Annotated in this window: 176 protein-coding genes and 4 pseudogenes (1 of these 180 cut by a window edge); 83 read left to right on the top strand and 97 right to left on the bottom strand. The window is 74.0% G+C overall.

The window, feature by feature from the left end; translation table 11 throughout:
• Both ACIQ9P_RS08855 and ACIQ9P_RS08850 read left to right on the top strand, forming a co-directional pair.
• On the top strand, window positions 1-5,255 hold the 3' portion of the coding sequence (locus tag ACIQ9P_RS08855; RefSeq protein WP_402352005.1) for an internalin. Its footprint begins 592 nt before the window's first position; 5,255 of the gene's 5,847 nt are visible here — the last part of the coding sequence; its start codon lies off the left edge, out of view; the stop codon is at window positions 5,253-5,255.
• 175 nt (window positions 5,256-5,430) lie between these two features.
• Window positions 5,431-6,777 carry a serine hydrolase domain-containing protein gene (locus ACIQ9P_RS08850; RefSeq protein WP_402352002.1) on the top strand — a complete coding sequence of 449 codons (1,347 nt, stop codon included), beginning with the start codon at window positions 5,431-5,433 and terminating at the stop codon, window positions 6,775-6,777.
• Here ACIQ9P_RS08850 and ACIQ9P_RS08845 read toward each other — a convergent pair.
• From ACIQ9P_RS08845 to ACIQ9P_RS08825, 5 genes are all read right to left on the bottom strand, one after another.
• The gene (locus ACIQ9P_RS08845) at window positions 6,764-8,806 is read right to left on the bottom strand and encodes a LamG-like jellyroll fold domain-containing protein (RefSeq protein WP_402351999.1); all 2,043 of its coding nucleotides are present in this window, start codon (window positions 8,804-8,806) and stop codon (window positions 6,764-6,766) included. The genes ACIQ9P_RS08850 and ACIQ9P_RS08845 overlap by 14 nt on opposite strands.
• Before the next feature lie 110 nt (window positions 8,807-8,916).
• The gene (locus ACIQ9P_RS08840) at window positions 8,917-9,756 is read right to left on the bottom strand and encodes an SDR family oxidoreductase (protein WP_402351996.1); all 840 of its coding nucleotides are present in this window, start codon (window positions 9,754-9,756) and stop codon (window positions 8,917-8,919) included.
• A gap of 280 nt (window positions 9,757-10,036) precedes the next feature.
• The gene (locus tag ACIQ9P_RS08835; RefSeq protein WP_402351993.1) at window positions 10,037-10,621 is read right to left on the bottom strand and encodes an SMI1/KNR4 family protein; all 585 of its coding nucleotides are present in this window, start codon (window positions 10,619-10,621) and stop codon (window positions 10,037-10,039) included.
• Between the two features lie 151 nt (window positions 10,622-10,772).
• Window positions 10,773-11,246 carry a hypothetical protein gene (locus ACIQ9P_RS08830; RefSeq protein WP_402351990.1) on the bottom strand — a complete coding sequence of 158 codons (474 nt, stop codon included), beginning with the start codon at window positions 11,244-11,246 and terminating at the stop codon, window positions 10,773-10,775.
• Between the two features lie 88 nt (window positions 11,247-11,334).
• Window positions 11,335-11,736, bottom strand: a complete 402-nt coding sequence (locus ACIQ9P_RS08825; protein ID WP_402352711.1) for a GNAT family N-acetyltransferase — start codon at window positions 11,734-11,736, stop codon at window positions 11,335-11,337.
• 136 nt (window positions 11,737-11,872) lie between these two features.
• On the opposite strand from ACIQ9P_RS08825, the gene ACIQ9P_RS08820 reads away from it, so the two are divergent.
• On the top strand, window positions 11,873-12,109 hold the full coding sequence (locus tag ACIQ9P_RS08820) for a hypothetical protein (RefSeq protein ID WP_402351987.1): 237 nt from the start codon (window positions 11,873-11,875) through the stop codon (window positions 12,107-12,109).
• Between the two features lie 17 nt (window positions 12,110-12,126).
• Here the strand turns inward: ACIQ9P_RS08820 and ACIQ9P_RS08815 are convergent, their stop codons facing one another.
• The 4 genes from ACIQ9P_RS08815 to ACIQ9P_RS08800 form a co-directional block, all read right to left on the bottom strand.
• Window positions 12,127-13,329 (bottom strand): IS110 family transposase, encoded by a 1,203-nt coding sequence (locus tag ACIQ9P_RS08815; RefSeq protein WP_402351984.1) that lies wholly within the window; start codon window positions 13,327-13,329, stop codon window positions 12,127-12,129.
• Window positions 13,330-13,648: 319 nt separating this feature from the next.
• Window positions 13,649-14,134: an NUDIX domain-containing protein gene (locus tag ACIQ9P_RS08810; protein WP_402351981.1), complete on the bottom strand. Its 486-nt coding sequence runs from the start codon at window positions 14,132-14,134 to the stop codon at window positions 13,649-13,651.
• Between the two features lie 35 nt (window positions 14,135-14,169).
• On the bottom strand, window positions 14,170-14,676 hold the full coding sequence (locus ACIQ9P_RS08805) for an NUDIX domain-containing protein (protein WP_402351978.1): 507 nt from the start codon (window positions 14,674-14,676) through the stop codon (window positions 14,170-14,172).
• Window positions 14,673-14,900: a hypothetical protein gene (locus ACIQ9P_RS08800; RefSeq protein ID WP_402351975.1), complete on the bottom strand. Its 228-nt coding sequence runs from the start codon at window positions 14,898-14,900 to the stop codon at window positions 14,673-14,675. The genes ACIQ9P_RS08805 and ACIQ9P_RS08800 overlap by 4 nt, the downstream gene beginning before the upstream one ends.
• A gap of 680 nt (window positions 14,901-15,580) precedes the next feature.
• Here ACIQ9P_RS08800 and ACIQ9P_RS08795 point away from each other — a divergent pair.
• Entirely contained in the window at window positions 15,581-16,636 is a 1,056-nt protein-coding gene (locus tag ACIQ9P_RS08795) for a M60 family metallopeptidase (protein ID WP_402351972.1), read from the top strand.
• 395 nt (window positions 16,637-17,031) lie between these two features.
• On the opposite strand, the gene ACIQ9P_RS08790 is transcribed toward ACIQ9P_RS08795, so the two are convergent.
• Together ACIQ9P_RS08790 and ACIQ9P_RS08785 are read right to left on the bottom strand one after the other, a co-directional pair.
• Window positions 17,032-17,286 (bottom strand): ferrous iron transport protein A, encoded by a 255-nt coding sequence (locus ACIQ9P_RS08790; RefSeq protein ID WP_402351970.1) that lies wholly within the window; start codon window positions 17,284-17,286, stop codon window positions 17,032-17,034.
• A gap of 1,350 nt (window positions 17,287-18,636) precedes the next feature.
• Window positions 18,637-19,278, bottom strand: coding sequence for a TetR/AcrR family transcriptional regulator (locus ACIQ9P_RS08785; RefSeq protein WP_402351967.1), 642 nt, complete (start codon window positions 19,276-19,278; stop codon window positions 18,637-18,639).
• A 192-nt stretch (window positions 19,279-19,470) separates the two neighbouring features.
• On the opposite strand from ACIQ9P_RS08785, the gene ACIQ9P_RS08780 reads away from it, so the two are divergent.
• Genes ACIQ9P_RS08780 through ACIQ9P_RS08770 form a run of 3 tightly spaced genes read left to right on the top strand, consistent with a single transcriptional unit; the run spans window position 19,471 to window position 24,107 of the window.
• Window positions 19,471-20,928, top strand: coding sequence for a purine-cytosine permease family protein (locus tag ACIQ9P_RS08780; protein WP_402351964.1), 1,458 nt, complete (start codon window positions 19,471-19,473; stop codon window positions 20,926-20,928).
• 36 nt (window positions 20,929-20,964) lie between these two features.
• The gene (locus ACIQ9P_RS08775; protein ID WP_402351961.1) at window positions 20,965-22,908 is read left to right on the top strand and encodes an amidohydrolase; all 1,944 of its coding nucleotides are present in this window, start codon (window positions 20,965-20,967) and stop codon (window positions 22,906-22,908) included.
• Window positions 22,905-24,107, top strand: coding sequence for a C45 family autoproteolytic acyltransferase/hydolase (locus tag ACIQ9P_RS08770; protein ID WP_402351958.1), 1,203 nt, complete (start codon window positions 22,905-22,907; stop codon window positions 24,105-24,107). Before ACIQ9P_RS08775 ends, ACIQ9P_RS08770 begins: the two co-directional genes overlap by 4 nt.
• 154 nt (window positions 24,108-24,261) lie before the next feature.
• Here ACIQ9P_RS08770 and ACIQ9P_RS08765 read toward each other — a convergent pair whose 3' ends face one another.
• Window positions 24,262-25,062 carry an MHYT domain-containing protein gene (locus ACIQ9P_RS08765; RefSeq protein ID WP_402351955.1) on the bottom strand — a complete coding sequence of 267 codons (801 nt, stop codon included), beginning with the start codon at window positions 25,060-25,062 and terminating at the stop codon, window positions 24,262-24,264.
• A 511-nt stretch (window positions 25,063-25,573) separates the two neighbouring features.
• The gene (locus ACIQ9P_RS08760) at window positions 25,574-26,308 is read right to left on the bottom strand and encodes an esterase/lipase family protein (RefSeq protein WP_402351952.1); all 735 of its coding nucleotides are present in this window, start codon (window positions 26,306-26,308) and stop codon (window positions 25,574-25,576) included.
• 348 nt (window positions 26,309-26,656) lie between these two features.
• On the opposite strand from ACIQ9P_RS08760, the gene ACIQ9P_RS08755 reads away from it, so the two are divergent.
• From ACIQ9P_RS08755 to ACIQ9P_RS08715, 9 genes are all read left to right on the top strand, one after another.
• Window positions 26,657-27,574, top strand: coding sequence for a LysR family transcriptional regulator (locus ACIQ9P_RS08755; RefSeq protein ID WP_402351949.1), 918 nt, complete (start codon window positions 26,657-26,659; stop codon window positions 27,572-27,574).
• Window positions 27,575-27,784: 210 nt separating this feature from the next.
• Window positions 27,785-28,882, top strand: coding sequence for a VWA domain-containing protein (locus ACIQ9P_RS08750; protein ID WP_402351946.1), 1,098 nt, complete (start codon window positions 27,785-27,787; stop codon window positions 28,880-28,882).
• Window positions 28,883-29,223: 341 nt separating this feature from the next.
• On the top strand, window positions 29,224-29,994 hold the full coding sequence (locus ACIQ9P_RS08745) for an AfsA-related hotdog domain-containing protein (RefSeq protein ID WP_402351943.1): 771 nt from the start codon (window positions 29,224-29,226) through the stop codon (window positions 29,992-29,994).
• Window positions 29,991-30,659, top strand: a complete 669-nt coding sequence (locus ACIQ9P_RS08740; protein ID WP_402351940.1) for a methyltransferase family protein — start codon at window positions 29,991-29,993, stop codon at window positions 30,657-30,659. Before ACIQ9P_RS08745 ends, ACIQ9P_RS08740 begins: the two co-directional genes overlap by 4 nt.
• Window positions 30,656-31,345 (top strand): nitroreductase family protein, encoded by a 690-nt coding sequence (locus ACIQ9P_RS08735; RefSeq protein ID WP_402351937.1) that lies wholly within the window; start codon window positions 30,656-30,658, stop codon window positions 31,343-31,345. Before ACIQ9P_RS08740 ends, ACIQ9P_RS08735 begins: the two co-directional genes overlap by 4 nt.
• Window positions 31,342-34,371, top strand: coding sequence for a PEP/pyruvate-binding domain-containing protein (locus tag ACIQ9P_RS08730; RefSeq protein ID WP_402351934.1), 3,030 nt, complete (start codon window positions 31,342-31,344; stop codon window positions 34,369-34,371). Before ACIQ9P_RS08735 ends, ACIQ9P_RS08730 begins: the two co-directional genes overlap by 4 nt.
• Window positions 34,368-35,636 (top strand): cytochrome P450, encoded by a 1,269-nt coding sequence (locus tag ACIQ9P_RS08725; RefSeq protein ID WP_402351931.1) that lies wholly within the window; start codon window positions 34,368-34,370, stop codon window positions 35,634-35,636. Before ACIQ9P_RS08730 ends, ACIQ9P_RS08725 begins: the two co-directional genes overlap by 4 nt.
• Window positions 35,633-36,664 (top strand): hypothetical protein, encoded by a 1,032-nt coding sequence (locus ACIQ9P_RS08720; RefSeq protein WP_402351928.1) that lies wholly within the window; start codon window positions 35,633-35,635, stop codon window positions 36,662-36,664. The genes ACIQ9P_RS08725 and ACIQ9P_RS08720 overlap by 4 nt, the downstream gene beginning before the upstream one ends.
• A gap of 368 nt (window positions 36,665-37,032) precedes the next feature.
• Complete coding sequence (locus ACIQ9P_RS08715) at window positions 37,033-37,287, top strand: hypothetical protein (RefSeq protein WP_402351925.1); 255 nt, start codon at window positions 37,033-37,035, stop codon at window positions 37,285-37,287.
• Here the strand turns inward: ACIQ9P_RS08715 and ACIQ9P_RS08710 are convergent.
• The 3 genes from ACIQ9P_RS08710 to ACIQ9P_RS08700 all read right to left on the bottom strand — a co-directional run bounded on the left by ACIQ9P_RS08710 (window position 37,281) and on the right by ACIQ9P_RS08700 (window position 39,803).
• The gene (locus ACIQ9P_RS08710) at window positions 37,281-37,427 is read right to left on the bottom strand and encodes a hypothetical protein (protein WP_402351922.1); all 147 of its coding nucleotides are present in this window, start codon (window positions 37,425-37,427) and stop codon (window positions 37,281-37,283) included. The genes ACIQ9P_RS08715 and ACIQ9P_RS08710 overlap by 7 nt on opposite strands.
• Before the next feature lie 900 nt (window positions 37,428-38,327).
• Window positions 38,328-38,576 carry a hypothetical protein gene (locus tag ACIQ9P_RS08705; protein WP_402351919.1) on the bottom strand — a complete coding sequence of 83 codons (249 nt, stop codon included), beginning with the start codon at window positions 38,574-38,576 and terminating at the stop codon, window positions 38,328-38,330.
• A gap of 540 nt (window positions 38,577-39,116) precedes the next feature.
• On the bottom strand, window positions 39,117-39,803 hold the full coding sequence (locus ACIQ9P_RS08700) for an aspartate/glutamate racemase family protein (RefSeq protein WP_402351916.1): 687 nt from the start codon (window positions 39,801-39,803) through the stop codon (window positions 39,117-39,119).
• 246 nt (window positions 39,804-40,049) lie between these two features.
• Here ACIQ9P_RS08700 and ACIQ9P_RS08695 point away from each other — a divergent pair, with 246 nt between their 5' ends.
• The 3 genes from ACIQ9P_RS08695 to ACIQ9P_RS08685 all read left to right on the top strand — a co-directional run bounded on the left by ACIQ9P_RS08695 (window position 40,050) and on the right by ACIQ9P_RS08685 (window position 44,049).
• On the top strand, window positions 40,050-41,216 hold the full coding sequence (locus ACIQ9P_RS08695) for a 4-hydroxybenzoate 3-monooxygenase (protein ID WP_402352708.1): 1,167 nt from the start codon (window positions 40,050-40,052) through the stop codon (window positions 41,214-41,216).
• A gap of 186 nt (window positions 41,217-41,402) precedes the next feature.
• Window positions 41,403-43,196, top strand: a complete 1,794-nt coding sequence (locus tag ACIQ9P_RS08690) for a methyltransferase (protein WP_402351913.1) — start codon at window positions 41,403-41,405, stop codon at window positions 43,194-43,196.
• A 199-nt stretch (window positions 43,197-43,395) separates the two neighbouring features.
• Window positions 43,396-44,049 carry a class I SAM-dependent methyltransferase gene (locus ACIQ9P_RS08685; protein WP_402351910.1) on the top strand — a complete coding sequence of 218 codons (654 nt, stop codon included), beginning with the start codon at window positions 43,396-43,398 and terminating at the stop codon, window positions 44,047-44,049.
• Window positions 44,050-44,096: 47 nt separating this feature from the next.
• Here the strand turns inward: ACIQ9P_RS08685 and ACIQ9P_RS08680 are convergent, their stop codons facing one another.
• Window positions 44,097-44,450: a cupin domain-containing protein gene (locus tag ACIQ9P_RS08680; protein WP_402351907.1), complete on the bottom strand. Its 354-nt coding sequence runs from the start codon at window positions 44,448-44,450 to the stop codon at window positions 44,097-44,099.
• Window positions 44,451-44,596: 146 nt separating this feature from the next.
• Here ACIQ9P_RS08680 and ACIQ9P_RS08675 point away from each other — a divergent pair, with 146 nt between their 5' ends.
• The 3 genes from ACIQ9P_RS08675 to ACIQ9P_RS08665 all read left to right on the top strand — a co-directional run bounded on the left by ACIQ9P_RS08675 (window position 44,597) and on the right by ACIQ9P_RS08665 (window position 46,837).
• Window positions 44,597-45,184 carry a hypothetical protein gene (locus ACIQ9P_RS08675; protein WP_402351904.1) on the top strand — a complete coding sequence of 196 codons (588 nt, stop codon included), beginning with the start codon at window positions 44,597-44,599 and terminating at the stop codon, window positions 45,182-45,184.
• Between the two features lie 35 nt (window positions 45,185-45,219).
• Entirely contained in the window at window positions 45,220-46,095 is an 876-nt protein-coding gene (locus ACIQ9P_RS08670; protein WP_402351901.1) for a hypothetical protein, read from the top strand.
• 88 nt (window positions 46,096-46,183) lie between these two features.
• On the top strand, window positions 46,184-46,837 hold the full coding sequence (locus ACIQ9P_RS08665; protein WP_402351898.1) for a class I SAM-dependent methyltransferase: 654 nt from the start codon (window positions 46,184-46,186) through the stop codon (window positions 46,835-46,837).
• A gap of 21 nt (window positions 46,838-46,858) precedes the next feature.
• On the opposite strand, the gene ACIQ9P_RS08660 is transcribed toward ACIQ9P_RS08665, so the two are convergent.
• The 4 genes from ACIQ9P_RS08660 to ACIQ9P_RS08645 all read right to left on the bottom strand — a co-directional run bounded on the left by ACIQ9P_RS08660 (window position 46,859) and on the right by ACIQ9P_RS08645 (window position 49,893).
• Window positions 46,859-47,572 (bottom strand): helix-turn-helix domain-containing protein, encoded by a 714-nt coding sequence (locus tag ACIQ9P_RS08660; protein WP_402351895.1) that lies wholly within the window; start codon window positions 47,570-47,572, stop codon window positions 46,859-46,861.
• Window positions 47,573-47,661: 89 nt separating this feature from the next.
• Window positions 47,662-48,276, bottom strand: coding sequence for a restriction endonuclease (locus tag ACIQ9P_RS08655; RefSeq protein WP_402351892.1), 615 nt, complete (start codon window positions 48,274-48,276; stop codon window positions 47,662-47,664).
• 101 nt (window positions 48,277-48,377) lie between these two features.
• Entirely contained in the window at window positions 48,378-48,578 is a 201-nt protein-coding gene (locus ACIQ9P_RS08650) for a hypothetical protein (RefSeq protein ID WP_402351890.1), read from the bottom strand.
• Between the two features lie 283 nt (window positions 48,579-48,861).
• A complete protein-coding gene (locus ACIQ9P_RS08645; RefSeq protein WP_402351887.1) occupies window positions 48,862-49,893 on the bottom strand; it encodes an EamA family transporter in 1,032 nt (343 codons plus the stop codon).
• Between the two features lie 69 nt (window positions 49,894-49,962).
• Between ACIQ9P_RS08645 and ACIQ9P_RS08640 the strand changes: the two genes are divergently transcribed.
• A complete protein-coding gene (locus tag ACIQ9P_RS08640; protein ID WP_402351884.1) occupies window positions 49,963-50,823 on the top strand; it encodes a LysR family transcriptional regulator in 861 nt (286 codons plus the stop codon).
• 205 nt (window positions 50,824-51,028) lie between these two features.
• Window positions 51,029-52,822, top strand: coding sequence for a serine hydrolase (locus ACIQ9P_RS08635; RefSeq protein ID WP_402351881.1), 1,794 nt, complete (start codon window positions 51,029-51,031; stop codon window positions 52,820-52,822).
• A gap of 69 nt (window positions 52,823-52,891) precedes the next feature.
• Here the strand turns inward: ACIQ9P_RS08635 and ACIQ9P_RS08630 are convergent, their stop codons facing one another.
• Together ACIQ9P_RS08630 and ACIQ9P_RS08625 are read right to left on the bottom strand one after the other, a co-directional pair.
• Complete coding sequence (locus ACIQ9P_RS08630) at window positions 52,892-54,016, bottom strand: hypothetical protein (RefSeq protein WP_402351878.1); 1,125 nt, start codon at window positions 54,014-54,016, stop codon at window positions 52,892-52,894.
• 187 nt (window positions 54,017-54,203) lie between these two features.
• Complete coding sequence (locus ACIQ9P_RS08625) at window positions 54,204-55,010, bottom strand: GNAT family N-acetyltransferase (protein WP_402351875.1); 807 nt, start codon at window positions 55,008-55,010, stop codon at window positions 54,204-54,206.
• A gap of 290 nt (window positions 55,011-55,300) precedes the next feature.
• Here ACIQ9P_RS08625 and ACIQ9P_RS08620 point away from each other — a divergent pair, with 290 nt between their 5' ends.
• The 6 genes from ACIQ9P_RS08620 to ACIQ9P_RS08595 all read left to right on the top strand — a co-directional run bounded on the left by ACIQ9P_RS08620 (window position 55,301) and on the right by ACIQ9P_RS08595 (window position 60,924).
• Window positions 55,301-56,329, top strand: coding sequence for a polysaccharide deacetylase family protein (locus ACIQ9P_RS08620; protein WP_402351873.1), 1,029 nt, complete (start codon window positions 55,301-55,303; stop codon window positions 56,327-56,329).
• Window positions 56,330-56,536: 207 nt separating this feature from the next.
• On the top strand, window positions 56,537-57,211 hold the full coding sequence (locus tag ACIQ9P_RS08615) for a GPP34 family phosphoprotein (RefSeq protein ID WP_402351870.1): 675 nt from the start codon (window positions 56,537-56,539) through the stop codon (window positions 57,209-57,211).
• 182 nt (window positions 57,212-57,393) lie between these two features.
• Window positions 57,394-58,794 carry a cytochrome P450 gene (locus tag ACIQ9P_RS08610; protein ID WP_402351867.1) on the top strand — a complete coding sequence of 467 codons (1,401 nt, stop codon included), beginning with the start codon at window positions 57,394-57,396 and terminating at the stop codon, window positions 58,792-58,794.
• Window positions 58,795-59,026: 232 nt separating this feature from the next.
• Window positions 59,027-60,052, top strand: coding sequence for a maleylpyruvate isomerase family mycothiol-dependent enzyme (locus tag ACIQ9P_RS08605; protein ID WP_402351864.1), 1,026 nt, complete (start codon window positions 59,027-59,029; stop codon window positions 60,050-60,052).
• A gap of 165 nt (window positions 60,053-60,217) precedes the next feature.
• Window positions 60,218-60,547, top strand: a complete 330-nt coding sequence (locus ACIQ9P_RS08600; RefSeq protein WP_402351861.1) for a hypothetical protein — start codon at window positions 60,218-60,220, stop codon at window positions 60,545-60,547.
• Window positions 60,548-60,597: 50 nt separating this feature from the next.
• On the top strand, window positions 60,598-60,924 hold the full coding sequence (locus ACIQ9P_RS08595; protein WP_402351858.1) for a hypothetical protein: 327 nt from the start codon (window positions 60,598-60,600) through the stop codon (window positions 60,922-60,924).
• Window positions 60,925-60,983: 59 nt separating this feature from the next.
• Here ACIQ9P_RS08595 and ACIQ9P_RS08590 read toward each other — a convergent pair whose 3' ends face one another.
• Complete coding sequence (locus ACIQ9P_RS08590) at window positions 60,984-61,580, bottom strand: choice-of-anchor C family protein (RefSeq protein WP_402351855.1); 597 nt, start codon at window positions 61,578-61,580, stop codon at window positions 60,984-60,986.
• Window positions 61,581-61,944: 364 nt separating this feature from the next.
• Window positions 61,945-63,177: a benzoate/H(+) symporter BenE family transporter gene (locus ACIQ9P_RS08585; protein WP_402351852.1), complete on the bottom strand. Its 1,233-nt coding sequence runs from the start codon at window positions 63,175-63,177 to the stop codon at window positions 61,945-61,947.
• A gap of 129 nt (window positions 63,178-63,306) precedes the next feature.
• Between ACIQ9P_RS08585 and ACIQ9P_RS08580 the strand changes: the two genes are divergently transcribed.
• A complete protein-coding gene (locus ACIQ9P_RS08580) occupies window positions 63,307-63,972 on the top strand; it encodes a response regulator transcription factor (RefSeq protein ID WP_402351849.1) in 666 nt (221 codons plus the stop codon).
• Between the two features lie 33 nt (window positions 63,973-64,005).
• Here ACIQ9P_RS08580 and ACIQ9P_RS08575 read toward each other — a convergent pair whose 3' ends face one another.
• From ACIQ9P_RS08575 to ACIQ9P_RS08560, 4 genes are all read right to left on the bottom strand, one after another.
• Window positions 64,006-65,388, bottom strand: coding sequence for a sensor histidine kinase (locus tag ACIQ9P_RS08575; RefSeq protein ID WP_402351846.1), 1,383 nt, complete (start codon window positions 65,386-65,388; stop codon window positions 64,006-64,008).
• Complete coding sequence (locus ACIQ9P_RS08570; RefSeq protein WP_402351843.1) at window positions 65,381-66,781, bottom strand: FtsX-like permease family protein; 1,401 nt, start codon at window positions 66,779-66,781, stop codon at window positions 65,381-65,383. The genes ACIQ9P_RS08575 and ACIQ9P_RS08570 overlap by 8 nt, the downstream gene beginning before the upstream one ends.
• 5 nt (window positions 66,782-66,786) lie before the next feature.
• The gene (locus ACIQ9P_RS08565) at window positions 66,787-67,539 is read right to left on the bottom strand and encodes an ABC transporter ATP-binding protein (RefSeq protein ID WP_402351840.1); all 753 of its coding nucleotides are present in this window, start codon (window positions 67,537-67,539) and stop codon (window positions 66,787-66,789) included.
• 149 nt (window positions 67,540-67,688) lie between these two features.
• The gene (locus ACIQ9P_RS08560) at window positions 67,689-68,534 is read right to left on the bottom strand and encodes a hypothetical protein (RefSeq protein WP_402351837.1); all 846 of its coding nucleotides are present in this window, start codon (window positions 68,532-68,534) and stop codon (window positions 67,689-67,691) included.
• 165 nt (window positions 68,535-68,699) lie between these two features.
• Between ACIQ9P_RS08560 and ACIQ9P_RS08555 the strand changes: the two genes are divergently transcribed.
• A complete protein-coding gene (locus ACIQ9P_RS08555) occupies window positions 68,700-69,716 on the top strand; it encodes a metallophosphoesterase family protein (RefSeq protein WP_402351834.1) in 1,017 nt (338 codons plus the stop codon).
• A gap of 144 nt (window positions 69,717-69,860) precedes the next feature.
• Here the strand turns inward: ACIQ9P_RS08555 and ACIQ9P_RS08550 are convergent, their stop codons facing one another.
• A complete protein-coding gene (locus tag ACIQ9P_RS08550) occupies window positions 69,861-70,220 on the bottom strand; it encodes a hypothetical protein (protein WP_402351832.1) in 360 nt (119 codons plus the stop codon).
• A 114-nt stretch (window positions 70,221-70,334) separates the two neighbouring features.
• Here ACIQ9P_RS08550 and ACIQ9P_RS08545 point away from each other — a divergent pair, with 114 nt between their 5' ends.
• The 3 genes from ACIQ9P_RS08545 (at window position 70,335) to ACIQ9P_RS08535 (ending at window position 73,476) form a co-directional block, all read left to right on the top strand.
• Complete coding sequence (locus ACIQ9P_RS08545) at window positions 70,335-70,940, top strand: hypothetical protein (protein WP_402351829.1); 606 nt, start codon at window positions 70,335-70,337, stop codon at window positions 70,938-70,940.
• Between the two features lie 80 nt (window positions 70,941-71,020).
• Window positions 71,021-71,839 (top strand): HEAT repeat domain-containing protein, encoded by an 819-nt coding sequence (locus tag ACIQ9P_RS08540; RefSeq protein WP_402351826.1) that lies wholly within the window; start codon window positions 71,021-71,023, stop codon window positions 71,837-71,839.
• Between the two features lie 137 nt (window positions 71,840-71,976).
• Window positions 71,977-73,476 carry a tetratricopeptide repeat protein gene (locus ACIQ9P_RS08535; RefSeq protein ID WP_402351823.1) on the top strand — a complete coding sequence of 500 codons (1,500 nt, stop codon included), beginning with the start codon at window positions 71,977-71,979 and terminating at the stop codon, window positions 73,474-73,476.
• A 93-nt stretch (window positions 73,477-73,569) separates the two neighbouring features.
• On the opposite strand, the gene ACIQ9P_RS08530 is transcribed toward ACIQ9P_RS08535, so the two are convergent.
• On the bottom strand, window positions 73,570-74,517 hold the full coding sequence (locus tag ACIQ9P_RS08530; protein WP_402351821.1) for a helix-turn-helix domain-containing protein: 948 nt from the start codon (window positions 74,515-74,517) through the stop codon (window positions 73,570-73,572).
• Between the two features lie 224 nt (window positions 74,518-74,741).
• On the opposite strand from ACIQ9P_RS08530, the gene ACIQ9P_RS08525 reads away from it, so the two are divergent.
• Both ACIQ9P_RS08525 and ACIQ9P_RS08520 read left to right on the top strand, forming a co-directional pair.
• Window positions 74,742-76,235, top strand: coding sequence for an amidohydrolase family protein (locus ACIQ9P_RS08525; RefSeq protein ID WP_402352705.1), 1,494 nt, complete (start codon window positions 74,742-74,744; stop codon window positions 76,233-76,235).
• A 193-nt stretch (window positions 76,236-76,428) separates the two neighbouring features.
• Window positions 76,429-76,800, top strand: a complete 372-nt coding sequence (locus ACIQ9P_RS08520; RefSeq protein ID WP_402351818.1) for a low affinity iron permease family protein — start codon at window positions 76,429-76,431, stop codon at window positions 76,798-76,800.
• A 57-nt stretch (window positions 76,801-76,857) separates the two neighbouring features.
• On the opposite strand, the gene ACIQ9P_RS08515 is transcribed toward ACIQ9P_RS08520, so the two are convergent.
• The 7 genes from ACIQ9P_RS08515 to ACIQ9P_RS08485 all read right to left on the bottom strand — a co-directional run bounded on the left by ACIQ9P_RS08515 (window position 76,858) and on the right by ACIQ9P_RS08485 (window position 81,462).
• Window positions 76,858-77,097, bottom strand: a complete 240-nt coding sequence (locus tag ACIQ9P_RS08515; protein ID WP_402351815.1) for a hypothetical protein — start codon at window positions 77,095-77,097, stop codon at window positions 76,858-76,860.
• 47 nt (window positions 77,098-77,144) lie between these two features.
• On the bottom strand, window positions 77,145-78,263 hold the full coding sequence (locus ACIQ9P_RS08510; RefSeq protein WP_402351812.1) for an SDR family oxidoreductase: 1,119 nt from the start codon (window positions 78,261-78,263) through the stop codon (window positions 77,145-77,147).
• Window positions 78,264-78,373: 110 nt separating this feature from the next.
• Complete coding sequence (locus tag ACIQ9P_RS08505; protein ID WP_402351809.1) at window positions 78,374-78,769, bottom strand: SsgA family sporulation/cell division regulator; 396 nt, start codon at window positions 78,767-78,769, stop codon at window positions 78,374-78,376.
• A 137-nt stretch (window positions 78,770-78,906) separates the two neighbouring features.
• On the bottom strand, window positions 78,907-79,374 hold the full coding sequence (locus ACIQ9P_RS08500) for an ATP-binding protein (RefSeq protein WP_402351806.1): 468 nt from the start codon (window positions 79,372-79,374) through the stop codon (window positions 78,907-78,909).
• Between the two features lie 110 nt (window positions 79,375-79,484).
• A complete protein-coding gene (locus ACIQ9P_RS08495) occupies window positions 79,485-79,883 on the bottom strand; it encodes an STAS domain-containing protein (protein WP_402351803.1) in 399 nt (132 codons plus the stop codon).
• Window positions 79,884-80,048: 165 nt separating this feature from the next.
• Window positions 80,049-80,945, bottom strand: a complete 897-nt coding sequence (locus ACIQ9P_RS08490; RefSeq protein WP_402351800.1) for an RNA polymerase sigma factor SigF — start codon at window positions 80,943-80,945, stop codon at window positions 80,049-80,051.
• Between the two features lie 124 nt (window positions 80,946-81,069).
• Window positions 81,070-81,462: a hypothetical protein gene (locus ACIQ9P_RS08485; RefSeq protein WP_402351798.1), complete on the bottom strand. Its 393-nt coding sequence runs from the start codon at window positions 81,460-81,462 to the stop codon at window positions 81,070-81,072.
• Window positions 81,463-81,668: 206 nt separating this feature from the next.
• On the opposite strand from ACIQ9P_RS08485, the gene ACIQ9P_RS08480 reads away from it, so the two are divergent.
• On the top strand, window positions 81,669-81,839 hold the full coding sequence (locus tag ACIQ9P_RS08480) for a hydrophobic protein (protein WP_402351795.1): 171 nt from the start codon (window positions 81,669-81,671) through the stop codon (window positions 81,837-81,839).
• Between the two features lie 89 nt (window positions 81,840-81,928).
• Here the strand turns inward: ACIQ9P_RS08480 and ACIQ9P_RS08475 are convergent, their stop codons facing one another.
• A complete protein-coding gene (locus tag ACIQ9P_RS08475) occupies window positions 81,929-82,378 on the bottom strand; it encodes a MarR family transcriptional regulator (RefSeq protein WP_402351792.1) in 450 nt (149 codons plus the stop codon).
• A gap of 67 nt (window positions 82,379-82,445) precedes the next feature.
• Between ACIQ9P_RS08475 and ACIQ9P_RS08470 the strand changes: the two genes are divergently transcribed.
• Both ACIQ9P_RS08470 and ACIQ9P_RS08465 read left to right on the top strand, forming a co-directional pair.
• The gene (locus ACIQ9P_RS08470; RefSeq protein WP_402351788.1) at window positions 82,446-82,871 is read left to right on the top strand and encodes a hypothetical protein; all 426 of its coding nucleotides are present in this window, start codon (window positions 82,446-82,448) and stop codon (window positions 82,869-82,871) included.
• A gap of 10 nt (window positions 82,872-82,881) precedes the next feature.
• Window positions 82,882-83,238: an STAS domain-containing protein gene (locus ACIQ9P_RS08465; protein WP_402351785.1), complete on the top strand. Its 357-nt coding sequence runs from the start codon at window positions 82,882-82,884 to the stop codon at window positions 83,236-83,238.
• Between the two features lie 103 nt (window positions 83,239-83,341).
• On the opposite strand, the gene ACIQ9P_RS08460 is transcribed toward ACIQ9P_RS08465, so the two are convergent.
• A complete protein-coding gene (locus ACIQ9P_RS08460) occupies window positions 83,342-83,710 on the bottom strand; it encodes a PRC-barrel domain containing protein (RefSeq protein ID WP_402351782.1) in 369 nt (122 codons plus the stop codon).
• Window positions 83,711-83,912: 202 nt separating this feature from the next.
• Here ACIQ9P_RS08460 and ACIQ9P_RS08455 point away from each other — a divergent pair, with 202 nt between their 5' ends.
• Window positions 83,913-85,001 carry a mechanosensitive ion channel family protein gene (locus tag ACIQ9P_RS08455; protein ID WP_402351779.1) on the top strand — a complete coding sequence of 363 codons (1,089 nt, stop codon included), beginning with the start codon at window positions 83,913-83,915 and terminating at the stop codon, window positions 84,999-85,001.
• On the opposite strand, the gene ACIQ9P_RS08450 is transcribed toward ACIQ9P_RS08455, so the two are convergent.
• Both ACIQ9P_RS08450 and ACIQ9P_RS08445 read right to left on the bottom strand, forming a co-directional pair.
• Window positions 84,998-87,268 carry an MMPL family transporter gene (locus ACIQ9P_RS08450; protein ID WP_402351776.1) on the bottom strand — a complete coding sequence of 757 codons (2,271 nt, stop codon included), beginning with the start codon at window positions 87,266-87,268 and terminating at the stop codon, window positions 84,998-85,000. The genes ACIQ9P_RS08455 and ACIQ9P_RS08450 overlap by 4 nt on opposite strands.
• A 170-nt stretch (window positions 87,269-87,438) precedes the next feature.
• Window positions 87,439-89,076 (bottom strand): ABC-F family ATP-binding cassette domain-containing protein, encoded by a 1,638-nt coding sequence (locus ACIQ9P_RS08445; RefSeq protein WP_402351773.1) that lies wholly within the window; start codon window positions 89,074-89,076, stop codon window positions 87,439-87,441.
• A 401-nt stretch (window positions 89,077-89,477) separates the two neighbouring features.
• On the opposite strand from ACIQ9P_RS08445, the gene ACIQ9P_RS08440 reads away from it, so the two are divergent.
• Entirely contained in the window at window positions 89,478-90,749 is a 1,272-nt protein-coding gene (locus ACIQ9P_RS08440; RefSeq protein WP_402351770.1) for a cytochrome P450, read from the top strand.
• Between the two features lie 101 nt (window positions 90,750-90,850).
• Here ACIQ9P_RS08440 and ACIQ9P_RS08435 read toward each other — a convergent pair whose 3' ends face one another.
• The 3 genes from ACIQ9P_RS08435 to ACIQ9P_RS08425 all read right to left on the bottom strand — a co-directional run bounded on the left by ACIQ9P_RS08435 (window position 90,851) and on the right by ACIQ9P_RS08425 (window position 93,910).
• Window positions 90,851-91,615, bottom strand: coding sequence for a glucose 1-dehydrogenase (locus tag ACIQ9P_RS08435; protein ID WP_402351767.1), 765 nt, complete (start codon window positions 91,613-91,615; stop codon window positions 90,851-90,853).
• Entirely contained in the window at window positions 91,612-92,247 is a 636-nt protein-coding gene (locus tag ACIQ9P_RS08430; protein WP_402351764.1) for a TetR family transcriptional regulator, read from the bottom strand. The genes ACIQ9P_RS08435 and ACIQ9P_RS08430 overlap by 4 nt, the downstream gene beginning before the upstream one ends.
• A 121-nt stretch (window positions 92,248-92,368) precedes the next feature.
• On the bottom strand, window positions 92,369-93,910 hold the full coding sequence (locus tag ACIQ9P_RS08425; protein WP_402351761.1) for a TolB family protein: 1,542 nt from the start codon (window positions 93,908-93,910) through the stop codon (window positions 92,369-92,371).
• 339 nt (window positions 93,911-94,249) lie between these two features.
• Here ACIQ9P_RS08425 and ACIQ9P_RS08420 point away from each other — a divergent pair, with 339 nt between their 5' ends.
• On the top strand, window positions 94,250-94,492 hold the full coding sequence (locus ACIQ9P_RS08420) for a WhiB family transcriptional regulator (RefSeq protein WP_402351758.1): 243 nt from the start codon (window positions 94,250-94,252) through the stop codon (window positions 94,490-94,492).
• A 33-nt stretch (window positions 94,493-94,525) separates the two neighbouring features.
• Here the strand turns inward: ACIQ9P_RS08420 and ACIQ9P_RS08415 are convergent, their stop codons facing one another.
• Entirely contained in the window at window positions 94,526-95,710 is a 1,185-nt protein-coding gene (locus ACIQ9P_RS08415) for a YncE family protein (RefSeq protein ID WP_402351755.1), read from the bottom strand.
• 198 nt (window positions 95,711-95,908) lie between these two features.
• Here ACIQ9P_RS08415 and ACIQ9P_RS08410 point away from each other — a divergent pair, with 198 nt between their 5' ends.
• Entirely contained in the window at window positions 95,909-97,123 is a 1,215-nt protein-coding gene (locus ACIQ9P_RS08410; protein ID WP_402351752.1) for an amidohydrolase, read from the top strand.
• 52 nt (window positions 97,124-97,175) lie between these two features.
• On the opposite strand, the gene ACIQ9P_RS08405 is transcribed toward ACIQ9P_RS08410, so the two are convergent.
• The 7 genes from ACIQ9P_RS08405 to ACIQ9P_RS08375 all read right to left on the bottom strand — a co-directional run bounded on the left by ACIQ9P_RS08405 (window position 97,176) and on the right by ACIQ9P_RS08375 (window position 104,834).
• Window positions 97,176-98,015, bottom strand: coding sequence for an NAD-dependent epimerase/dehydratase family protein (locus ACIQ9P_RS08405; RefSeq protein WP_402351749.1), 840 nt, complete (start codon window positions 98,013-98,015; stop codon window positions 97,176-97,178).
• Window positions 98,012-99,265: a hypothetical protein gene (locus ACIQ9P_RS08400; RefSeq protein ID WP_402351746.1), complete on the bottom strand. Its 1,254-nt coding sequence runs from the start codon at window positions 99,263-99,265 to the stop codon at window positions 98,012-98,014. The genes ACIQ9P_RS08405 and ACIQ9P_RS08400 overlap by 4 nt, the downstream gene beginning before the upstream one ends.
• Window positions 99,259-100,536, bottom strand: coding sequence for a glucarate dehydratase family protein (locus tag ACIQ9P_RS08395; protein WP_402351743.1), 1,278 nt, complete (start codon window positions 100,534-100,536; stop codon window positions 99,259-99,261). The genes ACIQ9P_RS08400 and ACIQ9P_RS08395 overlap by 7 nt, the downstream gene beginning before the upstream one ends.
• Window positions 100,536-101,465 carry a 5-dehydro-4-deoxyglucarate dehydratase gene (locus tag ACIQ9P_RS08390; protein ID WP_402351740.1) on the bottom strand — a complete coding sequence of 310 codons (930 nt, stop codon included), beginning with the start codon at window positions 101,463-101,465 and terminating at the stop codon, window positions 100,536-100,538. Before ACIQ9P_RS08390 ends, ACIQ9P_RS08395 begins: the two co-directional genes overlap by 1 nt.
• A gap of 110 nt (window positions 101,466-101,575) precedes the next feature.
• Window positions 101,576-102,493 carry a carbohydrate ABC transporter permease gene (locus tag ACIQ9P_RS08385; RefSeq protein WP_402351737.1) on the bottom strand — a complete coding sequence of 306 codons (918 nt, stop codon included), beginning with the start codon at window positions 102,491-102,493 and terminating at the stop codon, window positions 101,576-101,578.
• Complete coding sequence (locus ACIQ9P_RS08380; protein ID WP_402351734.1) at window positions 102,490-103,524, bottom strand: carbohydrate ABC transporter permease; 1,035 nt, start codon at window positions 103,522-103,524, stop codon at window positions 102,490-102,492. Before ACIQ9P_RS08380 ends, ACIQ9P_RS08385 begins: the two co-directional genes overlap by 4 nt.
• Complete coding sequence (locus ACIQ9P_RS08375; RefSeq protein ID WP_402351731.1) at window positions 103,524-104,834, bottom strand: extracellular solute-binding protein; 1,311 nt, start codon at window positions 104,832-104,834, stop codon at window positions 103,524-103,526. Before ACIQ9P_RS08375 ends, ACIQ9P_RS08380 begins: the two co-directional genes overlap by 1 nt.
• A gap of 111 nt (window positions 104,835-104,945) precedes the next feature.
• Here ACIQ9P_RS08375 and ACIQ9P_RS08370 point away from each other — a divergent pair, with 111 nt between their 5' ends.
• Entirely contained in the window at window positions 104,946-105,767 is an 822-nt protein-coding gene (locus ACIQ9P_RS08370) for an IclR family transcriptional regulator (protein WP_402351728.1), read from the top strand.
• 54 nt (window positions 105,768-105,821) lie between these two features.
• On the opposite strand, the gene ACIQ9P_RS08365 is transcribed toward ACIQ9P_RS08370, so the two are convergent.
• Complete coding sequence (locus tag ACIQ9P_RS08365; RefSeq protein WP_402351725.1) at window positions 105,822-109,292, bottom strand: cellulose binding domain-containing protein; 3,471 nt, start codon at window positions 109,290-109,292, stop codon at window positions 105,822-105,824.
• A gap of 228 nt (window positions 109,293-109,520) precedes the next feature.
• On the opposite strand from ACIQ9P_RS08365, the gene ACIQ9P_RS08360 reads away from it, so the two are divergent.
• Window positions 109,521-111,020, top strand: coding sequence for an aldehyde dehydrogenase (NADP(+)) (locus ACIQ9P_RS08360; RefSeq protein WP_402351722.1), 1,500 nt, complete (start codon window positions 109,521-109,523; stop codon window positions 111,018-111,020).
• A gap of 321 nt (window positions 111,021-111,341) precedes the next feature.
• Window positions 111,342-111,662 (top strand): hypothetical protein, encoded by a 321-nt coding sequence (locus tag ACIQ9P_RS08355; protein WP_402351719.1) that lies wholly within the window; start codon window positions 111,342-111,344, stop codon window positions 111,660-111,662.
• Window positions 111,663-112,207: 545 nt separating this feature from the next.
• On the opposite strand, the gene ACIQ9P_RS08350 is transcribed toward ACIQ9P_RS08355, so the two are convergent.
• On the bottom strand, window positions 112,208-113,212 hold the full coding sequence (locus ACIQ9P_RS08350) for a chitinase (protein ID WP_402351716.1): 1,005 nt from the start codon (window positions 113,210-113,212) through the stop codon (window positions 112,208-112,210).
• A gap of 463 nt (window positions 113,213-113,675) precedes the next feature.
• Here ACIQ9P_RS08350 and ACIQ9P_RS08345 point away from each other — a divergent pair, with 463 nt between their 5' ends.
• Window positions 113,676-115,325, top strand: coding sequence for a glycosyl hydrolase family 8 (locus ACIQ9P_RS08345; protein WP_402351713.1), 1,650 nt, complete (start codon window positions 113,676-113,678; stop codon window positions 115,323-115,325).
• Window positions 115,326-115,447: 122 nt separating this feature from the next.
• Here ACIQ9P_RS08345 and ACIQ9P_RS08340 read toward each other — a convergent pair whose 3' ends face one another.
• The 8 genes from ACIQ9P_RS08340 to ACIQ9P_RS08305 form a co-directional block, all read right to left on the bottom strand.
• On the bottom strand, window positions 115,448-115,627 hold the full coding sequence (locus ACIQ9P_RS08340) for an MbtH family NRPS accessory protein (RefSeq protein WP_402351710.1): 180 nt from the start codon (window positions 115,625-115,627) through the stop codon (window positions 115,448-115,450).
• Window positions 115,628-115,662: 35 nt separating this feature from the next.
• Complete coding sequence (fabG, locus tag ACIQ9P_RS08335) at window positions 115,663-116,406, bottom strand: 3-oxoacyl-ACP reductase FabG (protein WP_402351707.1); 744 nt, start codon at window positions 116,404-116,406, stop codon at window positions 115,663-115,665.
• Between the two features lie 76 nt (window positions 116,407-116,482).
• The gene (locus ACIQ9P_RS08330) at window positions 116,483-127,387 is read right to left on the bottom strand and encodes an amino acid adenylation domain-containing protein (RefSeq protein ID WP_402351704.1); all 10,905 of its coding nucleotides are present in this window, start codon (window positions 127,385-127,387) and stop codon (window positions 116,483-116,485) included.
• Window positions 127,384-133,347: an SDR family NAD(P)-dependent oxidoreductase gene (locus ACIQ9P_RS08325; protein WP_402351701.1), complete on the bottom strand. Its 5,964-nt coding sequence runs from the start codon at window positions 133,345-133,347 to the stop codon at window positions 127,384-127,386. The genes ACIQ9P_RS08330 and ACIQ9P_RS08325 overlap by 4 nt, the downstream gene beginning before the upstream one ends.
• A gap of 33 nt (window positions 133,348-133,380) precedes the next feature.
• The gene (locus ACIQ9P_RS08320; RefSeq protein ID WP_402351698.1) at window positions 133,381-136,785 is read right to left on the bottom strand and encodes an amino acid adenylation domain-containing protein; all 3,405 of its coding nucleotides are present in this window, start codon (window positions 136,783-136,785) and stop codon (window positions 133,381-133,383) included.
• Window positions 136,778-140,257, bottom strand: coding sequence for a type I polyketide synthase (locus ACIQ9P_RS08315; RefSeq protein ID WP_402351695.1), 3,480 nt, complete (start codon window positions 140,255-140,257; stop codon window positions 136,778-136,780). The genes ACIQ9P_RS08320 and ACIQ9P_RS08315 overlap by 8 nt, the downstream gene beginning before the upstream one ends.
• On the bottom strand, window positions 140,254-145,176 hold the full coding sequence (locus ACIQ9P_RS08310) for a beta-ketoacyl synthase N-terminal-like domain-containing protein (protein ID WP_402351692.1): 4,923 nt from the start codon (window positions 145,174-145,176) through the stop codon (window positions 140,254-140,256). The genes ACIQ9P_RS08315 and ACIQ9P_RS08310 overlap by 4 nt, the downstream gene beginning before the upstream one ends.
• A 4-nt stretch (window positions 145,177-145,180) precedes the next feature.
• On the bottom strand, window positions 145,181-151,690 hold the full coding sequence (locus ACIQ9P_RS08305) for an SDR family NAD(P)-dependent oxidoreductase (protein WP_402351689.1): 6,510 nt from the start codon (window positions 151,688-151,690) through the stop codon (window positions 145,181-145,183).
• Between the two features lie 505 nt (window positions 151,691-152,195).
• On the opposite strand from ACIQ9P_RS08305, the gene ACIQ9P_RS08300 reads away from it, so the two are divergent.
• Entirely contained in the window at window positions 152,196-152,819 is a 624-nt protein-coding gene (locus tag ACIQ9P_RS08300) for a LuxR C-terminal-related transcriptional regulator (RefSeq protein ID WP_402351686.1), read from the top strand.
• Window positions 152,820-152,854: 35 nt separating this feature from the next.
• Here the strand turns inward: ACIQ9P_RS08300 and ACIQ9P_RS08295 are convergent, their stop codons facing one another.
• The 3 genes from ACIQ9P_RS08295 to ACIQ9P_RS08285 form a co-directional block, all read right to left on the bottom strand.
• Entirely contained in the window at window positions 152,855-153,865 is a 1,011-nt protein-coding gene (locus ACIQ9P_RS08295; RefSeq protein WP_402351683.1) for a LuxR C-terminal-related transcriptional regulator, read from the bottom strand.
• A gap of 512 nt (window positions 153,866-154,377) precedes the next feature.
• On the bottom strand, window positions 154,378-155,067 hold the full coding sequence (locus tag ACIQ9P_RS08290; protein WP_402351680.1) for a hypothetical protein: 690 nt from the start codon (window positions 155,065-155,067) through the stop codon (window positions 154,378-154,380).
• Window positions 155,068-155,315: 248 nt separating this feature from the next.
• Window positions 155,316-155,732, bottom strand: coding sequence for an ATP-binding protein (locus tag ACIQ9P_RS08285; protein ID WP_402351677.1), 417 nt, complete (start codon window positions 155,730-155,732; stop codon window positions 155,316-155,318).
• Window positions 155,733-156,098: 366 nt separating this feature from the next.
• Between ACIQ9P_RS08285 and ACIQ9P_RS08280 the strand changes: the two genes are divergently transcribed.
• From ACIQ9P_RS08280 to ACIQ9P_RS08270, 3 genes and pseudogenes are all read left to right on the top strand, one after another.
• Window positions 156,099-156,494 (top strand): hypothetical protein, encoded by a 396-nt coding sequence (locus ACIQ9P_RS08280; RefSeq protein WP_402351674.1) that lies wholly within the window; start codon window positions 156,099-156,101, stop codon window positions 156,492-156,494.
• Between the two features lie 184 nt (window positions 156,495-156,678).
• A pseudogene (locus ACIQ9P_RS08275) lies at window positions 156,679-157,222 on the top strand (winged helix-turn-helix domain-containing protein).
• A gap of 590 nt (window positions 157,223-157,812) precedes the next feature.
• Window positions 157,813-158,115, top strand: coding sequence for a hypothetical protein (locus ACIQ9P_RS08270; protein ID WP_402351672.1), 303 nt, complete (start codon window positions 157,813-157,815; stop codon window positions 158,113-158,115).
• Window positions 158,116-158,374: 259 nt separating this feature from the next.
• On the opposite strand, the gene ACIQ9P_RS08265 is transcribed toward ACIQ9P_RS08270, so the two are convergent.
• Window positions 158,375-158,638, bottom strand: coding sequence for a hypothetical protein (locus ACIQ9P_RS08265; RefSeq protein ID WP_402351669.1), 264 nt, complete (start codon window positions 158,636-158,638; stop codon window positions 158,375-158,377).
• Window positions 158,639-159,537: 899 nt separating this feature from the next.
• Here ACIQ9P_RS08265 and ACIQ9P_RS08260 point away from each other — a divergent pair.
• Together ACIQ9P_RS08260 and ACIQ9P_RS08255 are read left to right on the top strand one after the other, a co-directional pair.
• Window positions 159,538-159,765: pseudogene (locus ACIQ9P_RS08260) on the top strand (alpha/beta hydrolase); the annotation flags it as partial.
• A 211-nt stretch (window positions 159,766-159,976) separates the two neighbouring features.
• A pseudogene (locus tag ACIQ9P_RS08255) lies at window positions 159,977-160,141 on the top strand (DUF1345 domain-containing protein); the annotation flags it as partial.
• A 19-nt stretch (window positions 160,142-160,160) separates the two neighbouring features.
• Here ACIQ9P_RS08255 and ACIQ9P_RS08250 read toward each other — a convergent pair.
• From ACIQ9P_RS08250 to ACIQ9P_RS08240, 3 genes are all read right to left on the bottom strand, one after another.
• Complete coding sequence (locus ACIQ9P_RS08250; protein WP_402351666.1) at window positions 160,161-161,483, bottom strand: hypothetical protein; 1,323 nt, start codon at window positions 161,481-161,483, stop codon at window positions 160,161-160,163.
• A gap of 149 nt (window positions 161,484-161,632) precedes the next feature.
• Window positions 161,633-162,307: a hypothetical protein gene (locus ACIQ9P_RS08245; RefSeq protein ID WP_402351663.1), complete on the bottom strand. Its 675-nt coding sequence runs from the start codon at window positions 162,305-162,307 to the stop codon at window positions 161,633-161,635.
• Window positions 162,304-163,557, bottom strand: a complete 1,254-nt coding sequence (locus ACIQ9P_RS08240; protein WP_402351660.1) for a 2-isopropylmalate synthase — start codon at window positions 163,555-163,557, stop codon at window positions 162,304-162,306. The genes ACIQ9P_RS08245 and ACIQ9P_RS08240 overlap by 4 nt, the downstream gene beginning before the upstream one ends.
• A gap of 385 nt (window positions 163,558-163,942) precedes the next feature.
• Between ACIQ9P_RS08240 and ACIQ9P_RS08235 the strand changes: the two genes are divergently transcribed.
• The gene (locus ACIQ9P_RS08235) at window positions 163,943-166,702 is read left to right on the top strand and encodes an SdrD B-like domain-containing protein (protein ID WP_402351657.1); all 2,760 of its coding nucleotides are present in this window, start codon (window positions 163,943-163,945) and stop codon (window positions 166,700-166,702) included.
• Between the two features lie 342 nt (window positions 166,703-167,044).
• The gene (locus ACIQ9P_RS08230) at window positions 167,045-167,764 is read left to right on the top strand and encodes a hypothetical protein (RefSeq protein WP_402351654.1); all 720 of its coding nucleotides are present in this window, start codon (window positions 167,045-167,047) and stop codon (window positions 167,762-167,764) included.
• Window positions 167,765-168,042: 278 nt separating this feature from the next.
• Here ACIQ9P_RS08230 and ACIQ9P_RS08225 read toward each other — a convergent pair whose 3' ends face one another.
• Entirely contained in the window at window positions 168,043-168,567 is a 525-nt protein-coding gene (locus ACIQ9P_RS08225; protein WP_402351652.1) for a hypothetical protein, read from the bottom strand.
• A 622-nt stretch (window positions 168,568-169,189) separates the two neighbouring features.
• On the bottom strand, window positions 169,190-169,537 hold the full coding sequence (locus ACIQ9P_RS08220; protein ID WP_402351649.1) for a VOC family protein: 348 nt from the start codon (window positions 169,535-169,537) through the stop codon (window positions 169,190-169,192).
• A gap of 445 nt (window positions 169,538-169,982) precedes the next feature.
• Between ACIQ9P_RS08220 and ACIQ9P_RS08215 the strand changes: the two genes are divergently transcribed.
• Window positions 169,983-170,828, top strand: coding sequence for a DUF1206 domain-containing protein (locus ACIQ9P_RS08215; protein ID WP_402351647.1), 846 nt, complete (start codon window positions 169,983-169,985; stop codon window positions 170,826-170,828).
• A gap of 493 nt (window positions 170,829-171,321) precedes the next feature.
• Here ACIQ9P_RS08215 and ACIQ9P_RS08210 read toward each other — a convergent pair whose 3' ends face one another.
• Window positions 171,322-172,311, bottom strand: a complete 990-nt coding sequence (locus tag ACIQ9P_RS08210; protein ID WP_402351644.1) for a hypothetical protein — start codon at window positions 172,309-172,311, stop codon at window positions 171,322-171,324.
• Window positions 172,312-172,644: 333 nt separating this feature from the next.
• Complete coding sequence (locus tag ACIQ9P_RS08205) at window positions 172,645-172,815, bottom strand: hypothetical protein (RefSeq protein WP_402351641.1); 171 nt, start codon at window positions 172,813-172,815, stop codon at window positions 172,645-172,647.
• A 246-nt stretch (window positions 172,816-173,061) separates the two neighbouring features.
• On the opposite strand from ACIQ9P_RS08205, the gene ACIQ9P_RS08200 reads away from it, so the two are divergent.
• The 4 genes and pseudogenes from ACIQ9P_RS08200 (at window position 173,062) to ACIQ9P_RS08185 (ending at window position 177,707) form a co-directional block, all read left to right on the top strand.
• Window positions 173,062-174,075, top strand: a complete 1,014-nt coding sequence (locus ACIQ9P_RS08200; RefSeq protein ID WP_402351639.1) for a hypothetical protein — start codon at window positions 173,062-173,064, stop codon at window positions 174,073-174,075.
• Between the two features lie 89 nt (window positions 174,076-174,164).
• Window positions 174,165-175,490 carry a cytochrome P450 gene (locus ACIQ9P_RS08195; RefSeq protein WP_402351636.1) on the top strand — a complete coding sequence of 442 codons (1,326 nt, stop codon included), beginning with the start codon at window positions 174,165-174,167 and terminating at the stop codon, window positions 175,488-175,490.
• Between the two features lie 221 nt (window positions 175,491-175,711).
• A pseudogene (locus ACIQ9P_RS08190) lies at window positions 175,712-176,260 on the top strand (ATP-binding protein); the annotation flags it as partial.
• Window positions 176,261-176,453: 193 nt separating this feature from the next.
• Window positions 176,454-177,707, top strand: a complete 1,254-nt coding sequence (locus tag ACIQ9P_RS08185; RefSeq protein ID WP_402351633.1) for an RICIN domain-containing protein — start codon at window positions 176,454-176,456, stop codon at window positions 177,705-177,707.
• Between the two features lie 236 nt (window positions 177,708-177,943).
• On the opposite strand, the gene ACIQ9P_RS08180 is transcribed toward ACIQ9P_RS08185, so the two are convergent.
• Window positions 177,944-178,360: a hypothetical protein gene (locus ACIQ9P_RS08180; RefSeq protein ID WP_402351630.1), complete on the bottom strand. Its 417-nt coding sequence runs from the start codon at window positions 178,358-178,360 to the stop codon at window positions 177,944-177,946.
• A gap of 111 nt (window positions 178,361-178,471) precedes the next feature.
• Here ACIQ9P_RS08180 and ACIQ9P_RS08175 point away from each other — a divergent pair, with 111 nt between their 5' ends.
• Window positions 178,472-178,714 (top strand): hypothetical protein, encoded by a 243-nt coding sequence (locus tag ACIQ9P_RS08175; protein WP_402351627.1) that lies wholly within the window; start codon window positions 178,472-178,474, stop codon window positions 178,712-178,714.
• Window positions 178,715-178,837: 123 nt separating this feature from the next.
• Here the strand turns inward: ACIQ9P_RS08175 and ACIQ9P_RS08170 are convergent, their stop codons facing one another.
• Entirely contained in the window at window positions 178,838-180,211 is a 1,374-nt protein-coding gene (locus tag ACIQ9P_RS08170) for a salicylate synthase (RefSeq protein ID WP_402351624.1), read from the bottom strand.
• Window positions 180,212-180,298: 87 nt separating this feature from the next.
• On the opposite strand from ACIQ9P_RS08170, the gene ACIQ9P_RS08165 reads away from it, so the two are divergent.
• Window positions 180,299-181,936, top strand: coding sequence for an SIP domain-containing protein (locus tag ACIQ9P_RS08165; RefSeq protein ID WP_402351621.1), 1,638 nt, complete (start codon window positions 180,299-180,301; stop codon window positions 181,934-181,936).
• A 32-nt stretch (window positions 181,937-181,968) separates the two neighbouring features.
• On the opposite strand, the gene ACIQ9P_RS08160 is transcribed toward ACIQ9P_RS08165, so the two are convergent.
• From ACIQ9P_RS08160 to ACIQ9P_RS08135, 6 genes are all read right to left on the bottom strand, one after another.
• Window positions 181,969-183,105, bottom strand: coding sequence for a FecCD family ABC transporter permease (locus ACIQ9P_RS08160; protein WP_402351618.1), 1,137 nt, complete (start codon window positions 183,103-183,105; stop codon window positions 181,969-181,971).
• The gene (locus ACIQ9P_RS08155; protein WP_402351615.1) at window positions 183,102-184,202 is read right to left on the bottom strand and encodes a FecCD family ABC transporter permease; all 1,101 of its coding nucleotides are present in this window, start codon (window positions 184,200-184,202) and stop codon (window positions 183,102-183,104) included. Before ACIQ9P_RS08155 ends, ACIQ9P_RS08160 begins: the two co-directional genes overlap by 4 nt.
• The gene (locus ACIQ9P_RS08150; RefSeq protein ID WP_402351612.1) at window positions 184,199-184,993 is read right to left on the bottom strand and encodes a thioesterase II family protein; all 795 of its coding nucleotides are present in this window, start codon (window positions 184,991-184,993) and stop codon (window positions 184,199-184,201) included. Before ACIQ9P_RS08150 ends, ACIQ9P_RS08155 begins: the two co-directional genes overlap by 4 nt.
• Window positions 184,986-188,465 (bottom strand): amino acid adenylation domain-containing protein, encoded by a 3,480-nt coding sequence (locus ACIQ9P_RS08145; protein WP_402351609.1) that lies wholly within the window; start codon window positions 188,463-188,465, stop codon window positions 184,986-184,988. Before ACIQ9P_RS08145 ends, ACIQ9P_RS08150 begins: the two co-directional genes overlap by 8 nt.
• A gap of 57 nt (window positions 188,466-188,522) precedes the next feature.
• Window positions 188,523-191,861, bottom strand: coding sequence for an amino acid adenylation domain-containing protein (locus tag ACIQ9P_RS08140; RefSeq protein ID WP_402351606.1), 3,339 nt, complete (start codon window positions 191,859-191,861; stop codon window positions 188,523-188,525).
• A 136-nt stretch (window positions 191,862-191,997) separates the two neighbouring features.
• Window positions 191,998-193,035 (bottom strand): iron-siderophore ABC transporter substrate-binding protein, encoded by a 1,038-nt coding sequence (locus tag ACIQ9P_RS08135; protein WP_402351604.1) that lies wholly within the window; start codon window positions 193,033-193,035, stop codon window positions 191,998-192,000.
• A gap of 181 nt (window positions 193,036-193,216) precedes the next feature.
• Between ACIQ9P_RS08135 and ACIQ9P_RS08130 the strand changes: the two genes are divergently transcribed.
• The 4 genes from ACIQ9P_RS08130 to ACIQ9P_RS08115 all read left to right on the top strand — a co-directional run bounded on the left by ACIQ9P_RS08130 (window position 193,217) and on the right by ACIQ9P_RS08115 (window position 197,670).
• Window positions 193,217-194,845, top strand: a complete 1,629-nt coding sequence (locus tag ACIQ9P_RS08130; protein ID WP_402352702.1) for a (2,3-dihydroxybenzoyl)adenylate synthase — start codon at window positions 193,217-193,219, stop codon at window positions 194,843-194,845.
• A gap of 70 nt (window positions 194,846-194,915) precedes the next feature.
• Window positions 194,916-195,893, top strand: coding sequence for an acetylglutamate kinase (gene argB / locus ACIQ9P_RS08125; protein WP_402352699.1), 978 nt, complete (start codon window positions 194,916-194,918; stop codon window positions 195,891-195,893).
• Window positions 195,894-196,041: 148 nt separating this feature from the next.
• A complete protein-coding gene (locus ACIQ9P_RS08120; RefSeq protein WP_402351601.1) occupies window positions 196,042-197,412 on the top strand; it encodes a lysine N(6)-hydroxylase/L-ornithine N(5)-oxygenase family protein in 1,371 nt (456 codons plus the stop codon).
• A gap of 144 nt (window positions 197,413-197,556) precedes the next feature.
• Complete coding sequence (locus ACIQ9P_RS08115) at window positions 197,557-197,670, top strand: MbtH family NRPS accessory protein (protein WP_402351598.1); 114 nt, start codon at window positions 197,557-197,559, stop codon at window positions 197,668-197,670.
• Window positions 197,671-197,757: 87 nt separating this feature from the next.
• Here the strand turns inward: ACIQ9P_RS08115 and ACIQ9P_RS08110 are convergent, their stop codons facing one another.
• The 6 genes from ACIQ9P_RS08110 to ACIQ9P_RS08085 all read right to left on the bottom strand — a co-directional run bounded on the left by ACIQ9P_RS08110 (window position 197,758) and on the right by ACIQ9P_RS08085 (window position 202,980).
• Window positions 197,758-198,282, bottom strand: coding sequence for a GNAT family N-acetyltransferase (locus ACIQ9P_RS08110; protein ID WP_402351595.1), 525 nt, complete (start codon window positions 198,280-198,282; stop codon window positions 197,758-197,760).
• The gene (locus ACIQ9P_RS08105) at window positions 198,279-199,097 is read right to left on the bottom strand and encodes an ABC transporter ATP-binding protein (RefSeq protein ID WP_402351592.1); all 819 of its coding nucleotides are present in this window, start codon (window positions 199,095-199,097) and stop codon (window positions 198,279-198,281) included. Before ACIQ9P_RS08105 ends, ACIQ9P_RS08110 begins: the two co-directional genes overlap by 4 nt.
• A gap of 444 nt (window positions 199,098-199,541) precedes the next feature.
• Entirely contained in the window at window positions 199,542-200,183 is a 642-nt protein-coding gene (locus ACIQ9P_RS08100) for a hypothetical protein (protein ID WP_402351589.1), read from the bottom strand.
• Between the two features lie 16 nt (window positions 200,184-200,199).
• A complete protein-coding gene (locus ACIQ9P_RS08095; protein WP_402351586.1) occupies window positions 200,200-200,535 on the bottom strand; it encodes a hypothetical protein in 336 nt (111 codons plus the stop codon).
• Window positions 200,536-200,797: 262 nt separating this feature from the next.
• Complete coding sequence (locus tag ACIQ9P_RS08090) at window positions 200,798-201,484, bottom strand: hypothetical protein (protein WP_402351584.1); 687 nt, start codon at window positions 201,482-201,484, stop codon at window positions 200,798-200,800.
• A 191-nt stretch (window positions 201,485-201,675) separates the two neighbouring features.
• Window positions 201,676-202,980 (bottom strand): right-handed parallel beta-helix repeat-containing protein, encoded by a 1,305-nt coding sequence (locus ACIQ9P_RS08085; RefSeq protein WP_402351581.1) that lies wholly within the window; start codon window positions 202,978-202,980, stop codon window positions 201,676-201,678.
• Window positions 202,981-203,038: 58 nt separating this feature from the next.
• Here ACIQ9P_RS08085 and ACIQ9P_RS08080 point away from each other — a divergent pair, with 58 nt between their 5' ends.
• Together ACIQ9P_RS08080 and ACIQ9P_RS08075 are read left to right on the top strand one after the other, a co-directional pair.
• Window positions 203,039-204,349 (top strand): Dyp-type peroxidase, encoded by a 1,311-nt coding sequence (locus ACIQ9P_RS08080; RefSeq protein WP_402351578.1) that lies wholly within the window; start codon window positions 203,039-203,041, stop codon window positions 204,347-204,349.
• A gap of 301 nt (window positions 204,350-204,650) precedes the next feature.
• Window positions 204,651-206,996 (top strand): tetratricopeptide repeat protein, encoded by a 2,346-nt coding sequence (locus tag ACIQ9P_RS08075; protein WP_402351575.1) that lies wholly within the window; start codon window positions 204,651-204,653, stop codon window positions 206,994-206,996.
• Between the two features lie 79 nt (window positions 206,997-207,075).
• On the opposite strand, the gene ACIQ9P_RS08070 is transcribed toward ACIQ9P_RS08075, so the two are convergent.
• The 3 genes from ACIQ9P_RS08070 to ACIQ9P_RS08060 all read right to left on the bottom strand — a co-directional run bounded on the left by ACIQ9P_RS08070 (window position 207,076) and on the right by ACIQ9P_RS08060 (window position 209,385).
• Window positions 207,076-208,023 carry a molybdopterin-dependent oxidoreductase gene (locus ACIQ9P_RS08070; protein ID WP_402351572.1) on the bottom strand — a complete coding sequence of 316 codons (948 nt, stop codon included), beginning with the start codon at window positions 208,021-208,023 and terminating at the stop codon, window positions 207,076-207,078.
• 252 nt (window positions 208,024-208,275) lie between these two features.
• A complete protein-coding gene (gene wrbA, locus ACIQ9P_RS08065; RefSeq protein WP_402351570.1) occupies window positions 208,276-208,944 on the bottom strand; it encodes an NAD(P)H:quinone oxidoreductase in 669 nt (222 codons plus the stop codon).
• A gap of 138 nt (window positions 208,945-209,082) precedes the next feature.
• Window positions 209,083-209,385 carry a hypothetical protein gene (locus ACIQ9P_RS08060; RefSeq protein ID WP_402351567.1) on the bottom strand — a complete coding sequence of 101 codons (303 nt, stop codon included), beginning with the start codon at window positions 209,383-209,385 and terminating at the stop codon, window positions 209,083-209,085.
• A 218-nt stretch (window positions 209,386-209,603) separates the two neighbouring features.
• On the opposite strand from ACIQ9P_RS08060, the gene ACIQ9P_RS08055 reads away from it, so the two are divergent.
• From ACIQ9P_RS08055 to ACIQ9P_RS08020, 8 genes are all read left to right on the top strand, one after another.
• Window positions 209,604-210,341, top strand: coding sequence for a TSUP family transporter (locus ACIQ9P_RS08055; RefSeq protein ID WP_402351564.1), 738 nt, complete (start codon window positions 209,604-209,606; stop codon window positions 210,339-210,341).
• A gap of 901 nt (window positions 210,342-211,242) precedes the next feature.
• Window positions 211,243-212,046, top strand: a complete 804-nt coding sequence (locus tag ACIQ9P_RS08050) for a helix-turn-helix domain-containing protein (protein WP_402351562.1) — start codon at window positions 211,243-211,245, stop codon at window positions 212,044-212,046.
• Between the two features lie 133 nt (window positions 212,047-212,179).
• Entirely contained in the window at window positions 212,180-212,539 is a 360-nt protein-coding gene (locus ACIQ9P_RS08045; protein WP_402351559.1) for a hypothetical protein, read from the top strand.
• Between the two features lie 40 nt (window positions 212,540-212,579).
• Window positions 212,580-213,119, top strand: a complete 540-nt coding sequence (locus ACIQ9P_RS08040) for a hypothetical protein (RefSeq protein WP_402351556.1) — start codon at window positions 212,580-212,582, stop codon at window positions 213,117-213,119.
• A gap of 9 nt (window positions 213,120-213,128) precedes the next feature.
• On the top strand, window positions 213,129-213,971 hold the full coding sequence (locus ACIQ9P_RS08035; RefSeq protein ID WP_402351553.1) for a transporter substrate-binding domain-containing protein: 843 nt from the start codon (window positions 213,129-213,131) through the stop codon (window positions 213,969-213,971).
• 517 nt (window positions 213,972-214,488) lie between these two features.
• Window positions 214,489-214,947 carry a DUF5990 family protein gene (locus tag ACIQ9P_RS08030; RefSeq protein ID WP_402351550.1) on the top strand — a complete coding sequence of 153 codons (459 nt, stop codon included), beginning with the start codon at window positions 214,489-214,491 and terminating at the stop codon, window positions 214,945-214,947.
• A gap of 92 nt (window positions 214,948-215,039) precedes the next feature.
• Window positions 215,040-215,534: a hypothetical protein gene (locus ACIQ9P_RS08025; protein ID WP_402351548.1), complete on the top strand. Its 495-nt coding sequence runs from the start codon at window positions 215,040-215,042 to the stop codon at window positions 215,532-215,534.
• Window positions 215,535-215,642: 108 nt separating this feature from the next.
• Window positions 215,643-217,280: a multicopper oxidase family protein gene (locus ACIQ9P_RS08020; RefSeq protein ID WP_402351545.1), complete on the top strand. Its 1,638-nt coding sequence runs from the start codon at window positions 215,643-215,645 to the stop codon at window positions 217,278-217,280.
• Between the two features lie 86 nt (window positions 217,281-217,366).
• Here the strand turns inward: ACIQ9P_RS08020 and ACIQ9P_RS08015 are convergent, their stop codons facing one another.
• Window positions 217,367-219,553 carry a HelD family protein gene (locus tag ACIQ9P_RS08015; protein ID WP_402351542.1) on the bottom strand — a complete coding sequence of 729 codons (2,187 nt, stop codon included), beginning with the start codon at window positions 219,551-219,553 and terminating at the stop codon, window positions 217,367-217,369.
• A gap of 320 nt (window positions 219,554-219,873) precedes the next feature.
• Window positions 219,874-220,572 (bottom strand): RDD family protein, encoded by a 699-nt coding sequence (locus ACIQ9P_RS08010; protein ID WP_402351539.1) that lies wholly within the window; start codon window positions 220,570-220,572, stop codon window positions 219,874-219,876.
• A gap of 200 nt (window positions 220,573-220,772) precedes the next feature.
• Here ACIQ9P_RS08010 and ACIQ9P_RS08005 point away from each other — a divergent pair, with 200 nt between their 5' ends.
• Entirely contained in the window at window positions 220,773-221,246 is a 474-nt protein-coding gene (locus ACIQ9P_RS08005; protein ID WP_402351537.1) for a GreA/GreB family elongation factor, read from the top strand.
• Between the two features lie 253 nt (window positions 221,247-221,499).
• Window positions 221,500-222,174, top strand: a complete 675-nt coding sequence (locus ACIQ9P_RS08000) for a DUF4360 domain-containing protein (RefSeq protein WP_402351534.1) — start codon at window positions 221,500-221,502, stop codon at window positions 222,172-222,174.
• Between the two features lie 132 nt (window positions 222,175-222,306).
• On the opposite strand, the gene ACIQ9P_RS07995 is transcribed toward ACIQ9P_RS08000, so the two are convergent.
• Window positions 222,307-223,233, bottom strand: a complete 927-nt coding sequence (locus tag ACIQ9P_RS07995; protein ID WP_402351532.1) for a helix-turn-helix domain-containing protein — start codon at window positions 223,231-223,233, stop codon at window positions 222,307-222,309.
• Between the two features lie 252 nt (window positions 223,234-223,485).
• On the opposite strand from ACIQ9P_RS07995, the gene ACIQ9P_RS07990 reads away from it, so the two are divergent.
• The gene (locus ACIQ9P_RS07990) at window positions 223,486-223,899 is read left to right on the top strand and encodes a cupin domain-containing protein (RefSeq protein WP_402351529.1); all 414 of its coding nucleotides are present in this window, start codon (window positions 223,486-223,488) and stop codon (window positions 223,897-223,899) included.
• An 83-nt stretch (window positions 223,900-223,982) separates the two neighbouring features.
• On the opposite strand, the gene ACIQ9P_RS07985 is transcribed toward ACIQ9P_RS07990, so the two are convergent.
• The 3 genes from ACIQ9P_RS07985 to ACIQ9P_RS07975 form a co-directional block, all read right to left on the bottom strand.
• Window positions 223,983-224,663: a hypothetical protein gene (locus ACIQ9P_RS07985; protein ID WP_402351526.1), complete on the bottom strand. Its 681-nt coding sequence runs from the start codon at window positions 224,661-224,663 to the stop codon at window positions 223,983-223,985.
• Window positions 224,664-224,941: 278 nt separating this feature from the next.
• Window positions 224,942-225,739, bottom strand: a complete 798-nt coding sequence (locus ACIQ9P_RS07980; RefSeq protein WP_402351524.1) for a CPCC family cysteine-rich protein — start codon at window positions 225,737-225,739, stop codon at window positions 224,942-224,944.
• A 103-nt stretch (window positions 225,740-225,842) separates the two neighbouring features.
• Window positions 225,843-226,496 carry a GPP34 family phosphoprotein gene (locus tag ACIQ9P_RS07975; protein WP_402351521.1) on the bottom strand — a complete coding sequence of 218 codons (654 nt, stop codon included), beginning with the start codon at window positions 226,494-226,496 and terminating at the stop codon, window positions 225,843-225,845.
• A 357-nt stretch (window positions 226,497-226,853) separates the two neighbouring features.
• On the opposite strand from ACIQ9P_RS07975, the gene ACIQ9P_RS07970 reads away from it, so the two are divergent.
• From ACIQ9P_RS07970 to ACIQ9P_RS07960, 3 genes are all read left to right on the top strand, one after another.
• Window positions 226,854-228,107 (top strand): hypothetical protein, encoded by a 1,254-nt coding sequence (locus tag ACIQ9P_RS07970; RefSeq protein WP_402351518.1) that lies wholly within the window; start codon window positions 226,854-226,856, stop codon window positions 228,105-228,107.
• 155 nt (window positions 228,108-228,262) lie between these two features.
• On the top strand, window positions 228,263-228,751 hold the full coding sequence (locus tag ACIQ9P_RS07965; RefSeq protein WP_402351515.1) for a MarR family winged helix-turn-helix transcriptional regulator: 489 nt from the start codon (window positions 228,263-228,265) through the stop codon (window positions 228,749-228,751).
• Window positions 228,752-228,936: 185 nt separating this feature from the next.
• Entirely contained in the window at window positions 228,937-230,115 is a 1,179-nt protein-coding gene (locus ACIQ9P_RS07960; RefSeq protein ID WP_402351512.1) for a CopD family protein, read from the top strand.
• Window positions 230,116-230,686 lie beyond the last annotated feature (571 nt).

Raw genomic sequence — 230,686 nt, 5'->3', positions numbered from 1 at the left:
CGGCGAACGACCCGGTGTTCGCGTCCGGCACCCTGGTGCCGGACATCTTCGTCGACGTCGACGGCGGCGTGTACTACGGGATCGTCTACTCCGGCTCCACCTACATCTACCGGCTCGACCCCGCCACCGGCACCACCGCGCAGGCCGTCCGGCTCAGCGGCGCCGGCGCCGGCAACGGCTTCAACAACTACGGCATGGCCTTCTTCGACGGCGCCATCTACCTCGGCTACTACGGCGGCGCGCTCTATCGGGCGGACCCGCGCACCGGTGTCTCGGTCCAGGTGGCCGGCGGCAACGCCCAGGACAACCAGACCGGCCGGATCAGCTCCGAGTCCGGCGGCTCCTGGCCGATCACCGACCTGGCCAGCTGCGCCGTGGCGCCCAACCTGACCTCCAAGCTGGTGGTCGCCAAGACCACCGACACCACGACCGCCAAGCCCGGCGGCACCGTCCGTTACACCGTCACCGCCCGGAACGACGGCGCCGTGCCCGTGACCGGGGCCACCGTCACCGACGACCTCGGCGGGGTGCTGGACGACGCGGCCTACAACGACGACGCGGCCGCCACCGTCGGCGGCACGCCCACCGCGAACCGGCCCGCGTACGACCCCGCCAGCCGCACCCTGAGCTGGAGCGGGGACCTCGCACCCGGGGCGACGGTGACCATCACCTACTCCGTCCGGGTGGGCGACCCGCCCGGCGGGGACGGTGTCCTGCGGAACGCGGTCACGGTGCCCGACAGCAACTGCGGCGCGCTCTCCACCGACCCCGCCTGCACCACCGAGGTCCCGGTCGCCCGGCTGGCGATCCGCAAGTCCGTCACCCCCGAGGCCCCGCAGCCCGGTTCCACCGTCACCTGGACGGTCACCCTCACCAACGACGGCGAGGCCGACTGGACCGGTGCCACCCTCACCGACGACCTGACCGACGTGGTCGACGACGCCGTCTACAACGACGACGCCACCGCCCGCAACGCCGACGGCTCCGGCGCCGGTCCCGTCACCTGGACCCCCGCCGACCGCACCCTGCGCTGGACCGGCACGGTCGCCCGCGGCGGCACCGTCACCGTCACCTACTCGGCGCGGATCGGCTCACCGCCCGCCGGGAACAAGCGCCTCACCAACCGCGCCGTCGGCCCGGACGGGTCCAACTGCACGGCGGGCAGCACCGATCCGGACTGTGCCACGGACGAGACGATCAGCGGACTCGTGCTCGCCAAGAGCGTCTCCACCACCTCCGCGAAGCCCGGCGACACCGTCACCTACACCATCACCGCCGAGAACACCGGCGGCGTCCCCCGCACCGGGGTCACCCTCACCGACGACCTGTCCGGCCTGGTCGATGACGCCGACTACCGCGCCGACGCCGTGGCCCGCAGCGGGGGCACGCCCACGCCGACCCAGCCCTCCTACGACGCCGGGGCCTCCCGACTGACCTGGACCGGTGACATCGCGGTCGGACAGACGGTCGTCATCACCTACTCGGTCACCGTGCGGACACCCCCGACCGGCGACAAGATCATGCGCAACGCCGTGACCGGCCCGGCCGACTCCAGCTGCCCGCCCGGCAGCACCGACCCGTCCTGCGGCACCGAGACCCCGCTCGCCACCCTCGCGATCGCCAAGACCGCCTCGGCCGGCACCGTCGCCGCCGGCGAGCAGCTGACCTGGACGGTCACGGTCACCAACAACGGCCGCGCGACCTACTCCGGTGCCTCCTTCACCGACGACCTGACCGGCGTCCTGGACGACGCGAGCTGGGACGACGCGGTGACCGCCACCTCCGGCACCACCTCCTTCGACCCGGTCGCCCGCCGCTTCGGCTGGCAGGGCGACGTCCCGGCCGGAGCCACGGTCACAGTCACCTACCGGGTCACCGTCGGCAGCCCGCCCGCCGGCGACAAGCGGCTGCGCAACGCCGTCACCGGCCCCGACGGCACCAACTGCCCAGCGGGGAGCACCGATCCGGCCTGCTCCACCGAGACGGACGTCCGTTCGCTCAAGGTCGCCAAGAGCGGTACCCCGGACAACCCGCGGACCGGTGACACCGTCACCTACACCCTGACCGTCACCAACGACGGCACCGCGCCCTACCCCGGTGCCCGGCTCACCGACGACCTCACCGACGTGCTGGACGACTCCACCTGGAACGACACGGCGAGCGCCACCTCCGGCAGCACCGCCTTCGACCCTGGCAGCCGGATCCTCACCTGGACCGGTGACCTGGCCGTCGGCGCCACCGCGACCATCACCTACACCGTCACCGTCACCAACACCGGCGACACCTACCTGCGCAACACCGCCACCGCCACCGACTCCAACTGCCCGCCCGGATCCACCGATCCGAACTGCCGGTCCGTCATCCCCCGGCCCACCCTCACCGTCCGCAAGAGCGCCGCCCCCGCGAGCGCCCGCCCGGGCGACACCGTCACCTACACCCTCACCGTCACCAACCTGAGCGCCGACGCCGACTACCGCGCCGCCACCGTCACCGACGACCTGGGCGGCGTCCTCGACGACGCCGTCTGGGACGGAGCCGTGACCGCCTCCACCGGGACGACCGCCTTCGACCCCGCCGCCCGGCGGTTCACCTGGACCGGCGACGTGGCCCGCTCCAGCACCGTGACCGTCACCTACACCGTCACCGTCGCCAAGCCCCCGACCGGGGACAAGGTCCTGCGCAACGCCGTGACCGGCCCGGCCGACTCCAGCTGCCCGCCCGGCACCGCCGACCCGGCCTGCGCCACCGTGACCCCGCTGGCCACCCTCGCGATCGCCAAGACCTCCGTCCCGGCCGAGGCCCGCCCCGGCGAGCGGATCACCTGGACCGTCACCGTCACCAACACCGGCCGCGCCACCTACCGCGGCGCCACCTTCACCGACGACCTGAGCGGTGTCCTCGACGACGCCGTCTGGGACGACGCGGTGACCGCCTCCACCGGGACCGCAGCCTTCGACCCCGCCTCCCGGCGCCTCACCTGGACCGGCGACCTCCCCCAGGAGGCGTCCGCCACCGTCACCTACACCGTGACCGTCGCCTCCCCGCCCACCGGGGACCACCGGCTGCGCAACGCCGTCACCGGCCCCGACGGCTCCAACTGTCAGGCGGGCAGCACCGACCCGGCCTGCGCCACGGAGACCCTGGTCGCCCGCCTCGTCCTCACCAAGACCGCCGACCCCGCCACCGCCCGCCCCGGCGGCAAGGTCACCTGGACCGTCACCGCCGCCAACCCCGGCACCGCCCCCTACCCGGGCGCCTCCTTCGACGACGACCTGAGCGGCGTCCTCGACGACGCCACCTGGAACGACGACGCGGCCGCCACCCTCGGCACCGTCGAACGCCGCGCCGACCGCCTGCACTGGAGCGGCGACCTGCCCGCCGGGGCCCGGGCCACCGTCACCTACAGCGTGACCGTCGGCAGCCCGCCCGCCGGGGACAAGGTCCTGCGCAACGCCGTCACCGGCCCCACCGACGCCACCTGCGAAGGCCGCTGCGGCACCGAGACCCCCGTCGCCGAACTCACGATCCGCAAGACCGCCGACCCGGCCGACCCCGTGCCCGGAGGCCGCGTCACCTACACCCTCCGCCTCACCAACCCCGGCACCGCCCCCTACGCCGGAGCCCGCGTCAGCGACGACCTGAGCGGTGTTCTCGACGACGCCACCTGGAACGACGACGCCCGGGCGACGTCCGGCACCCTCGACTACGCCCGGCCGGTGCTCGGCTGGACCGGCGACGTCGCCCCCGGAACCCCGGTCACCATCACCTACAGCGTCACCGTCGGCAGCCCGCCCGCCGGGGACAAGGTGCTGCGCAACGCCGTCACCGGCCCCACCGACTCCACCTGCGACGGGGACTGCGGCACCGTCACCCCGCTGCCTTCCCTGCGGATCGATAAGAGCGGCGCGCCCAAGGACGTCAAGGCCGGAAGCACCGTCACCTACACCGTCACCGTCACCAACACCGGCGAAGCCCCGTACCCCGGCGCCTCGTTCCGCGACGACCTGAGCGGCGTGCTGGACGACGCCACCTGGAACGGCGACGCCCGGGCCGACCTCGGCACCGTCGGCTACGCCGCGCCCGTCCTCAGCTGGACCGGCACCCTCGCCAAGGGGGCACGGGCCACCGTCACCTACACCGTGACCGCCACCCTCGCCGGCGACCAGCGGCTCACCAACACCGTCACCGCCCCCGGTTCCAACTGCGAGGCCGGCTCCGCCGACCCCGCCTGCCGGGAGATCCTGCCCGCCCCGCTGCTGCGGGTCCGCAAGTCCGCCGCCCCCGCCGTCGCCACCCCCGGCGGCACCGTCGGCTACACCCTCACCGTCACCAACACCGGCAGCACCACCTACCGCGACGCCTCCGTCAGCGACGACCTGAGCGGCGTCCTCGGCAACGCCACCTGGAACGGCGACGCCCGGGCCGACCTCGGCACCGTCGGCTACGCCGCGCCCGTCCTCAGCTGGACCGGCACCCTGGACGCCGGGGCGACCGCGACCGTCACCTACTCCGTCACCGTGGTCCGTGAGCCCACCGGCGACAAGACCCTCCGCAACACCGTCACCAGCCCCGACCGCACCAACTGCCCGCTGCCGATGGGTGACCGCCGGCGCGCGGCCGTCGATCCCGACTGCGCCACCGTCACGCCCGTCCGCTCCCTCGTCCTCACCAAGACCGCCGCCCCCGCCAGCGCCGCGCCCGGCGAGACCGTCGGCTACCGCGTCACCGTCACCAACACCGGCGCCGCCGCGTACGAGGACGCCTCGTTCACCGACGACCTGAGCGGCGTGCTCGACGCCGCCGCCTGGAACGGCGACGCCCGGGCGGACGGCGGCACGCTCGACTGGACCGCGCCCAGGCTGACCTGGCGCGGCGCCCTGGCCGTCGGGCGGACCGTCACGGTCACCTACTCGGTCACCGTCCGGACCGGCCTCACCGGGGCGCGCACGCTGCGCAACGCCGTCACCTCCGGGACCCCGGGTGCGAACTGCGAGGACCCGTCGGAGCCGGGATGCGGCACCGACACGCCCGTCCGGCCGCCGGTGGTGCCGCCCGTGGTACCGCCCGTCGTGCCCCCGGTCGTCCCGCCCGTGGTGCCGCCGGTGGTGCCGCCGGTGGTGCCGCCCGTGATCCCGCCGGTCGAGCCGCCGGTGCTCCCGCCGACGGGCAACCGGGCGATCGACCTGCTGCCGGCCGTCGCCGCGCTGCTCACCCTCGGCGTCGCCCTGACCGTGCTGCGGCGGCGGACCGGCTGACGGCGGACGGGAGGGCCGGGGCCGGGTGGGCGTGCTCACCCGGCCCCCGCCGTTCGGCCGGCGGTGAGGTCCTCGGGACGGAGCGGCGACGACCCCCTGAGGAGGAGGCGCCGCGGCCCGGCGGGCTGGGATCCTGGTGCCCGGCGGCCCGAGGGCCGGGCCGGGAGGGGGCATCATGACCAGCGTTCAGACGTGGACGGACCGTCGGCGCGGCCGGCTCGGGCTGCGGTTCGCCGCCGCCGCCCTGGCGGGGGTGACCGCCGTCGCGCTCGCCCCGACGGTGGCTGTGGCGGCCGGGGGCCAGACCGGCCCGGCCGAGCGCCGGCCCCGGGTCGAGGGGCAGCAGGAGCTGCGGGACCTCGTGGCACGGGGCGGGACGACCGCCGCGCTCGCCGAGATCCGCGGCGTCGACCGCTCCCCGTGGCGCGGTGCCGCCGGGGTGTCCGACCTGGCCACCGGGCAGCCGGCCAGGCCGGACGGGCGGTTCCGGATCGGCAGTGTGACCAAGGTCTTCGTGTCGACGGTGGTGCTGCAACTGGTCGGGGAGGGGCGGCTGCGCCTGGACGACCCGGTCGAGCGCCACCTGCCGGGCGTCGTCCCCAACGGTTCCGCGATCACCGTCCGGCAACTGCTCAACCACACCAGCGGCCTGTTCAACTACACCGAGGACACGCGCTTCCTGGTCACGAACGAGGCCGAGCTGGAGGACTACGCGCACGGGACGTGGCGCTACCGGGACTACCGGCCGGAGCAGCTCGCCGCGGTCTCCGCCGAGCACCCGCCGTACTTCGCGCCCGGGCAGGGCTGGCACTACTCCAACACCAACTACGTGCTCGCCGGGATGATCGTCCGCAAGGTGACCGGCCGCGCCTGGCAGCAGGAGGTGGAACGCCGGATCGTCCGGCCGCTGCACCTGGACGACACCGTCTTCCCCGGCTCCGGGACCGGCTTCGGCGGCCCGCACGCCCGCGCCTACCTGGACCTTCCGGCCGGGCCGGCCGACATCACCAGGTTGAACCCGTCCGTGGTGGACGCGGCCGGCAACGGCATCTCCACCACCACCGACCTGGACCGCTTCCATGCCGCGCTGTTCGGCGGGAGGCTGCTGCGGCCCGCCGAGATGGCCGCGCTCACGGACACGGTGCCGGACACCCTTCCCGGCACGACCCCGGGCATGGCGTACGGGCTCGGCGTGCTCCGGATCGACCTGGGGCCGGGCTGCCGGCCCGCCTGGGGCCACGACGGCAGCCTGGCCGGCTGGAGCACCCTGCTGCTCGGCAGCCGGGACGGCGAGCGGCAGTTCGCGCTGTCGTACAACCCCTTCGTCGGCAGAGACGGCTCGGGGGGTGCGGAACCGGTCGGTTCGCTGGTCGCCAAGACGCTGTGCGACCCGGCGGCGGAGGCCGGGGCGGGCGCGGGAGCGGGCGGTCCGGCGGCCGCGGCACCGGTTCCGCGGCCGGTCCCGACACTGCCGCGCACCGGTCCGGACCTCCCGCTGCCCGGTCTCGTCACCCGGTCATGAACTCCTTGACCCGCAGCGCCCGGCGGACGATCCGGACATCGCCGATGTACCCGTGGAACACCTTGTCCAGCACCCCCGCGTACGCGTAGCCGCCCACCATCCAGGGGCGCCCGAGGGTGGCCAGCCCGACGGCCGGCGTCGCCGGGTTGCGGGCCACCTCGCAGCCGTCCACGTACATCCGGCTGAGCTTCCCGTCGTTGACGACCGCGACGTGCCACCAGCGGTCCAGCGGCAGCTGGTGGCCCCAACACGTCGACGCCCCGGTCTGGTTGACGGGGTAGACGCACCACTGGAGCGCGGGCGCCTCGGAGAGGCTGAGCGTCACGACGGGCTCGTCGGCATCCGTGCCGGGGCCGCTCCGGCCCGCCTCGGCCGCCGTCCCCCAGCGGCTGAGCAGGGCGGACCAGCGGCTCCGGCCGGAGTCCCAGTCGGCGGGCAGCTTGCAGAACGCCTCGACGGTGAAGCCGTGTTCGAAGGTCTCCCGGTTCAGCGGGGCGTTGGGCGCGGTCTGGAGGTAGGTGCCGCGCACCGGCGAGCGGGTGCCCTTGAACAGCAGGCTGCCGTGGCCCGGCTGGTCCGGGTGGTGGTCCGAAGACCAGGTGAGTCCGCCGTCCGGGGTGCCGGGGGCGCTCTGCGGGAACAGGTCGTTGCCCTGCCCCGTGAGGTCCTTGACGACCTGCCGGGCCGTGACCGCGGTGCCGTCGCCGCCGCCGCCGTCGAAGCGCCAGTAGGCCACGGTGTCCCGGACCAGCAGGTCGGACGCCCGGCGGGCGGGGCGCGCCGGGACGGGCGCGAAGCCCGCGAAGCGCCGGTCGAAGTCGATCGCGAGCGAGAAGCGGTCCACGTCCGAGGTCAGCTCGACCTGCCGCGCCGCCAGGGTGTTGCGCTCCTCGGCCGCGATCTCCTGGATCCACGGCGAGTAGGTCGAGACGTCGACGGTGTTGCGGTCGAGGTCGAAGCGGTACGCCCGGATCATCGCCGCGCCGCCGTAGTAACGGTCCTGGTAGTTGGTGATGTGGACGTGCACGTCGTGGCCGGCCCTATTGGTCAGCACCGTGCGGCCGGGCGGCCAGTAGTGGCCGTTGACGGTCAGGAAGATCTGGTCGTTCCCGCTGATCAGCCGGTCCCAGAGCTGGTGACCGTAGTCGGACAGCTCGGCCCGGCCGCCGTCGTCGGCGTACGCCAGCTCGTGGGTGGTCAGGATCACCGGCACCTTCGGGTTGGCGGCGATCACCGCGTTGGCCCAGGCGAAGCCCGCGTCGGAGAGCCGCCAGTCGAGCGAGAGCAGCATCCAGGGGCGGCCACCGGCCGTGACGATGTGGCAGGTGTTGTAGCCGTCCGGGCTGGAGGAGTGGTACCCGGAGGTGCGGGCGGCCCGGGCCGGGCCGAAGGTCTCCAGGTACGGGGTGCTGCCGCGCCGGTCGTCGGTGGAGGAGCGGACGTCGTGGTTGCCGGCCAGCACCCCGTAGGCCGCGCCGGCGTCGTCCAGCAGGCCGAACACCTTGCCGACGGCGGCGAACTCGGTGGCCAGACCGTTCTCGGTGACATCGCCGAGGTGGGCCAGGAAGACGATGTTGTCGTCCGAACCGTCCTCCCGGGTGACCCCGCCGTCGAGTACGTGGCGCAGCGCGGCCTCGACCGGCGCCGGGTGGATCCGGTCCTGGTCGAACAGGTACTGGGTGTCGGGCATGACGACGAGGGTGAACCGGCGGGCGTCCGGGTCGGGCTGCCAACGGTGCTTTCCGGCGGGCTTCTTCGTCGCCTTCGCCGGGGCGGTCCCCGGATCGCCGGGGCCGCCTGCCGCGCCGGGGGCGCCTGCCGTTCCGGAGCTGTCTGCCGTGCCGGGGCCGGCCGCGTGGGCGGGCGCCGCGCCGAACAGGCCGAGCCCCGCCGTGCCGACTCCGGCGCCCAACAGGCCGGCCCCGCGCAGGAACCGGCGGCGCCCGGCCGCGGCGGGTCCGTCCCCGTCGAGTTCTGCGGTGCGCGGGCACTCGCACGGATGCCCGGACTGGTGGTTGTCGTCGTGCATGTTCGCTCCCGGAAGTGGTCCGGCCCCCGACCGTAGGCATCGGGTCTGGTCGGAGATCATCGACCGGGCCACGCCCCGCTGAACAGCGGCCGAACCCGCCGGGGCGGCCGTCAGCCCCCGGACGGTCCCCGTTCCGCCAGCAGGTCGCGACCGGTGGCGAGCTCGGCGTGGGCGGCGTGCGCGGCGGCGCTGAGGTGCTCGAAGCTGCCGGGGCCGATCGGGATCCGGACCGGCAGCGGGCCGGGGGCGTCGGCCAGGCGGAGCACCTCGCGGGCGAAGTCCTCGGGGCGGCCGATGTCCGGCAGGGCCGCCATCTCGCGCAACTGCTCGCGCATCGGATCGGTGGTCGCGCGGTAGGCGGGGGAGCGGCCGACGGCGTCGCTCACCGAGCTGCCGTAGTGGGTGGCGTACCCGCTCGCGGCCAGCGCCACGACCCGGATGCCGAACGGGGCCGTTTCGACGGCGAGCGCCCGGGTCATGCCCTCCAGCGCGTGTTTGCCCGTGACGTAGGCGGCCAGGCCGGGGAAGGCCGTCCGCCCGGCCAGCGAGGAGACGTTCAGGACCAGCCCGCCGCCCTGTGCCCGCATCAGCGGCAGTACCAGGCGGGCGAGCCGCCACGGCCCGACGACCAGGGTCTCCAACTGGTCGCGCAGCTCGTGGTCGCCGACCTCCTCCACGGTGCCGAACACACCGTTCCCGGCGTTGTTCACCAGCACGTCCACACCGCCGAAACGTTTCACCGCCGTGGCGACGGCCTGCTCGCACTGCCCGGCGTCACGGACGTCCAGTGGGACGGCGACGATCCGACCGGGGTGCGCGCGAACCAGTTCCTCCAGCACCTCCGGCCGGCGCGCGGTCGCCACCACCCTGTCCCCGGCCGCGGCCGCCGCCGTAGCCAGCGCCCGCCCCAATCCGGTCGAGCATCCCGTCACCAGCCAACGTCTTGTCATGCTCCGTGCCCCCGTCCGGTCCTGTGCGGCTCCCGAGACCGGACACCGTCCCATCCCGGCGGGCCTTCGCCCAGACCTCCGGCAGTCTGCCCCGGGGGCGCGCGGTAGTGCACCGGTAGCGCGCTGAGCGGGAAGGCGCCCCGGGGCGGGGGCGAGCGCCCCTTTCTCCGGTCCGCTCCGGCGGGACGATCGGGACGTCCGGGCGCCGGGTCCGGGTCCGGGTGCCGCGTCCGGGCACCGGGTCTGGGTGCCGGGTCTGGTGTCGGGTCAGCGCGCCACCTCAGGAGTTGGCGAACCAGTACAATCCCTCGGCCCAGCGGGCTGCCCACCCCGCGAAACCGGGCGTGCCCGGCATGACAGAGGCGTCGGGCCCGGTCCCGAACGGCAGAGCACCGTTCTCGTCGACCAGCCAGACGTGGCCGCGCTGCGGGCCGGTGACGACCAGGTGCCAGTACATGCCGCAGCCGTCGGTGCCGAGCACCAGCGAGCCGTGGTTGTACACGGGTTCCACCCGGGCCTCGTACTCCTCCTCCGACAACTCCTCCTCGTCGTTCTCCCACACCCACGCCGCCGTGAGCGGAAAGGGCTCGCCGAGAAGACGCTCGGAGCGGCCCTGACCCCAGTCCGAGGGCATCCGAAGCAGGGGCAGCAGACCGTAGTGGGGCGGTCCCGCCCGCAACCCGTCGCACACCTCCGCCACGAACGTGCGGTACGGCTCCGGCAGCACGACGCCGTGCTCCGCCTCGAAGGCACCCACAGCCTCCCATCCGACCGGCGGCACTGCTTCGGAACGGGACGCGAAGATCTCCCGGAGCGCGGCCAACTCGGCCGGGTCGCAGGTTTCCGTATTCATACGAGGCATCATGCGGGATCCGGATGGTGCCGCTCAACCGATCACCTCGAATGCTCGTGCGGCTGCTCCTGGTCGGTGGGTGCCCGCGTGGCCGGGCGGAGTTGGTGCCGCCTCGGCCGACGTACGCCCTCCCCGGGTCGTCCTGGCGAGCACCTCTTGTTCATCAGGTGAGACGGCGTTGTGCCCATCGGGAGATACCGCCGAGTCCGGCCGCCGCCACGTCGACATCACCGGTGCGGACGGATTGGTCGACCTCGGCGTCGTAGCCTTCGAAGCCGCACTCCTCCTCGACGATCCGAGCGATCCGATACGCCTCGGCCATGATCGGTAGTGCCGCTCGTCCCGGGTACCGATAGGAGATCTCGATGGCGGCCGAGTCTCCCGCGTAGTCCAGCCGAAGACGACCGGCGGGCCCGTCGCGGCACAGAGTCAGGCTGTAGAGGTACTCCTCGGAGGTGATCGGACCCACCTCCTCGGATATTCGCCGGGTGAGCCTGTCCCAGGCGGCGCGCTGGTCGCCGGTCAGCCGCATCGGACCGGGTTCGGCCTCGGGGTCGTACGTGGAATTGACCTCCGCCATGGTCTCGTCGAAGGTGCGGCCCGCCTCGACCCTCAGGAAGTGGATGTCGTAGGTCACGTCCGCAGCCTACGGTCAGCATCTCCACCACCTTCTACCTCTTCGCAGAACGGCCACGGGTGCGCGAGATCGACGAGGTCGGTGGCGGTCACCGCACCCACCCGCCGGGGCCGGGGCGCAGCGCCATGAAGCCGTCGAGGGGTTCGAAGCCGAGGGTGCGGTAGAGGCCGGCGCCAGCGGCGGTGGCGCGCAGTTCGACGGATCCGCAGCCGCGGTCCTTGAGGGCTTCGACGAGGGCGGTGGTGACGGCGCGGCCGTGGCCGCGCCGTTGGTGGGCGGGGTCGGTCGCCACGGTATGGACGCGGCCCCACAGACCGGTGGGGAAGGCGGGGCCGAGGTAGCCGCGATAGACGATGCCGATGGCGCACGCGGCGAGGCCACCGGCGGTGGGGAGGACGTAGGCGAGCAGGTTCGGGTCGGTGCCCAGGCGCTCGCGCATGTTGTCGCGGAAGACGGTGCGCCACTCGTCGGTGAGCGGGCCGCCGTCCAGGACGGCGACGCGCAGGCGCAGCAGTTCGTCGGCGTCGCCGGGAACGGCGGGCGGGGGGTGCCCCTATGTGTTTGGTCAAGGTTGAAGGCCAGTAGGTTCGTGTGGTCGAGGGCGGGGCCGAGCCGTAGGGGTGCGCATGAGTGATAGCCAGGTCACGATCAAGCTCACGGGTGACGAGGCGTTGGTGTTGTCGGACTGGCTGGAGAAGCTGCAGATGACGGACCTGAGCCGGGTTGTCGACGATCCGGCGGTCTGGGCGCCGATCCATCGCATCGCCGGGACACTGGACAAGTCAATTCCTGGGCTGTTCGCGCCTGACTACGACCAGCGGCTTGAGGCCGCCCGCCGACGGCTCCGGCCGGAGGAGGACTGACCGGCGAGTCCGAACCGTCACTTCGCCCCTTCGGGTCGGGGTTCGTAGAGGGTGCCGTCGCGGAGCATCGCGAAGAGGACGTCGGCCCGGCGTCTGGCGAGGCAGAGCAGGGCCTGGGTGTGGTGCTTGCCCCGGGCGATCTTCTTGTCGTAGTAGGCCCGCGAGGTCGGGTCGCCCAGAGAGGCGTAAGCGGAGAGGAAGAAGGCCCGTTTGAGCTGTTTGTTACCTCTCCTGGACGGCTGTTCGCCGCGGATCGAGGAGCCCGAGCTCCGGGTCGCCGGGGCGAGTCCGGCGTAGGCGGCGAGGTGGCCGGCGGTCGGGAAGGTGCTGCCTTCGCCGACCTCGATCAGGATCCTTGCCCCGGTCCTGACGCCGACTCCCGGCATGGATGTCAGGACTTTGGAAAGAGGGTGGGCCTCCAGGAGTTCCTCGATCCGCCCGGCCAGCAGATTCCGCTGGTCGAGTACGGCCGCCAGCGAGGCGGCCAGGCTCGGGACGATCAGCGAGGCCGCCTCGGTCCCCGGAACGGTCACGGTCTGCTCGTCCAACGCGGCAAGGATCTCCTCGGCCATCCGCTCGGCCATCCGCGGGGCCTTCGGCCGCAGCAAGGTGACCAGCCGCCGTCTGCCGACCTTGCGAATCTGGGCCGGTGACCCGAACCGTTGCAGCAGCGTGAGGACCGCCGGGTGCTGCAATCGCGGCCCGAGGACTCGTTCCAGCGACGGGTGGATCTGGGTCGGCAGACCGTGCAGCCGGTTCGCGGCCCGGGTGGCCTCGCCGGCCAGGTCGTCGTCGAATCCGATGATCATCTCCAGCTCGGCTGTGGTCTCGTCCTCGCCGTCGATTGCGCGCAGGGTGTGGGGCATCGCGCGGGCAGCGTCCGCGATGATGAACGCGTCCTTCGCGTCGGTCTTCGCCTCGCCGGGACAGAGATCGGCGATCCGGCGCATCGTCAGCCCCGGCAGATAGGCGACCGGGCAGCCCATGTCCCGGGCGACTGCCAGCGGCAGAGCGCCGATCGACGCCGGCTGGTCGACCACTGCCAGCACCGTTCGGTGCTTGGCCTTCAGCTTCGCGAACAGCTCGCGGAGCTTCGGCTCGGTGTTTGGCAGGCGCTTGTCGAACGCCTTCTTTCCGACCGGGGTGACGGCGGTGGCGTGGTGTTCGCCCTTGCCGACGTCCAAGCCGAGGAAGACATCGATGTCGCTGGTGTCGATCACGCGCAGGCCCCTCCATCACGCTTTCGTCCGGCCTTGCCAGGGCACCGAGCTGCCACATCCACGTTACGGAGAGCTTCTTCGGCTCGGGTGAAGCCGGTGCTCACGCCCCTCATCAGCGGTCCGTCGATGCCTCCGGGCCTGGTGACACCACCCCCCGGATCATCAACAACAAGGGGGGAAGTCATGCCGGACCCGAAGGCCGGAGGCCCCATTGCGGGGCCACGAAGAAGGTAACGGGGGGGCGGTGGTGGGATTCATGGACCGGTGCTCTCCGGGGCAAGTCGGGTGGGCCGGGGGCGGGCGGGGGCGAGCGGATTGCTCAGGCGCGGACGAGGGCGCGCGGGTCCACGGAGGTGTCCCAGCCGTGGGTGGAGAAGCCGCGGCCGTCGCCGGCGAGGTAGGTGGTGAGGGCGGCGTGCGAGGTGGGGAACATGGGGGTGGGCAGCGCGTCGGCGTCGACCCAGAGGACGGCGAGGTGCTTGTCCGGCTCGGCGTTCGTCAGCTCGCCCTGCCAGGAGGTCGCCGCGAACACGGAGAGCAGGAACGGGCCCTTTCCGTCCCACCCGGCCCTGACCTGGACGGTGTGGACCAGGCGCAACCGCTCGGGGTCGACGACGAGGCCGGTCTCCTCGTGGAGTTCGCGGGCGGCGGCGAGGTCGAGTCGCTCGCCCTCCTCGACCTTTCCGCCGGGCACGGTCCAGGCCGGAACGGTGGACCAGGAGTCGTTGGCGTAGTGGATGCAGGCGACCTTGCCCGCCTTCTCGTCGTGGACGATGAGGCACACGGCCTGACGCAGGGACTGCATGGTGGATGCTCCGATCGGTTGTGGGAAGGGGGTGTTCACGTGATCGTCGGCCACCCGACGGTCGACAGTGTGCCGCCGCGGGTGATCTCGGCGAGCGCGAGGGCGGTGTAGGGCACGATCTCGGCCGGAAGCCCGTCCAGCGGCCACCACCGCAGCTGGCCGCACTTGTCCGGTTCGGCGTTGCGGATGCGGCCCTGGTAGTGGGTGGGGCGGAAGAAGAGCTGGAGTCGGCTCCGGCCGTCGTCGGCGTCGAGGTGGTGCAGGGTGTGGACGAGGTCGAGGTCGGCCTCGGCGACGAGGATGCCGAGTTCCTCCTCGGCCTCGCGTGTCATCGAGCGGGTGACCCTCTCGCCGGGTTCCATATGTCCGGCCGGCAGGTGCCACAGGCCGTTCGCGTAGGCGGTGTTGCGGCGCCGGCCGAGGAGTACGGTGTCGTTCTCCAGCAGGACGAGGTGGACGCCGACGACCAGGGTCGGCGGCTCCGCCCCGGGCCGGCGGGACCTGAGGGCCGCCGGGCGGCGGGTGTTGTCGAGCGGATTCACGCCGTCCTCCCGGAGGACGGACCGGCCGCGCCGGCGAGCATCGCTTCCCCGTGCTCGCGGCCGCCGCCCGGATGCTCCCACCGGCCCGGCAGGACGTCGTGGGGAGATCTGCGGATCCTTGGGATCCGACCTGGGGCGTCGCGCACGCCGATGCCGTCACCGTCGCCGATCCGTTCGATGTTCTCGCGTGCGGCGAGGGCGGTGAGTTGGCCGAAGTCGATCACTGAACGGGCTCCTCGGTGTCGTGGTCGGGCACGGCCGGACGGCATGGGGACGTGAGGCCGTCGGCCGGGCCGGTGGGATCTTCCGCGAAGACCCCCGGGCGCGGGCGGTGTTCGAGCGCGCGGAGCCGGACATCGGCGTCCGGGCCCGGCAAGTGTTCTTCGAGAAAGCAGAGTTGGGTGGCCGGTCGGGAGCGGAGGTGACTGATGATGGTGCTGTTCGAATCGGCTGCTCAACCGGATTTCCTCCGGGCGCGCCCGGGTCGAACAGGGACATTTCGAGCAGCCCGCAGGCTCTCCGGTGCCTCCTCCGGCCGGCTGCCCAGGGTGGCTGGAGGAGCGCCGGAGCCCAGTGCGCAGACGGCGAGAGCCCGTTCGAGTGCCGCTTCCCGGCTCGGGCCGGGGCGCCGTCGGACGCCCTCGTCGGCGAAGAGCTCGCAGGGGGCGGAGGCGTCGCCGGATTCACTCGTTCGACTGGTCGGCCGATCGAGGAGGTTTCGGGCGGCGAGGGTGCCGGAATCTGCGGCGTCGCAGGAGGGAAAGCGCCGGGCGAACGGCGCGATCGGGCGGTCAGGACGGCAGGTGAGGACCGCCGGTGGCGCCGGTGCTCGCGGCGTCCCCGCCGCTGCTGGATTCCGCCCGGTGGCGCGTCGTCCGGTCGGCCCCGGTGGGGACGGAAGGCGGTGCGGCGCAGTGGCCGGGCTTCGAACCCCCGTGCCATCGCGGACTTCACCGGCTCGGGTGCCCTGCCCCAGCCGTTCTTCCGGCAGGGCGTCACGACCGCCGAGGAGTTCCGGCGACAGCTCGACGAACTGCCGGCGGCGCCCCGCGTGCAGCTGATGTCCGCCCACACCGTCCTCACGCTGGAGTGTGCCACCGCAATGGCCTACCGGAGCGAGGACCTCGGCCGGTTGCTGGACCTCTATGAGCAGGGCCTGGCCGCCGAGGACGCTTTTGCAGGACTGGACGGCAGCACCGCCCTGGACAGTCGGAGCCCCCTGCCCTACCACTTCGTCTTCAGTGACTACCGCAAGCTGGGCGGCGCCTACACCACCCAGGGCTTCATCGCGATCGGCCCGTCCTGGACCGGATCCAGCCTGGCGTCCAAGAGGCTCCTCAAGCCGGTTCACCAGGCGCTCTGGCGCGAGATGGGCCACGCGCACCAGACGAAGGCCGTGTTCGGCTCGACGTACACCGAACGGGGCGTGGACATCTACGGCAACGTGGCGCTGCGGGCCGTCACCGCACTCCCCGCCTTCGACAAACCCACCTGGGACAAGGCTCTCAAGGACATCGCCGGCTGGAAGGCCGGCGTGGACGACGCCGTGAAGAACACCTCGCCCTACCGCTGGTCCCAGGTCGCCTGCCTGGACCAGATCCGGCTGGAGTCCGGAGACCAGGCATGGACCACCATGGAGAAGCTCATCCGCGCGAACGCGATCCCACTCGCGCCGCTCAACGGTCCGACCGCCTTCGCCGCCTACCTCTCCGAGGCCGTCGGCTACGACGTCGCACCGCACTTCGAACGCTGTGGCTACCCCGTCGACGCCAAGGCGAAGACCGCCATCGCCGCACTCCACCTGCCCGCGGCCCCGCCACCCTCGCGACCCGCACCGAATGGCCCCAGCCCTGATCCTGAGGATCGGTCCGGCCCACGGGCAGCCCTTGTCCGGTGGTGTTGCGGTCGCTCGGCAGCGGGCCGGGCCCCGGCCGAGTGCCGCGAACCCGAATTGATCTGAACGTGGTGGGGACGCCGTTCCGAGCCGCAGTTCCAACGCGCCGCGAGCGTCCTGAGGAGCTCGGCCGCTACGGCGCCCCACCGCTCAGGGGGAAAGGCCGCTGTCCCCGTGGCGGCGCGGCGGACGACGTCGGTGGATGACGTCGGTGGACGATGTCGGCGGTCCTGAGGAAGGCGATCCGGCCCTGATCGGGTCGCACCGCAGCGGCCCCGCGGATCTTGAAGCTCGGCGCCGCAGGGACCAGGGCCCCCGATTCACCTGGTCCGGCCGCGCGACCGGCCCACCTGATTGAACCGCGCCCTGATCCGTACGACAACGGTAGCCGTCCACCCGGAGCCGACTTCAACGACGCACTAACCCGCCGAGCGGTGAGCTGCCGTCAAACCCAGATCGACTCAGCGGTCGTTGCTCTGTCGATCAGATGGCGCGTCGGTTCGAGCGGGCCGCAGGTACCGCGCCCAGATCTGGGCCTTGCGGTAGGGGCCGCTGCCGCCGCTGTCGTACTGGGGTTCGTCGAAGCTGACCCAGTACGCGAGCTCTCCGGGCTCCGCGCTGGTGTGCAGGACGGGTTCCGGGGCGCCCGTGTCGTCGATGCTGCCAGGGAAGTCCACCTCCCACGGGCCACCGGTCAGTGGATCGGAGACGACCATGACCCTGCTGCCGGGCGCGAGTGCGGAAGGCGGCCACGCCTGGCTCAGGGGGCGGCCGAGGACGTGCTCAACGGCATTCCGGTCCCGTGGTTGTCCCGAGCTGGAGGATGAGTCGACATGCATGCGCCCAGTTTTCCCGGGCGGACGTCCGGGCGCCACGGGTTATCGCTCCCGGGTGTCCGGTGACCGGTGGAGTTCCTTGCAACTGGTGGGTGCCGAAGTCCGGGCAGGCCAGGAGGCGCTGGTGCCTGCCGCAGTCCTCCTCGGCGTCCGGCACCGCGTTCAACTCGGCGTCCCGGCCTGTGATCGCCGCGCGCACCGGTACGGGAACGCGGCCGGTTCCGGGGGACGTGTGCGGCGCCACCCGTCCGACCCGAGCGGCGCGGAGTGGTCGGCTGTCCGGCCACCGCTACCGGTGCCGGCCTGGATGGCTGGCGGGGGCGGGCGGCCGGAGGCGTACTGCCACCGGCAGATGATCGACGCGATCCGGTGTCTCGTCGACAACGGCATCAGAAAGGCGTCAAATGGCGGGCGATGCCAGGCGACTCCCCCGCAGAGGACCGCGGCCGCGGCCGCGGGACGGTCGTCGGTCGATCCGCCCGGTCGGCCTCCTCGCCTTCACCCGCTCCCCTCGACCTTCGCCGGCATCGGCCCCAGATCCGGCCGCCCGGCCAGGTTCCGCGCCCGCAAGCCGACTCCGGCCGGCTCCGCCACCGCGACGAGCCGTCGCTCCGGCACGGCTTCCGCCTGTGCGCGTTCATCCAGAGCCCGGTCCGTCTCGGCGCGCAGTTCCTCCACCCGAACACGGGCGGCCTGCTCCCTCGCCCTCAACAGCGCCACGGCTGACGGCTTCCGGCACCTCCGCAGGAGGACGGCACGACACCGTCATCCCTGCCGCCGAACCAGCCACGCCATTCCTGACCGGTAGAAACCGACCGATCTCATTCGGAGAAGCAACGGCTGCTCAAGCTTCGTGACCCTGGGCTCCGGTCGGTGGTTCGCCTCGGTGCGGCGCCCGCGCAGGGCGGGCGCCGCACCAGGACCCTTCCGCTTGTCATCGCCCACGACGGAGACCGCCAATCGTGAGGCGAGATTGCTCTCGACCGCGATCAATTTCTCAGTACTGACGGGAATGCGGATCACTTCGGGGGGCAATCACAAAGGTCGATCGGATGGTCGACGGATGCCCTGGACCGATTGATCGGGGTTGAGCTGTTTTCCGAGCCGAATTCTCGCGTTCGGCGAGGTACTCCGACTGGCGATACCCTATTGGTCGACTGACCAATAGGGTGATTGGGGCAGGCCGCGGCCACCCGCAGCCCGAGTCGGCCGGGGTGCGGGTTGCCGGTGTCAGAGTGCGGCGGCGCGCAGTAGGCCCGGGGTCAGGTCGAGGCGGTGCTCGGCGACGGTGATCGCGAGGTTCTGGAGAGCCGGGTGGTCGACCTCGGCGTCGTCGTTGGCGTAGGCGCCGAGGCCGTCGACGGTGACCAGGATGTGCAGGGTCGCGCCGAGCGGGTCGTCGGTGCGGAACTCGCCGCGGCGCACGCCCTCCTCCACGAGCGCGGTGAGTGCCGCGCGGGTGAGCGACTCCTGCTCCTGGACGGCGGCCCGCAGGCCGGGCTTGAACCGGCTGAGGTGGCGGGCGTTGAGCCAGAGGCGGCTGAGGTCCAGGCAGTCGGCGCCGGTGAGGCGGACCAGGAAGCCTGCGAGCCGGGCGGTGGGGGAGCGGTCGGTCTCGGTCCGGCCCGGTGGCAGCAGGGTGTCGCGTTCCTGGGCGGCGGCGTGGGCGAACGCCTCGGTGACCAGGTCGTCGGCGGCGGGGAAGTAGTGGCCGATGAGTCCGGCGCGCACCCCGAGCTCGTCGGCGACCCGTCGCAGGGTGATCCGTTCCAGGCCCTCTTCCAGGGCGATGTGCGCGGCGGTCTGCAGGATCTCCGCGCGGCGTTCGCCGGGGGGCTTGCGGGTCCGGGTGGCCTGAGGTCTTGACGTCATGGGGGACACGCTATTGGATGTGTGCCCAACACGCAGTTGGCCATCTGACCAATAAGGTTGGAACGGCTGACGGCCGGATCCCCGGACCCGACCCGAGAGGCCACGATGAGATCGACCGACCCCACGCCCGCCCCAAGACCCGCCGACGGCTCCCCGGGCTCCCGCTCGCGAGCCGAGGCGGGCCCCGCCGCCATGGTTTCCGTTCCTGCCTCCGGCCCCGCCCCTGCCACCGGACCCGCCCCAGTCGCTGCCCCCGCCACCGGACCCGCCCCCCGGGCCGGGGGGCCCGAGTCGCGGGGCATCGACCTGGTCCCCGACGAGGAGCGCGGCGGGCGCCCCCGGGACCTGTTCGCCGTCTGGGCCGCGCCCAACGTCAGCTACCTCAGCTTCGTCGTCGGCGCCGCGCTCGTCCTGATGGGACTCACCCTCCCGCAGGCGCTCGGCGTGATCCTGGTCGGCAACCTGGTCTGGATCTGCACCGGCGTGGTCGCGGCGGCCGGGCCCGTCGCCGGGACCAGCGGGTCGGTCGTCTCCCGGGCCGTCTACGGGGTGCGGGGCAACCGCGTCATGGTCGTCGTCGCGGGCTGGCTGATCGCGGCCGCCTACCTCGCCCTGAACTGGTCGGCCGCCTCGGTGGCGGGCATCGGCCTCGCGGCCCGGCTCGGTCTGCCCGCCGGTCCGGTCGTCGACGCGACGGTGATCTGCCTGGTCGCGGCCGGCACGCTGCTGATCGCCATCTTCGGATACGCCCTCATCGTGCGCCTCTACGCAGCCCTCAGTGTGGCGCTGACCGTGGTCTTCGCCGTCGTCACCGGATATGTTCTCGCCGCCGCCGACCTCTCCTGCGCGCCGGCCGAGCCGTTGGCCGGTGCCGCCCTGGTGGCCGCGCTGGGTGCCGGGTTCACGCTCGTCGCCTCGGCGCCGCTCTCCTACGGCAACAGTCCCGACCTCGCGCGCTACCTGCCGGCCGACAGCAGTCCGGTCGCCGTCGCCGGATGGACGGCGCTCGGGGCCTACCTGCCCAGCGTGGTGTTCACCGCGGTCGGGGCGCTCGCCGCCACCGGGCTCGACATGAGTGATCCGGAGGCCGCGCTGGAGGGTGTGCTGCCCGGCTGGTTCGTGCCGGTGTTCGTCGTCGCGGTCGTCGTCAACACCATGACCAACAACGGGATGACCGCCTACAGCGCGGGTCTGGCCATCCAGTCGGTCGGCGTCCGGCTCGCCCGGATCCCGGCGGTGCTGGTCATCGGGACCCTCGGCACGGCCATGACGCTGTACGCGATCCTCGTCTTCGACTTCCTCACCGGCGTCAGCACCATGCTCCAGTTGGTCGTGGTGGTCACCGGCCCGGTGATGGCCGTCGCGATGACCGACCTCGTCCTGCGCCGCAACCGCTACAGCGGCCCCGACCTGCTCGAACAGCGACGCGGCGGACCGTTCTGGTACCACGGCGGTGTCCACTTGGCGGGAGTCCTGGCGCTGGCCGTCGGCGCGCTCACCGCCGTGCTGTGGGTGCGCACCACGTTCTGGACCGGTCCGATCGCGGCGGCCCTGGGCGGCGTCGACCTGTCCGTCCCGGCCGGGATGACCGTCGCGGCCACCGTCTACTGGGCCGCGTCCCGCGTTCTGGGGACGATTCCGCGCCCCTGAGATCCCGCGGGCTCGCCTCACGCCACTATTGTTCAAGTGGCCAATAGTCCATCGCTGCCCGACCCGAAAGAGCCCACCCCCGTGCACGCCGACACCATCCTCCTCGCCCGCACCGTCGAGCTGTTGACCGACCCGATCCACCCGAGCAGCACGACGGAACCGAGCGGCCCGACAGAACCGAGCCGTCGGACCGGTCAGAGGGACGCGAGCGACCCGACCGACCCGAGCGGCCCGACCGAGGACACCCACCGCCCCCTCGCCCCGCTGTCGCACGGGCTCGCCGTCACCGCCGGCCGGATCACCGCCGTCGGCCCGGCCGAACTCCTCGCCCCGCTGCGCGGCCCAGCGACCGCCGTCCACGAGTTCCCGGGCGCCGCGATCCTGCCCGGCCTGGTCGACGTCCACGCCCACCCCGTCTGGGGCGCGATCTCCACCGGCAGCGGCGTCGACCTGTCCGGCGCCGCCACCCTCGCCGAGGTTCTCGCCCGCCTCGGCGCCGCCCCGGCCGTCGGCACCGCTGCCGTCCCTACCACCGCCACCGCCACCGCCGCCGTCGCCACCGTCGCTGCCACCACCACCGCCGAAGCCGAAGCCGCGGCCGACGACGGCCCCCGCCCCACCGAGGAGTGGATCACCGGCTACGACCTCGACCTCAACATCTTCGACGGCGAACCGCACGGCGCCTTCCTCGCCGACCACCTCCCCGGACGCCCCGTCTCCCTCCTCACCCGCGACGCCCACGCTCTCCTCCTCAGCCCCCGCGCCGTCGAACTGGCCGGTCTCACCGGCCGCGAGACCTTCACCGACGCCTCCTCCGTCGTCGTCGACCGGGCCGGCCGCCCCACCGGCTACGTCCTCGAACTCCAGGCCATGGACCTGGTGTTCGCCCACTATCCCGAGGTGTCGCTGGACACCGCCGCCGCCCATGTCCGGGACCGGCTCGAACACTTCGCCCGCTCCGGCCTCACCGGCCTGCACGCGCTCGACTTCGGCGAGCCCTCCGAGGAGGTCCTCCGCCACCTGGAGCAGCGGGGCGACCTGCCCCTGCGCGTCCGGTGTTCCCCCCTGGTGCCCGCCGACTCCGGCCCGGACGTGTGGCAGGCGATCGCCGCCCTCCAGGGCCTCGGGGGTCGGCGCTGGCACGTCGACGGGGTGAAGTTCATGCTCGACGGAACGGCCGACAACGGAACCGCCTGGTTCGAGCACCCCGACGTCCACGGCGAGAACCGCGAACCGCTCTGGCGCGACACCGACGCCTTTCGCGCCGCCGTCCGCTTCTTCACCGAACGCGGCATCCCCACCGCCACCCACGCGATCGGGGACCGGGCGGTGCGCTTCGCCCTCGACGTCGTCGAGGAGGTCGGCCGCGCCCCGCGTGCCCCGCACCGGATCGAGCACCTCGAATCGATCCCGGACGACCTGTTGCCCCGGTTCGCGGACCTCGGTGTCGTGGCCAGCCTGCAACCCGTTCACGCGACCCGGCAGACCCGTCCGGACGGCACCGACAACTGGTCCCGCCGGATCGGCCCCGACCGTGCCGCCCACGGCTGGCGCACCCGCGACCTGCTCGACCACGGCGCCGTCGTCGCGCTCGGCTCGGACTGGCCGATCGGGCCCGGTGACCCGCGTGTCGGCCTGGCCGACTGCCAACTGCGCCGCCCCGTCGAGGACCCGGACGCCGCGCCCGTGCAGCCCGGTCAGGCGATCACGGCGCGCGAGGCGTACCGGGGCATGACGACCGCGGCCGCGTACGCCGCCGGGGCGGACGGCGAACTCGGCCGGATCGCCCCGGGCTACACCGCCGACCTCACCGTCCTCGCCGCCAACCCGCTCGACCTCGACCCGGCCGCCCAGGCGGTGAATCCCGTCCTCGCGACCGTGGTCGGCGGCGTGCTCCACCGCCACCCGGCCGTTCCCGCCGCCCCGGCCGCTTCCGCCGCCCGGGCCGTTCCCGCCGCGCCTCCGAAGGACCAGCCGTGACCACGACGCCGATCCCCCGCCCCGACCACCGCCGCCATGTGCGGGTCGACGCCGCCGACCCGTACGCCCGGGGAACCGCCCGCGGCGGGCAGTTGCGCGCGCACCTCCCCGCCGCGCTCGATGTCTACGACCGCCTCTTCGCCCTCGGCGGCATCACCCCCGCCCGGGTCCGCGACGACGCCGAACGCGCGCTCGACGCGGTCGGGGAGTTCCGTCCCGGCGCGCGCGCCGAGATCGAGGGCATCGCCGACGGCGCCGGCCTGGACGTCTGGCGCCTGGCGGCCCTCAACGCCCGCACCGAGATCCTCGCCGGCAGCGCCACCGTCCCGCCGGGGGAGTGCACCACCCTGGTGCGCCGCGCCACCAGCGTCACCAGTACTGCCAGTACCGCCAGCGTCACCAGTACCGCCAGTACCGACAGCACCGCCGTCATCGCCACCGACACCCGCGGCATCGCCGTCACCCCCACCGTGCCGCGCACCTTCGGCGTCCAGACCTGGGACTGGCACGTGGAACTGAGCGCCCACTGGCACACCCTGGAGTCGCGCGGCGGAAGGCACACGGTTGTCGGCCTCACCGAGGACGGCATCCTCGGCAAGATCGGGATCAACAGCGCGGGTCTCGCCCTGCACTTCAACATTCTCGGCCACGCCCGCGACGGCATCGGCGGCGTGCCGGTCCATGTCCTCGCGGCGGTCGTCCTCGCGGAGGCGGGCAGCGTCGCCGAGGCCGTCGACCTGGTCCGTGGTGCCCCGCTGGGCTCCTCCGGCTCGTTCGCCCTCTTCGACGGGACGGACGCGACCCTGCTCGACCTCAGCCCCGTCGGCGTGTTCCCGGTCGACCCCGACGAGCGCGGTCTGCTGGTGCGCACCAACCACTTCCTGACCCCGGTTCCGGCGGCCGGGGAGAAGACGTGGCTCTACCAGCCGGACTCCGGCGAGCGCCACGACTTCGTCCGGGCCCGGCTCGCCCGTCTCCAGTCGCCCCCGGCCACGGCGGACGCGCTCGCCCGGTGCCTGGTCACCGGCCCCGGTGAACCGCCCGTCACCTGCCTGCCCGACCCGGCCGAGCCGCTCGGCCGCCGCTGGGCGAGTCTCGCCACCGTCGCCCTCGACCCGGCGGCCCGTACCGCCGCGATCCTCGACGGCACTCCGGCCGACCTCGACACCGGCCCCTGGCGCACCCTCACAGCCGGCTGACACCCGGCCGCCCGGCACGCGAACGGCTCGGCACGCGATCGGCCCGGCAACGCGAACGGCCCGGCGCGGGAATTCCCGCGCCGGGCCGTCAGCTCGTCCCCGACGGGTCGGATCCGAGGGAGCCGAGCCCTGGAGACCGGATCCAGGGGCGGGTTCAGTCCTGCCGCTCGAACAGCGGCACGCGGACCGGCTCCGGCCGGCGGTCGCGGTCCAGACCGGAAAGGGAGGCGTCGTGCGGCGACAGCATCAGCGCGATCCCGCCGAGCGAGAGCAGGACGAGGACGGCCACCGCGAGCGGGGTGATGAACTGAGAGGCGGGCAGCCCTCCGACCGGGGTCCGGCCGTCCAGGACCACCGACACGGCGGCCATACCGGTGTAGTGCATCGCGACCACCGCGACCCCGGCGATCAGGGCCGAGGCGAGCGAGGCCAGCATGCCGGTGATGTTCAGCGTCATCCACAGCGCGGCGGCGGACGCGGCGACGGCGATCGCGATCGAGGCGGCCACGGTGAGGGTGTCGTAGGACACCTGCCCCTGGACGTGCATCGCGGCCATGCCGAGGTAGTGCATCGCCGCCACGCCCAGGCCCATGACCGTCCCGCCGATCAGCAGGGTGCCCGGACTCCGCGGCCGGTAGCCGACGTAGAGGATGCCGAGGCCGCAGACCACGATCGCCAGCACCAGGCTGCACAGGGTCAGGGGCACGTTGTAGAGGATGGTCGAGCCGTTGACGGTGAAGCCCAGCATCGCCAGGAAGTGCATCGTCCAGATGCCGCAGCCGATCTCGGCGGCGCCGAGCAGCAGCCAGCCGAGCCGTCTGCGCGGCGGCAGGTCAAGGGCGCGGACGGTGCAGCGCAGTCCGAGCGCGGCCCCGGTGCAGGCCACCAGGTAGGAGAGGACCGGGTTGAGCCAGCCGTAATGGAAGCCGTCGATGACGGCGGTATGGGGGTGCATGAAGGTACCTGAGCTGATGTGTCGTTGACGGACGCGGACGGGCGCGGCCCGCGCGGGACGGAGCCCGGTGCGGGCCTCCCGTCGGCGGGAGGGCGTGGGGAAAAGCATGGAAGAGGGCGTGGGGAAGGGCGTGGAGGGACGGAACCCCTGGGGGCGGCGGGGCACCGGGGCCGGGTCGCGGCCGCACCCGGCCCGATCGGTGTCCCGTCACGTCGCTCCTTGAGGGCCCTGGTTCGGCGACCCCGGCGGTCCGCCCGGCGTCGAGGGTCACGGGCGGCGCCACGGAGAGGCGGCAGACGGGGAACGGGCGCGCGGAGGGGCCTCGTGAGCCGCCGCGCGCGACGGGAAGCCGTCTGCCGGGCCTCACGTGCGGGTACATACTATCCGCCCGCCGAGGTCAAGATCTGCCGGGGGGCTCTTTTGCGGATCTTCCGTGAAGGCCGTCGGCCGGAGCCGCTCGGCCATCGTCCGGGTGCGGGTCGGTGTCGCCCCCGCCGATCGGCGGGGGGCCTCAGCCGCCGGTGAGAATGGCGGCGACCTGGGTGAGCACCGTGGTGTTGCCGAGGAAGTCGTTGTGCTTGAGCCCGGGGGTCTCGGTGTTGGTGGCGCCGTCCAGCCGGGTGCTCGACGCGGGGGTGATCTGCTCGTCGTCCGGTGACCAGAAGGTCCAGTAGTGGACGGGGGCGGGGGTCTCCGTGGTGCGGTTCAGGCGGCTGACGACGTACGAGTCGGGCGTCATGTCCCGGCACCCCTGGTCCCAGGCGGCGCAGAGCCAGGCCAGGCCGGTGCCGTGGTTGGGGCCGGCCAGCGAGATCCAGTTCCGCACCGTCCGGCCGCCGTTGCCGAACTTGACGTACCAGCGGCTGGGCAGGCTGCCCAGGCTGTGGGCGACGAGGTCGACCTTGGCGGCGCCGGTCTGCGCGAGCACGAGGTCGACGTAGGCGGAGAGCCGGTCGGCGAGGGTCTCGTTCGTGGACAGCGACGTGTCGTACGACCAGGTGAACAGCCGGCCGGGGTCGTAGCCCTTCGAGCGCAGGACGTCGATCGCGGTGCCCCATACCCCGGGGTCGGCGTTGCGCCCGTGGATGAGGACGACCGGGGTGGTGGGGCCGGTCAGGGGGTCGGCGCGGGCCGGGGTGACGGCGCCGCACGTCAGGAGGAGGGCGGCGGCCGAGGCGGCGGTGAGGGCGGTCCGGACGGCGGACGGCAGGGCGGTCGGCAGGGTGGCCGGGGTGGTGCGGCGCATGGTGCGTCCTCCGGGGTCGGTTGACGGTGGCGGCGCGCGACGCCACGTCCGGCGGTGCGGACACGGCGCTTCCCACTTCCGACATCATCCGTGACGAGCGCCTCGGCCGGTAGGGCACGTCGGTCGGGACGGCGTCGGACGGGAGTCGGGAGCCGGGAGCCGTGCGGGCGCGGGTGATCCGCCCGGCCCCGCGATGCCGGTGGTCCTGCCGCTCCTTTCCGGTCCTGTCGGCCCCGCCGTTCCCGCGATCCGTACGCGGACGCGGGAACGGCGGGGTACTGTCCTCTCCGCGCCCGCCCGCCCGCTGAGCAGGGCGGCGGCACCAGCGCGGACCCGGGGAGAACCACCATGCTCGACGTCAGACGGCTCACCATGCTCCAGGCCGTGGCCGAGCACGGCAGCTTCAACCGCGCCGCCGCCGCGCTGCTGCTGACGCCCTCCGCCGTCTCCCAGCAGATCGCGGCCCTCGAACGCGGCGTCGGCACCACCGTGGTCGAGCGGTCGACGCGCGGGGTGCGGCTGACCGAGGCGGGCCGGCTGCTGGTGGACGCCGCAGTCGCGGTGGGCGCGGAACTGCGGCACGCCGAGGAGCGGATCGGTCGCCTCGGCGCGGACCGGCCCCGGTTGACGCTCGCCACCTTCACCAGCGGCGGCCGCCGTCTGCTGCCCCCGGTACTGGCGCGGTTCGCGGCGGCGCACCCGGAGGTCGAACTGCGGATCGTCGAGCGCGAACCGGAGGACAGCCTCCCGATGGTCCGCGACGGCAGTGCCGACCTGGCCCTCGCCTACCACTTCGACGGCCCGCTGCCGGTCGTCCCCGGCGACCGCTCCGGCCTGGAGTGGACGCCGCTGATGACGGACCCGCTGTCCGTCGTCCTGCCCGAGCACCACCCACTGGCCGCCCGGGACTCCCTCGATCTCTCGGAACTCGCCGACGAACCATGGGTGCTGGGCTGCGCGAAGACCGAGGCGTTCCTGCGTCGGCACGCGCTGCTGGCCGGATTCGAGCTGCGCGTCGCGGGCTCCACCACCGACTACTTCTTCGCCCGTTCACTGGTCGCCGGGGGCGTCGGTGTCTCCCTCGTGCCGCTGGTCGCGCTGGACCCGCCGCAGCCCGGCACCCGGGTCGTCCCCGTCGCCCCGCCGCGCCCCGCACGGCACTTCGGCCTCGCCCTGCCCCGGCGCCGCCGGCCCCGCCCGTACGCCGACGCGCTCGCCGCCCTGCTGCACGCCCACGTCACAGAGGCCGAGGCGAGCCAGGTCTGATTTTCTGACCCTCCACCTCGACGCTCCACCTCGACGCTCCACGTCGAAAATCCATCTCGACCCCTTGCCCCGAGCCTTTGTTCCGACGCGCACCCCGGCCGCCCCCACCCTCGCCCCGGCGGAATTGTCAGTGCCTCCCCATAGGGTTGGAACAACGCCGAGGGGAGCGCCGGAAGGTGCCGGAAACGGCGTGGGGAAAAGGGGAGAAGAATGTCCACGAACAGGATCGACCACAAGGTCAACCACGTCTCGCTGGTGGTCGACAAGTCCGGCTCGATGCGCCAGCACGAGCAGCAGCTGATCCGGGTCGTGGACGAGTTCGTCAAGGGCCTCCAGGAGGAGTCCGACCGGCTCGGGCACGAGACCAGGATCAGTCTCTACGCCTTCGACCACGAGGTGCGTAACCTCGTCTGGGACATGGACGTCAAGCATCTGCCGTCCCTGAAGGGCCTCTACCGGGTCGACAACGGCGCGACGGCGCTGATCGAGGCGGCCGTGAAGTCCGTGGACGACCTGAAGAACATCTGGGAGGGGTACGGGGAGCATTCCTTCCTCCAGGTCGTCGTCACCGACGGGGAGGAGAACGCCTCCGGCTGTTCCGGGAGCGGGAAGATGCACATCCGGCTGCCGGGCGCCAAGGGCAAGGCCGTGCTGCGCGGTTGGATGGAGCGGATCCACGGGGCCATGGCCGGGCTTCCCGACCACTGGACTTCGGCGATCCTGGTCCCGAATTCCCTGGCCAAGCGCACCGCCCAGGAATACGGGTTCCCGGCGGGAAACATCGCGATCTGGGACGCCGACTCCAGCAAGGGTGTCGAGGAGGCCATCGGCACCGTCAAGTCCGCCGCCACGAGCTTCCTGCGCGGCCGGGAGAAGGGCGTGCGGGGGACGAGGAATCTCTTCACCATGGGCCAGGAGCTCAGCGTGGCCGAGGTCACCGCCGAGCTCGACGCGCTGGATCCGGGCGCGTACGCGCTCGTCCCGGTCGACGAGCAGCTGCCCATCCGCGAGTTCGTCACCGGCGCGGGGCACACCTATCGGACGGGCTGTGCTTTCTACGAGCTGTCCAAGCGGGAGCGGATCCAGGGCGGCAAGCAGCTCGCCGTCGCGGAGAAGGATCCGGCCACCGGGCGGATGACCGGCAAGGTCTTCTCGGGGCCGGCGGCCCGCCGACTGCTGGGTCTGCCAGCGTCCGAGGTAACGGTCAAGCCCGGCGACAACCCGGCCTACACGGTGTTCGTCCAGTCCACCTCCGTCAACCGGAAGTTGGTGCCGGGTACGGAGCTTCTCGTCATGCTGCAGCCGTAGCCCTGGCCGCAGCCGCAGCGGACCCCTGCCCCGGGGCGGTGGCCCTCCTCGCCGCCCCGGGCCGTGAGAGCCGCCCGGGGCAGTGCTGGCGACGGGGTTTTCGGCCATCGTTGCGGGTGTTTTTGGTCGGCGGCGGGGTCCGGTCGGGGTGTGGGCCGGTCCGGGTTGCTCGGACAGGTGATCGATGGTTACCTCGGCCCGTGACCTCGTTGGTACCAGGTGTCTCATATGGAACTGACGTTCCATCGGTTCATGACAGTTCGTCAGAAGACTTCCGGGGGGAGGGATTCGACCAAAGAGATGGGGTTCCGTCCGCAATTGTCGGCGGATCGGGTTCGGGAGTGGTCGTCCCGGTGGTGGTGGACGAGAAGGACGTGTGTTTCTTCGATCACCCGCTGGACCATGTGCCCGGGATGGTGCTGGTGGCGGGGGTGCTGGACTTCATCGGGGCCCGGGCACCGGAACGGGCCGACGCGGACGGTGCCAGGCTGCGGCTCTCGATGAGCTTCGACCGGATGTGTGAGCTGGGTTCGCCGGTGTGGCTGAGCGGCGGCCCGATCGCGGCCGACGACGGGCCGGCGTGGGAATTGGTGGCGTTGCAGGACGGCGAGGCCGTCAGTCGGGCCTCGATCCGCCTGGGCGGGACGCTGCCCCCGCTCCGAGCGGGGCGGGAGGCCGCCGTTCCCGCCGATCCGGCGTTGGTGCACCGGCACCGGCCGGAGAACGTCCTGCTGGGCGGGGCGGCGCGGGTCGAACGGGCCGCGGTCCTGGTGCCGCCGCCGGGCCACCGGCTGGCCGGTACCGGGGAGCACACCGTGGGCGCGCTGGTCGAGTCGGCCCGTCAGATGGCGACGATGCTGGGTCACACGGCCCACGGGCGGGACTTGGACGCGCAGATGCTCTGGCTGTCGCTGGAGGCGGATCTGCCGACCGGCCTGCCGGTCGAGGTGCCATTGGAACTGTGGTGGGAGTTCGCACCGGCGCGCGGGGCGCGTGCGGTGTACCGGTTCGCGGTGGTGGATGCGGAAAGCGGCGAGGGGTACGGCCGGTTGGAGATCGGCGTGCACACCCTCAGCCGCGCGGGTTACTTGAAGCGGAGGTCGGCGAAGTGAGCGGGGCGGAATCGGTGACGGGCACGGGCTCGTCGTGGGCGGTGCGGGCACCGCAGTTGTTGTTCGTCGTCGCGGTGGCGGCGGTGGCCACCGGGTTGGTGGTCCACCTGCGGCACGCGGGCGAAGGGCCGGACCTGGAGGCGGCCGTCCTGGCCGCCTGCTACCTGGCGTGGCTGGCGGTCGAGATCCCGGTGACGTTCCGGACCTCCGGCTCGGCGCCGCGCGAGTCGGCGTCGCTGCTGTTCTACGCGACGGCCCGGATCGCGACCGTCGCCGCGGCCGTGCTGGGGCCGCTGCCCTGGGACGGGTGGTCGCCGCTGCTGCTGCTCCCGGCGGCGCTGTTCGTCGGCGGGGTCGTGCTGCGTCAGGTGGCGATCCGCACGCTGGGACGGTTCTACTCGCACCATGTGACCCGGCAGACGGACCACCAGGTCGTCACCTGGGGCGTCTACCGGTTCATCCGGCACCCCGCCTACGCGGGGATGCTGTCGGCGCACGTCGGGTTCGTGCTGTTCTTCGCGAACCCGCTGAGCGTGGTGCTGCTGCTCGTGCTGGCCGGTGCGATCACCTTCCGGATCCGCACCGAGGAGCGGATGCTGCTGAACATCCCCGGCTACAGCGACTACGCGGCCGGGCACTCCCGGCTCGTGCCGGGGCTGTGGTGAGCGCCTCCGCCCGTCCGGTGCGGGTCGGGGTGCCGGCGACGCCGGACGAACTGCTCACGACCACGCGCTCGGTACGGCTGCGGCTGGACCTGACGCGCCCGGTCGACCTCGACCAGGTCCGCGCGTGCGTGGAGATCGCGCTCCAGGCGCCCAACGGTGGCAACACCCAGCGCTGGCACTGGCTGGTGGTGGCCGAGGAGGGGCTGCGGAAGCGGATCGCCGAGGTCTACCGGCGGTCGTTCGAGGCCAGGTACCCGCCGACCACCACGGCCGGGGCGGCGTCGGCCGGCGGGGTGTCGGACCGGATGCTGGCCGGCGGCCGACACCTGGCGGAGCACCTGCACGAGGTGCCGGTCCTGGTGATCCCGTGCCTGGAGCTCGGCGGCCGCCCGCTCACGGCGGGAAACCAGGCGGGGGTGTGGGGCTCGCTCCTCCCCGCCGCCTGGAGCTACATGCTCGCCGCCCGCGCCCGCGGGCTGGGAACGGCGTGGACGACGGTGCACCTGGACGCCGAGCAGGAGGTCGCCGACCTCCTCGGGCTGCCGGGCGACGTGCGCCAGGGGGCGTTGATCCCCACCGCGCACGTGGTGGGGGACGGATTCGGACCGGCGCCGCGGCGGCCGGTGGACAGCGTGCTGCACCTGGACGGCTGGGGCGGCACGGAATGGGGCGGTGGGGGCGTATGACGGAACTCGTGGTGACCGCGGCGACGGACGGCGGCGAGGTGCTGGCCGACGCCGCACGGGTCGGGAACAAGTTCGCCCGGCAGGAGGTGCTCCGGCGGGCCGGATTCCGGGTGCCGGAGTTCTTCTGTCTGCCCGCCGCCGCCTTCGACGAGGCCCTGGACGCGCTGCGCGCGTCGCTGCCGGCCGAGCCGGCGGCCGGCGCCGACCGGGCTGAGGTGGAGTCCTGGTGCGCGGCGGCCCGGGAGGCGCTGGTCGGCGCACGGCTGCCGGTGGCGCTGGCCGAGCGGATCCGCAAGGAGTTCGCGGCCGTGGCCGGGCCGGACGGCCTGGTGGCGGTGCGGGCCTGCGTGGTTCCGGCCGAGGCCGCTTCCGGTGGCGATGACGCTTCCGGTGCCGACGCCCCGCAGGCCGACGAGGCCGACGAGGCCGACGCGATCGGCCCTCCTCACGAGGCGATCGGGGAGGACAGCGCGGTCGACCCGTTCGCGGGCATGAGCGACAGCTTCCTCTACGTCGACGAGGACGGCCTGGAGGACGCCGTCGTGCGCTGCTGGGCGTCCGCGTTCAACGCGCAGGCCGTGCGCTACCGGACCCTGCGCGGCCTGGACCCGCTGCGGGCCCGGGTGGCCGTCGGCATCCAGCGGATGGTGCTCGGCACCCGTTCGTTCGTCGCGTTCACCCGCGACCCGCGCGACGGCGCGGTCCGCCGCGTCGTCGCGGCCGCCTACGGCATCGGCGAGGGCGTCGTCCAGGAGAAGGCGGACATCGACCACTTCTTCCACGACCCGGCCACCGACGAGGTGACCGCGCTGACCGTGCGCAAGCAGTGGTCGATGGGGTTGCCCGAGGGCGCCGCCGCCGGTGCGCCGGTGCTGCTGCCGGTCGCGGGCGAACTCGCCGACGTCCCGGTCCTGGACGACGGCCAGGTGCGCGCCGTGGCTGAGCTGGCCGCCCGGGTGGAGGAGCTCTTCGGCGTCCCCCAGGACATCGAGGGCGCCCTCACCGGGGACGGCGTCGTCCACCTGCTCCAGGCCCGCCCGCTGGTCACCGCGCCGCCTGCGGCCGGAACCGGGTCGGCCGCCGCACGGACCACCGGGCAGACCACCGGGCCGGCCGCCGCGCCGACGGTCGGGCCGTCCGCGCCGGAGGAACCGGCGACCGGCCACGTCTACTGGGGCAACCACAACATCACCGAGAGCTTCCCCGGCGTCTCCGGCGCGCTGACCTTCTCCCAGTCCCGCGAGTTCTACCGCCGCTCCTTCGCCGACCTCTACCGGCGGATGGGCGTCCCCGAGTCCTGGGTGCGGGACAACGCCCACCGCCTCGCCCGGATGGTCGGCTACCTGGAGGGCCAGGTCTACTACCGGCTGGACGACTGGCACGCCCTGCACGGTCAGATGCCGATGTTCGAACTCGTCCGTCGCGGCTGGGAACAGGCGATGGGCATCACCGGCCCCGCCCGCGGTGAGCGCCGCTGGGCCGCCCCGGCCGTCGCCCTCGCCCTGCCCCGGCTGGCCTGGCGCAGCGCCCTCCACCCGTGGCAGGTCAAGAGTTTCCTGCGCTGGTGGGACCAGCAGATGGCCGAGGCCGAGACCGTCGGCGACTCGCCGGAGGAGCTGATCGCCTTCTACCGGCGGCTCTGGGAGCGCGCCGGCGAGCGCTGGGGCGTCACCCTGGTGAACGCGTTCATCGCCCTGGTCGTGCTCGGCGCTGGCAGCGTCCTGCTGCGCCGCTGGACCGGCGAGGGCCCGCAGGTCCTGGTCGGGCTGATGGGCGGCGGGCGGGAGAACCGCTCGCTGGAGGCGGTGCGCGCGGCCATGGCGCTCGCCGAACTCGTCGGATCCGTGCCCGAGTTGCGCGCCGCCGTGCTCGACGACGCGAGCGACCCCGAGCAGTTGTGGCAGCAGATCGTCGAGGGCCGGCACGGTGCGGCCGTCGGCGACGCCGCGCGCGGTTACGTCGCCCGCTACGGGGACCGCGCGCTGCACGACCTGAAGCTGGAGGAGCCCACGCCCCGCCAGCGCCCGTGGACCGTGCTCGCGCTGATCCGCCCGCTGGTGCGCCAGGGCGCGACGGTGGCGGCCAACCGCGCCGACGAGCAGGCGGCCGCCCGGCGCGCCCGCGAACGGCTGCGCGAGCTGCTCCCGAACCCGGCCCGCCGGGCCGTAGTGCTCGGCGTCACCTCCCTCGCCCGCGACCTCGCCCGGATCCGCGAGGACACCCGGTTCTGCCGCACCCAGCTGTTCGGGCTGTCGCGCGACGTGATGTGGCGACTGGGCGCGGAACTCGCCCGCACCGGCGTCCTGGACGACGCGCTCGACGTCGCCGACCTGACCGTGGAGGAGGTCATCGGCGCCTTCGACGGCACCGGCACCGTGACCGACCTGCGCGCCCTGGTCGCGCTGCGCCGCGAGCAGCGCGAGCGCTGGGCGGAGAACCCGCAGCGCCCCGCCCTGCTGAGCACCCCCGCCGGACTGCCGCTCGCCCGCGCGCTGCCGGGGGCGACCGCGGTGGGCAAGGCCGCCGCCGCCGACGACGGTCTGCTGCGGGGCATCGGCTCCAGCGCCGGTGTGGTGCGCGGCCGGGCCAAGGTGGTGCTGGACCCCTCCACCGACCCGGACCTCGCCGCCGGGCGGATCCTGGTCGCCCGGGAGACCGACCCGGGATGGCTGTTCCTGATGATGTCCGCCACCGGCATGGTCGTCGAACGCGGCACCCTGCTGTCCCACACGGCGATCACCGGCCGTCTGCTCGGCGTGCCCACTGTGGTCGCCGTCCCGGGGGTCACCGCGGCGATCCCCGACGGCGCCTGGATCGAGATCGACGGCACGGCCGGGACGGTGCGGCTGCTCCCGCCGTCCGAACAGCCGCAGGAGCCCGAGGCGGCGGCGCCGTCCGAGGAGTCGGCGCCGTCCGAGGCGTCCGAGGAGCCGGACGTCCCCGCTGCGGTCGACGCCGCAGACCGGAGCCTCCCGACCGACCCGACCGCCGGAACCGCCACCACCGAGAAGGGCGACAGGACATGACCGACGACCCGGCCCGCTTCCCCTTCCCGCCCGCCGGCGACGTGCGCCCGCCGGACGCCTACCACGGCGTCCTGCACGCCCGCGTCCCGCACCCGGTGCAGCTGTCCAGCGGGCAGCCCGCCCTGCTGGTCACCCGGCACGAGGACGTCACGGCCGTCCTCGGCGACGACCGCTTCAGCCGGGCCGGCTACACCGAACTCGCCCGCCCGCTGTTCGCCCGCAAGACCGAGTCCGTCCTGCTGGCCACCGCCGACGCGCCCGACCACACCCGGCGCCGGCGCACGATCCTCCCCGCGTTCACCGCCCGTCAGGTCCGCCTGCTGCGCCCGCGTCTGGAGGCCCTCGCCGAGGAACTGCTCGACGGCCTGACCGCCGGCGCCACCGGCGGCGAGACCGATCTGGTGGGCGGCTTCACCGTGCCCTTCCCGATGCGGGTCATCTGCGAGGTGCTCGGCGTCCCGCTCGACGACAGCGCGATGCTGCGCGCCGAGGTGGACATCCTCATGTCCACCTCCGGCCACACCCGCGAGGACGTCGCCGCCGCCCAGGCGCGGATGGACGAGTACTTCGCCGCCCTGGTCGCCGGCAAGCGGCGCGCCGCCGAGGCGGGCACCCCGTCCGACGACCTGCTCACCAGGCTGGCGCTGCGCCCGGACGACGGTCCCGACCAGCGGCTGTCCGACCGGGAGGTGGTCTCCCTCGGTTCGGGCATGCTGATGGCCGGCTACGAGACGACCGGCAACTCCTTCGGCATGTGCGTGCTCCTCCTCCTGCGCCACCCCGACCTGGTGAAGCGCCTGCGCGCGGAGCCCGAGCGGATCCCGGCGGCGGTCGAGGAGATGCTGCGCTTCAGCTCCCTCAACAACACCGGCGGGGCGCCGCACCTGGTGACCGAGGACACCGTGCTGGGCGGCTGCCCGGTGGCGGCGGGGCGGATCGTGGTGCCGCTGACCGACACCGCCAACCGCGACCCGGCCGTCTTCGCCGACCCGGACACCTTCGACCCGGACCGTCCGGACGTCGGTTCCCACCTCGCCTTCGGCTACGGCCGCCACCTCTGCCTGGGCGCCGAGCTCGCCCGGGCCGAGCTGCAGATCGGTGTCGGTGCGCTGCTACGCCGCTTCGACATGCTGGAACTCGCCGTTTCCGAGGACGAGTTGGAATGGCGGCAGTCGATGTTCATCAACGGTGTCTGGCGGTTGCCGGTCCGTTGGACGGCGGCCGGTGCCGCGGCGGTCCCCGCCGCGGAGGGGCGGTCGGCGTGAGCCCTCCGGCCGCCCGGCCCGCCGCGACCGGTCCGGGGGCACCCACCGACCCGGCGGCGTCCCCCGGGCCGGGCGTACCCACCGACCGGGGCGTACCGACCGACCCGGGCCCGTTCGCCGTCCGCCTCGGCGCCTTCCTGCGCGGCAGCTTCCCGCTGCCCCTGTCGCTGGTGTTCGCCGGGGTGTGGACGGTGGGCGCCACCGGCCTGTTCGCCGCCGCCGACTCCCGGGTCGGGGACTGGCGGCCGGGCTGGGGCACGGTGGGCGCCGCGCTGACGGTCCTGGTCGACCTGCTCCTGCTGCGGGTCGCCGACGACCTGCGCGACCTGCCGTACGACCGGCGCCACAACCCGTCCCGCCCGCTGGCGCGCGGCGCCGTACTGCCGCGCGACCTCTACCTGCTGGCCGCCGCCGGGGCCGCGTTCCTGCTCCTCCTCAACGCCGGCAACCGGGCCGCCCTGCTGCTCATCGCCGCCCAACTCGTCTACACCACCCTCCTGGTGGGGGCGGAGCTGCGGCTGGGGTGGCCGCGCGGCGACGCCGTCGTCAGCGGCGTCCTGCTGAGCTCCCCGGTGCAGGTGCTGCTCAACCTCTACCTGTACACGGTGTTCCTGCACGACACCGGGCTGGACGGCGATCCGGTCGGGCGGGCCGGGAGGCATGTGCTGCCGCTGCTGGCGGTGATCATGCTGGCCGCCACCCACCACGAACTGGTCCGCAAGGTCGTCCGCGAGCCGGGCGCGCACGAGCGCACCTATGTCCGGGTCTTCGGCCTGCGGACGACCGTGGCGCTCGCGCTCGGCTCCGCGGCCGCGTCCGCCGCGGTGTCGCTGGCGGTGCTGCGGCCCTGGGCGGGCGGACCGGCCGGGTGGGGCTGGCTGGCGCTGCTGCCGGTCGTCGTCGCCGCCCTCGCCGCCCGCCGCTTCGACCGGACCGGGGCGGCCCGCTGGCCGGCCGTGGCGGTGGTCGGCTATCTGCCGGTCGTCTTCTTCTGCCAGCTGCTGATCGGGCTGGGGGCCACTTCGTAAGGCACTGACCTTGCACCGTGTTCCCGACTACGGAATCACGCTGGTGCAAGGGGCGGTGACCCTGTGGCCGCCCCTTGCACCTCAGCAGAAGGCGCCGAGCCCCGGAGGCTTCCTCTGTCAGGATTTTCGCTTTCCGACGAACCGACAGGTACGAGGAAGAGGGATGTCCAGTCGCGACGAGGGGTGGGGTCTGGAGGGGACTGCGCCTGACGTTGACGCAGTTCCTCGCGCCTGGTTTTTTGCGCGCTCTCGGACCGGCGGGTCCCGGCTTCAGGCAAAGTTCTCAGACCGATACGGACGGCCGTCGGTGCCGTCCGGAGGTCAAGGCCAGCGGCTTTCGTGCTGCCGAGGCCGGTCGGCCGAGCTCCGTGTTGCTCAACGGGACCTGGCACTGGATGGAGGGCAACCACGGACCGCGCCTGGCCCCCACGATCCACCCGGACGCGACCAAGGTCGGCGGTGGGACGACGGAGATCACCAATGCCCCGGTGGTCGGCGAGGACAGCGTCGCCGAGGGCACCTGGTACGCCTCCCGGAAGCAGCGCGACGGGTCAACCGCGATGCCGGTTTCCACTACGACTCGGTGGAGGCCCGGCCCGTCCTACTACAGCAATGCCTACTGAACGGCGCGCTTCAGCAGTACTTCGCGGTGGACGACCTCCGTGGAGCCGACCTTCTTGACGTAGCGGGTCGCACTCACCGCCTCCCAGCCCTGCGAGCCCAGAGCGTTCAGCTCCGAGACATCGATGTGCCAGCCACTCATCCTGACGTCGATGATCTTGTATTCCCAGCTCGCTCCCAAAGCTCTTCCCTTCGTCCTGCCGGTGGCATCCCCGCGTCGATGGTGGCACGCCCGCTCATCGGCGCGCCGGGATTTCTGCAGCCTCTTCGGGCGCCTGTACCCCAAGTGGCATACCCAGCAACAGAATCTGGGAGAGAGCTTGCCCGGGACCCCGACGACCGGGACCCCGACCCCGGCCGGGCGATCCCCGGCGGCGTCGTGAACCCCGCGACCCCACCGACCATCCCCGGAGCCCCGGCTGCGGATGGCTGCGAGGGGAGCGCCGCACCGATGCCGGTGGAGCCGGACTGCCGGGCGCTGCACGAGAATACGCAGGCTGACCTGGACGCCACCCGCGAGCGCTCCACGGAGGCCGGGGTCGAGGGGGACGAGTTTCGGGTCGGGTCGCCCAGCTCCAGGAGCAGGTTCCGGGACCGGATGGTCTCCGAGTACGCGTCCCGCCGGTCCTGGTGGCCTTGGTGCAGGGGGGAGACGAGGCCGCGATCCGCGCCCACGCCGAGCAGTTGGCCGCCGTCGTCGCCCCGCGCCCGCTGCTGGGCGCGGGGCGGGCTGATCCCGCACTCCGAGCCCGACCGACCAGGGCCTGGGCTTCGCCTGGCGCCGCGCTGCCGGACCTGAGCAAGGTCTTCGATCCGCAGGACTCGACCAAGCGGGCCCCGGCGGTCCGACCTGGAAGTCCATCGGGAACAGCTCGCTGGACAACGGCATCGAGATGAGCTTCGACGGCACGAGCCCGAGGTGCTGGGCTCGTGGCAGAACAAGAGCCTGCGCACCACCGACCCGAGCAAGACGTACGCGAGGGCCTCGACCGGGCAACTCCGCTCGGCTCCGGGACGCCCGTGGCCGACCCGGCCGCAGGGCTCATGGGCGCTGCCCGACCCGCCGTGCAGCCACACCCTTTTCGGGCTTGCCCGGGTCGCCCGGACCGGCGGGAGCCCTCCACTTGCGCAGTTCGCCCCGAAGCCTGCGAAGCGCTCGGCTGGAGATCGCCGCGTCCTCGCTCAGCCCCGGAATGCAGCGCCTGAGCACTAGCCGGAGCAGATAGAACACGCCGGCGATGCCAGCGGCAGCCGACATCAACCACTCGGGAAGGGAAACGGGGATCTGCACGACAACTCCTCTGATCTCCGGGCAGATCGGGAGTGACCCATGCGGTTCCAGGACTCGACCCGATCTACCGCACGTGCACAGCGGTAGATGAATCGAGACCTTCCGGCGCAGGTTCTCGGACGAGTGTCGAAGGACTGCCTTCGACACTCTGCGGCACTGATGGGCCGCTGCCCTTTCGGGCACTCACCTCACGTGACCGTGAGGTATGGGAGAAGTGTCCACACCAAAGTGCCCGGCACCGGGATGCGGCTTCTACCCATGGAGAGTCCCCCGGCGTGATCGCCAGTGGGTGGGGGCGTGACCGCCCCGCAAGGCTCAATTGTCCGAGGCTCTGTCACGACTGTCAACTCGCTGTGATGCGAGCGGACTTATCCGCTCGATCGTGAGGATCCACGTTCTGGAGCACAAGGTCGACCACCCTGGACTTCGTCGGCAGGTCACGGCGTGCGACCGGTTGCTGTCCCGGGAGCCCGGGCCGTGCGCGGCAGCGGCGCCACCGCGGTCACCGCCGTCGCCGTCGCCGTCGCCGTCGTTCGGAGATCAGAGAGCGGCGGTGACGGCGGCCTCGGCGTGGATGCGTGTGGTGGGGAAGACCGGGACGGCACTGTCGCCGGGTCCCACCAGGAGTTCGATCTCGGTGCAGCCGAGGATCACGCCCTCCGCTCCCGCCGTGACCAGCTCGGCGATCACCCGGCGGTACTCGGCCCGGGACTCCTCGCGGACCACCCCGAGGCACAACTCCTCGTAGATCACCCGGTGCACCAGGGCCCGGCCCGCCGGGTCGGGCACGAGGACGTCCAGGCCGTGGGCGGCCAGTCGGTCCCGGTAGAAGTCCTGCTCCATGGTGAACGCGGTGCCCAGCAGCCCGACCCGGGTCACCCCGGCGGCCAGGACCGCCGCGGCCGTCGCGTCGGCGAGGTGCAGCAGCGGGACGGACACCGCGTCGGCGACCTGGTCGGCGACCTTGTGCATGGTGTTGGTGCAGATCAGCAGCAGCTCCGCGCCCGCTGCCTCGACGGCGCGGGCGGCCTCGGCGAGCAGCCGTCCCGCGGCCTCCCATTCCCCGGCGACCTGGAGTCGCTCGACCTCGGCGAAGTCCACCGAGTAGAGCACGCACTTGGCGGAGTGCAGGCCGCCCAGCCGGTCCCGGGTGAGTTCGTTGAGGAGGCGGTAGTAGGTCGCGGTGGATTCCCAGCTCATGCCGCCCAGGAGGCCGATGGTCTTCATCGCGCCACTGTGCCACGGCCGCCGAGGGGGCGGCGAACCGGGCCGTGGGCGGACGATCGGCGTCCACGACCGTAAAGGAAGCATTGTCACCCTATTCACCCGTAAGGATGATTTGCGTCGTTTCATGTATCCAGCGGTGATTATGATCCACTTCCTGTGACCAAGCGTCAGAATTTTTCGAAAACCGACAACATCGCCGACAGCGGCGCGGCCGGGACTGCCGGCACGGCCGACCACGCGGCCCAGGTGGTCGTCCTCGGCGCGGGCCCGGCGGGCCTGGTCCTCGCCAATCTGCTGCACCGGGCCGGCATCGACTGCGTCGTCCTGGAACGCGCCGACCGGGCCCGCTTACACAGCCGGGCCCGGGCCGGCTTCCTCGCCGAGAACACCGTCCGGATCCTGGACCGGCACGGTCTCGCCGAGGGCCTGCGCCGCCACGGCCGACCTCACGCCACCTGCGAGTTCCGCACCGCCGACGGCAGCTTCCGGCTGGACTACGCCCGACTCGGCCGCGGCGAGCGGCACACCGTCTACCCGCAGCAGAACCTCGTCGCCGACCTGCTCACCGCCTTCCTGGACGCGGGCGGGCAGGTCCGGTTCGGCACCGAGGCGCTGCGGGTGCTGGACGCGGACGGGGACCGCCCGACCGTCGAGGCGCGCGGGCCCGACGGGGAGCCCCTCCGCTGGCGGGCCCGGTACGTGGCCGGCTGCGACGGCCGGCACGGCGCCGCCCGCCGGTCGCTGCCGCCCGGTACGGTCGTCCACCGCCACGACCACGGCCTGTCCTGGCTGGGCCTGTTGGTCGAGGCGCCGCCCAGTCTGGACGCGGTCGGCTACGCGGTGCACGAGCGGGGCTTCGCCGGGCACATGGCCCGCACCTCCGACATCACCCGCTACTACCTCCAGTGCGAGCGCGGCGCCGCGCCCGAGGACTGGGACGAGGAGCGAGTCTGGCACGAACTGGACCTGCGGATGCGCGCCGAGGAACACGGCCCGCTGCACCGGGGGAGTGTCGTCGCGCGCGCCGTCGTCGACCTGGAGAGCGACGTCGTCGAACCGCTGCGCCACGGCGCGCTGCTGCTCGCGGGCGACGCCGCGAGCATGCCCACCCCCTCGGCGGCCAAAGGCGCCAATCTGGCGGTACTGGAGGCGGAGATCCTCGCCGCCGCCCTGGTCGACGACCTCGCCCACGGTGACGGCAGTGCCCTCGCCGACTATTCCCGGCGCTGTCTGGAACACATCTGGCGCGCCATGGAGTTCTCGCACTGGATGGTTCGGCTGCTGCACGCGGTGCCAACCCCGCACGGCGTCCCGTCGGGCTTCGACGCGGGCCTCCGCCGCGCCCGGCTGGAGGCGCTGCGCACCTCGCGCGCCCAGCAGGACTGGTTCGCGGAGAACTACGTCGGCCTCTGAGTGAAACCCCTCACCGGGCCCCGCACTTCACCGTGCCCCGCACCTTCCCGGGGGCTCCGCACCTTCCCGAGCCCCGGCGGTTCACCGAGCCCCGACGGCTCAACGATCCCCCGACCGCTCACCGATCCCCGTCGGCCCATCCAGCAGCACCGGCCGACGGCGCACCGCACCGAGGACATTCCTGCCATGACCACTCCCGCCATGACCACGACCGTCACCGCCACCGCTGTCGGCGCGCCCGCCACCGGCCCCGACGCCGCCACCGGCCCCGACGACCGCGCCCGCCTGCGCGTGGCCGTCGACTTCGTCCGCCGCCACGACACCGCCACCCTCCTGCCACTCCTCCTCCCCGGCCTCGACGGCCCGCAGTTCCACTCCCTCACCCGCCACTTGTCGTTCGCCCACGCCGCCCTGCTGGTGTTCCCGCCCGACCAGGCGACGCTGCGTGCCGACCTCGCCGCCTGCGGCCTGACCGCCGACACCCCGCCGCTCCCCAGCTCCGTGGTCCGCGACCGGCTCGCGGCCCGCCACCGGCGGGACGCCGCCGGACTGGACGTGTCGATCCTGCGACCCGGGGTGCGGTCGGCGGACGGCACCCGCCGCGCGGTCGAGGTGTTCGCGCTGACCGTCCCGCCCGGCTCGGACCTGCGGCCCGTCGCCGACCACGAGCGGGTCCACCAGCACGAGGCGCACCTCGCCTTCGAGGTCCTGCGCCCGGAACCGCTGCTCCTGCGCGGACTGTGCGTCCTGCTCGCCGACCGGGGCGCCGTCCCGGACGGCGGCGGCTACAACCCGCACGAGAACGGCACCGTCCTCTACTTCACCGCGCCCACCGCCTCGCTGGCCGGCTACCGGCGGGTGGAGTTGTACGCGCCGGGCGACCACCGCGACATCCTGGCCGGCCACTTGGCCGAGTCGCCGTCCGGCCCTCCGTCCGGCGCCCCGTCCGGCCCCTCGTCCGACCAGCCGGCTGAAACGCTCCTGCGCCTGCTGACCGGGGCCTGGGCCACCCAGGCCCTGGCGGCCTGCGCCCGGCTGGGCCTGCCCGACGCCATGCCTCCGGGCGCGCCGGTCGACCGGGCCGTCCTGGCCGACCGTACCGGCACCCATCCCCGCGCCCTGGCCACCCTGCTGCGCTACCTCGCCATGCTGGGCGTGGTGACGGCCGAGGGGGACCGGGTTCGCCTCACCGAGGTCGGCACCCTGCTCCGCGAGGACACGCCGGGCTCGATGCGGCCGCTCGCCCTGATGTACGGAGGGCCGTTCTACCGCTCCTTCGGCGCGCTCGACCACACCGTGCGCACCGGCGAGACCGCCTTCGACCACCTGTTCGGCGAGAACCACTTCGACCACTTCGCCCGCGACCCCGAACTCGCCGACCTGTTCGACCGCTCGATGGCCGCCAGCACCCGGATGTTCGACCCCGTCCCCGCCCACCCGGCCCTCGCCGCCGCGGCCGCGCGGCCCGGCGGCGGTACCGTCGTCGACGTCGCCGGCGGCAACGGCGAACTCCTCGCCCGGGTCCTCACCGCCCACCCCGGGCTGCGCGGCGTCCTCCTGGAGCGCCCGCACGCCGTCGAGGCCGCCCGCCGCACCATGGCGGAGGCCGGTTTGGCCGACCGCTGCGGCTACCGCTCCGGCGACTTCGCGGACGTCCCCGCCGACGGTGATGTCTACCTGCTCTCCCGGGTGCTGCACGACTGGGACGACGACCGCTGCCGTGCGATCCTGCGCCACTGCGAGCGCGCGATGCCCGCCCACGCGGACCTGCTCATCGTCGAACGCCTGCTGCCCGCCGACGGATCCGCCTCCCTGGCGACCGCCTGGGACGTCCACATGATGTGCAACGTCGGCGGCCGTGAGCGCCGTGCCGACCACTACGCGGATCTCCTCGCCGCCGCCGGCCTCGACCTCCTCGCCCACACCCCCCTCCCCCTGGACGCCGCCCTCCTCCACGCCCGCAGGCCCACCCGCCCGTAGGGTCGCTGGTTCACCGGGTTCGGCCGAGGAGCGCCGACGGGCGCGGGCCGGTACTCCTCGGTGCAGGCCCGCGCCCGTGCTGACGCACCGGGCACGCCGCCCCGCCCGAATTCGGCGACGTCGGGCTCCGACGCCGGTGGAGCTGCCCGGGCGAACGGCAGGGTGACGCGGAGAATTCGCAGGTCGATACGCTTCGGCCATGAGTGATCGAACAGTGGCCGGCGGAGACGACATCGGGCCGGCCAGGGGAACCGCGGGGTATGCGGAGGCGGCGGACGCGCTGGCGCTCCAGTACGAGGAGGTCACCTTCGAGGAGGTGCACCGCGACGTGCTGAGCCTGGTGCCCGCCGGGCCCGCGCGGGTCCTCGACATCGGTGCGGGCACGGGGCGCGACGCGGCAGCTCTGGCCGCCTCGGGGCACAGTGTGGTGGCGGTCGAGCCGACGGCGGAGCTGCGGGCGCACGCGCGGCGGATCCACGCGGGCAGCGCGATCGAGTGGGTCGACGACGTTCTCCCCTCGCTCGCGCTCCACCGGTGCCCGGGCCGGTTCGACGCGGTCTTCGCCACCGCGGTCTGGATGCATCTGGACGCGGCGGAGCGCGAACAGGCGATGGCGAGGATCGCCGCACTGCTGGTGCCCGGGGGCCGGTTCTTCGTCAACCTTCGCCATGGGCCCGTGCCCGATGGCCGGCACATGTTCGACGTGTCCGCCGCCGAGACGGCCGAGCTCGGTGCGACGCACGGTTTGCGGACGCTCCTGAGCAGCGAGCGTTCCGACCTCCACGGTCGGGACAGCGTCCGGTGGAGTTCTCTCGTGCTCCAGGCGTCCGACTCCCACCACGCCCTCGACTGAACGCGAATCCGCCGGTGGCCGGCGGGGACGGCGGGGACCCGAGTCCCTCAGGGGGTGGGCGGGCCGGGCGCGGGCTCGGTGGGGATGCCGCTGTAGGCCGGGGCGAAGAACACCAGGGTGACCAGGTCCTCGGTGATGTCGTGGAAGCGGTGCTCCTCGTGGGCGGGGACGAAGAGCGCTGTGCCCGGGCCGACTTCGACGGTACGGCCGCCGGAGGTGAAGGAGCCGCGGCCCCGGCTCACCACGTAGACCTCGTCCTCGCGGTGCGGTGACTGTCCGTCGGTGGCGCCGGCGGGGATCGAGTAGGTGCCGAAGCTCAGGGCGGGGACCGTCAGGTGTTCGGCGAAGTCGGGCGTGCCGTCGGCGCCGGGCCGGAACCGGCCGCTGTCGATGATCTCCATGGGGCGTGATCCTGCCACGGTCGGTCGTTCTGCCGACGGGGTCCGCCCGACCGCGCGCGGTGGCGGAAGGGTTCGCCCGCGAAAGGCGCTAGTCTGTCGGCCGCACCGATCAACTGATCATGTATTAATACGGGGGTTCCATCGTCATGCCCGTTTCCAGGAGACTGCTCGCCACCGCTCTGGTCGCGACCGCCGCCTTCGGTCTGGCCGCCTGCGGTCCGGACAACTCGCCCGAGCAGAGCGCCAAGGGCACCACCGCGCCGAGTGTCGCGCCGGCCGCGTCCACCGGATCCACCGCGCCCACCACCAAGGGCGCCGCGCCGGCCGTGTCCGCCGGATCCACCGCCGCGCCCACCTCCGACGAACCGGAGGGCTTCTGCACGCACGAGCCCTTGCCCGCCGGCCAGAAGTGGATCTACCCGGTGAAGGGGACCAGCACCACCACCCTCGCCTACCGGGACACCAAGGACGCCTGCGGCGTCAACGACGTGGCCTTCGAGCCGGTCGGCGCCGACCGGACGGCGGCCTTCGCGCCCACCGCCAAGGGCCACCTCAGCTCGGTGATGGCGCCGCCGAAGGACGTCGACCTGGCCGGCGTCGTCAAGCACATCAACGAGTGCCTCACCTCCCCGCACAGCGAGAAGGGCAGCTACCCCTGCTCGGCGGGCGACTACAAGGTGGCCGTCGACGCCTCCGGCAAGGTCACCGAGCTGTGGGAGCGCGCCCACTCCTGACGGGCGGAGTTCCGGAAACGACGAATGGACACCTCTTGACCGCTCCGACCGCACGGGTCGCCTCGGCGATCCTGACGCTGCTCGCCCTCACGGCGGGCTGCGCCTCGTCACCGTCACCCTCCTCGGCCCCGGCCGTGAGCACGTCGGCCGTGAGCACGTCGGTGGCGAGTCCGTCGGTGGGGGACGAGCACGCCGCCCCGGAACCCGGGGCGGCGTGGCGCCCGGCAGCCGCCCTGTCCGGGGAACGGCTCGCCTCGGTTCTGCTGCCCGACGCCGACCTGCCGTCGGGCAGCACCGCCGAGGCCCCCGCCGTCGCGTCGACGGCGACCGCCCTGGACCCGAACGCCGAGGCGGCCTCCCGGCAGCACCCCGAGTGCGCGCCGGTGCTCCGCGCGATGTTCGAGCGACCGGCCGAGTCCGTCGGCCGCTGGTACGTCACCGGGAACAACGTGCTCGCCAACCGGACCCGGATCGACGTGGCCGGGTCCGCCGACGGACTATCCCGGGAACGCTTCGAGGCGTTGCGGGCGGCGGTGACCGGGGGTGGTTGCACCGGCCTCCGGCTCGACAACGGCAACGGCGGCGTGCAGTTGACGGTCGAGCCGGTTCCGTGGCCGGGGCTCGACGTGCCCGCCGTGGGCTTCCGGGTGCGGACCCCCACCGGGGCCGTCGCCTCGGCCGGCGGATTCACCCGGGTCTACCTCTGGGCGGCCGTGGGCGACACCCGGGTGCTGTTCCTCACCGCTGACGACACCGCCCACGCCCCGGCTCTGCGCCCGGAGCTGGTGACGCCCCAGGTCCGGCGCCTCCTCGCCGTGACCGGCGACGGTCCGGCGGACCCGGCCGCACCGGCCGCCTCGGCACCGCCCGCGCCCGCCGGACCGCCCGCCCCCGCCGCCTCGGCGCGCTGACCCCGGTGGCCGGGGCCGACGTGCCCCGGCCACTGGGCGAGCGATTCGTTCAAGACGCGACGCTGACGCCGCGTCAAGACTGCTCCCCATGAACGAACGCACTTTCACCCCCGCCGCCGGACGATTCGCGCCGGTCCGCCTCTACGATCCGGTGGTCGCCCTCACCCGGGAACGGCTGTGGCGCAGCCTGGCCGCCATGCACGTCGCGCCGCGGCCGGAGGACGTGGTCGTCGACGTCGGGTGCGGCACCGGCTCGTTGGCGGTGCTGCTGAACCGGGTCGAACCGCGCGCCACCGTCATCGGTGTCGACCCCGACCCGGAAACCCTGGCGGTGGCCCGGCGCAAGGCCGCCGTCGCGGGCGGCACCGTCGACTGGCGGCTCGGCATGGGCGACGCCGTGGCCGCGATCGTGGGCGCCGGGACGGCGGACACCGTCGTCTCCAGCCTCGTCCTGCACCAGTGCCCGGTCCCGATGAAGCGCGCCGTGCTGGCCTCGATGCACGAGACGCTGAGGCCCGGCGGCAAACTGGTCATCGCCGATTACGGCAAGCAGCGCACGGCCGCGATGCGGCTGGCGTTCCGGTTCGTGCAACTGGCCGACGGCAAGGCGGACACCCAGCCCAACGCCGACGGCATCCTGCCCCGGCTGATCGCGGAGGCGGGTTTCCACGACGTGCGGGAGAGCGAGACCGTCGCGACGGTCACGGGGTCCCTCTCGCTCTACGTGGCCCGCCGGCCCTGACCGTTGACGGGCTCCGGCCGTTCACCGTCCCCCGTCGCCGACCCGGCGCAGGGCCGGGAGGACCGCGGCGGGCGTCAGTCCGGTCATCTCCCGCATCCGGCGCCCGAAATGCGCCTGGTCGGCGAAGCCGCCGAGGAGGGCGGCCTCGGCCGGGGTGCTGCCCGCGCGCAGCGCGTCGGCGGCGCGGGCCAGCCGTCGCCAGATTCGCCACCGGGCCAGGGGCAGGCCCAACTGCTCCTGCGCCAGGGCCCGCAGGCGCGGTGGTGAGAGGCCGACCCGGGCGGCCAGACCGGCCAGCGGGACGGCGTCGTCCCCGGCGGCGTCCATCGCGGCACGCAGCCGGGGGTCGACCCGGGCCGAGGGCAGTGCTCCGGCGGGGCGGACCTGCTCCTCCCGCAGTCCGCGCCACTGCGGCGCCACGGTGATTCCCGGCCCGCCGGGGCTCCGCAGCCGGTCGGCGAACGCGCAGTGGGGGTCGACGAAGTACGTGACCAACTCCCGTACCGGTTCCATCCGGTGGCGCACCATCGGTGCCACCACCAGCGCCTCGCCGCGGTGCCGCACTCCGTCCCCGTCCCTGGCCGTCACCAGGGGCGCGGGGTCGTCCGCCCCGGATGCGAAGGCGATCTGGAAGGCCGCGTGCCGGTGGGTGTGGCTGTCCGCGAGTGGTCCCCGGTACAGCGCGTACCCGGCCCCGACGACGAACCGCGGTCCTGTCCCCTCGCCGTTCTCCATCCGGCCGATCCTGCCAGAGACCGTCCGGCCGCGACACCGCCTCGCGATCGGTGGTCGGTGGTCGGTGGTCTCCGGCCCGCGGCCCGCGGTCAGCGGTGGCGGCCCTGGCGAGGGGCCGGGACGCGGGGCAGTACCTCCCACAGGGGGCGGCCGCCCCCGGCCCAGCGGACGAGCGCGGGCCGGTCGACGAGCAGGATGCCGTGCTCGGCCCCCCACTTGAGCGCCTCCCGGGAGAAGCGGCCGTTGGTGACGACGGCCGCGACGTGCGCGCCGTGGCTGCGCCGGTAGGTGCCGGCGAGCGCGTACAGGACGCCGACGCCCACCGGCCTGCCGCCGACCGGGTCCTGCTTGTGCTTGCACTGCACCGCCCAGCGGCGGCCGGTCGGGTCCTCGGCGAGCACGTCCACGCCCCGGTCGTTCGCCCCGCCGACCTTGCGCGCGCGGCAGCCGTCCCGCTCCAGCAGGTCGCGCACCGCGTACTCGAAGGCGTCCGGGGCCAGCCGGTCGAGGCCGCCCGGACCGGTGAGCGCCAGCCGCAACCGGGTGGCGTGCAAGCGCTGTTCGCGCGCCGCCCGGACGCTCCGGTCAGCGACGGCCGCCGCCGCGACGGCGATCGCGACGGCGGCCAGGACGGGCAGCCACCAGTGCGCCGCCAGCCAGCGCAGCACCGGGACGGCCGCGCCGACCGCCACCGCCCCGCCCACCAGCCAAGCCGTCCCGTCGCCGGGCAGGCGGCGGCCGTGCCGACGGCGGCGTGGGGGAGCCGGGCGCCCGTGTGGCCGTCGCCCGGGCGTGCGCCGCCCGGTCAGTGGGTGGCCCGGGTGACCACGCCGACGAGTTGGAGGATCGCGTGCCCCCAGGCCGTGCCGGCGATCAGGACGCCGAGCACGATGCTGCTGAAGACGGTGAACGCCTCGTCGCCCCGGCTGCGGGCCTCGGTCCGGCGCCGGAGGCGGATCAGGATGATGATCGCGACGAACGCCGCCGCGCTGATCGAGTACTGCACGTGCCCACCCGGACTCTCGTCAACGGTGTGTAACGCTCCGACTACTCGGAGCGCGTTGCCGCTGGTGAGCATGGCAGGCACGGGGGCGGCTCCGGGGGTGGTGCGGGGAATTCGGCCGGATCCGAACCGTCGGACTGGCGCAGTTGCGACGCCCTGGGGTGTCCGGGCGGTCGGTCCGTCGATCCCGCGTTCGGTCGGCGAAGGGCCGATCGTGGTCCGGCTCGTGACGACGGGCCGCTCATGGTCCGGCTCGTGACGACGGGCCGATCGCGTGACGGGCTCGTCACCCGCGCCGTCCCCGGCGCCGTCCGCGCGGCGGTGTCCTCGGGCGGCCCGCCCGGACCGCGCCCGTACCCGCCGCCACCACCAGGACCACCGCCAGGCACTGGGCCGCCGACAGTTCCTGCCCCAGGACCAGGAATCCGGCCAGCGCCCCGACCGCCGGGGCCAGGCCCGTCAGCACGGCGAAGGTCGGTGCGGACAGTCGGCGCAGGGCCAGCAGCTCCAGTGCGTACGGCACCGCCGAGGACAGCAGCGCCACCGCCAGTCCGAGCCCCAGCACCCCGGGTTCCAGCAGGGTGGCGCCCGCCGAGGCGACGCCCAGCGGCAGGCTGATCAGGGCGGCCACGGTCATCGCCACCGCGAGCCCGTCCAAGCCGGGGAAGCGCCGCCCGGCCCGGGACCCGAGCAGGATGTACGCGGCGCACATCGCGCCCGCGCCGAGCGCGAACCCGGCACCCGCCGGATCGAGCCGGTCGAAGCCGTCCCGCCCGAGCAGCAGGACACCCGCGAACGCCAGCCCGGCCCACAGCAGGCCGGCCACCCGCCGGGTGGCGGCCACCGACATCAGCAACGGCCCGAGGACCTCCAGGGCCACCGCCGGGCCGAGCGGGATCCGGTCGATCGCCTGGTAGAAGAGGATGTTCATACCACCGAGCGCGATCCCGTAGGCGCCCGCGACGGCCCAGTCCGCCCGGCCGTACCCGCGCGGGCGCGGCCGGCAGACGACCAGCAGCAGCACGGCCGTGATCGCCACCCGCAGCGCCACCGTGCCCAGGGCGCCGGCCCGGGGGAACAGGAGGGCGGCGACGGCGGAGCCGAACTGCACCGAGACCGTCCCGGCCAGTACCAGGCCCACGCCGGAAGCAGCGCCCACCCGGGCGGGCGCGGCCACTGTCCGGAACGCTCCTGCCGGTAACCGTCCTTCCCGTCGGCTCCCCGCCCGGAGACCGCCGCCGGTCCGGGGGTCCGAGGCGAACCCCGGTGGCGTTCCCGCCGCTGCGGTTCCTGGGATCGTGTCCGTCGTGGTCGTCATGCCCTCCACGCTAGGAATCCGCGTCCGGCGTGTGAAATGCCGATCCAACGGTGGTTATGCTCCCCGGGCATGACCATCGAGCTGCGCCATCTGCGCGCCTTCCTCGCCATCGCCGAGGAAGGGACGATCACCCGCGCCGCGGTCCGCCTGCACATCGGCCAGCCCGCCCTGTCCCGCACCCTGCGACAGTTGGAGGAGCATCTGGGCACCCGCCTGGTCGACCGCTCCACCCATCACCTGGAGCTGACCGCCGCCGGCCGGGCCTTCCGCGACCGGGCCGCCGCCGCCCTCGCCGCCGTCGACACCGCCCTCGACCCCCGCGCGCTGACCGTCCTCCCGCTGCGCCTCGGCCACCCCTGGCCGGCCCTCGGCGAGTACACCGTGCCCCTGCTGCGCCGCTGGGACCGGGAGCACCCGGGCCAGCCGCTCGAACTGCGCCGGATCGACGACCGCACGGCCGGCCTCGCCCGGGGCCGGGCCGACGTCGCCCTGCTGCGGGGCGAGGTCACCGAACCCGGGCTGGTCACCGAACTGCTGCTGGAGGAGGAGCGGGTGGCGGCCGTTCCCGCGGACAGCGAGCTCGCCGGGCGGGCCACCCTCACCCTCGCGGACCTCGCCGCCCGGCCGGTCGCGCTGAACACCGTCGCCGGCACCACCACCCTCGACCTCTGGCCGGCGGAGGCCCGGCCCCCGGCCACGATCGAGGTCGACAACACCGACGAGTGGCTCACCGTGATCGCCGGGGGCCGGGCCGTCGGCGTCTCGACCTCGGCGACGCCCCGGCTGCACAGCCACCCGATGATCGCCTACCGGCCGCTGGCGGACGCCCCGCCGGTGCCGCTGTTCCTGGCCCGCCGCGCCGACACCCCGCCGCACCCGGCGACGCCGGCCCTGGTCCGGCTGATCCGCGAACTGCTCTCGGGAGCGTGACCGGGACCGGGACCGGTCGGCGCGCCCGCCCGCCCCTGCCCCGCCGCTCCCCGCCGCCCGCCCCCGCCGCCGGACGGGTGGATCGCGCGCCGCCCGGTCGCGCGGCGGGACCGGGCATCGCACAGGCCGTCCCATACTCGCGCCGTGAGGCGGACGGCGGCGCCGCCGAGTGCGGGCCGCGCCGCCCGGACGAGGGAGGATCCCGATGCATCGTCACGGCGCACCCCGGCGGACCGCCGCCGGGCCCGGGCCTGCCACGGCCGGCCCGGTACCGCGTGGTGCCGCGCCGCGCGCCACCGTGCCCGCCCGCACCGTGCCCGCCCGCACCCTGCCCACCCGCACCGGGCCCCTGCTGGCGGCCGGTCTGCTCCTGGGTGCACCGCTGCTCGGCGGATGCGTCTCGGCGTCCGGCGGTGACCCCGAACCCGCCCCGACCAGCCCCGCCTCGTCCGGCCCGGCCTCGTCCTCGGCCTCCGGTGGTCCGTCCACGACCGCGGCGTCCGCCCCGGCCACCGCGCCGCCGCAGCAGCCGCCGGCCGAGCTGACCGAGGGCCAGGTGAACGCCGCCGTCGCCCGGATCGACGACTACGCGCGGAACGCCCTGGCGAAGACCGGGGTGCCGGGGCTCGCCCTCGCCGTCGTGTACAAGGACAAGGTGATCCACGCCCAGGGCCTGGGCGTCCGTCAGCTCGGCCGACCGGAGGCGGTGGACCCGGACACGGTGTTCCAGCTCGCCTCGGTCTCCAAACCGATCTCCTCGACCGTGGTCGCCGGTCTGGTCGGCCAGAAGGTGGTGAAGTGGGACGACCCGGTGGCCGCCCACGACCCGGGCTTCGCCCTGGCCGACCCCTGGGTGAGCAGCCACGTCACGATCGCCGACCTGTTCGCCCACCGCAGCGGCCTCCCGGACCACGCCGGGGACCTGCTGGAGGACCTCGGCTACCAGCGCGACTACATCCTCCAGCACCTCCGGGACCACACCCTGGCGCCGTTCCGGGCGAGCTACGCCTACACCAACTACGGCCTGACCGAGGCCGCGGTGGCGGTGGCCAAGGCCAAGGGCGTGGCCTGGGAGGACCTCGCGGCGGACGTGCTCTACAAGCCGCTGGGGATGAACTCCACCAGTTCCCTGCGCTCCGCCTACGACAGCGCGGCCGACAAGGCGACACCGCACGTCCGCGACGCCGCCGGCTGGCACGTCAGCACCACCGAGAACCCCGACCCGCAGGCCCCGGCCGGCGGGGTGAGCTCCACCGTGCAGGACCTCGGCCGGTGGATGCGGCTGCAGCTCGCCGACGGCACCTTCGAGGGAAAGCGGATCGTCGACCCGGCGGGGCTGAACGAGACCCGGCTGCCGCAGACCGTCTCCGCCCCGGCCACCGCGCCCGCCGGCCGGACCGGCTTCTACGGCCTCGGCTGGAACGTGAGTTACGACGCCGAGGGCCGGCTGCGGCTGAACCACTCCGGCGCCTTCTCGTTGGGCGCGTCGACCGTGGTGACGCTGCTGCCGTCCGAGCAGTTGGGGCTCGTGGTGCTGAGCAACGGCCAGCCCTCCGGCGTCCCCGAGGCGGTGGCCGAGGAGTTCTTCGACGTCGCCCAGAACGGCCACGAGACGGTCGACTGGCTGAGCTTCATGGGCAAGGTCGTGCCCGCCGCGGCCCAGAGTCCGGCTTCGCCCACCGACTACGCCGCCCCGCCGGCCGGAGCCGCCCCGGCGAAGCCGGACAGCGCCTACCTCGGCACCTACGCCAACGGCTACTTCGGTCCGATGACGGTGGCCTCGGGGGACGGCGGCGGGCTGGTGATGAGCCTGGGGCCGGACGATCTGCGCTTCCCGCTCCAGCACTACGACGGCGACGTGTTCAGCTTCCGGACCAGGGGCGAGAACGCCGCCGGCCTGTCCGGGGTGACGTTCACCCTGGGGGCGGACGGAAAGGCCGCCACCGTCGTCGTCGAGCAGTTCGACCACGACGGCCTCGGCACCTTCACCCGGAGCTGAGACCGCCCCCGCCGCACCCCCGTGCTGACCGGGCGCGCGGGCTTCCCGCGCGCCCGGCCGTCGGCGCCGCTAGAACGCCGAGCTGAAGGCGGTGAAGAAACGGGACCCGATCGGCGAGCCCGAGCCGTTGAAGCACAGCGGGTACAGGCTCACGGTGCCCGCGCTGCGGGCCCAGGGAAGGGCCAGCCCGCAGTAGTCCGGACCGGGGCCGAAGGCCGTGACCTGGGCGGTGTCCGAGGGCACGGCGATGTTCGGCAGGGTCACGGTGTACGGCACGGAACCGGCGAGCGTGTTGGTCGCGCCGGAGGAGTTGTAGTTGGTGCCGGGCGGGACGCTGCCGTTGAACCACAGGTAGCCGTAGTTGTTCGGCGGCAGGGCCGGCCCGTGCACGGCCCGCTTCTCCGAGTAGCTCAGCGTCCAGCGGGTGTTGTACGGCGCGTTGGCCGCGTTGAAGCAGGCGACCACGGCCGTCTGGCCGGAGGCGGAGGGTGACCAGTCGGCGACCTTGCAGCGCGCGCCGGCGGACGCGTCGACGGCGGTCACCTCAAGGTTGCCGACCGGGGCGGACTGGCCCAGACCGGGCAGCCAGACCTTCCAGATGCCGGTGCCGCCGGGGCCCACCGTGTTGGTGCCGCCGGCCGAGTTGTACTGGGTGACGACCGACCCGGTCGGGTTCGCGAACACGTAGCCGTAGCTGCCGACGGCCGGGGAGGGCACGCCGCTGCTGGTGGTGTAGAGCACGGTGAACTGGTTGTTCACGGGCGCGCCGCCCGGACGGTAGCAGCCCACCGCGACGTCCTGGCCGGTGCCGGCCGTGCCCCAGCCCTTGACCTGGCACCAGCTGCCGGTACGGCCGACGGCCGTCACGTGCGCGATGCCGCCGGGCCCGGCGATCAGCGGGAAGTGCACCACGTAGGACCCGGTGCCGACCTGCTCCACCCGCACCGGGTTGGTGGCCGGAGTGGGCCAACTGCCCCACTGGCGGCTGGTGTCCGGGACGTAGCCCAGCGGCGGGGTCGGGTTGTCGAGGTAGGCGAAGCCCCAGCGGTCGGGCACCGCGGCGTGGGCCGGGCCGGCCGCCGGGAGGCTGACGCCCACCAGGGCCGCCAGCACGGCGAGGACGAGGAACAGGGCGCGGACGGCGCGGGCGCCGCCGACGGGTCTGACCGGTGGTGCGAAGGTACCGGCGTGCATGGGCATACCCCTTGGACGGTGAGGAATTCACGGGTGGCCTGCGCGGTGCTGCCCGCACTGCTGCTCCGCCCGGGCCCGTGGCGGGGCCGGCGCGCGGCGGTCGACGGGACGACGGTCCCTCAGGGAGGACCGGCGCGGCCCGGCGTCGGCCGGCAGTGACGGGGTCGGGGGTCAGGCCCGACGGCGCTCACATCGTAGGGGCGCGCCGGGCGGTGGCACAGGCCCCCGGCACGGGCCGCCCGGTCCGCCGTCGGCCGTTCGCGCGTCGGCCGTCCGCCGCCCCGCCCGCCCCCGGCGCCCCGCCCCGCCACACCCGCGCCCGCAGGGGCACCAGCCGCCCCGCAGAACCCGCCCCGCCCCGCCCCCGGCATGGCCGGAACCGGTCGCTCCGCTGCCGGTTCCCCCGGGTTCCCCCGGTGCTCGCCCGGTGCTCGCCCGTTGTTGCGCCACCGGGTGGGTGCCCCCGGCGCGCGCGGCACCGGCCTCGGAGCGCGAGCTTGAACCCGTCGTGGCTGCGGGTGAAGCCCAGCCCGGCGTAGCAGCGGTGCGCCGCCCCGCGCCGCCTGTCACTGGTCAGCTGCACCCGCGCGCAACCGCGCGAACGGGCCCTGTCGATCGCGAGTGCCATCAGGACGCGGCCGAGTCCGCCCCCGCGCCGGTCCGCGCGGATCCGCACCGCTTCGAGCGGCGACCGCTCGGCGCCGCCCTTGCCGAGACCCGGGATGCAGGTCGCCCGGAGGCAGCCGACCACGGTGCCGTCGGCGTCCGCCAGGACGAGCAGCTCGTTGCGCGGGTCGTCGTCGATCGCTCGGAAGGCGTGCTCGTACGCCTCCGTCACCACGACGGTCGCCGGGTCCACGACCCGGTCCTCGTCCGCGAGCAGGGCGAGGACGGCGGGCAGGTCGCGGCGGGTCGCCGGGCGGCGGGTGTGCGTGGGCTCGGGGGCGGGAGTGGGTACTGGGGCAGGAGTGGACACCGGGGTGGGAGTGGACATGGTGCCGACCCTGACGGGCTCGCGCCCGGTGCCCCGGTCCGCCCGTTTTTGCACCCCCGGTCCCGTGACCTCGGCCGGAAGCTGCCTGCCGGAACCTGTCGTCGCGGAGGCGCGGCGTCCGTATGATCTGGGCTGCCCGCCGATCGGGGTGCGCGCCGGGCGGATGCCGAGGACGCCCGCAGTGGTCCGTGTGCGGCCCGCCGTCGCCGGCGGCCGTCGGCAGCCGCCCGCAGCCGTCCCGCCGGCCTCGAACGGTCCAAGGGAGGCGCAGCACAGTGCGGTTCGCAGGTGTGGGTCTGACGCGTGAGGGTTACCGGATCGCCGTGGCGGGCGCGGACGGCAGCTCGTCCGGGACGGTCGAGGTGTACGAACACTGCTCCCTGGAAAGGCCGTTGGCGCGGCTGGCCGAGTTGGCGGAGGAGACGCCGGACGGCTTCGCGGTGGTCCTCGACAGTGCCAACGGCATCATGGACGCCCCGCTCGCCGCCCTCGGCATACCCGTACTCCGGGCCGACCCGCCGCTGCTGACCGACGGCCGGACGACGGCGGGCTCCCTGGCCGCGCTCGGCGGCTCCCGCCCCGGGGCGCTGACGGCGCTGCCGCCGGACGGCTGGACCATGACCGGCCGCGAGGACGGCATCGCCGCCGAGGAGGCGGCCAGCGGACCGGTCGAGCGCGAACTCGCCGAGCGGGGCGTCCTGTTGGCGGGTGGCGAGGGATCGGCCCCGGTGGTGGCGCTGACCTTCGACGACGGACCGCACCCGGAGTGGACCCCTCAGGTACTGGACGCGCTCGCCCGGTACGACGCCCCGGCCGCGTTCTTCTGCATCGGCCTGCACGCCCTGGCCCACCCCGGGGTCGTCCGCCGGACCGCCGCCGAGGGCCACACCCTCGGCAACCACAGCTGGTCCCACGCCTATCTGCCGGACCTCGGCCCGATCGGCCTCCGCGACCAGCTCGGCTTCACCGCCGACGCCCTCGCCCGCGCCTGCGGGGGCGCGCCTCCGTCGCGCTGGCTGCGCCCCCCGTACGGCGGCCGCAGCCCGGAACTCCTCCGGGCGGTGGCCGGGTCGGGCTTCACCACGGTGCTGTGGGACGTCGACGCCAGGGACTGGTCCCGGCCCGGCCCCGGGGTGATCGCGGAGCGGGTGCTGGGCGCGGTCCGGCCGGGCTCGGTGGTCCTGATGCACGACGGCGGCGGCGACCGTTCGCAGACCGTCGCCGCCCTGCCGGGGATCATCACCGGCCTGCGACGGCGTGGTTATCGGATCGTCGGCCTGGAGGACCTGCTCGCCGCCCGGGGTGTCGCCGTCGCCTGAGCGGGCGGCCGAGCCGTCCGGGGGTGGAGGGGGCGCCTGGGCCCTTCGGAACGGACATCCGACAAGCGGCTCCGACGTATCCGATCCTTCCGGGCGGAATGATCTATCATCACTCGATCGTCCGATCGTCCGATCGTCCGATCGGTCCGGGGGAGGCTGCACCGCCACCGGACCCGGGCGCGCGTACTTTCAACACGGGGGTGGACCATGCACGTCACGCTGGCCGAAGAGATCATGCTGCTGTCGCTCGACGACGAGAGCGGTCAGGCCAAGGACCGCTGGACGGTGGGCTGGGTCGTCGCCGGCGGCCTGCTGCTGGAGCTGGCGCTCGCCGAGCGCGTCCGCGTCGACGGTGGCCGGGTGGAGGTGCTCGACACCTCGCGGACCGGCGAGGCCCTGCTCGATGTGCAACTGGAGGCACTCGCGGACTGGGCCGGGAGCGCTCGGACCGCGACGGTGGCGGCCTGGCTGCGCAAGGATCAGTCGAAGAGCGTCGCGGCCACATTGGAGAACCTGCGCTGGCGCGGCATCGTGACCGAGGAGCGGCGCCGGGTGTTCGGGATCTTCCCCGTCCGCCGGTTTCCCGAGGCGGACGGCACGGTCGAGCGCGAGCTGCGCGAACGCCTCGACCGGGTCGTGCTGGAGGGCGCCGCACCGGACCCGCGGACCAGCGGGCTGATCGGCCTCCTGCACGGCGCGCGCATGCACCGGCTGGCCTTCCCCGGGGAGCCGCGCAAGCGCGTGGAGCCGAGGATGGCCGCGATCGCCGAGGGCCAGTGGGCGGCGGACGCCGTCCAGGAGACGATCCGCGCCACCCAGGTCGCGATCATCGCCGCCACCACCGCGGCCACCGCCGCAGCCGCCGCCGCGGCGGCCTCCTGACTCCGGCACCGATCCCGGCACCGATCCCGTCGCCGACCTCGCGGCCGGGTGCGGTCCGCGCCCGGGAGCGGCGGGCACCCGGGCGCGGCGGTACCCGGGTGCCGCCCGGGAACGACAGCACCCGGGCGCGGCGGACGTCCAGGTACTGTCGCCGGCCCCCGGCCGTGTCTACGCTGCTGTACGTGTCCTCGTCCGCGCGGGATGCCGCGCCCCCCGCCTACGTCCACGCGAGCCTGCCCGGGGCGGTCCCGCTGCTCGGACACCTCCCGGCGCTCGTCCGCGACCCGGCCGCGCTGCTGGCCGGACTGCACCGGCACGGCGACCTGGTGGACCTGCGCCTGGGCCCGAACCGGCTGGTGGTGCCCTGCCATCCGGAACTGTTGCGGCAGGTCTACGCCGACGACCGCACCTTCGACAAGGGCGGCCCGATCTACGGGCGCTTCCGGGAGATCCTCGGCAACGGGGTGGCGACCTGCGCCCACGCCGACCACCGGCGCCAACGCCGGATGCTGCAACCGGAGTTCAGGCCCGAACGGGTCGCCGCGTACGCGGAGGTGATGACCCGGGAAGCGGCGCTGCTCGCCGACTCCTGGCGGCCCGGCGAGGTGGTGGACGTCTTCCCGTCCTGCTACCGCTTCACCCTGCGGGTGGTGACCCGCACCCTGCTCGGCACCGAGGTGCCCGACGTCCTGGCCGGCCGGCTCCAGCGGGCGTTCGAGACCGCGTTCGCCGGTGCGCTGCGCCAGGTGGTCCGGCTGCCCGCCGGCCCCGGCTACCGCGCCGCCGTACGCACCCTGCGGAGCACCGTCGCCGGGCTGGTGCGCGACCAGCGGGCCCACGGCGCCGACCGCACCGGCCTGCTGGCGGGCCTGGTCGCCGCCCGCGACGAGGACGGCACGGCCCTGTCCGACGCCGAACTGCACGACCAGGTCGTGGCCATGCTGCTGGCCGGCACCGAGACCACGGCCTCCCAGCTCTCCTGGACCCTGCGCCTGCTCACCGCCCACCCCGACGTCCTCGCCGCCCTGCACCGCGAACTCGACGAGGTGCTGCCGGACGGCCGGGCCGCCCGCTTCGCGGACCTGCCCCGACTGCCGTACACCGGCCGGGTACTGACCGAAGCCCTGCGGCTGTACCCGCCGGGCTGGGTCCTGCTGCGCACCTGCACCCGGGCGGTCGAACTCGGCGGCCGCACCCTGCCGCGCGGCACCCAGGTGGTGCTCAGCCCCTACGTCGCCCACCACCATTCCGGGATCTTCGCCGACCCGGCCCGGTTCGACCCGGACCGCTGGTTGCCCGAGCGGGCCGCCGCGCTGCCGCGCTGGGCGTTCGCCGGCTTCGCCAACGGCCCGCGCCAGTGCCTGGGCGCGGACTTCGCCCGCACCGAGGCGGCCATCGCGCTGGCCACCCTGCTGACGCGCCGCCGCCCCGTCACGGTGCCCGGCCGCAGCCGCTCCGACGACCGCCCGATGCGCCTGACCACCGTGCTGCGGCCGCAGCGCCTGCGCCTGCGCGTGCTCGACCGCCGCCCGCCGGGCCGGCCCGGTCCGCCGCTTCCGCCCCCGCCTCCGCCCGAGGAATGACGCGGCGCGGTCCCCGCGCCTGCGCGCGGGGACCGCGTTCCCGAAGGCGGTCGGCGCGCGTTGGCGCGGACGTGGCCGCCGGTGTCCCAGTACACGTTCACCTGCGCGTGGCCGTCGCTGCTCCTGACGGCGTCGCACCAGGGGTGGTCGCTGGTCACACAGGCGACCTGGTAGTCGGTCCGCTCGCCGACCGGGCCACCTACTTCGCCGTCAGCGCCATGGAAGGGAGCCCGTGACCGCGCCGGGGCGCGGGGACGTGATCGTCGTCGGGCGCGACGGCATGGACGGGATGTGGGTGGTGATCTCCAACGACACGCGCAACACCGTCCTGGACACCGTCGTCGCCGCCCGGATCGGCACCGGCTCCGACGCGTGGCCGAAGGCCGCGGACAGGTACGGGTCTGGACAGGGGCGGGGGAGTGCGCCAGTGTTCACCCCCATGACTCTCCCGCTCCCCGCGCAGGGGCCCGGCGCCGGGCGCGGCGCGCTGTTCGACGCGGTCACCGAGGTCGGTGACGCGGCGGTGATCCTGCTCGCCGGCTGTCGCGGTGCCACCCCGATCCCGGGTGCGCAGTGGACGGTCGCGGAGGCGGCCGCGCACCTGGCGATGGCCAACGAGCTGATGGCGGACCTCGCGGCCGGCACGGACCGGCCGTACGGGGACGGCACCGTCGGCTCGCTGGCGGCTGCGAACGCGGCTTCCCTGGCCGAGCGGCCGGAGCGGGACCCGGTCGTGCTCGGCGCGGAGATCGCCCGGCAGGCCCGGCGGTTCATCGCGGCGGCCGGACCGCGCGGCGGCGGGGAACCGGTGCTGACCCCGCTGGGCGGCATGGACGTGGACACCCTCGGCGCCTACCTGCTGACCCACATGCTGGGCCACCTCTACGACATCGCCGTCGCGCTGGGGCGGCCGCACCCGATCGACCGGCACCGGGTGGGGCTGACGATGCCTTTCCTGCGGACGGCCATGCCGCTGGTGGTGGACGCCGGGGCGGCGGCCGGCCACAGTGCTTGCTACCGCCTGCGGGTGCGCGGCCTGGACGGCTTCGCGGTGACCTTCACGGACGGTGCGGCCGTGGTGAGCCAGGAGCCGCCGCGCCGCCCGGACTGCACCATCCTCACCGAACCGGTGGCGTTCCTCCTCATCGCGCTGGGCCGCTTCACCGCCACCGACGCCCTCCGCCGGGGCAAGGTGCTCGCCTGGGGCCGTCGGCCGTGGCTGGCCTCCTCGTTCCCCGGGCTGTTCGCCGCCCCTTGAGAGGGGGCGTGGAGCGGTCGCCGGCGGAGTCCGGATTCGACGGAGCTCGAAGGGCTTTGTCCGGCCCAACTCCGTACACGGAGACTGGCTCCACCGACCCCGCCCCGCTGTCCATCGGGGGTGGCTGGTCGCCGTGACAGCCGATTCCGTTCCGGAGGAGTTCCCATGAGCCGCATGTCCTCGTTCCGTCTGCGCGCCACCGTCGTCGCGGTCGCCGCCTCGGCCTGTCTGCTCGGCGGTGCCGCCACCGCCGGGGCCGCGCCGGCGTCGCCCGCCGGTACCGCCGCGATCGCCGCGACCGAGATGGCGACCTTCACCGGCAGCGGGACCGGTGGCACCCAGTCCTCGGCGATCACCAGCGCGGCCAACGTGGCCTTCGCGAACGCCCAGCGGGCCGGCTGGCAGCGGAGCCAGTGCTACCTCCGTGCCTCCGACGTCCGGGCGACCGGAAGCGGCTGGTTCAGCGCCGTCGCCGAGGTGTTCTGCCAGCGCTGATCCGCCCTGACCCACCCCGATCCACCGAGAAGGAAAGTGGGACGACTGAGATGACGTCGATGTTCACCCGGGCCGGAGCCGCGCTCGTCCTCGCGGGTCTGGTGGTGCTGGTGCCGACCGCCGCGCACGCCACCACCGACACCGTCGCCCGCGCCGGCGCGGCCCCGGCCGCCGTCGCGCAGGAGACTCAGCGGTTCACCGGTTCCGCCTACGAGAACAGCCCCAAGGAGGCGAAGCGCGAGGCCGAGAAGCAGGCCCGTCACAGCGCGCTGCTCTCCGGCTTCCTCAACGAGCAGTGCGTGCTGCTCTTCGCCGATTCCTACCGGCTCGCCCCCGGCTACTACGGGGCGAACGCCGCGATCAGCTGCACACGCTGATCCTGTGGGCCCGGCGGTGCGGCCGCACCGCCGGGCCCCACGTCGGTGCAGCGGCCCGGTCAGCCGCAACAGGGCTTGCACTCCTTCACCTGCACGTCGTCGACGACCGGTCCGTACGACCCGCCCACGGTGCTGGCGAAGCCCAGGGTGGTGGACGCGCCCTGGGCGACGAAGGTGAACTGACGGCCCACGTATCCCATGGCGGCGAACGTCCGGCCGGTGACGTCGAAGGAGAAGTCCTGGAAGTTCTGGCCGTCGATCAGCGCCCGGCCGGTCTTCAGGGCCGGCGCGCCCGCCGGGTTGCCCGCCAGGGAGTAGGTGACCGAGTAGGTGGCGCCCGGGACGGTGGTGAAGCTCTGGGTGACGGTGCCGGCGCTGGTTCCGTTGAGGTCCACCGACTGGTCGCCCTCGGCGGCCTGCCAGAAGCCGGCGCCGATCAGGTCGACGGTGCCGCCCGCGACGCGCCACGGGCCGACGGTCTGACCGGCGGTCAGGGGGGTGAAGGAGTTGACGGGGGCCTTGGGCGTCTCGAAGCTGCCGTCGTCGAAGCGGCTGAGCGCCCGGTTGCCGCCGGCGGCCTGGGCCGGGACGGCCAGGGCGGTGGCGCCGGCGACGAGCAGGGCGACGGCGGCGATGCGGGTGCGCGAGAACGACATGGGTGCCCTCCCGGGGCTGGTGAGTGGGATCAGCCGATGATCGGCTGTGCACAGAGCGTCCGCCGTCGTGGTGATCCCTGCCAAGGCCGGACCGGTGGCGCCCGGTGTCGCGCGCGGTCCGGACCCGCACCTCCGCGCGCCGGTTTCGCCCGGACCGGGCCGGGCGTACCGGGCCGTTCCGGACCTCGCCGAGCCTCGTGCGACGGCTGCGGCGGGTTGGACCGGTCCCGGCCGGGGTGTTTCCCGGGGAGCGGAACGATTCGTGCACGCCCCTCCCGTGCGACGTGCCCCGTCCCTCCCGCGTGACGCGCCCCCGTTCTTCGCGCCCGCCGCGCCTGTTCCGTCCGCCGTCCGTCGTCCGCCGCTACTGTCCGCCGCCGCGCCGGGCGTCCAGGGCCAGGTGGGTGCCGAGTCCGAACAGCAGCCCCCAGAAGGCCGAGCCGATGCCGAACAGGCTCATTCCCGAGGCGCTCGCCAGGAACGTCACCATCGCCGCGTCGCGCCCGCGCTCCTCGGCGACCGCCGCCGCCAGGCTGCCCTGGAGCGAAGCCAGCAGCGCGACCCCGGCGATCACCGCGATCAGTTCCTTCGGCAGACCGGTGAACAGGCTCACCAGCACGCCGCCGAAACTCCCCACGAGCACGTACAGCGCGCCCGACGACATTCCCGCCACATACCGGCGGCGCGGATCCGGATGCGCCTCCGGGCCCGAGCAGATCGCCGCCGTGATCGCGGCCAGATTGACCCCCGGCGAGCCGAACGGCGCCATCAGCACCGATATCGCGCCGGTCGAACCGATCAGCAGTCGGTCGTCCGCCCGGTAGCCGAAGGCCCGCATCACCCCGAGACCGGGCGCGTTCTGCGAGGCCAGGGCCACGATCGTCAGCGGCAGCGCCAGACCCACCAGGGCCGACCAGGAGAACGCCGGCGCCGTCAGCACCGGCACCGTCGGCCCGCCCGAGCCCGGGTGCAGCGGCAGCCCGACGGTCAGCGCCGCCAGCACCCCGCCGGCCAGCAGCGCCACCGGCACGGCGTACCGGGGCGCGAACCGCTTGGCCACCAGGAACGCCGCGAAGGCACCGACCACCAGCGTCGGCGCGCTGTGCACGGCACCGAAGATCCCGGCGCCGAAGGAGAACAGGATGCCCGCCAGCATCGCGTTCACGATCCCCACCGGCACGGCGGCGATCAGCCGCCCGAACCAGCCGGTCACCCCGAACAGCGTCACCGTCACCGCGCTCACCAGGAACGCCCCGATCGCCTCCCGGTACGGGTAGTCGCCGAGGCTGGTCACCAGCAGCGCGGCCCCGGGCGTCGACCAGGCGGTGACCACCGGCGTACGCGTCCACCAGCTCAGCGCGAAGCCGCTGACCCCGCTGCCGATCGCCACCGCCCAGATCCAGGAGGCCGTCTGCGCCGTGTCCAGCCGCCCGGCGGCGGCCGCCGCGAGTACCACCACCAGGGGACCGGAGAACGACACCGCGACGCAGATCAGACCCGCCAGCAGCGCCGGCCCCGAGACATCGCGCCGCAGCGTCCGACGCTCCCCGTCCCCGGCCGGTGCTGTCTCCGGCCGGGCCGTCAGTTCGTTTGTCATCCCGGCAGTATCCCGGACGCCTCCCGGACCCCTCCGGGCCCACAGCCACCACCCGGCACTCCCGCACGCGGGCGGCCGTTCCACGCCCGCCCGGGCCGCACCCGATCGGACCGGGCCGATAATGGGACCATGATCGACAAGCGGTTGCGCGTGGTTCTGGCCGAGGATTCCGTCATCCTCCGGGAGGGGATGGTCGAACTGCTCGGCGCCCGGGGGTGCGAGGTGGTGGCCACCGTCGGCACGGCGCCCGAGCTGGTCGCCGCGGTGGCCGAACACCGGCCCGACGTGGCGGTGGTGGACATCCGGATGCCGCCCACCCACACCGACGAGGGGATCCGGGCCGCCGTCGAGATCCGGGCGACCGACCCCGGGGTGGGCGTCCTGGTCTTCTCCCAGCACATCGAGACCGCCTGGGCGGCCCGGCTGCTGGCGGGCGGCGCGGCGGGCATCGGGTACCTGCTGAAGGAGCGCGTCGCCCGGACCTCGGAGTTCCTGGACGCGCTGCACCGGGTCGCCGACGGCGGGACGGCGCTCGACCCGGAGGTGGTCACCCGGCTGATGCGCGGCGGACAGCGGGGCCGGGTCGAGACCCTGACCCCGCGCGAGCGCGAGGTGCTGGAGCTGATGGCCCAGGGCCACTCCAACCGCTCGATCGCCGGTCTGCTCGTGGTGTCGGAGCGCGCCGTCGAGAAGCACGTGGCGGCCGTTTTCACCAAGTTCGACCTGCCCGCGACGGAGACCGACAACCGGCGGGTGAAGGCCGTGCTCGCCTATCTGGCGGAGCAGGACCGGTGAGTCCGGGGCGGTGGGGCCCCGGTCGACCGCGGGTCAGAGGCCGGTCGGGAGGTCGGCCGTGACCGTGGTGGGTCCGCCGGGCGGGCTGTCCACCCGCAGCACCCCGTCCACCGCCGCCAGCCGTCCGGCCAGACCGGTCAGGCCGCTGCCGCCACCGGGCGTCGCCCCGCCCCGGCCGTCGTCGCGCACGCGCAGCCGGACCCGGCCGTCGGCCGCGCGCACCGAGAGCTCGGCCGACCGGGCGCCGCTGTGCTTGGCGATGTTGGTGAGCAGCTCGGCGGCGCAGTAGTACACCGCCTGCTCGATGGCCGGTTCCGGGCGTTCCCGGAGGTCGAGGCGGATGCCGACCGGCACCGGGCAGGTCGCGGTGAGCCCCGGCAGGGCCTCGGCGAGTCCGCCGTCCGGCGTCACCGGGTGGATGCCCCGGGTGAGCGCCCGGAGTTCGGCGATGGTGTCGTCCGTCTGGTCCCGGGCCCGGGTGACCAGGGCCCGCAGCCGGTCGCTGTCCGCACGTCGAGCGGGCGCGGGCGACGTGGGCGCGGGTGTGGCGGGCGGTGCGGCGCCGGTGGCGGTCGGCCCGGTGGCGATGAGCGCGTCCTCGGTGAGGGCGAGCGTGATGGCCAGGGCGACCAGCCTGGCCTGGGTGCCGTCGTGCAGGTCGCGCTCCAGCCGGCGCAGCCGGTCGGTGTTCGCCGCGACCAGGCCGGCTCGGGCGTCCTCCAGCTGCCGTACGCGCTGCTGGCTGCGGACCGGCCCGAGCAGCTGCCCGGCCAGTCGCCGGTTCACCCCGCCCAGCGCCCGGACGGCGCCCGGCACCGCGGCCAGCAGCGCCAGGCCCAGGGGCACCGAGAGCGCCACCGTCCAGCCGGCCGGTCGGGAGCCCGGTTCCAGCAGCCGGATCCAGAGCGGGAACCCGATCAGCCACCCGCCGCCGAGCGGCAGCAGCACTGCCGCCGTGAAGCCGAGCACGCCCAGCGGCAGGCGCAGCACGAGGTGGAGCAGCACCCGCCAGGCGACCGGATCGGTCAGCACGACCCGGCCCCGGGCGAACGCCCCGGCCGGCCGCGGCAACGGGTCCGGGGCCTCGACGTGCTCGCCGAGCAGCCAGCCGACCAGCCGTCGGTACGGCGTACCGAGCAGTCGCGTGCCCAGCAGCGCGGCGACCACGAACGGGAGGCCGATCACGGTGAGCGACAGCAGCACCCCCGCGTACAGGACGGCGAGCGCGTAGACGCCGCCGAGCAGCGCGACCGGCAGACCGAGGACGGCGAACGCCCAGTCACCGCCGCGGACGGCGGCGTACCGGCGCCACCCGCTCGGCCGCCCCCCGGCCGCGTCCGGGGCGCTACCGCTTCCGCTTCCGCCGCTGCCGCCGATTCCGCCAACGCCGCCGAGCCGGTCGTCGCGTTCAGTCACGGCCGCCGCCCACCAGCTCCGCCGCCGGCCCGCCGACCGCCCACCGGCCCGTGGCCAGGATGCCCGGCAGCGTCAGCGCCGCCGCGCCCGCCACGATCCACCCGCAGGTCGCGAGCGGGACGGACGGCACCGCCGACCCGGTCACCGCCCGGCTGAACGCCGCCGCCGCGGCACCCGCGACCGCCGCGCCCAGCAGGACGCCGACCGCCGTGGTCAGTACCGCTTCCGCCGAGAGCATCCGCAACAGCTGCCGCCTGGTCCCGCCCACCAGTCGCAGCAGGGCGAACTCCCGGCGCCGGTCGGCGGTCACGGCGATCAGGGTGTTGACGACGGAGACGGTGGCGAAGCAGACCAGCATGCCGAGCTCGGCCTGCCGGAGCCAGACGTCGGTGGCGGAGGTGACGGCGGACGCGGCGGTGGCCGCGGACCCGCCGCCGGCCCGCGCCGCGGCCGCGGCGTGCTCGGCGGTGAAAGTCATGATCGACATGGTGCCCGAAAGCCCCACCAGCATCGCCACCGGCACCACCGCCGAGGAGAGCCGTCGCGCGTAGCCCCGCAGATTGGCGTCGGCCAGCCAGCCCGTCCCGGGCGCCAGCACCCGCAGTGGCAGCCCCAGCACGGCGGCCAGGACGCGAGCCGCGAACGGCCCGGTCAGGGCGACCGCGACCAGCAGCACCAACGAGGCGAGCAGAGCCGCCTGGCCCGACCGGTCCACCTGGTCGGCCGGCCGGGTCGCGGACAGACGCAGCAGCAGTCCGCCGCCCACCAGCGCCCCGGCCCCGGCGAGCAGCCGCGGTGCGCCCGTCCGGGCGTGTTCGGTCGAACTCGCGGTCAGCGCGGCGGCCGGCGCGATGCGGGAGATCCGCCGGGCCGCCACCGCCGAGGCCGCCAGGCCGACGAGCAGCGCGGCGCCCAGGGCGACCAGCATCGGCACCGGCGTCGCCGGTACCCCGACGCCCGGCGCCGCCATACCGCGCTGCTGAAGTGCGGCGAGGAAACGCCGGGCCGCCACCGCGCCGACGACCCAGCCCGGCACGGCGACCAGCAGCGTGGTCGCGACGACCTGGCCGCGCACCAGCCGCCGGGTCTGCCGGGGCGTCGCGGCGACGGTGCGCAGCAGTGCCAGCTCCCGTTGCTGCTGTCGGAGCGCGAAACCGAGCGCGTTGACCACGACGAAGAACGCGACCAGGACGGCGATCTCGCCGAACGCGCCGGCGATCATCATCAGGCCCGGTCCGGCGACCGCCTCCCGGTCGGCCGCCGGGGTGGCGAGCTCGGTGGCGACCAGGGAACCGAACAGGGTCACCGTGGCGATGGCGAGCAGCAGCGCGACCGCCAGACCGGCGAACGCGGCCGGGCGCCGGCGCAACTGTCCGAGGACGAGGGAGATCATCGCGCTCACCCACCCAGCCGGCCGAGGCGGTCGGCGACCTGGGCGGCGGTGGGGCGGTCCAACTCGTCGACCACCAGCCCGTCGGCGAGCAGCAGCACCCGGTCCGCGTAACCGGCGGCCACCGGATCGTGGGTCACCATGACGCAGGTTCGGCCGTCCCGGTCCACGCCGGACCGCAGCAGGGAGAGCACCTCGTGGCCGGTGGACCGGTCCAGGGCGCCGGTCGGCTCGTCGGCGAACAGCACCTCGGGGCCGGAGACCAGCGCCCGGGCGATCGCCACCCGCTGCTGCTGGCCGCCGGACAGCTGCCCGGGCCGGTGCCCCTCCCGTCCGGCGAGCCCGACCCGGGCCAGCGCCTCCAGCACCCGCCCCCGGTCGGGCCGCCGCCCGGCGAGCCGGCCCGGCAGCTCGACGTTCTGGGCGACCGTCATCGCCGGCATCAGATTGAACGCCTGGAACACGAACCCGACCCGGCTGCGCCGCAGTTCCGCCAACCGCCGCTCGGGCAGCCGCGACACCTCGGTGTCGCCCCAGCGGACCGTGCCCCGGGTGGGCCGGTCCATCCCGGCCAGGCAGTGCAGCAAGGTGGTCTTCCCGGAGCCGGAGGGCCCCATCACCGCGGTGAAGGTGCCGGCCCCGAAGGCGACCGAAACCCCGCGCAGGGCCCGCACCTTGGCGCCGCTGCGTCCGTACTCGCGATGCAACCCGTCCGCCTCGGCGGCGACCCGGACACCGTTGATCCGTGCTGTTCCGTCCATACCGCCATCCTCGGCGGCGGGACTCGGGCCGATCGATCGTGCAGCCCCCCGAACCGGGGGTTCGGAAAACCGAACCCCCGGCCCGAGCGCCCGGCCCGAGCGCCCGGCCCGAGTCCCGTGCCCGATCGGGCTCTGTGGCTTGTCGCCGGTCAGTCGGTCCGTGGTCCGTCGTCGGCCAGCAGGGCGTGGAGGGAGGCCGTGAAGGCGGTGACGAAGGTGTCGCGGGCGGCGTCGTCCAGGACGTCCAGGGAGAGGTAGGGGTTGAGGTCCTCCAGTTCGACCAGCAGGAGGTCGCCCTCGGGGGTGCGGCAGGCGTCGACGCGCTGGACCCCGCGGTCGATGTCGTTCCAGTCGACGAAGCGCTGGGCGAAGGCGAGGTCGGCGGGGGTCGGCCGGTAGCGCTCCAGCTGCCAGCGCCGTCCGGGGTCCGGGGCGTGGAGGGCGTACTGGAAGGTGCGGTCGACGAAGTAGAACGAGACCTCGTAGGTGAAGCGGATCCGCGGCTGGACGAGGACGCCGTCGAACGTGATGCCGGCCAGCTCCTCGCGGGGGACGAATGCCAGGCCGATGGAGTCCGCGCCCAGCTCGGGCTTGACCACGTACTCGGGGACGTCGGGCAGTCCGGCGAGGTCCTCGGCCCGGTCGACGGTGGGGATGACGGGGTGGCCGGCGGCGAAGAGTTCCAACAGGTACCGCTTGCCCTTCATGTCGGCCTTGCCGCGCAGTTGGTTGTGGACGCGGGTGCCCGAGCGGAGCGCGGCGGCGCGGAAGGCGTCGTACTGGGCCTGGTAGTGCAGCACCGGCCCGCTGTTGCGGACCACGACCGCGTCGAAGGCGTCCATCAGCGCGGCCGCGTCCAGCGGGTGGCACAGGGCGAGGTCGAAGTCGGCGCGCAGCCGGTCGGAGAGCGCGATGTCCTCGTCGCAGTACCGGCGCCCGGCGGCCGGATAGGCGAGGTCGGTGACGTACAGGACGCGGGGCTTGGTGGCGGCCATGGTTCTCCAGGGGTCGGCTGAGCCCGCCCAACCTACTGCGAGATGGGGCGGTCGTCAGCAGCCGTTCATCTGGCCGCCCACTCGATCGCATACTGATAACGGGTCTGGTCCGATCGCGCGGAGGCGAACTCCCCTCGCCCGGTGCGAAAGTCGAAGGGAACGACCATGGAACGCAGATCCCTGCTCGGTGCGACCGCCGGAGCGCTGGTTCTCGGAGGACTCGCCCAGGGCACCGCGGAGGCGGCGCCCGCCGCCGGCGACGGCGGCGGGCTCGTCACCACCTTCAACGTCATCAGCGACATCCAGGGCGACCTCGGTGACTTCGCCCAGGCTCTCCGGGACATCAGGTCCACCAACCCGCGCTCCTCGGGTCTGGCCGTCGCCGGCGACATCACGCCGCGCGGCTACGACTTCGAGTACGCCGAGGTCCAGAAGGTGCTGGACCAGGGCCCCAAGCCGCGCGAGGTGGCCTGGGCGATCGGCAACCACGAGTTCTACGTGCCGAAGTGGTCCGACCCGAACACGCTCGCCCAGAGCACCTGGCCCAACGGCACCACCGAGGACTCCCTCTTCCGCAGCTTCTACCGCTTCGCCCGGCGGTCCGCGGTCTACGCGGAGACGTCGTTCGGCGGCGTCCCGGTGCTGACCCTCGGCACCGAGCGGTACATGAGGTACCACGACAGCTCGCTGTGGGACGAGGTGTGGATCAGTGAGGCGCAGTTCCAGTGGCTGGAGGACCGCCTGCAGTACTGGGCGCGGCGGCGCAAGCCGGTCATGGTGATCACGCACCACCCCTTGCCCAACACCGTCTCCGGCACCCGCAGCAAGATCTACCTGAGCGACTACCTCCAGGCCGACCGGCTCCTCGGCATCCTGGGGCGCCACCGCGACGTGTTCCTCTTCAGCGGCCACACCCACTGGGACCTCGGCCTCTCCGACTGGTACGTGCGCCGCGTGGTGCCCGGCACCGCCAACCTCGACGGCTTCTCGGTGGTCAACACCGGTGCCGTGCAGACCGGTTTCGTCGACAACGGGCAGGGCGGCGAGTCGACCGTCCCCGGACATTTCAACCAGGGCCTCCAGGTGGAGGTGTACCGGGACCGTGTCGTCATCTCGGCACGTGACTACGCGACCGGCACCTGGATGAAGCGGGCGACCGTACCGCTGGCCAACCGCAGCTGACGGCCTGTACCCGGCGGCCCGTACCCGGCGCCCTCCACCCGGCAGTCGGTGTCCGGCGGTCGGTGCCCGGCGGCCGCCCCCCAGCGGGGCGGCCGCCGCGCCGTCGGCACCCGCTCGGCCCGGGGGACAGTGCGGCCCGGGGCGTCAGCGGAAGTCGGCCGGGAAGCCGGCGGTGATCGTCCCGTCCTCGCCCCGCCACAGCCACACCGGACGGCGCCCCAACTGGGCGACCGGCGGTGTGACGAAGAGCAGGCCGCGTTCCTCGCCCGCCTCGGCGGTGTCGTGGGCGGCGGCGGCCAGCAGCCGCAGGGCGTCGCACGCCGCGCCGTCGGGGTCGGCCGCCGCACCGGGTGGGTCGAGGTGGGTGGCCAGTTCGACCAGACAGGCGCGCAGCGTGCCGGTGACGCGTGCGATCGGGGCGCCGTCGAGGGCGGGGTGGCCGCCGGTGTCCGGGTGGGTCAGCACGGTGCCGTCGGACGGCGGGTTCGTCGTCATCTGAGTCATGGGCAGGACGGTAGGGGAGGGGCCCGACATCCCCGCGGGCTCCGCGGTGCCCGCGCGGCCCGACGGGGGCACCGGCCCGGGCGGGTGTCGGTCGGCAGGACTATCGTCCGCGGCATGGAACAGGACATCCTGAAGCGTTTCCCCCCGCTGCCCGACCGGATCGGCCACGTCGGCGGCGTGGAGTCGCTCACCGTCGACGGGCGGCGGTACTTCTTCGGCTTCGACTTCACGAGCGACCTGGTGCTCTCCCCGCTGATCGACGATCCCGGCGCGATGTCCGCCTTCGCGAGCGAGTACCTGCGCCAGACCACCGGCAGGCACGACGCCGCCTACTGGGACGGCCTGGTCGCCCTGGCGGTCGACGGCTCGGCGCTCGCCGGTGACGACGCGGACCGGACCGTCGTCCTCGCGGACCTGCGGGCCGGTCTGCCGACGGCCGGCAGCCACCTGCTCTACCTGCTGGGGGCGGCCACCGGCTGGGACGACTGGTTCGAGGAGGCGCCGGAGGTGCGGGAGGCGTACGAGCGCCTCGGGTTCGACGACGAGGACACGGAGTTCGTCGACCACTGCCTCGAGGCCGTGCGGGAGCACGGGACGGGCGCGCGACCCGACGAGTGGACGGTCGTGCGCTTCCACCTCGACACGGCGGTGCGACATCTGCCGGGCAACTGGGGCGTGTTGTTCGCGCCGCTGGCGGAGGGAGTGCTGAACCACCGCTGAGCTCCCTCCGCTCGCGGCGGGTGCGGACCGGCGAACAATTCCCCGCGCTCGGCGGCTCCGATCGCCTAGCATGCCGAGCCATGGCGATGTTTGTGCACCTGACGGCGGCGGCCGACGCACCGCGCATCCGGCGGGCCGGGATCCGCGCGGCCAGTCACGGCCAGGGCGGCGCACGCGGGGTGTACGTCTTCCCGGTGCTGCCGTCGTACACGCTCACCCACCAGTGGATGCGCGAGCTCGGCCGGTTCGACCGGCGGGGCGGACGGGTGGCGGTGCACGTCCGGCTGGACGACGCCCAGCCGGTGCTGGTCGGGCACTACGGGGACCGGCGGCAGGGCACCCAGGCCGCGGTCCCCGCGGCCGAGGCGGTCCGGCGGATCGCCGCGCTGGACGACCCGCGCGGGTGGGAGGTGTTCGTGCCCCGGGCGATCGGGGCGGGAGAGATGCACCGGGTCCGCGCCGCGCCCCAGGTGGTGGGCTGGCGGTACCGGCCCGACGCGCACGGCACCCGGCCCTGCACCTGCTACGGGTGCCGGGTGCGTGGCGGGTACGGGGCCCGGCGGCTGCGCGAGCGGCTCACGCACCCGCTGGACGGCCCGCCGCCGCCGACCGGTGTGCTGCTCGCCCGCCTCGCCGCCGCCGGGGACCCGGGCGATCCGGCCGAACTGCAGGCGGTCCTGGACTGGTTCATGATGCTCCGGCGCCGACGGGGCCCGATCGCCGAACTCGCGCACCTCGCCGCCCACCCCGACCCCGAGGTCCGGGAATCCCTGGTGTGGGCCGTCGGCGAATGGCGCACCCCCGGGACCGCCGAGCTGCTGGTCGCCCTCGCCGACGATCCGGACCCGGAGGTCCGTGAGGCGGTGGCGCGGGCGGAGGGGCTGAGGCGCGGTCGGTAGGGCCCGTGCGGGGGCCGGCCGGGAAACCCGAGCCCGAGGCGGGCCCGGGCCCGCCGGCCGGGAACCCCGGACGCGTGTGCGCGGGGCCGTTCGCGCCCACTACGGTGTGCCGGACGGGACTCGGGGTGGGGGAGCGGATGCGGCACGGCCTGATGATCAACGACCGGTACCGGATGGAGTGTTGCATCGGCACCGGTGGGATGGGAGCGGTCTGGGCCGCCCAGGACACCCGGCTGCAACGGGACGTCGCCGTCAAGGTCCTGCTGCCCCGGATCGACGGCCTGGAGGACCAGGAGGCGCAGGCCCGCTTCGAGCGGGAGGCCCGCATCACCGCGCGGCTCCAGCACCCGAACATCATCGGCGTGCACGACTACGGCATCCACCGGGAGGCCGGTCTGGCGACGCCCTACGTCGTGATGAGCCTGCTCACCGGCCGGTCCGTCGCCGCTGCCCTGCGCTCGGGCCAACGCTTCGACCCGGCCCAGGTCGTGGAGTGGGGCGTGCAGATCTGCAACGCGCTGGCCGCCGCCCACGCGGTCGACGTCGCGCACCGGGACATCAAGCCCGCGAACCTCTTCCTGGCCCGGCATCCGGACGGCGCGGAAACGGTCGTGGTGCTCGACTTCGGGATCGCCGCCTACCTGATGGCCGGCCACACCCGGCTCACCCCCACCGGGAGCGGCGGCTTCGGCACCCCGGGGTACATGGCCCCGGAGCAGGCCGAGGGCCTGCGGGTCGACGGCCGCGCCGACCTCTACTCCCTCGGCTGCGTGCTGTACGTACTCCTCACCGGCGCCCCGCCCTTCGGGTTCCACGACAACCCGTACGCCGAGGTGGCTGCCCATCTGAACGGGCGGCCCGTGCCGCTGCGGTACCACCGGCCCGACCTGCCCGACGGCCTCGACCGCGTCGTCCTGCGGCTGCTGGCCAAGGATCCGGCGGACCGTCCCGCCACGGCCTCCGCCGTGGCCGAGGCGCTGCGGGCCGCTGTCGCCGGTCCGGCCGCCCCCGTCGCCACCGGACCGGCCACTCTGCTCGATCGGCCCTCGCCCCCGGCCCCGGCAGTTCGGCCGCCCACCGCGGCCGAACTGACGACGACCCACGAGCTGGCCGGCTCCCTCGGCCGGGAGGGTCGCCACAACGAGGCGGCGGCCCTGTTCGCGCAGGTGGCCGACGGCCGGGCCCGGTTGCTGGGCACGGCCCACGCCGACACGCTCAGGGCACGCAACAACCAGGCGTACAACCTGGGCGAGGCCGGGCAGTACCGGGAGGCGGCGCGGCTGCTGGAGCAGGTCGCGGCCGACCGGCACCACGCGCTGGGGCCGGACCACCCGCACACCCTCACCAGCCGGCACAACCACGCCTACTACCTGGGCGAGGCCGGGTTCCGGGGGGAGGCGGCGCGGCTGCTGGCGGCCGTGGCGGCCGACCGGGGTCGCGTCCTCGGCCCGGACCACCCGCACACCCTCACCGCCCGCCACAACCACGCCTGCAACCTGGGCGAGGCCGGGCACCACGGGGAGGCGGCGCGGCTGCTGGAGCAGGTCGCGGCCGACCGGCACCGGGTGCTGGGCCAGTTCCACCCGCAGACGGTCAAGTCCCGCAAGAGCCGCGCGATCCACGCCGCCCGGAGCTGACGTCCGAGGCTCAGGGGGAAACAGCCGGCGGGTCGTCGGCTCGTCGGGCCGTCGGGTGTCGGGGGTCAGAAGTCGGGATTCGGGAGACCCTGGTCAGGAGTCCGGGGTCAGCGCGCGGAGCAGCAGCAGGCCCTCGGCGGACGGGCTCCCGGGCGCGGCCTGGTAGACCACGAGCTGCTGGCCCGGGGCGCTGTTGACCGTCAGCGTCTCGTAGCGCAGGTCCAGGTCGCCGATCCGCGGGTGGTGGACCGGTTTGCCGCCGCCGGTTTTGCCGTGCACGTCGTGGCGGGCCCACAGGCGACCGAACTCCTGGCTCTTCAAGGAGAGTTCGCCGACAAGTTCGATCAGTCGACGGTCCTCGCGATCACGGCCGGCGGCCGCGCGCAGGGCGGCGACGGCGTCGTGGGCGGCACGGTCCCAGTCGCGGTGGAAGCTGCGGGCGGCCGGGTCGAGGAAGGTCATCCGGACCAGGTTGTCCACCGGGGCGAAGGCCGTGTACAGGGTCGCCGCGAGCCGGTTGAGGGCGAGGACGTCCAGGGCCGTGCCGACCACGAGGGCGGGGGTGTCCAGGCTGTCCAGGAGTTGCCGCAGCGCGGGTGACGGCAGCTCGGAGGCCCGGCGGGCGGGCCGATGGGCGGGACGCGGGGCGGCGAGCCGGAGCAGGTGCGCGGCGGCGTGCTCGTCGAGGCGGAGGGCACGGGCCACCGCGTTCAACAACTGGGGGGAGGGACCGCGTTCGCGGCCCTGTTCCAGCCGGGTGTAGTAGTCGGTGCTGACGCCCGCCAGCACGGCGACCTCCTCGCGGCGCAGCCCGGGGACGCGCCGGTGGCCTACCCGCGGGATGCCCACCCGGTCCGGGGTGAGCTGTTCCCGGCGGGCCCGCAGGTACTCGCCGAGGGGGTTGTCGCGGGTCCCGGCCCGCCCGGCCCGCGGCCGGTCGTCGTGGCGTGGGGTCCCGTCCGGGGACCGGTCGTCCCGTGGGTCCTCCACCCGCCGTCGGTCGGGGTGCCCGGGCGGGCGAGGGGGTTCGTCGGTGTGCATGCGGGCGAGGCTACGGGGCGGCCGGGGCGGTGCGAAGCCCTGAGCGGGGGTGGGCCGCACCCAGGAACAGCGCGGCCTGGAGCGGGTCGGGACCCGGTGCCAGCGTGGGGGCCGTGAGCAACGACCTGCCTCGCCCCCTCCCCGGCCCGTGCCCGGCGCACCCTCGAACGCACGTGCCCGATACCCGCCGGACGCCCGCCGCCCCTTCCGACGAACGGACCACCGTGCACCCCGTCCACCCTGTTCACCCCGTCCACCGCCCCACCGACACCGCCCGGCCCGCCCTGCTCGACCTGCTGCGCCGCTCCGACGGCGACCCGGCGCGGCGCATCCTGTTCACCGGCGCCACCGTCGTCACCATGGACCCCGCCCTCGGCACCCTGGCCACCGGCGATCTGCTGGTGGCCGGGAGCACGGTCGCCGCCGTCGGCCCCGATCTGCGGGCGGGCGGCGCTGCGGCGGACGCGGTGGTCGTCGACGCCTCCGGCACGGTCCTGGTGCCCGGGTTCGTCGACACCCACCGCCACGCCTGGCAGGGCCAGTTGCGCCGGATCATCCCCGACGTCGACGACCTGGCGGGCTACGTGGGTACCACACTGGCCCGGTACGCGCCCGCGTACCGTCCCGAGGACATGTACGTGGGGACGAGGCTGGCCGCCCTCGGCGCCGTCGACGCGGGCATCACCACGATGCTCGACTTCTCGCACAACTCCCGTACGGCCGCCCACTCCGACGCGGCGGTGCAGGCCCTGCTGGACAGCGGGATCCGCGGGATCCACGCGGCGATGGGGCCGCACTTCGGCGACTGGGACCGGCAGTGGCCGGCCGACCTCGGCCGGTTGGCCGACCGGTTCGGCGGCGGGCTGGTCACCTTCCGTCTGGCGGCCCTGGCGACGGCGGAGATCGCCGGCCCCGCACTGGCGTACGGCCCGGAGCTGGCCCGCGTCGCCGACGAGCTGGGTCTCGGCGTCAGCGTGGACGCGGTGTTCGGCCGGCCCTCCTCCGCGGCCGTGCTCGACTGGGAGCGCGAGGGCCTGCTCGGCGAACGGCTGACCCTGATCCACGCCACCGGGCTGACCGGTGAGGCGTGGCGGGCGATCGGGGCGAGCGGCACCCGGGTGTCGCTCGCCCCGACCTCCGAGGCCCAGATCGGTCTGGAGGACGCCGTCCCGGCGGTGGACGAGGCCCTGGCGGCGGGCGTCCGGCCCGGCCTGGGCCTCGATGTCGAAGTGGCTCTGGCGGGCGACATGTTCACCCAGATGCGGGCGCTGCACGCGATCCAGCGGATGCGCGCCGTCCATGCCGTCCACGCCGCGCGCGCGACTCCCGGCGCGGTCGGGTCGGCGGACCGGATCGGCGACCGGATCACCACCGTCGACGTGCTGGACTTCGCCACCCGCCAGGGCGCGGCCACCGTCGGTCTCGGTGCGACGACGGGCACGCTCACGCCGGGCAAGCAGGCCGACCTCCTGATGATCACCGCCGACGAGATCAACAACCTCCCGCTGAACGACCCCATCGGCACGGTCGTCCTCGGCGCGGACGCCCGCAACATCGACACGGTCCTGATCGCCGGCCGGGTCCGCAAGTGGGCCGGGCGCCTGCTGGACGTCGACCTCCCGGCCCTCCGGGCGGTGGCGGTGGCCTCCCGCGAGCACGTCTACCGCGCGGCGGCTGCTGCTGCCGCTGCGGCGGACGCGCCCGGCGGAGGCCGGTAGCCACGCGCCGTGGCGGCGGCCGGTCCCTCCGGGGCGGGGTCGGGGACCCGCGGGCCGACTGCCCGCCCGTGAACGGGGCACACGCTGCGGGACGGGTCGGGCCCGGCCCGTACCCGGGCGAACGCGACGAGTCCGCCCACGGCCCGGTGGGCGTGGGCGGACCTGGTGGGCGAGGGCGGAGAGGAGCGGGGCCATGACATTCCAGCACCCGGCACGCAAGGGGACGGAGGGGCGGCGCGGACGGTTCGAGCGGTTCGCCGAGCTGTCGTCGAACTTCACCAGTTCCCCGGTGTTCGCGGTGCTCTGCCTGGGGCTGGTGGTGGCGTTCTTCGCGGTCCACCTGGCGGGGCTGCCGATCGAGTGGCAGATCCTGGTGGGCGACTCGATGGCGGCGGTGACGCTGTTGCTGCTGGCCATGCTGAAGAACGCCGAGCGGCGGGCGGAGCACGCCGTCCAGCGCAAACTGGACGCGATCGCCCGGGCCCTGCTCGAACAGCAGGAGGGCGAGCCGGGCCAGGCGCACGAGGACCTCAGGGCCGCCGTCCGGATGGAGGAGCGCCTCTAGGAAGAAAGCGTCACCCCCGGCCCGCCCGGGTCGGGGCGGGCCGGAGCGGGGTGTCCGTCAGTCCGGCGGTTCGGCGGGGCTGTGTCGCCCGGGGTCGGTCCGGTCGGGGGCAGGCTGGTCCGGGTCCGGTTCGGGCTGCGGCTCCGGCGGCTCGGGCGGGACGGGCCGGCCGGGCGGGGCCGGCGGGTCGGGGGTCATGGGCGGCCGGCCCGGCTCCGGCGGTGTCGGCGGCACCGGCGGCGCGGGCGGCGGTGTCGGGGTGAGGTCGGGGTCCTGCGGGACGGGGACGGTGCCCATGGGTGCTGATCTCCTGTCGATCGGGGACGTGTGCGGTTCCTGCCCGGTCAGCCCGGGGCGTCCGGCGGCGGCATGGTCACTCCTTCCGTTCCCGGGGCCGAGCGCGGGGAGCGTGGGCCCAGGATTCCGCGCCCCAGGATCCGGGGGCGCGGAATCCTGGGGCGACCGCCCGTCGCCACCCGGCCGGCGGCCCGGCGCGCCCGACCGGCGAGTCCGACGAGGGCGTGCGAGGCGCGCTGCTGGACACTGCGGTCGCGGGCCAGGTGGTCGAACCGGCCGTGCGCCCCGAAGTCCCGTCCGCCGTCCACCGGGGAGAACAGGTTGTTCGGCGCCCCGGTCCGGCGCCCGCGGCCGTCCTGCTGGGAGGAGCGCCCGGTGTGCGCCAGGTAGCGGTCCAGGAGACCGGGCACGACGGCGTTCGCGACCAGGGTGGCCACCGTGCTGCTGCCGACCCAGTACTCCCGCCGGCCCGGGTGGTCCGCCGCGAACAGCACGGCGCGGGCGGCCACCTCGGGCTGGAAGACCGGCGTCACCGGCCGCGGCCGCTCCGGGAGGCGGGAGCGGGCCCAGTCGAACTGCGGGGTGTTCACGGCGGGCATCTGCACCATGGTGGTGCGCACCCGGGTGCCCGAGGCGAGCAGTTCGCACCGGACCGCCTCGTTGAAGCCCTGGACGGCGTGCTCGGTCCCGCTGCAGGCGCTCCGGTACGGGATGCCGCGGTAGGCGGCCGCCGAGCCGACCTGGACGACCACGCCGGTGCCCCGGGGCAGCATCCGGGCCAGGGCGGTCCGGGTGGCGAAGACGTAGCCGAGGTAGCTGACCTCGGTGACCCGCCGGAACTCCTCGGGGGTGATCTCGGTGACGGGGGCGAGGACGGACGCGAAGGCGGTGTTGACCCAGACGTCGATCGGGCCGAGCTCCTCCTCGGCCAGCCGGGCGGCCGTCTCCAGGGCCTGCGCGTCGGCGACGTCCGTCTCGACGGTGATGACCTCGGCGGCGCCCGCGAGTCTGGCCTCGCGCTCCGCCGCGTCCAGTCCGGCCCGGCCCCGGGCGATCAGCGCGAGGCGGTCCCCGCGGGCGGCGAAGGCCGCGACGCAGGCGCGGCCGATGCCCGCGCTCGCCCCGGTGATCACGACGGTGCGGGCCGTGGGTTCCAGATCTTCCATGCTCCCCGCCTGTCCCCGATCCGGGGAGGCAAACCAGGGGATTCCGGAGGCGGCGGCCCCGGCGGGCGCGGGCACGCGGTGGACGCCGAACACCTCCCGGTCCGGAGCAGTCAGGCGGACAGGAGTTCCGTGAGCCAGCGGTCCCAGTCCAGGTGCGCGGGCTCGCGACCGGCGGGGACGAGTTCCTCGGTCGCGGTGAGGAACCGCGCGAGCGGGCCGTACGGGACGTCCAGCAGCGCGGTCCCGTCCTGGCCGCGCAGGGCGACGAACAGGGTGTCGTCCGCGCCGGGCTCGATGTGGACGTCGCCCTCGCCGGCCGGCCCGCGCAGCCCGCGAAGCAGCAGTTCGCGGGACAGCACCCAGACCGCGTCGTGCGCGGCCGCGCCGAATTCCAGGCGGACGGCGTAGGGGTTGTCCGGGCTGTAGTGGCACTCGACGGCGAACTCCCGGCTGTGCGTGCCGTCGGTGATCAGTCGCATCACCACGCGTGCGGACACGTTGTCCATGCCTTGCCCTCCCTCTCGCCTGCGGTAGTCGCCGTGTGCCCCGCGGACGGCCCTTCACACCGCTGGTCCCGTACGAAGGGGTCATCGGATCCGGCCGTGGGAGCTCCGCGCCCCGCGTGGTGGGATCGCCAGGTGCGTCAGAAGCGGACGGCGACGGGCCGGGCGTCGATCTCGGCCCAGACGGTCTTGCCCCGCTCGTGCGGTACCACGCCCCAGCGGTCGCTCGCCTGCTGGACGATGTACAGGCCGTGTCCGCCGGGCAGGCCGGGGTGGTGCGGGCGGCGCGGCGCGGGCAGGGCCGGGGAGGTGTCGCTGACCTCGATCCGCAGTCGCGCGGGGGAGAGGTCGAGGACGAGTTCGAGCGGGCCGTCGGTGTGGAGCACGGCGTTCGCGGCGAGTTCGGCGACCAGCAGGACGACGTCACCGGCCTCGGGCCAGGCCCAGTCGGCGAGCGCGGCGCGGGTGAACTCCCTGGCCCGGGCGACGGGCTTGTGCTGCCCGGCGAAGGGCATCCGGCGGCGCTGGTGTCCGCCGGCGGGCAGCACCGCCCGGACGGACCCGACCGTGGTGCGCGTCTCGTCCAGGGTTTCCCGGCGAGTGTTCATGAACGGGTTCCCCTTCGGTTCGGCGCTCTCCGTCGGTCTGCTTCCCGTCCGGCTCCGGTTCATGCACCGCGTGCCCCGATCGCGCCACGCCGCTCGTCCGTCACCCGCGTTCACCGGGGTGCGGCGAGCGCGTCCGCGACCGACGGGTGGAGTGGGAACACCGTGTTGGCGCCGGTCAGCTCCAGCAGTCGCAGCACGGTGGGGGAGGCGGCCGCGAGGCGCAGCTCGGCGCCGGCCGCGACGGCTCCCATCCGGGCCTTCAGCAGCAGGTTGAGGCCGGAGGAGTCGCAGAAGGCGACCTGTTCGAGGTCGACCACGAGGACCCGCGGAGCGGTCCGCAGCGCCTCGTCGAGGGCCTGTTCGGCCGGGGCGAGGGTCTCGATGTCGAGGTCGCCCACGAGTACGCACACGGCGGCGCGGTCGGCGACCGACCGCAGCCCGGCGACGCCGGTTCCGGCCGCGCCGACGGCCTCGCGCAGGGCGGCTGCTGGGTCGTTCTGGGCCGGCATGGTCGTTCCCTCCACGGATGTCCCCTCCACTGTCCCCTCCACGGCCGTCCTCGCGACGGCTGTCCCGCGACGGTGGTCGGCACGGACTCACGCACCCGGCGTGGTCCGGTCGAACGGCGGCCGCCGGACACGGGTGGTGTCCGGCGGCCGGGTACCGCGGCCCGCTCAGCCGCCGTCGAGGCCGCGCCGCAGCTGCTGGAGCGTGCGGCTGAGCAGGCGTGACACGTGCATCTGGGACAGGCCGAGGCGGGCACCGATCTGGGACTGCGTCATGTCCTGGGTGAAGCGCATGGACAGGATCAGGCGGTCCCGCTCGGGCAGCGCGGCCACGAGCGGCTGGAGGGACACCAGGTCCTCGACCAGGTCGAGCCGGTGGTCCTGGTCGCCGAGGCGGTCCGCGAGCGGGCTGGTGCCCTCGTCGTCGCGGCCGCCGACCAGGTCGATGGAGTCGGTGTCGTGCGCGTTGGCCGCGGTGAGGCCCTCGACGACCTCCTCCGGCGACAGGGACAGGTGCTCGGCGAGTTCGGCGACGGTCGGGGCCCGGTCCAGGCGCTGGGAGAGCGCCTCCTGGGCCCTGGCGAGCGTGATCCGCAGTTCCTGCAGCCGCCGCGGCACGTGGACGGCCCAGGTGGTGTCGCGGAAGTGGCGGCGTATCTCGCCCAGGATGGTCGGGACGGCGAAGGTGGTGAACTCCACGCCGTGGTCGGCGTCGAAACGGTCGATCGCCTTGATCAGGCCGACCGCGCCGACCTGGAGCAGGTCGTCCGCGCTCTCGCGGTGCGAGCCGAAGCGGCGGATCACGAACCGGACCAGCGACAGGTTCATTTCGACCAGGGTGGAGCGCACGTAGGAGTACTCGCGGGTGCCCTCCTCCAGGGTGGAGAGCCGGGCCAGGAGCGTCCGGGTGAGCTCCCGGGCGTCGGCCGGTGCGACCTCCCGGGGGTCCTCGACACCGGCGAGCTCCGGGAAAGCCGTCCGGGTCGGGGCGGGTGCGGCGGCCGTCGACGGGCCGGTCCGGTGCTCGGGCGTGGCAAGGAGGATGTTGTCACTGGTCGTGGCCATGCCGGTCCTTTCCCTCGGTGCTGCGGTCCGTCCCCCGGTACCCGCTCCCGCGGTTTCCACGCCCACTTCTCATGTGAATGATTCGTGAAGGATCGATTCGAACCTGCGTGCGCCGTGTCGAGTCTCACGGACGCCGGAGGCCGGGCCCGGACGGGGGCGGCCACGGCCCGGCGGCCGGGCCGCCGTTCTCGTACGCGCCCATGCCCAGGGTGCGTTCCAGCTCCTCGATCCGATCCCGGACCGCCTGCGGGTCCGCTCCGCCCGGACCCGGCCCGGCGACGAGGCGCCTGAGCAGCAGCACGGGGACGACGGTCACCCACAGCACCCCGGCGAACAGGGCGACCGCCTCGACGTGCTGACGCTCCCGGCGCTCGAACTCGGCCACCGAGCGTCCGCCCGCCGAGCCCCCGGCGCTTCCGTCGAGGTAGCAGGCCCTGCCGCGTTCGAAGACGGTGCGGGCCGTCACCACCGCGCCGAGTCCGTATCCGCCGAGCACTCCCATCCACACCCACAGCACCGCCGATCGCCTCCCGCCCGTCGGACGCTTCCCCGGTCGGCCCCCGTATGCCCCGAAGTCACCGCCCGTAACGGGCACTGGCGATCCCGGCCCGGGAGACGGGCCGGCGGAACCGGGCGAACGGCGGGGCGTCGTAGGGCGGGGCATGATCCGGCGGAACCGGGGCACCCGAGCCGTGAACCGTTCCCCAACGTGAGGAGTCCGCAGTGTTCGGCCTGATTCTGGTCCTCCTTCTCGTCCTCCTCCTGTTCGGCCTCGGCTTCGCACTGAAGGTGCTGTGGTGGGTCGGCCTGGTCGTGCTCGCCGTCTGGCTGCTCGGCTTCATCGCCCGGGGTACCACGTCCACCGGCAGTCGGGGGCGGTGGTACCGCTGGTAGCCGCTCCGCGCCACACCTCCGGTGCCCGTCGGCCGCCCGGCCGACGGGCACCGGCGTGTCCGGGACGCGGCGGAGCCGGGGTTCTCGCGTCAGTGCGCGGACGGCGGTTCGGGTGCCGCCGTGGACGGCGCCGGGAGCGAGACGGCCGGGAGGGACGCCGCCGGGACGGTTGCGGCCGGGAGGGGCACGGCCGGGAGGGACGCCGTCGGACCGGAGCCTGCCTCGGCCCGGTGCCCGTCGGCGGGCCAGCGCAGCAGGGTGGCGAGGAGTTCGGAGACCGTCGGACCGGCGTCGGCCGGATGCCGCAGCTGCTTGCTGGCGATCACGCTGTAGTGGTTGGCGCGGCCGCGGCGCTCGTGGCTCAGGTAGCCGGCCTGTTCGAGGTCGGTGATGATCCGCTGCACGGCGCGCTCGGTCAGCAGGCACAGGTCCGCGATGTCCCGCACCCGGATGCCGGGGTCGCGGGCGATCTGGACCAGCACGCGGGCGTGGTTGGTCAGGAAGGTCCACTGCCGCTCGGTCCCCGCGCCGTTCTCCATCCCTCCACCATAGGACGGATCATTCACGACTGCTGAAACACGACAGCGAATTCGTGCAATGGTTGACATGTCTGCCGATCGGGCCAACAGTGGAGGGACCGCCGCCCCGGTACCGCTTCCGCAGCGGATCCGCGCGGCGGCCGCCCGACCGGAGGTGATGTACGTGGACCCGATCAGTAGGGAAGGTCTTGCGCGGCTCGAACACCTGCTGGCCGAACGCGTCGGCGCTCCCGGCGAGCACGGCGAGAACGCGGGCCGGGTGGAACCCCTTCGAAGGCAGGTGCGCCACGCCGTCACCGGCATCGACGCCTACCTCGGCGCGGTGGAGGCCGGCAGTTCCGCAGCGGGACTGCACGAGCGGGCGCTCGACCTGTGGCACGGGCTGGAGCGGATCGCGGCCGGGCTCCCCGAGCCCGCCACCGGCGCCGTCCGACTGCCCGGCCAGTCCGCTGCTCCGTCCTCGTCCCCTTCTCCGTCCCCTTCTCCGGCGTGAGGAGCAGCACGTGCTGGCCTCCATGAGGGCGGAGACCGTCCGGATCGGCGACGCGCTGGTGTGCGTCTTCGCCGGCGACATGACCCTGGACAGCGAGCCGGTCGCGGCCCGGACGCTCGCGGCCGCCTTCGACAGCCGGCCGGCCCTGCTCGCCGTCGACCTCGCCGGCGTCGAGCTGTTCACCTCCACCGGCCTCAACCTGCTCCTGATCGCCCGCCGCCGCGCGCTGGCCGAGGGCGTCCCGCTCGTGCTGGTCGCTCCGTCGCCGCGGACCGTCCGGACCCTGGAACTCACCGAGACCGACACCCTGTTCGTCGTCCACGCCACCGTCGACGAGGCCCTGCGGTCGCACCGGCTGCCCACCTGAGGACCTGGCCCGCGCCCGGCGGGACCGGCCGGCCGCCGCCACGCGGGCGGGCCCGGGGCCGCCCGACGGACAGGCGGCCCCGGGCCCGCGGCGCAGGGGCCGGTCAGAAGCGGCGGCCGCCGTAGAACGGGCTGTAGTAGAGGGCGTAGCGGTCCTGGAAGTCGGGGCCGCGGTCGGTGTCGTCGACGCCCAGGGTGGGGCTGTTCTTGACGTCGTCCTTCGTGCGGTCGATGTAGACCTTCTGTTCGCCGATCTCGATCCGGATCACCGTGCCGGCGGGGAGCAGCACCAGGCGGCCGAAGATCCACGGGCCGGTGTCGACGACCATGTACTGCGAACCCATCGCCTCGGAGAGGCGGTCCACCTTGCCGACGGAGCCGTCCACGGCCTCCACGTGGAATCCGATCAGGTCGGTCCCGGCGGTGTGGCCGGAAGTGTCACGGAACTGCCAGAGGTTGACGCCCTCGCTCATGTGTCCTTCTCCCTTCCGTCGTTCGGGCCGGTGGTGCGCCCGGTCGGGTTGGCCTTCGCCGCTCGGGTGCCCCGGTCCGCGGAATCCATGCCACCTTCCCGGCGGGCGGCTGCCGGGAAGGTGTGCCCCGGCCCGGGCGGGAAAGGCGAGGCGGCGGACCGGGCGCGGTGGCCCGGCGGTGGAGCGGACGGGAGAGCGGGACATGGGGTGGAGTCCGGTACGACTGCTGGTGGCGGCGCTCACGGCGGTGCTGCTCGCGTACGGCCTGGACCGGGCCGAGCGGTCGCTGGTGCGGCGGGTGAGCACCGACGGCGGGGCGACCGGGGTGCCGCGGGTGCTGGCCCGGTGCCGGCGGCCGCTGCTGGCGCTGACGGCGTGCCTGCTCCTGCTCGGCGCGCTGCCGTGGATCGACGCGCCGCCCACCGCCGGGGACGCGCTGCGGCACCTGGTGGTGATCCTGGCGATCGCCGCCGGCGGCTGGCTCGGTGCCCGGGTGGTGGCGCTGCTGGTGGACGGGACCGTGCGGCTCGCGGTGCACCGCCGTGACCCGGCGTGGGCTGGCCGGGCCCGGACCCAGGCCGATCTGCTGGGCCGGATCTGCCAGGCGGTCGTGGCCCTGGCGACGCTGGGCGCGATCCTGATGACCTTCCCGGCGGTGCGCGGGGTCGGGACGAGCCTGCTCGCCTCGGCGGGGCTGGTCGGACTGGTGGCGGGGGTGGCGGCGCAGAGCACGCTCGGCAACGTCTTCGCGGGTGTCCAGATGGCGTTCGGCGACCTGGCCCGGATCGGCGACGTGGTCGTGGTCGCGGGGGAGTGGGGGACGGTGGAGGAGATCACGCTGACGGCGGTGGTCATCGCCACCTGGGACCAGCGGCGGATCGTCATGCCGATGTCGTACTTCGTGGGCCGTCCGTTCGAGAACTGGTCCCGCCGGACCAGCCGGATCACCGGCACGGCGCTGCTCCACCTCGACCACCACGCCCCGGTCGGGAAGCTGCGCGAGGAGTTCGACGCCTTCCTGTCCGGGGAGCCGCTCTGGGACGGCGAGGGCAGCGCCCTCCAGGTGGTCGACACCACGCCCACCACGATCGTGGTCCGGGCGCTGGCGACCGCCGCGAACGCCGAGGACGCCTTCGAGCTCCGCTGCCGCCTGCGCGAGCACCTGATCGGGTACCTGCGGGACAACTTCCCGTACGCCCTGCCCCGGGTCGCCGTGACCGACGCGGCACCCGGCCCGGTCCCCCCGCGCTGGGGGACCGGGCCGGAGGAGGGGGCTCGGGGGGAGGCTTAGGCGGCCCGCTCGCCCTCGCCCTCGGCGTCGATGTGGGGGAGGATCCGGTCGAGGAAGCGGGGGGTCCACCAGGCGGCGGAGCCGAGCAGGGTCATCACCGCCGGGACGAGCAGCAGACGGACGATGGTGGCGTCCACCAGCACGCTGACGGCAAGGCCGAGGCCCATCATCTTGATCACGATGTTGTCGCTGACGATGAAGGCGGCGAAGACGCTCACCATGATCAGCGCGGCGCAGGAGATCACCCGGGCGGTGATCTCCAGGGCGTGGGCGACGGCGTCCTGGCTGCGGCCGGTGCGCAGCCACGCCTCGTGCACCCGGGAGAGCAGGAAGATCTCGTAGTCCATGCTCAGCCCGAAGACGATCGCGAACATCATCATCGGCACGTAGCTCTCGATCGGGACGTCGCCGTTCACCCCGAGGGCCGGGCCGCCCCAGCCCCACTGGAACACCGCAACCAGGACCCCGTAGGAGGCGGCGATCGACAGCAGATTGAGCACGGCCGCCTTGACGGCGACCAGCAGGCCGCGGAAGACGGCGAGGATGATCAGGAAGGCGAGTCCGACCACCACCGCGATGATCAGCACCAGCCGGCTCGACACGATGTCCAGGAAGTCCACCTGGGCGGCGGTGTTGCCGGTGACGTAGGTCCTGGCGCCGGTGCCGGTGACCGAGTCCGGCAGCACGGTGTCCGACAGGTTGTTGACCAGGTCGGTGGTGGCCCGCTCCTGCGGCGAGGTGGCGGGGACGACGGTGTTGAACAGCACCACGCCGTCCGGGCTGAGCTGCAGCGGGCCGACGCTGGCCGCGCCGGGCAGTCCGGTGAGGGCCTGCTGCACGGCGCTCTGGACGCCCGGCCGGTTCTCGGCGGGCACGGCCGACTGGTCGACGACGAGGGTCAGCGGGCCGTTCGAGCCGGGGCCGAAGGCTTCCGACATCAGGTCGTAGGCGCGCCGGTCGGTGAAGTCGGTGGAGTCGGCGCCGTCCCCGATGTGGCCGAGCTGGATGGAGAACAGCGGGATCGCCAGGATCCCGAGCGCGACCACGCCGGCGATCAGGTACCACCAGGGGCGCCGCTCGACCCGGCGGGCGTAGCGGTGCCAGACGCCGGTCTCGGCGCCCTCCTCACCGTTGCTCTCGGCGATCGGGCGGCCGACCGTGATCCGGTCCATCCGGCGGCCGATCAGACCCATCAGCGCCGGCAGCAGGGTGAGCGCGCCGAGCACCGCCGACACCACGGTGACCGCGGCGGCGATCCCGAGCTTGGCCATGAAGGAGATGCCCGACACCGACAGCCCGGACAGCGCGATGATCACGGTGCAGCCGGAGACCAGCACCGCCCGGCCGCTGGTGGCCACCGCCTGCCCGGCCGACGCGACCGGGTCCACCCCGTCCATCAGGTTCTGTCTGTGCCGGGTGAGCAGGAACAGCGCGTAGTCGATGCCGACCCCGATGCCGATCATGGTCGCCAGGGTGGGCGCGACGGTCGCGAAGGTGGACAGGGCCGCGATCAGTCCCAGCGCGCCCAGGCCGACCACCGCCGCGAACAGCGCCGTCACCAGGGGCAGCCCGGCCGCGATCGCGCTGCGGAAGCCGACCAGCAGCACGACGATCGCCACCGCGAAGCCGATCACCTCGCTGAGCCGGTCGTCCGGTTCCGGCTGGGCCAGCTCGCCCAGCGGCCCGCCGTACTCGACCTGGACGCCGGCCTCCCGCAGCGGGGCCACCGCCGCGTCCACGCCGTCCAGGTAGTCCGGGTCGAGGAGGGTCGGATTGGTGTCGAAGCGGACGGTGATGTAGCCGGTCAGGCCGTCCGCGGCCAGCGGTCCGCCGGGCGGGGCGGGCTGCCCGGCGGGCGGCAGCGGGCTCTGCGCGCCCAGCACGTGCGGCAGCTGGGTCAGCGAGCCGATCGCCTGGGACACCTGCGGGGCGAAGCCGGTGAGCGGCTGGGCGTCGTGCAGCACCACCTGGGAACTGGTGCCGGCGGCCGCCGGGACATGCGCCTGGAGGACCTGCTGGCCCTGCTGCGCCTGGGAGCCGGGGAGCGAGAAGTCGTCCGAGTACTCGCCGCCGACGGTCTTGTTCGCCGTCTGGACGGCGGCCAGCGCCACGATCCACAGCACGATGACCAGCACGGAGTGGCGGGCGCACCACTCACCCAGCCGGCGCAGCCCCGCGCGCTTGGCCGTCGGCGCGGCGGCGGAGGGGCCGCGGCGGCCGGACGGCGGCGTGGCCCGGGGATCGGACGGCGGATCGGACGGCGGCATGAAGGCTCCCGGTCTTCGGCGTGGTTGTGCACCGATCCGGAGCAGCGTCCCCGGGCCGCCGCGCCGCCCACGCCCGTACTCGCCGGTAGTCGCCCCGCCGGCGGTGCCGGGGCCGGGCGCGGCCGGGGTGGAGGGGCCGACCTGCCGGACCCTCCACCCCGGCGGCCGGGTCAGGACGCGGAGGGAGCCGCCGCCTCGCGCAGCCCGCCGTCGGACAGGTGCAGCCTGCGGGTCACCCCGATCCGCTCCAGGAACCGCTCGTCGTGGCTGATCACCACGAAGGCACCCCGGTAGGCGTTCAGCGCGCTCTCCAGCCGGCCGACGCTCACCAGGTCGAGGTTGTTCGTCGGCTCGTCCAGGAGCAGCAGGTGCGGCGCCGGGGCCGCGCACAGCACGCAGGCGAGGGTGGCGCGCAGCAGCTCGCCGCCGGACAGCAGCCCGACCGGCAGGTGGGCGCCGGCACCCCGGAACAGGAACCGGGCCAGCAGGTTCATCCGCTCGGCCTCCGGCCGCTCCGGGGCGGCCGCGGCGAAGTTCTCCGCGACCGTGCGGTCCGGGTCGAGCAGGTCCAGCCGCTGGGACAGCCGGGCGATCCGGCCCTCGGCCCGACGGGTGGTGCCGCCGTCCGGGGTGAGGCTCCCGTCGAGCAGCCGCAGCAGGGTGGTCTTGCCCGAACCGTTCGACCCCGTCAGCGCGATCCGCTCCGGACCCCGGACGGTCAGGTCGACGCCGGGGCCGGCGAACAGCTCCCGCCCGCCGAGCCGGACCCGCAGCCCCTCGCCGAGGAACAGGGTGCGGCCGGCCGGCACCTGGGTGTCCGGCAGCTCCACGACGATCCGCTGCTCGTCGCGCAGCGCCCGCCCGGCCTCGTCCAGCCGCGCCCTGGCCTCGTCGACCCGGCCGGCGTGCACCTGGCCGGAACGGCCGGCGGCCTCCTGCGCGCCGCGCTTCATGGTGCCGGCGAAGATCTTGGGCAGCCCGGCGTTCTTCAGGTTGCGGGCGGCGTTGCTCTGCCGGCGCTCGGCCCGCTCACGGGCCTGCTGAAGCTCCCGCTTCTCCCGCTTCAGCTCCTGCTCGGCGCTGCGGACGTTGCGCTCCGCGGCCTCCTGCCCGGCCCGGACGGCCTCCTCGTACGCGGTGAAGTTGCCGCCGTGGAAGTGCAGCCCGCCCCGGTCGAGCTCGGCGATCCGGTCCGTCCGGTCGAGCAGCTCGCGGTCGTGGCTGACCAGCAACAGGCAGCCGTGGAAGTCGTCCAGGGCGTCGTAGAGCCGGTGCCGGGCCTCGCGGTCGAGGTTGTTGGTGGGCTCGTCGAGCAGCAGCACGTCGGGGCGCCGCAGCAGCTGGCCGGCCAGGCCCAGCGAGACGATCTGGCCGCCGCTGAGGGTGTCCAGGTCACGGTCCAGGGCGAGGTGGCCCAGGCCGAGGCGGTCGAGCCGGTCGCGGGTGCGCTCCTCGATGTCCCAGTCCTCGCCGATGACGGTGAAGTGCCGCTCGTCGACGTCCCCGGCCTCCACCGCGTCGATGGACCGGATCACGTCGGCGACGCCGAGGACCTCGGCGACGGTGAGCCCGGCGGTCAGCGGGAGGGACTGCGGGAGGTACCCGAGGAGGCCGTCCACGGTCACCGACCCGGCGGAGGGAAGCAGGTCACCGGCGAGGAGCCGGAGCAGGGTGCTCTTGCCGCTGCCGTTCGGCGCGACCAGGCCGGTCCGGCCGGGGCCGACGGCGAAGGAGAGGTCCTGGACGACGGGGGTGTCGTCGGGCCAGGAGAAGGACAGGTTGGTGCAGACGACGGAAGCGCCGGACATGGCGGTGACCTCGCGGAGTGACGGGGCGGGGCAGCACACACCCGCCCGGGGTGCCGGACAAAGGGGAGAAGGGGACGACAAGCTGGCCGCGGCAGCGGTGCTTCGGCGCACCGGCGAGCGGCCTGTCGGCTCCGGGTATCACCCGGAGATGTCGTCGTCCACCACCATGTCCGGTCTCCTTGAGGAAGTGATCACAGAAAAGATCAACGGTCCCGGCAGGCTAACAGTCGGGGATGTCGGCTGCCACCCGATTTACGCCGCCGGGGGCCCCGGGCACCTGACGAGCCGTCACCGTCCGGGCGGCACAGGCCCTCTCGACGCGACCGGCCCGCGGCGGCATGCTCGTCCCCGTGCGCGGCCCGACCGCCGCGCGCCCGCGTCACCCGACCGAAGGAGCCCCCGTGGAACGACTCGTGCTGGACCCGACCGGTCGCGACCGCGACGCCGAGACCGCCGAGCTGTTCGAACGCGGTCCGGCGACGCCCATCGACATCCTGGGGGTGCGGGCCTGGGCGGTGGCCGATCCGGAGCTGCTGGAGGAGCTGCTCAAGGACCCCCGGGTGTCCAAGGACGGCCTGCAGCACTGGCCGGACTTCGCCGAGGTCGTCCCGACCTGGCCGCTGGCGGTCTGGGTGGCGGCCCGCAACATGTTCACCGCCCACGGCGCGGAGCACCGGCGGCTGCGCCGACTGGTCGGCACCGCGTTCTCGGTCCGCCGGATCAACGCCATGACCGAGCAGGTCGAGCAACTGACCGCCGTCCTGCTCGACGAGCTGGCCGCGATGCCGGCCGGCACCCCCGTCGACCTGCGCGAACACCTCGCCTACCGGCTGCCCATCCAGGTCATCGCCCGGCTGCTGGGACTCCCGGACGCCCTCGCGGACAGCTTCCGCACCACTGTCGACCGGGTCTTCGACACCACCCGCACCGTCGAGGAGGCCGTCGCCAACCTGACGACCTTCTACGGCATGCTGGACGAGCTGATCGCCACCAAGCGCCGCGAGCCCGCCGACGACATGACCTCGTTGCTGATCGCCGCCCGGGACACCGGCGACGGCGAGGGCGGGGAGGACGGGTCGGGCGGGGCGGAGGGGTCGGGCGGGGCCGCCGGCGCCTCGGCGCTGACGGAGGAGGAACTCCGCGACACCCTGCTGCTGGTCGTCTCGGCCGGCTACGAGACCACCGTCAACCTGATCGACAACGCCATCGCCGCGCTGCTCACCCACCCGGAACAGCTCGCCCTGGTCCGCAACGGCAAGGTCGGCTGGGGCGACGTGGTCGAGGAGGCGCTGCGCCGCGACGCGCCCGTCGCGCACCTGCCGCTGCGCTACGCCGTCGAGGACATCGAGCTGCCCGGCGGGACGGTCCTGCGCAAGGGCGATCCGATCCTGGCCTCCTACGCCGCCGCCGGCCGCCACCCCGTCCGCTACGGCGAGGACGGCGCCGTCTTCGACGTCGCCCGCGCGGTCAAGGAGCACCTGGCCTTCGGCCACGGCCCGCACTTCTGCCTCGGCGCCCCACTGGCCCGGCTGGAGGGGGCCACCGCGCTGCGCCTGCTCTTCGAGCGGTTCCCGGACCTCGCCCTCGCCCCGGACACCGAGCTGCGGCCGGTCGAGTCGCTGATCTCCAACGGGCACCGCGAGCTCCCGGTGCTGCTGGAGGGGGTGCGGTAGGTACGGCGAGCAGGAGGACGACGGGCCGCCGCGCGCCGCGCCCCCGGGAACGTCCCCCCCGGGGGCGCGGCGCGCGGCGGGCTCCTGAGGAGGGGCCGGGCTCACTGCCCCATGACGTACTTCACGGTCGGCCCGGTGGTCCAGCCGCCGTCCACCGCGAGTTCGGCGCCGGTCACGTAGGACGCGTCGTCGGAGAGCAGGTACACCACGGCGGTGGCGATCTCGGGGGCCTCGCCGACGCGGGCCATCGGGGTGTTGGGGTAGTTGCCCTCACCCTGCTTTATGCCGACCGCCGCCGTCATCGGGGTGTAGGTCATGCCCGGGTGCACCGAGTTGACCCGGATCCGCTCGGTGCCAAGCTCGACCGCGCCGATCTTGCTGAGGCCGCGCACGCCCCACTTGGAGGCGCCGTAGCCGGCGGTCAGGGCGAGGCCCATCAGGCCGGCCGCCGAGGAGATGTTGACGATCGAGCCGCCGCCGGCCGCGCGCATCGCCGGGACGACCGTCTTCATCCCGATGAACACACCGGTCAGGTTGACGTCCAGCACCTTGCGGAAGTACGCCACGCTCTCGTCCGCGAGCAGGGTGCCGGTGGAGATCCCCGCGTTGTTGACCAGACCGTGGACCGCGCCGAACTCCGCCACCGCGTGGTCCACCACGCGCTGCCAGTCCTCCTCCGAGGTCACGTCGTGCCGCACGAACCGGGCCCGTCCGCCCAGCTCGGCGACGGTGGCCAGGCCGTCCTCCTCCAGCACGTCGGTGACGACCACGTTGGCGCCGGCCGCGACGGCCAGCCGCGCGGCCTCGGCGCCGAGGCCCTGGGCGCCACCGGTGATGATGACGGTCTTGCCGGTCAGGTCGTTCATGACGTGCTCCTGGAGGGGGTGGGGGCGGAGAGCATGGCGGCGGACATCGCCACCAGGTCGGCGAGGAAGGTCTCCTCGTCCGTCAGGGGGGTGGCGGCGGCGAGGTACTGCCGCGCCCGGTCGGCCAGCGCCGCGCCGATCAGGGTCAGGGCGAGGTCGAGCCGCTCCAGCCGGATCGGCTCCGGAAGGCCGGCGATCCGCTCCTCGGTGAGCGCGATCAGCCGCCAGTAGCCGCCGCCCGCGAGGGTGGGGTGCGGGGTCCGGGTGCGGACCCCGCTGCTGTGGCTGACCTGCGCCGAGATCCGCAGGCAGCGCCGTCCCTGCTCGGTGCGCAGCTCGGTGGCCTCGGCGGTGACCAGGGCGTCGAGCAGTCCGGGGAGGTCCTGCTCGGCCAGGGTGGGGAGCCTTGGCGCGAGTGCCCGCTCGGTGCGGTCCTGCCGGGCGGCCATGATCGCGTCCAGCAGCCCTTCGCGCGAGCCGAAGTGGTACTGCACGGCGGACGGGTTGCTCTGTCCGGCCAGCCTGACGATGTCCTTGGTGAGCGAAGCCTCCACACCCCGGGTGGCGAAGAGTTCCTCCGCCGCCCGGAGCAGCCTCTCGCGGGTCTCGTGGCCCGCCGACGTCCTTGCCATGCGCCCAAGATTAATACTGGGCATTATTAATCGCAAAAGCGCCCGTCACCGGGGACGGGCGGTGCCGGGGCGCGTGGCTGGGGACAGGCCGGGGTACCCCGGCCTGTCCCGTCCGGATCCGTCAGCCCCTGTCGTCCTCGCCCCGGTCGTCGCCGTTGCCCCGGTGGTGCCCGACGGAGGCGGCGAATGCCTGGGAGTCCTCGGCCGCCGGAGCGCCGGGGCCGTCCACCAGGTTGCGGCTGGTCGAACCGAACACCACCGTCCGGCCCGCGGCGTCCACGAAGGGTTCGTTCGACGAACCGTTGCCGAGCGAGCCGTCGGCGGCGGTGGAGACCCGCTCGGTGCGGCCGGTGCGCAGGTCCTGGCGGTAGATGTCCCAGGCCGTGTGCTGCGGGCCGGCCACCAGGTTGTCGGCGGCGGACTCGAAGTAGAGCCAGCGGTTGTCGGCGGTGATCGAACCGTGGTCCGAGGAGCCGAGCGAACTGGTGCCCGGCAGGCCGCCGCTGACCTTGGTCACGGTGCCCGTCCGCAGGTCCCGGACGTGGATCACCGTGTGGTAGCGGTGACCGTTGGTCGAGCCGCCGGGCTCGGCCAGGGTGTAGATCGCGCGCCGCCCGTCGGGGCTGATGGTCGCCGCGAAGCTGGAGACGCCCACCGTGCCGTCGGTGCCCGTGCTGACGGCGGTGAGACGCCGGGTGGGCACGTCGTAGACGTAGTAGGTGGCGGCGGTCGGGTGGGAGGCGAGCGACGCCGCGGCCCCCTGCGGAACGATCCGGCGCGCGGCCTCGGCGGCGCCCGGGGTCGTCTCCACGTCCTCGGGGGCGGGGGGCTGGTCCTGCGGCAGCAGCTCGGAGAGCGAGGAGAAGCCGATGGTGCGGCCGTCCGCGCTGATCGTCGGGTGCACCGAGAGGCTCTCGCCCGGCTTGCCGTTCACGTCCCGGGAGATCAGCCGGGTGGTGTGGGTCCGCCGGTCGGTGAGATAGACGTTGTACTTCCAGGTGTACGGCCGGGCCAGCGAGGGGTCGGCGCCGTCCGCCGGGGGGTCGGTGTCCACCACCGTCGGGTCCAGGTCGGTCCGGGAGGACACGAACGCCACGTACCGGCCGTCCGCGCTGATCGAGGGCGCGTACGAGGCGTGGTACTGGTCGGTGTCGGTCCTGGCCGCGCTGCCGCTGATCAGTTCGGTGTGCCCGGTCCGGCGGTCCCGCAGGTACACCTCGGTGCGTCCGGTCACCCTCGGGTCGGCCGTCACGCCCTCGGAGTCGCTCTCGAAGGCGACGTACCGGCCGTTGGCGTTGATCGCCACGTAGTCGGTGAAGCCGTCCAGCGGCTGGTCCGAGTCGGAGAGGTTGACCCGCTCCGTGCGCCCGTTGCGCAGATCCGTCACATAGGCGTCGCGCCCGCCCTTGCTGGGCTGTTCCACCAGGTTCGTGCCCCAGGAGGTGAACAGGGCGAAGCGGCCGTCGGCGCTGACGCCCTGGCCGAACGACTGCCCGTCGGGCGCGGTGCCGTTCACCCCGTTGCTGATCTGGACGGTGTCGCGGGCCACCGGCCGGGCCGTGGCCTGGGCCGGAGCGGCGGTGGCCGCGATCACGGCGGCCGCGGCCAGCACACCGCCGCCCGCGAGCCACCGGTTGCGGGACGTCCGGTTGGTACGTGTCATCAAGTCTTCCCCTCAGGTCGCCCGGCCGGGCTCCCTCCCGGTGGCGGGCTTTTCGGGAAAGCCAATCCTCGGCGCGGCCGGTCGTCAACGATCGAGGAGGATCCGGGGTGAAAGATACGTCAACTGACTTATAGGGCCGAATTATTACCTGACCTTGGGGCTGGACTTCCACCGGCGGACAGGCTGTCGCGCCGCCCCGTCGCGGTGCCCGTCCGCCGCCGCCGACGCGCGGAGCAGCAGCCCAACGGTGGCACCCTCCCACCGCCCCCCGGCGGCCGATGTCACAATCGCCGCCCTTGCGCAGTCATAGGGGAGGAGACCGCGAGAACGGAGTACACCGTGCGGGAGACGAACTGGCGCGAGTCGGCCCGGTGCCGGGGCACGGACCCCGAACTCTTCTTTCCCATCGGCATCGGCACCGGCTTCAAGACACTCGCGCAGAACGACGAGGCGAAGGCCGTGTGCGGCCGTTGTCCGGTGTCGCGGGAGTGTCTGGACTGGGCGCTGAACGTCGCCGTGGAGGGAATCTGGGGCGGGACGACGGAAACGGAACGCCGTGCGATCCGCCGGCGCGGGGCGTGAACCCGGCCTCGGCGAGTCCTTCGGGAGCCGTCCTCAGGGGCGGTCCGGGAGGACGGCGACGGCGAGCGGGAGGTGGCCGACGGGGAGGCGGGTGGTGCGGCCGGAGGCCGTGTCGACGACGGTGAGGCCGTCCCAGCCGCCCTCGCGGGTGAAGCCGCCGGAGACGTACGCGGTGCGGGCGTCGGGGGAGAGGGTGACGGTCTCGTGCGGGCCGTCGAGCGGAACGAGGCGTTCACCGCCGTCGGGGGCGCGGACGGTGAGGGTCGGTCCGGCGTCGACGGCGGGGTCGATCGGGCCGGTGCCGACGACGTAGAGGGTGCCGTCGGGGGCGGCGGTCACGCCGTGCTGGTGGGTGTTGGCGGTCATCGGCTCGACGGTGACCCGGCCGGTCGACGGGTCGACGACGGCGAGGCGCTCGCCCTCGAAGGGCAGCAGCAGTGCGCCGTCGGAGGGGCGGACGGCGGCGTAGTGCGGCTTGAGCCAGGAACCGAGCCCGCCCTCGGTGCCGTACGGCGCGACCTCGATCCGGCGGGTGGTCCAGGTGGTGGTGTCGACCGTGGTGACGTCGAAGGAGTCGTGGTCGGTGACATAGACCTGGCGGCCGTCGGCGGAGACGTCCACGTCGAAAGGACGGCGGCCGACCGGGACCACCTGGACGACCGTCCTGGTCGCGGTGTCGACGACCTCCAGGGTGCCGTTGCCGCCGGGTACGTTGACGCCGACGTAGGCGCGGGTGCCGTCCGGGGAGAGCGCGATGCCCATGCCGCCGCCCCGGTACTCACCGGTGGTCACCGGGCCGGTACGGGTGGTGTGGGGAACGAGGGCGGTGCGGGCGCGGGCACGGGTGTCGACGGCGGCGACGCCCTCGGCGGTGGCCACCCAGGCCGTGCCGTCGGGGGCGACGGCGAGCCCGTACGGGGCGGTGCCGACCCGGACGGAGCCGAGGTCGGCGGCGCCGCCCGGGCGGGAGGGGTCGACGAAGGTGACGGTGTCGGCGCCGAAGTCGGTGACGAGCAGGGTGGGGGAGGGGGCGCGGGAGCCATCGGCCGGGGCGGGCGTGGGGGTGGGCGCGGGAGTGGAGGTGGGCGTGGGCGCGGCTGTCGGAGCGGGGGCGGACGTCGGCGCGGGCGCGGGGTCCGGGGTGCCGCAGCCGCCGAGCAGCGCGGCGGTCAGCGCGGTCGGGACGGCGATGCGGGCGAGTACGGCACGGGTGGTCACGGCTCCTCCTCGGACTGGTCCGCCTCCCACCCTCCACCCTCCGGTCCCGCCGGGGAATCGGCGGCTCGGCCCCTCCGCTGGCGACGGTCGGTGGACGGCGGTGTCCTCCGATCGGTCGATCCCCCCGGCCGGGAGTCCCCGGGAGACTGGGTGGTTCCCCTCCACCAGCGCCGTCGCACCGAGAGAGGCCCACCCGCCATGGCCGGACCCACCGCCCCCGTCGTCACCGCCTTCCGCAACGTCCGCCCGTACGGCGCCGAACGGGCCGTCGACCTGTACGCCGTCGACGGCCTGCTGGTCGACCGCCTGCCGGACGGCGCCGAACCGCGGCTGGTCGACGGCGCGGGCCGGATCGCGCTGCCCACCCTGGTGGACGCGCACATCCACCCGGACAAGACGGCCTGGGGCGAGCCCTGGTACAGCCGCCGCCCGGCCGGGTCGCTGCCCGAGTACGTGGACGGCGACGTCGACCTGTACCGCCACCAGCGCACCCCGCTCGTCGACCGCGCGCACCGGCTGCTCGCCCACGCCGTGGCCTCGGGGACCCGGGCCGTCCGGGCGCACGTGGACGTCGCCCCCGCCTTCGGCCTGGCCGGGGTGACCGGGCTCGCCGAGGCGCGGGAGCGGCTGGCCGGGGTGCTGGACGTGCAGCTGGTCGCCTTCCCGCAGCACGGCGTCCGCCGCGCGGCCGGGGCCGGGGCACTGCTGGCCGAGGCCGCGGCGAGCGGGCTGGTCGACGCCGTCGGCGGCATCGACCCGGCCGGCTTCGACGGCGGGTCGGACGGTGAGGGCCCGGCCCAGCTCGACCTGGTCTTCGACCTCGCCGAGCGGTACGGGTTGCGGGTGGACGTCCATCTGCACGACCGGGGCGACCGGGGGCTCGGCCCGCTGCGCGACATCGCCGCGCGGACGAAGGCCGCCGGTCTGGCCGGCCGGGTCGTCGTCAGCCATGCCTTCTGCGTCCCGGAGCTGACCGGCGGCCCGCTCGAAGAACTCGCCGGCCTGCTCGCCGGTTCGGGCGTCGGCCTGACCACCGTCGCCCCCTCCGCGCACCAGGTGCTGCCGTTCCGTGAACTCCGTTCGCACGGAGTGCGGGTGGGCCTCGGCTCGGACGGCGTGCGGGACTCCTGGAGCCCGTACGGCAACGCCGACATGCTGCACCGGGCCCACCTGCTCGGCTGGACCACCGACGCCAGGACGGACGAGGACCTCGCCGCGTGCTTCGCGCTGGCCGCCGACGGGGGCGCCGAACTGCTCGACCTGCCGCGCGCCACCCTGGCGCCGGGCTCGCCCGCCGACTTCATGCTGGTGTCCGGCGAGTGCCTCCCGCAGGTCGTCGTCGACCTGCCGCCGCGCGAACTCGTGGTCCGGGCCGGCCGGGTGGTCGCCCGGGACGGCCGCCTGCCGGACTGAGGGACCGTCTCCCCGACGGGGGCGGCCCCGAGGCGGCCGTCCCCGCGCTGCCTCACCCGGCGGCACCCCCCGGAGGCTCGGTCTCGGTGAAGTGACCGCCGATCAGCCGGGCGTCGACATGGCCGGGGTCGAGTTCGCCGTGCTCGGCGAGCACCGCCCCGGCGTACCGCTCGGCGTCGTCCCGCGGGCGGTAGCCGAGGGCGCGCGCGGAGGAGAGGTCCCACCAGGCCCGGGTGTTGGCGCTGATGCCGTTGACCACGGTGTGGCCGACGTCCGGCGCGGTGAGCGCCGCGTGCACCAGGCGCGCGCAGTCGTCGGGGCTGAGCCAGGTGGAGAGCATCCGCACCGACCGGGGGCGGGCGAAGCAGGAGCCGATCCGCAACGAGACCGTCTGTACGCCGTACTTGTCCGAGTACAGGGTGGCCAGGTTCTCGCCGAACGCCTTCGACAGGCCGTAGTAGGTGTCGGGGCGGGGCGGCAGGTCGGAGCCGATGGGGGTCCCGCCGGTGAGGGGGTGGAAGCCGACGGCGTGGTTGCTGCTCGCCAGCACCACCCGGCGCACCCCCTCCCGGCGCACGGCCTCGTACAGGTGGTAGGTGCCGCGGATGTTGGCGTCGAGGATCGCCTCGAAGCCGTCCTCGACCGAGATGCCGCCGAGGTGCACCACGGCATCGACCCCGCGCACGGCCGCCCGGACGGCCTCGGCGTCGCCCAGGTCGAAGCGGAGCGCGTCGGGGTCTCCGGGGACCGGCAGCCGGTCGGCGGCGACCAGCCGGTGGCCGTGGGCGGGCAGGCGCTCACGCAGGAAGGTGCCGACGCCGCCCGCGGCGCCGGTGAGCAGGACGGTGCCGGTGCGCTGGACGGAGCCGGTGCGCTGGACGGGGCCGGTCATGGTGCTCCGATCTCGGCGCCGGACGCGTGCGCGCCGTCGGCCGGGGGTGCGGGGGAGTCGGCGGTGGGTGCGGCGGGTGCGGTTGAGGCTGTGGCTGTGGGCGCGGTGGGTCCCGTGGCGCGGAACTCCGCCGCCAGGGCGGCGGCCAGCGGCAGCCGGTCGACGGGCAGCAGACCCAGGTGGTACAGACTGAGCCGGCTCGCCCCGGCCGCCCGCAGGCGGCGGACGTGGCCGGGCAGCAGGGCCGGGTCGGCCGGCGCCAGCAGCGTGACGTACGCGTCCACCACCGGATGGCGCGAGACGGCGCGGCGCACCAGTTCGGCGCTCTCCGGACCGGTCGGCCAGCAGGGCACGAGCACGGCGTCGACGTCCCCGGCGGCCGCGGCGGTGAGTCCGGGCGAGGGGCCGGTGACCCACGGGTCGGGGTGGGCGTGCAGGGTGACGGGCACTCCGGGCAGGGCGGCGCGCACGGCGGCGAGGGCTCCGCCGCGCAGCGCGTCGGCGGCCGCGTGCCGGACGGCGAGCACCACCGCCCCGACCTCGGCGGGCGGTGCGGCCCCGGTTTCCGCGGACCGGCGGAGCTGCCCGACGACGACGTCCGGGTCCGACCCGGTGGAGCGCCACCCCGCGCGGCAGGCTTCGCAGCAGCACACCGACAGCGCCCGCAGCGCCGTCGGCCCGTAGGCGCCGTCGGTCTTCTCGTGGCACCCCGCGTGCACCGCGCCGAGCTGGCCGGCGGATTCCAGCGACACACCGTGCACGGCGCCGGCGGGCAGGTCGCGCAGGGCCTCGGCGGCCAGGGTCGCGCAGTGGTCACGGACCTCGGGCGCGGACGGGCAGAGCGCGTACGGGTAGGGCTCGCCGAAGCAGTTGACCACCGCGAGGTCGGGATGGAGCCGGCCTAGGCGGCCGTTGTGGGCCAGGACGATCCAGGCGGTGACGGGCAGACCCGCCCCGGCGAGCGCGGTCACGGCGGCGCCGCCCGGGTCGTCCCCGGGCAGCCAGTCGGCGCCGAGCGGCGCGAGCCGGCGGCCCGCCCACACCGGTGCGCGCACCGGCCGGTGGAGCGCGCCGCGGTGGGCGTCGACGAACCGCCGGCGCGGGTGGTGCGGGGTGGCGGCGCGGGTCGAGTGGTAGCTGAGCGCCAGGGTGACGGCGTCGGCGCCGGTCGCCCGGGCCCGGCCGGCGAAGCCGGGGTCGCCGAGGACGTCCCACGGGTAGGCGTGGACGGAGACGCGCGGGCTCACCATCGGGGGCGCCGCTTCCGGTATCCGGGTTCGAACCGGGCGCGGTACGCGGTGTCGTCGCGCTCCCGGACACCGCAGCGCAGGTAGTTCTCGTGCAGCCGGGCGAGCGCGTCCGGGTCCAGCCGGACGCCGAGGCCGGGACCGTCGGGCACCCGCACGGCCCCGTCGGTGATCGGCAGCGGATCGGCGACCACGTCGACGCCGTGCTGCCAGGGGGTGTGGGTGTCCGCGGCGTGGGTGAGTTCCGGCAGGGCGGCGCCGAGCTGGGTCATCGCGGCGAGACTGATCCCGAGATGGCTGTTGGAGTGCATCGACACCCCGACGCCCCAGGTGCGGCAGACGGCGGCGAGTTCGGCCGAGCGGCGCAGCCCGCCCCAGTAGTGGTGGTCGGCCAGGACGATCCCGACGGCGCCGGCGCCGAAGCCGGGCGGGAGGTCGTCCGGGGCGACGACGCACATGTTGGTGGCCAGCGGCATCGGGGCGCGGCGGGCCACCTCGGCCATGCCGGGGATGCCGGGCGTCGGGTCCTCCAGGTACTCCAGCAGGCCCTCGGTCCGGCCGGCGACCCGGACCGAGGTCTCCACCGACCAGGCCGCGTTGGGATCCAGCCGCAGCGGGTGCTCGGGGAAGGCGGCGCGCAGTTCGCGGATCGCCTCGACCTCCTCCTCCGGCGGCAGCACCCCGCCCTTGAGCTTGAGCGAGCGGAACCCGTACTGCTCGACCATCTGTCCGGCCTGCGCGACGATCCCGCCCGCGTCCAGCGCCTCCGGGTACGGATCGCCGCCCGGGTCGGGCAGTGGCCCGGCCTGCGGCGGGTGCGCGGCCCAGCGGTAGAAGAGGTAGCCCGCGTACGGGACTTCGTCGCGGACCCGGCCGCCGAGCAGGTCGGCGACGGGTCGGCCGGTCAACTGCCCCTGGAGGTCCAGACAGGCCACCTCGAAGGGGCTGAGCACCTTCAGGGTGGTCCGCTGCGGGCTGGAAGCGCCGGTCAGGCCGTGCCGGTCGGGCGAGTCGGCGGTGCCGAGGACGCCGGCGATCCGGCGGAGCAGGCCGTTGGTGTCGAAGGGGTCGAGGCCGGTGACGGCGGGCGCGACGCGGCGCAGCAGGGCCAGGTGCGGCGCGTCGCCGTACGTCTCGCCGAGACCCACCAGGCCGTCGCCGCAGCGGAGTTCGACGACGGCGCGGAGGGCCCAGGGCTGGTGTGCGCCGGCCGAGTTGAGCAGCGGCGGGTCGGGGAACGCGACGGGGGTGACGACCACCTCGCGGATCCGCATCAGGCGGCCCCGTCCAGGGTGGCGAGCGCGGCCCGGCCGCGGGCGAGGATCCCGGCCAGCTGCTCCACGTGTTCGGGGGCGGCGTCGACCAAGGGGGGCCGGACCGGCCCGAGGTCGAGGCCGCCGAGGCGGGCGCCCGCCTTCACCAGGGCGACGGCGTAGCCGGGGACCAGGTCGCGCAGGGCGACGAAGGGCAGGTAGAACTCGGCGAGCAGGGTACGGACGGCGTGCTCGTCGCCGCGCTCCACGGCGCGGTGGAAGGCGAGGGCGAGGTCGGGGGCGAAGCACAGGACGGCGGAGGAGTAGCTCTCGACGCCGATCGCCCGGTACGCCTGGACGGTGAGTTCGGCGGTGGGCAGCCCGTTGAGGAAGCCGAACGCGGCGGCCCGCGGGTGGCCGCTGGTGCGGACGGCGGTGACCAGGCGGAGCATCGCGTCGACGTCGCCGAGGCCGTCCTTGAGACCGGTGACGGTGGGGATGTCGAGCAGGGCGACGGCGGCGGCCGGGTCGAGCACGGCGTTGGCCCGCTGGTAGACGACCAGGGGCAGCGCGGTGGCCTCGGCGACGTAGCGGACGTGTCGGACGAGGCCGCCGGGGGTGCCGGTGACCAGGTACGGCGGGAGCAACAGCAGTCCGTCGGCTCCGCAGGCCGCCGCGGCGAGGGCGAACTCGCGGGCCAGCCGGGGGCCGCCGCCGCAGCCCGCCACGACGGGGACCCGGCCGTCGACGACCCGGACTGCCGTGGCGACGACGTCCCGGTACTCGTCGGGACCGAGCGCGGTGAACTCGCCCGTGCCGCAGGCGACGAACAGGGCGGCCGGGGCGGCGGCGAGCTGTCGTTCGAGGTGCTCGGCGTAGGCGGCGAGATCGATCTTGTCGTCCGGGGTGAAGGGGGTGAGGGGGAAGGAGAGCAGGCCGTGCAGGCGCATGGGGATTCCTGTCTGACGATCCGATGACCGGGAGCACGTGAGGTGGGACGGGACCGGGTGAGGTGGGACCGGGTGAGGTGAGGTGAGATGGGGCGGGGTGGGGCGGGCGCTCAGCCCTTGACGGCGCCGGAGGTGAGGCCGCGCATGAACTGCCGCTGCATCGCCAGGAAGGCGAGCACGCTCGGCAGCAGGGCGAGCAGGGCGGAGGCCAGCAGCACCCCGATGCCGACCTCCTCGTCGGAGCGCAGGGTGCGCAGCGCCACCGGCAGGGTGAACTGCCGCGCGTCGGTGGCGACCAGCATCGGCAGCAGGTACTGGTCCCAGATCATGGTGAAGCCGAAGATGCCGATCACTCCCAGCGCGGGGCGGCACAGCGGCAGGACGACGGACCAGAAGATCCGCAGATCGCCGGCGCCGTCGAGGCGGGCGGCCTCCTCCAGCTCGACCGGGATCTCCTTCATGAACTCCGCCGTGACCAGGATCGAGAAGCCCCACGCCCCGAGCGGGAGGATCATCCCGGCGAGGGTGCCGATCAGGTCGAGGTCCGAGAGCACCATGGAGAGCGGGATCGCGAGGATCTCCTCGGGAAGCATCATCGTGCCGAGGATCAGCAGCAGGACGAGCCGCCCGCCCGGGAAGCGCCGGCGGGCGATCGCGTAGGCGGCGGAGACGCTGACCGCGATCTGGAGCAGCAGGGCGCCGCCGACCACGATCAGCGAGTTGGCGAGGTAGCGCAGCACGTCGCGGTCGAACGCGGCCCGGAAGTTCTCCAGCGTGGGCCGGGTGGGCAGCAGGGTGAGTGCGGTGGGGTCGGTGACCTTGGAGAAGGCGCTGGCCAGCAGGGCGAGCAGCGGTCCGGCGAAGACCAGGACGAGGAGCGCGTACAGCGCGGTGCGGGAGAGGACGGCGAGCGGGCCGCGGCGGGTGGCGAGGCCGAGGGCGGTGTCGGGGACGGTGGTGGTCCGGCGGGAGCTCTGGCGGGTGGTCCGGCTTGTGATGGTGGGGCCTGTGGCGGTCCGGCGCTTCATCGGCCCGCCGTCCCGACCGCGTGCCGTCGGGCGCGGGGCTCGCCGCGTCGTGCCCGCAGGGCCAGGGTGAGGACGACGGTGGCGCCCAGCAGCACCATGGAGCCGGCCGCGGCCACCCCCAACTCGTCGCGTTCCAACCCGAGTTTGTACACCAGTGTCATCAGGACCTCGGTGGATCCGTTCGGGCCGCCGTTGGTGAGCAGGAAGATCTCGGTGAAGACCCGCAGCCCGCGGACGGCGGCCAGGGTGAGCAGGACGGCGAAGGCGGGCCGCAGGGCCGGCAGGGTGACGTGCCAGAGGCGGCGCGCGGTGCCGGCACCGTCGACGGCGGACGCCTCGTACAGGGTGCGGTCGACGCCGGCCAGCGCTGCCAGGAAGATCATCATGTCGTACGGCGCGCCCCGCCAGATCCCGACGCCCATCACCGACCAGAGCGCGGTGTCCGGGTCGTTGAGGAACTGCGACGGGCCGAGGCCGAGCCAGCCGAGCAGGGTGTTCACGGCGCCGCCCGCCGCCGGGTGGTAGAGGATCCGCCACACCTCGGCGACCACCGCCATCGCGGTGACCACCGGCAGGAAGACGGCCGTCCGGACGATCCACAGGTGGCGGGCGGTGCCCTCCAGCAGCAGGGCCAGCAGCAGACCCAGCGCCAGCGAGCCGCCGGTCTGACCGGCGGCCAGCAGGACGGTGTGCCAGATCGCCTGGAGGAAGGCGTCGTCGGTCACGACCTGCTGGTAGTTGGCGCCGCCCACCCACCGGTCGCCCAGGTACGGGCGGACCTCGTGGAAGCTCATCTCCAGGGCCCGGGCCATCGGCAGGAACTTGAACAGACCGAACAGCAGCAGTGCGGGGGCGAGGAACAGCCAGGGGGTGAGGCCGCCGGTCAGCCGGTGCCGCCACGGCCGCGGGCGCGCCCGCGGCCGTGGCGCCGGGGGGCGGTCGGCGGGCGCGCGTCCGGCGGCCGGTGCGGTGCCGCCGTCGGGCCCCGCCGCCGGTCCGGCCGGTCCGGCGGTGACATCGGCGGCCGCCATCAGGAGCCGGCTCCCTGCTTCTTGAGCTCGGTGGCGAAGGTGCCGGCGAGCTTGCCCAGGGTGGCCTTCGGGTCGGCCGCGCAGTCGGCGGCGAGCGAGTTGAGGGCCTCGGCGGACGCTTGCCGGAACGGCGTCCACTCCGGGACGGCGGGCACGTAGCGGCCGGAGTCGCGGAACGCCTTGTCGAACACCTGCCAGCGCTTGTCGGTCCGCACCGAGCCCAGGTCCACGTCCTGGTTGACCGGCAGCCGGACCACGTTGCCGTCGGTGTCGCCGGCCATGCCGGTCCGCTGGCCCTCGGTGCCGATCAGGTACTCGGCGTACTTCCGCTGGCCGTCGGGGTTGCGCGAGCCGGCCATCAGGTAGATGTTCTCGCCCTCGGCGAGCACGGCGGGCCGTCCGCCCGGGGCCGGGCCGGCCGGAAGGGCGACGATCTCGTACTTGTCCTGGCCGAGGCTCTTGTCGAACCGGGCCAGGTTGTAGGGGCCGGTGAAGTAGATTCCGCCCTTGCCGGTCTCGAACAGCGGGTGGGCCTGCGTGGTCTCGGTGGTGACGGCGCCCGGGGTGACGCTCCGGTCCGCGCAGAACTGCTTCTGCAGCCACCGGGCCGCCGCGAGCGAACCGGGGCTGTCGACCGCCGGCTTCAGGTTCCCGGGGAAGCCGGTGAAGTAGTCGCCGCCGTCGGCCCAGAGGAAGCTGGAGAAGTACCAGTCGAGGTAGCCGCGTTTGGTGCTGCCGGGGACGACGTAGCCGTAGGTGTCGGCCTTGCCGTTGCCGTCCGGGTCCCGGGTGGTGAACGCCGCGGCGAGGGCGTCGAGCTGGTCCCAGGTGGTGGGTACCGGCAGGCCCAGCTTCTCGCGCCAGTCGCGGCGGACGAAGAGAGCGAAGGTCTGGGCGGAGAACGGGACGCCGTAGTACTTGCCGTCGGCCCCCTTGGCGGCGTCCCAGGCGGCGGGGACCAGCCGGTCGCCGCCGGCCAGGGCGCCGCGGTCGACAGGCCGCACGAGTCCCTGCTTGACCAGGGTGCCGAGCTGCGCGGTGTCGTTCACGATCAGGTCCGGCAGCTTCTTCTGGGCGGCGGCCTGCTGGAGCTTGGTCTCGAAGTCGTCGAACAGTGCCGTGACGCGGGTGGGCACACCGGTCGCGGTGGTGAACGCGGCGGCGAGGCTCTGGTGGGTCTTCTCGGTGTTGGAGCCGGGGGGCTTGCGGACCCAGATCTCCAACGCGGACTTGTCGTCGGTGGCGCCCGAACCGCCCGGGCTGCCCGAGGCGCATCCCGCGACAGTGGTCAGGACGAGTGCGGAGGCCATGACGGCCGTCCGGAGGCGTGCATTTCTGCTGAGCATCGGATTCCCGTCTACATATATGGACAGAATCTCTGGATATGGCAGCGCTTCAAGGAGAAGTTAACGTTCGGTACCATGACCGTCAACACTCCTGAAGCACCCAACCGGACGGTGGACATGACCCCAGCCCAGTCGGACATCGCGACGGTGAAGTCGGCCGAGCGCACGGTGCGGATCCTGGAGGCCCTGGCGGCCTCGCCGACCCGATTGACCCTCGCGGAGCTGCAGGAACGGCTCGGCTATCCGCGCAGCAGCCTGCACGCGCTGGTCCGCACCCTGCGCGAGGTCAAGTGGGTCGAGGCCGACGAGGGCGGCTCCGCGTTCGGCGTCGGACCGCACGCCCTGCTGGCCGGCACCGCCTACCTCGACCGCGACCCCGCCCTGCCCCATGCGCTCGACGCCTTGGAGGACCTGCGGGCGGAGATCGGTTACACGGTGCACTTCGCCCGCCGCGACGAGGCGTACGTGCTCTACCTGGCGAGTCGGGAGTCGCGCGACAGCACCCGGGTGATCTCCCGGGTGGGCCGTCGGCTGCCGGCGCACATCACCGCGCTGGGGCAGGCCCTGCTGGCCGAGCTGACCACCGAGGAGGTGGACGCCGTACTGCCCCGTACCCTGGCGGAGTTCACCGAGGAGACCATCACCGACCGGGTCGATCTGCACGCCGAACTCGCCGAGGTGCGGGACCGGGGCTGGGCCCTGGAATCGGAGCAGGGCACCGTCGGGATCGCCTGCATCTCCGCGCCGGTCCCGTACCGGATCCCCGCCACCGACGCGATCAGTTGCTCGATGCCGGCCGAGGTCGCCACGTCGCTGGAGGTGGACCGGGTGGCACGGGCGGTGGTGGCGCACACCACCGCCCTCGCCACCACCCTCCGGCGGCACGGGATCAGATGATCCGTCCGCCTTCGGGCGGGCAGGGTGCCCCGGCCGTGGCCGGGGCACCGCGGATCAGGGAGTGACCGGGATGTTCGTCAGCCCGGAGACCGCCCCGGTCACGGTGTTGGAGGCGTACACCACGTTCGGCCGGCCCGCGCAGGCCGAGGGCGAGGTGATCCTGATCGCGTAGGCCCCGACCCCGCCGAGGTCGGAGGTGTTCCCCCGCCAGACGTTGCCGCAGCCGTTGGCGAAGGACGGCGAGGTGGACGGGTTGTGGGTCTCGTACCCGTTGGCGAAGGTCCCCGGCGCGGCGAAGCCGCCCCGGTTGTCCTCGATCCGGTAGCCGCTGCCCTTGACGTCGACCCAGGAGTCCGCCGAGTTCTCGCCGGAGATCCCGCGTCCGTCGAAGGTGTTGCCGCGGACGATCCCGTCCGAGGTGCCCTCCTTGATGTCGATCGCCTCGGCCGCCACGTACGGGCCGATCCGGTTGTTCTCCACCAGCACCCGGTCGGAGCGGTCGACCCCGCCGGTGTTGCCGTGGCAGGCCCAGTTCGAGGAGGCCGAGCCGAGGTAGACGCCCTCGCCGTAGCCGGGCTGGACCAGACCGGTGTACTCGATCACCGAGTTGCGGAGCACCCCGTCCGCCGAGGAGCGGCGGAAGTGCACGCCCTCCTCCTCGGTGTGATGGACGTACAGGCCGTCGACCACGACATGCGGCGAGTTGTCCAGGACGACACCCTTCTTGGAGTCCTTCACGGTGAAACCGGTCAGGTTCCAGTAGGGCGCGGCGGAGAGCCAGAGGCCGTAGCCGGAGTCCCAGCCGGCGGTGGGCTCCGGGCAGGCCGGGGCGTCCCCGCTCGGTCCGTCGTTGACCAGCACGGCGGTGCGGGGGCCGGTCAGTGTGATGGGCGCGGACGCCGTCCCGGCCCGCCGGGCGAGAAACGCGCCGTGGTACTCGCCGGGTGCCAGCCGGATCGTCTGCCCCGGCGCGGCGGCCGCCAGCGCGGCCGTGAGCTGGGCGGCGGTCGCGACGTCCACGACCGGGCCGGACGGAACGGTGGGCGTGACCGTCGGGGTGGCGGTCGGCGTGGCCGTGGGGGTCGGGGTGGCGGTGGGTGAGGCCGTCGGGCTCGCCGTCGGCGTCCCCGGCCCCGAACCGCCGGCACAGGGAGCGCCGTTGACCGTGCAGCCCGACGGCAGGCCGAGGCCGCCGGCGTTGAAGCCGAAGCTCTCCTCCTGGCCGGGCGCGATGTCCCCGTTGTAGGAGGCGTTGGTGAAGGTGTGACGCTGTCCGGTCTGCGTCCGGGTGGAGGACCAGCTGCTGGTGACCGTCGTTCCGGCCGGCAGGTCGAAGGCGACGGACCAACCGTGCGTGGAAGTCGCGCAGTTGTTCCGGATGTACACGTTCATGCCGTACCCGCTGCTCCAGACCGAGGTCTGGGCCGTCCGCACGGTCAGGCAGCCACCGGGCGTACCCGACGGCGAAGCGGTGGGAGAGGCGGTGGGTGACGCCGTCGGCGAAGCGGTCGGGGAGGCGGTGGGCGAGGTGGTCGGGGAGGCGGTCGGGGACGGGGTGCTGCCGCCGGTGGACTTGAGGAACAGCGAGGCCGCCGCGTCCGTCCGGCTCGCGTCCACACCGTGGCCGCCGGTGTAGTCCAGCTGCTCCCGGCCGGCCCAGTCGGGGATCGCCGTGCCGCCCTGGTCGAGGTGCGCGAACGCGTTGCCGGTCCAGCCGAACTGGTAGATCCGGTGCCGGTCGGGGTAGTAGGCCGTGTACCCGGCGCCCGCCGTCACCTGCTTGGACATGGCGTTGTTGAAGAACACGTTCCGCGGTCCGGTCGAGCCGGACCACTTGACCGCCTTCTTGCCGGCGCCCCACCAGATCGGGAACCAGGTCGACGCGTCGGGCCCGCCGCCGCCCTCCTCACCGCAGTTGGAGGTGCAGTTGGCGGAGCGGTGTTCGTACGGCACCGTCACGGTGTTGAGTTCGATCAGGTTGTTGCGCTCCCACCCGCCGTGCAGGTTGACGTCCGAGTCGAAGTCGTTGCCGATCGCGACGTTGCCGGAGGAGGACCACTGGAAGGTGAAGTGGCGCAGGTTGCGCGAGGTGTTGTCGGCGTAGAGCGAGTCCCAGACCCGGGAACCGCGGAAGTAGCCGTTGCCGCCCTTGCCCTTGTTCCAGGAGCCGTCCAGCTGGTTGTCGACGATCTGCAGGTGGTACGCCTCCTCGGTGACGATCGGGTGCGAGCCCGTCATCTCGGTGCGGACGCCCTTCACCCAGGAGTCGGCCGCCCACTTGAAGACGATGCCGTGGATCTCGTCGGCCGGTGACATGTTGCCGTAGTCGTGCACGGCGGCCGCCGGATCGAGACCGGGCATCTCCTGGGTCAGCGAGAAGCCCTCGAAGCCCACGCCGACCACCGGGTCGACGAGCGGAGCGGCCTTGGAGTCGTACACGGCGCCGTCGATCGGGGCGGAACCGTCCGACACCGAGGTCACCGGGACGTCGTACTCCAGCGGCTTGTCCAGGGTGATGGTCCGACCGGCGGTGTCGACCGCCTTGATGGTGAAGATCTGCTGGCGCATGTGCATGTTGAGCAGCGGGCCGTCGGCCGGCCGGATGTCCTGCTGCGCGTAGAACTTGAGCGAGTTGGCGGCCCGGACGTTGACCAGGCCGCCCACCTTGAGGTCGGTCAGCGCGCCGGACGGGGCCAGCGGGACGACGGTGTCACCGGTCCGGGCGGCGAAGCCGGGGTCACCGGTCTTCTCCCGCAGTTTGACCCCGGACTTCCAGTGCACGTTGACGGTGCCCTCGAAGATGTCCTTGCGGTTGGCGGGTGCCGCCGCGTAGTCCGAGGCGTAGGCGGAGTGCACGGCCCGGGACTGGACGCGGAAGACACCGCGGCCGGGCCAGAGCCAGCCGCCCTTGCCGGCGCCCGAGACCATCGCGTCCTCGTCCCAGTCGGAGCCGTCCGGGGTGAGGGTGTCGTAGCGGGTGTCGGCGTCCGGGCGGAACACGATCCGGGTGCCGCCGGTGCCGCTGCCCGCTCCGCGCAGGACCAGGTAGTCGGCGTCGACGCCGATCTGCCGGGAGAGGTTGAGCGTGCCGGCCGGGAGGGTGATCAGCGAGAGCTTGCCGTAACCCGCGCCCGGGGAGCAGGTGCCGCGCACGAAGTCGATCGCGGACTGGAGTCCGGCCGAGTCGTCCTTGCTGTCGTCGGGCCTGACGTTGTACTTCGAGGCGAGCAGCGCCGGGGTGATCCGGCAGGCGGCGTCCGTGGTGGTCTCGGAGGCGCCGGGCAGGTCGGCGCCGCCGCGGTAGCCGGCCTTCGACCAGTCGTAGAGCCCGGGGACGGGGGCCCGCCGGTTGGCCTTGGACAGGTCGAGCGCGGTGAGCGCGGCACCGGCCTGCTCCTGCGCCTGTGCCTGGGCCCGGCCGGGAGTGCCGGTCGGCGGTGCCGCGCCGGCGGCGACGGCGATGACGCCGGACGCCAGCAGCAGAGCCGTCGCACTGGTCAGTGCGACGAGCGATCGCGTGGACAAGGGACCTCCAGAAAGGTGGGGGTGAGGTGCCGAGCAACATGGTGATGACCGGTGTCCATCAGGTCAATGGCTATCCAAAATCGTGACTTGAGTCCACATATGTGGATCTGGTCCGATGGCCTGCCGGAGACCCTTGACCACCCACCCGGACGCTCCGTACCGTCGTGGCGCAGCCGTCCAGCTGTCTGACGCGCATTCACATCCGTGAACACCAACGGAGGATCGAACATGTCGAGCCCCGCACCCGGCCGCACCGCATCCACCCCGGTCGATGTGGACCGTGTCGTCCGCGCCGCCGAGGCCACCCGTCCGGTGCTCGCCGACCGCACCCTCCGGGCCGGGCTGCTGCGCACCGCGGCCGAGCTGCTCGCGGCCGCCCGGGACGAGATCGTCGCCACCGCCGACGCCGAGACCGGCCTCGGTGCCCCCCGACTCGACGGCGAACTCACCCGTACTCACGATCAGTTGCTCGCCTTCGCCGACCACGCGTGGACCGGCGCGCTGCTGGACGTCACCATCGACCACGCCGACCCCACCGCCCGGCCCGCTCCCCGCCCCGACCTGCGCCGGACCAAGGTGCCGCTGGGCGTGGTCGCGGTGTTCGGGGCGGGCAACTTCCCGCTCGCCTTCGGCCTGCCGGGCGGCGACACCGCCAGCGCGCTGGCGGCCGGCTGCCCGGTCGTGGTCAAGGCCCACCCCGGCCACCCGGCGACCGGCGACCTCTGTGCCCGGCTGCTGCGCCGGGCCGCCGCGAAGGCGGGCCTGCCCGAGGGCGTGGTGGGCGTGGTCCACGGTTTCGAGGCCGGCCGCGCGCTGGTCGAACACCCGCTGACCGCCGCCGTCGGCTTCACCGGGTCGCTGCACGGCGGCCGGGCCCTGCACGACCTCGCCGCCGCCCGCCCCCGGCCGATCCCGTTCCACGGCGAACTCGGCAGCCTCAACCCGGTGTTCATCACCGAGGCGGCCGCGGCGGCCCGCGGCTCCGAGCTCGGCGCCGGCCTCGCCGCCTCCTTCACCCTGGGCCTCGGACAGCTCTGCACCAAGCCCGGTCTGGTCCTGCTCCCCGAGGGCCCGGCGGGCGACACCGTGATCGCCGCCGCCGCCGCGGCCGGCGGCGCGACGACCGGACGGCTGCTGGACGAGCGGATCGACTCCTCCTTCCGCTCCGGGGTCCGCACGATGGCCGAACTCCCCGATGTGACCGAGGTGCCGGTGGATCACGCTGTTCCCATCGGTGCGGCCGCTCCCGGGGCCGTCCGCCCCCGGCTGCTCGCGGTGCCCGCGGCCCGGCTCGCCGCCGGCGACAGCCACCGCGCGCTGCTGGAGGAGTGCTTCGGGCCGGTCGCCGTGCTGGCCCGCTACCGGACCCCCGCCGAGGCTGCCGCCGTGCTGGCCCGGATCCCCGGCACCCTGACCGCCACCGTCCACCTCGCCGAGGACGAACACGGCCCCGAAACAGCCGAGTTGATCGCCCGGCTGAGCGCGCTCGCGGGCCGGGTGGTGGTGGACGGATGGCCGACCGGCGTCGCCGTCACCGCCGCCATGCACCACGGCGGCCCCTATCCGGCCGCCACCACCAACGCCACCTCGGTCGGTACGGCGGCCGCCGAGCGCTGGCTGCGCCCGGTCGTCTACCAGAACACCCCGCAGACCCTGCTCCCGCCGGAGCTCCGGGACGACAACCCGCTCGGGGTGCCCCGTCGGGTGAACGGTCGCACGGAGGGCTGACCCGGCACCGGACACGTCCGAGCCCGCGCCCGCCCCCGGGCACGGCGGCCTGGTTGCCGCGCCGGGCTTCGCGTTCGCGCCCGGTCCGCTGTCCGACGTCACTCCGAGGTCCGGTGGGTGACCTCCTGTGCCCGGGGCGGGCCCACCGTCCGCCGCGCCCGTGACGGGACGGCCGGTCACGGCGGCCGACGGCATCGGTCGGACCGGGCGTCCCCAGGAGTGTCCGGTGGTGCCGGAGCGGGGCGGGGCGGTGGGCGGCCGGGCGGCGCGAGTCCGCACGGCGGAGGCCGGGGCGGACTCCGCCGAAGGTGACCGCCCGCCGTGGGACGCGAACGGTGGGCGCTGCTCGGCGTCACTGTGGTCGGCGGCGCTCCGCCGTCGACCCGCGAGCACCTCGCGCCCCACCTCACCCGTGTGCCGCAGGTGTCCGACGCCGACGTACTCGCGGAGGCCGCACCGGCACCGGCGCCGCTGTTCCTCGACCGCTGCCCGCCGATCGGCGAGCCGCCCGGGAGGAGAGAGCCGCACGTGGTTCCGACGGGCCGGGTCGGGGTCGCCACTCCCGGCTGTGCCCGGGTCCCGTCGGGACCCGAACCGGTGCGGACCGGTGCCCGCGGCCGGGGGAGGGCGTCGGTCGTGTGACCGGCGCCGGGCTCGCTGTTCGCGCTCTTCCTCCGCCTGACGCTGTCTTGGCAACGTGACCTCGGGCTCTCACCGTTCGCGGTGGGTGTGCGGACGTGGTGGGGCTGCCCTGAGGGGTGGTCTGCGGCCCGGCGGCGCGGGTACCGGCCCGAGTTGGCCCGGTGGTCGCGGAGGGCGCGACGAGTGCGGCGCCCGAGGAGGTCGGCGGCACGGCGGTCGCCGTCGGTGGCACCTCGCGGCAGGTGGGTGTCGTGCTCGGGACTTCTCCGGAGGCCGCGCCTTGGTCGGGGCGGGTCGGCCCGAGGTGCTCGCGGTCCTGCCCGGACCGGCCGGTCCGGGCAGGGTTCCGCGACGGCCGCGACCGGGTGTCGGGGGGAGCCGTACGAGGTGCGGCGGCCGTAGGGGGGCCCGTGCGGGCCGAGAGCCGCAGGAGTCACCCGGGCGACGGCCGGTGCGAGCGGGCCGTACGGGCTTCGCGGGCCGGGCCGGCCGTGCGGACCGGCGGCGTCGGGCAGAGCGCCGCCGGTCCACGGCCCAGGGGCACCTCAGCCCTGGTACTGGACGATGATCTTCGTGAAGTCGTACGGGGACTGCGAGACGCCGCTGCACGCGTCGGCGTCGGTGCCGGAGCCGCAGGCGCGGTCACGGTTGACGGCCCAGAAGGTGAAGCGGCTGAGGTGGTGCTGCTGGGCGTACCCGAGCAGGGTGCGGAAGTCGGCGGTGGTGACGGTCTCGCCGGCCTCGTCGGTCTTCCCGTTCATCGAGGACACCCCGATGTGCCGGTACGCGGCGTCGTCGCTGTAGCCGTAGGCGCTCTTGACCGCGGCCTTCAGGCCCTCCAGGGCGCCGACCGACGCCTGCCCCATGGTGCCGCTGTGGCCGCCGAAGTCGAACGGCATGACCACCCAGCCGTCGTTGGCGAGGCCGGCCGCCGCGCCGCGCTTGATGAGGTCCTTGCCGGTGGCGTCGGGGCCGGTGGGAGTGGTGCCCATGGTGATGTAGGTGACGATCCCGGGGTTCTTCGTCTTGACGATCTTCAGGGCGTCGACCACTCGCTGACGCACCGTCGCGTTGCTGAACTCGGTGTCCTCGATGTCGATGTCGAACGCCTTGAGCTTGTAGGCGTCGATCACCTTCTGGTACGCGCCGGCCAGCGCGCCGGCGCTGGAACACTTCTCGCCGAGCTTGTTGCCGCTCCACCCGCCGACGGAGACGACCACGTCGCCGCCGGCCGCCCGGATCGACTTGATCGCGGTCTCGTCGGAGCCCCCGGTGAGTGGGCGGCTGCCGTCCCACTTCGGGTTGCACCCGCCGTCGGAGAGGATGAAGGCCAGCGTGAACCATTTGACGCCGGTCGCCTTCATCACATCGGTCGGCTTCTGCGGGTTGCCCCAGCCGAGGTACTCGTACGGCGCGACGGCCATCCCGGGCGCGGCCGCGACGGCGGGGTCCGCCGCGGCGGAGGCCACCGGGGCCAGCAGGAGGGCGGCCGGCCCGAGAGTGGCGGCCAGCAGCGGGGCGGTCAGGCGGACTCCGATGGTCTTGCGCATGCCAACTCGCTTTCGTCGATCCACCGTACCGGGGGTGGCGGGAGGTCAGGGGGAGGCGGGAGGAGCGGCCGTGGCGGACGGCGACGGTCCGCGGCGGGTGTCTCACAGAATCGGGGCACCGGGCGCCGTGGTCAATGGATTTGGTTAGGAAAGTTTCCGAATGATTGGTCGGTGGACTCTCGGCCACTCGTCCGATGACCCACCCGGCGACCCATCTGACGACTCACCCGATGACCCACCCGGTGACGGATCGCCTCGGAGTGGAGGGGGGTCGAAATACCCCCGCGCGCCCTCGCGCGCGCCGCCACCCTATTTGGGAAACTTTCCTAACTATATCTATTGACGGGTCCGTGCCGGGTAGCGATCCTGAACACCGCGTGCCCGGTGGCCACCCGCGCTCACGCGGCGCCGTGTTCCAGGCGCCCTCCCCCCACGTGATCCCTGATCAGAGAATCGAGTAGACGTGCACCGATTCAGGAGTGCCCTCGCGGCCGGCGTACTGGCCCCCACCGTTCTCGCCCTGCTGCCCGTCGCCGCCACCGCCGCAGCCCCCACCGCCGCGGCCCCCACCCGCTACGAGGCCGAGAACGCCTTTCTCTCCCAGGGCGCGGTCGCCACCAACCACACCGGCTACTCCGGCAGCGGCTTCGTCGACTACACCAACGTCACCGGCGGCTACGTCGAGTGGACCGTGACCTCGGCCGCCGCGGGGCCCGCCACCCTCGCCCTTCGCTACGCCAACGGCACCACCGCCGACCGGCGGATGGAGATCAAGGTCAACGGCACCGTCGCGTCCGCCGGCCTCTCCTTCCCCGCCACCACCACCTGGGACACCTGGGCGAACGTCACCCTCACCGTCCAGCTCAAGGCCGGCACCAACACCGTCCGCGCCACCGCCCTCACGGCCAACGGCGGACCCAACGCCGATTATCTGGACGTCACTCCGCAGTCCGCGGGCGGCGGCCCGGCCGTCCCGTTCGGCAGTCACGCCTTCCCGTACGCGGCCGGCACGCTGCGCCCGAGCGGAACCACGGCCGCCGTCGACCAGCAGGTGGTGGACAAGTACAACTCCTGGAAGGCGTCCTTCCTCAAGCAGAACTGCGGCAACGGCTGGTACCAGGTCATCTCGCCCGACGCCGACCACCCCTACGTCGCCGAGGGCCAGGGCTACGGCCTGGTGATCACGGCCCTGATGGCCGGCGCCGACCCGAACGCCAAGACGGCCTTCGACGGCCTGGTCAAGTACGTGCTCGCCCACCCCTCGGTCAACAACGCGAACCTGCTGGCCGCCGAGCAGGACACCTCCTGCCGGAGCGTCAACGGCTCGGACTCGGCGACCGACGGTGACCTCGACGTCGCCTACGGGCTGCTGCTGGCCGACAAGCAGTGGGGATCCGCCGGGACGTACAACTACAAGGACCTGGCGATCAAGCACATCAACGCCATCAAGGCGAGCGAGGTGAACCCCACCACGCACCTGATGAAGCTCGGCGACTGGTCCGACTCGGGTGACCAGTACTACTGGACGACCCGTTCCTCGGACTGGATGATCGACCACTTCCGCGCCTTCCGCACCGCGACCGGTGACGGCGCCTGGGACACGATCCGCACGGCCCACCAGAACCTGATCACCTCGCAGCAGTCCAAGTACGCCGCCTCCACCGGTCTGCTCGCCGACTTCGTGGTCAACACCAACACCACGCCGAAGCCGGCCGCCGGACAGGTGCTGGAGAGCCCCAACGACGGTGACTTCGGCTGGAACGCGTGCCGTGACCCGTGGCGGATCGGCACCGACGCCGTCACCAGCGGCGACGCCGCCTCGCTCGCCTCGGCCCGCAAGCTGAACTCCTGGATCAAGGCCAAGACCGGCGGCAACGCCGGCTCGGTCGCCAACGGCTACCACCTCAACGGTTCGGCCTTCGACACCGGCAGCGACATGGCCTTCACCGCGCCGTTCGTGGTCACCGCGATGACCGACCCGGGCTCCCAGACCTGGCTGGACGCGCTCTGGAGCAAGCTGGTCGCCACCCCCATCAGCCCGTCCACCTACTACGGGGGCAGTGTCCAGCTCCAGTCGATGATCGTGGCCTCCGGCAACTACTGGGTGCCGTAACCTCGGCGGACCCCCCTGCATGAGTGCCGCCACAGCGGCGCCGGACGCCGATCGGGCCGTGCCCCGGGGAACACCTCCCCGGGGCACGGCCCCGCGTGCCGTCCGGCCGGGGTCCCGGCGGCCTACGCGAGCGGGCGGATGTCGGGCCAGGTGGCGTCCACGTGGGTCTCGCAGGCGTCCTCGGTGCCGGTGAAGCCGGTGGGGTGCCAGCCGGCGGGGGTGGGCAGGTCGGCGGGGAAGAGGGCGTGCTGCTGCTGGTCGTTGACCAGGACGGTCCACTGCACGGCGGGCTCCAGGTGCACGGTGGGCTCCAGGGACGAGGGGACGGGGCGGTCGGTCAGCGGAAGCCGCCGTCGATGCGGAGGACCTCGCCGGTGAGGTAGCTCGCCCGGTCGGAGAGGAGGAAGGCGACCAGGTCGGCCACCTCCTCCGGGTGGCCGAGGCGACGCAGGGCGACCTGTTCGAGGGACCGCTCGACGGCCTCCTCCGGCAGTTGCGCGACCAGGTCGGTGTCGATGTAGCCGGGGGCGACGGCGTTGGCGCGGATGCCGTAGCGCCCGACCTCCTGGGCGAGCGAGCGGGTGAAGCCGATGATGCCGGCCTTGGTCGCCGCGTAGTTGGTCTGCCCGGGATTGCCGCAGATCCCGGCGACGGAGGACAGGGTGACGATGGCGCCGTGGCGGCGCAGCACCATGCCGTCGACGACCGCGCGGCAGGCGTGGTAGACGCCGCTGAGGTTGACCTGCAGCACGTCCTGCCAGTCCTGGTCCTCCATCAGCAGCAGCGGGGTGTCGCGGAGGATCGCCGCCGAGGCGACCAGTGCGGTGATCGGGCCGAGCGCGTCCTCGGCGCCGTCCACCAGGTCGCGGACGGCCTCGGCGTCCGCGACGTCGGTCCGGCGCACGTAGGCGGCGCGGCCGAGGTCCAGCAGCTCCTTCTCCAGCGAGCGGGCGGACTCGGCGTCGGCGCTGTAGCAGAGGGCGATGTCGTATCCGTCCTCGGCCAGCCGCAGGGCGGTGGCGCGGCCGATTCCGCGGGTGCCACCGGTGATCAGCGCGACGGGGTCGGCGGTCCGGTTCATCGAGGGCCTTTCGGGTCGAACGGGCGGGGAGTCGAGGGGAGATCGGGCGGGGAGGGGCCGGGGAGGCGGCGGGGGATCAGGTCGTCGGACGGTCGCGGACGCGACGCCGCAGCTCGGCCAGCGGGAGGTCGGTCCGGTGCGTCAACAGCTCCAGCACGAGGGGCCATTGGCGCATCATGGCGGCCATCGAACGCGGGTCGATCCGGTCCGGCGAGTACAGCCACAGGCCGCGCAGCCCGGCCTCGGACTCGTGCATCATCAGGTAGAGGTCGGCGTTGTGCGGGCGCATCTCGGTGACCAGTTCCGGGATCACCTCGGCGTCGCCCACGGCGAGGCTCAGCGGCGCCGCCGTGAGGCCGTGCAGGTCCAGCGGATCGCCCGCGACGTTCAGCAGGTTGAACAGCAGCCGCAGCGGGTTGTGGTCCTCCCCGGCGTCCTTGCGGAGCTGCCGCAGCGGGACCTCCTGGTGCAGGTGGGCGTCCAGGACACCGGCCCGGACGGCGGCCAGCAGCTCGCGGACGGTCGCGTCGGCGGCCGGGCGGGGGCGGACCACGACCGGGTTGATGAAGAAGCCGATCATCTGCTCGGTCTGCGGGTGCTCCCGGCCGGCCAGCGGGAAGCCGACCGCGAGGTCACCGCCCGGAGCCGCGTCCGCAGTCCCGTCCAGAGTTCCGGTCGGAGTTCCGGTCGGGGTCCGGTCCGGCTCCTCGCTCCGCGCGTAGCTCTGCAGCAGGAGATGGAAGCCGGTCAGCAGCAGCATGAACAGGGTCACGCCCTCGCGCTGCGCCGCCTCCTTGAGGGCCGAGGTGAGCGCGGGCTCCAGCACGAAGCCGCTGGTGTACCCGGTGACGGCCCCGGTCCGCTGGTGCTCCGGCGCCTCGAACCTGGGCAGTGCCGGCAGATCCGCCAACAGCCTTTCCCAGTAGGCGAGATGTTCGTCGAACACACCGTCCGCCAGCCGTCGCCGCTGCCAGGCCGCCCAGTCCGGGTACTGCGCGGACGGCGCGGGCAGGCGCGGCTCGCGGCCCAGCACCCGGGCCGCGTACAGCTCGCCCAGCTCGCGGCCCAGCAGCGCGTACGACCACAGGTCGACCACGATGTGGTGCAGCACCAGCACCAGCACCCACTCGCCGGGCTCGGTGGCGACCAGGGTGCCCCGTACCAACGGGCCCTCGGCCAGCCGGAACGGGCGGTCCACCTCGGCCGCGACGAGTCGGCGCACCGCCTCCCGGCGGTCGGCGGCGGGTTCGCCGCGCAGGTCGACGGTGGCGAGCGGCCAGCCGCCGACGGGGTCGACCAGTTGGCGCCAGTCGCCGGGGCCGTCCTCGACGATCCTGGTCCGCAGCGCCTCGTGGCGGTCCACGATCGTGTCGAGACTCGCCCGCAGCGCCGCCGGGTCGAGGGTGCCGGTGAGCACGGTCGCGGTGATGACGTTGTGGTGCGAGGATCCCGGGTCGACGGGCTGGTGCATGATGTCCAGCTGGGCGAAGGACAGCGGCAGGCCGTGGGTGCGGTCGGCCGTCGGCACGTGGTCGGTGGCCGGGCCGGCCAGGCCGGCCCGGGCTGCCCGGGTGGGCCGGGTACGGCGGCGGGCGGTGGGCCCGGCGGGCGGCGGACCACCGGCGCCGGGCAGGGCGGCGCACCCGGCCACGGCCCTGAGGGCGGCGAACCAGGTCTCCGCCAGTTCGCGCACCTCGGGCTCCGTCAGCGGGCCCTCCGCCCAGGTCCAGCCGGCCGCCAGCCGGGGGCCGTCGGGGCTGTCGTAGGTGACGGCGTTGAGCTCCACCGGGTGGGTGAGCAGCCCGGCCGGGGCGTCCGGGTCGCCCAGGGCGAGCGCCGCGTCGGCGGTGACCGGCGCCCAGGGGGTGTCCGGTCCGGCGTCGGCGAAGCGACCCAGGTAGTTGAACGCGACCTGGGGGGAGGGCAGTTCGGCCAGCACGGGGGCCGTCGCGGGGTTGAGCCGCCGCAGCAGCCCGTGACCGAGGCCGTCTCCGGGCAGCGCGGCCAGCTGTTCGCGGATCCGGACGACGGCGGCGGCCAGCTCGCTCCCGGCCTCGGTGACCAGGGTCCAGCTCAGTGGGCCGGGGGCGAGCCGGACCGGCTGGACGCTGGTGAACCAGCCCACGGTGCGGGACAGGTCGACGCCGTCGGCGAGATCCTCCTGACGGCCGTGGTTCTCCACGGTGACGAGGACGCCGTCGGCCGGTGGGTCCAGCGGTGCGCGGCGGCGGCGCCACTCCTCCAGGGCGATGCCGAACGCGGCCAGCAGCACTTCCTGCACGCCGGTGTGGAACGCGCCGGGGGCGGTGCCGAGCAGGGCGGCGGTGTCCTCGGGCGGGAGGGTGAGAACGAGACGCCCGGAGACGGAGCCTGACCCGGTGTCGGAGCCGGTGTCGGTGTCAGAGCCGGTGCCGGGCCCGGTGTCGGAGCCTGTGTCGGAGCCGACGACCCCACCCGTTGCGGGCAGCAGCGCCGGGGTCCCGGTCAGCAGCTCCTGCCACGCGGGGAGTTCGGCCAGCCGGTCCGGGTCCGCGGCCTCGGCGGCCAGCAGCTCGGACCAGCGGCGCACCGAGGTGCCGACGGGAGCCAGGACCACCGGACGGTCCGCGAGAGCGGCCTCGCCGGCGGCCCGCAGGTCCGGCAGCAGGATCCGCCAGGACACCCCGTCCACCACCAGGTGGTGCAGGACCAGCAGCAGCCGACCGGGCGCGTGCTCCCCGGCGTCCAGCCAGACCGCCCGGAGCATCACCCCGGCGGCCGGGTCCAACAGGCGCCGGGCGGCTGCCGCCCGGGTGGCGGTCAGCGCCCGCAGCCGTTCGGGGTCCGCGCCGACGGCGTCCACCCGGACCAGGTGCTCGGCGACCCGCACCGAGCCGACCGGGCCGACCTCCAGCCCCCACCGGCCGTCCGGTCCCGCGGTCAACCGGGATCGCAGCACGGCGTGGTGGTCCACCAGCGCCTGGAGCGCGGTGGTGAGTCGCGGCAGGTCCAGCACCCCGGCCGGTGGCAGGGCGACCACCGCCTCCTGGCTGAACCCGCCGATCGGGGTGTCCAGTTCGCGCAGCCACTCGACGATCGGGGTCGGCCCGACCGTGCCGGTGCCGGGGTCCTCGACCCCGGCCGCGCCGTCCGCGGGGACGGCCACGGCCGCCAGCGCGGCCACCGACTGGTGGGCCAGGACGTCCCGGGCACTGATCACCAGCCCGGCGCTGCGGGCCTGGGAGACCACCTGGATGGCCTGGATGCTGTCACCGCCGAGGTCGAAGAAGCCGTCCCCGGTGCCGACTTCGGGCAGCCCGAGGACCTCGGCGTAGATCGCGCACAAGGTCTTCTCGGCCGGGGTGCGCGGCCGGCCGGACCCGGCGCCGGGGGTGAAGCCGGGAGCCGGCAGCCGGTCGCGGTCCACCTTGCCGTTGGCGGTGAGCGGCAGTTCGGCCAGCACCACCACCGCGGCCGGGACCAGGTACGGCGGCAGCTCGGCGGCCAGCGCGGACCGCACCTCCGCCGGGTCCGGCGCCGCCCCCGGCCGCGGGACCAGGTAGCCGACCAGGACGCGCTGCCCCGGCCGGTCCTCCCGGACCGTCACCACGGCCCGGGCGGTGTCCGGGCGGGCGGCCAGAGCGGACTCGATCTCACCCAGCTCGATCCGGAAGCCCCGGACCTTCACCTGGTGGTCGGTGCGGCCGAGGAAGTCCAGCCGACCGTCCGCCCGCCAGCGGACGAGGTCCCCGGTCCGGTACATCCGGGTGCCGGGCGCGCCGTACGGGTCGGGAAGGAAGCGGCGCGCGGTCAGCCCGGGCCGGCCCAGGTAGCCGCGGGCCAGGCCCGCGCCCGCCACGAACAGCTCGCCGGGCACGCCGGCGGGCACGGGTCGCAGCCGCTCGTCCAGGACGTACACCCGGGCGCCCGCGATCGGCCGGCCGACCGGCGGGGCACCGGCGCCGGGCGCCAGCGGCCCGGTCAGGGTGGCGCACACCGTGGTCTCCGTCGGCCCGTAGGCGTTGACCATCCGCCGGTCCGCCGACCAGCGGTCGGCCAGCGCGGCCGGGCAGGACTCGCCCGCGACCACCAGGGACAGCCCGGCGGGCAGCCCGCCTTCCGGCACGGCGGCCAGCACACTGGGCGGCAGCGTCGCATTGGTGACGCCGTAGCGCTCGCAGGTCCGGGTCAGCGGCTCGCCGGGGAGCAGTTCCTCCTTGGGGACGACCACCAGCGCGGCGCCGGTCAGCAGTGCGTCGCAGCGCTCCGCCACCGAGGCGTCGAAGCTCGGCGAGGCGAACTGCAGCACCCGGCTGCGCTCGTCCAGCCCGAAGCCCTCGGCCTGTGCCGCGACCAGGCCGGGGATGCCGGTGTGGGTGACCACCACGCCCTTGGGGGTGCCGGTGGAGCCGGAGGTGTAGATGATGTACGCGGCGTGCGCCGGGGTCAGCGGCTCGGCGCGGTCGGCGTCGGTCGGCGCGCCGTCGGGTTGCGCGGCCAGCTCCGCGAGCACCTCGGGCCGGTCCAGTCGCAGCACCGGGACCTCGCCGTCCGGCAGCGCGCCGGCCGAGCGGTCGTCGGTCAGCAGCAGCACCGGGCGGGCGTCGTCGAGCAGGAAGGCGATCCGCGCCGCCGGGTAGTCCGGGTCGACCGGCAGGTAGGCGGAGCCGGCCTTGACCACGGCCAGCATGGCCACCACCGACCGGGCCGAGCGGCCCAGCGCCACCGCGACCGGCCGCTCCGGGCCCGCGCCGCGGGCGATCAGCAGACGGGCCAGTCGGTTGGCCTCGGCGTCCAGCTGCGCGTAGGTCAGCTCCCGCCCGGGGTCGACGACCGCGGTCCGGTCCGGGCAACGGGCCGCCCGGGCCTCGAACAGCGCGGGCAGGGTGGCGGGGACGGCTGCCGCGTGCTCCTGGCCGACTGGGCCGGCGGGGGCCGCCGGAAGGGCGGCGCCGGCCCAGTCGGCCAGCAGCCGGTGCCGCTCGTCGGTGGAGAGCAGCTCGGCCTCGGCGACCGGGCGGTCCGGCGCGGCGCACACCGCCGCCAGCATCCGCCGCAGGCGTTCGGCCAACAGCTCGACGGTGCCCGGGTCGAAGACGTCGGCGTTGTACTCCACGACGCCGTCGATCCCGGCGGGCGCGCCGTTGCCGGGCGCACGTCGGCCGGTCAGCGAGAACACCAGGTCCATCCGGGCCCCGCCACTGTCCACCGGCACGGCCTCCTCGGCCAGGCCGGGCAGGCCCAGCACCGCGTCCGGGACGTTCTGCCAGGCCAGCAGCACCTGGAACAGCGGGTGGTGCGCGGTGGTGCGGGCCGGGCGCAGCGCGTCCACCAGGAACTCGAACGGGACGTCCTGGTGGGCGTACCCGTCCAGACCGCGTTCACGGACCCTGGCCAGCAGCTCGCGGAAGGTCGGCGCGCCGGACAGGTCGGCGCGCAGGACCAGGGTGTTCACGAAGAAGCCGACCAGGTCCTCGGTGGCGGCGTCGGTGCGGCCGGCGACGGTCGCACCGACCGGGATGTCGTCCCCGGCGCCGAGCCGGTGCAGCAGTGCGGCCAGGGCCGCGTGCACGACCATGAACTCGCTGGCGTCGAACCGGCGGGCGAGCGCGGCGACGGCGGTGTGCAGCCCGGCGTCCCAGCGCAGGGCGACGGTGCCGCCCCGGTGGGTGGCCGCGGCCGGGTGCGGGCGGTCGGTGGGCAGCGCGATCCGCTCCGGCAGTCCGGCCAGGGCCTCGCGCCAGTAGGCGAGTTGGCGGTGGCGCAGGCTGTCGGGGTCGTCCTGGCCGCCGAGCAGCCGGTGCTGCCACAGCGTGTAGTCGGCGTACTGCACCGGCAATGGCGCCCACGACGGCGGGCGCCCGCCGAGGCGCGCGGTGTAGGCGGTGGCGAGGTCGCGGCCGAGCAGGGCGACGGACCAGCCGTCGGCGGCGATGTGGTGCACCACCAGGACCAGCGTGTGCCGCTCCAGGCCGTGCACCAGCAGTTCGGCGTGCAGCGGGAGGTGGGCGGTCAGGTCGAAGCGGTGCCGCGCGGCGGCCCTCACGGCGGCGGACGCGGGGGCTTCCGTCCCGGACCGTTCGCTCTCCGGCGCCGCGGTGACGGTCAGCGCCGGGCGGGCGGCGGCCGGGTCGAGGACGTGCTGGCGCGGCACCCCGCCGGTGTCCGGGAAGACGGTGCGCAGCGCCTCGTGCCGCTCCACCACGTCGGCGAGCGCGGCCCGCAGGGCGTCGGTGTCCAGGGGGCCGGTGAGCCGTACCGCCATCGGGATGTTGTAGGTGGCGGAGGGTCCCTCCAGCCGGTCGAGGAACCACAGGCGGCGCTGGGCGAAGGACAACGGCAGTTCGGCGGGCCGGGGTTCGGGTGCCAGCGCCGGGCGGGGCGCGGCGGCGGACCGGCCGGGGCCGCCGTCGCCGTCGCCGCCGTCGCCGTCGGTGTCGGCGCCGAGGCGTTCGGCGAGGCGTTCGGCCAGTCCGGCCACCGTCGGGGTCTCGAACAGCGCCCGGACCTGGACCTCGGCGCCGAGCGCGGCCCGGATCTGGGAGACCAGCCGGGTGGCGAGCAGCGAGTGGCCGCCCAGGTCGAAGAAGCTGTCGTGGACGCCGACCGCCGGTACTCCGAGCACCTTGGCGAACAGCGCGCAGAGCGCCTCCTCGCGCTCGTCGCGCGGGGCGACGTACACCGCGTCGAGGTCGCGGCGGTCGCCGTCGGGCGCGGGCAGTGCCTTGCGGTCGGTCTTGCCGTTGGGCGTCAGCGGCAGCGCGTCCAGCAGGACGAACGCGGAGGGGACCATGTAGCCGGGCAGCCGTTCGGCGAGGGCCGAGCGCAGCACCGGGACGAGCCGGCGGGCGAGACGGCGACGGGTGCCGTTGACGAGGCGGCTCCAGTCCGGCTCCGCCGCCGGTGCCCGCACGGCGGGCGGGAGGGCCGGCGGGAGGGCGGACCGGGGCCCGCCGTCGGTGTCGAGCGGACGGGCGAGCAGGGTGAGCGCGCCGTCCGGGCCGTGCCCGGACCAGTCGAGGTCGATCCGGTAGCCGAGCGCCTCGCCGAGGGCCCAGAGTTCCTCGGGGTCGACGGCCTCGGGCCGGTCCGCGGGCGGCTCGGGGCCGTCGTCGAGCCGGGCGAGGGTGTCGGCGAGGTCGCGGAGCCGGGCGTTGGGCACTCCGCGGACGTCGAGCGGCGCGGGGCGGCGGGTCGCCAGCCGCTCGCGCAGCGCGGCCACGGTCAGGCCCTCGGCGGCCCAGTCGAGCGGTTCGGCCCGCGGCAACTCGGAGTCCAGCGGCTCGGCCCCCGGCGCCTCCGCGGCGGAGCCGGTGGTGGCCGCCGCGGTGGTGAGGACGACGTCGTAGCGGAACCGGGTCAGCTCGTTGGCGGTGGCGGCCCGCTTGGGCAGCACCCGGACCTCGCGGACCGCCGGGAACCGGCTCGGGAGCGCGGTGAACAGCGCCGGGTCGAGGACGAGTTCCTCGTCCTCGGCCAGGCGGCGCCGGGTCCGGGCGAGCAACTGGGCGTCCGGCAGGCCCGGTTCGGCTTGGGCGAGCTGGACCGAGAGGTGGAACGACTCCAGCAGCGGCAGACTGCGGATGTCGCCGAGGAACAGCGCACCGCCCGGGGCGAGCCGGGGCAGCGCGCCCTCGATCACCCGCAGCAGGTAGCGCTCGTCGGGGAAGTACTGGACCACCGAGTTGAGCACGATCACATCGAAGAGCCGCTCGGGCAGCCGGTCGAGCCGGTCGGCCGCGCAGAGGTGCAGCGCGATCTCGCCGAGGGTGTCACCGCCGCCGTCGACGACCTCGCGCAGGCCGGTGAGGGCGACCTCGGAGATGTCGGTTCCCCAGTAGCGGTCGACGCCGGGGGCGACCCGCTGGAGGATCAGCCCGGTGCCGCAGCCGATCTCCAGTACCGAGCGCGGGCGCAGGGCGAGCACCCGCTCGGCGGTGCGGTCGGCCCACTCGCGCATCTCCCCGGCCGGGATCGGCTCGCCGGTGTAGCTGCTGTTCCAGCCGCGCAGGTCCTCGCGGGGGACATCGGCGCCGGTGTCGGTGTCGGGGGTGAGGGCCGGGGCCGGGGCGGCGTCCGGGTCGTCGTACGCGGTGTCCCAGATCCGGCGCCACTCCTCGACCTGGTCCGGCCACTCCTCCGCCGGGCCGGAGCCCCCGTCGGCCGCCGGCACCACGTACGCCACCAGCCGCTGGTCACCGGGGACGTCCTCCCGGACCGTCACCACCGCGTGGCCGACCTCGGGCCGCCGGGCCAGCTCGCTCTCGATCTCGCCGAGCTCGATCCGGAAGCCCCGCACCTTCACCTGGTGGTCCAGCCGCCCGAGGAACTCGATGCCGCCGTCCCGCCGTCGGCGCACCAGGTCCCCGGTGCGGTAGAGCCGGTCCTGCGGCCCGGCGCCGAACGGGTGCGGGACGAACCGCTCGGCGGTCAGCTCCGGGCGGCCCAGGTAGCCCCGGGCCAGGCCGGCGCCGCCGATGTACAGCTCGCCGGGCACCCCGGCCGGCACCAGCCGGCCCTGCTCGTCGAGCACGTGCAGTTCGGTGTTGGCGATCGGCGCGCCGATCGAGATCGGGCCGTCCCCGACCTCGGCCACCGCCGACCAGATGGTGGTCTCGGTGGGTCCGTACATGTTCCACAGCTCCACGCCGCCGGCCCGCAGCCGCCGGGCCAGTTCGGCCGGAAGCGCCTCGCCGCCCGCGAGGGCCCGCAGCCCGGGCGCGCCCGGCCAGCCCGCGTCCAGCAGCATCCGCCAGGTGGACGGCGTGGCCTGGACGACGCTCGCCCCGGAGGCGGCCAGCAGTCGGGACAACCGCTCGCCGTCGGCGGCCGCGCCGCGTTCGGCGACCACCACCCGGGCGCCGGTGACCAGCGGCAGCAGCAGTTCCAGCAGCGAGATGTCGAAGGAGTGGGTGGTGACGGCGAGCAGGGTGTCCCCGGCCGTCAGGCCCGGCCGTTCCCGCATCGAGCGCAGGAAGTTGTCCAGAGCCCGGTGCGGGACCTGGACGCCCTTGGGCTGCCCGGTCGAGCCCGAGGTGTAGATGACGTAGGCGAGGTCCTCCTCGGCGACCCGCGCCGCGTCGGGCCCGGAGCCCGGCAAGTCCTCCGGTTCGTCCAGGCAGAGCAGCTCGGCGGTGGTCGCGGGCAGCCGCTCCGCCACCGGCCGCTGGGTGAGCAGCACCCGCAGGCCGGAGTCGGCCAGCATGTACGCGATCCGCTCCGGCGGGAACTCCGGGTCGATCGGGACGAACGCGCCGCCCGACTTCAACACCGCGAGCAGGGCCACCACCAGGTCGACCGAGCGCTCGGTGCAGACGCCCACCAGGACGTCCCGGCCCACGCCGTGCGAGCGGAGGCGGCGGGCCAGCCGGTCGGAGCGCCGGTCCAGCTCGGCGTAGTCCAGCGCCTCGGCGCCGCAGCGCACCGCCTCGGCGGCCGGGGTACGGGCGGCCCACTCGGCGAACAGGCGGTGGACCGGGGTCCGGTCGGGCCACTCCCGGCGGGTGCCGTCGCCCTGTTCGCGCAGCTGCCGCTCCTCCTCGGCCGCGAGCATCGGCACCGCGCCCACCGGGCGGTCGGGACCGGCGAGCAGCTGCTCCACCAGCAGCCGCAGGTGGGTGGCGAGTTGGTCGACGGTGGCCGGGTCGAAGAGGTCGCTGTTGTACTCGAACCGGCCGCTCAGGCCGTCCGGGCGGTCGAAGACCTGGAGCTCCAGGTCGAACCGGGCGGTGCTGCCGGGCACCTCGATCGGCTCCAGGCGCAGGCCCGCCGCGTCGAAGGAGGGCATGGCGATGTTCTGGAACACGAACGAGACCTGGAACACCGGGGTGCGGGAGAGGTCCCGGCGCGGGTGCAGTTCCTCCACCAGCCGCTCGAACGGCAGCTCCTGGTGCGCGAACGCGCCCAGACACACCGGCCGCACCCGGCCGAGCAGTTCACGGAAGGACGGCGCGCCCGAGAGATCGGTGCGCAGCGCCAGCATATTGGCGAAGTAGCCGATCAGCCGCTCGACCTCGGGCCGGCCCCGGTTGGCGACCGGCACGCCGACGACCACGTCCTCCTCCCGGGTGTAGCGGTGCAGCAGCACCTGGAAGGCGGCGAGCAGGGTCATGAACGGGGTGACGCCCTCGGAGCGGCTGAACTTCCGGACCTGATCCATCAGTTCGGCGGACAGCGCGAACGGGCGGGAGCCGCCCCGGGTGCTCTGCACGGGCGGGCGGGGCCGGTCGGTCGGCAGCTCCAGGGCGGCCGGGGCGCCGTCGAGCGTCCGCTTCCAGTACTCCAGGTCGGACCTCGCGCCGTCCCCGTCCAGCCGCTTGCGCTGCCACACCGCGTAGTCGGCGTACTGGATGGGGAGTTCGGGCAGGGCGGGCTCGGTGCCGCTCGCGAAGCCGCCGTAGAGCGTGACCAGTTCGTCCAGGAACACCGAGGTGGACCAGAGGTCACCGGCGATGTGATGGATCGTCAGCAGAAGGACGTGGTCGTCGTCGGCGAGCCGCAGGAAGCGCATCCGCACCAGCGGGCCGGCGGCCAGGTCGAACGGGCGGGCGAACTCCTCCTGGGCCAGGGCCCGCACGCCGTCCTCGCCGGCCGGCCCGGCCAGGTGCTCGCACGGTACGACGGTGAAGCCCGGCTCGGCACCCTCGGTGACCACCTGGACGGGCTCGCCGTCCACCGCCCGGAAGGTGGTGCGCAGCGCCTCGTGGCGCCGGGCGATCGCGGAGACGGCGCGCCGCCAGAGGTCCAGGTCGAGCGGGCCGCGGATCCGGGTGGCGCCGCAGACGTTGTAGGCGGTGTCGCCCGGCGTCAGCTGGTCCAGGAACCACATCCGCTGCTGCGGGAAGGAGGCCGGGAACCGGTGTTCCCGGGGCCGGGCGGCCTTCTTGCGGCGCAGGCGCTCGGCGAGGAGGGCGCGCTTCTCGGCGGCGGTGAGCGTCGCGGGGTCGGGGGTGGTCATCGCACGTCCGTCCTCGGGTGTTCCGTGGGTGTCGCGGGTGCTCATGCCTGGTCCCCCCGGTCGGTGGCCTGCTCGGCGGCCTCCGCGGCGGCCTCTTCGGCGAGCAGGGCCTGGAGGCGCGCCTCGACCTCCTCGTCGGACAGGTCGTCGAAGTCCTCGAAGTCGTCGAGCCCGTCGAGCCCGTCGAGCCCGTTGGTTCCGTCGAGTCCGTGGAGCCCGCCGGGGTCGGTGGTCGTCCGGTCGCCCCCGGCGCGGCTCAGGGCCTCGATGGTGTCCCCGGCCGCGCCTCCCGCACCGCCCCCGCTCCCGTCGCCGCCCCCGGCCAGCAGGTCGACGGTGTGCGCGACGGTGGGGGACTGGAAGAAGTCCCGCAGGTCGAGCTCGGTGCCGAAGCGGCTCCGGATCCGGGTGTTGATCTGCACGGCGGCCAGGGAATGGCCGCCCAGGGCGAAGAAGTCGTCGTGCACGCCGACCTCCTCGACGCCCAGGACCTCCCGCCAGAGCGCCGCGACGGCCTCCTCCCGCTCGGTCGCGGGCGCCACGAACGGGGTCGCCAGCTCCGGCCGGGGGTGACTGCCGCCGAGCGGGGCCAATTGCTCCAGTTCGCGGGCCAGCAGCGCCGGGGTGATCGAGCGGGCCAGTCGCCGCAGCGCCGTGAAGTCCTGCGGGGTGACCACCAGGTGGGCGGGCGGCTCCGGCTGCGCCAGCACCCGGGCGAACGCGGCCCGGCCCTCCGGCTCGCCGAAGCCCTCGGCGAGCGCGGCCAGCGCCCCGCCGGCCCCGGTACCTGCCCCGGCCCCCGTGGCCCCGCCGGCGCCGCTGTCCCCGGCGTCCGCGCCGGCCGCCTCGGCCTCCGCGACGGTCCGTCCGATCTGGGTCAGCAGCGCCTCGACGTCATTGATCCGCTTGACCGTGAAGTCGGTCACGGCGACCAGCAACCGGCCGTCCGGATCGAGGAGTTCCAGGTCGCAGGTGAGCGTCTCGCCGGTCGAACCGGCCGGGTGCCTGATCTCCACCGCGACTTCCACCGTGCCGGTCAGCGGGTGCAGGATCCGCAGGCTGCGGTAGGTCAGCGGCAGGTAGTACGGGTCCTCGGCGTGCAGCCGGAAGACGCCGCCGGCCATGTCGAGCAGGGCCGGGTGCAGCGGGTAGTCCGCCAGGTCGGCGAGGAAGGCGTCGTCCAGCCGGAGGGTGGCGAGCATCCGCCGCCCACCGGTGCGGATGGTCTTCAGCACCTGCCAGCGGGGCCCGAACCAGAACCGCAGCGGCCCGCCTCCCTCCTCGAACCGCTCCACCCCGAGCCGACGGCGGATCTCCTCCTCGGTCTCCAGGACCTCCGTCACCTCGCAGCGCTCCGCCACCTCGGCCAGGTCGCGGACGACGTCCGGGCCGCGCTCGTGGAACGAGGCCGAGCCGGTCGCGTGCTCGCGCCACGGCGCGTCCGGCGCCGGGCGGCTGCGGACGGTGAAGTGCGGGCGGCCGTCCCGCTCCTCGATCGTGGTGAACACCGCCCGGTGCTGCCCGTCGGGGACGATCACCGGTGTCATGAACAGCACGTCGTGCAGTTCGATCTCCCGCCCCCCGGCCTGCCCGGCCAGCGCGGCCCGGACGAGTTCGAGGTAGGCGGTGCCCGGCACCAGTCCGTGGCCCATCAGCCGGTGGTCGTCGACGATCCAGCTGTCCGCGGTGGAGAGCACCGTCTCGTAGACGCGGGTGGTGCCCTCGGCGCGGACCGGGCGCAGCAGCGGGTGGCCGGTCTCCGGCCCGGTGGCGGCCGCCCGGCCGGTGAGTCCGGCGGCCATGCCGACGCCCTCCCAGGTGCCCCAGCCGAGCGCGGTCACCGGTCGGCCCTGTCGGCGGCGCCAGTGGGCGAAGGCGTCCAGGAAGGCGTTGGCCGCGCCGTAGTCGCTCTGGCCGGGGCCGCCGAGCACGGCGCTGACGGAGGAGCAGAGCAGCAGGAAGTCCAGCGGGTCGTCCGCGCACAGCCGGTCCAGCAGCAGGGTGCCGACGGTCTTCGCCGCCAGGACGGCGTCCGCGTCCTCCCGGGTGCGGCGGGCGAGCATGCCGGTGGACGGCGCCCCGGCCGCGTGCACCACGCCGTTCAGCGGGCCGAACCGGGCGCGCAGGGCGGCCAGCGCGGCGCCGAGTTCGCGCTCGTCGGTGACGTCGGCCCGCAGCAGGACGATCCGGGCGCCGCGGTCCCGGAGCCGGGTGAGCCGGCGGATCCGGGCGGAGGTCGGGTCCTGCTCGCCGTGCTCCTCCAGCCAGGCCGGCCAGTCCTCCTCGGCGGGGAAGTCGGAGCGTCCGAGCAGGCCCAGCACCGGCTCCCGCACGACCTCGGCCAGCTGTTCGGCGAGGGCCAGGCCGACACCGCCCAGGCCACCGGTGACCAGGTGGACGCCGCCGTCGCGGAGGTGCGCCGGGCGGGCGCCCGGTCCGTCCGGCCCTTCGGCGTCGTCGTCGGCCGCCGCGTCCGCGGCCGGGAGCGGGAGCGGGTCGAAGTCACGGGCCCACCAGTGCCGGCCGCGCAGGGCCAGCTCGCGTTCCGCGGGGTCGCGCAGCAGCAGCTCGCGCACGGCGCGCAGCGCCTCCGCGGCCGGGGCGGCCGGGTCGGTGCCGGTGACGTCCAGAAGGCGGCACTCGACGTCCGGCAACTCCTGGGGGATCACCGCGCAGGGGCCCGCCAGCAGGGCCTGTTCGGGCCGCAGCGGTTCGTCGCCGGTGACGCTGTGGACGCCCCGGCAGAGCACGTCGAGGGTGACCGGGACGGCGGGGCGGGCGTCGGTCAGGGCCTGGGCGAGGGCGGCCAGGCTGTCGAGGCCGAGGCGGCGGGCGGCGTTCAGCCGGGCCTCGTCCAGTGCCCCGCCGGCCGTCGTCGCGCTGTCCAGGACCTCGCTGTCGGGCAGGCCGTCACCGAGACTGAACAGGTGCACCAGGCGCAGCGAGGTCGCGCCCCGGAGGTCCAGCGCGCCGAGCAGCGCGGCGGCCTGCGCGCGGTCGTCCGGGTCGAGCGACCAGGCGTTCGCGCCGCGGGCGTGCGGACCGGGGACGCGCAGTCCGTCGGAGCGCTCGGAGCCGTCGGTGACGCCCACCCGGACCACGGCGGCGCCGTCCTCGGCCAGCCGCCCGGCCAGCGCGGCGCCGAGGCCGGTGCCGTCGCCCAGCACCACCCACAGTGGCCCGCCCTCCGTCCCGCCCGCACCGGTGCGGGCGGGGCCGGTGGGCGGGGCGAGGCGCCGCCAGCCGGGGGTGCGGAACCAGTCCTCGACCGGGACCGGCCCGGCCGCGGGCACACGCCCGGCGGCCGCCGGGTCGGCCGGCCCGGTGCGGTCCGGCTCCACCCAGTAGCGCTGCCGCTGGAAGGCGTAGCCGGGCAGCCGCAGCACCTGCCCGTCGGCACCCGGCCGCAGGACGTCGGCGTCGACCTGCACGCCCGCGCTCCACAGCGCGCCCAGGCCCCGGCGCAGCACGAGCGCGTCGTCCTCCCGCTCCTGCGGGTGGCGCAGCGAGCCGGCGACCGTCCGGCCCTCCTGCCAGGCGCCGTGGCGGCGGACGAAGTCGCCGAGGGTGTGCCCGGGACCGACCTCCAGCAACACCCAGGACGGGTCCGCGAGCAGCAGCGCGGCCGCGTCGGCGAAGCGGACCGGCTGCCGCAGGTGGCGGCCCCAGTACTCCGGGTCGGTCGCCTCCTGCCCGGTGATCCAGGTGCCGGTGACATTGGAGCAGAACGGGATCAGCGGCGGGTTCGCGCGCACCGCGCGGACCGCCTCGACCAGCGGGCCGACCGCGCCGTCCATGGCGGGGGAGTGGAAGGCGTGCGAGGTGTGCAGCCGGCGGCAGGGGACGGCGGCCTCCTTCAGCCGTCGCTCCAGCCCGTCCACCGCGTCCGCCGGGCCGGAGACGACGCTCAGACCGGTGGAGTTGAGGGCGGCCACGGCGAGGCCGGAGCCCCCGGCCAGCCACGGGGCGAGCTCCCGCTCGGACAGGAACACGGTGAGCATCGACCCGGTGGGCATCGCCGCGACCAGCCGGCCCCGGGCCGCCACCAGCCGGACGGCGTCCGCCAGGTCGAACACGCCCGCCAGGCAGGCGGCGACGTACTCGCCGACGCTGTGGCCGACCATCGCGTCCGGCCGCACGCCCCAGGCGTTCCACTGCCGGGCCAGCGCGTACTCCACCAGGAACAGCGCGGGCTGGGCGTACTCGGTGCGGGTCAGCCGTTCCGCCGCCGCCTCGGCGTCCCCGGCGGCGGGGAACAGCAGCGCGCGCGGGTCCTCGCCCAGCTCGGCGGCGAACAGCTCGGCGCAGTGGTCGAGTTCGGCGGTGAACACCGCCTCCCGCCGGTACAGGCCGCGGGCCATGTCGACGTACTGGGTGCCCTGACCGGGGAACAGGAACGCCACCCGGGCGCCCTCGGAAGCCTCGGCGGTGCCGGCGCGGGTGACGGCGCGCAGCGCGGCCACCGCCCCGGCCCGGTCGCGGGCCACCGCGGTGGTGCGGCGGCCGAAGGCGCGGCGGCGGTGGACCAGGGTGTGGGCGAGGTCGTCGAGCCGCAGGCCGGGGTGGGCCTCCAGGTGGTCGGCGAGCCGTCGGGCGCCCTCGGCGACGGCCTCCGCGGTGCGCCCGGACAACGGGAGCAGGACGGGCGCGGTGTCCTCGTCGACGAGTGCGGCCGAGGGCGAGGGGTCCGGTGCGGGGGCCTCCTCCAGTACCAGGTGCGCATTGGTGCCGCCGATGCCGAAGGAGCTGACCCCGGCCCGGCGCGGCCGCTCCCCCCGGGGCCACGGCCGCAGCCGGTCGTTGACGAAGAACGGACCGGATTCCAGATCGAGTTCGGGATTGGGCTTGGTGAAGTGCAGGGACGGCGGAATGGCCTCGTGCCGCAGCGCCAGTACCGTCTTGATCAGCGCGGCGACCCCGGCGGCGGCGTCCAGGTGGCCGATGTTGCTCTTGACCGAGCCGATCGCGCAGTAGCCGGTGTCCTCGGTGTCCTCGCGGAACGCCCGGGTCAGCGCGGCGAGTTCGATCGGGTCGCCGAGCGCGGTGCCGGTGCCGTGGGTCTCCACGTAGCCGACCGAGCCCGCGTCGACCCCGGCCATCGCCAGCGCCTCGGAGACCACCGCGGCCTGCCCGTCGACGCTCGGCGCGGTGTAACCGGCCTTCAGTGAACCGTCGTTGTTGACCGCCGAGCCCAGCACCACGGCGTCCACCGGGTCGCCGTCGCGCCGCGCGTCGGCGAGCCGGCGCAGCACCACCACGCCGACGCCGTTGCCGGGCACGGTGCCGCCCGCCGAGGCGTCGAACGGCCGGCAGTGCCCGTCGGGGGAGAGGATGCCGCCCGGCTCGTACTGGTAGCCCTGCTCCAGCGGGGAGCCGATCGACACCCCGCCGGCCAGGGCGAGGTCGCACTCGCCGTTGAGCAGGCTCTGGCAGGCCAGGTGAACGGCGGTGAGCGAGGTCGAGCAGGCCGTCTGCACGCTCATCGCCGGGCCGGTGAGGCCCAGCTTGTAGGCGGCCCTGGTGGCCAGGAAGTCCTTGTCGGAGGCCAGCAGCGTCTGGTAGGGCCCCGCCGATTCGAAGACCCGCCGGTTGGCGGTGACGTTGTGCAGCAGATAGGTGTTCATCCCGGCGCCGGCGAACACCCCGATCCGGCCCTCGAAGTCCTCCGGCACGCAGCCGGCCGACTCCAGGGCCTCCCAGGCGCACTCCAGGAACACCCGGTGCTGCGGGTCCATGATCTCGGCCTCGCGCGGGCTGTAGCCGAAGAAGGCCGCGTCGAAGCGGTCGGCCCCGGCGAGCACGCCCTTGGCCCGGACGTAGCCGTCCCGGCCGGACACCTCCGGGTCCACTCCGGCGGCCAGCAGCGCGGCCTCGGAGAGCACCTCGATCGACTCCCGGCCCTCCTCCAGGTTCCTCCAGAAAGTGTCGACGTCGGGGGCGCCGGGGAAGCGGCCGGCCATCCCCACGACGGCGATCTGGTCGAGTTCTTCGGACATCTCCGGCATCGGGGCCACCTGTCGCTCTCTCACATCGCGCTCTCAGGAACGGGCACGGCGCACGGCCGCCTGTTGCCGCCGGGCACCGGCCCGGCGTCGGTTCTCGGCGCGCTCGCGCGCGGCCGCGCCGGGGGCCGTGGACGGATCCGCCCCGGACCGGCTCAGATGGGCGGCCAGCGAGGCCACCGTGGGGTGCTGGAACAGCTCGACCATCGACACCCGGTGCCCGAGGTCCGCCGCCAGCAGCGACCGCAGCTCGGCCATCAGCAGCGAATGCCCGCCGAGGTCGAAGAAGTTGTCGTGGGCGCCGACCCGCTCCACCCCCAGCACCGTCCGCCACAGCCCGGCCAGCGAGCGCTCCAGCCCGGCCCCGGGCGCGGTGAACGGCGCGCCCGCCGCCGCGCCGTCGCCGGTCGGCTCGGGCAGCGCGTTGCGGTCCACCTTGCCGCTCGGTGTGAGCGGCAGCGCGTCCAGCACGGCGAACACCGCGGGCACCATGTACCCGGGCAGCCGGCCGCGCAGGTGGGCGGCCAGCTCGGCCGGTCCGGGCGGAGCCCCGGCCGTGTCGGCCGCGGTCAGATGGGCGACCAGTCGCACGTCCCCGGTCCGGTGCGGCCGGGCCGTCACCACGGCCTCGCGCACCCCCGGGTGCTCGGCCAGCACGGCCTCGATCTCGCCGAGCTCGATCCGCAGGCCGCGCAGCTTCACCTGGTGGTCCAGCCGGCCCAGGAACTCCACCGCGCCGTCCTCGCGGAACCGCGCGAGGTCCCCGGTGCGGTACAGCCGCGCCGCCGGGTCCGGGGCGAACGGGTCCCGGACGAAGCGCTCGGCGGTCAGCTCGGGCCGGTTCAGATAGCCCCGGGCCAGGCCCCGGCCGCCGATGTGCAGCTCGCCGGGCACCCCGACCGGCACCGGCCGCATCGCCTCGTCCAGCACCAGGATCCGGGTATTGGCGATCGGCCGCCCGATCGGCACCGGCCGCCGGGGGTCGTCGTCCGGCCCGCAGGTCCAGTGGGTCACGTCGACGGCGGCCTCGGTCGGGCCGTACAGGTTGTACAGGGCGGCCGTCGAGCGGGCCAGGAAGCGGTCCTGGAGGTCGCGCGGCAGCGCCTCGCCGCTGCACACCACCCGGCGCAGGCTCACGCACTGCTCCACCGGCTCCCGGAGGAAGGACTGCAGCATGGACGGCACGAAGTGCACCGTCGTCACGGCCTCCGCCCGGATCGTCCGGGCCAGGTAGCCGGCGTCCCGGTGCTCCTCCGGCCGGGCCAGCACCAGCGTGGCGCCGGTCGCCAGCGGCCAGAAGAACTCCCACACCGACACGTCGAAGGAGAACGGCGTCTTCTGCAGCACCCGGTCGGTCGCGTCCAGCCGGTAGGCGTCCTGCATCCACAGCAGCCGGTTGCGGATCGCCGCGTGCACGTTCATGACGCCCTTGGGAGTGCCGGTTGAGCCGGAGGTGTAGATGACGTAGGCGAGGTCCTCGCCGCCGACCACCACCTCCGGGGCGGTGTCCGGCTCCTCGCCCGGTCCGGCCTCGAACTCCTCCACGCACAGCACCTCGGCGTCGGACACGGGCAGCCGTCCGAGCACCCGGCGCTGGGTGAGCAGCACCGGCACCCGGGCGTCCCGCACCATGTGCTCCAGCCGGGCGGCCGGCAGCTCCGGGTCCAGCGGCAGGTAGGCGCCGCCCGCCTTGAGCACCGCCAGCAGCGCCACCACCAGTTCCGGCGCGCGCTCCATGCCGACGCCGACCACCGCGTCCCGGCCGACGCCGAGCCGCCGCAGCCGGTGCGCGAGCCGGTTGGCCCGCCGGTCCAGCTCGCCGTAGCCCACCGAACGGCCCTCGAACCGCAGCGCCACCGCCTCCGGGGACAGCCGCGCCCGCGCCTCGAACGCCTGGTGGATCCAGCCCTCCCCGGCCGGCCACTCCCGGTCCGTGTCGTTGAACTCCACCAGCACCCGGTGGCGTTCGGCCTCCGTCAGCAGCTCCAGCCGCTCCACCGGCCGCTCCGGGGCCGCCACCGCCTGCTCGGCCAGCCGGCCGAAGTGGGCGGTCAGCCGGGCGACGGTGGACTCGTCGAACAGGTCGCGGTCGTACTCGAACCAGCCGTTCAGGCCGCCGTCGCGGTCGAACGCCTGGAGCTCCAGGTCGAACCGCGCGCCGCCGCCGCGCACCGGCACCGGCTCCAGCCGGGCGCCGCCCAGGGTGAGGTCCGGCACCGCCTCCCGCCCGTAGGCGAAGCTCACCTGGAACACCGGCGGCCGGCTGAGGTCGCGTGCCGTGCCCAGCTCGCCGACCACCAGCTCGAACGGCACCTCCTGGTGCTCGTAGGCGCCGAGGCAGGCCGCCCGCACCCGGTCCAGCACCTCGGTGAACGACGGCTCGCCGCCCAACTCGGTCCGGATCGGCAGGGTGTTCACGAAGTAGCCGATCATCGGCTCCAGTTCGGGCCGGTCCCGGACGGCCGTCGGTACCCCCACCAGGATGTCCGCCCGGCGCGCCCACCGGGACAGCAGCACCGTGAACACGGCCAGCAGCGCCATGTAGGTGGTCGCGCCCCGGCGGTGGGCCAGCTCCGACAGCCCGCGCAGCAGCGGCTCGGGCAGCTCGAACGGCAGCGTGCCGCCGTTGAAGCCCTGGACCGCCGGACGCGGCCGGTCGGTGGGCAGCTCCAGCGCGGCGGGCGCCCCGGCCAGCCGCTCCCGCCAGTATGCCAACTGCTGTGTCCAGCGGCCCTGTTCGTGCTGCTCGCGCTGCCAGAGCGCGAAGTCGGCGTACTGGACCGGCAGCTCCGGCAGCGGCGAGGGTCGACCGGCCGCGAACGCCTCGTACAGCGCGGCGAGTTCGGCCAGCAGCACCCAGAACGACCAGCGGTCCGAGACCAGGTGGTGCAGCGCCAGCACGAGCACCGACTCGTCCTCGCCGGTGCGCAGCAGGGCCAGCCGCAGCGGCGGCCCGGCCTCCAGGTCGAACGGCTCGCCGACGGCGGCCGCCACGATCCGCTCGTCCAGCTCGGCCGGGCTGAGACCGGCCCGCCGGAGATCGGTCTCGGGCAGTTCGGGTTCGACGGCGGGCCGCACCACCTGGGCGGGGCGGCCGTCGCGCAGCGCGAAGGTGGTGCGCAGCGCCTCGTGCCGGCGGACCACCTCGCGCAACGCCGCGCGCAGCACCTCCGCGTCCACCGGGCCGCGCACCCGCACCGCGCCCGGCACCACGTAGGCGGGGTTGGCCGGCCGGACCTGCTCCAGGAACCACATGCCCTGCTGGAACACCGAGAGCGGGAAGACGTCCTCGGCGGGTGCGGGTGCGGGTGCGGGTGCGGGTGCGGGCGGGCCTGCGGTGGCGGGCGTGGCGGTCGCGTCCCGCCGTTCGGCGAGCAGCCGTTCCAGGTGCGCCCGCTGCTCCGGGGTGAGCGCGGCGAGGCGTTCGTCGAGCTCAGTCATCGACCCGCTCCGGCCGCTCGGCGGTGACCTGCTCCAGGAGGGCGAGCAGTTCGGCGGTGGGGTCGGCGCCCGGGGCGGGGGCGGTCCGGTCGGCGGCGCGGGGCGCCCGGCGGATCGGCGCCGCGTCCCCGGCGGTGGCGGTACCGGTGGCGGTACCAGTGGCTGTCAGCCCCTCGACCACCTGTCCGGCCAGGCTGCGGACCGTCGCGCCCTTGAGGAACTCGGCGACGGTCACCTTGACGCCCAGTCGGCCCTGGATCTCGTTGCGCAGTTCCACGGCCATCAACGAGTCCAGGCCGAGGGTGGACAGCGGCGCGTCGGCGTCCACGGCCGCCGCCCGCGAGCCGAGGGCGGTGCGCACACTGGCGGTGAGCCCGGCGACCAGGGCCTCGACCCGCTGCCCGGCGGGCGCGGCCAGCAGCTCCTCGGCGGTCGGCAGCACGCTCGCCGCCGCCCGGCCCGGGGCGCCGAACAGTCGGCGGGCGGGGACCGGCCGGGCGGACGCGGTCCGTTCGGCGCGTTCGGCGCGTTCGGTCCGTTCGGTCCGTTCGGTCGTGGCGCGTACGGGCCGTTGGACGCGCTCGGTTCGATCGGTGCGCGCCGAGGGCCGCCGGGCGGGGATCGCGGCGGGGCCGTCGCCGCTCGGCTCGTGCCAGCAGCGGGTGGCGGCGAACGGGTAGTGCGGCAGCGGCAGTCGGGCCCGGCGGTACCCCCGGTCGAACCCGGCCCAGTCGACCTCGGCCCCCTCGGCGTACAGCCGGCCGAGGCTGCCCAGCAGAATCTCCCAGTCGTCGTACTTCGGCCGCAGGCTGGGCAGCATCAGCACGTCGTCACCGGTCAGCACCTCGCCGACCAGGCCCAGCAGCGTCGGCGCCGGGCCGACCTCCAGGAAGGTGCGGTGGCCGAGCTCGTACAGCGCCCGCACCCCGTCCGCGAACAGCACCGGCTGCCGGGCGTGCCGCAGCCAGTAGTCGGTGTCCAGCGGCCGGTCCCACGGCCACAGCCCGCCGGTCAGGTTGGACAGCAGCGGGACGGCCGGCGCGCCGAACCGGACCTTCTCCAGCGCGGCCCGCAGCGGCTCCAGCACCGGTTCGACCAGCGGCGAGTGGGAGGAGGTGGAGATCCGCAGCCGCCGGACCTCCGCGCCGCGCGCCGCGAACGCGGCGCAGACCTCGTCGACGACCTCCCGCACCCCGGAGACGGTGGTGTTCGCCGGGCCGTTGACGGCCGCGACGGCGACCAACGCCGTGTCGTGGCGCGCGAGTTCGGCGGCGACCTCGTCGGCGGGGGCGGCGATCGCCGCCATCGCGCCGGACTCGGCGAGCCGCTGCAGCAGTCGGCCGCGCTCCGCGACCAGCAGCAGGCCGTCCTCCAGTGACAGCGCGCCGGCGAAGCAGGCGGCCGCGTACTCGCCGAGGCTGTGGCCGATCACGGCGGCCGGTTCCACGCCCCAGGACCGCCACAGTCCGGCCAGCGCGTACTCCACGGCGAACAGGCCCGGTTGGGCGAACTCCATGGTGTTGATCAGCTCGCCGTCCGCCGCCGAGACGGGGTGCACGGCGGAGAGCAGCGGCGCCGGGAGGACGCCGCGCAGGATCTCGTCGCACTGGTCCAGGGTACGTCGGAAGAACGGCTCCGTCTCGTACAACTGCCTCGCCATGCCGGCGCGTTGCGGACCCTGGCCGGTGAACAGGAAGACCGGCTCGGCGGTCGACCCCGGCCCGGCCGGGGCGGCGCCCCCGGACCGGCCCAGCAGCAGCCCCTCGCCCGGGTCGTCCCGGACGAAGTCCGCGAGGCGTTGGGCGAGTTCGCCGGGAGTGGCCCCGACCGCGGCGAGGCGGTGCGGGAAGTGCGAGCGGCCGGTGTTCGCCGAGTAGCACAGGTCCGCCGCGCCCTCGGGCCCGGCCTTCGCCAGCCGGTCCTGGTAGCGGCGGGCGAGCTTCAGCAGCGCGCCGCCGCTGCGCGCCGACAGGGCGAGCACCGACAGCGGGCGGCCGTCGTCCTGCGCGTTCTCCGGCCCCGTCTCCGCAGCCTCCTCCGGCCCGGCGGCCGGCTGCTCCGGTGCCTGCTCGACGATCAGGTGCGCGTTGGTGCCGCTGAAGCCGAAGCTGCTGACACCCGCCAGCCGCCGGGCCCCGTCGGACGGCCACGGCGTGAGCGCGGTCGGCACGGCGAAGGTGGTGCCCTCGAAGGAGATGTGCGGATTGAGCTCGACGAAGTGCAGATTGGGCGGGATCTGCCCGCGGTCCACGCAGAGCGCGGCCTTGATCAGCCCGGCGATCCCGGCCGCCGCCTCCAGATGGCCGAGGTTGGTCTTCACGGCGCCGAGGTGCAGCGGCGCGCCCTCGGGCCGGCCGTAGACCTCCGCCAGCGCGGACACCTCGATCGGGTCGCCCAGCTTGGTGCCGGCGCCGTGGGTCTCGATGTAGCCGACCCGGTCCGGAGCCACCCCGGCCGCGTCCAGCGCCCGGCGGAACACCTCGCGCTGGGCGGCGCCGTTGGGCGCGGTCAGGCCCGAGCTGCGGCCGTCCTGGTTGACCGCCGAACCGCGGATCACCGCGAGCACCCGGTCGCCGTCGCGTCGCGCGTCGGAGAGCCGCTTGAGCACCACCACCCCGCAGCCCTCGCTGCGGACGAAGCCGTTCGCCGCCGCGTCGAAGGTCTTGCAGCGGCCGTCGTCGGCCAGCATCTCCGGGAACTGCGAGAAGGAGATCGCCGCGTCCGGCGCGACCACCGCGTTGACGCCGCCCGCCATCGCGAGGTCGCACTCGCCGAGCCGCAGGTTCTGGCACGCCTGGTGCACGGCGACCAGCGAGGACGAGCAGGCGGTGTCCACCGAGACGCTCGGCCCGCGCAGGTCCAGCAGGTAGGAGAGGCGGCCGCTGGCGATGCTGTGCGCGATGCCGGTGGACGCGTGGGCGGTGATGTCCTGCGGCTCGCGGAACAGCAGCCCGGCGTAGTCGTTGCTGCAGATCCCCAGGAACACCCCGGTCCGGCTGCCCGCCAGCGCGTCCGGCGCCTGCCCGGCGTCCTCCAGGGCCTCCCAGGCGACCTCCAGCACGAGCCGCTGCTGCGGGTCCATCGACACCGCCTCGCGGCGGGAGATACCGAAGAACTCGTGGTCGAAGCGGTCGATGTGGTCCAGGAAGCCGCCCCACCGGGTGCTGTGCTTCCCGGGGGTACGCGGCTGCTCGTCGTAGAACGCGTCGACGTCCCAGCGGTCGGCCGGGATCTCGCCGATCGTGTCGGTGCCGGCGGTCAGCAGCTCCCAGTACGAGTCCGGGTCGGTGACTCCGCCGGGGAAGCGGCAGCCGACGCCGACGATGGCGATCGGTTCGGTCCTGGCCCGCTCGTGCTCGTCGATCCGGCGCTGCATCCGCTCCATGGTCAGATAGGCGCGCTTCATCGCCGTCATCGAGCCGGTGCGGTCCTCGGGCGTGTCGCCCCGGGTGGTGTGCTCGCGCGTGGTCATCGTCCCTGCCCCCGGTCGGTCGGATCGGCACTGGTGTCGAACTGCTCGGTCTTGGCGAGGAGGAGGGCCTCCAGCTCGCGTTCCGACAGCCGGTCGAGGTCATCGGGCCCGTCGAGTTCCTCGGAGCCGTGGGAGCCGTGGGAGCCGCCGGGATGCTCGGGCCGGTGGAGGTCGAGGCCGGAGCCGTGGACGTGGTGCGGGCCGGTGTCCGGGCGGTGCGGAGCCGCCGGTCCGGCGGCGGGCGCCGCGGCGGCCTCCAGTGGGATCCCCATCCGTTCGGCGAGGAACGGCACCAGGGCGTCCAGCGTCGGGTACTGCCAGCCCAGCGTGGCGGGCAGCGGGACACCGAGCGACAGCTCCAGCCGCGAACGCAGCTCCAGGGTGCGCATCGAGTCGAAGCCGAGGCCGGCCAGCGGCGCCGAGCTGTCGATCGCCGCCGCGTCCGGCGCGCCCGCGCCGGGCCCGTCGAGCACCCGGGCGGCCAGCTCCCGGCAGTGCCGGACCAGCACGGCCCGGCGGCGCCGGCCCGGTTCGACCGCCAGCAGCTGCCGCCGGACCGCCTCCCCGCCGTCGGAGTCCGCCACCGCGGCGTCCCCCGCCGGAGAACTCGCCGGGGAGCCCGCGCCGCCCGCCGAGCGGACGATCGCGGCCGGACTGCCCAGCAGCCGGGCGAGGGAGGGCAGGCCCGCGCCGTCCACGCTCAGCGCGGGCAGTCCGAGCGCCCTGCGGTGCCCGGCGAGCGCGTCCAGACAAGTGCCGAGCGTCGTCGCCCGGCCGGGGGCGGACGCCGGGTCGGACAGCACCAGGAAGTCCAACGCACTTCCGGCGGTGGCGAGATGGAGCCGCCAGGCGTCGGCGGCCGGGGTGACCGCGCCCAGCGGGTCGTCCTCGGCCTCGTCCGGCCCGTCGCCGTCCGGCCCACTGCTCGGCGCCTCGTGCGCCGCCTCGGCACCCGCGAGGTGCACCACCCCGGCCAGCGGCGCCGCCGGGCTGTCGAACGCGGCCAGCGCGGCGGCCACCTCCTCGACGCGGGCCGGGTCGGCGACCGGCAGTACCGTCTCCACGCCCCGGGCACGCAGCTCCGCCACCGCCGACTCCGCGGCGGCGTCCGGGACGGAACCGGGGGAGCGGAGCAGGGCGATCCGGCGCGCCCCCAGGTCCGCCAGCCGGCGCGCCGCCGCCAGGGCGGCGGGAGCGGTGCCCCCGGTGACCAGGTAGCCGGCCCGGGCCCGGACCACCGAGCGGGTCGGCGGCACCGCGAGCTCCGGCGCCGGCTCCGGACGCAGCACCAGCTTGCCGGTGTGCCGGGCCTGCGCCATGGTGGCGAACGCCTCCCGGGCCCCGGCGAACGGGTGGACGGTGACCGGCAGTGGCCCGAAGCCGCCGTCCTCGAATCCCCGCACCACCTCCTCGAACAACTCGGCCAGCACGTCCGGTCGGGCGTGGAAGGCGTGGTCCAGGTCGACCGCGAACAGCGCCCGGTTCGCCTTCAGCCGGCCCAGGCCGATCGGACTGTCGTCGTGGATGTCGCGCTTGCCCAGCTCGACGAACCGGCCGCCCGGCGCCAGCAGCGCCAGACCGTGCCGAAGCGCCTCCCCGGTCAGGGAGTTGAGCACCACATCGACCCCGCGCCCGCCGGTGGCCGCCGCGACCTCGGCCGCGAAGTCCGTCGAACGGGAGTCCGCGACCAGTTCCACCCCGCCGAGTTCGCGCAGGAAGCGGCGCTTGGCGGGCGTCCCCGCGGTGGCGAACACCCGCGCCCCGCACCGCCGGGCCACCGCGAGCGCGGCCAGCCCCACCCCGCCGCTGGCCGAGTGGACCAGCACCGTCTCGCCCGCCCGCAGCCGGGCCAGGTGGACCAGCCCGTACACGGCGGTGAGGAAGGCCACCGGCACCGCCGCCGCCTGCTCGTCGTCCAGCGCCGACGGCCTCGGTGCCACCAGGTGCGCCTCGGTGGTGGTCCAGGCCGCGAACGCGGACGGCGCGACCGCCATCACCCGGTCGCCGACCCGGAACCGCCCGACGCCCGCGCCGACCGCGCTCACCCGGCCCGCGCACTCGACACCCAGCGGGACCGTCCCGGCCGCGCCCGGGTAGGAGCCCATCGCCTTGAGCACGTCGCTGAAGTTCAGCCCTGCCGCCGCGACCTCGATCTCCACCTGGCCGGGGCCGGGCGCGGTCCGCTCCCAGCGGGTCGGGGTCAGGCTCTCCAGGAGCCCGGGCCGGACCGCCAGCAGCCGCTGGTTGGTGTCCAGCTCCGGGTCGAACGGCCGCCGCTGCCAAGCCGGTTCGGTGCCGTCGGCGGAGTCCTGCGGGACCCGGACCGGCGTGTACCCGACCGGCCCGCGCAGCGCGGCCGACGGCTCCCCGGCCGGGCGCAGCAGCACGTCCAGCAGCCGGGCGGCGTCGTCCCGCGCCGGGTCGGGGTCGAGGTCCACGAGCAGCGGGCGGGGCGTGTCGGCCCCGGCCGGGGCGGTGGCGGCCGCACCCCACAGCAGGGCCTGCGCCGGGTCGGGCGCCCCGTCCCGCTCGGTCACGCGCTGCGCGCCCCGGGTCAGCAGCACCGGGCGCGGGCCGCCGGGCAGCCCCTCCTCGGCCAGCTCGCGGAGCAGCAGCGGGGCCGGGCGGACGGCGTCGGCGGCGGCCGCCGCCAGCGGGAACGGGCCCGGGCCGTTCGGGACCGGTCCGGTGGCCGCGTCCAGGCCCCAGGCGTACAGGACCCCGGCCCACGGTTCGTCGCCGACCGCGCGCAGCTCCTTGAGCAGGGCGGCGAGGTCCTCCGGCCGGGCCGGGTCCAGCTCGTACCGCAGCGGGTCGATCCGCCGGGACCGGCTGCCCGGGGTGACGGTCACCCAGCTGCCGCGCCGGGCGACGAGTTCGGCGCCGAGGGCTCCGGCGGTTCCGGCGCGGTCGGCGAACAGCAGCCAACGGCCCGGCGCGCCGGCCGTCGCGGCCTGACCGTCCCCGGTCTCGGCCCATTCCAGGGCGAACAGGGCGGCGCCGGTGCCCTCGTCGGCGGACGGCCGCTCCCCGGCGGGGGCCGGTTCGACGGTGCTGGCCCGGCCGGCGGCACGGGCCGGCTCGGCGGCGCGGGCCGGCTCGGCGGCGGGCGGTTCCGGGACGGCTTCGGGCGCGGTCTGCGCGCTGACGGCCTCCGTGACGGCCTCCGCGATGCCCTCGGGGGCGTACCGGCGGCGTTGCCAGGGGTAGTTCGGCAGGTCCAGCACGACCCTGGGCAGCTCCGCGAACCCGCCGCCGTCGTCCTCCCGGCCCTGCTCCCGCTCGGTCGGCACCACGTCGCCCGGCGCCCCGTCTCCGGCGAGCCCGCGCAGCGCCCCCAGCGCGGCGGCCCGGTCGGCGGCGGCGATCCGCGCCCGCCAGCGGTGCCGGGCCCGCCCTGCCCCGGCCGTGTAGGCGAACGCCGGGTAGGAGCCGTCCGGCAGCCCGGCGAGCCGGTCGTGCAGGGCGCCGGCCAGCGCCCGCACCGCCTCCGGGGTCCGGGCCGAGACCTCGAAGCCCGTCACAGGAACGGCCCCGTTCGCGGCGGTGTCCGGGCCGGTGTCCTCGGCCGCGCCGAGGATCACCTGGGCGTTGGTGCCGCCCATGCCGAAGGCGTTCACCGCCGCGTGCCGCCCGCCGCGCTCCGGCCAGGGCCGCAGCGCCGTCGGCAGGGTGATGGCGGTGCCGTCCAGGTCGATCAGCGGGTTGAGGGTGCCGAAGTTCGCCAGTGGCGGCACCTCCCGCCGCCGCAGGCACAGCACCGCCTTGACCAGGGCGATCACCCCGGCCGCGGACTCCGGGTGGCCCAGATTGGCCTTGACCGAGCCGACGCTGAGCTCGGCGCCGCCGTTGCGCCGGCCCAGGGCGGAGGCGATCGCCTCCATCTCGATGGTGTCCCCGAGCGAGGTGCCGGTGCCGTGCGCCTCCACCAGGCCGATGTCGGCGGGGGAGAGCCCGGCGTCCGCGAGCGCCGCCTCGGTCAGCGCCACCTCCGCCAGCACGTTGGGCGCGGTGAAGCCGGTCGAGCGACCGGTCTGGTTCACCGCCGAACCGTGCACCACAGCGTGCACCCGGTCGCCGTCCCGCCGGGCGTCCTCCAGCCGCTTCAGCACCAGGACGCCGCAGCCCTCGCCCCGGGCGAAGCCGTTCGCCCGGGCGTCGAAGGGCCGGCACCGCCCGTCCGGCGACAGCGTGCCCGCCAGCTGGTGCAGCCGGGTCGCCCGCGGCGAGAGCACCAGGTTCACCCCGCCCGCGAGCGCGACGTCGCACTCCCGGCGGGCCAGCGCCTGCCGGGCCAGGTGCACCGACACCAGCGAGGAGGAGCAGGCGGTGTCCACCGTGATCGCCGGACCGGCCAGCCCCAGCGCGTACGCCACCCGGCCCACCGTGAAGCAGTGGCCGTTGCCGCCCGCCCAGTGGGTGTCCAGCTCACCGGTGTGCCAGTCCCAGTACTCCTGGCCGGTGATTCCGACGAACAGCCCGGTGCGGGCCGGGTCCAACCGGTCCGGCGGCAGCGCCGCGTTCTCCAGCGCCTCCCAGGCGACCTCCAGCAGCAGCCGCTGCTGCGGGTCGACGCCCCGGGCCTCGGCCGCGCCCATGCCGAAGAACTCCGCGTCGAAGTCCATCACCTCGTCCAGGAACCCGCCGCTGTGCGGCAGCCGCTCCCACTCGGCGGCGAACGGCCCGCGCCGCCCGGCGGGCAGCGGGCCCACCAGTTCGCGGCCCTCGGCCAGCGCGGCCCAGTAGCCGTCCAGATCGGCGATGCCGCCCGGCAGCCGCAGGCCGATGCCGACCACGGCCAGCGGGCCGGTGCCACTGGCGGCGTCCAGCTGCGCCCGCAGCTTGCGGACGGTGTCGAGCGCCCGGGTGAGCGGGGTGGGCGCGGGGGCGGTGGTGCCGCTCTGCTGCTGCTCCGTCATCTGCTCAGCCCTCGCCGTCCGTGGCGGCCCGGTCGGGCTCGCCCGCCGCGCCGTCCCCGCCTGCCGCGCCGTCCCCGCCTGCCGCGCCGTCCCCGCCTGCCGCGCCGTCCTCGCCCGCCGCCGGATCGCCCAGCAGCCGTTCCGCCAGCACCGCCGACAGTGCCCGGGCCGAGCCGTACGTCCACAGCAGCGTCGGCGAAAGCCGCAGCCCGAACGCCGCCTCCAGCCGGTTGCGCAGCTCCAGACCCATCAGCGAGTCCAGCCCCAGCGACTTGAACGGGGTGTCCCGGTCGATCGCGCCGGCCTCCAGCCGCAGCACCCGCCCGGCCAGCTCCTGCACCTTCGCCTCCAGCAGCTCCGGCCAGCGCTCCCGCGGCGCCTCGCGCAGCCCGGCCAGGAACGCCGCGCCGGCGCTGCTGCCGCCCCCGCCGTGCCGGGCCAGCTCGCGCAGCGCGCTCCAGCTGCCCAGCGTCGCGGTGTCCGGGTACGCCTCCAGGTACTGCCGCAGGTCGATCGGCACGTACGCGACCACCTGCTCGTCGCCGCCGAGGAAGCCCTCCAGCGCCCGCCACGCCTCGGCGGTGGAGAAGCCCGCCATGCCGCGCTCCGCCAGCCGGGCGCCGCGGTTGTCCTTCGCGGCGGCCAGTCCGACATCGCTGAACGGTCCCCACTGCACGCTCAGCGCGGGCAGTCCGCGCCGACGCCGGTCCACCGCCAGCGCGTCCATGAAGGCGTTGCCCGCCGCGTAGGCCGCCTGGCCGGCGTTGCCGAACAGCGCGGCCGCGGAGGAGAACAGCAGGAAGAAGTCCAGCGGGTCGCCCTCGGTCGCCGCGTCCAGGTGGACCGCGCCGTCGACCTTGGGAGCCAGCACCCGTTCCAGCTGACTGACCGTCAGATTGAGCACGGTCGCGTCGTCCAGCAGGCCGGCCGCGTGCACCACCCCGCGCAGCGGCGGCAGTTGCTCGCGCACCCGGCGCACCGCCGCCGCGTCGGCGACATCGGCCGCGAAGGTCTCCACCAGCACGCCGCGCGCCCGCAGCGCCCCGATCCGGGCCACCGCCTCCGCGCCCGGCGCCGAACGGCCCACCAGGGCCAGCCGGCCCGCGCCGCGCCCGGCCATGAACTCCGCCAGCGACAGGCCGAGCGCCCCGAGCCCACCGGTGATCAGATAGGTGCCGTCGCCCCGGAAGCGGCCGTCCCGCAGCGGCTCCGGCACCACCTCCGTGACCGTCGACGGGTCCGACAGCACGAACTTCCCGATGTGGTGGCCGTGCGACATCTCCCGCATCGCCTCGGCGGCCCGGGCGAACGGGTACGCCAGCACCGGCAGTGGGGCCAGCTCGCCCGCCTCCACCCGCTCCCACACCTCGGCGAACAGCCGGGTGAACAGGGCCGGCCGGCGGGCGATCACCCCGGCGAGGTCCAGCGAGGCCAGGGAGATGCCCTTGCGGAACGCGTCCAGGGCCAGCGTGCGCCCGCCGTAGATGTCGGCCTTGCCGACCTCGACGAACCGCCCGCCCTCGGCCAGCGCCTCCAGGCCCAGCGGGATCGCCGCGCCCGTCAGCGAGTTGAGGACCACGTCCACCCCGCGGCCGCCGGTCGCCGCCCGCACCTCGTCCGCCCAGGAGAGGTCCCGGGAGTCGAAGACGTGCCGCACCCCCAGCTCGCGCAGCCGGGCCCGCTTGTGCGCGCTGCCCGCCGTGGCGATCACCTCGGCGCCCAGCAGCCGCGCCACCGCGACCGCCGCCAGCCCCAGCCCGCCCGCCGCCGAATGGATCAGCACCGTCTCGCCCGGCAGCAGCGCGGCCAGGTGCCGCAGGCCGTACCAGGCGGTGATGGTCACCGCCGGGAACGCCGCCGCGTCGGCGTCCGCCATCCCCGCCGGCACGTGCTGGGCGTGGTCGGCGAGCACCGTCCAGTGGGTGGCGAGCGCGCCGCCGCTGGTGCAGGCCACCACCCGGTCACCGGGGGCGAAGCGGGTCACACCCGCGCCGGTCCTGGTCACCACACCCGCACCGTCCAGACCGAGCAGCCGGGCGTCGGCCGTCGGATCCGGATAGGTGCCCATCACCTTCATCACGTCGATGAAGTTCAGCGCCGCCGACCCCACCGCGAGCTCGATCTCACCGGCGCCCGGCGCCCGCCGCTCCAGCGGCCGGAACGCCAGCCCGTCCCAGGTGCCCCGGCCGTCCGGGGCCAGCCGGAACGGCTGCGGGGCGGCCGAAAGCCAGCGCGGCCGGGCCGGTTCCGCCGGACCGTCCACCGGGCCCGCCGCGCCGCGCACCAGTCGGCCGACCAGCCGCTCCCCGCCCCGCAGCACCACCTGGTCCGCGCCGTCCTCGGCCGACAGCTCGACCGCGCACCGCGCCGCCCAGTCGGCCTCGTCCCCGGCCACGTCCACCAGCACCGGCCGCAGCTCGGGGTGCTCACGGCGCAGCACCCGCCCGAAGCCCCAGTACAGGGCCGCACCCGGATCCACCGCCCCCGCCGCCGACGGCGGCACCTGGGCGTCGGCGGTCACCACGACCAGCCGGGGCACCAGCGGACGCGCGGAGCAGGCCCGCACCAGCGCGGCCAGCGCCGCGAGGCCCGCCCGCTGGGCGTCCGGCCCGGCCTCCGCGCCCGGCGCCAGGAACACCACACCGTCCAGCCCCTCGACCGGGGCCAGCCGCTCCTCCCAGACCTCGGTCCTGGCCGCGTCCGCGCCGTCGGCCACCTGGGCCAGTGCCGTCCCGCCGCGCGCGGCCAGCGCCTCGGCCAGCTCCCCGGCCCGTGCCCAGGCCGCCGTGCCGCCGATCTGGTCGGCCGCGCACACCGCCCAACGGCCGGTCCGCCGAGCCGTGTCCGTACCCGTTCGCTCCGCTTCGTCCGCTTCGCGCGCCGTGTCCGTCTCCCCGGCGGCGGGGCGGGTCCTCGGCCGGAACTCCAGCCGGTGGATCCGCTCCGCGTCCGCGGCACCCGGATCGGCCGAGGCCGCCAGCGCCCGCATCCGCAGGCCCAGCAGGCTCAGCACCGGCCGCCGCGCGGCGTCGAACACGAAGAGGTCCACCTCCTCGCCGCCGTTGCGGCGCACCGCGTGCGACCACAGCTCCGTCACCGGCTCGGCGAGGTCCTGGTGCAGATGCACCCGCCCGACCCCGACCGGCACCGCCGCCTCCCCGCCCGGGAACAGCGGGATCGAGGTCTGCAGCGCCGCGTCCCACAGCGCCGGGTGCAGCCGGTGCGGATGGCCCCCGGCCAGGCAGCCCTCCGGCAGCCGCGCCTCGGCCAGGCACTCCGCCGCCCCGGCCCGCAGCCCCAGCACGCCCTGGAACGCCGGACCGTAGTTCAGGCCCCGCGCCGCGCAGTCGGCGTAGAACGCCTCGGCCGGCGCCGCGTCCAGGCCGAGCAGCCGCTCCGGGAACGACGGCACCTCCGGCGCCGTGTCCTCCGCCAGCACCCGCGCCGAGGCGTGCCGGACCCAGCCCTGTCCGCCCGGCTCCAGCGAGGACAGCGTGAAACTGCCGCCGCCCGTCACATCGTCCCGCCAGCCGAGTGCCACCGTCACCGGCTCCTCGGTGAGCGTCAGATGGCTGTGCAGACCGACCTCCGCGAGCGTGCGGTGCGCCCCGCCGGTCCGGGCCAGCGCCGTGCGCAGCGCCAGCTCCAGCATCCCGGTGCCGGGCAGCACCACCGCGTCGTACACCCGGTGGTCGCGCACCCAGGGGATGTCCGCCGGGGCCAGCTCCAGCAGACCCGTCCAGGTACCCTGCTCGGTCACCGACGGCACCAGCCGCAGCTCCTCCCCGGCCCCGCTCCCGGCCCGCCGGCGGCCCTGCTCCACCCAGTGCGCGGCCCGCTGCCACGGGTACGGCGGCACCGGCGCCCAGGCGGCCCGGGGCAGTGCGCCGAACGGCTCCAGGCCGCTCACGTACGCCCGCGCCAGGGACTCGCGCACCGTGCCCGGCGAACCCTGGTCGCGCCGCAGCGTCGACAGCACCTGCGGCGGCACCGGCCGCTGCGCCGCCAGTTGCTCCAGCGCCGGGGTGAGCACCGGGTGCGGGCTGATCTCGACCACATGGGTCACCCCGGTGTCGAACAGCCGCTCCATCGCGTCGGCGAACATCACCGGCCGGCGCAGGTTGTCCACCCAGTACCGGGCGTCCAGCTCCGGCCCCTCCAGCGGGGCCACCCGCACCGTCGACATCAGCCCGACCTCGCCCCGGCCCGGGCGCACCGACCGCAGCGCCGCCAGCAGGTCGTCCTCCAGCTCGTCCATCTGCGGGCTGTGCGAGGCGTAGTCCACGTTCACCAGTCGGCAGAACGTCCCCTCGGCCTCCAGCAACTCCTTGAGCGCCAGCACCAGTTCGGTGTCACCGGAGAGAACGCAGCTGTTCGGGCCGTTGTTCACGGCCAGCGACACGCCCTCCTCGAAGCCGGACAGCGCCGCCTTCGCCGCGTCCAGCGAGAGGTCCACCGCCAGCATCCGGCCCTTGCCCGAGGTCCGGCGGGCGATCGCGCTGCGCCGGGCGACGACCATCGCGCCGTCCTCGTAGGAGAGGATGCCCGCCGCCGTGGCCGCGGTGACCTCGCCCTGACTGTGGCCGACCACCACGTCCGGCTCGACGCCGGCCGCCCGCCACAGCTCGCACAGGCCCAGCGACACGGCCCACAGGGTCGGTTGCAGCATGTCGATCCGCGACAGCCACTCGTCCCCGGCCTCGCCGGAGACGACCCGGACCAGGTCCCAGTCCACGTACGGCTCCAGCGCGGCCGCGCAGCGGTGGATCACCGCGGCGAACACCGGCTCGGCGGCCAGCAGTTCGCGCCCCATGGGGTGCCACTGGGAGCCCTGGCCGGGGAACACGAAGGCCGTCCGGCCGACGGGCGCGGCCCTTCCGGTGAAGACGCCCGGCACTGGCTCGGCACCGGCCGGGTCGGCGCCCAGCCGTTCCAACTGCGCGGCCGCGCCGGGGGCGTCGGCGGCCAGCAGGGCGGCCCGGACCGGGAACTGGTCGCGCTGCCAGGCCAGCGTTCCGGCCAGCGACGGCAGCGCCGGTGCGGCCGGGCCGGTGAGCAGCGCCCGCAGCTCCTCGGCGCGCGCGGCGAGGGCCTGCTCGGAGTGCGCGGACACCGGCAGCAGGACCGGGGCGGTGTGCTCGTCGGTGGTGCCGTGTTCGTGGGTGGTGCCGCGTTCGTCGGTGGTGCGGTCGGTGTTCGGGGCCGGTGCTTCCGTCCGCGGTGCCCCGGTCAGCACCACGTGCGCGTTGGTGCCGCCCCAGCCGAAGCTGCTCACACCGAGGAACACCTGCTCGTCCGCCGGGAGCGGCAGCGGCTCGCGGACCACCGTCACGTTCAGCTCGTCGAAGGCGATCTCCGGGTTGAGCTCCGCCGAGTGCAGGCTCGGCGGCACCACGCCGTGACGCAGCGCCAGCAGCGCCTTGAACAGCCCGGGGATGCCGGCGGCGGCCTCCAGGTGGCCGATGTTGGTCTTCACCGAACCGATCGGCAGCGGACCGGCGTCCGCGCTGCGGGTCTGCCCCAGCACCCGGCCGACCGCGCCGGCCTCGATCGGGTCGCCGACCGAGGTGCCGGTCCCGTGCGCCTCCACGTAGGCGACCCGGTCCGCCGGGATGCCCCACTGCCGGTAGGAGTCCCGCAGCAGCCGCTCCTGGCCGAGCGGACTGGGCGCGACGACGCTCTGTCCGCCGCCGTCGTTGTTCACCGCCGTACCGGCGATGACCCCGTGGATCCGGTCCCCGTCCGCCCGCGCCCGGGCGAGCGTCTTCACGAACAGGGCGCCCACGCCCTCGCCGCGCACGAAGCCGTTCGCCCCGGCGCCGAACGCCTTGCAGCGGCCGTCGGGGGAGAGGCCGCCGAAGTACGTCAGACCGATCGAGGCGGTCGGGTCGAGCATCAGCGCGACACCGCCGATGATCGCCGCCTCCACCTCGCCGGCACGCAGGGCCTGGGCGGCGAGGTGCGCCGCGACCAGCGCGGAGGAACAGCCGGTCTCGACGACCAGGCTGGGTCCGGTGAGCCCGAGGAAGTAGGAGACCCGGGCGGCGATCATGTCGAGCGCGTAGCCGGGCGCCGTGTGCTGGGTGACCCCGGCGGCGCTCTTGCGGCCGACGTGCTCGTAGTCGTGCCAGCCGGCGCCGACGAACACGCCGGTCCGGCTGCCCGCCAGCGCGCGGGCCGGTGTCCCGGCGTCCTCCAGCGCCCGCCAGGCGGCCTCCAGCATCAGCCGCTGCTGCGGGTCGAGCATCTCCGCCTCGCGGGGGGAGATGCCGAAGAAGGTGGCGTCGAACCGGTCGACGTCGGTGAGGAATCCGCCGACCGCCTGGATCTCGCGCTGCGGGTCGAGTTGCGCGGTGGCGTCCCAACGGCTCGCGGGGACGGGGCCGATGGCGTCGTGCCGCTCCATCATCAGCCGCCAGAAGCTCTCGACGTCCGGGGCGTCGGGGAACCGTCCCGCCATGCCGACGACGGCCAGGGCCTGGGTCGGGTCCTGGACCACAGGGTCTGTGTGCATGTCCTCTTCCTCGGGCATCCGTGTGAGCCGGTCCGGGCGCGGGCCGGCGCCCCGACCGGGGCGTGCGGAGGCACGCTGGGGCGGGGTGGCGGCGGGGCACGGGCAGGGGTCGGGGCGGACGGGCCCCGCGCGGGAGGGTGCCGCGCGGGCGGTTTCGGGTCGGGAGGCAGCGGGTGACGGGGGCCGCGCGGAGCGGACGGGCTCAATGCGGCAGTCGATCACCAGTGCGCATCGTGCTCCCGGCCGGTCACCGCCGACAAGGCTGTGACCTGCTTTTACTGACACTTGTCACGTCCCTGCCCGCTGGCATCGGGTCGGCCACCGGACCCGGGTTAAGTTGAGGGGTCACCGAATGACACGCGTAGACCCACCGGTCCTGCTGAGGACATGTCCGCACCCGGACGCCCGGGTGCCGTCGACGGGAGCGGGCCGTTCGCCGCACACTGGGGCGCGGCCGAAACGATCACTGAGTTCCGTTCACGGGATCCTCGGGGGAGACCTGGTGATGACCATTCGTGTGTTGGTAGCCGACGAGCAACTGCTGCCCCTGGACGCGATCGCCGAAGTACTCGCGTCCGTCAAGGACTTCGAGGTCGTGGGGGCGGTGAACCGGAGTTCGATGGTGGTCCCGGTCGCGGTGCGCCGCCGGCCGGACGTGGCCGTCCTGGGAATGGGCACCGCGCAGGGCGGCTTCCGCCTGGTGCGGGAGCTCGGAAAACGCTTACCCGACTGCCGGGTCGTCCTCATGGCGGCCCGGCCCACCCGGACCCTGGTGGACCGGGCGGTGTCGGCGGGGGCGCTCGGTGTCGTCACCAAGCAGACGAAGATCCCCCGCCTGGTCGACGCGATCCGGGACGCCGCCGCGGGAGGCCGTCCGGTCCCGGGTGACGCCGGCCCGGTGCCCGACGGGCCGACGGCCCGGCCGGTCGTCGCCGAGCAGGTGCTGAGCGCGCGGGAGCGCGAGATCCTCCGACTCACCGCGACCGGCGCCTCGGTGAAGGAGGTGGCCCGCGAGCTCTACCTCGCCGCCGGGACGGTCCGCAACCTCACCTCGGGCGCGATGCGCAAGCTCGACGGGCGCAACCGCTTCGACGCGGCCCGGATCGCGGCCGAACGGGGCCTGCTGTAGCCGGAGTTGCCGAGAGCGTCCGTGCCGGACCGAGCTCAGCCCTGCGTCACCCGGTCCTCCTTCGTTCCCGTCACCGCCTTCGTCTCCTTCGTCTCCTTCGTTTCTGTCACCGCCTTCGCCGCCGCGACCTCCTTCGCCTCCCTGCCCTCGTGTTCCAGCAGCCCGAGCCGGGTGGCCCGCACCATCGCCGTGAGCCGGCTGTCCGTCTCCAGCACCCGCAGGATCTCGGCGACGAACCGTCGCACCGTCCGGTCCGAGTAACCGAGATGACGGGCTATCGCCTTGTCGGTGGCCCCGGCGGCCATCATCCGCAGCACCAGCCGGTGGGTCCCGGACAGTACCGGCGCCGAAGCGGCGCCACGCCGCCGCCGGGTGTACGGCGCGGCCGTCGACCAACTGTGCTCGAAGACCCGGGTGAAGAGCTGGGCGAGCAGCCCGCCGTCGATCACCACACTGCGCCGCAGCCCCTCCACCTGCGACCGGGTCACCACCTTCTCCCGGTCGACGATGACCAGCCGCAACGGCAGCGACTCCGCCGTCCGGATCTCGGCACCGGCCTCCTGGAGCGCGTTCACGTACTCGACGACGGCCGGGCTCCCGAGCGCCGAGGCCGGGGCCACCAGCCGGTAGTGGACACCCCGGCGCAGCAGCTCGACGTCCTCGCGGATGCACGGGTGCAGCGGCTCCCGCTCGGCCGCCGTCGGCAGCATCACCGCCACCTCGGACCGGCTGGACGCGTGCAACTCACCGAGCCTTCGCCCAAGTTGCGCCCGTGACTCGACCACCTCGACCGCCGGACTCTCCCCCGTGGAGGCCGGAGTGGCGAGGAAACCGTCGGTGAGGTCGGAGATCAGCTCCTGCGCCCGGGTGAACTCGGCCAGACGCTCCTGCTGATCGGCGACCAACCGTCTCAGGACGCTCTGCGGCGTCGCCGGCGGCGCCCCCCGGTCCCGGTCGAGCAGCCCGTGACCGGCCAGCCATCCGACCGCCTCCCGGACCTCGTCGGCCCCGACGCCGAGGTCCCGGGCGAGATCCTCCGGGCACATGCCGCTGTCCTCGGTGCGAAGGAGTGAGAGGTAGACACGGTACGCAAAGCGCGCGTCAATCCCGGTCGCCGCCGTCATCGCCGTGAACTCCAGCCGTAGATAAGGATCGTGAGCAGCAAGGAAGTCACGAGCCCCCGGGGGGCCCGGCTGGCGAGACTACTTGAAGAAGTACGGCCGTCTGTAGAGGGCCAGGAAGACCTGAGGCGAACAACGCGTCACCCCTCGCACCCGATCCGTCACGCTTGTCGGTGCACTCGGGGCCGTGTCGATCATCCGGATCGATGGTCGGATCGACACAGATCGAGCGGCTGGAGGGATCCAAGGTGAGTGTGTGCGTTTACGTGAGGGCCCACTCGTGCGGATGCTCGCTTCCGCCCGGTGTGAATGACATACCGTCAGATGCCGCTGTGGGGCGAAGGTCCGATCGGCAGTGGAGCCGAGCCTGCGCCGACCGTGGTCGGCCCTGGTGCCGATGACTCGGCCGTGCCCGGTCGGGCTCCGGGCGCCGAGTGTCAGAAGTTCCGGGCGAACACCGTGCAGGCGGCGGTCACGGCCAGCCAGAGGAGAACGGGGACGGCCACGAGGAGGGCGGGTGGCATCGGCAGGGACACGAAGCAGAGGGAGCCGATGAACGCGAGGACGAGGGCTGTGCCGGCGACGGTGCCGAAGCGGGCCGCTCGCGGGCCCGGGCGTGACCAGGTCAGGCCGTGCGTGGTGACCGCCGAACCCAGGCCGAGCAGGAGGGGGACTCCGAAGGAGACGAGGTAGGACACATCCTGGTTGTCGGCGCGGTGGCCCTGGTAAGTGAGCGCGGCCACCCGCCCCCGGAAGACCGTGAGGTCGATGTCCGCGCCGACCCGGACGCGGTCGTAGAAGGCTTCGGGGACCTCGTAGCCCCGCGCGGCGGCCGCGGCGCGTCCCACGGTCACCGTGTGACCCGCGGACGGGTTCGCCGCGCCGGGGCCGGCGCCGGAGTGGACGTTCTTGGCCGTCACCGTGCCTGTCTCGTGCCGTACGCAGTTCGCGTCGGGCCGCTGCTCCGCCGCGCCGCACGCAGGGGCGTCGCGGTAGGCGTACACCCGGATGTCGGCCCCGGCGAACCAGACGAAGCCGACCACGGTGGCGGCCAGTCCTGCCAGGACGAGCAGGACCGGTATCGGTGAACGGGTCGGAACCCTCGTCGTCCTACTGCGAGCGTTCATGGCAACCTCCCGGGACCGCCGTCGACGGGCGCCTCCCCGACGCCCCAGGACGGATGCTCCCAGGGATGCGGACGGCAGGGGAGTGGACAGCACTTCGGTGGCGAAGCCGGGAAGGCCGCTGGACCGGGGTCCCGCAACCGGGCGGTCGGCGACCAGCTCGTCGGCGTGCCCACGCCGCTCGTGGCGGGACGGGTCGGGCAGCGTGAGCGTCGGACGGCGCAGGTCCTCGGCCCGCGTCGGGGCGTGCTTCAGGCACCGGCCTCTTCGGCCGACCGGGGCGGGTGGAAGCACGCGGTGATGGTCTTGCCGTCGGCGTGCGGGTGGGTCTGCCAGTGGTCGGCCATGGCGGCCACCAGTGTCAGGCCCCTCCCTCCGGTCTCCTCGGGGCCCGCGTGCCGGCGCTGCGGGAGCGCGGGGTTGTGGTCGTGGACGCTCAGGCGCAGGCACCGGCCGTCCCAGGTCAGCACCAGCTCCGCGTCGCTCCGCGCGTGGACGTGCGCGTTCGTCAGGAGCTCGGACACCGCGAGAACCACCGCGTCCGCCACCGCTGTGTCACTGCCCCAGCCCAGGGTCCGCAGGTGATTGCGGGCCCACGTCCGGCCGTCGCGCACGGGGGCCGAGAGCGGCAGCCGTCGTGCCCATCCCACTGCTCCGAGTCTGGTCATGCCGACTCGTCTCCCGGTTCACGGCCCGGTTCACGGCCCGGTTCACGGCGCCGGCCCGGCGCGGTCGGCAGGTCTCGGCCTCGGCCTCGGCCTCGGCCTTGGATCTGGTCTCGGTCTTGGACCTGTTCTTGGACTTGGTCTCGGTCTCCGATGCCCACGGGGATTCCTTCCCTTCTCGTCCGGTCACCGTTCGGGTGCCCCCGATCGGGGAAGCGACACGGATCCGCGGTGACTTCCTCCTCCCCGGGAAACCTGGGTGGCGCCGGGCCCGTCCTCCGGGGCCGACGTTGCCGCGACCCTTACACTGGCGGCCCGCCGCGGCGTCAGCGGCCGCCCCGCCAGCCCCCCTGCCCGAGGAGCCCGCCGGTGCACTCCTGGCTGTCCGAACGTCGCCGCTCGGCCGCGAGCCTGCTGGTCGCAGCCGTCGCGGCGGGCGTGCTCGTGCTGCTGCTCGTGCTTCGCCAGGGGCCGGCGCCGCTGTCCGGCGCGGATCTCGCCGTCCTGGTGCTGTTCGCCTATCTGTCGGCCTATCTGACCGTCACCCTGGTGGCCTTCGCCGGCGCCTCGCCTGAGCGGATCCGGGACTGGGCGCGCCGCTCCGAGCGCGGCACCGTCCTGCAGCGCTACTTCCTCGGCACCGCCCCGGGACCGGGGGTGTCGGTCTTCGTCGCGGCGGCCGCGCTGGTGGTGTCCCTGGTCTGGCGCCCCGGCCACCTGGGGTCCGCGCTCCCGGTCGGCGCCCGGGTTTGGAAGAGGGCATAAAAATGCCCCGTCCCGGGTCAGCAGGACGGGGCGTTTTGCTTCCGCTCGGTCGCTGCGTTGCAACCAAACTCAGAAATTGAATTGCGAGCGGCCAATGCACATAGAGCAGGGCAACTGAACTTGATTGGGTGATGTCGGTGTGGTTTGCCTGACAGGTGGGCGCTGGCACCGGTAGCCCTGGGGTGTGAGGTACGCGCAGGGCGGCGGGCTGACCGACGCCGAGAGGACGACGCGGGAGCGCCTACGGCTGCAAGCCGTGGAGCGTTTCGAGGGTGGGCAGAAGAACCCGGAGATTGCCACTGCCCTGCGGATCAGCGTGCGGTCGGTCGAGCGATGGTGCCGGGCCTGGCGCGAAGGCGGCGAGGTGGGCGTCCTTTCAAAGGGGTCGCCGGGAAGACCACGGCTCAGTGAGGCCCAGATTGCCAGGCTGGAGGAGGAGTTGGAGCGCGGTCCACTGGCCCACAGCTGGGCGGACCAGCGGTGGACACTGGCACGGATCAGGACGCTGATCGGCCGACTCTTCCATGTCTCCTACACGGTCGAGGGCACCTGGCGGCTGCTGAAGCGGCACGGCTGGAGCTGGCAGCAGCCGGCCCGCCCGGCGGGCGATCGAGCGTGACGACGACGCGGTCGAGGTCTGGAAGAAGGAGACCTGGCCGCGGGTAAGAGCACCGGGGCGGAGCGCAACGCCTGGATCGTCTTCGAGGACGAGGCCGGGCAGTCGATGACTCCGCCGCGTGCCAGGACCTGGGGCCGGATCGGCCGGACCCCGGTCGTGAGAGTGAGGGGTCGGGGCTCGGGTCGCGTGTCGATGGCAGGGATGGCCTGCTACAAGCCGGGCCGGCGGTCCCGGCTGATCTACGCGATTCGCGAGTACCGAGGCCGCAAGGGACGAGCCGAAGAGCTTCGGCTGGCGCGACTTCCGCGACCTGATCATCCGCGCCCGCATCCAGCTCGGCGGCCCGATCGTGCTCGTCTGGGACAACGTCCGCCTGCACCTGACGGCCGGCATAAGCGAGTTCATCGACGCGAACGCCGAATGGCTCACCGTGTTCCAGCTACCCACCTTATGCCCCGGACCTCAACCCGACCGAGGGCGTGTGGTCGCAGGTCGAGCGCGACATCGGCAACCTCGCCGCGGCCGACCTCGCCCAGATCACCCGAGCCGTGAAGCGCAGACTCAAGAGGATCCAGTACCGCCCCGACCTTGTCGACGGCTGCTTGATCGGAACCGGTCTGAGCTTCGCACCGGCTCACTGACGATCGGCCGGCCCTTGTGTCCGGCGTGGACGGCCGCGGCTGTGACAGCATCGCCGCCATGTCTTTGCTGACCTGGGACCACGACGGTGACTTGTACTGCACTCTCACTACCGAGACCGGTACAGGCGAGGGCCGAACCACCCATTTCGAGCTCAGCGAGGCCCGCATCGTTGCGAACGGGTCCCCCTCCGTGCTTGCTTCACCCGTTCCCGGGCCGACAGCCGTGACAGTGGTCGCCTACGCCTCCGACGAGGAGAAGCCCGTAGAGGTCTTCTTTGACGGGACGCAGACGCTGCCGTTCGCCGTGCTGCAGCACTTCGTGGCAACTGTCGCCGCACGGTTACCAGCCACCGGGGCGTAGAGCAGCGGCTCCGGAGGCGCAGCGAGGCGCTACACCGACTTCACGAGTTCAAGTTCAGTAGCGACCACCTCGGACAGCCGGAGGGGCACAGTGCCCATACCGAGCGGCTGCGTCGCCACGACCGGGTCCAGGGCGAGAGCGGTGTTCCGCAGGGAGTCGGCGAACGCGACCCGGACGAACGCGAAGCGGCTGCCGAGCCGGGCCCCGATGGTGTCCTTACCGGAGCGGGCTCGGCCAATCAGCGCTACGTGCCTGTAGCTCACTCGCTGATCTCGAACGGAAAGGTGAGCTGGTCGTCCTCGGCGTCGGCCTGGTCGACCGGAGCCGGATCGGTCGGGGTCGCCAGGGCCTCGGCGGTCTTGGCATCCTCGACCCGCTGTACCGCCTCGCCGACGCCGAGCACCGCCGCTGCCAGGGCGAGCACCAGGACGACCGGCAGGGACGGCGCGTAGTGCGCGACCAGGGCGACCGAGGCAGCCACGACCGCGTCCAGGCGGGCCGGGCGGGCCTTAATGATCTCCATGGGGTTTCCTCCGTGATTGATGTTGATCTTGGATTTATATTTTTGGAACGTACACAGAGATCTGCTAAACACCGCCTGTGCATTCACTCGAATAGCTCTCTCTAAATGGCCACCCCGACTGGCCGGGCAGATCGTTGGCAGAGCAAGGCTCCGCTTCGTGATTCCGCAAAGGAGAATCGCTATGCGTGCAAAGGTTCGCATCGCAGCGCTTGCCGCATTGACGTCGCTTAGCGTCGCATCGGCAGGCATAACTACCAGTGCGAATGCTTCAACCGGATGGATCCAACTCCGGAACGTCCACTACGACAAGTGTCTGTATTTCCACACCGGCCATGGGTCAGACATCGGGATCTATCCCTGCCGAGACTATGACGACCAGCGTTTCTGGCCGTCTCCGTCCACCTTGGCAGGCGCCACTCAGTTCGAAAACAAGGCGTATGGCGGCTGCCTTGGATTGTGGCCGCATGCCGACTCGAAACCCGAAGCATGGAATTGCGGCTATTGGCCTACTGGCCTATTTCCCTCCAAGTCAATCACCCCCGGAAACGTGGTCACTCTGGTGACCCGCTATGACGGGAAGAACTGGTGCTTGGACAGCACTTCGTCGAAGGTCTACGCCTGGCAGTGCAACGGTGCTGCTAGCGAGAACTGGGAGATTCTGGACGCAAGCTACTAGAATTCTTTTGGTGGCCGGGTAGCTGGCCATTCAGCTAGGGTGGCCACCCGGCTTACCAGGGCCTCGGCAATGTCGGCATCGGACAGGCCGAGGTCGAGCAGCGCGTCATAGGGAACCGGCAGAAGCTCAGTCGAAAATGTCCCTGTCATCGTCGCCCCCGTTGTCCGGTGGCGTCAGACGCCCCCGAGCAGAAGGGGACAGGTCGAGTTCACCGATGTAGCTCCTCGGCGGTCTGCCCGCCGCCTACCTCGACACCGGCTCGGCCGAGGTCTTCCGCGACGAGTGCGCCGACTACGCCGGCCGCCTCTGGGCGGCCGGAGGAGACACCGAACTCCACGTGTGGGCCGGGGGGTGCCACGGGTTCGACGCCCTCCACCCCCAGGCGGCGCTCTCGGTCACGGCCCGCCGCACCCGGACCGCCTGGCTCGCCCGACTGCTGTCCCGGATCTGACTCCCGGATTCTGACGCCCGGTTCCGGCTCCGGTGGCCACGGAGTTCGGCGCGCGTCGAGCCGTCGGCGCCAGGGGCTTCGCGCCGCCGACAACCTGGTGGAGGACGAACGCGCGCTGGAGTTCCCCGGCAGCGTCAGCGGAACCGGCACAGGCACAGGCACAGGCAGCGGAACCGGCAGCGGCAGCGGGGCCGAGTCCGCGGTCCGGGCCGACCACATGTACTTCGCCGTGTCCGTGATGACGACCTTCGGCACCACCGACGTCAATGTGACCTCCCGGGAGGTGCGGCGCACGGTGGCGGCCAACGCGGTCGTCGCCTTCGTCTTCAACACGGTGACGGTGGCGAGTCCGGTGTCGGCCCTGGACCGGGGGTAGCGCCCGTTCGGACGCCGGATCAGCGGGCGGTGAGCCGCCAGCCGCGGTGGCGCGGGTCGCTGACGACCAGCAGGCAGCCGCCGGTCGGCCCGTCGGGGAGCAGCCCCGGCCAACTGGTGGTGGAGACGGCGGCGTACCACGCGGGGCGGGGCAGCCCCGACCGGCCGCGGACGACGAGCCGCTCCCGGGCGCCGGTCCAGCGCACCACCTCCGTGCCGCGGCCGGTCAGCCGCTCGTCGAAGGCGCGCAGCCCGTCCAGCGGGGCGGGTTCCAGCAGCCATCCGCCCTCGGCCCGCACCGTCACGACCTCGGGGTGCCCGGCCGCCCCGACCAGCAGCTCCCCGCACCGCTGCTGCCCGCGTCGGCTCCGGACGGCCCCGTACCCCGTCTCCACCGTCAGCGGGCGGCCCTGCCCGGTCGGGAGACGCACGCGCAGCACGGCGGGCGGGCCGCCGTAGCGGAGCACTTCGTCGCCGGAGCCCTCGGTGGGGCCGGTCAGCGACCGGCTCGGCTCGTCCGGTCGCAGGACCATCCGCCAGGCCGCGCGGCCGAACTCCACCCGGACACCGAGCCGATCGAGGGCGGCATCCTCCGGGCCGGCCCAGAGCGGGACCAGCACCGGGGCCGCGTCGGCGGACACCCAGTGCCTGCCGAGCTCCCGGCCGGTCCCGTCGATCACCGTCATGCGACAGGAACCGAACTCCGCCACCAGTTCCAGCACCGCCGGCTCTCCCGGGTAGGGCCGGTCGAAGTACTCGGTGGTGCGGTCGAAGCCGTGCCGGACCAGGGGGGTCGTGGACAACCCGTCGGTAGGGGCGATGTCGAGGAACCAGAAGCTGCCGCACTCGACGACCACGAACTGCGGGCGGTCGAGCACGAATCCGGCCCACGGGGTGCCGCCGACAGTCGAGCGGAGTTCGTCCACGACCACGGTGGGCGGGCCGTCCGGGCCGTCGGGGTAGCGCACCACCCGCAGGATTCCGGAGGTGTCCTCGATCTGGCTCGCCGCCGCCCGCGCGGTTCCGCGCCGGTGCTCCAGGATCCGCGGCCCGCTGCCGCGGGTGTGCGCGGTGAACTCGTCGATGCTGTCCGGGGCGTGGATGCGCAGGGTCCACCGGGCGGTCGAATCGACGGCCACCCGGCGGACGGCCCGCTGGCGTTCCGGCGACAGCAGCAGCGCGGCGTGCCCCCGGCCCTCGGTGGCGTCGTGCCGGCCGGCCGGGCCAGGACCGGCCGCCCGGAGCGCGATCCGTGCCGTGACCTCCGTCTCGACCGTGACCAGTACCGGCCGGGCGGGATCGGGGAGGTCCAACTCGACCTCGGCCCGTCCCCGTCCGGACACCGCGCGACGCTCCAACGCGCTCACCCCCCGGTGGGAAGTCTCTCCGACGGCCGCCGGGGCGCACCAGCCCCCGACGGCCGCCGGGGCGCGCCGGACCTCGGTGGCCGTCACCGCAGGGGCGTCACCGTACGGGCCCTACGGCGCGGACCTCACCGCCGGAGGCCGTCCCGGAGCCGGGCCAGGTACTGCTCGGGGTCGGCGAAGCCGCGGTCCTGGGCGCCGTGCCGGTGGAGGCCGAGCCGGCCGTCCGGGTGCAGGCGCACGGTGGTGGTGGCGGCCCGACGGCCGGCCGCGGGGCCGTCGGGGGCGGGGGAGCGGAGGACGGGCACCTCGGGCGGGAACATCGCGAGAGCCTCGGCGGGCCCGGGTGCCGGCTCGTGGCCGGTCCGGTTGGCACTGCTGACGTACAGCACCGGGAAGTCGTCGAGGAGGCCGGACAGCGGCTCCCAGCGGGCGCCGAACAGCAGCGTCCAGCCGTCCCGGACGGCCGGTGCCAGCCAGGGCGGCGCCTCCTCGGGCCGGCGCACCGGCGCGAGGAGGGTGAGGTGTTCCTCGGCGAGCAGCCGCCGGGCGAGTCGGAGCGCGTCCGGGTCGAGGTCGAGGTGTTCCGTCAACGCGCCGTAGGTGTCCGGGTGGTGGGCCCACAGGGCGACGGCCTGATCGGCCGGGCGCTGCTTGGCGAGGTTGACGGCGTCGGGCCGGGTGGCGGCGACGACGCAGGTCAGCGGGGCGGGGTTGGGTAGGACCACGGCCCGTCCCAGGGCCAGGGCGGCGCGGACGGTCGCGAGGTCGGACGGTTCGCGGGCGGGAGGTGTCGGTGTCACGGAGTGTCCTCGATGCCGTCGGTGCGCGCGAGGCCGTCCAGGTAGGCGGCGAACAGTTCGTCGTCGACGACCGCCCGGCCGGTGCTGAACGCCCGGCGCTTCACCCAGGCCGCGGCCGCGCGGGCCCCGGCGGCGTCCAGTCGGTGGCCGAGCCGCTCGGCCGCCGCCGTGACGACCCGGGCGCTGGCCAACTGGGTCAGCACGATCCGGGGTTCGACCCCGAGCAGAGCCGTCGGGTCGTAGGGCTGGAACAGCCGGGGGTCGACGAAGGGCGTGCCGGTGGAGATGGTGGCGACCCCGGTGCCGACCACCGGGGTGGTCACCGTGAGCGGTGTCCCGGTCTGCTCCGAGACCATGGCGGCTATGCGCGGGAGCCGGGTGAGGTCCGGTGCCCGCCACCAGAGGTCGGCGGCGCCCCCGTCGGGGCCGAGCAGGGCCGCCGCGCGCTCCGGGTCGTGCGCGAGCAGGAAGAGCAGTTGTTCGGTGGCGACCAGGCCGGAGCGCTCGGCTATGCCGAGCCACGAGCTGGACGCCACCCGGGCGCCGTTGCGCACGGCCTGGACGGTGTTGGCGAGGCCGAGGCCGAGGTCGTTGTGCAGGTGCGAGCCCAGGATCACCCCGGGGCCGGCCGCTGCGGCCACCCGCCGGAACATCTCGGCTGTCTCGTCCGGCAGTTGGCGCCCGACGGTGTCGGCGAGGACCACCGCGCCGGCCCCGGCGGCGGTGAACCCGGCCGCCGCTTCGGCCATCAGGCCGTGGTCGGCCCGGGAGGCGTCGGCGAGGCACAGGTCGATCGCGACGCCCTCGTCCAGGTCGCGCACCGTCCTCACCAGCTCGGTGCCGTGCGCGAGTGCCTCGCGGGCGCCCCGGTGCGTCATCACCCGGGCCATCGCCTCGGAGGCCGGGACGACCGCCATCACCCGGGCGTGGGCGACGCCGCGCACCGAGGCCACCGCCTGCCGGACGTCGGCCTCGGTGCCCCGGCAGACGGCCGCGGCCGAAACCTGCCCCTCGGTCTCGACCGCGACCCGCCGCACCGCCTCGAACTCCTCGGTGCACACGGCGGGGAAGCCGGCCGCGAACACCACGTGCCGCGGCCCGTCCGCGCCGAACACCGCGCCGTGCTCGCGGGCCAGCCGCACCCGGAAGCCTCCCGGCATCAAGGTCTTGGCCTGCGCGCCGTCGCGCGCCGATTCCTCCCACACCACCAGGCGTCCGGCCTCCGCCGACTCCCGCACGATGTCCCGCATCGATGATCCCCTCTCGTTCGGACCGCACCCTACGCCGGGCGCACGAGGGGGGCGCGGGCGGCATCGGGATTCACGCCTGCGTGCGCTCCTGGAGCAGTATTTGACGGTCACTCAGATCGAAGCGGGCGGAACATCTGATGGAACGTCAAAGTTCCTGGTTCCCCTGCGAACTTCCGTAACACCCCTTTAAGCTCCCCTTACCAACGGCGGCTTTCCGCCACACGCGACCCCGTTCGAGGTCGGGGGCGGCAGGCCCGAATCCACCGTGCCCAACTCCATCGTGAGAGCAGGGATGACAACGACAAACGCACAGGAACCGGGCGCCGTACGCGGCCCGGAACGACGACGGCCGGGGGTTCCCGGCCGCGCGGCCCTCGGTGGCGCGGTGGCGCTGGCCGTCGGCATCGGCGCGGTCTCGCTGGTGGCCGCACCGGCGGCGTTCCCGCAGCCCGGCGACGGCACCGTGACGGTCCGCGTGGTGCGGGCCGTGGACACCAGCGGGGTGTGGACGCCCGCGCTGGAACCCGGACTGGCCGGCGTCAGGGTGACCCTCACCGACGACGCCGGCACCGCCATCGAGGGCACCACGGCGGCGGACGGCACCGTGACGCTGGCGCCGGCGGCGGCCAAACCGACCGGTGGCAAGTACCGGGTCCAGGTGGTGAATCCGAAGCCCGGCAAGCTCTACCCGGCCTTCGCCTCCCGTCAGGGCCTGACCGGCGCGCCCAACCAGCTGAGCAGCAACGAGGAGTTCGTCGACCTCTCCGGCGGCAAGAACGTCTCCTACACCACCGGGCTGTGGAGCCCCGGCGACTACTGCCAGAAGAACGCCCCGCTGGTCGCCGCGTGCCAGCCCACCACCCGGGAGGGCGGGGCGCAGCGCACGCTGCTGTCCTTCCCCTACAGCGCGCGCGGCCAGGAGGGCGTGGACGTCGACGCCACCGACCTGGCCACGAACGCCGACACCGGCACGCTGTTCGGCATCGCCTGGAACCGGGCGGACCGTCGACTGTTCTCCTCCGCCGTCGCCAAGCGCACCACGGACTACGGCCCCGGCGGCGCCGGCGCGGTCTACGTGACGGACCCGGTCACGAAGACCACCAAGCTCTTCACCACTGTCCCCAACGCCGGCGCGACCGCGCACGGCGGCGGCACCGACGACGCGTTCCTCGCCGTCCCCGGCAAGGAGAGCCTCGGTGGCATCAAGACCACCGACGACGGCAAGGACCTCTTCGTCGTCAACCTCAACGACCGCAAGCTCTACCGCTACGACGCCACCGCGCCCACGGCGGCCGCGCCGAAGGCGTCCTACCCGATCCCCGACCCCGGTTGCCCGGCGGCCGTGGACTGGCGGCCGTTCGGTCTCGGTCTCCAGGACGGCACCGGCTACCTCGGCGGCGTCTGTTCGGGCGAGTCGACCGGCAAGGTCGCCGATCTGCGCGCGGTCGTGCTGCCGTTCGACCTCGGCACCGGCGCCTTCGCGGCGGCGGTGCTGAACCAGCCGCTGGACTACCCCCGGCAGACCACCGTGGGTGGCGGCCCCTGCGAGGGGGCGGGCTGGTTCCCGTGGACCAACACCTATCCGACCTCGCAGAACGGCAACCCCTGCGGCGCCGCCACCATCGCCAACCCCGAGCCGGAGCTCGGCGAGATCGCCTTCGAGACCGACGGCTCCATGCTGCTGTCCTTCCGGGACCGCTTCGGCGACCGCGCCCCGGCCGGTCCCACGCCCGGATCCGTCGCCGTCGTCATGTCGGGCGGTGACCTCAACAAGGCGTGTCCGGCGGGTGGTACCTACGTGATGGACACCAACAACGGCTGCGGGCTGTCGCCCCGCGGCACCCGGTTCTTCGACCTCACCTGGGGCGGCCACCGCAACACGGCCTTCGCCGGCATGGCCTTCTCCAAGGTCGAGAACACCATCGCCACCTCGGCGTTCGACCCGAACCACACCGCCTACGGCTACGGCACCTCGTTCCTCCAGCGGAACGGCCAGCAGGACCCGAAGTTCGGCCTGCGGCTCAACCCGGCGGGCGCGGCGGCGCCGTTCGGCAAGGGCGCGTCGATGGGCGACCTGGAGGTCCTCTGCGACCAGGCTCCGCTCCAGATCGGCAACCGGGTCTGGTACGACCCCGAGCGCTCCGGCCTCCAACTCCCGGGCCAGCGCCCGGTGCCGGGGGCCACGGTCGACCTGTACGACGAGTCGGGGAAGCTCGTCGGCACCACGAGGACCACCGAGCGCGGCGAGTACTACTTCGACGACTCCAACGTCACCGGCGGCCTCAAGCCGCGCACCAAGTACACGGTCAAGCTCGACAACCCGGCCGACTACGCCAAGGGCGGTCCCCTGTACCAGTGGGTGCCCACCACGGCCGACGTCGGCGACAACCGCTTCATCGACTCCAAGGGCGTCGTCCCGGCGGGCGGGCAGTACGTCGAACGGGCCCTCACCACCGGTGGCCCGGGGGAGAACGACCACACCTACGACTTCGGGTTCCGGCAGCAGGAGGGCGCGCTGCGCCTGGTCAAGCACGACCAGGACGGCAAGCCGCTGGCGGGCGCGAAGTTCCGGCTGTGGAAGGACACCAACGGCACCGAGGGGCTGCAGAGCACCGGTGACAAGCCCGACACGGCGGTGGGCGACCCGTGCACGACCGGGGCCGACGGCATCTGCCAGGGCGCCGGGACGGTCGGGACGTACTACTGGCAGGAGACCAGTCCGCCGGACGGCTACTCCGCCCCCGAGGTCACGGTGTTCGGCCCGCTGGCGCTGACCGCCGAGAACCTCGCCGCGGGGGTCTCGGTGACGGCCGTCAACAAGCTCATCCCGACGCCGACGCCGACGCCCACCCCGACGCCGACGCTCACCCCGACCCCGACCCCGACCCCGACGCCCACGCCCACCGCGACGGAGACGCCGACCCCGGTGCCGCCCGTCGTGCAGCCGCCCGGCCCCGGGCCGGTGGCGCAGCCGGGCCCGGTGGTGCCGGCGCCCGTTCCGCCGGCCCCGGCCCCCGGATCGCACCTGGCCAGTACCGGCGCGAGCGAGGGCATCCCGGTGCTGCTGGCCGCCGCGGGAACGCTGACCGTGCTCGGCGCCGCCTTCCTCCTGCTGGCCCGCCGACGTAGGGCGCGGCAGCAGTAGGAGCACCGGCACGGCAACCCGGCCGACCGCCCTGACGGGCTGTCGCCGAGCGGGCGGGTCCGTGGCCTCCGGGCCCCGGATCCGCCCGCTCACGCGCGACCACGAACCGGCCGCCGCACCAGGTCACCGACCGACGAACCACGACCGACGAACGACCACCGCCGACCGACGAACAACGAGCGACGAACGAGGGAAGGGACCCGCATGGCCCGGACGACCCCGGCGCGGACGACTCCGGCCGTTTCGAAGCAGCCGGCCCGGACGGCACCGGCACCGGACGGCCCCGCCGGACCGCGCCGTCGTCGCGTTCGGCCCCGGACGGCGGTTCTGGCAGCCCTCGCGGTGGCCGCCGCCGCCCTCGGCGGCCTGGTCGCGCAGCGGAGCCTCGACGACGGATCCGGCGAGCGCCCGGTGACCGTCGACGAGGCGTCCCGGCTGGCGCTGTCCCGCCTCAATCTCTTCCAGGCCAGCCCGGTCGAGGTCTCCCTCACCGCTGCCGAGGGCGGGGACGTCGCGGTCCGCGTCGAGGGCGTGGTTGACTACCGCACCCGCCGCGGCGTGGGCCGCTACCAGGTCACCGGCGCGAGCGGTCCGCTCGACCACGGCCTCGTGGTCTGGGACGCCGGCGGCCTCGGACTCGCCCCTGAACCGGCGGGCGTCGACAGCGCCGGCACCCCGGCCTGGACCCAGGCCGAACGCGTCCCGCGGCAGGGCTGGTCCCCCCGCACCTACACCGCCGACCCCCTGGACGCGGGGCTCCAGCTCATCGTCCAACTGGGCGCCGACCGCCCGGACAACCCGCTCCTGCTCGCTCAGTCCGGCGCCCGCCGGCTCGGCGGCGAGCGCCTCGACGGCCGGGACTACGACCGCTTCGCCGGCCCCCGCGCCCAGGGCGCCACCCCCAACGGCGAGCGCTCCCCACTGACCTACTGGGTGGACGCCGACGGTGGCCTGCGACGGGTCACCATGCGCATGCCCGGCCTCGGCACACCGACCACGGTGGAGTTCTCCGGCCAGGACAGCGCCGCCACCCTCCCCGAAGCCCCCTGGCTCACCGGCTGACTAATTGGCCGCATGCCCAATATCACTATTGGTCGTGCGGCCAATAGCATGCCGATCCACATAGGGCCTAATTGGCCACCCGACCAACTCGGCAAGGCATACCCTGCACCGAGCCGTCGTGTCCGTCACCGCTGGACGCGATCCCTCACTGGGCGGGCCCGGCGCGATCCGGCGCGATCCGGGCGCTGTTGGGCGAGGCCGCCGAACAGTCACTTCGGTGATGCCCGCTCCATCGGGACCACGTCATCGGTGAGGACGGGCATGCCGTCGCGGCAGAGTCAGCAACCGGGGCTGATCGGCGCGGACGATGTCAGGCTGAGTGCGGCGATCCGCAGCTCGGCCGCCCACGTATGTTGGTCGAGCCTCAAGGTGTACTCAAGGCAGCACACGCACTGCGGGATCAGCCGCGCGAACGATCGCTCCTCCTCGCTTTCGGCCTCCGCCTCCCACCGGTTGTCCGTCGCCAGGTCGGCGGGGGCGATTTCTCCAGCGGCAAGTCTCGCCGCCAGGCGGCGCAGGGCGTGGCGTCGCGCCAGGCCCGGATCGGGCAACTCGATCCCGGACTCGGAGAGTGCTTGCTCGAACGCGTTGCGGACATCGTGGGTATCCGCGCTGCACGGCCAACCGGCGAGCTCACACAGCGTCGGGGTGTCCAATCCGGCCGCAAGCGCCTCGGCAGCAACCATCGGCAGCTCCTCCGGGCGGATCTCGTCTGCCTGATAGCGGCACGCCACCTCGCCCAGTGTCGTGAGGCCGCCCCGCACGGGGGTGTCCGGGGCCGGTGTCGGTCCTGCGGGTCTCATGACTCCTACGATGCCAGCCCCGTTCCCGGGAAGGTCGCCCAGGGGCGGCCCGCTCGGACGAGGTCCTGAGGGCGGGGCAGGCGGGTTCGTCGGCGCCGAGCCGGGGGGCGCTGCCCGGAGGCCAGCCGTCGAGGCGGCGCGGGCCGCGAAGTACTGGTCGCCGCCGTCGAGCTTCTGTCCGTCGGTGGGGACACCTGTGCGTATCCGATGCGAACGTCGGCGCTGACGGCGGGATCGGCGACCGGGAGTTCGAGCTGGGCATCTTCAAGTCGTCTGCTCGCGAGGGGAGTCCTCTCGGGGAGCCTGCCGAGAGCTTCCCCGCCGCGGGTCCGCCGGTCGGGACGCGACGGTGGTCGGAGGCTGTTGAGTCGTCCAGGTCTTCAGGAGTGTCCTTGGGGGCGGGTCGTGTACGACCCCGAGAGCCGCAGAAGGCCAGGCCCTGTTCGGCGGTCGCTCGTCGACCGGCTTGCCCGCCCGGCCGCCCGCCCGCCCGGCCGCCCGCCCGCCCGGCCGCCCGCCCGCCCGGCCGCCCGCCCGCCCGGCCGCCCGCCCGGCCGCCCGGCCGGCGTCCGGCCGGCGTCCGGCCCGCGGCCCGGTCCGGCCGGGGCCGTCAGTGGGGCCGTCAGCGGTGTCCCAGGACGTTGATCACCCGTCCGTTGGGATCGCGCACGAAGAACCGGCGCACTCCCCAGTCCTCGTCCTGCAACGGGTGGACGATCTCCGCGCCGCTCTCGCACATCACCGCGTACGCCGCGTCCACGTCGTCCACCTCGACGCTCAGGTCGGGGGCGACGGGTGCCGTCCGGTCCTCGGTCATGACGCTGATCTGTGCCGCCGGGCTGGAGGGAGAGGCGAGTGTCATGATCCAACCGTGGTTCATGACCTCCTCGAAGCCCAGCAGCCCGTAGAACTCCCGGCTCTCCGGTGCGGCACCGGAGACGATGTTGGGCACGACGCGGCGAACGGCCATCGATGGACTCCCCATGAGAACGAAGCTGTCTCCTACGACCCCAGGAGTACTACGGCGCGTCCGCCGCCGCACGCGCTTTCGGCACACGGCCGTTCGGGCAGCGTCCCCGCCGCCGGGCCCGCATGGTCGGGGCGTGCCGGGGAAGGCGAGGCCCGCACGCGGCTCCCGGCACCGGGCCGGGCGCCGCCGAACCGCACAGGAGAGGACAGCCCCCATGATGACGACAGTGGCGCTCATGGCTCTGGTGATACTGCTCTTCAGCGCCGGGCTCGGTCTGACCGTGGTCGCGGCGGGCCTCGTGAGCAGGCTCGGCCGCTCGGCGGCCCGCCGCCGCCGCTCCCCCCGGTACTGACGGTCGACCCGTATCGACCCGTATCGACCCGGACTTGGCCGGACCCACCCGGCCCGAACCGGCGGCCGCACCAGCGAGAAGAGGGAGCTGACGGTGTACTCACGAACTGTGGAAGGACCGCCCGCCCGGCGGCCATGGAGCGCCCCCACCGCCGGACGGGGCCTCCGCCTGGCCGGACGCGCCGGTTTCACGGCCCGCGGCGTCGTCTACCTCCTGGTGGGCCTGCTCGCCCTCCGGATCGCGGCCGGAGACGGGTCGGACGAGGCCGACCGACAGGGCGCGCTGCGCCAGGTCGCCGAGCAGCCCTTCGGCACGGCCGCGCTCTGGCTGCTGGTGGCGGGCTTCGCAGGCATGGCGCTGTGGCGCGCGTCGACGGCGGTCCTCGGCCGGGGTGGCGACCACAGACCCGCCAAGCGGCTGCTGAACGCCGGCCGCGCGCTCTTCTACGCCGCGGTCTGCTGGGGCACGGCGGTCTTCGCCGCCGGATCGGGCGGCGGGTCGGACGGCGGGTCGGACGGCGACGGGAAGTCCCGGACCTGGACGGCGCACGCGCTCGGCCTCCCGACGGGACGCGTCCTGGTCGCCGCGGCCGGACTGGTGGTGGTGGCGGTCGGGGTGGGCACCGCCGTCCAGGCCCTGCGGCGCCGGTTCCTGCGGAAGCTGGCCACCGGCCGGATGGGACACCGCACCCGGACGGCCGTCACCGTCGTGGGCGTGGCCGGGAACACGGCGCGCGGCACGGTCTTCACCGGGGTGGGTGTTTTCCTCGTCACCGCGGCCGTCCGCTTCGACCCGCAGCGGGCCAAGGGACTCGACGACACCCTGCGCAGCTTCGCGGACACGGCCGCGGGCCCCTCACTGCTCGCCGCCGTGGCGTTCGGCCTGCTGCTGTTCGGGATCTTCTCCTTCCTGTCGGCACGCTGGCGCTCGTTCGACTGACCCGCGCCCGGTCCGGCCCGAGTGCCCGGACCGGCCCCGCAGGACACGGACTCGGCCCGAGCACGCGGACCGGACCCGCAGAACACGGACTCGGCCCGAGTGCCCGGACCGGCCCCGCAGGACACGGACTCGGCCCGAGTACCCGGACCGGCCCCACAGGCCACGGGCCGTCATCCGTCACCCCTACGGCACGCCTACGGCACCCCGGCGAACCCCTCGGCCGGTGCCCGAAGGCCGAGCCGCGCGGGCCGGCGACGCGCACAGCTCGCCGCCCGGGCGGGACCGCCTCGGGGACCGAGCGCCCCGTGAGTGTCCGACACACCCGATCGGACACTCACGGGGGAGCGGGGACCCTCTCGCGTCGGGCCGGTGCTGTCGGCGTCCGGACCGAACGCGGCCCACTGGCGGCCAGGGTGGCGCGGAGGTCGAACGGGGTGAACTCGTCCACGCGGAATCCGCACAGAAGACGACTTCGGGCTCGCCTTGACGTGCCTCAGCGGTAGCGGCCGCTGAGGCGTTCCCAGCGGTTGTCGCCCGCGACGATGCCCTGGAGGCGGCGAACGTAGCGGCGGACGTCCCGGCGTTCGGCGGGCGTCAGGAGGACTTCGAGGTCGGGGAGTTGCGCTTCGAGGGCGAGCGCACGCGTGCTTCGTTCGTGGGTCATCCGCGCGAGGTGCGCGAGGGAGTCCCGCCGGGTGCGGCCGTCCTGGCCCTCGGAGATCAGCAGCAGGTTGTTGCGGTGGTCTCCGGCCGCGGCCTCTTTGCCGGAGGAGACGAGGTCGTTGTTGATGGTGATGATCTCGGCGAGGCAGGTGCGGATCTCGGTGAGCCACGGCGAGTACCAGAGCAGGGAGGGGACCTCGAAGTCTCCGACCGCTTCGGCCATGTCGAAGATCGGGTAGGCGCATTTGATCACGGTCAGCTGCCGCAGTGTGCTGGTGCGGCCGTGGACGCGGTTGGCGATCTCGCATGCCTGGGCCGCGAAGAACGCCCGCCAGTGGGCCGTCGACCGCTGGACCCACCAGGTGGAGCGGCCCTGCCGCAGTCGTCGCCACAGGTCGGCGAACGCGTGCACCCTGGGTGCGGCGGAGGCGGGCACGGGGTCGTCGGGGGCGTCGAGCACGGCGAGCATGGCCCGGCAGAGGTCGGTCGCGGCCGCCAGGTCCCGGCCGACGGGGCCGTCGAAGACGTCGTCGACCGGAGTGAAGGCCCAGCCGATGTAGTCCGCGACGGTCTGAAGGCGTTCGGTGGGAGCCTCGGCCGCGTCCGGGAACCACCAGGCGGCGCTCTCGGCCAGCAGCCAGTCGGCGTACCGGTCCGCGTTCAACCCGCTGTCCTCGGTCAGCCCGAAGGCGTCCATCCACATGACCGCGCGTTCACGAAGGAGGTCGACATCCGGGTGCACCCCGCGGACAGGCCACGGGCACCCGAACTCGACGGTCTGGGGATGGATGCGGTCGTCCCAGACCGGCCACTCGGTCATGGGTTCGCCCCTGCTGTCGAACATCCCCTGCGGAACATGGTGACGTGCGGCCATCGGCGTGGTCCCTGTCTTCGAGGCGATCCGCCCCTGGTGCCGTTTCCCGGCACGCCAAGCGGCCGGCGGTTGCCGACGAGACCTGGCTACCCGTCGACCGGCGCCGCCACCCGGCCTCTCGACGGCGACCGGAAGCACGCGTCGTGGCGACGGTTCCTCGCGGGCGACCACGAGCTCCCGGTGCCGACTTGACAGCGGGCTGTGACCAGCCATGGATGTGGCCGCCGTCCCGTCCCGAGGACAGGGACCACATCCGTCGGATCAGGCCGGTGGCTCCCGCTACGCGCAGGTGTCGAGTACCGAGTCGGCGCGGACGGCGGTGCTGAGGGCGTTGCGCAGGGTGGAGACGGTCCGGTGGACGGTGACCGTGTCGCGCCTGGCCTTGCGCCGGGTGACTCCTCGTTGGACCGGACGACGGGCCGCAGACCGGTGTTCGCGGCGCTGATCCACCGATAGGCACAGCCCGGCCCGGCGAGTGGCCGCCCGGCAGGACACACCCGCCGCCGCGCGCTCACGGGCGCGCCGTTGTGCGCCACCGGCCGGTCGTGCCACCACCTTTCCTCCGACGTCTCCCGCGCCGTTCGTTAGCCGATCGTGCTGGACGGGCACGATGCCGGTCGGGACGCGGACCTGGGATGCCGGCTCCCGCATCCCAACGCCCTCCGTACTCCTGGCTGGAGACGATCCCCGGTGCCGATGACGAGATTTCCCTTCCCCTACCCGCTCGTGGTGGCACCGGTGGCCGAGATCGAGCGGGCCCGGTGCGAGAACCTGCGCTGGTTCCACGAGCAGGGGCTGCTGGACGGGACGGACTCGGCCCCACGCTACGAGCGCTGGAACGTGGCCCTGCTCGCCGGGCTCATGTATCCGCATGCCCGCGGTGCCGACCTCGTCCTGGCGACCCACGTCCTGGGGCTGCTGTTCCTGATCGACGACCGGTTCGAAACACGCCTGGGGTTGGACCCGCCGCGTGCGGGCCGAGTCTGCGACGAACTGCTCGCCGCCACCCGTCCCCTCCACGACCCCGGCGGGGCCCGTACGCCACTGGCGACGGCGGCCGGCCGGCTGTGGGACCGGGCCCGGACCGGCATGCCCGGAGAGTGGTGCGTTCGGGCCGCCCTGGCATGGCAGGAATTCGCCGCGGCCCCGGCGTTCGAGGCGTACTACCGCCGTGCCGGCGCACCCGCGCCCTGGGAGCTGTTCCGCATCCTGCGGCGCTTCTCCGGCGGTGCCGACTTCCTGATCTGCCTCGCAGAGCGGGTCGAGCACTACACGGTGCCCGCCCTCGTCCACCACAGCCCGCAGATCCAGCGCATGCTGCTGATCGCCGCCGAGGTCCCGGTGTTCACCAACGACGCCAACTCCCTGGACAAGGAAGGCGACCGGGAGGTCAACAACCTGGTGACGGCCACGAGGCACTACCAGGGCCTCTCCACCGACCGGGCGATCGGGCATGTGCGCGCCGTGGTCGCCCGGCACGTGGCGGAGTTCGCCGTCCTCACCGACTCCCTGTACCTGCTGTGCGACGGCCTGGGGCTGGACGCCGAGCAGCGCCAGGGCGTGGGGAGGTACGTCGGCAGCATGCAGTACATGATGCGCGGCTACCACGAATGGGAACTGCGCACCGCCCGCTACCTCGACGCCCAGCGCCGAGCCGCGACCGACCCGCCCGCCCCGGGGGCCGGTGCCCAGGATCCGGCCGAACCGTGAGACCGGCCCGGAGCGCCACGCCCGGGCCGGGCACCGGCCGCGGCGAACCGTGACCGCCCCACCCGCCCCGCACCCGGAGGTGATTCCTCATGAGGCCCGCGTCCACCACGCCCATCGTGCCGGGAGCCCTTCCAGTCCTCGGCCACGCGCCCGCCCTCGCCCGAGACCCCTACGGCTTCATCAGCGGCCTGCCGGTCCACGGTGACCTCGTCCGGATCCGCCTGGGACCGCAGGACGCCTACGTGGCCTGCCACCCCGATCTGACGCGGCGGGTCCTGGCCGACGACCGGACCTTCGACAAGGGCGGCCCCTTCTTCGACAAGATCCGCCAGGTCATCGGCGACGGCCTCGCCAGTTGCCCCGCCGGCGCCCACCGCCGCCAACGCCACATGCTGCAGCCGGCCTTCCATCGCGACGCCATGCCCGGCTACGCCGCCACGATGGCCGAGGAGATCGCCGGCGCCACCGCCCACTGGCGCACCGGTGACGTCGTGGAGGTCCCCGCCGCCATGTGCCGGATCACGACCGCCGTCACCGCCCGCTGCCTGTTCGCCGCGCACGAGCGGGCCGGCGCGCTCCCTGTGCACGCCTGCATGGACCAGGTCACCAAGGGCATCGCGGCCCGGGTCCTGCTGCCCGTGCCCGGCCTCGACCGCCTGCCCACCCCGGGAAACCGGCGCTTCCGACGCGCGCAGGCCGACCTGCGCCGGCTCACCCGGCTGCTGATCACCGACTACCGGGCCGAGGGCGCCGACCACCACGACCTGCTGTCCACGCTGTTGGCCGCCCGGGACGACGACGGGCAGGCCCTGAGCGACGACGAGATCCACGACCAGGTCGTCACCTTCCTGCTGGCCGGGATGGAGACGACCGCGGCACTGCTCTCCTGGGCGTGGCAACTCCTGGCCGGCCACCCGCCCGTCCGCGAGGAACTGCACGCGGAGGTCGACCGCGTCCTGTCCGGCCGAGCCGCCCACTACGAGGACCTGCCCGCCCTGGAGACGACCGGCCGCGTCGTCACCGAGACCCTGCGCCTGTACCCGCCGGGCTGGCTCTTCACCCGAGCGACCACGAGGGCGACCCGCCTCGGCGACCACCGGCTGCCGGCCGGGGCCACCGTCGTCTACAGCCCGTACCTGATCCACCGGCGCGCCGACCTGTTCCCCGACCCCGAAACGTTCGACCCCGCGCGCTGGAAGGAGGGGCGCAAGCACGCTCCGGGGAGTTTCATCCCGTTCGGTGGCGGCGCCCGGCGTTGCATCGGCGACCAGTTCGGCACGATCGAGGCCACACTCGTCCTCGCCACCATCGCTGCGACCTGGCGCTTGGACCTACCGGCGGGTTCGCCCGTCCGCCCGGCGCGCAGTGCCTCCCTGATGCCCCGCCCGTTCCACGCGCGCCTCACCCTGAGGTAGGCGCCGGCAGTGCCCGGTGGGGCCTGTGGCGGGACCACGTCCTCGCCGTCGCACGGTCCGTCGCCGACCGTCGGCCCCCAAGGCGGTGGAGCAGGGGAACGCCAGGACGGGACGCCGCGGCAGTGCCCGGTCGGCCGTCCGGCGGAGGTGGTGGAGCCCGTGGGTGTCACCGGCTCCAGTGCGACCTCGGGCGCAAGCCGGATGATCTTGAGCGCTGCGGGATGTCCGTAGGACGGTGGCGAAGCGTCTCCGGAAGGGGGCTGGCGGCGGAGGAAGCAATGGGGCGGGCAACGAAGCGCCGACTGCTCGGACGACAGTGCGAGTTGGATGCCCTGGGCGTCCTGCTGCGCGAGGTGCGCGACGGGCGGAGCCAGGTGCTGGTGCTGCGCGGCGAAGCGGGGATCGGGAAGTCCGCGCTGCTCGACCACCTGGCCGCGCAGGTGCGCCGGACGCCGGGGATGCGGATCGTGCGCACGGTCGGCACCGAAGCCGAGTCGGACTTCGCCTACTCGGGCCTGCAACGCCTGTGTGCTCCGCTGCTGTCGCACCTCGACCGGCTGCCGCAAGTGCAGCAGGACGCGCTCCGGGTCGCCTTCGGCCTCAGCGCCGGGCCCGCGCCCGAGTTGCTGCTGGTCGGGATGGCCGTCCTCGGCCTGCTCGCCGAGACGGCGGCCGAGACCCCGCTGGTCTGCCTGGTCGACGACGCGCAGTGGCTGGACCTGATGTCCTTCCGGATCCTGGGCTTCGTCGGTCGCCGGCTGGACGCCGAATCGGTGGCACTGGTGTTCGCCGAGCGGGTCACCGGGGCGGAGCGCCTCTCCGGCCTGCCGGACCTCCCGTTGCGCGGATTGGCCGACGTGGACGCCCGGGCCCTGCTCGACTCGGTGCTGCCCGGGCCGATCGACCCGCGGGTACGGGACCGGATCGTCGCCGAGCAACGTCGACGGCGTCGTCTACTTCTCGGTGCACGGGGCCTCCAGGACCAGCGGCAGCGATGTCCCCCAGCACCTGGGCTTCATCCGGGACCAGATGGCCCAAGCGGGTGGCCTGCCCTGGATCGCCCTGGGCGACTACAACCGCGAACCGGACAGCCTGCGCAACGCGGTCGGCCCGCAGTTCACCGTCCACGCCCCGGCCGAGCCGACGCGTCCGACGCCGCTGGTCAGTACCAGCACGGGTCCCTCCACCATCGACTACGCCGTCGCTCCCACGGCCCAGGGGCAGCCGACCGTCACCGACCAGAGGCGGGTCAATCTGACCACCTCGGACCACTACCCCGTCGTCCTCACCCTCACCGACCTGCCCGCCGCGCCGCCACCGGCGCAGCAACAGCCCGCGCCGACCGTGCCCGCCGGGGCCGTGCTGCAGAGCGCCGCCACCACCAACGTGGCCGGCCCGTCCGGCAGCAGCCACGTGGTCGGCGACCAGCCGGTCAACCGGGCCGACCTCCCGTCGCAGACCTTCAGCCTGTCGGCGGACCCCGAATACCCCGGCTACTACCGCCTCTTCCACGCCACCGCGCCCTTCGCCGGCCGCTACCTGGGGCAGGAGGGCGACGCCCGCGACGCCCGGACGGTGCTGTGGCCGAACCCGGCGGTGGACCAGCTCTGGGCGCCGGTCGACCAGGGCGACGGCACCTGGACCCTGCAGAACTACCACACCCGGCAGTTCCTGACGGACCTCGGCCGGGGCCAGAACCTCGCCGGTCGCGACTACGACGGCTCGGCCGCCCAGCGCTGGTTCCTCCAGGCCCCCAGTCAGGTGGCGAACCTCGACGAGATCATCTCGACGGACGGCGGGACCCAGTCGTCGGCGCTCTCGGTCGACGACCGGGACCCGGTACCCCAGTCGGTGTTCCTGTCCCCGAACACCCACCGCGGCACCCAGCGGTTCGGCGTGATCCCCGCGGGCCGGAGCGGTGGAGAGCTCTGCTACTACCTGGTCAACGGCGGGCAGTACGTCAACTCGACGGCGGCCCGTCCGGGGCAGCCGCAGGCGAACAGTGTCGTCACGATGGGCGACTTCCGCCCCAACGACGACGGCTACCTGTGGTGCGTGACCCCCGACGGCGGCAGCGGAACCCTGCTGACCAACCACACCAGCCCGACGGAGCGTCTGAACCTCACCAGGAGTCCGGCGTCCGACGACACGGAACTCAGCAGCCCCTCCTCCACCGCCGCCAAGCTCCACTGGATCTTCAACCCGGCCACCCAGTAGCCCGCACGGCCCGGTAGACCCGGTGGCCCGCACGGCCCGGTAGACCCGGTGGCCCGCACGGCCCGGTAGACCCGGTGGCCGGCCGATCCCCGGATCGGCCGGCCACCGCCGCGTCGCTCGGGGAACGCCGGACCCGGCCCTGATGATTCGCGGTACCTCGCAGGTACGCCCGGTCCACCAGGAGGGCGTGGCGACCGCGGGGATCGTCAGCGGCCGTCGGTGACTGGCAGCGGTCGTCAGTGGCCCCGTCGGCGGTCGTCAGTGATCGTCAGTGATCCGTCAACGGCCGGCCGCGAGCTCGCCCCCTGAACCGGTCGTGCCGACGCCGGCGCCGGGGGTGGCGCGACCGGAGGCGCCACCGGCGTCGGGCCGAAGGCGGCGGCCAGGCTGGTCAGGACGGAGCCGGACCAGCCGCCGTCCCCGAACACGCCGGCCGGAACGGCGAGCAGGCCGTACTGGCGCCGGAGAGTCTCCGCGGGGACGTCGACCGGGAAGAAGTAGTTGCCGGGACAGGTCCGGCTGGGGGCGGGGATCGCCGCGAGCACCTCGTCCGGCAACCGTGCGAACAACCGCTCGGCGCGTGCGGCCAGTTCGTCGACGACCTGCCGGGGCGTGTCGCCGTGCGCGGTCAGCAGGTGGTCGGCGAGCCGCAACTGCTCCGGCGTCGGCGGATCCGCCCGGAAGGCCGCGGCCAGTTCGGCCTCCGCGTCACCCAGCAGGACGACGCCGAACGTGCGCGGCCACAGCCACCCCTTGGTGACCGAATGCAGCAGGACCGCGCGGCCGGTGTCCAGCAGGCGCCGTGTACCGGCGGCGAACGGGGCCCCCAGGTCGTGGACGGTGTCGATCAGCAGCCGGCGGTGCGGCGACTCCCGGCGCTGCTCGTCCTCGGCGGGAGCCTGCTCACCAGCACCAGCACCAGCACCAGCACCAGCACCAGCACCAGGCGCCGTCGCGGACGCATCGCCCGCGACGACAACCGCCAGAGATCCACGCCGCGCCGTTGATCAGCTGTCCCGCGCTCCTCCCGGGCGACACGCCTCCACGAGGCCGATCGGCGAGCGCCCCCGGACAGCCGGGCCGGGCCCGCGTCCCCGTTGTCGGGAACGCGGGCCACCTGTGCGGTGTCGTCAGTCGACCGCCGCCGCGGTGAGCTGCCTGGACAGCGGGGCGTCGACGGCCGGGACGAGGAACCGGGAAACGCTGCGCAGCTTCTCGCGAGTCTCCTCCAGCTCTCGTTCGGGAGTGGAGTCGGCGACGATTCCGGCTCCGGCTCGAAGCCAAGTCCGGCCGTCCTGCTGGTAGATGCTCCGAAGGACGAGCGCGGCGTCCATGCTCCCGTCGGCGTCGACGGTGAGCACGGCTCCGCTGTAGAGGCCGCGCGGCTGCGACTCGCTCCTGGCGATCAGGTCGCAGGCGGGCCGCTTGGGTATGCCGGAGGCCGTGATGGCCGGGAACAGCGCGGCCAGTGCGTCCCAGGCGGTGTGTTCGGGTGCCAGGTTCCCGGACAGCTTCGAGGCGAGGTGCTGGACGCTCCCGCGCGGCTTCACGATCATGAAGTCGTCGACCGTGACCGTCTCCGGCTCGCAGACGCGGTCGAGCTCGTCCACCGCCAACCTCACCGAGATGGCGTGCTCGAAGACCTCCTTGGGGTCCCGGTAGAGCTCGGCCCGGCGGGCGCGGTCGGCGGTCGGGTCGCCCTCCAGGGCGCGGGTGCCCGCGAGCGGCTGTGTCGTGACGCGTCCTTCGGCGGTCACCCGGGAGACGATCTCCGGGCTGAAGCCCGCGGCGTGCCAGCCTCCGAGGCGCAGGAGGAACGACCGGGCCGGGTTGTTGCCCCGGCGGCCGACGAGATAGGTCGAGGGGATGTCGACGGCCTCGTCGACGGGGACGACCCGGGACAGGATGACCTTGTCGAGCGCGCCGGAGCGGATCTCGGCGACCGCCGCCGCCACCGAGGCGCGGTAGCTGTCGGCGTCGTGGTTCTGGACGTCCGCCTCGATGCGTTCTTCCGGGATGTCCTTGTCGGCGGCCGCCACCGCGGTGCTGAGCCGGAGTTCGAGCGAGTCGAGGTCGTTCTCGTCGATGGCCCGCAGCAGGGCGGTGCCTCTCTCCAGGCGGATCTCCCGGCGTGGAACGGCCAGATGGGCGATCGGTGTGTCCGGGGTCAGGCGGCCCGCGCCGTGGAGGGCGTAACTGAGCTCGAACGGTGCCCAGCCGTAGGCGCGCCAGCCCTCGAGTCTCAGCTCGGCCAGCGCTTGGCCCACCGGGTCCAACGGCCGGCTGCCTGCTTCGAAGTGGTGGGTCCGTCCGTCGACGACGAGGGAGGTGCTTCCGGCTGCCGCCTCGACCGTGGCGTACGGGGCCTCAGCCCAGGCGACTGCGCCCCGGTGCTCGAACAGGACGTAGTCGTCCGTGCACGAGGCGGCCAGAGCCGCTCCGACGGCGATCGAGTCCGCGTCGAACGGCAGGCTCCGCTCGTGGAAGCGGTGATGGGTGGTCACGTCTCTATTCCCTTTCGACGGGGGACAGGTGAGAGATGGTTAGGATAGCCTAACCTTACAAACTGATCATTTGGAGAGGATCTACGAATGGCGATCAATGCGCCCGCGACCGGCCAGGTGGCCACGGCAGAGGCAGGGACCACCGCCGACAGAGCCGCAGCCTGGAAGGCCGCTGACTACGGGTCGGAGAACTCCGGCCAGTTCGTCACGGCGATGGAGGCGCTCGCGCTGGCAGGGGCGCACCTTCACGCGGGCGGCCGGTTCGCCGATGTGGGGTGCGGCACCGGTGAGATCGCCGAGGCCATGGCCGACCGTCATTTCACCGTGTCCGCCAACGACGGTTCGCCGTCCATGGTCGAGGCCACCGGCCGTAGGTGTGCCGGCAAGTCCGTCACGGTCGAGGTCCAGGACGCCCACCACCTCGAACTGCCGGAAGGGGAGTTCGAGGTGGTGCACTCCTCCTGGATGATCCACTGGCTCACGGACCCGCGGCACGCGCTCCGCACGATGGCGCGCGCGGTGCGTCCGGGCGGCCAGTTCGTTCTCCAGTGGAGTTTCGGGCAGCCGGCCGAGGAGGGCTTCCCGATGCGCGACGTCCTGGAGGCCGTCGTTGCCCGGCCGGCCTGGCGGGACCGGCTGGCGGCCACACCGCTCGCGATGTTCCATCATCCGGTGGAGCTCGTCCGCGAGGTCCTGGAGTCGGAGGGGCTGGAGATCGTCGTGGAGCAGCGCGACGTCGAGATACCCGGTCCGCGGGACCCGCAGTCGCTGCGCCGGGTCACCCGTACCACTGCTTTCGCCAGTCAGGCGGACGCACTCGGCGAGGACGCCGACAGCTTCATCGACGAGGCGCTGCGGGCACTCTTCGAGGCCGGTCTGACGAACGTCCACAACACCCGGGTCGTAGCGGTGCGGCCGGACGGCGACCCGGAGGCGAAGCCCCCGGCGCTCGTCCGCCCGTTCCCGCAGTCGGTGGGCCTGCTCGAGGTCGTGAGCGCGTCCGACGTGACACCGCTGATCCGCCGACTGGTGTTCCGCAGCCCGGCGCTGGAGGACCTGGTGGTCGACCAGCCCGGCGAGATCATCACCCTGATCTGGCCCGTCGAGGGCGGCGGCGAGCCGGTGCTGCCGCAGCCCGGGCGCTGGCGGTTCCCGGACCACGCGGCCGGTCAGCACACCCGGAACTTCACGATCCGGGAGATCGACCGCGAGGCCGGTCTGCTGACCATCGACTTCTTCCTGCACGGCGACCACGGGCGGGCCAGCCGATGGGGCGCCGCGGCCCGGGCGGGGGACACGGTGGGCTTCGGCGGCAGCCGGGTCCACTGGGTCCTCGACCCGGCCGCGGAGTGGACGCTGCTGGTCGGCGACGAGACCGCGCTGCCGGCCATGTCGGCGATCGTGGCGAGCCTGCCGGCCGGACATCCGGTGATCGCCGTCGCCGAGGTCCGGGACGAGGCCGAGCGGCCGGCGTTCGACTCCGGCGACGCCGTCGTCCACTGGGTGAGTCGTGGTGGCCGCGAGCCCGGTCACGGGCGGGAGGCGGAAGCGCTCGTCCGCGGCCTGGAACTCCCGCAGGGCCGTGGACAGGTCTGGGCGGCGGGCGAGTCGCTGGTGATCCAGAGCCTGCGGGCGCATCTCCTGAAGGAGCGCCAGCTGCCCAAGGAGACCGTCAGCGCGCTCGGTTACTGGAACCGTCAGCGGGCGCAGCACGGCGACGCGTGAGCCCGGCCGGTGAGCGTGCCGTCCGGGCGCGCTCACCGGCTCCGCCGCTGCCATCGCAGCAGGACCGCGAGGTAGAGGCCGCCCAGCACGCCGGTCACCACGCCCACCGGCAGCTTGGCGCCGGGGAACAGCTGCTGCGTCAGCGCGTCCGCGCCGAGCGTGAGGACGGCGCCGCAGAGGACGGAGGGCCAGAGCGTGGTGGGCGCTCCCCTGCCGAGCCGGGCCGCGATCTGGGGAGCCGCGAGGGCGACGAACGGTACCGGACCCGCGGCGGCGACCGCGCCGGAGGTGAGGACCACACCACTCAGCAGGGCCAGCACCCTGATCAGGTCCGCACGTACCCCGAGGCCGCGGGCGTGGTCCTCGCCCAGTTCGAGCATCCGCAGCTTCGGCATCAGCGCGGCGAGGAGCGGCAGCACCAGAACGGCCGCCACCGCCACCGGGGCGGCGTCCTCCCAGCCGCGGTTGTTGAGCGAGCCCACCAGCCACTGGGCGGCCGCGACGGCGTCGGTGATTCTGGCCCGGGAGAGGAGGTAGGAAGTGGTGGCGAGCAGCATCGCGGACAGGGCGAGCCCGACCACCACGAGCCTGCTCCCCTGAAGGCCGTCCCGCCAGGCCAGCAGATACACCGCCACGCCGGTGAGCAGCCCACCGGCGACAGCCCCCGCGGGGACGGCGAAGGCGGTGCCGCCGACGACGAGGATCTGGAACACGGCGCCGGTGGACGCGCCGGCGGTGAAGCCGATGAGGTCGGGACTGGCGAGCGGATTGCGGGCAACCCGCTGGAAGACCAGGCCCGCCGCCCCCAGACAGCCACCGACCAGGGCGGCGGTGGCCACCCGGGGCATGCGGAGTTCCTGGACGACGAAGACGGTGGCCGGGTCGGCCCGGCCGGTCAGGGCTCGCAGGACGTCCGCGGTGGCGAGTGTCGAGCCTCCGACGACGATCCCGACCACCATCAGCGCCAGCAGGACCGCGGTGAGGACGAGGGCGACCGTCGCGGCTCTCGGTGTCACCCGCAGGGAGAGGTCGCGCCTGTCGTGGCGCAGGACCCAGCCGAGCGTGCCCGGCAGACGGGTGATCCCGAGGCCGGACCGGCCGCTGTCCGACGGGGCGACGACGCCACTGACAGCGTCCACGACCGGGGGGTCGGGGTTGGGGTCGGTCATGCGGACACCGCCTTGCTCCCTCGGGTGAGGGCGATGAGGACGGGTGCGCCGAGGAACGCGCACACTACGCCCACCTGGATCTCGGCCGGCCTGTCGATCACCCGGCCGATCACGTCGGAGCCGAGGAAGAGCAGCGGCCCGAGCACCAGTGCCCACGCGACGCCCCAGCGCTGGTCGGCCCCGGCGAAGCGCCGGGCCAGGTGGGGAACCACCAGTCCGAGGAAGGAGACCGGGCCGGCGGCCGCGGTCGCGGCGCCGCAGAGCAGGGTGATCGACACCAGGGCGCCGGCCCGGACCAGGCCGGGCCTGGCGCCGAGGGCGTGCGCGGAGTCCTCGCCGAGTGCGAAGGCGTTCAGGGACCGGCCGAGCGCCACGGCGCAGAGCAGTCCGGCCAGGACGGGGACGGTGACAGCACCGGTCACGCCGAGGTCGCGGCCGGCCAGCGCGCCGACGGCCCAGTACCGGAACCGGTCCAGGGCGATCGGGTCCAGCAGGATCATGCCCTGGACAACGGCGAGCAGGGCGGCGGAGACCGCCGCACCGGCCAGTACCAGCCGGATCGGGGTGGTACCGGTGGTGCGCTGGGAGCCGACCGCGTACACGGCGACGGCGGCGAGCACAGCTCCGCCGAAGGACCAGCCGAGCTGGCCGGTGATGCTGTCGGTCCCCACCGCGGTGAAGCCGATGACCATGGCGAGAGAAGAGCCCGAGTTGACGCCGAGCAGGCCCGGGTCCGCCAGTGGGTTCCGGGTGACGGCCTGCATCAGGGTGCCCGCCACACCGAGTGCCGAACCGATCAGAAGCCCGAGCAGCGTACGGGGCACCCGCAGGTCGTGCACGACGGCCGACACCTCGGTGCCGTCCGGGTGCAGCAGGACCCGCCAGACCTCGCCGGGCGGGAACCAGCGGGCGCCCACGCCGATGCTGAGCACGACCACCAGCGTCAGGAGGGCCGCCGCCAGGGCGAGCGCCGGAAGCCGGCGCCACGGCGAGGGCCCGTGTCCTGTGGTCGGCACCGGCCGGGGGCCGGGCCCGGCGGAGACCTCCGCCGGGCCCGGGACCACGGTGATGTCACCGCGCGACGGCGACTCGGTCACGGGGCTCCCGCCGGAGCACTGCCGTGGGTCCGGAGCACGTCGAGGACCCGTCCGACGACTGCCGGACCGTGGTCGAGCAGGTAGAAGTGCCCGCCTCGCATGGACTCGGTGGCGACGACGCGGTCGGCGGCCTCGGCCCAGTAGCGGGCGTCCTCGGTCGTGACCTTGGGGTCCTGATCGCCGTGGAGCACCGCCAGCGGGGTGCTGATCCTTGCGTCCGCCGCGGGGGCGTAGCGGCCGATCAGCCGGAAGTCGCTGCGGAACGCGGGCAGGATGAGTTCGCGGGCGTCGGGATCGTCCAGCAGGCCGGGTGGGGTACCGCCCAGCTCGTGGAGGTGCTCGACGATCCGGTCGTCGTCGAAGTCCGCGATCTCGGAGCCGATCTCCCGCTGGGTGCGCGGGCTGGGCCGGCCCGACACCACCAGGGCCGCGAGTCCGGCCGCTCCGGACGCCTCCAGTCGGCGCGCCGTCTCGAAGGCGACCGAGGCCCCCATGCTGTGGCCGAACAGCACGGTCGGCCGGTCCATCCGGGGAGCGAGGACGTCGTGCACGGCGTCGGCGAGCGCTCCCATGTCCTCGATCGGTTCGTCCAGGAAGCGGCGTTCCCGCCCCGGGTAGGCGAGGACCTGCACCTCGACGTCGGCGGGCGCGAGGTCGCACCAGTCGCGGTAGAAGCCGGGAGAGCCGCCGGCCGGGCCGAAGCAGACGATCCTGGCCGCCGCCCCGGGGCGCGGCACGTAGCGTCGGATCCAGGGGTCGTCCTGGGAGACCGGGGTGGTGGGGTCAGGCACGGTCGGAGCTCGTCTCTTCCTCGGAGTCGAGGAACTGCGCTTCGAGCTCCTCGTCGGTCATGGCCTCGACCTCCAGGTAGATGTCCGCGACGGCCTCCAAACGCTCGGGGTCCTGGTCGCGCCCGGCGAGGGTGTCGGCCAGCCGGCCGACGGTGAGGCAGGACAGGACGTCGTGGATCCGGACCTCGTCGGTCTCCAGGGCCTCGCGCAGCCGGCCGGTGATGACGGTCGCGAGCACGGAGTCGCCGCCGAGCAGGAAGTAGTCGTCGTCCAGGCCGACCTGCGGGCGCTTCAGCGTCTGCTCCCAGACGTGTGCCACCGCCCGCTCCAGGGCGGTGACCGGAGCCCGGTGGCCGGCCACGGTGTCCGCCTGCCTCTCGGCCAGCGCCCTGAGGGCCTTGCGGTCGACCTTGCCATTGGCCGTGAGGGGCAGGTCGCCGGTGACGACCAGGCGGTCGGGCAGCATGTGGACGGGCAGTCGCTCGGCCGCGTGCGCGGCCAGGGCCCCGTCCCCGAGCGTACGGCCCTCATGGGTGACGACGACCGCGGCCAGCTTGGGCGCGGCACCGCCGCGGACCACCAGGGCGCTCGCGTGCCGGACATCGGGGTGGTCGGCGAGCGCGGCCTCGATCTCGCCGAGCTCGATCCGGAAGCCCCGGATCTTGACCTGGTCGTCGGCGCGGCCGAGGAAGTCCAGGGTGCCGTCCGGCCAGTACCGGGCGCGGTCACCGGTCCGGTACCAGCGGACACCGTCGACGGTGACGAACCGGTCGGTGGTGCGTGCCGGATCGGCCCGGTAGCCGTCCGCGACACCGGCGCCACCGATCCACAGTTCGCCGGCGACCCAGTCCGGGCAGTCCCGTCCCTGGGCGTCGACGACCCGGCAGCGGACGTTGCGCAGCGGAGTGCCGTACGGGACGCTCGTCCAGTCGGCCGGCACGGCTCCACCGCGCACTTCCTGGACGGTGGAGTGGATGGCGGTCTCGGTCGTGCCGCCGAGTCCGAGGAACCGGCAGCCGGGGACCTGCGCGTCCAGACGGGCCGGAAGGTCGGCGCCCACCCAGTCGCCACCGAGCAGGACAGCACGCAGGCTGTCGCCGAGCGGGTCGACCGTGCCGGCACTGAGCAGCATGTCCAGCAGGCTGGGTACGCAGTTGAGCACGGTGACACGGTGCTCGCGCACGAGCGCCGTCCAGGACGCGGCGTCCTTGCGGCTCTCCTCGTCCACGGTGACCAACGCGCCTCCGACGGACAACGGCGCGAACAGGTCGAAGACCGAGAGGTCGAAGTCGAGTGCCGAGAGTGCGAGGGTGCGGTCGTCCGCGCCGATCGCGAGGCGCTCGACGAGGTCGTCGATGGTGTTGGCGGCGGCACGGTGGGACACCTCGACACCCTTGGGCTCGCCGGTGGATCCCGAGGTGAAGAGCACGTAGGCGACGGCCGACGGGTCTGTGGTGGCCGGGCTCGCGATCGGCCGCGCCCAGTTGACGCCCTCGGCAAAGGCGACGGTGTCCCTGTCGAGGGACTCCTCGGCGACTATCGCGGTGATCCCCGCGCGCGCCCTGATCCGTTCGACACGGGCCGGCGGTTGCTCGATCCCGATCGGTACGTAGTGGGCGCCGGCGGCCAGCACACCGAGGACCGCGGCGGCCTGCCGGGGGCCCTTGGGAAGACGGACGGCAACGGCGTCCCCGGCGGTCACGCCTCGCGCGGCGAGCGCGCCGGCGAGCCTGAGGGCCTGGTCGGCGAGCTGGCCGTACGTCAGTGCCGTGCCTTCGGCGGTCACGACGGCGGCGCGCTGCGGCTCCGCCGCGGCGCGTGCGAAGAAGGCGGTGTGCAGCGGCTGCCCGGGCAGCGGGCCGTCGGTCGCGTTGGCGGCGGCGCGGACCGCCCGCTGGGCGTCGGTGAGCAGGCCGTCGGCCGGCTCTTCCCAGGCGCCGCCGTCGACCAGTCGGCCGACGAGTGAGGTGAAGGCGTCGAACATCGCCTCGGCGACACCGTCGGGAAGGGCGTCGACGCGCACGTCCCAGTTCACCAGGAGTCCGTCGTGGACCTCGGTGACCTGGGCGTCGAGGATGACCTGCGGGCCCTGGGAGACGATGTGCACGGGCTCGCCGAGGACCTGCTCGACCTCGGCGCCGAAGAGCTCGCCCAGGTCGAGTGCGCTGGTGAAGACGACAGGCGCGAGCACCTGGGCGCCCTGTTCGCGGGAGAGGTCGCGGAGGACCTCGACGCCGGAGTACGAGGAGTGCGCCACGGCCTCGTGCATGCTGTCCTGCACGGTCTGGGCGCGCTCGGCGAAGTCCGCCCGGGCACTGACGTCGATGTCCAGCATGACCGAGCTGGTGAAGTCGCCGACCAGCCGCTCGACGTCGGGGTGGAGCGGGCGTCGGTCGAACATCGGCACGTTGAGCAGGAAGCGGGGCTCACCGCTCCAGGCGCCGAGCACCTCGGCGAAGGCGGTGGCGACCGCGACGGCCGGGGTGACCGCGTGCCGGCGGGCCTGGCGGACGAGGCCGGCCCGGGTCTTCGGGTCGAGCCAGTGGTGCAGGCGCACCACGCGGTTCGGGTCGCCGCGGTCTGCTTCGGCGCGGGTCGGCAGGGCCGGTGCGCCGGGCAGGTCGGCCAGGCGGTCGCGCCACCACGAGATGTCCTCGGGCAGGACCGCCTGGGAGCGGCGTTCGGCGAGGTACTGGGCGTACTGGTAGTCGATCGGCTTCAAGGGCCGGTCGGGATGCAGGTACAGGCGGACCAGGTCGGCGAGGAGCGTGCGGTAGCTGCGGGCGTCGGCCGCGAGCATGTCGACGTCGATGTGGACCCGGGTGCGGTTCTCGGGAAGCAGCGTGACCCGAACGTCGATCACCTGGCCGCTCTCGACCGGGAGCAGCTGGTGGGAGAGCTGGTCGCGCAGCTGCGCGGTGCGTTCGGCGATCTCGCTCCCGGAGGCCGAGCGCAGGTCGAGCACGGGCAGCCCGGTGCCGTGGCGCCACGGCTCGACGACCTGGCGGCCGTCGTCGAGGATGCGCGCTCGCAGCATGTGGTGGTGCTCGGCGAGGGCGGCCACGGCCGTACCGAGCCGGTCGGGGTCGACCCCGGTGCCGTCGAACTCCGTGTAGAGGTGGGCAGCCACGGCACCGAGGGTCTGGCCACCGGCCCGGCCCACCCAGTAGGCGTGCTGCATCAGGGCGAGCGGGAAGGGTTCCCCCTCGGGGATCGTGGCCTGTTCGCCGGTTCTGGAGGCAGCGGTGGCGGTGCGGTCGGCGACCAGGGAGGCCCAGGCGGCCAAAGTCGGACGGCGGGCGAGGTCGGCGAAGCCGACGTCGAGGCCGGCCTGGCGAAGCGCACCGGAGATCCGCATCAGCTTGAGGGAATCCAGGCCGAGCGCGATCAGGTGGTCGTCGTCGCCGGGCACGGGGGCCTGCGGGCCCAGCAGTTCGGCGGCGAGCCGGCGCAGGTCGTCCAGGGTGGGCATGGGGGAGTGGCCTTTCGTGTCGAGGGCAGGTGGCAGCGGTCCGACGGAGGGTGCCGGTCAGCCGGCCGGGCTGGGGGCGACACCGTCGCCGGCGGCGGGGACGGTCAGTGCCGCGAGGGCTGCGGGGGTCCGGTTGGAGAAGAGGTCGCGAACCCCGAAACCGTGGCCGGCCTCCCGGGACGCACGCATCAGGCGCACCGCGGCCAGGCTGTCGCCGCCGGACTCGAAGAAGTCGTCCTCCGCGCCGATCCGGTCGAGCCCGAGCACCTCGCAGAAGATGCGGCAGAACGTCTCCTCGCCCGCGGTGCGTGGGGCCCGCCCGGTGCCGACAGCGGCACGCGGCGGAACCGGCAGAGCCTTGCGGTCGATCTTCCCGTTGGGCAGGAGCGGCCAGGCGGTGAGTGCCAGGACGGCGGACGGGACCATGTGGTCCGGGAGTTCGAGGGCGATCGAGGTCCGGAGCTGCGCGAGGTCGGGTGTCGTCCCGGGGTCGGCCACCACGTAGCCGACCAGGCGCTTGTCGCCCGGGCGGTCCTCGTGGACGGCCACGGCGGCGGGCAGGCCGCCGGCGACCCGGCGCAGAACCGCCTCGACCTCGCCGGGTTCGACCCGGAAGCCGCGGATCTTGACCTGGTCGTCCGTCCGGCCGAGGTACTCCAGCCGCCCGTCCGAGGTCCACCGGGCGAGGTCCCCGGTGCGGTACATGCGTTCGCTCGGGGCGCCGAACGGATCGGCGACGAAGCGGGAAGCGGTCAGACCGGGCAGGCCGAGGTAGCCACGGGCGAGTCCGGCGCCGGCCACATACAGCTCGCCGGGGACACCCGGCGGGACGGGGCGCAGACCGGCGTCGAGCACCATGGCCCGGGAACCTGCGACGGGACCGCCGACCGAGGGTGCCGTACCGGGCTCCGCACGGGCGATCAGGCTGTCGACCGTGGCCTCGGTGGGCCCGTAGAGGTTGAACGCGGCGGTGTCGGAACGCTCGGAGAGGTACTTCCAGAGTTGTGGGGAGACGGCCTCGCCACCGAAGCCGAGCACGGCCGGCATCGGAGCGCCGAGGGCGGCGAGCCGCTTGAGGGTCTCCTCGAGCAGGGAGGGGGTGAGCTCGATGAAGTCGAACGCGCGGTCACGGATCTCGGTGGCCAGCCGCTCCGGGTCGGCGTACGTCTCGTAGGGCAGGACATGCAGGTAGTGCCCGTCCAGGAGCCAGAGCTGGGGCTGCCAGGAGGCGTCGAACGACAGGGACCAGGCGTGGCCGACACGCAGGCGGTCACGACCGGTGCGCTCGCGGCCCGTGCGGTGGAGATCGGCCCGGTGGCTGTGGAAGAGGTTCACCAGGCCCTGGTGCAGGGCGATCACGCCCTTGGGGCGGCCGGTGGAGCCGGAGGTGTACACGACGTACGCCGGATGGGTGGGTCGGAGCGGTTCGGTGCGTTCGGCGTCCGAGAGCCGCTCGGCTCCCTGCCCGGCGATCGCGGCCTCGGTCGCCTCGGTGCCGAGGACCAGGACGGTGGTGTCGCCGGATGCCGGCAGATCGGTGCCGACCGCCGTGATCAGCACGGTGGGTGCGGCGTCGCTCAGGATGTGGGCCAGGGCGTCGTCCGGGTAGTCCGGGTCGAGCGCGACGTACGCGCCACCGGCCGTGAGCACCGCGAGAATCGCCGTCATCGCCTCGGTCGAGCGGTGGAGCGCGATGCCGACCCGGCTCTCCGGGCCCACCCCGTGCGAGACCAGCAGCCGGGCCAGCCGGTTGACCCGGTCGGAGAGCTCGCCGAACGTCAGCTCGGTGCGGCCGTCGCCCACGGCGGGAGCGGCGCGGTCGCGGTCCACCTGGGCCTCGAAGAGGGCCGGAACCGTCGACGCCGGGTCCTCGCCCGCACCCTCGGCAGCGGGGCGGTCGGCCCAGGCGCCCAGAACGAGGGGCCGCTCCTCGTCCAGCAGCAGGTCGAGCGTCTGGACCGGCGTCCCGGGATCGGCCACCGCCTGGGCGAGAAAAGCCTCCAGACGGCGCATCAGCTGTCGGACCGTCTCGGGACGGAACAGGGACGTGCGGAAGGTCGCCTCGATGGAGAAGGCGGCGTCGCCCCCGGACCCCAGCAGGAACGCCTCGAAGGAGAGGTCGAGTTGGGCGGTGCCGTTGTGGAAGGTCTCCCATTCGATGTCGAGGTCGGGGAGGGTCGGTCCTTCCATGCCCTGGGTGAGGAAGACGATGGTGGTGTCGAAGAGCGGGCCGCGGTCCAGACGGCGTTCCACACCGAGTTCGTCGAGAAGCAGGTCGAAGGGAACGTCCTGGTGGGCGTAGGCATCCTGACAGGTCGTCCGGACCCTGCCGAGCAGCTCCCGGAAGGTCGGCCGGCCCGTCAGGTCCATCCGCAGGGCGAGGGTGTTGCCCAGGTTGCCGATCAGCCGGGTGAGGTCCGCGTGGTCCCGGTTGAGGGTCGGGGTGCCGATCGCGAACTCCTCCGCGCCGGTGTAGCGGCCGAGCAGGGCGGCGAGTCCGGCCACCAGCGCCATGAACGGCGTGGCCTTCTCCTCCGCGGCCAGCGCGGCGAGCCGGCCGGTGAGTTCCGGGCCGATCCGGTGGGTCCAGCGGTCGCCCTCGCTCGTGGCGGTGGCCGTGCGCTCGAAGTCCGCCGGAAGGTCCACCCGGGGCGGCTCCGGGGTCAGGACCGCCCGCCAGTAGTCCAGTTGGGACCGGTCGGGGTCCTTCTCCCACCGGGCGCGGTGCCAGGCGGCGAAGTCCGCGTACTGCACCGCGAGATCCGCCGGCGGGCGCTCGCCGCCGTGTTCCACCCGGTAGGCGGACTCCAGTTCACGGGAGAGCACCCCGAACGTCATCCCGTCCCAGGCGATGTGCTGGACCGCCATCACCAGCACATGGCGGTCCTCCGCGAGCCGGACCAGGCGCAGCCGGAGCGGGCTGTCCTGAGTGAGGTCGAACGGGTCCCGGCCGTCCTGGCGGGCCAGGGCAGCCAGGGCTCGCTCCTGGTCCGCCGGTTCCCGACCCGTCAGGTCCGACGTCGCCCATGACGGCGCCAACCGGTCGAGCACGAGTTGGTACGGAGAGCCCGTCGCGTCGGTCCGGTAGACGGTGCGCAGCACTTCCTGCCGATCCGAGATGCGGACGAAGCTGCGACGGAGCGCGTCGCGATCGAGCCGGCCGGCGAAGCGAAGCATGATGCACACGTTGAACGCCGCCCCGGTCGGGTCGACCTGGTGGATGAACCACATCCGCTGCTGTGCGTAGGACAGCGGAACGGGGACACCGGCCGGCCGGACCGGTATCAGGTTCCGGGCGGTCGCCGGGGAGACTCCGCGCTTCTCGAGCAGACGCTGCCGCAGGGCGCGACGTCGATCTGCTGGGGACTCCGGTACTGCGGCGGCGTCGTTACTCAAGGGTGCTCCTACGCAGGGTCGTTCCGTCGGGGTACGGCGTCGGTGAACTGTTCGATCCGGCTCGATCCGCAGGGCGGTCCCGGCCGGGTGGGGCCGGGACCGTCGTGCTGCGGCCGGGTGGGGCCGGCGCGCCGTGTTACGGCAGGGCCTTCTCGATCCGGGGCACGATCCGGTCGGCGGCCCACTCGACATTGAGCACACCGGGAGAGATCAGCGCGAACGCCTCGGAGGAATCGACCGTGATGTAACGGCCTTCCTTGACCGCGGGGATCTGCGAGAAGGCCGCGTTGGCCTCGAACGTCTTCTGCGCCTCGGCGGACGGGAAGAACATCACCACGAGGTCGGCGTTCAGCACCGCGAGGTTCTCCGAGGAGACCTCACGCTTGTCGCCCAGGGCCTTCACTCCCGGGGCGAGTTCGAGGCCGAAGGAGGAGAACAGCCGGGCCGATGCCTCGTTGGGGTCGGTCACGGTCGGTATCTGCGCGAGCGAGGCGCCCTGGGTGAAGGTGAACGTCCTGCCCTTCCAGCCCGGATGCTTGGCCTGGATGGCGGTGAACTTGTCCTCGACCTTCTTGACGGCCGCCGCGGCCTTCTCCTCGGTACCGAGCGCCTTGCCGGCCAGCGCGGTCTGCTGCTGCCAGGTGTCCTGGAAGGCGGCCTTGCCCTCGTAGGTGACGACCGGTGCGATCTTGGACAGCTTCTCGTAGTCCGTGGGAATTCCGCGGTGCATGCCGGCCAGGATCAGGTCGGGCTTGAGGGAGGCGATCTGCTCGATGTCGACCTTGTTGGCCTCGATCAGGGTGGGCTTGGTGCCTCCCAGCAGACTCGACACCCACGGCTCGACGTCCCCCGGCTGGCCGACCGCCTTGGGCATGGCGACCGGGACGACGCCGGAGACGAGGGCCGCGTCCGCGGTGCCCGTGGGGAAGCCGACCGTCACCACACGCTGGGGCTTCTTCGCGATGGTCACATCGCCGAGGGTGGTCTTCAGGGTGCGGGGGAACCCGGCGTCTGCGGCGGTCTTCCCACCGGACGGGGCGTCTCCGGCGGACGTCGACGAGCATCCGGTCAGGATGACGACGGCGGCCAGGGCGGCGACCGGGAGGTGTCTACCGCGGTACCGGGCGCGCCTGGGGCTCGACGCGGCCGTGGAGGGGTTGGGGGCATACGACATGCGGATCTCCGAGATCGGGAAGGGCAGGGCTTCAACCGGAAGCAAGGGTTAGGGTAGCCTAACCTTCATTCTTCTGGCGCCTCGCGACGGGAACGTATCGCATGGTGGGAGCGAACCGGGCGTCGTCTGACCAGCCGTGAAAGTCCCTTTGAGTACGGAGCACTGACTACCCATGAGCAACATGGCCGCCGGCCGGACCACTCCTCTGCCCTCCGGGCTCACCCCCTGGCCCGCCGACGACGGAGAACGCTATGCCGCGGCCGGACACTGGGACGGGCGCACCCTGGGGCGACTGCTGAAGGACTGGGCCGCGGCCCACGGCCGCCGCCTCGCCGTGGTCGCGGGCGACGAACGGCTGACGTACCGCACCCTCGACCAGCGGGCCGACCGGCTTGCCGCAGGTCTCGTGGACCTGGGTGTCTCGGCGGGCGACCGCGTCCTGGTCCAGCTGCCCAACACCGGGGCGTTCCCGGTGCTGCTCTTCGCGCTGTCCCGCGTCGGCGCCGTCCCCGTCCTCACCCTGCCCGCCCATCGGATCACCGAGATCGGCCACCTCGCCCGGCTCTCCGGCGCGGTCGCCTACGTCGTGGCCGACCAGGTCGCGGGGTTCGACTACCGTGAACTCGCCGCCGAGGTCCTTGAGCAGGCACCGGACCTGCGCCACGTCCTGGTGGACGGCGAGCCCGGCCCCTACACCTCGTTGGCGTCGGTCGACGGGGAGCCGCTGGACCTTCCCGAGCCGGATCCGGCGGACCTGGCGCTGCTGCTGGTCTCCGGGGGTACCACCGGTGTGCCCAAGCTCATCCCGCGTACCCACAACGACTACGGCTTCAACGCCCGGGCCAGCGCCGAGGCGTGCGGATTCGACGGCGACACCGTCTACCTCGCCTGCCTGCCGGTCGCGCACAACTTCCCGCTCGCCTGCCCCGGCATGCTCGGGACGTTCGCGGTCGGTGGCACCGTTGTGCTCGCTCCCTCCCCCTCCCCGGGCGACGTCTTCCCGCTGATCGAGGCGGAAGGTGTCACGCACACCGCGCTCGTCCCGCCGCTGATCCCGCTCTGGCTCGACGCCGCCCAGTGGGACCCGTCCGACCTGTCGAGCCTGGAAGTGCTGCAGGCCGGCGGTTCCAAACTCTCGGCCGACCTGGCCCGGGCCGTGCCGGGAGCGCTGGGCTGTCGGGTCCAGCAGGTGTTCGGCATGGCGGAGGGCCTCCTCAACTACACCAGGTCCGAGGACGACGAGGAAACGGTCGCTTCCACCCAGGGCCGGCCGCTGAGCGCCGACGACGAACTCCGGATCGTCGATGCCGAAGGACGCGAGGTCGCGCCGGGGGAGGCCGGCGAACTGCTCGTCCGTGGCCCCTACACGCTGCGGGGCTACTACCGGGCACCCGAGGTCAACGCGACCGCGTTCACCCCTGACGGTTTCTACGCGTCGGGCGACCTGGTCCGGCAGTTGCCGTCCGGCCACCTCGTGGTCGAAGGCCGGGTGAAGGACACCATCGACCGCAACGGCGAGAGCGTCTCGGCCGAGGAGGTCGAGAGCCACGTTCACGCCCACCCCCGGATCGCCCGCTGCGCCGCGCTCGGCCTCGGTGGCGACGGTCAGGAACAGCAGATCTGTGTCGCGGCCGTCCCTGTCCACGGCGCGGAGCTCCCGGCGCTGGCGGACGTCCGGGCGTTCCTCCTGGAGCGCGGGGTCGCGGCCTTCAAACTGCCTGACCGCGTCGTCGAAGTGGATGATCTTCCGCTGACCGCCATCGGCAAGATCGACAAGCGGGCGCTCGGAAGGACCCTCGCACGGGACTGAGAGGTCGTCACGGCACGCCCGCCGCGCCCCGCCAGGGCCCGGCCCACCCCCCAAGTCCTCCACCCCAGGGATACCAGTGAGCAGTCGCCCGAGCAGACGTCGGACCTGGAGTCGGGGCGGCGGCGTTCCCCCGCCGTCGCGAACGCAGGGCGGTCCCGGGCGCGACCGCCGAACGGTCGTCGTCAAGTTCGGCGGCAGCGCCATGGTGAACGACCCGCTCAAAGCCGCGTTCGCACAGGACGTCGTCGAACTCCGGGACATGGGGCTGCGTCCCGTCGTCGTGCACGGCGGCGGTCCGCAGATCAGTGCTCAACTGGCCAGGCTCGGGCTGGGGTCGTCGTTCGCCAACGGGCTGAGGATCACCACTCCGGAAGTCATGGACGTGGTCCGGATGGTGTTGGCCGGCCAGGTGCAGCGGGAGCTGGTCGGCCTGCTCAACGAGCACGGCCCGTTCGCGGTCGGGATGACCGGCGAGGACGCCCGCACCATGACCGCGGTGAAACGGTACGGGGTCGTGAACGGCGAGCCGGTCGACATCGGCCTCGTCGGCGATGTCGCCGAGATCGATCCCTCCGTGCTCAGGACCCTGCTGGCCGACGGGCGCATCCCGGTGATCTCCTCGATCGCACGTGGCGCCGACGGCCTCGTCTACAACGTCAACGCGGACACCGCCGCCTCGGCACTCGCCGTGGCCCTCGGTGCCGAACAACTCGTCATGCTGACGGACGTCCCCGGCCTGTACCGGGACTGGCCGGCCACGCACGAGGTCGTCGCACGGCTCACGGCCTCCGAACTGGGAGCACTCCTACCGACGCTGACCGGTGGTATGGCGCCCAAGATGGAGGCATGCCTGCGCGCGGTCAGGTCCGGAGTGAGCAGCGTGAGGGTGATCGACGGACGGGCACGGCACTGTCTCTCGCGCGTGTTCGGGGAACCCGGAGTGGGGACCGAGATAACCCCGGACGGCCCCACCGGGCTCGCACCGACCCCGGGTTCCCCTGTGCTTCTGCACACTCCGCCGCACAGCCCGGCAGGCGACCGCACCTGACGGATGCCGGCTGAGTCCCGCCGGGTCGCCACTTCGCGGACACCCCCCGGGCCCCGCCTCGGAGGGCGATCGGGCGGCGAACCGCGACCGCTCGCTCACCCGGGCGTTCGCGAGAACACATCGATACGCAGTCAACGGAAGGACGGTCATGACGCGCGAACACGGCGCATTCGATCGAGGCGGCGACGCCGACGACTTGGTCGGCATAGGCTTCGGCCCCGCCAACCTGGCGCTGGCGATCGCCATCGAGGAGCACAACCAACGTGACCCGGGCCAGGCGCTCAAGGTCGGGTTCATCGAGCAGCAGGAACGCTTCGGATGGCATCGCGGCATGCTGCTGGAGGGTGCCACGATGCAAGTATCCTTCCTCAAGGACCTCGTGACGATGCGCGATCCGCGCAGCCGCTTCACCTTCCTGTGCTATCTCCAGGAGCGCAACCGGCTGGCCGACTTCATCAACCTCAAGTCCTTCTACCCGACCCGGCTGGAGTTCCACGACTACCTCGACTGGTGCGCGGCCGAGTTCGATGCCCGGACCGAGTACGGACGCCGGGTCGTCGAGATCCGACCGGTCGGGGAGAACGGGATCGTCGACATGGTCGACGTCGTCTCCGAGTCCGTGGCGAACCCGGCGGACCGCACGGTGCGGCGGGCGCGGAACATCGTGGTGGGCACGGGGCTGAAACCGCGTCTGCCGGACGGCGTCTCCGCAGGCGACCGTGTGTGGCACACTCGTGACCTCCGGTTCCGGGCCGATGAGCTGGCGCGGCGCAAGGAAGCCCTGCGTCATCGTCGCTTCACGGTCGTCGGCGCCGGCCAGTCCGCGGCCGAGGCGGTCGACTACCTGCACCGTGTCTTCCCGGACGCCGAGATCTGCGCCGTCGTCACCCGCTACGGCTACAGCCCGGCGGACGACAGTCCGTTCGCGAACCGGATCTTCGACCCGGACGCCGTCGACGAGTTCTACGCCGCACCCTCCGACGCCAAGCGGACTCTGCTGGACTACCACGCCAACACGAACTACTCGGTGGTCGACGGCGACCTCATTCACCAGCTCTACCGAACGGTGTACCAGGAGAAGGTGGACGGCCGGGAGCGTCTGCGGCTCCTCAACGCGAGTCGGCTCATCGGTGTCGAGCACACGGCCGACGGGGTGCGCGCGGTGGTCCACTCGATCACCACGGACCGGGACGTCCTCCTGGACTCCGATGCCGTCGTGCTCGCCACCGGTTACAGCCACGTCGACCCGAGAGACCTTCTGGGTGATCTCGCGCCGGCCTGCCGCACCGACGACCTCGGACGGATCAGAGTCGACCGGGACCACCGTGTCATGACGGAGGACCACATCGAGGTCGGTGTCTACCTCCAGGGTGGTACCGAGCACACCCACGGCATCACGTCGTCCCTGCTGTCCACGCTGGCCGTCCGCTCCGGCGAGATCTGCGACTCGCTCCTGCTGCGGCACACCGGCCGCCAGTTGCGGGCCGAGGACGGCCGGCTCGGTGCGGTGGCGGAGTAGCTGTCAGGACTCCGCCGAGGAAGTCACGTCCATCGGCTCCGGGAGCGACATGAGCGCCACGAACCCTTTCGACGACGACGCTGCTCCCTACCGGGTACTCGTCGACGCCGACAACCGGCCCTCGCTCCGGCCTGCCTCCGCGCTGTGCCGGCCGGTTGGGCGGTCGTCCACGCTGAGGACTCCCGCCAGGCGTGCGTCGACCATGTCGACGCCCATCGGGCGGACCTGGGGCCGGCGCAGCTGATCGAGCGGTCGTAGTCGGGCCTGGTGGACCCGGACACGATGACGGAGCCGGACCGGGGCATCGCTCGGTCCGGCTCCGTCATCGTGTCCGTCCGTCGGCCTTCAGGAGACGTCACGGGTGGGCAGCCCGGGTCGGGCCCCGGGACCGGTCGACCGGCGGAGGTAGACCCGCGAGCCCCTGGTGGGATCGAGGCCACTCGCCCAGGCACGCGGCGCGAGCGTCGGCGGGACCTCGACGAAGCCGTGTCGGCGGAACAGCGCTCCGGTGCCGGTACTGGCCGTGAACAGGTGGCGGAGCCCGGCCCTGGAGGCTTCGAGAAGCTGGGCCTCCAACAGGCGCGCGCCCAGGCCGAGGCCATGGCGGCCGTCCCGTACGCAGAAGTTGTGGAGCAGGCCGGGAACCGGCTGCCACCCCTCCTCCGTCTCCAGGACGCGCAGCGCGAGGCAGCCCTCGGGGCCGTCGGGCCCGTCGACCAGGAGGAACCGGTCGCCGGCCGAGCGGTAGTCGGCGATGTCGCGTCGGCGCAGTTCCCCGGAATCCATGAACGGCCGGGAGAGTTCGTACAGGGCCTCGGCGTCTCCGTCGGCCGCGTACCGGACCTGCGAGCTGCCGAATACCAGCGTCAAGACGCGGTGGCCAGACGCCGCGACACCTTCGGGACCACCAGAGGTGTACCGGACTGCGGGTCCTCGATCACCTGGCAGGGCAGGTCGAAGACCTTCTCGACCAGATCGGCTGTCACGATCTCGGACGGCGGGCCTTCGGCCATGACCGCTCCGTCGCGCATCGCAATGAGATGGGAGGCGTAGCGCGCGGCCTGGTTCAGGTCGTGGAGCACCGCGACCAGTGTGCGTCCCTGTTCCTCGTGCAGCCGGGCACACAGGTCCAGGACCTCCATCTGGTGCGCGATGTCGAGGAACGTGGTCGGTTCGTCGAGCAGGAGGACCGGTGTCTGCTGGGCGATGGCCATGGCCAGCCAGACGCGCTGACGCTGACCGCCCGACAGTTCGTCGACCGAGCGGTGAGCGAGTTCCGCGACGTTCGTGGCGGCCATCGCCTCCGTCACCACCCGGTCGTCCTCGCGTGACCACTGGCGGAACAGGCCCTGGTGCGGGTGCCGCCCCCGGGCCACCAGGTCGGCGACGGTGATGCCTTCGGGCGCCGTGGAGCTCTGCGGCAGGAGGCCGAGTCGACGTGCGAGCTCCTTGGCGGGCAACGCGTTGATCTGGCCGCCATCGAGCAGAACCTGCCCGGTGGTCGGCTTGAGCAGCCTGGCGAAGGCGCGCAGCAGTGTGGACTTGCCGCAGGCGTTCGGGCCCACGATGACCGTGAACGACCCGTCCGGCACACCGATCGAGAGATCGGTGGCGACGGCCCGGTCACCGTACCGGAGGGTGGCACGGTCCGCGTACAAGCGCCTCGCTTCTTGGGGCAAGGTCATATCTCCTCCGGCCGTGGGTGATGCGAGTGCGTGCCGCAGTGGGTCCGGATGGACGGACCGGCGCCTCGCCAGCCAGGTAAGGGTAGCCTAACTATCCGCCGGGCGGCGTGGAGTCCCGGTGGTCGACCGGCCGCTCTCCCGCGCGGGGCCCGGCCGCGGTCCGCGCGGCCGCGAAGCCGGGGGTGATGCGCGTCGCGCGCCTCGGTGGTCCCGGGCCTGCGCCCCGACCGACGATGACGCTCGCGAGGCTCGCGCCCGCGCCGACGCCATGCGCCCTTTCACCGGTGTTCACGCCGTCGTCGCGGAAGCCCTGGGCCTTCGAGGTCCTGCAGCCCACGGCCCCGAAGGCTTCACGTACCGGGCACTCGAAGTGGTGGGGGGAGTGGAAGCGCTGGTGCGGGTCGAGCCCGGACTCGGCGATGTCTGTCGAGCGGAGCGGGTGTGCTACCCGGCGGTGATCTCGCCGCCCAGGGCCGCGACGGCGTCGGTGAGAACGGCGGCTCCGACGATGTTGATCAGCAACAGGCCCAGGGCGAAGGACTTCTGGGCATCCGTCATCGTGCTCCCGGCGAGGGACCTGACGGCCGTGCCGAGCTCCTGTTGTTCGGTGGCGGGGCTGTTCTGGAGCAGGCCGAGGCAGAAGGTCGGCAGGGCGAGGTGGGCCTTGGTGAAGGAGACGCCGTGCATGATGGCGGCGACCTGCCGGGACCGCTCGCGGGCCCGGGCCCGGTCGACCCCGCGGTCGGCGGCGGTCAGCAGGATGGTGAGCGCGGTGCTCGGGCCGACCCCGATGTCCTGCTGCCCGACCCGTACGGTGAACAGCGAACTGCGGAACAGCGCGAGGGCTCCGAAGGCGGCCACCAGCACCTGGGTGGCGGCGATGCCGTTGGCCCCGGAGGCGCCGAAGGTCCAGCCGAAGGTGTGGGCGAGGTACAGCGCGCTGCCGGCGGAGGCCGCGTTGATGGCGGCGTACGTCCAGGCGCTCGGCACCCGCAGCAGGGCGGCCGGCCGGTCGCGGTAGCGGGAGACCAGTTCGGCCAGGCCGACGAGCAGGGCCAGCCCGCAGGCGACGAGGTAACCGACCACTGTCCCCTCCGGAGGTTCAGCCGAGCCAGCGGGCAGCGAACCTGGTACCGGACTCGGTCAGCCGGAGGGAGTCCTCGCCGTCCTGGGTCTGCACCTCCAGGAGTCCGAGATCCCGCAGCACGATCACTTCCTGCGCCATCTGGAGGGTGCTGAACCCGAGCTGCTCCCGCAACCCGTCGACCGTGACCGGGCCGGAGGCCACGACTGCCCGAAGCAGCTCGGTGGCGGTGCCGGACAGCGGCGCGCCCTCGGGGGCGGCGGCCGACTGGACGTAGGACCCCGCCGTGGCCGGAGGACTCTGCGCGCTGCTGAGGAAGGAACTCCACGGGTCGACGGAGTCGGGCTGTGCCATGCTGCGTACTCCCTCGACGGCTGGGCGGGCACCTCTCTGCATTGTGCCACCCGGGCTACGGGAGAGGGCATGGCGGAGCTGATGTTGTCGCCGACCGGCCGGGTGGTGGAGGCCGAACTCGACCGGGGCGGCCTGGGCGTGGGCCACGCGGCACGTGAGTCCAGGCGGTGGCCCGCAGCACCCTCGCGGGCGACGGGCCCGGTGCCGGTCGGGCCCTCGCCGAGCTCGAACACACCGTCCGGCGTGCGACCGGGGGAGGAGCTCATGCCTGGCCGCACGATCCGAGGGCGCCGTACACGAGGACGGCGAAGGAGTTGTCGCCGCTGACGCATCTGCTGTCGACCTGGACGGGAATCGCGGCCCGGTCGCCGGAGAGGGTCCCCGGGGCGGCGACGAGGACGCCGTTGGCGCTGGAGCTGCGGCGGCTACCGGGGCCGGTGACGACGGGGAGGTTCTCCTCCTCGTGGGGCTGTGCGGCGGCGATGAGGCGCCCGGTGCCCAGCGCCCAGACCGCGGTGGGCTTCCCGCTGTGGTCGACGAGCGAGCGGACGGGCCGGCCGGTCGGGGTCCGGATCGCGGCCCAGTGGCCGAAGTTCGTGGTGCGGAGCATCAGGTAGCCGGTGCCCTGCTCGTTGTCCTCGGTGAAGGCGGCGACCACGCCCCCGGGGCGGTTCTCGTAGGTGTGGACGGCCTGCATGACGGCATCGGCGGGACCCTCTGCTCCGAGCAGGCCGTCGTTCTCGATCACCGTCAGGCCCAGCGCCCGCAGCTCGTTCGCGATGGCCGACGGCTGCTCGGCCTGGGCGGTCGCCGCCGCCGGGTCCGGGTCGGCGGCGCTGGGGACGGTGAGAGCGGTCAGCGGAAGAAGCGCCGCGACCAGCGCGCAGGCTCCCAGTCGCCATCGGGGGCGGCTCAGGCCGCGCACGCGCTCACGTCCGGTCATCACCATTTCGGTCAGCCTCTCGACAAAGGTGACAAGAGCAAGGGGGACTTCCCTCGCACAACGGACAATAAGTACCCGAAGCGTTGGGAAACGTGACTGCCGGTCGGAGTGTCGCCGCCGCCGACCGCGCCCGCCTGCCCCGACTGCCCGGCCGTGCCCGACTGCCCGGCCGTGCCCGCCTGCCCGGCCGTGCCCGCCTACCCGGCCGGACGCGGCGGGAGCGTGCCGACGTTCGTCGGCAGCGGGTACGCCGCCGGGTCCACCGGCCCCGGCAGCCCCGTCGCCGGGCGGGCGGGCGCCGCCGGGTCGACGGCGGACGGTTGCGCGGGCGGGGCCGCCACCTGGCTGAACGGCACCCCCGGCGGAGCCTGCACAGGCGCCGGACGCCCGGCCGCCAGCGGTCCGCGTCCCGCGCCACCGCAGGGCGCCGCCGCCTCCAGCCCCTCCGGGCTCTCGGTGCCGGGCCGGTTGCCGCCGAAGCAGTTGGCGGGATCGGCCGAGGCCAGGACGAGGTCCGCGCCGTTGCCGTCCACCTGGTTGCCCTCGACCCGGTTGCCGCTCGCCGGGTGGCCCGCCGGATCGGTGACGATCACCCCGGCCGCGCGGTTGCCCCGGACGAGGTTGCGCTCCACCCGGTTCGCCGTGCCGCCGCCGATCCCGATCCCGATGCCGAAGCCCCCGTCCGCCTGCTGCGGAGTGTCGGCGGCGTTGTTGTCGACGACCACGTTGCCCGCGATCACCGCGCCGTGCTGCGGGGCCAGGGCCTCCAGGTCGTTGGAGTTGATCGTGACGCCGACCCGGTTCCCGGCCACCCGGTTACCCAGGATCGACAGGCCGTCCGAGGCGTTGGTCAGTTCGACACCCACCGCGTTGCGTTCCACCGTGTTGCCGCGCACCAGGGTGTCGCAGGGCTTGCACTGGCCGACGTAGATACCGGAGTCGGCGTGCCCGGAGGCGTAGGAGTCCTCGATCACGCCGCCGCGCGCGTCGAACGCGTAGATGCCGTACAAACCGTTGTCGTACGCCGTGACCCCGGTCGCCCGGAAGCCCTGGACGGGCGGGAACCGGGCGGTGTCCAGCGGATCGTACGCCGAGCCGCCCGCGCCGCGCTGCTGCAGCTTCTCGTCCGTGACGCCGGTGAACAGCACGCCGTTGGCCAGGTAGTGGTGCACGGTGAGGTTCTCCACCACCGAGCCGGGGCCGGTGACGGTGATGCCGTTGGCCAGCTTGAGCCCGCCGTCGAGGACCACGGCGGAGCGGTCGGTCCCGCGCAGTACCAGGTTGCTCCTGGTCACGCGCACGCTCTCGCGGTACGTGCCCGGGCCGATCAGCACCGTGTCCCCTTCGCGCGCGACGTCCACGGCCCGCTGGACGGTGGGGAAGTCCTCCGGCACCCGCACCACGGTGCCGGCCGGGTGCGCGGCGTCGGCGGAGTCCGATCCGCCGGAGGAGCACCCGCTGGCCGTCCCGGCGGCCAGCGCCACCACTACCGCAAGAGTCAACTGACGAACACGAAACGTGATTTGCATAGGACGTGTTCTATCGTCTCCAATAGGGCGCATGCCCACCGAACCGGAGAACGCGCCGCCGGATTTCGCTTCTCCGGAGAACACGCCGACATCGGGCCCGCCGCCGTCGGACCCGCCCGCCGGTCCGTCCGCGAGCGGTCCCGGGCGGCGCCGCGCACTGCTGGCGGTGGGGGCGGTACTGGCCGCCGGCTTCGGCGCGGCGGCCGGTGAACTGGCGCCCGGCGGCTCGGTGTTCGGTGGCTCGCTGCTCGGCGGGTCCACCGGCTCCGGCCGACCCCCGGCGCGTGGCGTCGGCGCGCCGCCTCCGGAGGCCGCGATCCCCTTCCACGGAGTCCGCCAGAGCGGACTGACGGGCCCTCAACTCGCCACGACCCGGCTGCTCGCCTTCGACCTGCCGTCGAACTCCCCGGTCGCCGACCGCACGGCCCTCCGCACCGTGCTCGCCGAGTGGACCGGCCTCCTCGCCGCCACGGCGGCGGGCACGCCGCCGGACCCGCGACTGCGGGGCGATGACGGTCCGCCCCGGACCGCCTCGCTGGTCGGTCTCGGCCCGGCGCTCGCCGCCAGGCTGTCCCTCGCCGTGCCCGGCGGCCTGGCCGAGCCGCCGGTCTTCCCCGGCGACCGCCTCGACCCGGCGCGCGGCGGCGGCGACCTGTTGCTCCAGCTCTCCGCCGCCGACCCCTGGACGCTCGCCGTCCTCACCGAACTCGCCGGTGCGGCGGCCCACTCCGCCGGCGCCCTGCCCCGCTGGTCGCAGTCCGGATTCCTGCCCCCGACCCGGCCGGGCGTCACCCCGCGCAACCTGTTCGGATTCAAGGACGGCACCGCCAACCCGGACGAGGACGCCGCCCGGCAGTGGGTCTGGGGTCCGCCCGGCCCGCACGAGAACGCCACCGTCCTGGTCTACCGGCGGATCCGGATGGACACCGCCGCCTTCGCGGCCCTCCCCACCGAGGGGCAGGAGGCCGCGATGGGCCGCCGCGTCGGCGACGGCGCCCCGCTGACCGGCGCCGCCGAGCGCGACGAGCCCGACCTCTACGCCAAGCACCCGGACGGCGCCTACGTCATCCCGGCCACCGCGCACGTCCGGCTCACCGGTCCCCGCCTCGACGGCGGTGCCCGGATGCTCCGCCGCGGCTACAGCTACGACGACGCCCCGGACGACCGGGGGCTGCTCTTCGCCGCCTTCGTGCGCGACACCGCCCAGTTCACCCGGGTGCAGAGCCGTCTCGCCGAACGCGACGCCCTCAACCCCTTCCTCGCCCACACCGCCTCCGCCGTGGCCTACATCCTCCCCGGCGCCCCGCCGGGGACCGTCCTCGGCGAGCGGCTCTTTATCTGACGATCCGTCATGACACATTCTGCGAAGACCCCTTGGGGATCCCGCGCACTGTCGTCCCCACTCCTGGGGTCGCCGCCGCCGCTCCCGGCTCCCGAGGCCGGGGGATCTCGCCGTTCTCCGGCCGGCGGGCCGTCGGTGCGCCAGGATGTAGGCCGACGAACGCGGATGGCGGGGTTGGGGGTTGTGAGTGAGCCGGGACCACGAACAGGCGGCCGGAGCGGACAGCGGTGTGGTGAACCGGGTGGACGACCGGACAGGGCCCCGGCCGGACAGCCGGGTCGAGACCCGGCCGGAAGGCCGCGTGGACAGCCGGTCGGACAGCCGGGTGGACAACCGGATGACCGGCGGCACCGTGCACGGCACCGTCGTGCAGACGGGCCGCGCCGACATCACCCTGCGGTTGTCCGACCCGGCGGGGCCGGCCGCCCTGGCGGTGACCGTCACCCCGCCGCTGGGGCTGCGCGACCCCGGCCGCCCCCTGCGCGGACGTGAGGGGACCCTGGAACGCCTGGAGGCCGAACTCGCCGCCGACTCCGGCGCCGAGGGCCGGCTGCTGGCCCTGTGCGGCATGGGCGGCTGCGGCAAGACCGCCATCGCCCTGGAGATCGCCGCCCGCCGCAGCGCCGCCGGCTGCCGGGTGTGGTGGGTCGAGGCCCGCAACGGTCCCGCCCTGGAGGCCGCCCTGCGCGCCGTCGCCCGCCAGGCCGGTGCGAGTCAGGAGGAACTGGAGCGCGGCGACACCGCCGACCTGGTCTGGTTCCGGCTGGCCCGCCTGGACACCCCGTGGCTGCTGGTCGTCGACAACGCCGACGACCCCGCCCTGCTCGACGGCCCCGGCTCGCTGGCCGCCGGCACCGGCTGGATCCGGCCCGCCACCGGCCCCGGCGCCGTCCTGGTCACCACCCGCGACAGTGACCGCGCCACCTGGGGCCCGGTCGCCCGGCTCCACCTGCTGCGGCCGCTGACCGGCGGCCGGCTCGACGCCGCCGCCCGGATCCTGCGCGACCACGCCCCCGCGAGCGCCGGCACAGCCACCGAGGCGCACCTGCTCGCCGCCCGCCTGGGCGGCCTCCCGCTCGCCCTCCGCCTGGCCGGTACCTACCTCGACCTGGCGAACCGGACCCCGCCGCCGTTCCGGGCCCCCGCCACCCCGACCACCTACACCGGCTACCGGCGGGCCTGGGAGGAGGGCCTGGACCGGCTGGACCCGGGCCACCTCCTCGCCCGGACCTGGGCCATGTCGGTCGCGTTGCTCGAACAGCGCGGCCACGCCCACACCCGCGGCCTGCTCGAACTCCTCGCCGCCTTCGCCGACGCCGACCTCCCCTACACCCACCTCCTCACCCCCGACCGCCTCGCCGACGCGGGCCCGCTCGCCGCCCTCGACGGGCCCGCGATCTGGCAGCACCTGACCGCCCTCTCGGCGCTCGGCCTGGTCGAACTCCTCGAACCCGCCCCCGGAACGCCCGCCGTGCTGCGGATGCACCCCCTCGTCCGGGATGCCTCGCGCACCGCCGGGACGACGGCTGTCGCAGCCGGGATCGTGACCACGACAGCGCTCACCGACGCGCTGGGGGACGACACGGACCCCGCGGTCGCGGCGGCCTGGCGATCGCTCGCTCCGCACATCCTGCACGTCTTCGAGCGGGCCGACCTCGCCGCTCTCGCCGATCCGGCCCTGCTGGACCTCACGCTGGCCACGAACATGGCCGGCCGCCAGCTCCTCACCGACGGCCTCCAGGCCCGGGCCCGGACGGTGCTGGAAGCCGTCTGCGCCGCGACCCGCGAACACCTGGGAGACGACCACCCCCACACCCTGGCCACCCGGCACAATCTCGCGCTGGTCCTGCGCGAGCTGGGGGAACTCACGTTCGCCCGCGCCGAGTTCGAGGCGGTTCTCGATGCCAGACGGAACCTGCGCGGTGACACGCACACCGCGACCCTCAACACCCGCCACGAACTGGCCCTGCTGCTCCGCACCCAGGGGAGACTGGACGAGGCCCGGGCCGAGCTCGAAGCCGTACTGGTCGTCCGGCGGGACGGGTTGGGGGAAGCCGATCCGAACACCCTGGTCACGCGGCACGAACTCGCCTGCGTGCTGCACGATCAGGGGGACCTCGACCGGGCCCGGGCCGAGTTCGAGGCCGTGATGGCGGGCTGGCGGGGACAGCTCGCGGACGACCACCCCCATCTGCTGGTCACCCGGCACGAGCTCGCACGTGTGCTGCACAACCAGGGGGAACTGGTCCGCGCCCTCGCGGAGTTCGAGGCCGTGATGGCGGGCTGGCGGGGACAGCTCGCGGACGACCACCCCCATCTGCTGGTCACCCGGCACGAGCTCGCGCGCGTGCTGCACAACCAGGGGGAACTGGCCCGTGCCCGCGAGGAGTTCGAGACGGTCCTCGCCGTCGAACGGGAGCGGCTGGGCGACACGCACCCCAGCACTCTCCTCACCCGGTACAACCTCGCCCTTCTACTGCGCGACCAGGGCGAGTTGACGCAGGCCCGGGCCGAGCTGGAGGCGGTCCTCGCCGTCGAGACCGAGCGGCTGGGGCCGGACCACCCGGACACCGAATTCACGCGCCGGAACCTGGACGGTGTACTGCGCCGGCTCGGGGAGCTCCGGGGCCGCGACCCGGCGCCGTGACTCGGGCCGCGGCTGGGGTCCGCGACTCGGGTCCGCGACTCCGGGCCGTGGCGCGCCGGTCGGGCCCGGCCGCGCGGACTCAGCGGGCCAGCACTTCGATCCCGTGGACGGCGTTCCGCGCGCCGCCGGGCGGCTGCACGCGGCCCCGGGCGTCGGTGGCCCGGCAGCGGATCAGGTGCCGTCCGGGGGCGAGCGCGCAGGGCAGGGTGAACCGCTGCCAGACGGGCTGCGGGCCGCGCGGCTCCAGCCGGGCCGGCTGCCAGCCGGCGTCGTCGACGGCGACCTCCACCGCGACCACCGGGTCGAAGCCCCAGGCCCGGCCGGTCACCTGGAACGGCCCGGCCGGGACGGCGTCCCCCTCGCCCGTCCCGACCAGCCTGCTGTTGACCTCGACCTCCCGCACCGGTCGAGGCGCGCCGCCACCCGGCGGGACCCGGGTGTAGAGGCGGGTGGTGAAGAGGTGCTCGGGCCGGCGGTCGGCCAGGACGAGGCGGGTCAACCACTTGACCGAGTTGGTGCCGAAGAACCGGGGGACCACCGCGCGTACCGGGAACCCGTGCTCCCTCGGCAGCGGCGCGCCGTTCACGGTATCGGCGAGCAGCACCTCCGCGCGGGCCACCTCCAGCGGCAGGTCCTTGAGGTACGCCACGCCCTGCTCGCCCGCGAACGCGCCCCGGTCGGCGCCCTCCAGCCAGAGGTGACGGGCCTGCGGGCGAACGCCGACCAGGTCCAGCACGGCGGACAGCGGCACCCCGGACCAGGCGAGGTTGGCGACGGCGCGGGTCGGCAGGTCCGGGTGGACGGGGTTGCCGTAGCACTCGTGGAAGGCGGTGAGGTCCGCGCGCGGCAGTCCGCGCAGGGCTCGCAGGCCCAGTCGCTGCGGCCGGTCCACCAGTCCCTCGACGCTCAGCGTCCAGGCGGCGGCGTCGAGTTGGGGTGGCGGCCCGAGGTGGCTGCGGCGGAAGAGCTGCCCGACGGGGGTGAGGAAGGCGTCGGGGACGTTCGGATCGGTGGGCGCTGCCCGCATGCGGGCTCCCTCTGTCGTCGGGCGGCCCGGGGGACCGGGAGGGCGGAACGGCTCCACCCCCGAACGGTCCGTGTACCCCGGCCGCCGCCCACCGATGCGGGGTGCGCCGTGCCGCCCTCGGCGGCCCGCCGCGCCCTCCGCCGCGCCCTCGTCGCCCCTGCGGCCAGGCGCCCGTGAGCGCCCTGGCACGAGGGCCGGGGCCGCCGCCCGACGGCGGTGACCCCGGCCGTTCCGTGACTCTTCGTCGGTCCGTCAGCCGGCGTGGGCGCGCAGGACACTGTCGGCGTCGTCGACGACGTCGGGCGTGGCGAGGGCCTGGGCGCCCGCGTGGAGGCGGAGCGTGGTGCGGGCCAGGCGTTCGCCCTGGTAGCGGGCCGCCGCGAGGGTGGGGGCGTCGGGGCCGTCCTCGGAACTGCCGGTCGAGGAGGTGCCGTAAGGGTTGCCGCCGGCCGCGAACACGACCGGGTCGGTGTAGCCGGGCGGGACGATCAGGGCGCCCCAGTGGTAGAAGACATTGGACAGCGACAGGATCGTGGCTTCGGTCCCGCCGTGCCGGTTGAACGCGGCGGTGAAGACCGTCACCGGTTTGTCCGCGAGCCGTCCCTCCTCCCAGAGCCCGCTGGCCTGGTCGATGAACTGCTTGAGCTGCGCGGCCGGCGCGCCGAAGCGCGAGGGTGTGCCGAACGCGAAGGCGTCCGCCCACGCCAGATCGTCCAGGGTGGCCTCCTCCAGAGCCGCGGTGGCGTCGGCGTGCTGCCGCCAGCGCGGATTCCGGTCTATCGCGCTGTCGGGCGCGAGTTCGGCGACCCGCCGCAGCCGGACCTCGGCCCCGGTGGAGGCCGCTCCTTCGACGACCGCCTGCGCGAGCGCGTGCACGGTACCTGTGGCGCTGTAGTGGATGACTGCGACCTTGACGGTCATGTCCCTCTCCCGGCCTGTCGATCGGTAATCGGTTGTGCGGATGATGTTATGGGCACAACGGGATCACCGGGGAGGGTGCCGGAAGTGGTTCCGGTCCCGTCCTCCGCCCGGCCGCCTTCCGGTCCTCCGGTCGTCGCCTCAGGTGCCGCAGGCCGGGAGCAGCAGCAGTCGCTCGGGGTCGAACGGAACCCAGACCGGGGTCTCGCCCCGGCCCAGCGCCCGGACACGGCACCAGGCTCGGGAACCGGTGGACGGTCGCCACCAGCCATTGATCCGGCCCACCGTCCACGTGCCGTCCGCGCGATTGATCTGGACCGGCTGGTACGCGGGCTCGACCTCGTGCTCGGGCGGCTGCCACCCCGCTCCGTCGGCCGGGCCGGTGGTGCGGGCCGGGCCGGTGCTGCCGCTGGTGCGGGTGTCCCGGTACGGACGGTCTGCCATGTCTCCCCCTGCTGGCTGCGGCGTGGGTCGTGGGAGAGATTCTACAGATCTGTAGAAGTTCATGGGGCTCTCGGGGCGAACCCGGTGCGTGGCGTCGGTCGGACATGCGGTTGGGTGGCCGGGTGCGGCTCCGGGACGGGGACACACGCCCGGTTCGCCGCATCCGGACAAGGATGTGGTGGTTGCCACGGATGTGGACGCTAAATGCAGGGGGAAACATGGCCGACGGGTGGGACGGCGCACTACTGCTGGGACTTCTGGTACTGGTGGGGTCGTCCGTGCAGCGGCTGGCGGGCATGGGTTTCGCGCTCGTCTGCGGACCGGCCCTGGTCCTGCTCCTGGGGCCGGGCGACGGCGTGACCCTGTCCAACTGCGCCGCCGGCGTCATCAGCGCGATCGGCCTGGCCGACACCTGGCGCGAGGTCCGGCTGCTCCGGATGCTGCCGCTGATGGCGGCCGCCGCCTGCACCGTTCCGATGGGAGCCTGGGTCGCCGACCGGATACCGCCGCCGGCCCTGCTGATCGGCATCGGACTGCTGGTCACCGCGGCGGCCCTGCTGGTGATCCGGGGGATCCGCGCCGCCTCACTGCGCGGCGTCCGGGGTGCCGTGGCGGCGGGCGCGGCGAGCGGATTCATGAACGCCGCCGCCGGCGTCGGCGGCCCGGCCGTGTCGCTCTACGCCGTCAACACGGGCTGGACCGCCCGGGAGTTCGTGCCGAACGCCCAGCTCTACGGAGTCGTCGTGAACCTCTTCTCGATCGCCGCCAAGGGAGTCCCGCACCTGGCCGCCCCCGCCTGGTCCACGACGGCGGCCGGAATCGTCCTCGGCGCCGGGGCCGGCCGGATGCTGTCGAACCGCGTCCCGGAACGCGCCGCCCGCCGCGTCGTGCTGACCCTGGCCCTGGCCGGTGGGCTGGTCACCCTCGGCAAGGGACTCATCGTCCCTTGGTCGTAGGGTCGTAGGCTCACGTCCCAGCGGCCCACCTCCCCGGTCCTCCGGGCTGGCGGAATACCCGACCTCTCCGCTCTCGGGGGCGGGTTGGCACGTGTCGCAGCCGCCCCGAGGTGTCCGTGCTCCGGGTCTTCCGCGGCCCGGCCTGCCGCACGGCGGTGAGCGGCCACCCCCGCCGGGCGCGGCTCGGGCACCGGTCCTGGGAGTCCCAGTGCGGGTGACAGAGGCGAACACTCGGATTCGGGGACCTCGACGGCAGCGGATTCCCCACTTGCCGCCGGGCGGGAAGGCCCCGCCGCTTGCTCGGGAACAGCGGTAGGACGCCCGTCCTGGCCATGTTCATAGCCCGCTGCGCAGGACCCAGACGCTGCCTTCCCATCGGGCACTGGCCGGATTGCGCGGGCTCATCAGGCTGCCCCGCTCGAGCTCCGCGTCCGCCGCGAGCCCAGGACGAGCAGAGATCTCGCTCGCCCTGACCGCCTGATTCATGATCCGGATCGACCCCGTTGACCACTTCATGTCCGCCGTTCGCGGCTGCATCGTTACGTCTCTGGCACGTCCACACGATCGCAGGCCGGTCCGAGGAACGCGAGCGTATTCCCTGCCCCCATCAGGCAGGGCCGCGAGGCCGGCATCACGAGTTCAAGTTCAGTATCTCCAACTTGCTTGGAAGAGTTGAGGGTTCAGCGAAGCCGCTATGGTGCTCCGACGCGTTCTGTATATCGTGGGGACGAACGGGGTCGTCGATCGCGGACCTCGTGACCGATGGGCCTTCCGCTGAGGGGGATGCGGCCCCCGTCACGCGGGTCCCGGGCAAAGGGGATTTCTCGTGGACCGTGAGGTCGGACGTGGTAGCGGAGTTGATCGAGGGATCGCGATCTCTGTTGTCGGCGGCCTGCGGCGGGTGACCCGTCCCCTGCACCCTGGGCTGCGACCCTACATGTGCGGCCTCACCGGCTTCTCCCACCTGGCCCCGCCCTACCAGGTCCGGATGGTTCCGACCGGTCACGTCGTTCTGCATGTCAACCTGGCCGAGCCGTTCAGCCAGATCCGCCGCCTCGGAATGCCGGGCCCGGGTACCGGCCGGATCGGTTCGGCGGTGGTCGGTATGGAGGACCGGCCCGCCTGGTGTGTCCATCCAGGGGGTCGGCAAGAGGTGATCCGACTGGAGTTCACACCGCTCGGTGCCTACCGGCTACTGGCCATGCCCATGAACGAGTTGACCAACCTCGTGGTCAAGTTGGACGACGTCCTGGGCCCGGAGGCCGGTGAGCTGGTGGAGCGTCTGGTGTCCGCCTGTGGCTGGGCCGCCAGGTTCGACCTGCTGGACGCCGTGCTGCTGGCCCGGCTTGGCCGCAGCCCGGAGCCCGCACCCGAGGTCGAACACGCGTGGCGTCTGCTCTCCGGCTCAGCCGGCGCGGTCCCTATCGCCCGACTTGCCGACGAGGTGGGCTGGAGCCACAGGCACCTGGTCCGCCGGTATACCGAACAAGTCGGGCTCACACCGAAGACCTCGGCCCGGGTCCTCCGGTTCCGTCGCGCCACAGAGCTTCTCTCCCGCAAACCCGTGGACCTCGCCGCGATAGCCGCCAGCTGCGGCTACTACGACCAGGCCCACCTCACCCGGGAGTTCCGAGCCCTGGCCGGCCTCACCCCCGGCCGGGTGGCCGGCGCCACCCGCCTGGGGGACGAGGCTTTCGACCTCTAGGGCGAGGTCAAATTCGTCCAAGCCAACCCCGTCTCCTTCACGCTACGTTCGAGGGCGCGGTCGGCGCCGACCGGAGCGCATCCGGTCGCGCCACCGGCTCCGTTCGATCAATCGTGACCTAGGGGGGAACACGATGGATGTGACACAGACGGTGGAAGCGGCCATTCCAGCTCTGCTCGCGATCGCGGGCCCGGTCCTGGCGGGGGCCGAGGAGGCGGTGACCCAGACCAGCGCCAGCCTGGGGCGGCGCCTTTTGGAACGGCTGTTCAGGCTGAGGTCCGGCGACGTCGTGCCGACCCCGGCGGAGCCCCTGCCGATGGAGGCCCAGCAACTGGTCAGGGAAGCCGTCCGGCAGGCCGTCCTTCAGGACCCGGTTCTGCTGGAGAGGCTCGAATCGCTGGTGCAGCGCGCGCATGTACTCAACGTCGGCCAGGGCGTGGCAATGGTGACCAACCACGGTCCCGTCACGCTCAACTTCTCCCGGAGCAACTGAGTTGGCCCGGGGGGACCCCGGCCCGGCAAGCGGCTACCAGGTGGAGCAGGGCGCCGCCTTCAATAACAACTACGGCCCGGTCCAGATCTACCACAACACCGTCAAGTACCTTTCGGTCCACTGGGGCAAGTTGCTGGGCGGGGTGACCGTGCTGCTTGTACTGGTCGGCGCCGTCTGGGGCGGCTGGCACTGGCGGGAGGCCAACCGGGACCTCGACATCACCTCCGCGGCGCAGCTCGAAGGCGATCGCCCGACCCCGGTCGAAGGGGTGCTCACCCTCCGGCTCGACGGCCCGCCGAAGCGCAGTCATCTGCGGCTCACCCTGACGCTGGCCGAAGGCCAGCCGAAGAGCCAACTGTGCCTGCCGGATGCCTTCGTCGAGATCCGCTCGGACGACGGAACGGACGCGGCGGCTACTGCGCTCAAGGCGAAGCAGGTCGCCGACGCACTGAACGGGAAGCCGGTGATCGTCCCTCTCGTCTCCGGCAGCGGTCGACCCCGCCTATTGCTGTTGTTGAGGGCCGGCACGGGGTGCCGCCTCGATGTCGGTGTTGCGCGGATGGTTCTCACCAACGATTAGGGGAATGTGGTGCGGGGGAACGGCGGGCTGCTCCTTGCGGGTGTGCTGGTCGGGCTGTTGTCGCTGAGCGGCTGCTCGGATCAGCAGAAGTCGATGTTCGACCAGGAGATCATCCACGTGGGGATCAAGAACAACCAGCCGGGCACCAGCATGCTGAACTCGAACCACAACTGGGAGGGCTTTGACGTCCAGATCGCCAATCAGATCACCAAGGCGCTCGGGTCGACCCCCTTCTTCAACGACGTGGCCTCGGCCCAGCGGGAGGCGGTGCTCATCAGCCATGCCGACGACCTTGTGATCGCCACCTACTCGATCACACCGGCCAGGATGGATCTGGTCCACTTCATCGGGCCGTACGCGGTCACCCAGCAGGGCTTCATGGTTCGGGCGGAGAATGCCCAGATCGACAGCCTGGAAGGGTTCAGGGAGAAGACGGTCTGCAGCTGGACGGGCACAACATCGCTGGAAGAGCTCCGTATTCTGGCAAAGAGTGGTTTCCTCCGCGTAATCGAGAAGTCGGACGTGGAGCAGTGTCGGGAGGAACTGATGGCCGACCGGGCCTTCGCGGTGTCCACCGACCAGTTGCTACTCTACGGAATAGCCGAGAGCGACCCCAGATTGAAAGTCGTCCCGAAGGTCACCGTAGGAACGAAGAACTACTACGGGGTGGGAATCCGCAAGAACCGCCAGGAGGATTGCAGGCGGATCAGGGACTTCCTCAGGCAATACGTGGTCGGCAGCGACTGGGTTCGTGATCTGAGGACCGCCATTCCCGGAATCGACAATCCCGAGGACTTCCGTCCGAACCCATTGGACACCGCGCGGTTCTCCTGCGTCGACAAGGTCGACTGAGCCGCCCGTGGGCAACGGGCCAGCTGGGCGACGGTGGCTCTTGCCCTGGCATCTTGATCCTGGCAGATCGACCGGCTGTGAGGGCCGTCACGACGGCGGCCAACTCGCTCCACCGGCCGCGTGGTGCCGCCGGGGGTCGGGGTGGATACGCGGGAGGAGGCGGAGCTCGGCCACTCTCGTGGGCGTCCTCGTCTGACGGAATGTTGCTCATCGGCACCCGGGTCGAGTCGAAGAGATGATGACACGCCGGCGAAGCGAACATGGCCGGATCCGGAGCCGGGCCGGACAGGGCGAGGGGGCCGACTGCGACGACGATGGCCACGAGGGCCCGCTTGCGGATGCTCATGACCCCGTAGCAGTTCTGAGCCCGACGTGGTCACGGGGCGGTGGGCCGCGTCGACTCCGAGCGCCGGCTCGCCACCGCCGACTGGCTCAGCTGCTGCACCAAGCGGCGACGCGCGCGGCCGGGTGGCCCGGCGGGGTGGGCCGGTGGGGTCGGGTCGGTAAGACTGTGCTCGTGCAGATTCGAATCGAAGCCGTCGACCTTCCCGGCCGTTCCTGCCCCGGCGGGCCGGATGCTCCCGACCTCCTCGACGTGCATGTGGCCGTTCAACGGCGCGAGCGGCCCGGCGAACTGATCGGGCTCCACCCCGGTGACGCGGCCTCGGCCGTGTGGACGCTGGAGTGTACGGCGAGTCCGCTGGACGGGGGCGTCGACCTCAAGGGTCCCTATGTGCAGGGGCGGCCCGGGCAGCGCTTCGTCTACCTGGTGTGGGGGAACGTCGATCCGGCGGGCGGGTTCACCATGTTCCGGCGGGCGAAGCTGATGTTCGACGGGGTGGACGCCGGGATTCTCGCCGAGGCGGTGGCCGCCGGGCGGCTGGTCGGCCGGCTCGGGCTGACGGACGTCAAGGGGCTGCCGCTGTGCGCGGCGGTCCGTCCGCCGATGGTGACCTGGTCCGCGGAGCCCGCCTGACCGTCACGGTGGCCCCGGAGGACGGCCCTTGGGGGCTCATGGGGCCGGGGGTCTTACGGCGCGCACATACCGGGGTGGGGTATGGTGCCGCCATGTGTCGCCGCCCGGACGCCGAAGCCTCCCCGCACGGGCCCGCCGCCCGGACCGGGGCGGCCGGGCGCCGGTACCGGGACCGCCGCCGTTGGACGGGGGCGGCCGTCGTGCTGCTCCTGCTGACGGCCCTCGGGCTGATCGGCCACCACTCCCTGCCGGTGGGCGTGACACCGGCCTCGCACGGCCGGGTGGTGATGGCGCACGACGCGGCGGCGCATGAGCTGGCAGCGCATGAGCCGACGGCGCACGGCACCCCTGGCGTGACCGCCGGCGTGCCCGTCGTCGGCGCTCCCGTTCGGGCCTGTGCCGAACACCGGGTCTGCTCCTCGACCGTCCCCGCGCGCGGCGCGGCTCCCGTCGCCCCGCCCGCGGTCGCCCTCCTCGCGCCGCGACTCCCCGACCCGGCGCCGCACCCGGCCGCCGCCCGGCCCGGCCTTCCCTGGCCGGGCGCACCGCCCCCCGACCTCGACGTCCTCTCCGTCGCGCGCAGATAGGCGCCCCCGGCGGCCGGGAGCCGGAATGCCCGCCCCCGCCGCCGAGCGGCCCCGTCCCCGGCACGGCCGGAAACCGTGCCACCACGCGCGCACACCCGAGAGATCTCGATGCCCGAATTGACCGTCAACCGTCGTTCCCTCCTGCTCGCCGGCCTCGGCGCCGCCGGCGCCGGCCTGCTCGCCGCCTGTTCCGACAAGCCCGCGCCGCCGCCGCTCGTCGACCCCTCCGGAACCTCCGTCGCCCGGGCCGAGTCCGCCCGGCGCGGCACCGGCCGGGAGCGGCCCGTCACCGTCACCGCGACGGCCGACACCGTCGACCTGGGCGGCGGGACCACCGCCCGGACCTGGACCTTCGGCGCTCTGCCGGGCGCCCCGGTCCGCACCACGGCCGGGGACACCCTGGTCGCCACCCTCAACAACCACCTGCCCGACCCGACCTCCCTCCACTGGCACGGCCTGGCGCTGCGCAACGACATGGACGGCGTGCCCGCGGTCACCATGCGGCCGGTCGCTCCGGGCGGCAGCTTCACCTATCGCTTCGTCACCGACCGGCCGGGCACCTACTGGTTCCATCCGCACGTCGGGGTCCAGCTCGACCGGGGCCTGTACGCGCCGCTGATCGTCGAGGACCCGCGAGAGCCGCTCGGGTACGACGAGGAGTGGGTGGTGGTGCTGGACGACTGGCTCGACGGCGTCACCGGTACGCCCGACCAGGCGTTCGCCGAGCTCCGCCGGGGGATGGGCGGCGGTGGCTCCGGCGGTCACGACATGAGCGGGATGTCCGGCCACGCCATGGGCGGCGGAGCCGGGCCCGGCGGCACCGGCGCCGGCTCCGGCTCCGGCTCCGGCTCCGGCTCCGGCAAGGGCAATGGCCCCAACAACGGAGACAAGGACGGCGGCGGTGCCGGGTCCTTCATGCTCATGGGTGCCACCAGCCCGCTGCTCGGCGGCGATGCCGGGGACGTCCGCCACCCGCACCACCTGGTGAACGGCCGGATCGCCGCCGACCCCGAGGTGCGCCGTTCGGAGCCGGGCCGCCGGGTGCGGCTGCGGATCGTCAACGCCGGTGCCGACACCGCCTACCGCCTCGCCCTGGGCGGCCACCGGCTGACCGTGACCCACACCGACGGCTACCCCGTCCGCCACGAGGAGGTGGACGCCCTGCTGATCGGGATGGGCGAGCGATACGACGTCCTGGTCACCCTCCGGGACGGCGTCTTCCCGCTGACCGCGCTCGCGGAGGGGAAGGACGCCGTCGGGCGGGCCCTGGTCCGCACCGGCGCGGGCGAGGCGCCGGCCGCCGGGTTCCGCCCCGCCGAGCTGAACGGCCGGATCCTCGCCGCCGGCGACCTGCGGGCGGCGGACGAGGTCGGGCTGCCGAGGCGGACGGCCGACCGGACCCATCGGATCGAACTGACGGGAGGAATGGCCAGGTACGACTGGGCGCTGAACGGGCGCGCCTTCGACATGGCCGACCCGGCCGCGCGCCCGTTCCTCGTCGGCAGCGGCGAGCGGGTGCGGCTGGAGTTCGTCAACCGGACCGACATGTGGCACCCCATGCACCTGCACGGCCACACCTTCCAGGTGGGTGACGGCGGTCCGCGCAAGGACACCGTGATCGTGCTGCCCGGGCGGACGGTGGTCTGCGACTTCGAGGCGGACAACCCGGGCCGGTGGATGGCGCACTGCCACAACGCCTACCACGGCGAGGCCGGGATGACGGGGCTGCTCGCCTACCGGGGCTGACCCGGGTCCGGCGCCCGGGTCGGCCCCGGATCCCGGACCCCCGGGGGCGGGCGGAGCGCCCGCCCCCGGGGAAGCGCCCGCCGGGGTCAGTCCCGCCGCACCACGATCGTGCACAGGCGCTTGGTGGCCCGGGTGAGCGCGACGTACAGGTCACGGTCGCCGCCGCGCCGGGCCGAGGCGATGGCGTCCGGATCGAGCACGACGGCGGTGTCGAACTCCAGGCCGCGCGCCTCGGCGGCCGGGACCAGCCGGGCGAATTGGTCCGCGCCCGCCGCGACGAGCGCGTCCACCGAACCGTCCGGGCAGACCACGCCGATGAGTTCGCCGGGGTGGGCGGCCGACTGTTCGCGCAGTTCGGCGAGCAGGGTGTCCATCAGCCCGGCGCGCGAGGTGTCGCGGCTGCGCGGCGCCTCGCCGTGCCGGATCGAGCCGATCGGGGCCTGGTCCGGCGCGATCCGGGCCAGCAGCTCGCGGGTGGTGGCGAGGATCTCCTCGGTGGTCCGGTAGCTGACGGTCAGTGTGCGCAGGTCGAAGCGGCCTCCGAGGTGGGGGTCCAGCGCCTCGTGCCAGCCGCGCGCCGTGGTGGCGGGGCCGGCCTGGGCGAAGTCGCCGACCAGGGTCATCGACCGGGCCGGGCACCGCCGCAGCACCGTGCGCCACTGGAGCGCGGTGAACTCCTGCGCCTCGTCCACCACCACATGGCCGAACGTCCGCGCAGGCGGGCCGTCCAGCAGCGCGGCCGCCTCGTCCAGCAGCGACAGGTCCGCGTCGGTCCACGGTGTGCCCGGGGTCCGCAGCAGGACGAGGTGCTCCTCGGTGGTGAACCCCGGCAGCCGCGCGGCCAGCGTCCCGAGGTCCCCGAGCAGGGCGTCCACGACCGTGCCGGGCGTGAGGCGCGGCCACAACTCCTCGACCGTGCGCTCGACCAGGGTGTCGTCGTTCAGGGCGGCCCGCATCGCGTCCGCGTCGAACTCCACCCCGCCGTCGCCCGGTTCGGCCTCGATGCCGAGGTTGCGCAGGTCCGCCCCGGTGGCCCGGTCGAGGTCGAGGCCGGTCAGCTCGGCGACCTCGGCGTCGATCCGCTCCAGCGTCTCGGCGGCCTCGCGGGCCAGCTCCCTGGTCACCGCGTCGACCAGCATCTCCTTGAACAGCCCGCGGGCCCGGTGGTGCGGGAGACCGCCCACCAGGGCGGCGTCACGAGTCCGGGCGACCTCCGCCTCGCCCAGACGGACGTCGTCCTGCCCGACCCGTACGGCGAACTCCCCGCCGGGCGCCTGTCGTTCGCGCACCGTCGCCGCCAGGGCGTCGACGAAGGCCAGGTCCCCCTTGAGCCTGGCCGCCTCCGGCCGCTCGACGGCGGCACCGGATGCGGCACCGGATGCGGTTGCGGGGGCGGGACCGGTCCCGGTTCCGTACGGCCCGTCGGTCCGGTCCGGCTCGTGTCCGACGCCCGCCCCGTTCTCCCCGCCGAGCGTGGTCAGTTCGGCGCAGGTCGCGAGGACGACGTCGTTCTCGCCGAGCGACGGCAGCACGTGCGAAATGTATTCCAGGAAACGGGCGTTGGGCCCCAGCACCAGTACGCCCCGCTCGGCGGCCTTCGGGAAGGCGTAGAGCACGTAGGCGGCGCGGTGCAGCGCGACCACCGTCTTCCCGGTGCCGGGACCGCCCTGGACCACGGTGACGCCGCGGTGCTGGGAGCGGACGATCGCGTCCTGCTCGGTCTGGAGGGTGGCCACCGCGGTGCCCATCCGGCCGGTGCGGCGGGCCTGGAGCGCGGCCGTGAGCGGGCCGTCGCCGACGACGTCCTCGGTGGTGGGCTCGGAGCCGTCGAGCAGTTCGTCGCTCACTCCGACCACGGTGCGTTCCGTCAGCCGCAGGTGGCGGCGCCGGCGCAGGCCCATCGGGTGCAGGGGTGTCGCCTCGTAGAACGCGCGGGCGGCGTCGGCCCGCCAGTCGACCAGGGCGGGCAGCTCGTCCTCGTCACGCCGGAGGCTCAGCCGGCCGATCCGCAGCGCGGTGCCGTCCACCAGGTCGATCCGGCCGAACACCAGGCCGCCCTCGGCCCCTTCGAGACGCCGCACCTCCCGGGCGAGCCGCTCGGCGGCCAGGTCCCTCTCGTACGTCTCGGCGGCGCCGTCCGCCTGTTCGGCGAGTGTCCCGACGAGCCGTGCCCGGGTGTCGGCGAGCCGCTCGTCGAACAGTGCGACGACGGCGGCCACCTCCGCCTGCTCCAACTCGACCTGCTGTACCACGTTGTCCTCGACCTGCGGCAAGGCAGCGCTCCTCTCGGGTTCGGCCTGTCACTATGCGAGGACGCGCGGGGAATGTAAATGTTGACGTTCCGGCCCGAACTGTGTCCACGGAGCGCCGACGGGCCACCGGTCGGACGTGGCGTCACCTCCCCGGGGCGGGCCGGGCTTCCCGTCGGTACGGGCGGACCATCCGGACCGGACACCGCATCGGAGGACGAAGCGGACGTCGGGCCGGTTCTCGGCCCGACGTCCGGTCGGAACGCGACGGAACGCGTCAGCACGTGTTGGGACGCGTCGGAAGGCGTCGGAACGTGCAGGGGGTGTTCGCGGGATGCTGCGGCTCAGGACTCCTTGACCACCACGGTCTTCGCCGCCTTGTCGTGCAGCGCCTGCTCGAGCGGCTTGTCCCACAGCGGCCACAGGACGTTGACGAGCGCGAAGAGGGAGCCGATGCAGTACACCGCGTTGGGCAGCGTGTACACGGCCGCGCGGATCAGCAGCGAGTTCTCGGCGGGCTTCCCGCCGTGCCCGAGGTCCACCACCCGCAGCTTCATCACCTTCTTGCCGACCGTCTGGCCGCCCTGGGTGAGCAGCATCGCCGCCTCGTAGCCGAAGGAGAGCAGGCCCGCCACGAGGTAGTAGAGGATCGAGGCGCCGAGGACGGTGAAGACCAGCAGGGTCGGGATGATCAGCACGGCGACGTCGATCAGCCGGGCGACCAGCCGCTCCCCGATCGGCGCGAGCCGACGGGAGCCGGGCACCGGGGCGCCGCCGTACCCACCGGGCTGGCCGAGCCAGTGCGGCAGGCCGGCGGTCTGCGGCTGCTGGCCGTACGGCTGCTGCGGGGGAACGCCGTAACCGGGCTGCCCGTACGGGGCCTCCTGCTTGTACGCCTGCTGGTCGTGCGGCGCCTGCTGGCCGTAGGGCGGCTGCTGACCGGCCGGGGGTTGCTGGCCGTAGGGGTTCTGCTGTCCGTAGGGGTTGGACCCGTCGTACGGGTTCTCGTTCTGGCCGTACCCGGTGGGGCCGTTGGTGCTCATCCTGGCTGGTTCCCTGCCTCGGAGGTGGTGGTACGGCTGTTCTATCGATCATCCGACCGGCGCGGGAAGACGGACGGGCAAGTCGTTACCGATCAGGGGTGGGCTTGTCGCCGAGCCGGGTACGGAGGAGTCCTGTTATGTTCGGAATGCCGGAATCAGCCTGCGCCGCCCGACCGGGCGGCTCGACCAGGGAGGCAGGAATGACCGGTGTACCCGAACCCATCAGCGACGCCGGCCGTGCCGCGCTGGAGCGGGACCTCGCCGAGCTGCGCACGGAGCGCGACGCCGTCGCCGCCACGCTGCGGGGTGGCGAGGAGGTCGGCGATCGGGCCGACCAGGCCGATGAACTGCAACGGGCCGACGTCCTCGACCGGTTGGACGACAGGATCATCCTGATCGAGGGCCGCCTGCGCGAGGCCGCGGTCGCGGGCGCGCCGAGCACCGGGACGGTCGGCGTCGGCAGCACGGTGACCCTGCGCTTCGGGGACGCCACCGAGTTGACCGTCCGGATCGGTGAACTCGCCGAGGAGCTGGATCCGGAGCTGGTGACCGCCGACAGTCCGCTCGGCCACGTCCTGCTCGGCCGCGCGGTGGGCGAGACCGTCGAGTACGAGGCTCCCGGGGGCCGGACGAGCGCCGAGGTCCTGTCGATCGGCGGCGACGCCGGAGTGTGACGGCGGCTCGTGCCGCGACAGCGGGTGGACGGTCGCCGTGTCCTCCGCTCCGGCGGGCGTACGGTCGGGGTGCGGTCCGGGGTGGACGGCGCGGCCCGCGCCGGAGCCGTCCGCCCGGGCGCCCGGTGTGCGCCCCGCCGCGCCGCTGGACGGGGCCGGGTGCGCATGCTGACATGGACGCGTCAAGCCCGTCGGTGGCCCGCACGAGGGGGTGCGCGGCCCGGAGCCGACGGGCGAGAGGGAGGAAGCGCCCATGTCCCTTCGCACCCTGGCCGCCGGCAGCGCCGCCGCGGCACTGCTCGGCACAGCCCTCGTCGGCACGGTCGGCACCGCCGGCACGGCCTTCGCCACCGGGTGGGACACCCCGCCGCCGGACAAGATCGTCATCTCCGTCGCCACCGTGAACGGTTCCGGCTGCCCGGCCGGTACGGCGGCGGTCGCGGTGTCCCCGGACAACACCGCGTTCACCGTCACCTACAGCAGCTACGTCGCCCAGGTCGGCCTCGGCTCCAAGCCGACGGACTTCCGCAAGAACTGTCAGCTCAACCTGAACGTCCATGTCCCGCAGGGCTTCACGTACGCCGTCGCGGCCGCCGACTACCGGGGCTTCGCCCACCTGGAGAAGGGCGCGACCGCCGTTCAGCGCGCCAACTACTACTTCCAGGGCTCGCCGCAGACCGCCTACTCCAGCCACAGCTTCAGCGGCGCGCTCGACGACAGCTGGCAGGCGACCGACACCGTCGCGGTCGAGGCCCTGGTCTGGGCCCCGTGCGGAGAACTGCGCAACTTCAACATCAACACCGAGCTGCGAGTGGCCGCCGGCAGCTCGGACCCGACCAAAACGACCAGCTTCATGACGATGGACTCCACCGACGGCAGCATCAACACCGTCTACCACTTCGCCTGGAAGCGCTGCCCGCAGGGCTGACCGGGCAGTCGCCGTCGCCCCGGCCGGGCACTCCGGCCGGGGCGACGGTCGTCCAAGAGGTCCCGGGGACGGGCGTCCGGGCGGTTCCGGGGACGGGCGGCGGGGGCTGCCCCGGCCCGGTCCGGGGGCGGGTCAGGCCGGTTCGGGTGAGCCGAGGCGGGTGTCGCCGGCCGGATCGGCGGGAACGCCGGCGGGGCGCGCGGTGGTGTGCGACGGGGTGTGCGACGTCGTGTGGGCGGCGAGGGCGTGCAATCGGTGCTCGGAGACGCTGCCCGGTTCAGCGGTCCAGACCACGATGTGCTGGTCCGGCGCCGTGGCGCTGGTCAGGGTGTCCCAGTCCAGGGTGAGGTCACCGACCGCGGGGTGCCGGAACCGCTTGCTCCCGGTGGCGTGGGCGGCGACCTCGCACGCCTGCCACCAGCGCTGGAAGTCGACGTGGTCGGCCATCCGCGCGAGCAGGCGGTGCAGGCGGGCGTCGTCCGGGCGGCGGGCCGTGTGCATCCGCAGATGGGCCACGCAGGCCCGGGCGCCGTCCGCCCAGTCGCGGTAGCGCGACCGCAGCACGGGGTCGTTGAAGAGCAGCCAGACGTAGTTGCGGTCCTGGGCGGGGTGGCGGCCGAAGTCGGTGAACAGCGCGGCGGCCGGCGGGTTCCAGGCGAGCACGTCCATCGTGCGGGTGAGGACGAGGGCGGGGCCGGTGCCGAGTTGGGCGAGCAGTCGGCGGTTGTGCTCGGTGACCTCCGCCGTGGCGCGGGCCGGCGGTTCGGCCGGGGGCCGTCCGGCGAGGCCGAGCAGGTAGGCCCGTTGGTCGGGGGAGAGGCGCAGGGCCCGGGCGAGCGCCTCCAGTACGGGAGTGGAGGCGGGCATCCGGCCCTGCTCGATCCGGGTGTAGTAGTCGGTGCTGATCGAGGCCAGCCGCGCCACCTCCGCGCGGCGCAGGCCCGCGACCCGGCGCGGTGCGCCGTCGGACGGCAGCCCCACCTGGCGCGGGGTCAGCTCGGCCCGTCGGGTGCGGAGGAAGGCACCGAGTTCCTTCGGGCGGCCGCCTGAGGTGCTCATGCCCTCAGTGTGGCAGCGGCGGCCGGTGGTGGGGGAGGGATCGGCAGCGAGAAGCGTGCCCGCGCACCGCTCCCGGCGGCAAGTCCGGTGGGAGGGAGAGTTTTCTCCCCCGCTGAAAACCGCGCGTGACGGAAGTGTCCCCTTTTCGGAGGCCGTGCGGCGTGCGAGCGTCGTGGCGCGACCGACGCCGGGTGCGAACCGCGGCGGCGCGACGTCGCAGTTCCTTCGGCACGCCCCCTGGAGACCATGATCATGGAGTTCGCCAAGCCCGCGGCCACCGGCGCGGCCCCGGCCCAGTGGTTCACCGGGGAGGTGTGGTGGGACGCGGTCCACCCCGGCGGGGCACCGGGCCGGACGCGTGCCAACCTGGTCCGCTTCGCACCCGGGGCTCGCACCCACTGGCACGCCCACGCGCTGGGGCAGAGCCTGCACGTGGTCTCCGGGACGGCCCTGATCGGTACCCGCGACGGCGTGGTGATCGAGGCCCGACCGGGTGAGCTGGTGATCTGCCCGCCGGGGGAGGAGCACTGGCACGGCGCCGCGCCGGACCGCTCGATGGAACACCTCGCGACCTGGGAGGGTACCGAGGACGGCAGCCCCGAGACGACCTGGTTGGAGCCGGTCACCGAGGAGCAGTACGCCCTCGCCCGCAGCACCAGCGCCTGACCCGGCGGGCCCTGCCCCGGAGTTGCCGCCGCTGCCCCGGCCTCTGCCGCTGCCCCCGCGTCCGTGCTGTCCGCCGGACCGGCTCAGCCCGCGAGCTGACCCGGCCGGCCCGGGACCCAGAGCGGCACCGGGGCGGTGGGCGCCATGTGCCGGGCGGCGTGCTCGTCGAGGAAGACCAGGGCCCGGTCCCGGTCGCCGTCGCTGAGCTCCGCCAGCGCGGCGGCCGCCGAGCGGGCGCAGGCCAGGACGAGCGCCAGCATGTCCTGGCGCCGGCTGTGCTCGCGGACATGGGCCCGGGCGCGTTCGAGGATGCAGGCGCCGTGCGTCTCCCGCTCGGCGGCCCCGACCGGGTCGGTGCCCGCCATGGCCATCCGCACCCCGTACCAGACCAGGACGAGCGCGTCCGGCTCGGCCGGGTGCGAGACCTCCCCGAGCTCCGCCCACTCCCTGGCCCCGGCCGACTCCCGGCCCAGCCGGTCCAGCGCCGCCGGACCGTCCCCGTGCTCACTCCGGAGCACCAGGTCGGCGGCCCGCACCACCACCGCCCGCAGCACCGACTCCGCCGGCACCCGCAGCCCCGGCGCGCCCGGGTCGGCGAAGGCCAGCCAGGCGTCCGCGAACGAGGCCGCACGCAGCTGCCCCAGCCACGGCGGAGCCCCCTCCGCGAGGCCGAGCCGCTCCTCCACGGCCAGCCGGATCAGCCCCCCGGCCACCAGATCGGCGGCCCCCTCGTCCGGCCCGAGCCCGAACAGTGCGTTCCTCATGGAACACCCCCCGTCCAACGGTCATCACCTTGTGTGCGCACATCCCACCACATTGAGACGGGAACGAACTTGGCCGCGCCTGTGATGAGACGCACGCCACGCTGCCCGACGGCGGGGCCGGGCGCCCCCGTCATCCCGCTGACCTGGGCGTTCGCGTCGAGGGATCGAGCGTGGCGGACATCGGCCCGGGCCGAAAACATTGACGCGCACCTGCGGACCGATCTTGGAGGCCCCCCGGGGTCCCCGGAGACCCGCGCAGGCGCCCGAGGACCACGCCGTCAGCCCGAGACCGGATCCTCCGCGACCGTGCCCCCGGTGATCGCGCCCCCGGTGATCGTGCGCCCGTCGGGCGGATCCTCGCCCGGTCCGAACGGCGCAGCGGACAGCTCGTCGTCGTACTCGTCGTCGTAATGGACCACGCAGCGCCCGAACGTCTCCCGATATCGCGCCAACTCCTCGCGCAGGGCCGCCGCCGAGCCCGGGGCACGGCGCTCCAGGGCGGGCCAGCCGGTGAACCGGATTTCGGCGGGGAGGACGACCAGGCCGGTGACGGCGTCCCGGAAGGCGTTCCGGTTCCCCCCGTAGAACGAGGGGAATCCGAGCGCCCGCCGCAAGGTGGCGTGGAGGCCCCGATCGTCGAGGACTGCGCCGACGTCGATCAGCACCCGCCGGTCCGGGTCCGGATCCGGGTCCTCGGGGACGCCCCAGAAGGTGGGAAGCCACCAGCACAGAACGGACCGGTCCTCCGGCCACGGGCGGGCGGAGCCGTCCTCGCGCCACTCCTCGAAGACGTCCCCGACGGGGTCGATCGGACGCCACTCGGGGGCCCGGGGTTCGTCCGCCGCCGGCGGGCGGACGTAGAAGCGCCCGCGCTGGTCGCAGGCGCCGTACTCGCGGAAGTTCCGCTGCGCCTCGACGAGCGGGACACGGTTGGCACCCGGGGCGAACGGCCGGCGGAGCTGCGCCGCGTCGTCCTCCCATGAGCAGACCGGGCAGACGACGGAGGAGCCGGGCCAGCCCTCCTCGGCGTCGAAGGTGAGATGGCCGCAGCAGGGGCACGGGCGACGGGTGTCCACCGGGTCAGTCTCGGCCCACCGCTCCACCGGGGGCGAGCGGGTTTCGCCGCCCGGCCGCCCCGGCGCGCGGCCGGGTTCGGGGCCGGGTTCGGGGCCCGACCGGTCAGCCGCCGCCCATGCCGCCCTGGGCCGCGACCATGGTCAGGTTCAGCCCGGACACCGCGCGGGCCAGTCCGGGCGCGTCGGCGGCGAGGCGGTCGGTGAGGGCGGTGACGCGGTCGGCGTGCGCCTTCCGGTCGTGGCGGGAGAGCACCAGGCGCAGGTGCCCGTGGGCGGCCAGGGCGGCGAGCACCGCGTCGGGGAACGGCGCCTCGGCGGGCGGAGTACCGCCGCGGACCAGCTCCGCCACCCGCACCTGGAGGTCCAGGGCCTCGCGCGGGTCGTCCATCGCCACCGGCCGCCGCGGCACGACCCGGCCGTGGGGGTCGCGGTCCGCGACGGTCAGCACGCCGAGTACCGCGAGTCGCTCCTCGACGGCTTCGAGGGTGTCCTCGCGGTCGCGCCGGATCCACGCCTTCCAACTGCGTGACGCGCGGCCCACGTCGGCGAGCAGCGCGTCGAGGACGCCGTCCCCGGTGGGGTCGGCGGCGGCGGCCCGGACGTGCCCCGCGCCGTCCTCGGCGACCGCGCCCCGGTGGGCGAGCTCGGCCAGGGCGGCGGCACGGACCAGGAAGCCGGCCCGGGTGCGGTCCTGCAAGGACTGGGCCCGGGTGTCGAAGGCGAGCAGATAGCTGGAGAGATGCAGGGCTCGGCTCATGCTGTCGACGATACGGGCGGCGGTCGCCGCGATTCGTCACCCCGCGGTCTGAACCGCCCTCCACCTGCGGGACCACCCGCGGACCGCCTCCGGATCCACCTGCGGGACCACGCGCGAACCGTTCACGGGACCACGCGCGGAGCGGTCGTGGCCGATTCCGGGCAGGTGAATACCGGGCAAGAGCGGGGAATTACCGCATTCCCGGGAACGGGCGGCCGATTCGCCGCGTGAATCGGGACAACTGTCGGTGGGGGAAGGGAATCCGGGAGTTCCAGGGGAGCTCGCGCGTTGGAAAAGCAGCTGCGGTCCCTTTCACCCGACCCTACCCCGGTAGCCGAAGGCAGAGAAAGAGATGCCATGGATGATTTCGACGGTGAAACCTCCACCCGCAACCCCGTCTTCTGCGCCCTCGTCAATGCCACCCTCGACCTGGACCGTGACGACCTCGGGCACCCCGCCCACCCCGGTCTGTGGGAGCGGCTGACGGGCGACCGGCGGCCGGTGGACCAGCGCGGACTCCACTGCCCCGACTGCCGGTCCGCCCACGGCGCCCGGGCCTGGATGTACGTCTTCGAGCGGCAGGGCCTCCGGATTGCCGCACACCACAATCCGCACCGCCGTCAGGCCGGCGGGAGCGACGTGCGCGAGGCGTACCGGGAGCGGTACGTCCGCGCGGCGGAGAGCGCCGGCCACACCGCCGAGGTGGGGGTGACCGACGGGAACGGCAGGCAGCGCACCGATGTGCTCGTCACCGGCGCGGGCGGACAACGGTACGGGTTCGAACCACAGTTGTCGTACCTCTCCGCCGACACCGCCCGCAGCCGTGACGCCGCCGCCCGGGCCGACGGCGTCACGCCGGTCTGGCACACGGTGGATCCGAGGTCGCCGCTGATCGACGCGGTCCACTGGACCAGGGCGGACGACCTGCCCGCGGCCGCCGTCCGCGCCGAACGCGACCTGCTGGTCCGGGGCGGCGTGCGGGCCCTCACGCTGGAGCTCTGCGACCGTATGCCGACGCCGTGTCCCACCCGCAGCCAGGGCAGTTGCGGTCGCCGTCACGCGCGCTGGGGGCCCAGGCCCCGGCAGTTCGACGACCTCGTCCGCGACATCGCCGCCGGGAGCTGCGTCCCCCTCACCGTGCGGGCGGGTCGGGGTGTGCACCGCTTCTGGTCCTCGGCCGAGGACCGCGACGTCTATCTCGACAGCGGCGGCACCCTCGCACCCGCCGACGAGGCGGACACCGGCGCGGCCGACCGCACGGCCGACCGCGCGGCCGGCCCCACCGCCGGTCGTGTGTCGGCGTTCCACCGCTCCGCCGTGTCCGGTCCGCGCCCGTACTCCCACCGGGATGCCCGCTGCGCCGTCGCCCGGGCGGACCGGGCCGAACGGTGGCACCGGAGGTTCGCCGCCCTGCCGGCCCGCGACAGCGGCGAGGCGATCTGGCTTCCCGAACCGGCGGCGGCGCCCGCGCCGATCGTGCGCCCGGAGATCGTCCCGGTCCGGCGCGGCGTCTGCTCGGCGGGCCGAGGCCCGTCCTGCGGCCGGCGTGCCCGGCTCTACCCCGGGGGGTGGTTCTGCGACGGACACCGCCCCGGCGCGGCCCGCGTCTGAACCGCCCGCCGAGCTGCGGCGACGGTCCGCGCACCGGCCGGCGGCGCATCTGACGACATCAATGTAGACCAACGGTCGGAAGCGTGGATATGGTGAGCCTCGGCTTACCGTCCCGGCTGCGGGGCGTCGCACGCTCTCGACGATGGGGACACGGTTTGTACGACGGACGGAAGGGGTCGTCGAGTCCGTTCGAGCAGACCGTCTACCTCCTCTCGGAGGCCGGCCGGGCCGTCGACCGGCTGCTCGCGGAGCGGCTGGAGCACCGTGGGCTGACCCCGGCCCACCAGGCGCTGCTGTCGACCCTGACCACCCTGGGGCCGCACGGCCGACGGGATCTCGTGGAACGGGTCGCGATGCCCGGGGCGGGCGTGGACCGGGCACTGGACGATCTGCTCTCCCGGGGCCTGCTGCAGTCGACGGTGGTCCACATCGGGGGGCGTCAGGAGCTGCTGGCGATCACCGACCCGGGCCGGGCCGCGCTGGACCTGCTGCACTCCGATGCCTCCGCCGCGCAGGACGGCCTACTGGCCTCGCTGACGCGGGGCCAGCGCGTGGAACTCAACTCGCTGCTCCGGCGCGTCTGCGCGGCCGCCGCCCGAGGGGCGGGCGGGGCGGGCCCGCTTGCGGCCGAGGCCGGTCGCTGACGGGCTCGACCGGCCCCGGTTCGCCGCTGCCCCCCCGGGGGCCCAGATCTTCGAATGCCCTGGTCAAGGCGGTGATGGTCGGTTCGTATTCGACTTCTCCCGGGGTATAACGGCTTGGTTCCAGTAGAACCATCAGTTAATAAAAAGTAAGGGAAGGCTCACCTTCCTAAGGTTAGCCTTCCCTTATGAACAGCCTGATGCTGGCCGCGGACACGGCCGGATACACCATGCCCCAGACCTGGCGGCTCCTGACCAAGACCGGTTACTTCCTCGGCCTCAGCGGCGCCATCGGCGCCACCGTCGGCTACGCCGCCGCGGTGCGACCCGCGCTCAGGAGCGCCGAACACAACGGAGCCGGTCCCGACGCCGCGGTGCTGAGATCCAGATCGGCGGCCTGCGTCGCCTGGGCCGGCGTGGTGCTGCTGGTCGCCGGTTACTTCCAGCTCGCCGCCCGCGTCGCCCGCTCCGGCAAGGGGATGCCCTTCGGTGACGCGCTGGCACCCGACCGGATCTGGACCTTCCTCCGCGCCCCCGCCGCCAAGGGCACCTGGATCGCCCAGGGCACCGTCTACCTGGTGCAGAACATCGTCCTCGTCGCCACCGCGGCCGTGATGATCGCCCTGTTCGTCCCGGCCGTCCGCCGGTACACCGATCGCGTCGTCCTCGCCGCGCTGCCGGCGGCGCTCGCCGTCACCCTGGTCGGCGCCGTCCCCACGACGACCCCGACCACCTTCGACCGCTGGCTCGACCTCGTCCTCGACCAGGTCCACATCGTCTCCGGCACCGTCTGGCTCGGCGGACTGGCGCTGCTGGTCGCCCTGACCGGCACCCGCGGCCGTCTCGGCGACGGCGCCGGCCTGCTCTGGGCCCACCTGTGGCAGCGCTTCGGCCTCGTCGCGATGGTCTGCGTAGGCGCCATCACCCTCTCCGGCCTGTGGCTGAGCTGGAAGCACGTCGGCAGCATCCCGCAGCTGTGGACCACCGGATACGGCATCGCGCTGCTGGTCAAGGTCGTGCTCGTGGTCGGACTGGTGACCGCCGGCGGCTTCAACCAGTTCTGGCTGATGCCCCGGATCACCCGCGCCCGCCTCGCCGACGACGCCGCCACGCTGCGCGAGCTGACCCTCGGTCACTTCCCCAAGGTGGTGTGGGGCGAGGTCGCGCTCGGCCTCGCCGTCCTGGTGGTGCTGCCCTTCATCGCCGGCTCCGCCCGTACCGAGGCCGGCAGCCCCAAGGCGGTCTTCTCCGGCAGCATCCTCGCCGCCGGCGCGGCCCTCGTGGTCGGGCTCGCGGTGTCCCTCTACGCGACGGCGAAGGTCTCCGACCTGCTGGCCCGCCGCCCGGCCCCCGCCGCCGCGGTCTGACGCCCCGACCACGGCCGTCGAAGCCGTTCTGCAGGACCCGTGCCCCCGGCCCGGCCACCTCGACGAGGTGGCCGGGCCGGGGGTTCCGTGTTCTCCGGACGCCTCGGAACCCGGGGTGTGCCACGGCTGTGGTGGGGCGCCGAGGGGGCCCGGCGCGGATGGCCGGGCGGAGACGGGCCGCGCCGGGCCTTTGTCGGGCGGGGGCGGAGGGGCGGACGACAGGGAGAGGTCGGACTCCGCAGTCGTGGTCGGTGGTGCCCGTTCGCGTCCGTTCGCTGTGTGTCCGGCCCACCGGACCTGACCCGACCGGACCGGCCCCGCTACCGGTCCGGTCGGGGAACGCGGACGCCCCGGCCGGGGGTTCCGGTCGGGGCGTTGCGTGGTGGTGCGGGTGCGCCGGGTGGCGCGGGCCGGTGGTGTCAGGCGGTGGGGCGGGCCCCGGTGTCGCCGGTGCCGCCGGTGCCGCTGGTGGTGCCGGTGGTGGTGCCGGGGGTGGTGGGTTTGGCGGGGCCGCCGAGGAGGCCGAAGAAGTGGGCGAGGGTGGGTGCGAGGTAGGCGAGCCAGACCACGA

The sequence above is a fragment of the Kitasatospora sp. NPDC094019 genome (assembly GCF_044764505.1).
Classification (GTDB): Bacteria; Actinomycetota; Actinomycetes; order Streptomycetales; family Streptomycetaceae; genus Kitasatospora.
This window is presented reverse-complemented; position numbering and strand designations above follow the sequence as displayed.

Bases quoted from the DNA above. Each gene is read 5' to 3' on its own strand.
- ACIQ9P_RS08850 (WP_402352002.1), top strand. From the start codon at position 5,431: ATGACCAGCGTTCAGACGTGGACGGACCGTCGGCGCGGCCGGCTCGGG.
- ACIQ9P_RS08845 (WP_402351999.1), bottom strand. From the start codon at position 8,806: ATGCACGACGACAACCACCAGTCCGGGCATCCGTGCGAGTGCCCGCGC.
- ACIQ9P_RS08840 (WP_402351996.1), bottom strand. From the start codon at position 9,756: ATGACAAGACGTTGGCTGGTGACGGGATGCTCGACCGGATTGGGGCGG.
- ACIQ9P_RS08835 (WP_402351993.1), bottom strand. From the start codon at position 10,621: ATGATGCCTCGTATGAATACGGAAACCTGCGACCCGGCCGAGTTGGCC.
- ACIQ9P_RS08820 (WP_402351987.1), top strand. From the start codon at position 11,873: ATGAGTGATAGCCAGGTCACGATCAAGCTCACGGGTGACGAGGCGTTG.
- ACIQ9P_RS08810 (WP_402351981.1), bottom strand. From the start codon at position 14,134: ATGCAGTCCCTGCGTCAGGCCGTGTGCCTCATCGTCCACGACGAGAAG.
- ACIQ9P_RS08790 (WP_402351970.1), bottom strand. From the start codon at position 17,286: ATGGTCGTCTCCGATCCACTGACCGGTGGCCCGTGGGAGGTGGACTTC.
- ACIQ9P_RS08785 (WP_402351967.1), bottom strand. From the start codon at position 19,278: ATGACGTCAAGACCTCAGGCCACCCGGACCCGCAAGCCCCCCGGCGAA.
- ACIQ9P_RS08780 (WP_402351964.1), top strand. From the start codon at position 19,471: ATGGTTTCCGTTCCTGCCTCCGGCCCCGCCCCTGCCACCGGACCCGCC.
- ACIQ9P_RS08765 (WP_402351955.1), bottom strand. From the start codon at position 25,062: ATGCACCCCCATACCGCCGTCATCGACGGCTTCCATTACGGCTGGCTC.
- ACIQ9P_RS08760 (WP_402351952.1), bottom strand. From the start codon at position 26,308: ATGCGCCGCACCACCCCGGCCACCCTGCCGACCGCCCTGCCGTCCGCC.
- ACIQ9P_RS08755 (WP_402351949.1), top strand. From the start codon at position 26,657: ATGCTCGACGTCAGACGGCTCACCATGCTCCAGGCCGTGGCCGAGCAC.
- ACIQ9P_RS08750 (WP_402351946.1), top strand. From the start codon at position 27,785: ATGTCCACGAACAGGATCGACCACAAGGTCAACCACGTCTCGCTGGTG.
- ACIQ9P_RS08730 (WP_402351934.1), top strand. From the start codon at position 31,342: ATGACGGAACTCGTGGTGACCGCGGCGACGGACGGCGGCGAGGTGCTG.
- ACIQ9P_RS08725 (WP_402351931.1), top strand. From the start codon at position 34,368: ATGACCGACGACCCGGCCCGCTTCCCCTTCCCGCCCGCCGGCGACGTG.
- ACIQ9P_RS08710 (WP_402351922.1), bottom strand. From the start codon at position 37,427: ATGAGTGGCTGGCACATCGATGTCTCGGAGCTGAACGCTCTGGGCTCG.
- ACIQ9P_RS08700 (WP_402351916.1), bottom strand. From the start codon at position 39,803: ATGAAGACCATCGGCCTCCTGGGCGGCATGAGCTGGGAATCCACCGCG.
- ACIQ9P_RS08690 (WP_402351913.1), top strand. From the start codon at position 41,403: ATGACCACTCCCGCCATGACCACGACCGTCACCGCCACCGCTGTCGGC.
- ACIQ9P_RS08685 (WP_402351910.1), top strand. From the start codon at position 43,396: ATGAGTGATCGAACAGTGGCCGGCGGAGACGACATCGGGCCGGCCAGG.
- ACIQ9P_RS08680 (WP_402351907.1), bottom strand. From the start codon at position 44,450: ATGGAGATCATCGACAGCGGCCGGTTCCGGCCCGGCGCCGACGGCACG.
- ACIQ9P_RS08675 (WP_402351904.1), top strand. From the start codon at position 44,597: ATGCCCGTTTCCAGGAGACTGCTCGCCACCGCTCTGGTCGCGACCGCC.
- ACIQ9P_RS08665 (WP_402351898.1), top strand. From the start codon at position 46,184: ATGAACGAACGCACTTTCACCCCCGCCGCCGGACGATTCGCGCCGGTC.
- ACIQ9P_RS08660 (WP_402351895.1), bottom strand. From the start codon at position 47,572: ATGGAGAACGGCGAGGGGACAGGACCGCGGTTCGTCGTCGGGGCCGGG.
- ACIQ9P_RS08645 (WP_402351887.1), bottom strand. From the start codon at position 49,893: ATGACGACCACGACGGACACGATCCCAGGAACCGCAGCGGCGGGAACG.
- ACIQ9P_RS08640 (WP_402351884.1), top strand. From the start codon at position 49,963: ATGACCATCGAGCTGCGCCATCTGCGCGCCTTCCTCGCCATCGCCGAG.
- ACIQ9P_RS08635 (WP_402351881.1), top strand. From the start codon at position 51,029: ATGCATCGTCACGGCGCACCCCGGCGGACCGCCGCCGGGCCCGGGCCT.
- ACIQ9P_RS08630 (WP_402351878.1), bottom strand. From the start codon at position 54,016: ATGCACGCCGGTACCTTCGCACCACCGGTCAGACCCGTCGGCGGCGCC.
- ACIQ9P_RS08625 (WP_402351875.1), bottom strand. From the start codon at position 55,010: ATGTCCACTCCCACCCCGGTGTCCACTCCTGCCCCAGTACCCACTCCC.
- ACIQ9P_RS08615 (WP_402351870.1), top strand. From the start codon at position 56,537: ATGCACGTCACGCTGGCCGAAGAGATCATGCTGCTGTCGCTCGACGAC.
- ACIQ9P_RS08600 (WP_402351861.1), top strand. From the start codon at position 60,218: ATGAGCCGCATGTCCTCGTTCCGTCTGCGCGCCACCGTCGTCGCGGTC.
- ACIQ9P_RS08595 (WP_402351858.1), top strand. From the start codon at position 60,598: ATGACGTCGATGTTCACCCGGGCCGGAGCCGCGCTCGTCCTCGCGGGT.
- ACIQ9P_RS08590 (WP_402351855.1), bottom strand. From the start codon at position 61,580: ATGTCGTTCTCGCGCACCCGCATCGCCGCCGTCGCCCTGCTCGTCGCC.
- ACIQ9P_RS08585 (WP_402351852.1), bottom strand. From the start codon at position 63,177: ATGACAAACGAACTGACGGCCCGGCCGGAGACAGCACCGGCCGGGGAC.
- ACIQ9P_RS08580 (WP_402351849.1), top strand. From the start codon at position 63,307: ATGATCGACAAGCGGTTGCGCGTGGTTCTGGCCGAGGATTCCGTCATC.
- ACIQ9P_RS08570 (WP_402351843.1), bottom strand. From the start codon at position 66,781: ATGATCTCCCTCGTCCTCGGACAGTTGCGCCGGCGCCCGGCCGCGTTC.
- ACIQ9P_RS08565 (WP_402351840.1), bottom strand. From the start codon at position 67,539: ATGGACGGAACAGCACGGATCAACGGTGTCCGGGTCGCCGCCGAGGCG.
- ACIQ9P_RS08560 (WP_402351837.1), bottom strand. From the start codon at position 68,534: ATGGCCGCCACCAAGCCCCGCGTCCTGTACGTCACCGACCTCGCCTAT.
- ACIQ9P_RS08555 (WP_402351834.1), top strand. From the start codon at position 68,700: ATGGAACGCAGATCCCTGCTCGGTGCGACCGCCGGAGCGCTGGTTCTC.
- ACIQ9P_RS08550 (WP_402351832.1), bottom strand. From the start codon at position 70,220: ATGACTCAGATGACGACGAACCCGCCGTCCGACGGCACCGTGCTGACC.
- ACIQ9P_RS08545 (WP_402351829.1), top strand. From the start codon at position 70,335: ATGGAACAGGACATCCTGAAGCGTTTCCCCCCGCTGCCCGACCGGATC.
- ACIQ9P_RS08540 (WP_402351826.1), top strand. From the start codon at position 71,021: ATGGCGATGTTTGTGCACCTGACGGCGGCGGCCGACGCACCGCGCATC.
- ACIQ9P_RS08535 (WP_402351823.1), top strand. From the start codon at position 71,977: ATGCGGCACGGCCTGATGATCAACGACCGGTACCGGATGGAGTGTTGC.
- ACIQ9P_RS08530 (WP_402351821.1), bottom strand. From the start codon at position 74,517: ATGCACACCGACGAACCCCCTCGCCCGCCCGGGCACCCCGACCGACGG.
- ACIQ9P_RS08520 (WP_402351818.1), top strand. From the start codon at position 76,429: ATGACATTCCAGCACCCGGCACGCAAGGGGACGGAGGGGCGGCGCGGA.
- ACIQ9P_RS08515 (WP_402351815.1), bottom strand. From the start codon at position 77,097: ATGGGCACCGTCCCCGTCCCGCAGGACCCCGACCTCACCCCGACACCG.
- ACIQ9P_RS08510 (WP_402351812.1), bottom strand. From the start codon at position 78,263: ATGGAAGATCTGGAACCCACGGCCCGCACCGTCGTGATCACCGGGGCG.
- ACIQ9P_RS08505 (WP_402351809.1), bottom strand. From the start codon at position 78,769: ATGGACAACGTGTCCGCACGCGTGGTGATGCGACTGATCACCGACGGC.
- ACIQ9P_RS08500 (WP_402351806.1), bottom strand. From the start codon at position 79,374: ATGAACACTCGCCGGGAAACCCTGGACGAGACGCGCACCACGGTCGGG.
- ACIQ9P_RS08495 (WP_402351803.1), bottom strand. From the start codon at position 79,883: ATGCCGGCCCAGAACGACCCAGCAGCCGCCCTGCGCGAGGCCGTCGGC.
- ACIQ9P_RS08490 (WP_402351800.1), bottom strand. From the start codon at position 80,945: ATGGCCACGACCAGTGACAACATCCTCCTTGCCACGCCCGAGCACCGG.
- ACIQ9P_RS08475 (WP_402351792.1), bottom strand. From the start codon at position 82,378: ATGGAGAACGGCGCGGGGACCGAGCGGCAGTGGACCTTCCTGACCAAC.
- ACIQ9P_RS08470 (WP_402351788.1), top strand. From the start codon at position 82,446: ATGTCTGCCGATCGGGCCAACAGTGGAGGGACCGCCGCCCCGGTACCG.
- ACIQ9P_RS08460 (WP_402351782.1), bottom strand. From the start codon at position 83,710: ATGAGCGAGGGCGTCAACCTCTGGCAGTTCCGTGACACTTCCGGCCAC.
- ACIQ9P_RS08455 (WP_402351779.1), top strand. From the start codon at position 83,913: ATGGGGTGGAGTCCGGTACGACTGCTGGTGGCGGCGCTCACGGCGGTG.
- ACIQ9P_RS08450 (WP_402351776.1), bottom strand. From the start codon at position 87,268: ATGCCGCCGTCCGATCCGCCGTCCGATCCCCGGGCCACGCCGCCGTCC.
- ACIQ9P_RS08445 (WP_402351773.1), bottom strand. From the start codon at position 89,076: ATGTCCGGCGCTTCCGTCGTCTGCACCAACCTGTCCTTCTCCTGGCCC.
- ACIQ9P_RS08435 (WP_402351767.1), bottom strand. From the start codon at position 91,615: ATGAACGACCTGACCGGCAAGACCGTCATCATCACCGGTGGCGCCCAG.
- ACIQ9P_RS08430 (WP_402351764.1), bottom strand. From the start codon at position 92,247: ATGGCAAGGACGTCGGCGGGCCACGAGACCCGCGAGAGGCTGCTCCGG.
- ACIQ9P_RS08425 (WP_402351761.1), bottom strand. From the start codon at position 93,910: ATGACACGTACCAACCGGACGTCCCGCAACCGGTGGCTCGCGGGCGGC.
- ACIQ9P_RS08410 (WP_402351752.1), top strand. From the start codon at position 95,909: ATGGCCGGACCCACCGCCCCCGTCGTCACCGCCTTCCGCAACGTCCGC.
- ACIQ9P_RS08405 (WP_402351749.1), bottom strand. From the start codon at position 98,015: ATGACCGGCCCCGTCCAGCGCACCGGCTCCGTCCAGCGCACCGGCACC.
- ACIQ9P_RS08400 (WP_402351746.1), bottom strand. From the start codon at position 99,265: ATGGTGAGCCCGCGCGTCTCCGTCCACGCCTACCCGTGGGACGTCCTC.
- ACIQ9P_RS08395 (WP_402351743.1), bottom strand. From the start codon at position 100,536: ATGCGGATCCGCGAGGTGGTCGTCACCCCCGTCGCGTTCCCCGACCCG.
- ACIQ9P_RS08390 (WP_402351740.1), bottom strand. From the start codon at position 101,465: ATGCGCCTGCACGGCCTGCTCTCCTTCCCCCTCACCCCCTTCACCCCG.
- ACIQ9P_RS08385 (WP_402351737.1), bottom strand. From the start codon at position 102,493: ATGAAGCGCCGGACCGCCACAGGCCCCACCATCACAAGCCGGACCACC.
- ACIQ9P_RS08380 (WP_402351734.1), bottom strand. From the start codon at position 103,524: ATGGCGGCCGCCGATGTCACCGCCGGACCGGCCGGACCGGCGGCGGGG.
- ACIQ9P_RS08375 (WP_402351731.1), bottom strand. From the start codon at position 104,834: ATGGCCTCCGCACTCGTCCTGACCACTGTCGCGGGATGCGCCTCGGGC.
- ACIQ9P_RS08370 (WP_402351728.1), top strand. From the start codon at position 104,946: ATGACCGTCAACACTCCTGAAGCACCCAACCGGACGGTGGACATGACC.
- ACIQ9P_RS08360 (WP_402351722.1), top strand. From the start codon at position 109,521: ATGTCGAGCCCCGCACCCGGCCGCACCGCATCCACCCCGGTCGATGTG.
- ACIQ9P_RS08350 (WP_402351716.1), bottom strand. From the start codon at position 113,212: ATGCGCAAGACCATCGGAGTCCGCCTGACCGCCCCGCTGCTGGCCGCC.
- fabG (WP_402351707.1), bottom strand. From the start codon at position 116,406: ATGAACCGGACCGCCGACCCCGTCGCGCTGATCACCGGTGGCACCCGC.
- ACIQ9P_RS08330 (WP_402351704.1), bottom strand. From the start codon at position 127,387: ATGAGCACCCGCGACACCCACGGAACACCCGAGGACGGACGTGCGATG.
- ACIQ9P_RS08325 (WP_402351701.1), bottom strand. From the start codon at position 133,347: ATGCCGGAGATGTCCGAAGAACTCGACCAGATCGCCGTCGTGGGGATG.
- ACIQ9P_RS08320 (WP_402351698.1), bottom strand. From the start codon at position 136,785: ATGACTGAGCTCGACGAACGCCTCGCCGCGCTCACCCCGGAGCAGCGG.
- ACIQ9P_RS08315 (WP_402351695.1), bottom strand. From the start codon at position 140,257: ATGACCACGCGCGAGCACACCACCCGGGGCGACACGCCCGAGGACCGC.
- ACIQ9P_RS08310 (WP_402351692.1), bottom strand. From the start codon at position 145,176: ATGACGGAGCAGCAGCAGAGCGGCACCACCGCCCCCGCGCCCACCCCG.
- ACIQ9P_RS08305 (WP_402351689.1), bottom strand. From the start codon at position 151,690: ATGCACACAGACCCTGTGGTCCAGGACCCGACCCAGGCCCTGGCCGTC.
- ACIQ9P_RS08300 (WP_402351686.1), top strand. From the start codon at position 152,196: ATGACCATTCGTGTGTTGGTAGCCGACGAGCAACTGCTGCCCCTGGAC.
- ACIQ9P_RS08295 (WP_402351683.1), bottom strand. From the start codon at position 153,865: ATGTGCCCGGAGGATCTCGCCCGGGACCTCGGCGTCGGGGCCGACGAG.
- ACIQ9P_RS08290 (WP_402351680.1), bottom strand. From the start codon at position 155,067: ATGAACGCTCGCAGTAGGACGACGAGGGTTCCGACCCGTTCACCGATA.
- ACIQ9P_RS08285 (WP_402351677.1), bottom strand. From the start codon at position 155,732: ATGACCAGACTCGGAGCAGTGGGATGGGCACGACGGCTGCCGCTCTCG.
- ACIQ9P_RS08270 (WP_402351672.1), top strand. From the start codon at position 157,813: ATGTCTTTGCTGACCTGGGACCACGACGGTGACTTGTACTGCACTCTC.
- ACIQ9P_RS08265 (WP_402351669.1), bottom strand. From the start codon at position 158,638: ATGGAGATCATTAAGGCCCGCCCGGCCCGCCTGGACGCGGTCGTGGCT.
- ACIQ9P_RS08240 (WP_402351660.1), bottom strand. From the start codon at position 163,557: ATGCGGGACATCGTGCGGGAGTCGGCGGAGGCCGGACGCCTGGTGGTG.
- ACIQ9P_RS08225 (WP_402351652.1), bottom strand. From the start codon at position 168,567: ATGAGACCCGCAGGACCGACACCGGCCCCGGACACCCCCGTGCGGGGC.
- ACIQ9P_RS08220 (WP_402351649.1), bottom strand. From the start codon at position 169,537: ATGGCCGTTCGCCGCGTCGTGCCCAACATCGTCTCCGGTGCCGCACCG.
- ACIQ9P_RS08210 (WP_402351644.1), bottom strand. From the start codon at position 172,311: ATGACCGAGTGGCCGGTCTGGGACGACCGCATCCATCCCCAGACCGTC.
- ACIQ9P_RS08200 (WP_402351639.1), top strand. From the start codon at position 173,062: ATGACGAGATTTCCCTTCCCCTACCCGCTCGTGGTGGCACCGGTGGCC.
- ACIQ9P_RS08195 (WP_402351636.1), top strand. From the start codon at position 174,165: ATGAGGCCCGCGTCCACCACGCCCATCGTGCCGGGAGCCCTTCCAGTC.
- ACIQ9P_RS08175 (WP_402351627.1), top strand. From the start codon at position 178,472: ATGCAGCAGGACCGCGCGGCCGGTGTCCAGCAGGCGCCGTGTACCGGC.
- ACIQ9P_RS08165 (WP_402351621.1), top strand. From the start codon at position 180,299: ATGGCGATCAATGCGCCCGCGACCGGCCAGGTGGCCACGGCAGAGGCA.
- ACIQ9P_RS08160 (WP_402351618.1), bottom strand. From the start codon at position 183,105: ATGACCGACCCCAACCCCGACCCCCCGGTCGTGGACGCTGTCAGTGGC.
- ACIQ9P_RS08145 (WP_402351609.1), bottom strand. From the start codon at position 188,465: ATGCCCACCCTGGACGACCTGCGCCGGCTCGCCGCCGAACTGCTGGGC.
- ACIQ9P_RS08135 (WP_402351604.1), bottom strand. From the start codon at position 193,035: ATGTCGTATGCCCCCAACCCCTCCACGGCCGCGTCGAGCCCCAGGCGC.
- ACIQ9P_RS08130 (WP_402352702.1), top strand. From the start codon at position 193,217: ATGGCCGCCGGCCGGACCACTCCTCTGCCCTCCGGGCTCACCCCCTGG.
- ACIQ9P_RS08120 (WP_402351601.1), top strand. From the start codon at position 196,042: ATGACGCGCGAACACGGCGCATTCGATCGAGGCGGCGACGCCGACGAC.
- ACIQ9P_RS08105 (WP_402351592.1), bottom strand. From the start codon at position 199,097: ATGACCTTGCCCCAAGAAGCGAGGCGCTTGTACGCGGACCGTGCCACC.
- ACIQ9P_RS08095 (WP_402351586.1), bottom strand. From the start codon at position 200,535: ATGGCACAGCCCGACTCCGTCGACCCGTGGAGTTCCTTCCTCAGCAGC.
- ACIQ9P_RS08090 (WP_402351584.1), bottom strand. From the start codon at position 201,484: ATGGTGATGACCGGACGTGAGCGCGTGCGCGGCCTGAGCCGCCCCCGA.
- ACIQ9P_RS08080 (WP_402351578.1), top strand. From the start codon at position 203,039: ATGCCCACCGAACCGGAGAACGCGCCGCCGGATTTCGCTTCTCCGGAG.
- ACIQ9P_RS08070 (WP_402351572.1), bottom strand. From the start codon at position 208,023: ATGCGGGCAGCGCCCACCGATCCGAACGTCCCCGACGCCTTCCTCACC.
- wrbA (WP_402351570.1), bottom strand. From the start codon at position 208,944: ATGACCGTCAAGGTCGCAGTCATCCACTACAGCGCCACAGGTACCGTG.
- ACIQ9P_RS08060 (WP_402351567.1), bottom strand. From the start codon at position 209,385: ATGGCAGACCGTCCGTACCGGGACACCCGCACCAGCGGCAGCACCGGC.
- ACIQ9P_RS08055 (WP_402351564.1), top strand. From the start codon at position 209,604: ATGGCCGACGGGTGGGACGGCGCACTACTGCTGGGACTTCTGGTACTG.
- ACIQ9P_RS08045 (WP_402351559.1), top strand. From the start codon at position 212,180: ATGGATGTGACACAGACGGTGGAAGCGGCCATTCCAGCTCTGCTCGCG.
- ACIQ9P_RS08025 (WP_402351548.1), top strand. From the start codon at position 215,040: ATGTGTCGCCGCCCGGACGCCGAAGCCTCCCCGCACGGGCCCGCCGCC.
- ACIQ9P_RS08020 (WP_402351545.1), top strand. From the start codon at position 215,643: ATGCCCGAATTGACCGTCAACCGTCGTTCCCTCCTGCTCGCCGGCCTC.
- ACIQ9P_RS08010 (WP_402351539.1), bottom strand. From the start codon at position 220,572: ATGAGCACCAACGGCCCCACCGGGTACGGCCAGAACGAGAACCCGTAC.
- ACIQ9P_RS08005 (WP_402351537.1), top strand. From the start codon at position 220,773: ATGACCGGTGTACCCGAACCCATCAGCGACGCCGGCCGTGCCGCGCTG.
- ACIQ9P_RS08000 (WP_402351534.1), top strand. From the start codon at position 221,500: ATGTCCCTTCGCACCCTGGCCGCCGGCAGCGCCGCCGCGGCACTGCTC.
- ACIQ9P_RS07995 (WP_402351532.1), bottom strand. From the start codon at position 223,233: ATGAGCACCTCAGGCGGCCGCCCGAAGGAACTCGGTGCCTTCCTCCGC.
- ACIQ9P_RS07990 (WP_402351529.1), top strand. From the start codon at position 223,486: ATGGAGTTCGCCAAGCCCGCGGCCACCGGCGCGGCCCCGGCCCAGTGG.
- ACIQ9P_RS07985 (WP_402351526.1), bottom strand. From the start codon at position 224,663: ATGAGGAACGCACTGTTCGGGCTCGGGCCGGACGAGGGGGCCGCCGAT.
- ACIQ9P_RS07975 (WP_402351521.1), bottom strand. From the start codon at position 226,496: ATGAGCCGAGCCCTGCATCTCTCCAGCTATCTGCTCGCCTTCGACACC.
- ACIQ9P_RS07970 (WP_402351518.1), top strand. From the start codon at position 226,854: ATGGATGATTTCGACGGTGAAACCTCCACCCGCAACCCCGTCTTCTGC.
- ACIQ9P_RS07960 (WP_402351512.1), top strand. From the start codon at position 228,937: ATGAACAGCCTGATGCTGGCCGCGGACACGGCCGGATACACCATGCCC.